At 60.1% G+C, this 227,993-nt stretch carries 213 protein-coding genes, 3 tRNA genes, 1 other RNA gene and 4 pseudogenes (1 of these 221 running past the window's edge); 116 read left to right on the top strand and 105 right to left on the bottom strand.

Features of this window, described 5'->3' with window-relative positions:
* Positions 1-387, bottom strand: partial view of a hypothetical protein gene (locus tag FHX06_RS16350; protein ID WP_183880292.1) — the 5' portion only. It extends 1,461 nt beyond the left edge of the window; only the first 387 of its 1,848 coding nucleotides appear in the window; it begins with the start codon at positions 385-387; its stop codon lies beyond the left edge, outside the window.
* Positions 388-543: 156 nt separating this feature from the next.
* Here FHX06_RS16350 and FHX06_RS16345 point away from each other — a divergent pair, with 156 nt between their 5' ends.
* Together FHX06_RS16345 and FHX06_RS16340 are read left to right on the top strand one after the other, a co-directional pair.
* Positions 544-1,539, top strand: a complete 996-nt coding sequence (locus FHX06_RS16345; protein WP_112541919.1) for a glycosyltransferase — start codon at positions 544-546, stop codon at positions 1,537-1,539.
* Positions 1,536-1,925: a GtrA family protein gene (locus FHX06_RS16340; RefSeq protein ID WP_112970091.1), complete on the top strand. Its 390-nt coding sequence runs from the start codon at positions 1,536-1,538 to the stop codon at positions 1,923-1,925. The genes FHX06_RS16345 and FHX06_RS16340 overlap by 4 nt, the downstream gene beginning before the upstream one ends.
* On the opposite strand, the gene FHX06_RS16335 is transcribed toward FHX06_RS16340, so the two are convergent.
* Positions 1,922-2,908 carry a Gfo/Idh/MocA family protein gene (locus FHX06_RS16335; RefSeq protein ID WP_183880038.1) on the bottom strand — a complete coding sequence of 329 codons (987 nt, stop codon included), beginning with the start codon at positions 2,906-2,908 and terminating at the stop codon, positions 1,922-1,924. The two genes, FHX06_RS16340 and FHX06_RS16335, sit on opposite strands and share 4 nt — an antisense overlap.
* A 180-nt stretch (positions 2,909-3,088) precedes the next feature.
* Here FHX06_RS16335 and FHX06_RS16330 point away from each other — a divergent pair, with 180 nt between their 5' ends.
* Together FHX06_RS16330 and FHX06_RS16325 are read left to right on the top strand one after the other, a co-directional pair.
* Complete coding sequence (locus tag FHX06_RS16330; RefSeq protein WP_183880036.1) at positions 3,089-4,036, top strand: aldo/keto reductase; 948 nt, start codon at positions 3,089-3,091, stop codon at positions 4,034-4,036.
* 14 nt (positions 4,037-4,050) lie between these two features.
* Positions 4,051-4,494: a GNAT family N-acetyltransferase gene (locus tag FHX06_RS16325; RefSeq protein ID WP_183880034.1), complete on the top strand. Its 444-nt coding sequence runs from the start codon at positions 4,051-4,053 to the stop codon at positions 4,492-4,494.
* On the opposite strand, the gene FHX06_RS16320 is transcribed toward FHX06_RS16325, so the two are convergent.
* On the bottom strand, positions 4,484-5,101 hold the full coding sequence (locus tag FHX06_RS16320; protein WP_183880032.1) for a hypothetical protein: 618 nt from the start codon (positions 5,099-5,101) through the stop codon (positions 4,484-4,486). The two genes, FHX06_RS16325 and FHX06_RS16320, sit on opposite strands and share 11 nt — an antisense overlap.
* Positions 5,102-5,245: 144 nt before the next feature.
* Here FHX06_RS16320 and FHX06_RS16315 point away from each other — a divergent pair, with 144 nt between their 5' ends.
* Positions 5,246-5,746: a ferritin-like domain-containing protein gene (locus FHX06_RS16315; protein ID WP_113013167.1), complete on the top strand. Its 501-nt coding sequence runs from the start codon at positions 5,246-5,248 to the stop codon at positions 5,744-5,746.
* A gap of 107 nt (positions 5,747-5,853) precedes the next feature.
* Positions 5,854-6,213 carry a nuclear transport factor 2 family protein gene (locus tag FHX06_RS16310; RefSeq protein ID WP_113114779.1) on the top strand — a complete coding sequence of 120 codons (360 nt, stop codon included), beginning with the start codon at positions 5,854-5,856 and terminating at the stop codon, positions 6,211-6,213.
* A gap of 48 nt (positions 6,214-6,261) precedes the next feature.
* Here the strand turns inward: FHX06_RS16310 and pheT are convergent, their stop codons facing one another.
* The 5 genes from pheT to infC all read right to left on the bottom strand — a co-directional run bounded on the left by pheT (position 6,262) and on the right by infC (position 11,416).
* On the bottom strand, positions 6,262-8,685 hold the full coding sequence (gene pheT, locus FHX06_RS16305) for a phenylalanine--tRNA ligase subunit beta (protein ID WP_183880030.1): 2,424 nt from the start codon (positions 8,683-8,685) through the stop codon (positions 6,262-6,264).
* Between the two features lie 15 nt (positions 8,686-8,700).
* Complete coding sequence (gene pheS, locus FHX06_RS16300; protein WP_112541928.1) at positions 8,701-9,783, bottom strand: phenylalanine--tRNA ligase subunit alpha; 1,083 nt, start codon at positions 9,781-9,783, stop codon at positions 8,701-8,703.
* Positions 9,784-9,931: 148 nt separating this feature from the next.
* Complete coding sequence (rplT, locus tag FHX06_RS16295; protein ID WP_112541929.1) at positions 9,932-10,336, bottom strand: 50S ribosomal protein L20; 405 nt, start codon at positions 10,334-10,336, stop codon at positions 9,932-9,934.
* Positions 10,337-10,376: 40 nt separating this feature from the next.
* Positions 10,377-10,580, bottom strand: a complete 204-nt coding sequence (rpmI, locus tag FHX06_RS16290) for a 50S ribosomal protein L35 (RefSeq protein WP_004108077.1) — start codon at positions 10,578-10,580, stop codon at positions 10,377-10,379.
* Between the two features lie 299 nt (positions 10,581-10,879).
* Positions 10,880-11,416, bottom strand: a complete 537-nt coding sequence (infC, locus tag FHX06_RS16285) for a translation initiation factor IF-3 (RefSeq protein WP_112541930.1) — start codon at positions 11,414-11,416, stop codon at positions 10,880-10,882.
* 181 nt (positions 11,417-11,597) lie between these two features.
* On the opposite strand from infC, the gene FHX06_RS16280 reads away from it, so the two are divergent.
* Together FHX06_RS16280 and FHX06_RS16275 are read left to right on the top strand one after the other, a co-directional pair.
* A complete protein-coding gene (locus tag FHX06_RS16280; protein WP_183880028.1) occupies positions 11,598-12,383 on the top strand; it encodes an alpha/beta hydrolase in 786 nt (261 codons plus the stop codon).
* A 210-nt stretch (positions 12,384-12,593) separates the two neighbouring features.
* Positions 12,594-13,193, top strand: a complete 600-nt coding sequence (locus FHX06_RS16275) for a transglutaminase-like cysteine peptidase (RefSeq protein WP_112541932.1) — start codon at positions 12,594-12,596, stop codon at positions 13,191-13,193.
* Between the two features lie 271 nt (positions 13,194-13,464).
* Here the strand turns inward: FHX06_RS16275 and mbfA are convergent, their stop codons facing one another.
* On the bottom strand, positions 13,465-14,448 hold the full coding sequence (gene mbfA / locus FHX06_RS16270) for an iron exporter MbfA (protein ID WP_112541933.1): 984 nt from the start codon (positions 14,446-14,448) through the stop codon (positions 13,465-13,467).
* Positions 14,449-14,621: 173 nt separating this feature from the next.
* Between mbfA and FHX06_RS16265 the strand changes: the two genes are divergently transcribed.
* Complete coding sequence (locus tag FHX06_RS16265; RefSeq protein WP_112541934.1) at positions 14,622-15,089, top strand: group III truncated hemoglobin; 468 nt, start codon at positions 14,622-14,624, stop codon at positions 15,087-15,089.
* A gap of 4 nt (positions 15,090-15,093) precedes the next feature.
* Here FHX06_RS16265 and FHX06_RS16260 read toward each other — a convergent pair whose 3' ends face one another.
* The 3 genes from FHX06_RS16260 to FHX06_RS16250 form a co-directional block, all read right to left on the bottom strand.
* Positions 15,094-15,987 (bottom strand): EamA family transporter, encoded by an 894-nt coding sequence (locus FHX06_RS16260; RefSeq protein WP_113013172.1) that lies wholly within the window; start codon positions 15,985-15,987, stop codon positions 15,094-15,096.
* 91 nt (positions 15,988-16,078) lie between these two features.
* Complete coding sequence (gene recX / locus FHX06_RS16255) at positions 16,079-16,630, bottom strand: recombination regulator RecX (protein ID WP_113211466.1); 552 nt, start codon at positions 16,628-16,630, stop codon at positions 16,079-16,081.
* 10 nt (positions 16,631-16,640) lie between these two features.
* Positions 16,641-17,666 (bottom strand): histone deacetylase family protein, encoded by a 1,026-nt coding sequence (locus tag FHX06_RS16250; RefSeq protein ID WP_113203465.1) that lies wholly within the window; start codon positions 17,664-17,666, stop codon positions 16,641-16,643.
* Positions 17,667-17,818: 152 nt separating this feature from the next.
* On the opposite strand from FHX06_RS16250, the gene FHX06_RS16245 reads away from it, so the two are divergent.
* The gene (locus tag FHX06_RS16245; RefSeq protein WP_113203575.1) at positions 17,819-18,445 is read left to right on the top strand and encodes an HAD-IA family hydrolase; all 627 of its coding nucleotides are present in this window, start codon (positions 17,819-17,821) and stop codon (positions 18,443-18,445) included.
* Here the strand turns inward: FHX06_RS16245 and FHX06_RS16240 are convergent.
* Positions 18,427-18,945, bottom strand: a complete 519-nt coding sequence (locus FHX06_RS16240) for a GNAT family N-acetyltransferase (protein WP_183880026.1) — start codon at positions 18,943-18,945, stop codon at positions 18,427-18,429. The two genes, FHX06_RS16245 and FHX06_RS16240, sit on opposite strands and share 19 nt — an antisense overlap.
* Before the next feature lie 29 nt (positions 18,946-18,974).
* Complete coding sequence (locus FHX06_RS16235; protein WP_113211234.1) at positions 18,975-19,544, bottom strand: helix-turn-helix domain-containing protein; 570 nt, start codon at positions 19,542-19,544, stop codon at positions 18,975-18,977.
* A gap of 129 nt (positions 19,545-19,673) precedes the next feature.
* Here FHX06_RS16235 and tenA point away from each other — a divergent pair, with 129 nt between their 5' ends.
* A complete protein-coding gene (gene tenA, locus FHX06_RS16230; RefSeq protein ID WP_113013177.1) occupies positions 19,674-20,372 on the top strand; it encodes a thiaminase II in 699 nt (232 codons plus the stop codon).
* Positions 20,373-20,448: 76 nt separating this feature from the next.
* Positions 20,449-22,281, top strand: a complete 1,833-nt coding sequence (gene lepA, locus FHX06_RS16225) for a translation elongation factor 4 (protein ID WP_113013178.1) — start codon at positions 20,449-20,451, stop codon at positions 22,279-22,281.
* 5 nt (positions 22,282-22,286) lie between these two features.
* Here lepA and FHX06_RS16220 read toward each other — a convergent pair whose 3' ends face one another.
* Entirely contained in the window at positions 22,287-23,333 is a 1,047-nt protein-coding gene (locus FHX06_RS16220) for a GlxA family transcriptional regulator (protein ID WP_112541941.1), read from the bottom strand.
* A gap of 160 nt (positions 23,334-23,493) precedes the next feature.
* On the opposite strand from FHX06_RS16220, the gene FHX06_RS16215 reads away from it, so the two are divergent.
* Positions 23,494-24,570, top strand: coding sequence for a class I SAM-dependent methyltransferase (locus tag FHX06_RS16215; protein WP_113211233.1), 1,077 nt, complete (start codon positions 23,494-23,496; stop codon positions 24,568-24,570).
* A 75-nt stretch (positions 24,571-24,645) separates the two neighbouring features.
* On the opposite strand, the gene FHX06_RS16210 is transcribed toward FHX06_RS16215, so the two are convergent.
* Complete coding sequence (locus FHX06_RS16210) at positions 24,646-25,698, bottom strand: GH25 family lysozyme (protein ID WP_113211232.1); 1,053 nt, start codon at positions 25,696-25,698, stop codon at positions 24,646-24,648.
* Positions 25,699-25,883: 185 nt separating this feature from the next.
* Between FHX06_RS16210 and FHX06_RS16205 the strand changes: the two genes are divergently transcribed.
* Entirely contained in the window at positions 25,884-26,177 is a 294-nt protein-coding gene (locus tag FHX06_RS16205; protein ID WP_007813273.1) for a SelT/SelW/SelH family protein, read from the top strand.
* Between the two features lie 3 nt (positions 26,178-26,180).
* Here FHX06_RS16205 and FHX06_RS16200 read toward each other — a convergent pair whose 3' ends face one another.
* Positions 26,181-26,588, bottom strand: a complete 408-nt coding sequence (locus FHX06_RS16200; RefSeq protein ID WP_112541945.1) for a BA14K family protein — start codon at positions 26,586-26,588, stop codon at positions 26,181-26,183.
* Positions 26,589-26,756: 168 nt separating this feature from the next.
* On the opposite strand from FHX06_RS16200, the gene FHX06_RS16195 reads away from it, so the two are divergent.
* Positions 26,757-26,843 (top strand) — tRNA-Leu (locus FHX06_RS16195).
* Between the two features lie 723 nt (positions 26,844-27,566).
* Complete coding sequence (locus FHX06_RS16190) at positions 27,567-28,433, top strand: hypothetical protein (RefSeq protein ID WP_246715575.1); 867 nt, start codon at positions 27,567-27,569, stop codon at positions 28,431-28,433.
* Here the strand turns inward: FHX06_RS16190 and FHX06_RS16185 are convergent.
* The 8 genes from FHX06_RS16185 to FHX06_RS16150 form a co-directional block, all read right to left on the bottom strand.
* Complete coding sequence (locus FHX06_RS16185; RefSeq protein WP_113211230.1) at positions 28,417-29,277, bottom strand: Gfo/Idh/MocA family protein; 861 nt, start codon at positions 29,275-29,277, stop codon at positions 28,417-28,419. The genes FHX06_RS16190 and FHX06_RS16185 overlap by 17 nt on opposite strands.
* 6 nt (positions 29,278-29,283) lie before the next feature.
* A complete protein-coding gene (locus FHX06_RS16180; protein ID WP_246715574.1) occupies positions 29,284-30,369 on the bottom strand; it encodes an NAD-dependent epimerase/dehydratase family protein in 1,086 nt (361 codons plus the stop codon).
* A gap of 20 nt (positions 30,370-30,389) precedes the next feature.
* On the bottom strand, positions 30,390-31,580 hold the full coding sequence (locus tag FHX06_RS16175; protein WP_113211229.1) for a class I SAM-dependent methyltransferase: 1,191 nt from the start codon (positions 31,578-31,580) through the stop codon (positions 30,390-30,392).
* Positions 31,581-31,705: 125 nt separating this feature from the next.
* The gene (locus FHX06_RS16170; RefSeq protein ID WP_113211228.1) at positions 31,706-32,602 is read right to left on the bottom strand and encodes a hypothetical protein; all 897 of its coding nucleotides are present in this window, start codon (positions 32,600-32,602) and stop codon (positions 31,706-31,708) included.
* 87 nt (positions 32,603-32,689) lie between these two features.
* A complete protein-coding gene (locus FHX06_RS16165; RefSeq protein WP_113211227.1) occupies positions 32,690-33,634 on the bottom strand; it encodes a GDP-L-fucose synthase family protein in 945 nt (314 codons plus the stop codon).
* A gap of 63 nt (positions 33,635-33,697) precedes the next feature.
* Entirely contained in the window at positions 33,698-34,891 is a 1,194-nt protein-coding gene (locus FHX06_RS16160) for a DegT/DnrJ/EryC1/StrS family aminotransferase (protein WP_183880022.1), read from the bottom strand.
* Positions 34,891-35,670, bottom strand: a complete 780-nt coding sequence (locus FHX06_RS16155; protein WP_113211225.1) for a glycosyltransferase family 2 protein — start codon at positions 35,668-35,670, stop codon at positions 34,891-34,893. The genes FHX06_RS16160 and FHX06_RS16155 overlap by 1 nt, the downstream gene beginning before the upstream one ends.
* Positions 35,663-36,454, bottom strand: coding sequence for an NAD-dependent epimerase/dehydratase family protein (locus tag FHX06_RS16150; protein WP_113146799.1), 792 nt, complete (start codon positions 36,452-36,454; stop codon positions 35,663-35,665). The genes FHX06_RS16155 and FHX06_RS16150 overlap by 8 nt, the downstream gene beginning before the upstream one ends.
* Between FHX06_RS16150 and FHX06_RS16145 the strand changes: the two genes are divergently transcribed.
* A complete protein-coding gene (locus FHX06_RS16145; RefSeq protein ID WP_246715572.1) occupies positions 36,453-37,562 on the top strand; it encodes a glycosyltransferase family 2 protein in 1,110 nt (369 codons plus the stop codon). The two genes, FHX06_RS16150 and FHX06_RS16145, sit on opposite strands and share 2 nt — an antisense overlap.
* A 107-nt stretch (positions 37,563-37,669) precedes the next feature.
* Here the strand turns inward: FHX06_RS16145 and FHX06_RS16140 are convergent, their stop codons facing one another.
* Together FHX06_RS16140 and FHX06_RS16135 are read right to left on the bottom strand one after the other, a co-directional pair.
* Positions 37,670-37,996: a hypothetical protein gene (locus FHX06_RS16140; RefSeq protein ID WP_113211465.1), complete on the bottom strand. Its 327-nt coding sequence runs from the start codon at positions 37,994-37,996 to the stop codon at positions 37,670-37,672.
* Between the two features lie 70 nt (positions 37,997-38,066).
* Positions 38,067-39,689 (bottom strand): GumC family protein, encoded by a 1,623-nt coding sequence (locus tag FHX06_RS16135; RefSeq protein WP_183880021.1) that lies wholly within the window; start codon positions 39,687-39,689, stop codon positions 38,067-38,069.
* Positions 39,690-39,819: 130 nt separating this feature from the next.
* Here FHX06_RS16135 and FHX06_RS16130 point away from each other — a divergent pair, with 130 nt between their 5' ends.
* The 12 genes from FHX06_RS16130 to FHX06_RS16075 all read left to right on the top strand — a co-directional run bounded on the left by FHX06_RS16130 (position 39,820) and on the right by FHX06_RS16075 (position 55,130).
* Positions 39,820-40,875, top strand: coding sequence for a glycoside hydrolase family 5 protein (locus tag FHX06_RS16130; protein ID WP_113211223.1), 1,056 nt, complete (start codon positions 39,820-39,822; stop codon positions 40,873-40,875).
* 1 nt (position 40,876) lies between these two features.
* Positions 40,877-42,148, top strand: coding sequence for a hypothetical protein (locus tag FHX06_RS16125; RefSeq protein ID WP_113211222.1), 1,272 nt, complete (start codon positions 40,877-40,879; stop codon positions 42,146-42,148).
* A 53-nt stretch (positions 42,149-42,201) separates the two neighbouring features.
* A complete protein-coding gene (locus tag FHX06_RS16120) occupies positions 42,202-43,218 on the top strand; it encodes an acyltransferase family protein (RefSeq protein ID WP_113211221.1) in 1,017 nt (338 codons plus the stop codon).
* 213 nt (positions 43,219-43,431) lie between these two features.
* Positions 43,432-44,316 carry a formyltetrahydrofolate deformylase gene (purU, locus tag FHX06_RS16115; RefSeq protein ID WP_112542755.1) on the top strand — a complete coding sequence of 295 codons (885 nt, stop codon included), beginning with the start codon at positions 43,432-43,434 and terminating at the stop codon, positions 44,314-44,316.
* A 112-nt stretch (positions 44,317-44,428) separates the two neighbouring features.
* Positions 44,429-47,356, top strand: coding sequence for an aminotransferase (locus FHX06_RS16110; protein ID WP_113211220.1), 2,928 nt, complete (start codon positions 44,429-44,431; stop codon positions 47,354-47,356).
* A gap of 522 nt (positions 47,357-47,878) precedes the next feature.
* Complete coding sequence (locus FHX06_RS16105; RefSeq protein ID WP_007813230.1) at positions 47,879-48,073, top strand: hypothetical protein; 195 nt, start codon at positions 47,879-47,881, stop codon at positions 48,071-48,073.
* Positions 48,074-48,210: 137 nt separating this feature from the next.
* Positions 48,211-49,206, top strand: a complete 996-nt coding sequence (locus FHX06_RS16100; RefSeq protein ID WP_113211219.1) for a P1 family peptidase — start codon at positions 48,211-48,213, stop codon at positions 49,204-49,206.
* Positions 49,207-49,251: 45 nt separating this feature from the next.
* Entirely contained in the window at positions 49,252-50,172 is a 921-nt protein-coding gene (locus FHX06_RS16095) for a LysR family transcriptional regulator (protein WP_183880019.1), read from the top strand.
* A 150-nt stretch (positions 50,173-50,322) separates the two neighbouring features.
* Positions 50,323-51,852, top strand: a complete 1,530-nt coding sequence (locus FHX06_RS16090) for an ABC transporter substrate-binding protein (protein WP_113211217.1) — start codon at positions 50,323-50,325, stop codon at positions 51,850-51,852.
* 39 nt (positions 51,853-51,891) lie between these two features.
* The gene (locus tag FHX06_RS16085) at positions 51,892-52,839 is read left to right on the top strand and encodes an ABC transporter permease (protein WP_113211216.1); all 948 of its coding nucleotides are present in this window, start codon (positions 51,892-51,894) and stop codon (positions 52,837-52,839) included.
* Positions 52,839-53,702: an ABC transporter permease gene (locus FHX06_RS16080; protein ID WP_113211464.1), complete on the top strand. Its 864-nt coding sequence runs from the start codon at positions 52,839-52,841 to the stop codon at positions 53,700-53,702. The genes FHX06_RS16085 and FHX06_RS16080 overlap by 1 nt, the downstream gene beginning before the upstream one ends.
* Positions 53,703-53,738: 36 nt before the next feature.
* Positions 53,739-55,130 carry an amidase gene (locus tag FHX06_RS16075; protein ID WP_183880017.1) on the top strand — a complete coding sequence of 464 codons (1,392 nt, stop codon included), beginning with the start codon at positions 53,739-53,741 and terminating at the stop codon, positions 55,128-55,130.
* Between the two features lie 8 nt (positions 55,131-55,138).
* Here FHX06_RS16075 and FHX06_RS16070 read toward each other — a convergent pair whose 3' ends face one another.
* The 3 genes from FHX06_RS16070 to FHX06_RS16060 all read right to left on the bottom strand — a co-directional run bounded on the left by FHX06_RS16070 (position 55,139) and on the right by FHX06_RS16060 (position 57,905).
* A complete protein-coding gene (locus tag FHX06_RS16070; protein ID WP_113211214.1) occupies positions 55,139-55,993 on the bottom strand; it encodes an NlpC/P60 family protein in 855 nt (284 codons plus the stop codon).
* Between the two features lie 36 nt (positions 55,994-56,029).
* The gene (locus FHX06_RS16065; RefSeq protein WP_112542763.1) at positions 56,030-56,380 is read right to left on the bottom strand and encodes a MarR family transcriptional regulator; all 351 of its coding nucleotides are present in this window, start codon (positions 56,378-56,380) and stop codon (positions 56,030-56,032) included.
* A gap of 133 nt (positions 56,381-56,513) precedes the next feature.
* A complete protein-coding gene (locus FHX06_RS16060) occupies positions 56,514-57,905 on the bottom strand; it encodes a leucyl aminopeptidase family protein (protein WP_112542764.1) in 1,392 nt (463 codons plus the stop codon).
* 140 nt (positions 57,906-58,045) lie between these two features.
* Here FHX06_RS16060 and FHX06_RS16055 point away from each other — a divergent pair, with 140 nt between their 5' ends.
* Positions 58,046-58,876: a tetratricopeptide repeat protein gene (locus FHX06_RS16055; RefSeq protein WP_113211463.1), complete on the top strand. Its 831-nt coding sequence runs from the start codon at positions 58,046-58,048 to the stop codon at positions 58,874-58,876.
* Position 58,877: 1 nt separating this feature from the next.
* Here the strand turns inward: FHX06_RS16055 and FHX06_RS16050 are convergent, their stop codons facing one another.
* The 10 genes from FHX06_RS16050 to FHX06_RS16005 form a co-directional block, all read right to left on the bottom strand.
* Positions 58,878-59,510, bottom strand: a complete 633-nt coding sequence (locus tag FHX06_RS16050) for a LysE family translocator (protein WP_112542766.1) — start codon at positions 59,508-59,510, stop codon at positions 58,878-58,880.
* A 144-nt stretch (positions 59,511-59,654) separates the two neighbouring features.
* On the bottom strand, positions 59,655-60,638 hold the full coding sequence (locus tag FHX06_RS16045; RefSeq protein WP_112542767.1) for a type II secretion system F family protein: 984 nt from the start codon (positions 60,636-60,638) through the stop codon (positions 59,655-59,657).
* Between the two features lie 14 nt (positions 60,639-60,652).
* The gene (locus tag FHX06_RS16040) at positions 60,653-61,660 is read right to left on the bottom strand and encodes a type II secretion system F family protein (RefSeq protein WP_112542768.1); all 1,008 of its coding nucleotides are present in this window, start codon (positions 61,658-61,660) and stop codon (positions 60,653-60,655) included.
* A 1-nt stretch (position 61,661) separates the two neighbouring features.
* Positions 61,662-63,146 (bottom strand): CpaF family protein, encoded by a 1,485-nt coding sequence (locus FHX06_RS16035; protein ID WP_183880015.1) that lies wholly within the window; start codon positions 63,144-63,146, stop codon positions 61,662-61,664.
* Between the two features lie 23 nt (positions 63,147-63,169).
* Complete coding sequence (locus tag FHX06_RS16030) at positions 63,170-64,447, bottom strand: CpaE family protein (RefSeq protein WP_018114937.1); 1,278 nt, start codon at positions 64,445-64,447, stop codon at positions 63,170-63,172.
* 17 nt (positions 64,448-64,464) lie between these two features.
* Positions 64,465-65,217 (bottom strand): CpaD family pilus assembly protein, encoded by a 753-nt coding sequence (locus FHX06_RS16025; RefSeq protein WP_112970138.1) that lies wholly within the window; start codon positions 65,215-65,217, stop codon positions 64,465-64,467.
* On the bottom strand, positions 65,214-66,725 hold the full coding sequence (locus FHX06_RS16020; RefSeq protein ID WP_409564410.1) for a type II and III secretion system protein family protein: 1,512 nt from the start codon (positions 66,723-66,725) through the stop codon (positions 65,214-65,216). Before FHX06_RS16020 ends, FHX06_RS16025 begins: the two co-directional genes overlap by 4 nt.
* A gap of 5 nt (positions 66,726-66,730) precedes the next feature.
* Entirely contained in the window at positions 66,731-67,546 is an 816-nt protein-coding gene (gene cpaB, locus FHX06_RS16015) for a Flp pilus assembly protein CpaB (protein ID WP_183880013.1), read from the bottom strand.
* A gap of 110 nt (positions 67,547-67,656) precedes the next feature.
* On the bottom strand, positions 67,657-68,169 hold the full coding sequence (locus tag FHX06_RS16010; RefSeq protein ID WP_113016239.1) for a prepilin peptidase: 513 nt from the start codon (positions 68,167-68,169) through the stop codon (positions 67,657-67,659).
* Between the two features lie 104 nt (positions 68,170-68,273).
* The gene (locus tag FHX06_RS16005; RefSeq protein WP_113016238.1) at positions 68,274-68,450 is read right to left on the bottom strand and encodes a Flp family type IVb pilin; all 177 of its coding nucleotides are present in this window, start codon (positions 68,448-68,450) and stop codon (positions 68,274-68,276) included.
* A gap of 391 nt (positions 68,451-68,841) precedes the next feature.
* Between FHX06_RS16005 and FHX06_RS16000 the strand changes: the two genes are divergently transcribed.
* From FHX06_RS16000 to FHX06_RS15970, 7 genes are all read left to right on the top strand, one after another.
* On the top strand, positions 68,842-69,246 hold the full coding sequence (locus FHX06_RS16000; RefSeq protein ID WP_183880011.1) for a pilus assembly protein N-terminal domain-containing protein: 405 nt from the start codon (positions 68,842-68,844) through the stop codon (positions 69,244-69,246).
* Between the two features lie 109 nt (positions 69,247-69,355).
* The gene (locus FHX06_RS15995) at positions 69,356-69,985 is read left to right on the top strand and encodes a TadE/TadG family type IV pilus assembly protein (RefSeq protein ID WP_183880009.1); all 630 of its coding nucleotides are present in this window, start codon (positions 69,356-69,358) and stop codon (positions 69,983-69,985) included.
* On the top strand, positions 69,985-70,566 hold the full coding sequence (locus tag FHX06_RS15990; RefSeq protein WP_183880007.1) for a TadE/TadG family type IV pilus assembly protein: 582 nt from the start codon (positions 69,985-69,987) through the stop codon (positions 70,564-70,566). Before FHX06_RS15995 ends, FHX06_RS15990 begins: the two co-directional genes overlap by 1 nt.
* A 202-nt stretch (positions 70,567-70,768) precedes the next feature.
* Complete coding sequence (locus FHX06_RS15985; protein WP_113114804.1) at positions 70,769-71,989, top strand: phosphopentomutase; 1,221 nt, start codon at positions 70,769-70,771, stop codon at positions 71,987-71,989.
* Entirely contained in the window at positions 71,986-72,954 is a 969-nt protein-coding gene (locus tag FHX06_RS15980) for an adenosine deaminase (protein WP_183880005.1), read from the top strand. The genes FHX06_RS15985 and FHX06_RS15980 overlap by 4 nt, the downstream gene beginning before the upstream one ends.
* Before the next feature lie 110 nt (positions 72,955-73,064).
* A complete protein-coding gene (gene upp, locus FHX06_RS15975; RefSeq protein ID WP_037100564.1) occupies positions 73,065-73,694 on the top strand; it encodes a uracil phosphoribosyltransferase in 630 nt (209 codons plus the stop codon).
* A 123-nt stretch (positions 73,695-73,817) separates the two neighbouring features.
* The gene (locus FHX06_RS15970; RefSeq protein WP_113211208.1) at positions 73,818-74,384 is read left to right on the top strand and encodes a TIGR02281 family clan AA aspartic protease; all 567 of its coding nucleotides are present in this window, start codon (positions 73,818-73,820) and stop codon (positions 74,382-74,384) included.
* Positions 74,385-74,390: 6 nt separating this feature from the next.
* Here the strand turns inward: FHX06_RS15970 and deoA are convergent, their stop codons facing one another.
* The 9 genes from deoA to FHX06_RS15925 form a co-directional block, all read right to left on the bottom strand.
* Complete coding sequence (gene deoA / locus FHX06_RS15965) at positions 74,391-75,698, bottom strand: thymidine phosphorylase (RefSeq protein WP_183880003.1); 1,308 nt, start codon at positions 75,696-75,698, stop codon at positions 74,391-74,393.
* Between the two features lies 1 nt (position 75,699).
* Positions 75,700-76,476: a deoxyribose-phosphate aldolase gene (gene deoC, locus FHX06_RS15960; RefSeq protein WP_112970145.1), complete on the bottom strand. Its 777-nt coding sequence runs from the start codon at positions 76,474-76,476 to the stop codon at positions 75,700-75,702.
* A gap of 21 nt (positions 76,477-76,497) precedes the next feature.
* Positions 76,498-77,292: a purine-nucleoside phosphorylase gene (locus FHX06_RS15955; protein WP_183880001.1), complete on the bottom strand. Its 795-nt coding sequence runs from the start codon at positions 77,290-77,292 to the stop codon at positions 76,498-76,500.
* Positions 77,289-77,678 carry a cytidine deaminase gene (locus FHX06_RS15950; RefSeq protein ID WP_183880000.1) on the bottom strand — a complete coding sequence of 130 codons (390 nt, stop codon included), beginning with the start codon at positions 77,676-77,678 and terminating at the stop codon, positions 77,289-77,291. The genes FHX06_RS15955 and FHX06_RS15950 overlap by 4 nt, the downstream gene beginning before the upstream one ends.
* A gap of 1 nt (position 77,679) precedes the next feature.
* On the bottom strand, positions 77,680-78,651 hold the full coding sequence (locus tag FHX06_RS15945) for an ABC transporter permease (RefSeq protein ID WP_183879999.1): 972 nt from the start codon (positions 78,649-78,651) through the stop codon (positions 77,680-77,682).
* Between the two features lie 10 nt (positions 78,652-78,661).
* Positions 78,662-79,765 (bottom strand): ABC transporter permease, encoded by a 1,104-nt coding sequence (locus FHX06_RS15940; protein WP_112970149.1) that lies wholly within the window; start codon positions 79,763-79,765, stop codon positions 78,662-78,664.
* Positions 79,766-79,772: 7 nt separating this feature from the next.
* The gene (locus tag FHX06_RS15935; protein WP_183879997.1) at positions 79,773-81,284 is read right to left on the bottom strand and encodes an ABC transporter ATP-binding protein; all 1,512 of its coding nucleotides are present in this window, start codon (positions 81,282-81,284) and stop codon (positions 79,773-79,775) included.
* Positions 81,285-81,356: 72 nt separating this feature from the next.
* Entirely contained in the window at positions 81,357-82,349 is a 993-nt protein-coding gene (locus FHX06_RS15930) for a BMP family protein (protein ID WP_112970150.1), read from the bottom strand.
* A 319-nt stretch (positions 82,350-82,668) separates the two neighbouring features.
* Complete coding sequence (locus tag FHX06_RS15925) at positions 82,669-82,986, bottom strand: hypothetical protein (RefSeq protein ID WP_113016228.1); 318 nt, start codon at positions 82,984-82,986, stop codon at positions 82,669-82,671.
* A gap of 227 nt (positions 82,987-83,213) precedes the next feature.
* Here FHX06_RS15925 and FHX06_RS15920 point away from each other — a divergent pair.
* The 5 genes from FHX06_RS15920 to FHX06_RS15900 all read left to right on the top strand — a co-directional run bounded on the left by FHX06_RS15920 (position 83,214) and on the right by FHX06_RS15900 (position 86,692).
* Positions 83,214-83,303 (top strand) — tRNA-Ser (locus tag FHX06_RS15920).
* 268 nt (positions 83,304-83,571) lie between these two features.
* Positions 83,572-84,288: an SOS response-associated peptidase gene (locus tag FHX06_RS15915; protein WP_183848380.1), complete on the top strand. Its 717-nt coding sequence runs from the start codon at positions 83,572-83,574 to the stop codon at positions 84,286-84,288.
* Between the two features lie 222 nt (positions 84,289-84,510).
* Positions 84,511-84,717 (top strand): hypothetical protein, encoded by a 207-nt coding sequence (locus tag FHX06_RS15910; protein WP_018114961.1) that lies wholly within the window; start codon positions 84,511-84,513, stop codon positions 84,715-84,717.
* Positions 84,718-85,128: 411 nt separating this feature from the next.
* Positions 85,129-85,620 (top strand): histidine kinase, encoded by a 492-nt coding sequence (locus tag FHX06_RS15905; protein ID WP_113211200.1) that lies wholly within the window; start codon positions 85,129-85,131, stop codon positions 85,618-85,620.
* A 79-nt stretch (positions 85,621-85,699) separates the two neighbouring features.
* Positions 85,700-86,692 carry a DUF72 domain-containing protein gene (locus tag FHX06_RS15900; RefSeq protein WP_113211199.1) on the top strand — a complete coding sequence of 331 codons (993 nt, stop codon included), beginning with the start codon at positions 85,700-85,702 and terminating at the stop codon, positions 86,690-86,692.
* On the opposite strand, the gene pncB is transcribed toward FHX06_RS15900, so the two are convergent.
* The 8 genes from pncB to FHX06_RS15860 all read right to left on the bottom strand — a co-directional run bounded on the left by pncB (position 86,689) and on the right by FHX06_RS15860 (position 96,179).
* Positions 86,689-87,993: a nicotinate phosphoribosyltransferase gene (pncB, locus tag FHX06_RS15895; RefSeq protein WP_113211198.1), complete on the bottom strand. Its 1,305-nt coding sequence runs from the start codon at positions 87,991-87,993 to the stop codon at positions 86,689-86,691. The two genes, FHX06_RS15900 and pncB, sit on opposite strands and share 4 nt — an antisense overlap.
* 178 nt (positions 87,994-88,171) lie before the next feature.
* Positions 88,172-88,465 (bottom strand): hypothetical protein, encoded by a 294-nt coding sequence (locus FHX06_RS15890; protein ID WP_112542799.1) that lies wholly within the window; start codon positions 88,463-88,465, stop codon positions 88,172-88,174.
* Between the two features lie 142 nt (positions 88,466-88,607).
* The gene (locus tag FHX06_RS15885; RefSeq protein WP_113211197.1) at positions 88,608-89,567 is read right to left on the bottom strand and encodes a 2-hydroxyacid dehydrogenase; all 960 of its coding nucleotides are present in this window, start codon (positions 89,565-89,567) and stop codon (positions 88,608-88,610) included.
* Between the two features lie 25 nt (positions 89,568-89,592).
* The gene (locus tag FHX06_RS15880) at positions 89,593-91,221 is read right to left on the bottom strand and encodes an ABC transporter ATP-binding protein (RefSeq protein ID WP_113146772.1); all 1,629 of its coding nucleotides are present in this window, start codon (positions 91,219-91,221) and stop codon (positions 89,593-89,595) included.
* Positions 91,218-92,366: an ABC transporter permease gene (locus FHX06_RS15875; protein ID WP_113016220.1), complete on the bottom strand. Its 1,149-nt coding sequence runs from the start codon at positions 92,364-92,366 to the stop codon at positions 91,218-91,220. Before FHX06_RS15875 ends, FHX06_RS15880 begins: the two co-directional genes overlap by 4 nt.
* On the bottom strand, positions 92,366-93,454 hold the full coding sequence (locus FHX06_RS15870) for a microcin C ABC transporter permease YejB (protein ID WP_113146770.1): 1,089 nt from the start codon (positions 93,452-93,454) through the stop codon (positions 92,366-92,368). The genes FHX06_RS15875 and FHX06_RS15870 overlap by 1 nt, the downstream gene beginning before the upstream one ends.
* A gap of 150 nt (positions 93,455-93,604) precedes the next feature.
* Positions 93,605-95,437, bottom strand: a complete 1,833-nt coding sequence (locus FHX06_RS15865; RefSeq protein ID WP_183879995.1) for an extracellular solute-binding protein — start codon at positions 95,435-95,437, stop codon at positions 93,605-93,607.
* A 112-nt stretch (positions 95,438-95,549) separates the two neighbouring features.
* Positions 95,550-96,179: a TetR/AcrR family transcriptional regulator gene (locus tag FHX06_RS15860; protein WP_113211461.1), complete on the bottom strand. Its 630-nt coding sequence runs from the start codon at positions 96,177-96,179 to the stop codon at positions 95,550-95,552.
* A 41-nt stretch (positions 96,180-96,220) separates the two neighbouring features.
* Between FHX06_RS15860 and FHX06_RS15855 the strand changes: the two genes are divergently transcribed.
* The 7 genes from FHX06_RS15855 (at position 96,221) to FHX06_RS15825 (ending at position 102,901) form a co-directional block, all read left to right on the top strand.
* Complete coding sequence (locus tag FHX06_RS15855; protein ID WP_113211194.1) at positions 96,221-96,793, top strand: hydrolase; 573 nt, start codon at positions 96,221-96,223, stop codon at positions 96,791-96,793.
* A gap of 111 nt (positions 96,794-96,904) precedes the next feature.
* Positions 96,905-97,999: a penicillin-insensitive murein endopeptidase gene (mepA, locus tag FHX06_RS15850; RefSeq protein WP_113211193.1), complete on the top strand. Its 1,095-nt coding sequence runs from the start codon at positions 96,905-96,907 to the stop codon at positions 97,997-97,999.
* Between the two features lie 94 nt (positions 98,000-98,093).
* Positions 98,094-98,474, top strand: coding sequence for a methylglyoxal synthase (locus FHX06_RS15845; RefSeq protein ID WP_018114974.1), 381 nt, complete (start codon positions 98,094-98,096; stop codon positions 98,472-98,474).
* Positions 98,475-98,502: 28 nt separating this feature from the next.
* Entirely contained in the window at positions 98,503-99,519 is a 1,017-nt protein-coding gene (locus FHX06_RS15840) for a glucokinase (RefSeq protein WP_112542807.1), read from the top strand.
* A gap of 93 nt (positions 99,520-99,612) precedes the next feature.
* Positions 99,613-101,400: an ABC transporter ATP-binding protein gene (locus FHX06_RS15835; protein ID WP_018114976.1), complete on the top strand. Its 1,788-nt coding sequence runs from the start codon at positions 99,613-99,615 to the stop codon at positions 101,398-101,400.
* An 18-nt stretch (positions 101,401-101,418) separates the two neighbouring features.
* Entirely contained in the window at positions 101,419-102,243 is an 825-nt protein-coding gene (dapB, locus tag FHX06_RS15830) for a 4-hydroxy-tetrahydrodipicolinate reductase (RefSeq protein WP_112542809.1), read from the top strand.
* A 22-nt stretch (positions 102,244-102,265) separates the two neighbouring features.
* Positions 102,266-102,901: a 2,3-bisphosphoglycerate-dependent phosphoglycerate mutase gene (locus FHX06_RS15825; RefSeq protein ID WP_112542810.1), complete on the top strand. Its 636-nt coding sequence runs from the start codon at positions 102,266-102,268 to the stop codon at positions 102,899-102,901.
* A 72-nt stretch (positions 102,902-102,973) separates the two neighbouring features.
* Here the strand turns inward: FHX06_RS15825 and phnF are convergent, their stop codons facing one another.
* On the bottom strand, positions 102,974-103,711 hold the full coding sequence (phnF, locus tag FHX06_RS15820; protein ID WP_113203509.1) for a phosphonate metabolism transcriptional regulator PhnF: 738 nt from the start codon (positions 103,709-103,711) through the stop codon (positions 102,974-102,976).
* A 131-nt stretch (positions 103,712-103,842) separates the two neighbouring features.
* Here phnF and phnG point away from each other — a divergent pair, with 131 nt between their 5' ends.
* The 15 genes from phnG to FHX06_RS15745 all read left to right on the top strand — a co-directional run bounded on the left by phnG (position 103,843) and on the right by FHX06_RS15745 (position 116,565).
* The gene (gene phnG, locus FHX06_RS15815; RefSeq protein WP_029616446.1) at positions 103,843-104,319 is read left to right on the top strand and encodes a phosphonate C-P lyase system protein PhnG; all 477 of its coding nucleotides are present in this window, start codon (positions 103,843-103,845) and stop codon (positions 104,317-104,319) included.
* Positions 104,319-104,927 carry a phosphonate C-P lyase system protein PhnH gene (gene phnH, locus FHX06_RS15810; protein WP_113211192.1) on the top strand — a complete coding sequence of 203 codons (609 nt, stop codon included), beginning with the start codon at positions 104,319-104,321 and terminating at the stop codon, positions 104,925-104,927. The genes phnG and phnH overlap by 1 nt, the downstream gene beginning before the upstream one ends.
* Before the next feature lie 4 nt (positions 104,928-104,931).
* A complete protein-coding gene (locus FHX06_RS15805) occupies positions 104,932-106,038 on the top strand; it encodes a carbon-phosphorus lyase complex subunit PhnI (RefSeq protein WP_113211191.1) in 1,107 nt (368 codons plus the stop codon).
* Entirely contained in the window at positions 106,035-106,910 is an 876-nt protein-coding gene (locus FHX06_RS15800) for an alpha-D-ribose 1-methylphosphonate 5-phosphate C-P-lyase PhnJ (RefSeq protein WP_113203512.1), read from the top strand. The genes FHX06_RS15805 and FHX06_RS15800 overlap by 4 nt, the downstream gene beginning before the upstream one ends.
* The gene (phnK, locus tag FHX06_RS15795; RefSeq protein ID WP_018114984.1) at positions 106,907-107,683 is read left to right on the top strand and encodes a phosphonate C-P lyase system protein PhnK; all 777 of its coding nucleotides are present in this window, start codon (positions 106,907-106,909) and stop codon (positions 107,681-107,683) included. The genes FHX06_RS15800 and phnK overlap by 4 nt, the downstream gene beginning before the upstream one ends.
* A gap of 4 nt (positions 107,684-107,687) precedes the next feature.
* Entirely contained in the window at positions 107,688-108,398 is a 711-nt protein-coding gene (gene phnL / locus FHX06_RS15790; RefSeq protein ID WP_183879993.1) for a phosphonate C-P lyase system protein PhnL, read from the top strand.
* Positions 108,395-109,012, top strand: a complete 618-nt coding sequence (locus FHX06_RS15785) for a DapH/DapD/GlmU-related protein (protein ID WP_113211190.1) — start codon at positions 108,395-108,397, stop codon at positions 109,010-109,012. Before phnL ends, FHX06_RS15785 begins: the two co-directional genes overlap by 4 nt.
* Positions 109,013-109,130: 118 nt before the next feature.
* Positions 109,131-109,976 carry a phosphonate ABC transporter ATP-binding protein gene (gene phnC / locus FHX06_RS15780; RefSeq protein ID WP_183880289.1) on the top strand — a complete coding sequence of 282 codons (846 nt, stop codon included), beginning with the start codon at positions 109,131-109,133 and terminating at the stop codon, positions 109,974-109,976.
* Positions 109,977-110,064: 88 nt separating this feature from the next.
* A complete protein-coding gene (gene phnD / locus FHX06_RS15775) occupies positions 110,065-110,973 on the top strand; it encodes a phosphonate ABC transporter substrate-binding protein (RefSeq protein ID WP_007813929.1) in 909 nt (302 codons plus the stop codon).
* 164 nt (positions 110,974-111,137) lie between these two features.
* Positions 111,138-112,103, top strand: coding sequence for a phosphonate ABC transporter, permease protein PhnE (gene phnE / locus FHX06_RS15770; RefSeq protein WP_029868827.1), 966 nt, complete (start codon positions 111,138-111,140; stop codon positions 112,101-112,103).
* Between the two features lie 7 nt (positions 112,104-112,110).
* Positions 112,111-113,457, top strand: a complete 1,347-nt coding sequence (phnE, locus tag FHX06_RS15765; RefSeq protein WP_113211188.1) for a phosphonate ABC transporter, permease protein PhnE — start codon at positions 112,111-112,113, stop codon at positions 113,455-113,457.
* Between the two features lie 138 nt (positions 113,458-113,595).
* Complete coding sequence (locus tag FHX06_RS15760) at positions 113,596-114,291, top strand: DUF1045 domain-containing protein (RefSeq protein ID WP_113211187.1); 696 nt, start codon at positions 113,596-113,598, stop codon at positions 114,289-114,291.
* A gap of 13 nt (positions 114,292-114,304) precedes the next feature.
* On the top strand, positions 114,305-115,444 hold the full coding sequence (locus tag FHX06_RS15755) for an alpha-D-ribose 1-methylphosphonate 5-triphosphate diphosphatase (RefSeq protein WP_112542817.1): 1,140 nt from the start codon (positions 114,305-114,307) through the stop codon (positions 115,442-115,444).
* Entirely contained in the window at positions 115,444-116,040 is a 597-nt protein-coding gene (gene phnN, locus FHX06_RS15750) for a phosphonate metabolism protein/1,5-bisphosphokinase (PRPP-forming) PhnN (RefSeq protein WP_112970258.1), read from the top strand. The genes FHX06_RS15755 and phnN overlap by 1 nt, the downstream gene beginning before the upstream one ends.
* An 18-nt stretch (positions 116,041-116,058) precedes the next feature.
* Positions 116,059-116,565 carry a GrpB family protein gene (locus tag FHX06_RS15745; RefSeq protein ID WP_113211186.1) on the top strand — a complete coding sequence of 169 codons (507 nt, stop codon included), beginning with the start codon at positions 116,059-116,061 and terminating at the stop codon, positions 116,563-116,565.
* Between the two features lie 15 nt (positions 116,566-116,580).
* Here the strand turns inward: FHX06_RS15745 and FHX06_RS15740 are convergent, their stop codons facing one another.
* Positions 116,581-118,956: a DNA translocase FtsK gene (locus tag FHX06_RS15740; protein ID WP_113211185.1), complete on the bottom strand. Its 2,376-nt coding sequence runs from the start codon at positions 118,954-118,956 to the stop codon at positions 116,581-116,583.
* Positions 118,957-119,231: 275 nt separating this feature from the next.
* Entirely contained in the window at positions 119,232-122,231 is a 3,000-nt protein-coding gene (polA, locus tag FHX06_RS15735; protein ID WP_112542893.1) for a DNA polymerase I, read from the bottom strand.
* A 425-nt stretch (positions 122,232-122,656) separates the two neighbouring features.
* On the opposite strand from polA, the gene FHX06_RS15730 reads away from it, so the two are divergent.
* Complete coding sequence (locus FHX06_RS15730; protein WP_112542820.1) at positions 122,657-123,073, top strand: MarR family winged helix-turn-helix transcriptional regulator; 417 nt, start codon at positions 122,657-122,659, stop codon at positions 123,071-123,073.
* A 2-nt stretch (positions 123,074-123,075) separates the two neighbouring features.
* On the opposite strand, the gene FHX06_RS15725 is transcribed toward FHX06_RS15730, so the two are convergent.
* The gene (locus FHX06_RS15725) at positions 123,076-125,457 is read right to left on the bottom strand and encodes an EAL domain-containing protein (RefSeq protein ID WP_183879991.1); all 2,382 of its coding nucleotides are present in this window, start codon (positions 125,455-125,457) and stop codon (positions 123,076-123,078) included.
* 186 nt (positions 125,458-125,643) lie between these two features.
* Between FHX06_RS15725 and FHX06_RS15720 the strand changes: the two genes are divergently transcribed.
* Together FHX06_RS15720 and FHX06_RS15715 are read left to right on the top strand one after the other, a co-directional pair.
* Positions 125,644-127,032, top strand: coding sequence for a dipeptidase (locus FHX06_RS15720; RefSeq protein WP_113211460.1), 1,389 nt, complete (start codon positions 125,644-125,646; stop codon positions 127,030-127,032).
* 480 nt (positions 127,033-127,512) lie between these two features.
* A pseudogene (locus FHX06_RS15715) lies at positions 127,513-127,743 on the top strand (SH3 domain-containing protein); the annotation flags it as partial.
* 127 nt (positions 127,744-127,870) lie between these two features.
* Here the strand turns inward: FHX06_RS15715 and FHX06_RS15710 are convergent.
* Positions 127,871-128,074 carry a hypothetical protein gene (locus FHX06_RS15710; RefSeq protein WP_113211183.1) on the bottom strand — a complete coding sequence of 68 codons (204 nt, stop codon included), beginning with the start codon at positions 128,072-128,074 and terminating at the stop codon, positions 127,871-127,873.
* A gap of 259 nt (positions 128,075-128,333) precedes the next feature.
* Here FHX06_RS15710 and FHX06_RS15705 point away from each other — a divergent pair, with 259 nt between their 5' ends.
* From FHX06_RS15705 to FHX06_RS15690, 4 genes are all read left to right on the top strand, one after another.
* Positions 128,334-130,643, top strand: coding sequence for a transglycosylase domain-containing protein (locus tag FHX06_RS15705; RefSeq protein ID WP_183879989.1), 2,310 nt, complete (start codon positions 128,334-128,336; stop codon positions 130,641-130,643).
* A gap of 313 nt (positions 130,644-130,956) precedes the next feature.
* On the top strand, positions 130,957-132,867 hold the full coding sequence (gene dnaK, locus FHX06_RS15700; RefSeq protein ID WP_112542823.1) for a molecular chaperone DnaK: 1,911 nt from the start codon (positions 130,957-130,959) through the stop codon (positions 132,865-132,867).
* A 79-nt stretch (positions 132,868-132,946) separates the two neighbouring features.
* The gene (gene dnaJ, locus FHX06_RS15695; protein ID WP_113114835.1) at positions 132,947-134,089 is read left to right on the top strand and encodes a molecular chaperone DnaJ; all 1,143 of its coding nucleotides are present in this window, start codon (positions 132,947-132,949) and stop codon (positions 134,087-134,089) included.
* Between the two features lie 211 nt (positions 134,090-134,300).
* Positions 134,301-134,507, top strand: a complete 207-nt coding sequence (locus FHX06_RS15690) for a hypothetical protein (protein ID WP_183847663.1) — start codon at positions 134,301-134,303, stop codon at positions 134,505-134,507.
* A gap of 35 nt (positions 134,508-134,542) precedes the next feature.
* Here the strand turns inward: FHX06_RS15690 and FHX06_RS15685 are convergent, their stop codons facing one another.
* Entirely contained in the window at positions 134,543-134,908 is a 366-nt protein-coding gene (locus FHX06_RS15685) for a helix-turn-helix domain-containing protein (protein ID WP_112542825.1), read from the bottom strand.
* Between the two features lie 276 nt (positions 134,909-135,184).
* On the opposite strand from FHX06_RS15685, the gene FHX06_RS15680 reads away from it, so the two are divergent.
* The 4 genes from FHX06_RS15680 to FHX06_RS15665 all read left to right on the top strand — a co-directional run bounded on the left by FHX06_RS15680 (position 135,185) and on the right by FHX06_RS15665 (position 137,924).
* Positions 135,185-135,385, top strand: coding sequence for a hypothetical protein (locus FHX06_RS15680; protein WP_112542826.1), 201 nt, complete (start codon positions 135,185-135,187; stop codon positions 135,383-135,385).
* Between the two features lie 123 nt (positions 135,386-135,508).
* The gene (gene recF / locus FHX06_RS15675; RefSeq protein WP_113211181.1) at positions 135,509-136,633 is read left to right on the top strand and encodes a DNA replication/repair protein RecF; all 1,125 of its coding nucleotides are present in this window, start codon (positions 135,509-135,511) and stop codon (positions 136,631-136,633) included.
* On the top strand, positions 136,630-137,454 hold the full coding sequence (locus FHX06_RS15670) for a molybdopterin-synthase adenylyltransferase MoeB (RefSeq protein ID WP_113211180.1): 825 nt from the start codon (positions 136,630-136,632) through the stop codon (positions 137,452-137,454). Before recF ends, FHX06_RS15670 begins: the two co-directional genes overlap by 4 nt.
* Positions 137,451-137,924 (top strand): GNAT family N-acetyltransferase, encoded by a 474-nt coding sequence (locus FHX06_RS15665; RefSeq protein ID WP_183879987.1) that lies wholly within the window; start codon positions 137,451-137,453, stop codon positions 137,922-137,924. The genes FHX06_RS15670 and FHX06_RS15665 overlap by 4 nt, the downstream gene beginning before the upstream one ends.
* A 32-nt stretch (positions 137,925-137,956) precedes the next feature.
* Here the strand turns inward: FHX06_RS15665 and FHX06_RS15660 are convergent, their stop codons facing one another.
* A complete protein-coding gene (locus tag FHX06_RS15660; protein WP_112970181.1) occupies positions 137,957-138,958 on the bottom strand; it encodes a 2-hydroxyacid dehydrogenase in 1,002 nt (333 codons plus the stop codon).
* A 177-nt stretch (positions 138,959-139,135) separates the two neighbouring features.
* Here FHX06_RS15660 and FHX06_RS15655 point away from each other — a divergent pair, with 177 nt between their 5' ends.
* Entirely contained in the window at positions 139,136-139,675 is a 540-nt protein-coding gene (locus FHX06_RS15655) for an SH3 domain-containing protein (RefSeq protein ID WP_112970182.1), read from the top strand.
* On the opposite strand, the gene FHX06_RS15650 is transcribed toward FHX06_RS15655, so the two are convergent.
* The gene (locus FHX06_RS15650) at positions 139,668-140,660 is read right to left on the bottom strand and encodes an adenosine kinase (RefSeq protein WP_112542832.1); all 993 of its coding nucleotides are present in this window, start codon (positions 140,658-140,660) and stop codon (positions 139,668-139,670) included. The two genes, FHX06_RS15655 and FHX06_RS15650, sit on opposite strands and share 8 nt — an antisense overlap.
* A gap of 463 nt (positions 140,661-141,123) precedes the next feature.
* Here FHX06_RS15650 and FHX06_RS15645 point away from each other — a divergent pair, with 463 nt between their 5' ends.
* Entirely contained in the window at positions 141,124-142,071 is a 948-nt protein-coding gene (locus tag FHX06_RS15645) for an AEC family transporter (protein ID WP_113016192.1), read from the top strand.
* Between the two features lie 158 nt (positions 142,072-142,229).
* Here FHX06_RS15645 and FHX06_RS15640 read toward each other — a convergent pair whose 3' ends face one another.
* A complete protein-coding gene (locus FHX06_RS15640; protein ID WP_113016191.1) occupies positions 142,230-142,802 on the bottom strand; it encodes a c-type cytochrome in 573 nt (190 codons plus the stop codon).
* Between the two features lie 154 nt (positions 142,803-142,956).
* Between FHX06_RS15640 and FHX06_RS15635 the strand changes: the two genes are divergently transcribed.
* Positions 142,957-143,712, top strand: a complete 756-nt coding sequence (locus tag FHX06_RS15635) for a 3-deoxy-manno-octulosonate cytidylyltransferase (protein ID WP_113211178.1) — start codon at positions 142,957-142,959, stop codon at positions 143,710-143,712.
* Between the two features lie 12 nt (positions 143,713-143,724).
* The gene (locus tag FHX06_RS15630; RefSeq protein WP_112542836.1) at positions 143,725-144,579 is read left to right on the top strand and encodes a prephenate dehydratase; all 855 of its coding nucleotides are present in this window, start codon (positions 143,725-143,727) and stop codon (positions 144,577-144,579) included.
* A gap of 49 nt (positions 144,580-144,628) precedes the next feature.
* Here the strand turns inward: FHX06_RS15630 and FHX06_RS15625 are convergent, their stop codons facing one another.
* The 5 genes from FHX06_RS15625 to FHX06_RS15605 all read right to left on the bottom strand — a co-directional run bounded on the left by FHX06_RS15625 (position 144,629) and on the right by FHX06_RS15605 (position 147,534).
* Positions 144,629-144,997 carry a VOC family protein gene (locus tag FHX06_RS15625; RefSeq protein ID WP_112542837.1) on the bottom strand — a complete coding sequence of 123 codons (369 nt, stop codon included), beginning with the start codon at positions 144,995-144,997 and terminating at the stop codon, positions 144,629-144,631.
* Between the two features lie 135 nt (positions 144,998-145,132).
* The gene (locus FHX06_RS15620) at positions 145,133-145,354 is read right to left on the bottom strand and encodes a hypothetical protein (protein WP_112542838.1); all 222 of its coding nucleotides are present in this window, start codon (positions 145,352-145,354) and stop codon (positions 145,133-145,135) included.
* Between the two features lie 70 nt (positions 145,355-145,424).
* Complete coding sequence (locus FHX06_RS15615) at positions 145,425-146,120, bottom strand: helix-turn-helix transcriptional regulator (RefSeq protein WP_112970185.1); 696 nt, start codon at positions 146,118-146,120, stop codon at positions 145,425-145,427.
* Between the two features lie 47 nt (positions 146,121-146,167).
* A complete protein-coding gene (gene nudC / locus FHX06_RS15610; RefSeq protein WP_113016189.1) occupies positions 146,168-147,127 on the bottom strand; it encodes an NAD(+) diphosphatase in 960 nt (319 codons plus the stop codon).
* Positions 147,124-147,534, bottom strand: a complete 411-nt coding sequence (locus FHX06_RS15605) for an HIT domain-containing protein (protein WP_113016188.1) — start codon at positions 147,532-147,534, stop codon at positions 147,124-147,126. Before FHX06_RS15605 ends, nudC begins: the two co-directional genes overlap by 4 nt.
* Before the next feature lie 89 nt (positions 147,535-147,623).
* Here FHX06_RS15605 and ffs point away from each other — a divergent pair.
* From ffs to FHX06_RS15585, 4 genes are all read left to right on the top strand, one after another.
* An RNA gene (gene ffs, locus FHX06_RS15600) (signal recognition particle sRNA small type) lies at positions 147,624-147,721 on the top strand.
* A 43-nt stretch (positions 147,722-147,764) separates the two neighbouring features.
* On the top strand, positions 147,765-149,633 hold the full coding sequence (locus FHX06_RS15595) for a DNA polymerase III subunit gamma/tau (RefSeq protein ID WP_113211176.1): 1,869 nt from the start codon (positions 147,765-147,767) through the stop codon (positions 149,631-149,633).
* Positions 149,634-149,652: 19 nt separating this feature from the next.
* On the top strand, positions 149,653-149,976 hold the full coding sequence (locus tag FHX06_RS15590; protein ID WP_007813855.1) for a YbaB/EbfC family nucleoid-associated protein: 324 nt from the start codon (positions 149,653-149,655) through the stop codon (positions 149,974-149,976).
* A 52-nt stretch (positions 149,977-150,028) separates the two neighbouring features.
* On the top strand, positions 150,029-150,640 hold the full coding sequence (locus FHX06_RS15585) for a LysE family translocator (RefSeq protein WP_113147059.1): 612 nt from the start codon (positions 150,029-150,031) through the stop codon (positions 150,638-150,640).
* A 1-nt stretch (position 150,641) separates the two neighbouring features.
* Here FHX06_RS15585 and FHX06_RS15580 read toward each other — a convergent pair whose 3' ends face one another.
* Positions 150,642-151,259, bottom strand: a complete 618-nt coding sequence (locus FHX06_RS15580; protein WP_113211175.1) for an MOSC domain-containing protein — start codon at positions 151,257-151,259, stop codon at positions 150,642-150,644.
* A gap of 57 nt (positions 151,260-151,316) precedes the next feature.
* Between FHX06_RS15580 and recR the strand changes: the two genes are divergently transcribed.
* Complete coding sequence (gene recR, locus FHX06_RS15575) at positions 151,317-151,922, top strand: recombination mediator RecR (RefSeq protein WP_112542843.1); 606 nt, start codon at positions 151,317-151,319, stop codon at positions 151,920-151,922.
* Positions 151,923-151,936: 14 nt separating this feature from the next.
* Positions 151,937-153,184, top strand: coding sequence for a lytic murein transglycosylase (locus FHX06_RS15570; RefSeq protein WP_113211174.1), 1,248 nt, complete (start codon positions 151,937-151,939; stop codon positions 153,182-153,184).
* 21 nt (positions 153,185-153,205) lie between these two features.
* Here the strand turns inward: FHX06_RS15570 and FHX06_RS15565 are convergent, their stop codons facing one another.
* Positions 153,206-153,661 (bottom strand): GNAT family N-acetyltransferase, encoded by a 456-nt coding sequence (locus FHX06_RS15565; RefSeq protein WP_113211173.1) that lies wholly within the window; start codon positions 153,659-153,661, stop codon positions 153,206-153,208.
* Positions 153,662-153,668: 7 nt separating this feature from the next.
* A complete protein-coding gene (locus FHX06_RS15560; protein WP_183879984.1) occupies positions 153,669-155,300 on the bottom strand; it encodes an MFS transporter in 1,632 nt (543 codons plus the stop codon).
* Positions 155,301-155,544: 244 nt separating this feature from the next.
* Between FHX06_RS15560 and rimP the strand changes: the two genes are divergently transcribed.
* The 10 genes and pseudogenes from rimP (at position 155,545) to FHX06_RS15510 (ending at position 167,788) form a co-directional block, all read left to right on the top strand.
* A complete protein-coding gene (gene rimP, locus FHX06_RS15555) occupies positions 155,545-156,150 on the top strand; it encodes a ribosome maturation factor RimP (RefSeq protein ID WP_183879981.1) in 606 nt (201 codons plus the stop codon).
* A gap of 60 nt (positions 156,151-156,210) precedes the next feature.
* Positions 156,211-157,815, top strand: coding sequence for a transcription termination factor NusA (nusA, locus tag FHX06_RS15550; protein WP_112970192.1), 1,605 nt, complete (start codon positions 156,211-156,213; stop codon positions 157,813-157,815).
* Positions 157,815-158,501, top strand: coding sequence for an RNA-binding protein (locus FHX06_RS15545; protein WP_112970193.1), 687 nt, complete (start codon positions 157,815-157,817; stop codon positions 158,499-158,501). Before nusA ends, FHX06_RS15545 begins: the two co-directional genes overlap by 1 nt.
* 102 nt (positions 158,502-158,603) lie before the next feature.
* The gene (gene infB, locus FHX06_RS15540) at positions 158,604-161,381 is read left to right on the top strand and encodes a translation initiation factor IF-2 (RefSeq protein ID WP_113016181.1); all 2,778 of its coding nucleotides are present in this window, start codon (positions 158,604-158,606) and stop codon (positions 161,379-161,381) included.
* Positions 161,382-161,456: 75 nt separating this feature from the next.
* The gene (gene rbfA, locus FHX06_RS15535) at positions 161,457-161,858 is read left to right on the top strand and encodes a 30S ribosome-binding factor RbfA (protein WP_183879979.1); all 402 of its coding nucleotides are present in this window, start codon (positions 161,457-161,459) and stop codon (positions 161,856-161,858) included.
* 12 nt (positions 161,859-161,870) lie between these two features.
* A complete protein-coding gene (gene truB, locus FHX06_RS15530; RefSeq protein ID WP_112970195.1) occupies positions 161,871-162,803 on the top strand; it encodes a tRNA pseudouridine(55) synthase TruB in 933 nt (310 codons plus the stop codon).
* Between the two features lie 85 nt (positions 162,804-162,888).
* Positions 162,889-163,740: pseudogene (locus FHX06_RS15525) on the top strand (alpha/beta fold hydrolase).
* Positions 163,741-163,892: 152 nt separating this feature from the next.
* The gene (gene rpsO, locus FHX06_RS15520) at positions 163,893-164,162 is read left to right on the top strand and encodes a 30S ribosomal protein S15 (protein WP_112542854.1); all 270 of its coding nucleotides are present in this window, start codon (positions 163,893-163,895) and stop codon (positions 164,160-164,162) included.
* Positions 164,163-164,494: 332 nt separating this feature from the next.
* On the top strand, positions 164,495-166,645 hold the full coding sequence (pnp, locus tag FHX06_RS15515) for a polyribonucleotide nucleotidyltransferase (RefSeq protein ID WP_112970197.1): 2,151 nt from the start codon (positions 164,495-164,497) through the stop codon (positions 166,643-166,645).
* 126 nt (positions 166,646-166,771) lie between these two features.
* Positions 166,772-167,788, top strand: a complete 1,017-nt coding sequence (locus tag FHX06_RS15510; protein ID WP_183879977.1) for a class I SAM-dependent methyltransferase — start codon at positions 166,772-166,774, stop codon at positions 167,786-167,788.
* A gap of 71 nt (positions 167,789-167,859) precedes the next feature.
* Here FHX06_RS15510 and fabI read toward each other — a convergent pair whose 3' ends face one another.
* The 3 genes from fabI to fabA are packed head-to-tail and all read right to left on the bottom strand — an operon-like array spanning position 167,860 to position 170,465.
* Positions 167,860-168,666: an enoyl-ACP reductase FabI gene (gene fabI / locus FHX06_RS15505; protein ID WP_183879975.1), complete on the bottom strand. Its 807-nt coding sequence runs from the start codon at positions 168,664-168,666 to the stop codon at positions 167,860-167,862.
* A gap of 1 nt (position 168,667) precedes the next feature.
* Entirely contained in the window at positions 168,668-169,903 is a 1,236-nt protein-coding gene (gene fabB, locus FHX06_RS15500; protein WP_113207247.1) for a beta-ketoacyl-ACP synthase I, read from the bottom strand.
* 46 nt (positions 169,904-169,949) lie between these two features.
* Positions 169,950-170,465: a 3-hydroxyacyl-[acyl-carrier-protein] dehydratase FabA gene (gene fabA, locus FHX06_RS15495; protein WP_007814145.1), complete on the bottom strand. Its 516-nt coding sequence runs from the start codon at positions 170,463-170,465 to the stop codon at positions 169,950-169,952.
* Between the two features lie 302 nt (positions 170,466-170,767).
* Here fabA and irrA point away from each other — a divergent pair, with 302 nt between their 5' ends.
* The gene (irrA, locus tag FHX06_RS15490; protein ID WP_018114608.1) at positions 170,768-171,187 is read left to right on the top strand and encodes an iron response transcriptional regulator IrrA; all 420 of its coding nucleotides are present in this window, start codon (positions 170,768-170,770) and stop codon (positions 171,185-171,187) included.
* A gap of 2 nt (positions 171,188-171,189) precedes the next feature.
* Here irrA and FHX06_RS15485 read toward each other — a convergent pair whose 3' ends face one another.
* The gene (locus FHX06_RS15485; protein WP_112542860.1) at positions 171,190-171,825 is read right to left on the bottom strand and encodes a trimeric intracellular cation channel family protein; all 636 of its coding nucleotides are present in this window, start codon (positions 171,823-171,825) and stop codon (positions 171,190-171,192) included.
* A 114-nt stretch (positions 171,826-171,939) separates the two neighbouring features.
* Between FHX06_RS15485 and FHX06_RS15480 the strand changes: the two genes are divergently transcribed.
* On the top strand, positions 171,940-172,413 hold the full coding sequence (locus FHX06_RS15480; protein WP_183879973.1) for a hypothetical protein: 474 nt from the start codon (positions 171,940-171,942) through the stop codon (positions 172,411-172,413).
* Between the two features lie 99 nt (positions 172,414-172,512).
* Here the strand turns inward: FHX06_RS15480 and FHX06_RS15475 are convergent, their stop codons facing one another.
* The 3 genes from FHX06_RS15475 to FHX06_RS15465 all read right to left on the bottom strand — a co-directional run bounded on the left by FHX06_RS15475 (position 172,513) and on the right by FHX06_RS15465 (position 173,993).
* The gene (locus FHX06_RS15475) at positions 172,513-173,238 is read right to left on the bottom strand and encodes a YoaK family protein (protein ID WP_049800884.1); all 726 of its coding nucleotides are present in this window, start codon (positions 173,236-173,238) and stop codon (positions 172,513-172,515) included.
* Between the two features lie 150 nt (positions 173,239-173,388).
* Positions 173,389-173,464: transfer RNA gene (locus tag FHX06_RS15470), tRNA-Ala, on the bottom strand.
* Positions 173,465-173,612: 148 nt separating this feature from the next.
* Positions 173,613-173,993, bottom strand: coding sequence for a TIGR02300 family protein (locus FHX06_RS15465; protein ID WP_112542861.1), 381 nt, complete (start codon positions 173,991-173,993; stop codon positions 173,613-173,615).
* A gap of 275 nt (positions 173,994-174,268) precedes the next feature.
* On the opposite strand from FHX06_RS15465, the gene aroA reads away from it, so the two are divergent.
* From aroA to rpsA, 4 genes are all read left to right on the top strand, one after another.
* Positions 174,269-175,621 (top strand): 3-phosphoshikimate 1-carboxyvinyltransferase, encoded by a 1,353-nt coding sequence (gene aroA / locus FHX06_RS15460; RefSeq protein WP_183879971.1) that lies wholly within the window; start codon positions 174,269-174,271, stop codon positions 175,619-175,621.
* A 1-nt stretch (position 175,622) separates the two neighbouring features.
* On the top strand, positions 175,623-176,264 hold the full coding sequence (locus FHX06_RS15455) for an FMN-binding negative transcriptional regulator (RefSeq protein ID WP_183879969.1): 642 nt from the start codon (positions 175,623-175,625) through the stop codon (positions 176,262-176,264).
* A gap of 4 nt (positions 176,265-176,268) precedes the next feature.
* Entirely contained in the window at positions 176,269-176,913 is a 645-nt protein-coding gene (cmk, locus tag FHX06_RS15450; protein ID WP_246715571.1) for a (d)CMP kinase, read from the top strand.
* Positions 176,914-177,089: 176 nt separating this feature from the next.
* Positions 177,090-178,793: a 30S ribosomal protein S1 gene (rpsA, locus tag FHX06_RS15445; RefSeq protein ID WP_112542865.1), complete on the top strand. Its 1,704-nt coding sequence runs from the start codon at positions 177,090-177,092 to the stop codon at positions 178,791-178,793.
* Between the two features lie 128 nt (positions 178,794-178,921).
* Here the strand turns inward: rpsA and FHX06_RS15440 are convergent, their stop codons facing one another.
* The 3 genes from FHX06_RS15440 to FHX06_RS15430 form a co-directional block, all read right to left on the bottom strand.
* A complete protein-coding gene (locus tag FHX06_RS15440) occupies positions 178,922-180,445 on the bottom strand; it encodes a hypothetical protein (protein WP_183879967.1) in 1,524 nt (507 codons plus the stop codon).
* 225 nt (positions 180,446-180,670) lie between these two features.
* Positions 180,671-181,297 carry a ribonuclease D gene (locus FHX06_RS15435; protein ID WP_113207241.1) on the bottom strand — a complete coding sequence of 209 codons (627 nt, stop codon included), beginning with the start codon at positions 181,295-181,297 and terminating at the stop codon, positions 180,671-180,673.
* A 108-nt stretch (positions 181,298-181,405) separates the two neighbouring features.
* On the bottom strand, positions 181,406-181,615 hold the full coding sequence (locus FHX06_RS15430) for a SlyX family protein (protein WP_112542868.1): 210 nt from the start codon (positions 181,613-181,615) through the stop codon (positions 181,406-181,408).
* A 170-nt stretch (positions 181,616-181,785) separates the two neighbouring features.
* On the opposite strand from FHX06_RS15430, the gene uxaC reads away from it, so the two are divergent.
* Both uxaC and FHX06_RS15420 read left to right on the top strand, forming a co-directional pair.
* Positions 181,786-183,201, top strand: coding sequence for a glucuronate isomerase (uxaC, locus tag FHX06_RS15425; protein ID WP_183879964.1), 1,416 nt, complete (start codon positions 181,786-181,788; stop codon positions 183,199-183,201).
* Positions 183,198-184,655 carry a mannitol dehydrogenase family protein gene (locus FHX06_RS15420; protein WP_113210443.1) on the top strand — a complete coding sequence of 486 codons (1,458 nt, stop codon included), beginning with the start codon at positions 183,198-183,200 and terminating at the stop codon, positions 184,653-184,655. The genes uxaC and FHX06_RS15420 overlap by 4 nt, the downstream gene beginning before the upstream one ends.
* A gap of 183 nt (positions 184,656-184,838) precedes the next feature.
* Here the strand turns inward: FHX06_RS15420 and FHX06_RS15415 are convergent, their stop codons facing one another.
* From FHX06_RS15415 to FHX06_RS15385, 7 genes are all read right to left on the bottom strand, one after another.
* Positions 184,839-187,289, bottom strand: coding sequence for an FAD-dependent oxidoreductase (locus FHX06_RS15415; protein ID WP_183879962.1), 2,451 nt, complete (start codon positions 187,287-187,289; stop codon positions 184,839-184,841).
* Positions 187,290-188,165 (bottom strand): choline kinase family protein, encoded by an 876-nt coding sequence (locus FHX06_RS15410; RefSeq protein WP_113203540.1) that lies wholly within the window; start codon positions 188,163-188,165, stop codon positions 187,290-187,292.
* Between the two features lie 70 nt (positions 188,166-188,235).
* Entirely contained in the window at positions 188,236-189,312 is a 1,077-nt protein-coding gene (locus FHX06_RS15405) for an ABC transporter ATP-binding protein (RefSeq protein ID WP_113210447.1), read from the bottom strand.
* A 16-nt stretch (positions 189,313-189,328) separates the two neighbouring features.
* Positions 189,329-190,402, bottom strand: coding sequence for a Gfo/Idh/MocA family protein (locus FHX06_RS15400; RefSeq protein WP_113146718.1), 1,074 nt, complete (start codon positions 190,400-190,402; stop codon positions 189,329-189,331).
* A gap of 36 nt (positions 190,403-190,438) precedes the next feature.
* Positions 190,439-191,317, bottom strand: coding sequence for a carbohydrate ABC transporter permease (locus FHX06_RS15395; protein ID WP_018114858.1), 879 nt, complete (start codon positions 191,315-191,317; stop codon positions 190,439-190,441).
* Position 191,318: 1 nt separating this feature from the next.
* A complete protein-coding gene (locus FHX06_RS15390; RefSeq protein WP_162710028.1) occupies positions 191,319-192,278 on the bottom strand; it encodes a carbohydrate ABC transporter permease in 960 nt (319 codons plus the stop codon).
* A gap of 6 nt (positions 192,279-192,284) precedes the next feature.
* The gene (locus FHX06_RS15385; RefSeq protein WP_029616426.1) at positions 192,285-193,571 is read right to left on the bottom strand and encodes an ABC transporter substrate-binding protein; all 1,287 of its coding nucleotides are present in this window, start codon (positions 193,569-193,571) and stop codon (positions 192,285-192,287) included.
* Between the two features lie 207 nt (positions 193,572-193,778).
* Here FHX06_RS15385 and FHX06_RS15380 point away from each other — a divergent pair, with 207 nt between their 5' ends.
* The 5 genes from FHX06_RS15380 to FHX06_RS15360 all read left to right on the top strand — a co-directional run bounded on the left by FHX06_RS15380 (position 193,779) and on the right by FHX06_RS15360 (position 199,085).
* Entirely contained in the window at positions 193,779-194,453 is a 675-nt protein-coding gene (locus tag FHX06_RS15380; RefSeq protein ID WP_018114862.1) for a TetR/AcrR family transcriptional regulator, read from the top strand.
* A gap of 133 nt (positions 194,454-194,586) precedes the next feature.
* Positions 194,587-195,735: a Gfo/Idh/MocA family protein gene (locus FHX06_RS15375; RefSeq protein WP_029616427.1), complete on the top strand. Its 1,149-nt coding sequence runs from the start codon at positions 194,587-194,589 to the stop codon at positions 195,733-195,735.
* 3 nt (positions 195,736-195,738) lie between these two features.
* On the top strand, positions 195,739-196,902 hold the full coding sequence (locus FHX06_RS15370; RefSeq protein WP_183879960.1) for a dihydrodipicolinate synthase family protein: 1,164 nt from the start codon (positions 195,739-195,741) through the stop codon (positions 196,900-196,902).
* A gap of 30 nt (positions 196,903-196,932) precedes the next feature.
* The gene (locus FHX06_RS15365) at positions 196,933-197,763 is read left to right on the top strand and encodes a sugar phosphate isomerase/epimerase family protein (protein WP_113114861.1); all 831 of its coding nucleotides are present in this window, start codon (positions 196,933-196,935) and stop codon (positions 197,761-197,763) included.
* A 47-nt stretch (positions 197,764-197,810) separates the two neighbouring features.
* Complete coding sequence (locus tag FHX06_RS15360; protein ID WP_113210449.1) at positions 197,811-199,085, top strand: Gfo/Idh/MocA family protein; 1,275 nt, start codon at positions 197,811-197,813, stop codon at positions 199,083-199,085.
* Positions 199,086-199,089: 4 nt separating this feature from the next.
* Here FHX06_RS15360 and FHX06_RS15355 read toward each other — a convergent pair whose 3' ends face one another.
* Genes FHX06_RS15355 through FHX06_RS15345 form a run of 3 tightly spaced genes read right to left on the bottom strand, consistent with a single transcriptional unit; the run spans position 199,090 to position 202,991 of the window.
* Complete coding sequence (locus tag FHX06_RS15355; RefSeq protein WP_113210450.1) at positions 199,090-200,100, bottom strand: hydroxyacid dehydrogenase; 1,011 nt, start codon at positions 200,098-200,100, stop codon at positions 199,090-199,092.
* Complete coding sequence (locus FHX06_RS15350; protein ID WP_113210459.1) at positions 200,097-201,953, bottom strand: DUF2264 domain-containing protein; 1,857 nt, start codon at positions 201,951-201,953, stop codon at positions 200,097-200,099. The genes FHX06_RS15355 and FHX06_RS15350 overlap by 4 nt, the downstream gene beginning before the upstream one ends.
* 9 nt (positions 201,954-201,962) lie before the next feature.
* Complete coding sequence (locus FHX06_RS15345; RefSeq protein ID WP_113016255.1) at positions 201,963-202,991, bottom strand: LacI family DNA-binding transcriptional regulator; 1,029 nt, start codon at positions 202,989-202,991, stop codon at positions 201,963-201,965.
* A gap of 157 nt (positions 202,992-203,148) precedes the next feature.
* On the opposite strand from FHX06_RS15345, the gene FHX06_RS15340 reads away from it, so the two are divergent.
* Positions 203,149-204,432, top strand: coding sequence for an ABC transporter substrate-binding protein (locus FHX06_RS15340; RefSeq protein ID WP_183879958.1), 1,284 nt, complete (start codon positions 203,149-203,151; stop codon positions 204,430-204,432).
* Positions 204,433-204,497: 65 nt separating this feature from the next.
* Here FHX06_RS15340 and FHX06_RS15335 read toward each other — a convergent pair.
* From FHX06_RS15335 to FHX06_RS15315, 5 genes and pseudogenes are all read right to left on the bottom strand, one after another.
* A pseudogene (locus FHX06_RS15335) lies at positions 204,498-205,471 on the bottom strand (glycoside hydrolase family 26 protein).
* 7 nt (positions 205,472-205,478) lie between these two features.
* Positions 205,479-206,001 (bottom strand): annotated as a pseudogene (locus tag FHX06_RS15330) (DUF995 domain-containing protein); the annotation flags it as partial.
* A gap of 10 nt (positions 206,002-206,011) precedes the next feature.
* Positions 206,012-207,895 carry a glycosyltransferase family 2 protein gene (locus FHX06_RS15325; protein ID WP_113210452.1) on the bottom strand — a complete coding sequence of 628 codons (1,884 nt, stop codon included), beginning with the start codon at positions 207,893-207,895 and terminating at the stop codon, positions 206,012-206,014.
* Complete coding sequence (gene galE, locus FHX06_RS15320; protein ID WP_018114874.1) at positions 207,892-208,875, bottom strand: UDP-glucose 4-epimerase GalE; 984 nt, start codon at positions 208,873-208,875, stop codon at positions 207,892-207,894. Before galE ends, FHX06_RS15325 begins: the two co-directional genes overlap by 4 nt.
* Position 208,876: 1 nt before the next feature.
* Positions 208,877-209,890, bottom strand: coding sequence for a UDP-glucuronic acid decarboxylase family protein (locus FHX06_RS15315; RefSeq protein WP_018114875.1), 1,014 nt, complete (start codon positions 209,888-209,890; stop codon positions 208,877-208,879).
* 375 nt (positions 209,891-210,265) lie between these two features.
* On the opposite strand from FHX06_RS15315, the gene FHX06_RS15310 reads away from it, so the two are divergent.
* Positions 210,266-210,586, top strand: coding sequence for a hypothetical protein (locus tag FHX06_RS15310; protein ID WP_183879956.1), 321 nt, complete (start codon positions 210,266-210,268; stop codon positions 210,584-210,586).
* Positions 210,587-210,590: 4 nt separating this feature from the next.
* Here the strand turns inward: FHX06_RS15310 and FHX06_RS15305 are convergent, their stop codons facing one another.
* Positions 210,591-211,373: a helix-turn-helix transcriptional regulator gene (locus tag FHX06_RS15305; RefSeq protein WP_018114877.1), complete on the bottom strand. Its 783-nt coding sequence runs from the start codon at positions 211,371-211,373 to the stop codon at positions 210,591-210,593.
* Between the two features lie 875 nt (positions 211,374-212,248).
* Here FHX06_RS15305 and FHX06_RS15300 point away from each other — a divergent pair.
* From FHX06_RS15300 to FHX06_RS15275, 6 genes are all read left to right on the top strand, one after another.
* Positions 212,249-213,250, top strand: a complete 1,002-nt coding sequence (locus FHX06_RS15300; protein ID WP_018114878.1) for a hypothetical protein — start codon at positions 212,249-212,251, stop codon at positions 213,248-213,250.
* Positions 213,251-213,387: 137 nt separating this feature from the next.
* Entirely contained in the window at positions 213,388-215,448 is a 2,061-nt protein-coding gene (locus tag FHX06_RS15295; RefSeq protein ID WP_113016154.1) for a hypothetical protein, read from the top strand.
* A 22-nt stretch (positions 215,449-215,470) separates the two neighbouring features.
* Complete coding sequence (locus FHX06_RS15290; RefSeq protein ID WP_113210453.1) at positions 215,471-217,738, top strand: type I secretion system permease/ATPase; 2,268 nt, start codon at positions 215,471-215,473, stop codon at positions 217,736-217,738.
* A 5-nt stretch (positions 217,739-217,743) separates the two neighbouring features.
* Positions 217,744-219,093 (top strand): HlyD family type I secretion periplasmic adaptor subunit, encoded by a 1,350-nt coding sequence (locus FHX06_RS15285; protein ID WP_018114881.1) that lies wholly within the window; start codon positions 217,744-217,746, stop codon positions 219,091-219,093.
* An 80-nt stretch (positions 219,094-219,173) separates the two neighbouring features.
* Complete coding sequence (locus tag FHX06_RS15280; protein ID WP_018114882.1) at positions 219,174-219,662, top strand: hypothetical protein; 489 nt, start codon at positions 219,174-219,176, stop codon at positions 219,660-219,662.
* Between the two features lie 136 nt (positions 219,663-219,798).
* Positions 219,799-221,445: a GNAT family N-acetyltransferase gene (locus tag FHX06_RS15275; RefSeq protein ID WP_183879954.1), complete on the top strand. Its 1,647-nt coding sequence runs from the start codon at positions 219,799-219,801 to the stop codon at positions 221,443-221,445.
* A 57-nt stretch (positions 221,446-221,502) separates the two neighbouring features.
* Here the strand turns inward: FHX06_RS15275 and FHX06_RS15270 are convergent, their stop codons facing one another.
* The 5 genes from FHX06_RS15270 to FHX06_RS15250 form a co-directional block, all read right to left on the bottom strand.
* Positions 221,503-222,279 (bottom strand): anti-sigma factor family protein, encoded by a 777-nt coding sequence (locus FHX06_RS15270; protein WP_183879952.1) that lies wholly within the window; start codon positions 222,277-222,279, stop codon positions 221,503-221,505.
* Positions 222,276-222,803, bottom strand: coding sequence for an RNA polymerase sigma factor (locus FHX06_RS15265; RefSeq protein WP_018114885.1), 528 nt, complete (start codon positions 222,801-222,803; stop codon positions 222,276-222,278). The genes FHX06_RS15270 and FHX06_RS15265 overlap by 4 nt, the downstream gene beginning before the upstream one ends.
* A gap of 62 nt (positions 222,804-222,865) precedes the next feature.
* Complete coding sequence (locus tag FHX06_RS15260; protein ID WP_112542885.1) at positions 222,866-224,323, bottom strand: YncE family protein; 1,458 nt, start codon at positions 224,321-224,323, stop codon at positions 222,866-222,868.
* A 12-nt stretch (positions 224,324-224,335) separates the two neighbouring features.
* The gene (locus FHX06_RS15255) at positions 224,336-224,821 is read right to left on the bottom strand and encodes a DUF305 domain-containing protein (RefSeq protein WP_183879950.1); all 486 of its coding nucleotides are present in this window, start codon (positions 224,819-224,821) and stop codon (positions 224,336-224,338) included.
* Positions 224,822-225,513: 692 nt separating this feature from the next.
* Positions 225,514-227,993, bottom strand: a 2,480-nt coding sequence (locus FHX06_RS15250) for a beta strand repeat-containing protein (protein WP_183879948.1), incomplete at its 5' end; no start/stop codon positions are given.

Below are 227,993 nucleotides of genomic sequence, written 5' to 3'. Positions count from 1 at the left end.
GACCACGAGTGCGGCAGCTTCTGCTGCATCGTGGCCGAGGAAGAGGCCGAAGAAGCGGATCAGTGCAGCGATCGGCAAGTCGATCAGCCGCGACCAGTGCATGAGCGTGCCTTCGCCGAGGCCGAGCCGATACTGCATCAGATCGAACCAGCCCTGCCCGTTCAGAAAGTCCCTGACCTCCACGAGGCGCATGCCGTCATCATTGTCGGGGCCGACATAATCGACCCGACCCCCGGCGTATTTCATGACGACGACAATGCCGATCAGAACAAGGCTGTAGATGAGGGCGGATGGCAGGAGACGCGTCAGCAGCTGCCGAATATTGCCGATGAGACCAGTCCTGACTGATGTGGCTTGCGCCTTGGCGATCGGCTGCACTGCGTTCATCATGATAGCCAGGTCGTTGCGTGATGGGCAAACCTTAGCCTTGGCTTATCAAGAAAGTGTAAACCACAGGACGCGACAGCTTTCGCTTCTTATAGGGGCTTGTTAACGCAGCATGGCGTAAATTCGCCTCGGTTTCTTTGTAACGAGTATAACCCCATGGCGCGATCGCTCAGCGAAAGTCCTGACATTGCCGTTCTGCTTCCCTGCTACAACGAAGCGGCGACGATCGGGGCTGTCGTCAGGGGGTTCCGGGCGGCATTGCCCGATGCGCATATCCATGTCTACGATAACAATTCCACTGACGGCACGGCATTGCATGCCATGCTCGCCGGCGCGCATGTCGTGCGCGAGCGGCGTCAGGGCAAGGGCCATGTGGTGCGGCGCATGTTCGCCGACATTGATGCCGACATCTATATCATCGCCGACGGTGATGGGACCTATGCGCCTGAGGATGCCGAAGAGCTGGTGCGGACACTGCTGACGGAAAGGGCCGATATGGTGGTCGGCACGCGGCGCGGCGTGCATGACGACGCCGGCCGGCAGGGACATGCCCTCGGCAACCGGCTGTTCAACATCCTCTATCGCGCAATCTTCGGACCTGACTTTACCGACATCTTCTCTGGCTACCGGGCCTTCTCGCGCCGTTTCGTCAAGAGTTTCCCCGCAGTTTCTGGCGGTTTCGAGATCGAAACGGAGATGTCGGTGCATGCGTCGCGGCTGAAACTGCCTGTCAGTGAACTGGAACTGCATTACGGTCGGCGCCCGGAGGGCTCGCATTCGAAGCTCTCGACCTTCCGCGATGGTGGCAAGATCCTCTGGATGTTTGCGATGCTGATGAAGGAGACGCGGCCCTTCGCCTTCTTCGGCACGATCAGCGCGTTCTTCATGCTGGCAAGTCTCGGCTTCATGGGTCCGGTGCTGGCGGAATATTTTGCGACCGGCCTCGTCAGCCGCATGCCGACCTGGGTGCTTTCGACGGCACTGGCGATGATCTCCATCATGCTGTTTACTGCCGGCGTGATCCTCGATTCCGTTGCGCGGGCGCGGGCTGAGCAGCTGCGTATCCATTATATGAGCCTTGCAGCACCGGTTTCGGTAAAGGATAAAACCTCAGCCATAACACTCGATGGCAAGAAGGCGGATGCCGCATGAAGAAGCTCATTCGTTTCGCGATCGCCGGTGGCCTTGGCTTCATCGTCGATGCGTGCGTGCTTGCTGCCCTCCTGCACCTGACGCCACTCGGCCCCTTCATTGGCCGGCTGATTGCCATTGCACTCGCGATGGCGACGACATGGGCCTTCAACCGGACTTTCACTTTCGACCGGTCAGGCCGATCGCTGGCAGCAGAAGGCTTCCGCTACGGCTCGGTCGGCGTGACAGCAGCCCTCGTCAATTATGGGCTTTATTCGGCGCTGCTTCTGTCACTACCGGCGCTGCAGCCGCTCGTCGCGATGGTGCTCGCGACCGCAGCGTCGATGTTCTTCAGCTTCTTCGGCTATTCCCGCTTCGTCTTCCGCGGCAAAGCCGAGAAAAACTAGACGGCTTCCCAACCATCCATCTCGCTGGCGCGATAGATGGCGTCGATCGCCTTCTGATTGAGCCTGGAATCTTCCAGCGTGACGATTTCTTCCTTTTCGCCTGCAGCAGCGCGGGCAAAAGCTTCCGCCTGGCACCTGTACTGGCGGCTATCCTGAAAGCGAATGATCCGGGATTCGCTGTGACCGCGATCGGTCACTTCGATCTCCTCCAGGCCCCAGCGATTGGCGTTGAACGGCGACTTGACCTCGATATAGCCGTCGGTGCCGTGGAAGACCATGATCTGGCGGCCGGCCATCTGGGTGGAGATATAGAAGCTCAGTTCGAAATCGCCGAAATCGGCCTTGACGCTGGAATAGATATCGGTGCCGAACTCGGCATCGCGCTCGGTGATCGCCTGGACCCAGGACGGCTCCTTGCCGGTGGAAAAGCGGGTACTGATAACAGGATAGACCCCAATATCAGGCAGGCCGCCGCCGCCAAGCTCGGGGATGTTGCGCATATTGCCCGGGTCGCGGTTGTAATAGGTAAAGGCGCCCTGGACATGGCGGAGCTCGCCGATCGCACCCTCCTGCAGCAGCGAGCGAACCTTCCGCCAGACCGGCGAATAGGTGACCATGAAGGCCTCACTGATAATGACCTTGTTGCGGTCGCGTGCGGCGATGAGATCGTCGATCTCGGAGGCCTTCAATGCAATCGGCTTTTCGCATAGCACATGCTTGCCGGCATTGGCGGCCTTGATCGACCATTCGACATGCTGTGAGGTCGGCAAAGGAATATAGACGGCATCGATCGTGTCCGACGCCAGCATTTCCTCATAGGAGCCGAAGGCATGCGGCACGGAGAAGCGGTCCGCCATCTCCCGGGCACGCGCAAAATCACGGCTGGCAATAGCGGTGATGACGCAGTTTTCCGCGTCCTGAATGGCTGGAACGACATTATCCCGGCCGATCTTGGCCGTTGAAAGTATACCGAAACGCAACATGAAAGGTCCTCCTGCAATCGATCGGGCGCACCTTATTCAGCCCTCTCATGCGGCGCAATGGCGCGACGGGCGATCACGGAAGTTTGGTTTCCCTCAAAGGCAGTCCGCGCTAGGTTAGTGACGAACGGCGTTCTGCCGTTTCCTCCGATTTCAATCACTTCAGCATTTTGGGAGAGCGCCATGGAAATGCGCCGGCTTGGAAAAACAGGTCTTTCGGTCTCGCCGATCGTCTTCGGCGGCAATGTGTTCGGCTGGACGGCCGACGAAAGGACATCCTTCGACATTCTGGACGGCTTTTTCGACGCCGGTCTCAACACGATCGATACGGCCGACGTCTATTCCGCCTGGGTGCCGGGCAACAAGGGCGGCGACTCCGAGGAGATCATCGGCAAGTGGTTGAAGAAGGGAAAGGTTTCCCGCGACAAGGCGGTCATCATCACCAAGGTGGGCTCGGACATGGGCCAGGGCAAGACGCTGAAGGCCGGCTATATCCTGAAGGCAGTCGAGGATTCGCTGCGCCGGCTGCAGACCGACTATATCGATCTCTATCTGTCGCACTGGCCGGATACGGACACGCCGCATGAGGAATCGCTCGGCGCCTATGCGAAGCTTCTAGAACAAGGCAAGATCCGCTCCGTCGGCTGCTCGAATTATGATGCGAGCCTGCTGCAGGCTTCCTTCGATGCCGCCGATAAGGCCGGCCTGCCGCGCTATCAGGCGGTGCAGCCGGAATATAACCTCTATGAGCGTTCGAGCTTCGAAGGCCCGCTTGCCGACCTCTGTGTGAAGGAAGATATCGGCGTCATCACCTATTTCAGCCTCGCAGCCGGCTTTCTCTCCGGCAAATACCGCAGCAAGGCGGATACGGAGGGCCGCGCTCGCGAAGGCCGCGTTTCGCAATATCTCAACGACAAGGGCCTGCGCATCCTTGCCGCACTCGACAAGGTCTCGGCCGAGACGGGCGCCAAGCCGGCGGAAATCTCGCTCGCCTGGCTTCTGCGCAAGAAGGGCGTGACGGCGCCAATCGCCAGTGCTACGAGCCTGTCTCAGCTTGAAAGCCTGGTGAAATCGGCAACGCTCACGCTCTCCGACGAGGCGATGGCGCTGCTCGACGAGGCCGGCGCCTGAAACGAGGTGATGGCATGACCGTGACGATCCGCGATGCGAGACCCGAAGATGAGGCGCGCTGGCGTGCGCTCTGGGCAGACTATCTCGCATTCTACGAGGTCACCGTCGATGCCGATATCACCGATTCCACCTGGCGCCGGGTCTTCGATCCGGCGTCGGCAATCTTCATGCGGGTAGCGGAACTCGACGGCGAGGTTGTGGGCTTCACACTCTGCCTGACGCATGAAGGCACCTGGATCCGCGGTAAGGACTGCTATCTCGAAGACCTGTTCGTATCAGAGGATGTGCGCGGAAAGGGTGTCGGCCGGGCGTTGATGGACGACCTCGTGGCCCTCTGCAAGAAGAATGGTTGGTCGCGGCTCTACTGGCATACGAGCGAGCAGAATAGGACGGCCCGTGCACTCTACGATACATACGTCGAGAGTGATGGCCACATCCGCTACCGCATCAATTTCTGAGTTGCGGAAAGCCTTCATACCATTCGGAATGATCGCCCTCCCAATTGGCCATGCCCGGCTTGGTCAGGATGCCGCGCGGACGCACGTAACTCTGGATCACCCGCTTCGGCCGCTCGTGCCACTGGATATTGAAAGCCCATAGTTTCGGGAAGAAGCAGAGCGAGGCATAGGGCAAGCGGTCGTGGATCCACCAGGCGAGCCTCTGCCAATCGCTTTCATCATGGTAATGATCGACCATCCAGGGCACGGCAATGCAGACGGCAGCGCCCATGCAGCCGTCGAAATCGCGCATGTCCCATATGTGATGGGCGGCAGTCGTGGCATTGGTCGAGCAGTTGAGATTGTTTTCATTGCCGAAGCGGTTGACCTCGGGCGCCCGGTAGCCGGAGCGGATATGGAGGCGCCCGAAGGTTGCTTCCAGCGGCTCCAGAAGTTCTTCGCAAAGCCGCCTGCCTGTCTCGATGGCGAGATCAGGATTTTCGGGAATATTCGGAATACGGTAGAAATCGGCGATTTCGGAATGAAGGAAATCGCGGAAGAAGAAGTTCTTCGACAGGCGCACCCGCCCGAGATCCTCCAGCCCTTTCATCGATCCTGGTTTCTTCATGTTCCGCCCTCCCCGATCCCTCCTGATATCATTGCCAGGAGGACCAAACCGCGCCACCCGATTTCCACGGGAACAATTAGCATAGTGAATGCTTCTATGCAGTGTCGCCGCAAGGGCGGAAATCTCCCAACAAGGAACGGAACAATGGCCAAGGAAAAGACGCTGGAAGATCTGTTTTACGACACCCTCAAGGACATCTACTTCGCCGAACGCCAGATACTACGCGCCCTGCCGAAAATGGCGCGCGCCGCCCAGTCGCAGGAATTGAAGGCGGGTTTTGAAAAGCATCGCGAAGAGACCGAAGGTCACGTCGAGCGACTGCAGCAGGTCTTCGAAATCATCGGCAAGCGCGCCCAGGGCAAGACCTGCGAAGCAATTCAAGGCATCATTGCCGAGGGCGAGGAAATCATGGAGGAGTTCAAGGGGACGGCAGCTGTCGATGCTGGCCTGATTTCCGCGGCCCAGGCCGTCGAACATTATGAGATCGCCCGCTACGGGACACTGAAAACCTGGGCGCAAACGCTGGGCTTCAAGGACGCTGTTACTCTTCTCGACCAGACACTGCAGGAAGAAGGCAAGACTGACCAGATCCTGACGAAGCTTGCGACATCTGCCGCAAACCAGAAGGCTTCACGCGCAGCTTAGCGCATGCAAGAAGAGCAGCCGTCACGCGCTGCTCTTCTCCCTCTGATCTTGCCTTCGCCCGCCACGCCTCTATCCTTTCCGCTGGGAATATGGGACGAGGTATCGATATGGCCGACAGGCAGGCAATCGAAGCAACGGTTCATCTCTATGTCGAGGGTATGGCCTTCGCCAATGAGGCGGCCTTGAAGAAGGCCTTTCACCCGAAAAGCTCTGTTATCGGGCACTATCAGAACGCAGTGGAATGGCTCTCACGCGACGAATTCATCGCCGCTATTCTCGAAGAAGGGGCCGCGCCGCCCGGCACCCAACCTTACATGGATATAGACAGCATCGATATATCAGGTGACGCGGCAACCGTGAAAGTGACCGACGATTTCGCCGGCATGCGCTTCACCGACTATCTGTCGCTGCTGAAGATCGATGGTCGCTGGACGATCGTGAGCAAGCTCTACCATCTCCATCTATGAAGACCGGCAGCTTACGCCGCCGGTCCTATCACGGCTTTCTTAGCCGGATCAGCTTCTCAGGACACCACCGGTGAACTTGGCTACGCTGGCCATGATCTTCTGCGTCAGCGCTTCGAAATCCTCGTCGGTAAGGGTGCGCTCGGCCGGCTGGATCTGCACTTCGATTGCTACGGACTTCTTGCCTTCGCCGACCGAAGCGCCTTCGAAAATGTCGAAGACATTGACGCCGGTTATCAGCTTGCGATCAACGCCGGTCGCCGCTTTGATAATGGCGCCGGCCTCCACCGTCTTGTCGACGACAAAAGCGAAGTCGCGCTTGACGGCCTGGAAAGGCGAGAGGTCGAGCGCCGGCTTGGTGCGGGTCGCTTTCTTCTTCGGCTCGGCCATCGCGTCGACATAGACTTCAAAGCCGCAAAGGGCGCCGGAGACGTCAAGCTTTTCGAGCGTGGTCGGATGGAACTCGCCGAAGTAACCGAGAATGATCTTCGGACCCATCTTGATCGTGCCGGAACGGCCGGGATGATACCATTCGGGACCGCCCTGCTCGATCTGGATATTGCCCATCGGCAGGCCGCAGGCTTCGATCACGGCGAGCGCATCGGCCTTGGCGTCGAAGACATCGACCGGCTTGCCGCCGCCCTTTGCTGCGTTCGACCACATCCGGCCGGCACCAGCCAGCGATGCGGTGCCACGGCGGATGCCACCGGCCACGCGACGCTGGCCTTCCGGCCTGTCGTTTTCGTACGTGCCTGACACTTCGAAGATCGCTACGTCGCCATAGCCCTTGTCGGCATTGCGCTGGGCTGCCGTCAGCAGACCCGGCAGCAGCGAAGGGCGCATGTCCGACATTTCAGCGGCGATCGGATTGGCAAGCTTGAGGGCTGCCGAACCACCGCCGAAGAGCCTTGCCTGATCTTCCGGAATGAACGACCAGGTGACGGCTTCCAGCATGCCGCGCGAGGCAAGTGCGCGCTTGGCGGCGCGGGTGCGGATTTGCAGCACCGTCAGGATGCGGCCATTGACGGCTGCATGGCTTTCGAGCGGCGCCGGCTTGATATTGTCGACACCATGAATGCGCATGATCTCTTCAACGAGATCGGCCTTGCCATCGACATCGGGGCGCCAGGAGGGAACGGCGACCGAGACGCGCTCGCCCGAACCCGAAACCTTGAAGCCAAGGCGGGTCAGGATCGTATTGCTTTCTTCCGTAGAGATCTCGAGGCCGGTCAGGCGCTTGACCTCCGAATAAGGAAAATCGACGATCTTCGGTTCGTAGCCCTTGTAGCCGACGATCTCGGACTTGGCCGGCTTGCCGCCGCAGAGTTCGAGAACGAGTTCCGTCGTGCGTTCGAGGCCGGGAACCATATATTCCGGATCGACACCGCGTTCGAAACGGTAGCGGGCATCGGTGATGATGCCGAGCGCGCGGCCGGACTTGGCGATGTTCATCGGATCCCAGAGAGCGGATTCGATCAACACGTCGACGGTGTTCTCGTCACAGCCGGAATGTTCGCCGCCCATGATGCCGCCGATCGATTCGACGCCGTTCTCGTCGGCGATGACGACATTGTTCGGGCCGAGCTTGTATTCGCGCTGATCGAGCGCCAATACCGTTTCGCCTTCCTTGGCGCGGCGGACCGTCAGGTTGCCCTTGACCTTGGCCGCGTCGAAGACGTGCATCGGCCGGCCCTGGTCGAAGGTCATGTAATTGGTGATATCGACCAAAGCATTGATGGGGCGCAGGCCGATAGCGAGAAGCCGTTGCTGCAGCCAACGGGGGCTCGGGCCATTCTTGACGCCGCGCACGAGCCGCAGGCCGAAGCCCGGGCAGAGCTTTGCATCATCAAGATCGAGCGTTAGCTTGACCGAAGTTTCGCCCTCCACCGTGAACGACGGTGCCGGACGCGCCTTCAGCGTGCCGAGACCTGAGGCTGCGAGATCGCGGGCAATGCCGTAGATCGAGGTGCAGTCCGGACGGTTCGGCGTCAGGTTGATCTCGATGACCGGATCGTCGAGATGGGAATAGGCGGCGTAGCTCGTGCCGACGGGCGCATCGTCCGGAAGGTCGATGATGCCGTCGTGATTGTCGGAGATCTGCAGTTCCTTTTCCGAACACATCATGCCCCGGCTTTCCACACCGCGGATGTTGCCGATCGACAGCGTCACGTCGATGCCCGGGACGTAGGTGCCGGGGGCGGCAAAGGCGCCGACGAGGCCCGCACGCGCATTCGGCGCGCCGCAGACGACCTGGACCGGAGCGCCCTGGCCGATATCGACCATCAGCACCTTCAGGCGATCGGCCTGCGGATGTTTTTCCGCGGAGACAACCTTGGCAATGACGAAGGGCTTGAAGGCGGCCTTGTCGTCGACATCTTCCACTTCCAGCCCGATCTCGGTCAGGCGGGTGCAGATTTCATCAAGCGTGGCATCCGTTTCCAGATGATCCTTGAGCCAGGAAAGCGTGAATTTCATTGGTCCAATCCTCCCTTAGACGCTGAGACCGCCGAACAGTGTCGGCATGTCAAGCGGGCGGAAGCCGTAATGGTTCATCCAGCGGACATCGGCATTGAAGAAGTCGCGCAGGTCGGGCATGCCGTATTTCAGCATGGCGATGCGATCGAGGCCCATGCCCCAGGCAAAGCCCTGATATTCATCGGGATCGAGACCGCCGTAACGCAGCACGTTCGGGTGGACCATGCCGCAGCCGAGGATTTCCATCCAGTCCGTGCCTTCGCCGAACTTGACGATGGGACCGGAGCGATCGCACTGGATATCGACCTCGAAGGAGGGCTCGGTGAAGGGGAAGAAGGACGGGCGGAAACGCATCGTCACGCTGTCGACCTCGAAGAAGGTCTTGCAGAACTCTTCGAGCACCCAGCGGATATTGGCGACATTGGCCTTCTTGTCGATCACGAGGCCTTCGACCTGATGGAACATCGGCGAATGCGTGGCATCCGAATCCTGGCGGTAGGTCTTGCCGGGAATGATGATGCGGATCGGCGGCTTCTGCGATTCCATCGTGCGGATCTGCACCGGCGAGGTATGCGTGCGCAGTACCTTGCGCTCGCCCTTCTCGTCCGGATTGAAGAAGAAGGTGTCGTGCATCTCGCGGGCCGGATGTCCCTCAGGGAAATTCAGGGCCGTGAAATTGTAGTAGTCGGTCTCGATATCCGGCCCCTCGGCGATCGAGAAGCCCATGTCGCCGAAGATCGCGGTGATTTCATCGACAATCTGGCTGATTGGATGGATGCGGCCGCGTTCGGCAGGCGAGGAGCGGACCGGCAGGCTGACATCGACGGTTTCGGCCTTGAGGCGAGCGTTGATCGCCGCTTCCTTCAACACCGATTTGCGGTCGGCAAGGGCGTCGGTCACTTCGTTCTTCAGGGCGTTGATCGCGGCGCCACGGGTCTGTCGCTCTTCCGGAGTCATGGCACCGAGCGTCTTCAGGAGCTCGGAAATCGAGCCCTTCTTGCCAAGCGCGGAAACACGGACGGCTTCGAGCGCAGGCTCATCATTGGCTGCGGCAATTTCGGCAAGCAGAGAGGATTTGAGCTGGTCGATATCTGACATTGTCTTCTTTCCGTCCGGATCAGGCGGCGTTCGAAAGGCGGGCTCGGCAAGGCCGCGCCAGCAGTATAGAGAAAGAAAAACCCGCGCTAGCCCAAACCAGCGCGGGTTTCCCAAAATTCAAAAAAGCGTCAAGCTTGGGAAGCGCTGGTTAACGAACCGCGCCTTCAAACTCGTTAGCCGTGCCGGTGTCCTTGAGGTACTCAAGGGCCTTCTTGGCGGCAGCAACCAGGGCGCCGAATGCTTCCGGCTCGTGGATTGCCATGTCGGAGAGAACCTTGCGGTCGACTTCGATGCCAGCCTTGTTCAGACCGTCGATGAAGCGGCCGTAGGTCAGGCCGAATTCGCGGACGGCAGCGTTGATACGCTGGATCCAGAGGGCGCGGAAGTTGCGCTTGTTAACCTTGCGGTCGCGGTATGCGTACTGCTTGGCGCGGTCAACAGCAGCCTTGGCGGTACGGATGGTGTTCTTGCGGCGGCCGTAGAAACCCTTGGCCTGCTTCAGAACCTTCTTGTGCTTGGCGTGGGCGGTGACGCCTCTTTTTACACGTGCCATTTCATGATCTCCTTAAATCTAACGCGTTACCGGAATAGTCTCAGAGACCGTTCGGCAGATAGTTCTTCACGACCTTGCGGCCATCGGGTTCTGCCAGAACCATCGTGCCACGTGCATCGCGAATGAACTTGTTCGTGCGCTTGATCATGCCATGGCGCTTGCCAGCGGCAGCCGCCTTGACCTTGCCGGTAGCGGTGATCTTGAACCGCTTCTTGGCAGAGGACTTCGTCTTCATCTTGGGCATTTTGCTACTCCGTTCTGAGAGCTCCTCACCCGCTTCGTTAAAGAAGCCCTTCTGCGAAAGCCCGGTTTTCCGGTCTTCGCCAAAGGCGCGGGAGCGTTTGTTGTTGATCTGCGGGTCCAGTGACGAAACCTGCCCGCAAGCATTCGAAACTGCCACGGCATGCCCTGCCGGTCAGTTCGGACGCGCGCTTATAACCGCAGCGTCATGAAAGTGCAACGGGGCGGATGACGAATCTTCCGCCCCCGGAAAACACAAAAGCCGCCCTGTCGGACGGCTTTGAGCGAAAGAGTGCGGCACCGTCACTTCGGCGCCAGCACCATCATCATCTGGCGGCCTTCGAGCTTAGGCTCGGCTTCAACCTTGGCAATCTCGAGCGTGTCGGCCTTGACCTGTTGAAGAAGCTTCATGCCGAGTTCCTGGTGGGCCATTTCACGGCCACGGAACTTCAGCGTCACCTTTACCTTGTCGCCTTCGTCGAAGAAGCGACCCATTGCCTTCATCTTCACCTCATAATCATGGGTGTCGATGTTCGGACGCATCTTGATTTCTTTGACTTCGACAATCTTCTGCTTCTTGCGCGCCTCGGCGGCCTTCTTCTGGTTGGCATATTTCAGCTTGCCCAGATCGAGGATCTTGCACACAGGCGGTTCAGCATTGGGGGAAATTTCGACGAGGTCGAGGCCGGCTTCTTCCGCCATTTTCAAGGCCTGGTCTGTGGGCACGATGCCCATATTCTGTCCGTCAGCAGCAATCAGCTGAACTTTCGGAATGCGGATCTCCCGGTTCGAGCGCGGTCCATCCTTTACGGGCGCGTCGGTTTTAAAGGGTCTGCGAATGGTCGTATTCTCCTCGCGTTGTTCGGAACGTTGCAGCTTCGTGTCCCAGTTCGAAAAGGGGGCACAAACGGGTCACGCCATCACTGCAACGGATTCAATAACACCCTATAGCGGAAAAATCACCTGCTGTCAGCCTGTCAAGAATCTGTTTTATAGACCGAAACAACAGGAGTTCCGCCCGATGTCCGTTCTTCAGCCTCAGTTCCTCACCGTCGGCGCAGGCGAGGCCGCGCGGCAGATCGCCATGCTGGTGCGACCGGCACGAGCGGACCGCGATCTTCCGGCTCTCGTTTGGCTATCCGGCTACCGATCTGACATGAGCGGCAGCAAGGCCGTCGAAATCGACAGGCTGGCGGAAGAACTGGGGACCGCCTGCATCCGTCTCGACTATTCCGGCCACGGACTTTCCGGCGGCGCCTTCACCGACGGCACGATTTCGCGCTGGCTGGAGGAGGCGCTCGCGGTGATCCGCGACGCCGCCCCCAAACGGATGATCCTCATCGGTTCTTCGATGGGCGGCTGGATCGCGCTCAGGGTGGCGCAGGAGCTTGCAAAGGCTGGTGGACCCAAGCTTGAAGGCATGGCGCTGATTGCGCCAGCACCGGACTTCACCTCCGATCTCATCGAACCAAACCTCAAGAAGAAGGAGCGCGTCTCGCTGGAAGAGCGCGGCTATTTCGAGGAACGCTCGCAATATAGCCCCGAGCCCAACATCTATACCCGCGCGCTGATCGAAGATGGCCGCCAGAACCGGGTGCTGACCGGTATTATCGAAACGGGCTGCCCGATCCATATCCTGCAGGGCATGAAAGATGCCGACGTGCCCTATCTGCATGCGATGAAGCTCGTGGAACATCTTCCTGCCGACGACGTGGTACTGACCTTCATTCGCGATGGCGACCATCGGCTGTCGCGCCCACAGGATATCGAGCGGCTGCGCGGCGCAGTCAAAGGCCTCATCCGATAGACTGAGACCAGTTGTTCGCCAAAGAATATGCAATCACCCTAATAGAGGGCCTTGGTTGAGTAACTCACGCCCGACTATCCCTAAGGTTATGTCGCATTTTAACCATGTCTACGAGTTGCAACGCCCTCCCAAGAAGTAACGATTGACTCCTTTCGGCCCTCTCCGTTAACTGTTTGTTAATAAATGAAGGGCGATGCAGGGAAGTAGGGCGTGCGGATCAAGGGTTTCCTCGTGGCCATGATGGCCGTGTTTGCAATGGCGCCGGCCGCTATTCCGGCTCCGAGCAAAAATGCCTCGATGGTAACCGGCAATGCGACATCGCAGCCGGTTGGTCATTACGATTTCTGTCAGACGCACCGCAGCGAATGCGGTGCCAACCGCAATAGCGGCCCGGTTGCCATGACCGGCGCCAAGTGGGCCACGGTCCGTTCGGTCAACGCGACCGTCAACCGCACGATCACGCCGATGACGGACAAGGAAATCTACGGCAAGGACGAGGTTTGGGCCTATCCGACCACGGCTGGCGACTGCGAGGATTTCGCGCTTCTGAAGCGTCGTATCCTCATCCAGCGCGGCTTCTCGCCCGCGGACCTGCTGATGACAGTCGTTCGCAAGCCTGATGGCGAAGGCCACGCCGTGCTGACGCTGCGCACAGCCGAAGGCGATTTCGTGCTCGACAACCTGGCTTCCGACGTCAAGCCCTGGTTTGCGACGCCCTATAGCTTCATCAAGCGCCAGTCGAGCTTCAACGCCGGTCGCTGGGTTACCATCGAGAATGGCCGCGACGTTCTGGTCGGCGCTCTCAAGTAAAAGGTTTCGTGGGGGGACTGTGAAAAAGCCGGCGACAGCCGGCTTTTTCATTTTCGGTGCTTGGAATTTGTAGCAGCGACGACCGGGACTTTCGCTTCGGGTTGAGGCGACAGTGCCGCAATCGATTCATTGGGCCGGTTGCTCGGGCTTTGCCCGACCGATTAATTACGCCGAGTTTGAGCTACCGGCGCCCGGCCCTTCGCTTTGGCTCAGGGCGTTCGTCGCTGCAATCGATTCACTGGATCGATTGCTCGGCTGCGCCGACCGCTCCTCACCCATTCCCAATCAGAATACCGGCTGCGAGGACGAGGCTGCCGCCGACGACGACCTGGAAGGCCGCGCGCAGGAACGGCGTCTCCATGTATTTATTCTGGATGAAGGCAATCGCCCAGAGTTCGAAGAAAACAATGACGGCGGCGGTGATCGTCGCGGTCCAGAATTGCGGGATAAGATAGGGCAGCGCGTGGCCGAGGCCGCCAAGCGCCGTCATGATGCCGCAGGCAAGACCACGCTTGATCGGCGAGCCGCGGCCGGAGATCTTGCCGTCGTCGTGAGCGGCCTCCGTGAAGCCCATCGAAATGCCGGCGCCGACCGAGGCCGAGAGACCGACGAGGAAGGTCTGCCAGGTATCCTGCGTGGCAAAAGCGGCGGCGAAGATCGGCGCCAGCGTGGAAACCGAGCCGTCCATCAGACCGGCGAGGCCCGGCTGCACATAGGTCAGTACGAACTGTCGGCGTGCCGTCTCGTCCTCTTCCTTCTTCACATCCTCGGGCGTGTGCTTGTCGCCGAGCATGCGGGCAATATCCTCGTGGCCTTGCTCGGCAAGTGCGAGATCACCGAGAAGTTGGCGAGTGGAGGCGTCAGAGGTCTGCTTGATCGCCTCGACGTAGAAGCGATAGGCCTGCTCCTCCATCGCTTCGGCTTCCTGCCTGATCGCATCGAGGGAAAGATTGGCGCGCAGCCAGTCGGGCTTGCGCTCGTAGAAGCCTTCGACATGCTCGCGGCGGATGAGGGGAATACGCTCGCCAAAGCGCTGGCGGTGCATTTCGATCAGGGACCGGCGATGCGTGTCCTCGACCTCGGCCATATCCTCGAACACCTTGGCGGATGCCGGAAACTCCTTTCGCAGGTGCTCAGCATAGGCGAGATAGATCCGCGCATCATCTTCTTCCGAGGCGATGGCAAGCGCCAGAATTTCCTGCTCGGAAAGGGATCGGAAGGAACGTTTCGGTGATCTGAAAAAACGCGCCAGCATGTGTATTCTCCAATAATTTAGAATTATTCTAAATTTAAAGAGGCGTGTGGCATGGGTCAAGATCGAAACCCCGCCAGATTGACAGATTGCCACGGTCCCCTCACCGCAGTTTTGCGAGAACGTGCGCGAACCTATATGAGAGCTGCCAGCTGGAAGTAGCGCCGGGGCTTGAGATGGATAACGAGATACAAGGGCGGGCTGCGCATATTGCCGCGATCCGCGAAAAGGCCGAGGCCGAAATGGCGGCAATCGGCATCGATGACGCCTTCATTTCGAGGCTTGTGGAAACCTTCTACGGGCGAGTGCTGCAGCATGCCGAGCTCGGCCCGGTCTTCGACGCCAGGCTTTCCGGCCGCTGGCCGGAACATATGGCCAAAATGAAAAGCTTCTGGTCATCCGTCGCCTTCCGCAGCGGCGCCTATGGAGGCAAGCCGGTTCAGGCGCATCTCGGCGTTGCGAACATGACGCCGGAGCTCTTCCCGAAATGGCTTTCTCTGTTTTCGCAAACGCTTGACGATGTGGCGCCCACGCCGGAAGCCAAGGCGTGGTTCATGGCCACAGCGGAACGGATCGCAAAGAGCCTGACGCTGTCTCTCTTCTACAATCCGGCACTCGACGATCCCACGAAGAAGACGGTCTGACGTCTCACTGCCTCGCCGAAAAGGTGGCGCCGGCGCTTGCGGCGACGACCAGGGCCGTTCCCGCCATCTGCAGAAAGGTCATGGGCTGCGCCAGTATGATAAAGCCGGCGAATGCTGCAATGGCAGGCTCCAGGCTCATAAGGATGCCGAAGGAAGCTGTCGGCATCCGGCGCAGCGCAATCAGTTCCAGCGTGTAGGGCAGCAACGGCACCAGAATGGCGAGGCCCGCCATTTCAATCAGGCCGTAGGCATCAAGCTTCGGCGCGGCGCCGGCAAAGCCGAAGGGCGTTGCGACCACGGCGGCAACCATGAGCGACATGGAAAGTCCTTCAAGACCCTTGAAGCTTGCACCGATCTTCTTCGTGAGCACGATATAGATCGCCCAGCCCGTTCCCGCGCCAAATGCAAAGAGAACACCGAGGGGATCTCCGACCCAGCCTTCTCCGTCATGGGCGAGGGCGAGAACGCCGAAAGCGGCAATGAGCGGCCAGATGAGGCGCCGGCTCAATCCGTAGCCGATGGTCGCGACGGAAAGTGGTCCGAGAAAATCGATCGCGACGGCGAGGCCGAGCGGAATGCGCTCGATCGACGAGAAAAAACTCATCGTCATCAGCGCCGTCGTCGTGCCGAGAACCAGGGCACTTGTCCATTGCGCGCGGCTGTAGCTGAAAATGCGCGGGCGCACGGCGATTGCCAGGATGATGGCGGCAAAAGCCAGGCGCAACCATGTGGCGCCGACTGGCCCATAGGTGGCAATGGCGGAGGAGGACAATGCCGCACCGAACTGGATGGAAGACATCGACATGAGGCACATCAGGCCGCCGGCAGCCACGCCGCCGAATGCAGTCGATGCTTCAGCAGTCAGCGCATTCGCTCCTGCATTCGTTCTGTCTTCCATAGATGCCTCCGATTGTGCGCTCTTCATACGAAGCCGATCCGCAGGCGACAAATTCAAACTTCTGATCGTGCCAGCAAAAGCCTTGATGGCATCAGAGGCGGCCAGCGAAGATGATCTCCTCAGCATCTTCGAAGGTCATCTCGAAGACCTTTCTGCCGATTTCGAAGCTGAAACCGTTGCGGGCGAAGGCGGAAAGCTCCTTCGCCTTGCGTTTCTCATCCAGCTCGACACGGCGAAAGGGGCCGAAGGCGCGTTTGCGGGCGAATATCGCTGCGGCGTAGAGATCGTCGGTTTCCTCGAGCGCTACCTCCACCTTATCGGTGGAGACGCCTTTGACCGCAAGCTTCTGAGCGATCGCTCGCTTCGACTTGCCGCTGCGCACGGCCGATCGCGTGGCAATCTCGGCATAGGCGCCATCGTCGATCGCCTTGTTGTCATAGGCGAATTTGACGGCAAAATCAGCAACGGCCTTGAGTTGGGCTGCGCTGATGTCCTCGAACTTTTCTTTCGCCTTGCGGGTGATGGCGTCAAAGAGCTGCTTTTCGGTCATCATGCGCCGCTCGAGGCGATAGATGGTCGAGTTGCGCGCCCAGCTCAGCATGCGGGGCGTCGGAATATCGGATGGAGTGCTTTCGTCAGTCATCGGCAGCAGATCAGGCTTCCAGACCCTTGAGCACATTGGCGACATTGAGGCCGATCTCCGGCACACCGTAGCCGCCCTCCATGCAGGCGACGACCGGCAAGCCGGCGGCGGAGATCAACTCGCCCATGCGAATGAAGTCCTCCGACTTCAGCTTGAAGAAGGAGATCGGATCGCGCTCGAACGTATCGACCCCAAGAGCGACAACGACGGCTTCGGCACCGAAAGCCTTGATGCGGGAGAGCGCATCGGCAAGAGCTGATGACCAGACATCGAATGTGGTGCCATAAGCCAGCGGGTAGTTGCGATTGGCGCCTTCGCCCTGCCCTTCGCCGTCCTCGTCGGCATGGCCAAGAAAATAGGGAAAGGCATGGATTGGATCGCCGTGCAGCGAGGCGGTGAAGACATCGCCGCGGCGATAGAAGAGATCCTGCGTGCCGTTGCCATGATGGAAATCGACGTCGAGCACGGCGACCCTCTTCGCGCCATGATCGAGCAGTCGCTGGGCGGCCACGCCGGAATTGTTGATGAAACAATAGCCACCGAAGAGATCGATGCCGGCATGGTGGCCAGGCGGGCGGCAGAGCGCGAAGGCGAAGCGGTTGCCGGCGTTCAGCCAATCCGCGCCCGTCATCGCACAGCGCATCGAGGCAACGGCTGCCTCGTAGGATCCTTTGGTGATGGACGTATCGGCGGCATTGGCATAATGGCCGATCGCGCCGACGATGTTTTCCGGTATGCGCTGGCTGCTGCGGCGGATTGGGAAGGAATTGGCGATCGCCTCGCCCTTATATCCAGCCGCCACCCAGCGATCCCACACCGTCGCCAGGAACTCCAGATAGGCGGGATCGTGTACCTTGCGCGCAGTTTCCAGGCCATGCGCCTGAGGCGCAACAACATCCGTGAAACCTGCATCCTTCACCGCGGCAAGAATCCATTCTGCCCGGAACGGCGCTTCGAAGGGCGTCACAAGCTGGCCATCATGCAGTTCTGTCTTCGCATCACGCAGCTTGTGGTCTTCGGAATAGATGACGCGCACGAGTGTCCTCCGCAAATCAGCTTGTCAGAATCAAGCCTTACACAGGCCCGTCCAAAGAAAAAAGCACCGAACACGGCTTGATCACCGCAACAGGCGACGCCACGTTCAAGCCGATTTCAGAACACCTTCCTTTTCCTCAAGAGTTTAAGCCCATGAAAATCCTGATGGTCGATGTCGATGGGGTGCTGGTCCACGGACGGCCGACAGACGGCCTGCCGCTCTTTACCTATCTCGAGCGCGACCTCGGCCTGCCTGCGCCGTTGCTTCAACAGGAATTCTTCAAGCCTTACTGGGTCGGAATCGTCACAGGCCAGGAGCCGATCGAACCCCGTCTGACGGAAGTACTTGGCCGGATTGCACCGCATCTCAACGCCCAGACACTGCTCGACTATTGGTTCGAAAACGACTCCCGCCTCGACCGGCAATTGCTCGACGATCTCGCCCGCCTGAAGGACAAAGGCACGCTTCTTTATCTTGCCACCAACCAGGAGCACCAGCGCGCCGCCTACCTGCGCGACGTGCTGGGGCTCGGCGCGCTTTTCGACGGCATGTTCTACTCGGCCGCACTCGGCGCGCGAAAGCCTTTCAGCGATTTCTTCCGGCTTGCGACGCAAGAAGTCGGCGCCGCCCCTGATGACATCGGCTTCATTGACGATGTCGAGGAGAATATTGCGGCGGCCAAAGAGTTTGGCTGGAAGGCCCTGCATTGGACGCCGGCCTCAAGACTGGCTGACGCGATAGACGCCTTTACGCACGGCCATCAGGCCACGCGCTTGTAAAAGAAGGTTGTGGCGCACAGGCCACCTTCAGGCCAGAGCGCATAATCGGGAATGACACCGACACGCTCCCAGCCGAGACGCGGGTAGATGGCTTCAGCATCGCTGCCGGTTGCCGTGTCGAGGACGAGAATCGTCTTGCCGCGACGGGCCGCTTCGTGTTCGGCCATGTCCATCAGCAGACGCGCCAGGCCATGGCCGCGAGCGGAGCGGTGAACAAGCAGCTTTTTCAGATCGCCGCGATGCGGCTGGTTCGGCATCTGGGCAGCGCCGACCTGCACCGTGCCGACGATTTTGCCATCAACTTCAGCGCCGAAGAGCAGGGTGGCGCCATCGGCCACGGCTTCGGCGACACTACGCCAGTAGGGTTCGGCATCCCTAGGTGTATAGGGCTGCATGAAGCCGACCGAGGCGCCGCCATTGACGCAATCGGCAAGCACCTCGCAGAGGTCGGGAATAGCCGCGTGTGCCTCGGCGGCAGAGAGAAGACGGATAGTCGGCATGATGATCCCCTGATAAGTGAGCGCGTGATTTAGTGATCGCCGCGGGCCAGCACGACGCAGTAGCGTGCCGGCGCATGACCCGGATTGTGAAAGACATGGCCGTCACCGACCGGCATGAAGAGACAGTCGCCGGGCTTGAGACGATGAACGATCTCGCCGACGGTCATTTCCAGCTCGCCATCGAAGAGCCAGACATGCTGGGTCATGCCGCGGCTGGCGGCATGCGGCGGGAAGCTGACGCGCGCACCGGCCGGAAATTCGACATCAACGATATCGACATCCGAGGATGTACCCGGCGGCGAGACGGCGCGGCGCATATAGCCGGTTTCGGGATCGCGCCAGACCTGCTGATCCTGGCGACGCGATAGCGGCGATGCTTCCTGCCCTTCATCGGCAAAAAACTCTGAAAGCGACAGGCCAAGCGCCGCACAGACCCTCGCCAACAGCGAAGCCGTGGGGCTCGCCTCCGCCCGCTCGATGCGGGAGATCATCGCGCGGCTCACGCCGGAAGCAGTAGCGAGATCATCCAGTGTCTGCCCCTTTTCCGTCCGCAGCATGCGAATGCGGAGGCCGATTGCCTGCTCGAGTTCCTGTTCCATTTTTCAATCCATGATTCTACTATAAGAGAAATACAGGATCCAATGATGGAATCAAGTCCTTGCAAGCAGCCTTGCTTTCACCGCGGCGGCGTCGATATATGGCAGCGGCATTCAAGAGCGGAGAGCAAGATGGACGGTATTGCGCAAGGCACTGAGACGGCGGAAAGCTTCACGACGGCCGCCTGGGACCGGATCAAGCCGATCATGGCCGAGATCGAGCGATTGCCGCTGCTGGAGCGGCTTTCGGATGGTACGCTGCCGCCGGAGGTTTTCCGCCACTATATCCTGCAGGACGCGATCTACCTGAAGCATTATGCCCGCTGCCTTGCGATCGTCGCCGCCAAAGCGCCCGATAATGCGCAGGTGCTGCGCTTTCTTGGGTCGGCGCAGAAGGCGATAACCGTGGAGCAGGGGCTGCATGCCGGTTTCCTGACGCAGTTCGGCATTTCCAGCGCCGATGTGACGGCGGCCGAGCCCTCGCCCTCGTGCTTTGCCTATACGAATTTCCTGCTGGCGACGGCCTACCACTGCTCCTACGCGGTGGCGCTTTCGGCCATCCTGCCCTGCTTCTGGATCTACTGGCATGTGGGCGAAGGCATCAAGAGCCGACCGGCGATCGAGGGTAATGTCTTCCAGGCCTGGATCAACACCTATGGCGATCCGCAATTTGCAGCCGGTGCGCGTGAAGTGATTGCCTTGACGGATATCGCCGCGCGGGCTGCCTCGCCTACAGAGCGCCAGCAGATGATGGACGCCTTCGTGCGCGCCTCCCAATATGAATGGATGTTCTGGGATTCCGCCTGGCGGCTGGAGACCTGGCCGGTCTGAGCCGTACGTCACGGTCTGCAAAATAGGGTAAACCCCGGTATAATTACCGCTTTGCGGGCGGTGAGCGCGCTGCTATATGGCGCGCATGAGCACCAATTCGACGACTCCGCTATCCCATATCCGCAACTTTTCGATCGTGGCCCATATCGACCACGGCAAATCGACGCTTGCTGACCGCCTGATCCAGACGACCGGCGGCCTTGCCGAGCGAGAAATGTCCGAGCAGGTGCTCGACAATATGGATATCGAGCGCGAGCGCGGCATCACCATCAAGGCCCAGACCGTGCGCCTGCACTACAAGGCGAATAACGGCGAAACCTATGTGCTGAATCTCATCGATACGCCCGGCCACGTCGACTTCGCCTATGAAGTCTCGCGTTCGCTCTCGGCCTGCGAAGGTTCGCTGCTCGTCGTTGACGCGTCGCAGGGCGTGGAAGCCCAGACGCTCGCCAACGTCTATCAGGCGATCGACAACAATCACGAGATCGTCACCGTTCTCAACAAGATCGATCTGCCGGCGGCCGAACCCGACCGCATCAAGGAGCAGATCGAGGAAGTGATCGGCATCGACGCCTCCGAGGCCGTGCTGATCTCGGCCAAGACCGGTCTCGGCATTCCCGACGTGCTGGAAGCGATCGTCCACCAGCTGCCGGCGCCGAAGAGCCCGGGCGGCGAGAAAGCACCGTTGAAGGCGCTGCTCGTCGATAGCTGGTACGACACCTATCTCGGCGTCATGGTTCTGGTCCGCGTCATCGACGGCGTGCTCTCCAAGGGTCAGACTGTCCGCATGATGGGCACGGATGCCAAGTATCAGGTCGAGCGCGTCGGCGTGCTGACGCCGAAAATGGTCAATGTGGACAGCCTCGGCCCCGGCGAGATCGGCTTCATCACCGCCTCGATCAAGGAAGTGGCCGATACCCGCGTCGGCGATACGATCACCGAAGACAAGCGTCCGACCGCCGAGGCCCTGCCGGGTTTCAAGCCGGCACAGCCGGTCGTCTTCTGCGGCCTGTTCCCGGTCGATGCCGCCGATTTCGAAGATCTGCGCGCCGCGATGGGCAAGCTTCGCCTCAACGACGCGTCCTTCTCCTTTGAAATGGAAAGCTCGGCCGCTCTCGGCTTCGGCTTCCGCTGCGGCTTCCTCGGCCTGCTGCATCTCGAAATCATCCAGGAACGTCTCGAACGCGAGTTCGATCTCGACCTGATCGCGACCGCACCATCAGTCGTCTATCAGCTGACGATGACCGACGGCAGCGAGCGTGAACTGCACAATCCGGCCGACATGCCCGATGTCGTCAAGATCGCCGAAATCCGCGAGCCGTGGATCAAGGCAACGATCATGACACCGGACGATTATCTCGGCGGGATCCTGAAGCTTTGCCAGGATCGTCGTGGCATCCAGACCGAGCTGACCTATGTCGGCACGCGCGCGATGGTGACTTATGATCTGCCGCTCAACGAAGTCGTCTTCGATTTCTACGATCGCCTCAAGTCGATCTCGAAGGGCTATGCGTCCTTCGATTATCACCTCGAAGGCTATCGCGAGGGCAATCTCGTGAAGATGTCGATCCTCGTCAACGGCGAGCCGGTCGACGCGCTCTCGATGCTGGTGCATCGCGCCGCCGCCGAAAAGCGCGGTCGCGACATGTGCGAGCGGCTGAAGGAGCTGATCCCGAAGCACATGTTCAAGATCCCGATCCAGGCGGCGATCGGCAGCAACGTCATTGCCCGCGAAACCATCTCGGCGCTTCGCAAGGACGTGACGGCCAAATGCTACGGCGGCGACGCCACCCGCAAGCGCAAACTTCTGGAAAAGCAGAAGGAAGGCAAGAAGCGCATGCGCCAGTTCGGCAAGGTGGAAATCCCGCAGGAAGCGTTTATCGCGGCGCTCAAGATGGGTGACGAGTAAACACCTCAGCTTTTTGACGGACGCGCATAATCGGGCACACGAAACCGGCGGCGATAGCTGCCGGGCGTCAGGCCTGTCATGCGCTTGAAGAGCCTGCGGAAAAAAGCCGGCTCTTCATAGCCGACCTCCCAGCTGATCTCATCGACCGGCGCATCCGTGCGCTCCAGCCGGCGCTTTGCATCCTCCACTCTCAAACGCTGAACATAGGCAATCGGGCTGACACCGGTTGCCTGGGTGAAGCGGCGCTTGAAGGTGCGCTCCGTCAGGCCAGCATGACGGAACATTTCCTCGATGGGATTGGCGACCGAAAAATGGCTGGAAAGCCATTCCTGCGCCGTCTGGATCGCTGTATCGCCATGATCCCTGCGGCCCTCGAAAACGATATAGGGCGCCAACCCATCCTGATGCCATTGCAACGCGAAGAAACGGGCAATAGCCTGCGCGGCTGAAGCACCCGCATGGCGGGCGATCAGGTACAGGACGAGATCATGCCAGGTCATGGAGGCACCGGAGCTGATCAGCTCTTCTCGCCTGCCACAAACGACGAGCACACGCTCGGGATGGACGGGCACCTGCGGAAAGCTTGTCCGGAAAGCCTCGGCATAGCCGAAATGCACTGTCGCATCCATGCCGTCGAATAGCCCGGTCTCTGCCAGCAGAAAGAGCCCCGAACAGGCCGAGCAGATCAGCGCGCCACGCGAATGCATGGCGCCAACCCATTCGACAAGTTCCGGATAACGTCCCTTCTGCCATCCACGCGATGGCAGCAGAACGGAGGGCACGATGACGATATCCGTGTGGTCGAGAGACGAGATGCTGCGCTGGACGGTAATCGGCAGACGGCTTGCAAGTTCCAGCGGCTCGGCGGATGTACCGACAATTTCCACCTTGAAGGGCGCTCGGCCGCCGAGGACATCGCTGGCTGCCGGCAGAACCGCAAAGGCATTCATGACATCGAAAATGCCGCTCAGGGTCGATACCACAGCCTCGGGAATGGCCACGAGGCTGACATGAAGCGGCCTGGAAACGACTTGATCGGCGCCGGATTGCATCTCATCCCCCCGGAAGAAACAGGTCCGCTATTTGCTTCTTTTGCCTACACCGGCATGATGATTGGCGCAAATGGCCCGCTTATGGCCCATGCCGCTCTGCCGTAATAGCGCGTCTGCTGTCATTCCATTTCCATTCCTAACATTTCGACAGGAGAAGGAAATGGACCAGATAAGAAGCAACACGATCGATGCGGCCAAGCTCGACCTCATCGTCTCACGAGCAATCGGCGATCTCTCGGCCGGCTATGGCGGCGTGATGGTGAGCATCGGCCACCGGCTCGGCCTTTACAAGGCAATGGCGAAGGTGGGGCGGATCAGTTCGCACCAGCTTGCGGCAATCACGGGCTGCGCCGAGCGGTATATCCGCGAATGGCTGGGCTCACAGGTGGCAGGGGGCTATGTGATCTATGATGCGGCAAGCCACAGCTACGAACTGCCGCCTGAACATGCGCTGGTGCTGGCGCAGGACGACAGCCCGGTTTTCATGGCTGCGGCCTGGGCAATCCCCGCCTCGATGTGGGCTGACGAGGACAAGGCCCTGGATGCATTTCGCACCGGCGCCGGCATTCCCTGGGGCGATCACGATGGCAGGCTCTATTGCGGCGTGGCATCGCTCTACCGCAACGCCTACAAGGCAAGCCTTGTTGCCGAATGGCTGCCGGCGCTCGATGGCGTCATCGAGAAACTGAAGGCTGGCGCACTGGTGGCCGATGTCGGCTGCGGTCATGGTCATTCGACAGCGCTGATGGCCGAAGCCTTCCCGTCGTCGCGATTCCATGGCTTTGATTCGCATCCGGAATCGCTCGATGAGGCCCGGCAGGTTGTTGCTGCGGCGGGAGGAACAGAGAGGGTCACATTCGAAACCGCGAGAGCGGACGCCTATTCTGGTTCAGGCTACGACCTTATTTGCTTCTTCGACTGCCTGCATGACATGGGCGACCCGCTCGCTGTCGCAAGACACGCAGCCAGAACCATCGCCCATGAGGGAACGGTAATGCTGGTCGAGCCCTATGCGAAGGATGGTGTGGAAGACAGTATCTCGCCGGTCGCGCGCATGTATTATGCCGCCTCGACGACGATCTGCTGCGCTCATGCGATCTCTGATGGCGGCCATATCGTGCTTGGCGCGCAAGCCGGTGAGAAACGGCTGGCCGAGATCTTCCGGAAGGCCGGTTTCACGCGGTTCCGTCGGGCGATGGCAACCCCGTTCAACCTCGTACTCGAGGCGCGACTCTGATCCTTGCGGTCGAAGCCGAATGCCGCAGGGCTGATATCGTCAGTTCTGCGGCATCTTCTGTCCGGAGTGAAATTCCTACAGCCCCGCTACCCAGCGGTGCCATTCTTCTTCGCTGCCGCGGAAGGCATTGAGGTCAATGCGGCCTTCGACGCCATGAGAGAGGCCAGAGCCGGAATATTGCCAGAAGAGCCATTTGCGGTTCGGATAGACCTTCGAAGGATGTTCGGCGACAGCGCGCAGCCAGAAGTGATAGTTCTGGAAGGCGCCTTCGAGATTATCCGCGTAGAAATCCGGGGCCGTATAGATGATCGGTCGCTTGCCGTAGTGCTGCTCGATCTTCTCCATGAAGACCTGCATTTTTTCCAACACGCGGGCGCGGGAGAGCTTCACCTTGCAGCTCGATTCGCCGTTCCATTCGACATCGATGACCGGCGGCAGGGCGTCCGGATCGCGCGGCACGTTGCGGATGAACCAGTCGGCCTGCTCACCGGCCGTGCGGCACCAGTAGAAGAAATGATAGGCGCCGCGCTTGATGCCGGCCTCTTTGGCGCGCCGCCAGTTTGTCTTGAACATCGGATCCAGATGATCGCCGCCATCCGTTGCCTTGATGAAGGCGAAGTTGGCGCCGCGGGTCCGGAGCGTTTCCCAGTCGATGTCGCCCTGCCAGCGCGAGACGTCGACGCCGTGGACGGCGAGTTTGCGCGGAGAGACCTTGCCGAAGTTGATCGGCTTGGCATCGCGGAAACCATAACCATAGACGCGCGAGCGGCCACGGGTCGGCGGTTCTATGGCAGGTGCCGCCGCCATGGCGAATTCGACGGGGCGTTCGCTCGGAATCGGCATACCCGGCTGCGATGTGGCTGAAGGCGTCACTGCCGAGAAGGCGCGGGATTCCGGCAGGGGCGCTTCCCAGGCGAGGCTGACCTGCGGAGTGGTGGCATCGGCTGCATCGATCGCAGCGACCGTAGCCTGGGGCACAGGTGCCGGCGGCGGCGTGACAGAAGCCGTGATTTCCTTCGAAGGCTTCGGAGCAACACCAGCCGAAAGATTTTCCGGACCGGAAGCCGAAGAGCAGCCTGCCAGAGCAAGGCAGGCGACGAGGATCGCTGGGATAGCCGTGGAACGCATGGGCACCGTGACGCAAAACAAGAACCAGGGTGCTTCACCAGATCCGTGAAAACACCAATCCGGAATAGCTAATGGAAAATTATCAAAAAAGACTGAATCCGAACTTTCCGTCCGCAGATTCGGTGCCAGGCGCATTGCAACGTCTTTTGCGAGCTTCTAGATCCCTCGGACTAAAGGAGATTCCCATGACCGAGAAAGCCCGTGTGACGATCCTCTACTGCACGCAGTGCAACTGGCTGCTGCGCGCCGCCTGGATGGCGCAGGAACTGCTGCAGACCTTTACCGACAGCCTCGGCGAAGTGGCGCTCATTCCCGGCACCGGCGGCAATTTCGAGATCCGTGTCAATGGCGACCTGATCTGGGAGCGCAAGCGCGACGGCGGCTTTCCCGGACCGAAGGAACTCAAGCAGCGGGTGCGCGACATCATCGAGCCTGACCGCGATCTCGGCCATACCGACCGCGCATCGCTAGAGAGCTGACGTTCAATTATAAGGCGAATTGCAGGTCTTGTAGATGCCTTCATAGGTCAGGAAGCGATCGGTGCGCGGATTGTAGGATCGATATTCGTTCCGGCACCATTGCTGATGGCGGACCTGATTATCCGCCGAAGGCTGCACGCGCGGTGCCGGCGGCGGACCGTAGGTCAGCCGTGGCGGCAATTGCCCGGGCGGCTGATAATAATTCGGCCCGGCTGCATTCGGTGGGAGATAGTTCGGCTGGACGTAGGCGGGGCGATGCCACTGCTGCGGACCGAAGCCGAAGCAGCCGCGATAGTCGCAGATCGTCGACTGCGTATTGAGAGGCCCAAGCGACGGCGAGGCGGCATTGGCTCCCATCAATGGCAATACGGCAAACAGACCAGCAAGAAGGATAGAGCGAAGGTCGAACATGGCGCGTTCCTTTCCAATACCCATTATATAGGGTTGAGAAATGAGCCATGCCATCCACTGATCCGTTGGGTTCGACCACAGCTTCGTGAAGCTTTTTCACAGACTGTCAGGAAAACTTCAAAAACCCTGTTGACAGTAACGAGCCGCCCCCGTACATGGCTCTCCGTCGCCCAGATGGCGGAATTGGTAGACGCGCCAGCTTCAGGTGCTGGTACCCGAAAGGGTGTGGAGGTTCGAGTCCTCTTCTGGGCACCATTCCCATTGATCCTCAATGAGATCAAACAGATACGGGATCTCCCTGTTATCTGTGCCCACCGTTGTGGTGTTCGTTCTCTGCGTCTTTATTCACCGATAATAATTGATCTCGAGCAATGCTTCGCACTGCCATATAAATGCCGATATGCCGCACTTTGATAGAACTATGCGCATCCAAGTTTACATCATCGCGTTTCTCCTCAGCGCCATCATGTGGGGCGTGACATTCGATGCTGCGAGGAACGCGTATCGCGCCGCACATACGGCTGGGTTGATGCCGAATCTGCATATTCAGCATAAGATCGACCGGATTCTCTAGGCTATTCGATCCCGTGGAGGCCTCTCCGCCCGGATCGCCGCCATGTCCCTCCAACTCACTGGCAAAAGAGCCGAAGCAGCACGCAAACGCCTTTTTCCTGCGTCACCTTCGGCGACCATTCGAAGCGTTCGAGGAACAGACTAGCGCGTCATACCGCGGACTTTTCAGGGGAGCGGGCCAAACCACCCTCGAAGGGAAAAGCGTTCCCACTGGCGGGACCAACTCACCGAGATTTTAGGAATATTTAACCTTAAAACGTTAGAAATATTTCCAGATAAGCAAGAGCGAAACCACCTGACATGTCATCCGTAAACGAGCAGATTGAACAGTTGAATGTGCAGAAAGAACTCCGCCGAAAGGCCTTTTCTGAGAGCATGAAACTGCGCCGACAAACGCAGGTCAGGTTGAGCGAGGGGATCTTCAGCAAGGCCGAGAAGACAGACCAGATCTCGTTGGTGAACCTCAAGGCCATCGAGCAGTTCGAGCCCGACACCATCTACATACTGAACAACAATGACATCGCTCAGATTGGGCAGAAGTATGTGGGCATGTTCGCCAACGAACCGCGTGCCCATGTCTGCATCTGGGATTTCGACAATCATCATGATGTCGCGATGTCCCTGAATTTTGCGATGCTGTCCGACTTTTACGTGCCGTGCCATCCGCACAATAATGAGACTTACGCGCAGGTGACCAAGGCGATGGGACGCCCCGTAAGTGCAGCGGTCATCCAGTGGTCACGCGACTATCTGAGCGAACATCGCGATCGCCTCCTGGCCGCCACGCGTGATCCGGAACCCCTTGGACGACATATCCTCTATCCGCAATTCCCCGAGCGCAATGCGCTGCTCCAGACGCTGAACACGCATTTCAAACATGTCGGTCCGGCGGCGCGGACATATCATGACCGCACGGAGTTGGACCGGTTGGACGAATGGGCGGCGCATATGAGCCATTGGATCGTCCCGGTCCGTGGCGATCTGCCTATCCGTGTCTTTGATGCGCTGATCACCGGGGGCGTGCCGATCCTTCCAGCCAGCCTGAGGGATCTTCCCGCGCTGGCCGCTCTGCAGGAGCATCTGTTCTATTTCGAGCCGAGCGATGTGGCGGCCCCGCAGGCCATTGTCGAGGCGGCGAACGCACATTTCCGCAAACAGGGCGAGGCCGGCGTACTCGCGCGTCACGAACTGGCCATGGCGACCAGCCACCTGGACGCGCGCGTTCAGGAAATCCTCGCGCAGATTTACGAATACCTCAATCCGGCCAATTGATCGCGACCGGGGCGCCGTCTGCTGCTGCGGAGCGTTCGATGGCATCGAGGCTGCGCAGCACTTCCTCTGCCTCCTCAACCGGAGACGGGTTGTCGCGCACGCCACGGATCAACTCGACAAAGGCGCGCAGTTCGCGGGTTAGAGGCAGCTCTGGGTCATAGCTGAGGGCGACACTCTTTCCGTCGCGGATGAGCGTGACCTTCTGCGTGGCCTTGTCATCAAAGATGAGACGTCCCCTGGTGCCCGCTGCCGTGATCCGAAAGGCTGGATCTGGCGAAAGCCAGCTGGCCTCAAGGTCGAAAGGTCGCCCTTCGTAGGACAATTGTGCAGCCACGCGAAGCGGGCGCGCTCCGCCTTCAAGCGACCGGGCCGTCGCGCGCTCGGCCGGAGCGGCGAAGATCCGTGCTGCCAGTGAGAGCGGATGCGGCAACCAATCCCATATCACGGACGTATCGTCGCGCGGTTTGCCATTGGCGCAGAGCGCAGTTGCCGATTGGATCGGGCCGATCTCAGGCAGGGCCGCACAAAAGGCCTCTGCGGCCGGGTTGAACCGGTGCAGGTGCCCCGCAAAAACGTGGCCGGCCGCTGCACCAGCCGCCGCCTTGAGGCGCAGGAAATCCTCGAGGCATGTGGCCAGAGGTTTTTCAATAAAGCACGGCATCCCCGCCTCAACGAAAGGGAGCGCCGAGGACACGTGATCTTTGCTCCTGTTGGCGATGATGACGCCGTCAACAGAAGCGCCGGGGCCGTTCAGCGGCACCCAGCGCACTTCGGGCAGGCTGTCCAGAGTGGCGCCGATGATGCGCGCCCAGGCACCCCGCCCGATGAGGCCTAGTGTTACCACCTATTGTTATCCGGCCTTTTTGAGCGCCGCTTCCGGCTCGAAATCGATATAGTTCCGCTCATTGCGAGCCCAGTCGATGAAGCGCGCGAGACCATCTTCGACATCCACCTCGGAGGTATAACCAAAGGTTTCCCGCGCCTTGGTGATATCCGGGCAGCGACGGTTAGGTTCTCCCGCCGGATAGGTGTCCGGATAGTCGATGCGGGTGAAGGAGGCGCCCGGCAGCAGCTTGGGATACATCTCCGCCAGCTTGATCATCGAGATTTCGTTGTCCGGGTTGCCGATGTTGTAGGCCTCGCCGCACTTGCCCTCAAGCAGCGTCATCAGGAAGCCGTAGATGGCGTCGGTGATGTAGCAGAAGGTGCGCGTCTGCAGGCCGGTGCCGTGGACCGGGATCGTACGGCCATTGAGCGCCTGATAGGTGAACATCGGGATCACGCGGCGGTCGTTGTGACCCATGCCAGGACCAAAGACGTTGAACGGGCGCACGATCTTTGCCGGCACGCCGTGGTGCTCTTTGTAGATCGTGCAGAGCGTCTCGCCCAGGCGTTTGGATTCGTCGTAGCAGGCGCGCGGCCCAACGGTCGAAACGTTGCCGTGGTAATCTTCCTTGATCGGCACCGCGCGGGGGTCGGGATCGCCGTAGATCTCGGAGGAGCTGAAGAACAGGAAGCCCTCGAGGTTTTTGTTGCGTGAAGCCAGGTCCAAGAGGTTGCGGGTGCCATGCACCGCGCTCTCGATGGTCTCGAGCGGATAACGCATGTAGAAAACGGGTGATGCGATGCCCGCAGCCTGGATGATGAAGTCGATATCTTCGCGCACGGGCAGCGGATGGGTCACATCGGCCCAGACCTGCATGATGTTGGGATCGCGCACGATGCTTTCATCGAGGTTCTTGGTGCCGGTGATGTAGTTATCCACCGAGATGACCGAGCAGGGCTTGTCCAGCACGTCGCTATTCAGCTTCTGAAACACCTTGACGAAGTGCTTCCCAAGGAAACCCGCCCCCCCTGCCAGCAGGACAGTCTTCCCGGAAAACCGATGGGCATTAGCACCAAGCCGCTCGACAATACGTTGAATTTCTTTCGACATTTCTTTCCCCATTCCAGTGATCAGGAAGCTATGAGTTCAACAAGCGGAATTGGCATGTAGTAGTCATATGCATTGCTAGTCTTTTTCCGAATGTCGTCGATGTATTCGTAGGCGAAGACCACCAGCACTTCGGGCTGATAGGTCTCAAGTTCAGAGGCAGACACAACCGGGATATGCGCGCCGGGCGAGGTGCGTCCCTGTTTCAGCGGACTGTCATCGATCGTGAAAGGCAGCAGCTCTCTGTCGATGCCACCAAAGTTTGTGATGGTCGAAAGCCGGGCAGGCGCACCGTAGCCTGCCACCTTGACGCCCTCTTCCCGCCAGCGCTTCAAGCCAGCGACCAGCCTGTCGGTCAGATCGCGGCAGCGCTGGCCAAAATCTGTCAGTGCCGCAGTGTTCAGCACCTTCAACTCGGTCGCGATCAGCTCCGCCAACTCCGGGGCCTCGGTGCCGGCCGCCTCGCGCATCAATGTGAACCGAAGGGAGCCGCCATGCTGGGCCACAGGCTCAAGCCCGGTGATCACCATGCCGTGCTTGCCGAACAGCTGCTTCATCGACGAGATCGAGTAGTAGAAGATCCGGTCGAGGTAGAATCGCTCGAACTGCACCTGGCTGATCATGTTGAGGATATACTCGACCTCGATCACCAGCTTGCCGTCTTTCGCCATCAGGATGTCCGCTGCGCGGATGAACTGATCCGGTGCGTCGAGATGCGTGAAGACGCTGCTGGCGACGATCACATCCGCCGGGCCGTGGCTGTCCAGCACCTGCCGTGCCGAGGTTTCCTCGAAGAAGGCGCAGAGCGTTTCCAGCCCCTCGTCATTGGCGAGCTTGGAGACATTGATCGAAGGTTCGACCCCCAGCGCCCGAACTCCGAGACCTTTGAGCGGACGCAGCAACACGCCATCGTTGGAGCCCACGTCGACGACGAATTTCGCTTCCTTCAGTTCCTCGGCGAGCGCCTCGAAATGGCGGACGAGGCCCCCATTGACCGAACTCAGGTAATAATAATCCTCGAACATGAGGGATCGCGGCACCATCTCGCCAAGCTGAACATTCTTGCAGGTCTCGCAAAAGAACACTTCGAGCGGGAAGAATTTCTCTTCCTGCAAATCACTCGGTTTTGGGTATTTGTTCGCGAGGGGCTGGCGCCCCAAATCCAGAAATTTGTTCAAGATCTGTCCGTCGCACAGAGAACAACATTTCAACATTGGGAATCCTTACCGTTCGCTGCGCCATCGTGGGGAGCGTGCGCATCCCGCTGCGTTCCGGCTGCCGCGTTCGAGCTTATCGACGCCAGGCCATCACGCCTTCCGATAGCTATGTTTCTAGAGATTTAAGCTTGTGGGAAGCTTTCGAGCGCCCCATCCAACTCTCGCAATATTTGCGCCTCGCTCGGAACAAAGCGGGACAGAGATCCGCGCAGCCAGGAACGGTCATTGAGATAGTTGGCCATGAAGCCCTGCTTCGTGATTGCAAAACTTGCCGGCGACAGAATGGCTTTTGCGGCAAGAAGGAAGCGATACAGGCCCATGAATACGTCCGTCCAATCCTTGGAGGTGCCGTCGGAGGTCGCATCCGCAGCGAAGTAATTCAAGGGATAGTCGAAGAACATCGCCCTGTTCTTCTCGAGTGCCAGCAGGAAAGGCACGGCATAGAGATGCAGCGTGTCTCGGAAGGCAGCAAGCTTCCCGAGGCTTTCGATGATCAAGCTGCTCCGGTACAGAAGGCCGACATGTCGGGGAACGTGGCCGAGGAAGTGCCGGCGAAACGTTTCCGGCTCGTCCATCAGCTTGGGATTGGTATAGAATGGCGGCGACAGCGTATACGTCAGCTCGGTCGCGAGCATATCTGCCGATCTATATTCGCAATGATTGAACAGAATGGCATCATGCTCCTGCCTGGCAGCGAGTTCGAGCAGATCAAGCGGATTCACCTGACCGCAGCTGAAAACGTCGGCATCGCCTATGCTGAAGATGAAATCGTAATTGCGAGCATGGTCGGCGTAAAAGTGAAACAGGTTGTCGTCGAAGCCTGACCCCTTGTTGGTTACATAGAGATCACAAAGCGGCTCGAGAATGTGTCTGGCGGCGTTGTCGGGATCGGCGTCGGCCACGACTGTCTCGAAGACGACGGGGCCGGTATATTTGCTTCGCAGATCGATGATCTGGGAAAGCAGACGCACCAGCTGGATATCGCGCCTGTACGTTGTTATCAGGAGGCATATTTTCATGATGTTAAAGCTTTCCCGAGTGTTGTCGTAGGCAACTCGACCGGTTCTTCTGGTCCAGGCGTGCATCAGTTCGCTGGTTCCGCGCTCTCAATTTTCGCGCCTATACAGGAAACTTTGATAGGTTTGCTCGAGACCGGTCGTCAGCGGACGGGCATTGTTCCAGCCGAGCTCGCGCAGACGGCGAAGATCGGCAAGTTTGCGCGGCGTCCCATCCGGCCTCGTGGTGTCGAAGGTGAGCGAACCATCGAAGCCAATCGTCTTGCTCACGAGACGGGCAAGCTCGGCAATCGACAATTCCTCACCGGAACCGATATTGATTGGCACCGGGCCGGAGTAATTGCGCAGCAGGAAGATGACAGCGTCGGCAAGGTCATCCACATGCAGGAATTCCCGCAACGGCGTACCGCTGCCCCAGATCGTCAGGGATTCCGCACCATTCACCTTGGCTTCGTGAGCCTTGCGGATCAGGGCCGGTAGAACGTGGCTTGTCTCGAGGTCGTAATTGTCGCCGGGTCCGTAGAGATTGGTGGGCTGAGCCGATATGAAATCGCGACCCTGCTCCTGACGATAGGCCTGGCAAAGCTTGATGCCGGCAATCTTGGCGATGGCGTACCACTCGTTGGTCTTTTCAAGCGGACCAGTGAGCAAGGATTCCTCGCGGATCGGCTGTTCGGCGTCGCGCGGGTAAATGCAGGTGGAACCGAGGAGAAGGAGCTTGCTCACGTCAGCACGAGCAGCCGCTTCGATGATATTCGCCTCGATCATGAGGTTGTCATAGAGAAAGGCAACCGGTGAGGCGCTGTTGGCGGAGATGCCGCCAACCCGCGCTGCGGCGACGATGACGGCATCCGGCTTGTTGTCCTGCAGCCAGCGTCGCGTCGCGGCCTGATCGGTGAGATCGACGTCACTGCGAGGTGTTGTCAGTACCTCGCAGTTCAGCTGCGAGAGCACCCGGACCAGGGCCGAACCGACCATACCGCGATGGCCGGCGACCCAGATCCGTTTTCCCTCTATCTGAAAAGCCGGGTTCATCCGTCAGTCCTTGTCTCGCTGATGAACCGCGCTTTGAGCCGTATTCGTCATGTGTCTTCGCTCTTAGCAGGGACGGGCAACAGAGGCGAAGGCGTCGGCCACGCGCGCAATGTCGGCTTCATTTAGATTATGGTGGTTCGGCAGATAGATGCCGTAGTCGTGCACCTTGTCAGCATTCGGGAGCGACAACCGTGGATGGTCACGGAGCCAGAAGGGATGGCGCGCGATGTTGCCGCAGATCAGCGGCCGGCATTCGATGTCGAGCGCGTTGATATGTTTGTAGGTTTCGAGCCGGTTCTCAATGAAGGTGCCGTAGGCGAAGGACGACAGAACCTCGGTATCCCCCGACTGGGAGAAGAAGTCCGGCAGCGCCTTGCGGTAAAGGTCGAAATTGATACGGCGACGCTCGACGATCTGATCGAGCTTCCTGAGCTGCGACCGGCCGAGGAATGCCTGGAGGTCCGTGGAGCGCAGGTTATAGCCGGCATGGTAGAAGGTGTAGAGGTTCTTGAACTCATCGACCCCGTTCTGTTCCGCCAGAGATTGGCGCAGCTCCGGCTTGAGATCGCGGCTCCAGCCGTGCGAGCGCAGGGAAAGCATAAGCTGGTGCAGATCGGGATCGTCGGTGACGACCATGCCGCCCTCGATCGTCGAGATGTGATGGCCATAATAGAAGGAGAAGCTGCCTGCCGTGCCGATCGTGCCGAGCTTGCGGCCCTTGTAGGTCGAGCCGAGCGCCTCGCAGGAATCTTCCAGCAGGATGACGTCGTAACGCTGGCAGATGTCCCTGACAGCATCCATGTCACCGGCGTGGCCGAGAACGTGGACCAGGATCAGCAGCGCCGGCGGATCCGTGCGGCAAAGGTCTTCCAGATGGTTGAGATCGATACCCAGAGACTTCGAATCGCAATCGCAGAGACGCACATCGAAACCGAGCTGGAGCAGCGGCGAAACGGTGGTGACCCAGCTGACGCCGGCGGCAATCGCCTTGTTATTGCGCAGGCGGCCCGCTTCCTTGAGCGCGGCGATCATCAGGAGGTTCGCCGACGAGCCGGAGTTGACATAAACTGCGTGACGGCAGTTCATCCAGACAGCGAATTCCTGCTCGAAGGCGAGTGTCTGCTCAGCCTTGGTCAGGCGGTTGCCGGCGAGCATCCATTCGGAGAGCGCCTCGAGCTCACCCTGGTCGATGGTTTCCTCTGCGAGGCGGATTGGACGATCTTGAGTAACTAAGCGGATTGGACGCCCTACGGTCATTACGATGCCTCCCTGATACGCACAGCGCGCATCACTTTCATTTCGAGATAGTGGCGGGTAACTTCTGCGTAAGCGGCGCGCAGTCGCGCGGTCTTCTCGCCGGACGCGAAGGCGTCGATGGTGATCGAACCCTCGTGGAAGCGGAAGAAGGCAAGCGGTTCACGCACGTAGCCGATCGCTGGATAGCGCAGCATTGAAAGCAGCGAGACGAAAGCATCCGGGCCGACGCCGCGATATTCGTTGATCTGAAGCGGCAATCGCCCGGGATAGAGCGCGTCGATCAGAATTTGCCGGCGATAGAGCGCTGCGCCGGGCGAAATCAGCGAGCCGAGAATCTGTCTCTCCAACGCATCGACCGGATAGGTGCCAGTCGCGGGCAACCAGTCCATAAATTGGCGAAGTTTGGTGGGCAGGCCTGGGCCATCCATAACGTCGGCGCCGGTAAAGGCGAAGCCGGTTTCCGGAGTGATGACGGCAAGGCACGCCTCGATGAAGGTCGGTGCGATCCAATCGTCGTCATATTGCAGGTGGACGAATTCTCCGGTGGTGTGGAGTGCGCCTTCAAGCCAGCAGAAATGCGGCCCGAAATCACGCTCACGGCGGATGTAGAGGATGCGGTCGCCATAAGCCTCGGCCACCTTCGGCGTATCGTCGGTCGACCCGTGATCGACGACGATAACCTCGCACGCCTTCGTTTGGTTCAGGGCGCTGTCGATGGCGACAGGCAACATCCCTGCCCTGTTAAAGGTCGGAATGACGATGGAAACAGTCTCAGACATCAAAGTCTCCTAATAATTGTCTAAGCCGTGAGATATCGGCGACGAGCGTGTCCGAGCCGCCGGTCGCCCTGATATCGAGGGGCTGTGAGCTGAAACCCTGAACGAAATCGCGGATGGTTGTGCCACGGCCGGAGCCGACATTGACCGGCCCCGTTGCGGAGGAAAGGGCGAGGCGCACGACAAGCTCTGCCGCATCCTCAGCCGGCAGAAAATCCCTGACGCTGTCACCGCCCGGAAGCATGAAGGGTCGGCTCAGGTCCTCTTCTGCCAGCCGACGCTCGATGGACGGCCGAAGGAACGAACCGGTTTGCGCTGGATCGTGAATCGAGAAAACACGTGCCGCACAGAAAGCGCGGCCGGATGCCTCGCAAATGTCGGCCGCAACGCTCTCGCCGACCCATTTTGTCCTTCCGTAGAAGGAAGGTGGCGCCTTTTCGGCATCCTCAGCTATCGGCAGGTCCGACGGCGCATAGATATGGCTCGATGAGCAGTAGAGGAACGTTGCCGGGTGCGCCTCGAGCGCCGAGAGAAGATTGATCGTACCGCCGACATTCACGGCATAGGCACGGGCAGGATCTGCCTTGACCGATGCCACCGGCACCAAAGCTGCCAGATGAACAACCTTATCGATCGGCTGAAGGGCAGAGATCGCGGCTCGCAACGCATCGATATCCGTGAGGTCCGCCTTATTGGCGATCACATCGGCGCCTGGCGCAAATTGGGCGAAATGCCTGATAACGTGCCTGCCCAGAATGCCGCCCGCCCCGGTTACCAGGACCCGCATGGACGCACCTCTCGATGAACTGCGCACCCTGCCGGGAGCCTTCGGCTGGCAGAGGTCAGGTCGCGCTTTTGCTGCATCCAATTTCCTTATTTCCCGCTGGGGCGCGTCCCTTCGCGACACAACGAACACGTTAAAAAGCCGACTTCAGATGACCGGGTGGCCGCCCCCAGGATTTCCAACCACGGCAATTGACGCGAATGCCCGGCTCATGCCATCTCCTTCATGGTTAACACCAATGCCGCCTCTGCCATGCGCGAACCTTGCGCGAAAGGAATTGCCTGAGATGCATTTTATTAAAGCAAGGACGCAGAGTGATCATGGGACCGCGCTGGTGACGGTGTTCTGCGCGGTGTGGCACCGCCAGAACAACAAGCTGGACCTACTGAAGTCGCACTACATCAACCTGCGCCAGCAAAGTGTCGACGTGCGCATCATCTATATTTTCGACAATGGTGATATGCCGCCCGAATGGCTGGATGCGGACTGTTACGTCTTCTCTCAACCACTCTCGATCTATGAGGCCTGGTCTGCAGCGGTGGCATTGAGCAATTCATTGTTCGTGATGAACCTGAATATGGACGACCGCCTGGCCACAAATGCGGTCGAACTCCTGGTCGGAGCGGCGTGCGCTTCTTCTGCTGGAATGGTTGGAGGCGAGTGGCTGGTCTGCTTTGACAATTCCCATCTGGATGAGCCTTTCAAAGCGCCGATACTGACGGCATCCGAATTTGCGCCGGACTGGCCTCCGAGGCCACGTGAACGCCTGAGGCTTGGATCGGGCACGGGCGAGCGCGGCACTTTTGGTCCGGCCACGCTGTGGAGCCCGAAGATGGTCGGGAAATATTATCCGAGCTATTTTGGCGACGGATCCCCGATCAGATCGGTCGGCGATGCGCTGTTCTGGCATGTATTCCAGCAAAAGAATCTCAAAACCATTCGCCTGCCACTGCTGATCGGGAAATATTTCTCTTCACCGTCCGATCAGGCGGAATTCCGGGCAAATCAGGATAATGAGCTGTATCAACGATACGGCCTCTCCAGTCTGTCCTTCGCCGACCGCATCGTTGGTGGCGAGGTACCGCAATTGGCATTTCGGCCCGCTGGCTAAGGTGTAGTGCCGCAGGAAGATTGCTCGCAATCGCCGTCAAGTCGCTGAACGATTATGACGCGGTCAGGATCTTCGGACACAATCGCAACGCAGAAACCGCCCGGCTTTCAGCGCACCGGCTGGTAGTGGCCGCGCAGCGGCACGCGGCTATCCATCGAAATCACGCCGTCGCGTTCGCAGACATACATCAGCGTGGGCATGCCGCCGGAGCGGAAGATCTCGTCGTAGCGGCGGCGAATCTGCACCGTTTCGGTGTGACAGTCATAGGATTCTTCCACCTTCTTGTCTGGCCGCGCCTTCACGCCCGGAAGATCCTTGTAGGGATAGAGCGGCTGCACGGCCTGCTTACCGGAATTCTGCCAGTCTATGGCAGACGCGGGCGCAGCGGACGCGCCGGCAACAAGCGACAGCAGGACAATCGCAGCGAACCGCATCATAACCTCTTTCATGGGCACACTTCTTACGGTGCCCATGTTCTGGATGTAGGAAGATTGGAGGCTGCCATCAAGCGGACGCGCGGATGGGCTTGCGGAAATAGCTTCTGATGGCCGGATGAGAAAAGAGGCCGGCGAGGATCGCAAAACCGGCGCCGACAGCAAAGCCTGCAAGCAAGCCACCGATCATGCCAGCGACCATGATGACTTTCTTGCTCGGCCCATCTGCCTTCACGGGAACTTCTGCGGGGGAGACGACGCGGATATTGCTCTGGCTGAGGTTCTGCTCTTCGCTGGTCTCGCCGGAACGCTTCAGAACTGATTCGTAGAGTTCGCGGGCGGCCGTCGCCTTGCGCTGCAGCTCGTTCAACTGCACCTGCTTGTCCGAGGTCGTGGCCTGCAGGGCTTTCTGCACCGCCAGCTCCTTGGCGATATCGTCCTCGGCCTTCTTCGCCTGTTCGTATTCTGCCCTTGCCGAAGTCGCGACGCGCTGGAGTTCGTCTTTGATTTCCGCTCCGATGCTACCCAGCGAAGAGCGCGCAGCCTGAAGGCGCGGATGGCGCGAACCCATCTGGCTCTGCAGGCTGCCGACGACTGCGGCCTGGGCGGCGTATTGCTGCCGCAGGCTGACGAGCGGTGATGTACCCGTGGCGCCATCCGTCTGGCTGCCTGCGACGACATCTTCGACCCGCAGATTTGCAGCGGCCTCGGCGCGGGCCTTGGCCTGAATGGTCTTTTCCTGGGCGGTAACGAGCAGCGTATTCAGGGACGAAAGACGCTGGTCGGAGATCAGATTGCCCTCGGTCGCCGCCATGTCGTTGTCGGCGCGGAAGGTTTCGACCGCCTGCTCTGCTTCCTGCACTTTCCGGCGCAGATCGTCGAGGCGGCCGTCGAGTGCTGACGAGGTGGTTTCGTAAAGACCGGTCGATGCGCTGCTTTCCTCCTGCATGAAGGAGGTGACGACCTGATTGGCGAGCTTTGCGGACTTTTCCGGGTCGCGCGTCGTTGCGGCGAGCGAGACGACGTAAGTATTGTTCTCGCGCGTGATCAGCAGAGCCTTCTGAAGAGTGCCGATGATGGCAGCACCGTCTGTCCTGCCACCGGTGAATTCCGGATCCTGATCGAGCTTCATAGCATCGGCTACGCGGCGCAATACGTTGCCCGAGGTCAGCAGTTGAACCTGGCTGTCGATCAGCGTCGAAATCATTTCCGGCGACGGGGCCGCATTCTGTGAGCCGCTGTCGGCAAGACCGACCTGACGTGGATCGAAATAGAGCGCGGCAACGGCGGTGAATTTCTGCGGGATACGAGGCGCGATCACCGCGCCGGCAGCGGCACCGACGAGGCAAAGACCGGCAATAATCAGGCGCCGGCTCCAGACGGCGGCAACCGCAGATCTGATATCCAGCAAGGGTCCGGCGACAACAGATGCCTGCTCGACCAAGGGTTCCGGCCTTGAAACGGTTTCGGGTACGGCAGGAATATCGCCGCGGAGCGGCCCGCCAGGGCGGCTTTCCGAAGCTGCCGGGCGAACCGGAGGCGGAGCGGGCTCGGGAGGCGGTGGGGGCGGAACGAAATCTGTCGGCCGGATGATCGGGCTGCGCGCACGAGTGCCTTCAGGCGCAGGCTGAGACGACTCATAACTGCGCCAGGCAGGCAAGCGGCTCACCCTGTTCTCGTCATATTGTTTCATAACACCGCATCCGCCCGGCGAGAAAGCATGGCCAAGCAGGAGCGACTTTAGAAATTCTTAGCTAACGGACCGTTAAGATGCAGGCATCGAAGCCGACGTGGCGACCTGCCGCGACCCCGCGAGGATAGCCATGAGACGGAAAAGACTGCTGCACGGGCTGCTGGTTGCCGCCGTTACGGCCGTTTCGTCCATCGCTCATGCCACCGAGGCACCGCTTTGCTATTACGGGGTCAATCTCTCCGGCGGCGAATATGGCGAACGCGGTGGCGTCTACGGCACGAACTACACCTACCCGACCGAAGAAACGATCAGCTATTTCGCGAAGAAAGGCATGACGATCATCCGCCTGCCCTTCCGCTGGGAGCGGCTTCAGCCGAAACTTGGTGCACGGCTCGACGATGATGAACTGCAGCGCTTGAAGGATACGGTCGCGCTGGTTCGCAAGCACAAGATGAGTGTGCTGCTCGATCCGCATAATTTCGGCTATTACGACAAGGATCAGATCGGCAAGCCGCCGGCGACGAATGCAGCCTTCGCCGATTTTTGGGCTCGGCTTTCCGTCGAATTTGCCAATCACGATGGCGTGCTCTTCGGGCTGATGAACGAGCCGCATGACATTCCCGCGGCCGATTGGCTGAAAGCCGCCAATGCTGCGATCCGCGGCATTCGGGCGGTCGGCGCACGCAATCTCATCCTCGTTCCCGGTACGGCCTGGAGCGGAGCTGCAAGCTGGGAAACCGATGTGATCGGCGGCGCGAACGGAACCATCATGCTCGGCGTGCGTGATCCGCTCGATTTCTACGCCTATGAATTTCATCAGTATCTCGATGCGGATTCTTCGGGCACGCACGAGACCTGCGAGGGCGCAAAGGCCGCGACCGATGCCATCACCAACGTGACGAGTTGGCTAAAGAAGAACGGCAAACGCGGCTTCCTCGGTGAATTCGGCGCGTCTGCCAATGCAGATTGCCTCGATGGCCTGAAGACGATGCTCACCACGATGTCCGACAATAGCGATGCGTGGATCGGTTTCTCCTACTGGGCGGCTGGAGAATGGTGGCCGGCCACCGAACCGTTCAACGTACAGCCGCGTGACACGCCCGAGCGCCCGCAAATGCGTCTGCTTGAGCAGATGGTACCCAAACATGCGCCCGACTGCGCGGCGGTAAAGCCGACGGGGAAGTGACATGGTAGCAGTCGGAGAGACAGGCACGAGATTCGAAACGGTTGCTGATACGGCCAGCCCGGCTTCGCGTCTCGATTATCCTGTTCTAATCCTCGGGCTGCTCTCAGTTCTCTATAACGGCATCCTGGCCTTCATAAATCACAACGTCATGCCGCTTTCGATGACGCATGTGGCGGCCAGCGAAGGCCTGATCATGGCAAGCGCAATCATCTACATCCTGCACAAGGGGATTTATGAGGAAGACCTTCCAGCCTTCCTGTTCATGCTCTTCACGCTGATCGTGACGATCTATGTCAGCGCGATCAACCGCATGGCCTTTATCGATCATCTCCGCAACGTCCTGATCATCTTCTGCTTCACGGGGCTTGGCGGCTGGTGCAACGAGCGGACGCTCAAACTGATCTTCCGGGTGGCCTGTTTCATGGTGCTGCTGTTCCTGATCTTCGAGATCATCAGCGTGCCCTTCTATGTCAGTATCGTGCATCCCTCGGACTATTTCGCAAACACGCGCGGGCTAAAGCCGCTCAGCTTCAACACGACCGGCCTGTTTCAGAATGCGCTCGGTTTTCCCGGCCGATTCTCCTTCGGCATCATCGACCACCGTTCCTCGTCGATCTTCCTGGAGCAGGTGTCGCTTGCCAATTTCTGCGGCGTGATCGCCATCTACCTTATTTCGATGTGGGACCGGCTGACGCGGCTCGACCGGGCGCTCGCCATTGCGACAGCGCTGCTGATCCTGACGACCAACGATACCCGCACGATGCTCATCTTCTGCATCTGCTGTATCGGCGGTTACTTCGTCTTTCCGAAAATCCCCAAGGCCTTCAATCTGGCGCTGATGCCGCTCATCGTTTGCGCCGGCTTCCTCGTCTACATAAAGGACCCCAATGCGATCGGCGACAATTTCACCGGGCGCATCAATCTGACGATGAAGAAGCTGATGGATCTCGATCCGCTGGCGATCCTCGGGCTTTCGGTCGATAAAGTCGCCGAATTCGCCGACAGCGGCTACGTCTATCTCGTCTACGGCGCCACGGTCTTCGGAGTCATCGCCTTCTGGCTGTTCGTCTGTCTGTTTCCCGCGGGCACCAGCCCGGCGCAGAAGCGCTGCGCCCATTCACTTTCTCTTTTCATTTTTCTGAATATGATGATCGGGGGAACGGCAATCTTCTCGATGAAGATCGCCGGCCTTCTCTGGCTTGTCATCGGGTTCATGCGTTTCCGCGACACGCCACGCATCCGGCAGGATCGTCCGGCAAATGTACTGAGTTGACGAAGCGGCCTGCCGAGGGCCGATCCGCAAAGCCTGTGGGAGCAAGACATCAGATGCTTGTCCAGCTGCAATATCTGCGTGCCATCGCGGCGCTGATGGTCGTTTTTTTCCATGCCATTCTGCAGCTTGCCAAGGTCAATCCCGCCATCGACGCGACCTCGTTCATTTATGGCGAAACGGGTGTCGATATCTTCTTCGTGCTCAGCGGCTTCGTGATGTGGCTGACGACAAGCGGACGAAACATGACGCCGGCCGATTTCGCCCGCAAGCGCGCCAAGAGGATCGTGCCGCTCTACTGGCTGGCGACGCTATTTTCGGCGGCTGTCGCGCTTATCGCACCGTCGCTTCTCAAGTCTACCGCTTTCGATCTGCCGCATCTCATGGCCTCGATGCTGTTCCTGCCGTGGATCAATCCGGTCGACCCGACGATGATCGCTCCCGTCATCGTGCCCGGCTGGACGCTGAACTATGAGATGTTCTTCTATTTCGTCTTCGCGCTGCTATTGCCGATCCGCGAGGACTATCGGCTGCCTGCTCTGTTCGGCGCCTTCGCAACCATCCTGATCGTCTGCCATTTGCTGCCGGAAACGACCGCCACCAAATTCTACGGCCAACCCATCATCCTGGAATTCCTGGCCGGTGCGACGCTCGGCTGGCTCTATGGCCAGAAGCTGCTGCTGCCGCAGCACTGGGCCTGGGTTTTGCTTGCCGTCGGTTTCGCCTTCCTCTTCATCAACGAGGATCTGGTGCGGCCCGAGGATCGTTATTATGCATGGGGCATACCGGCAGTCTTCATCGTCTATAGCGCTGTTTCGATCGATTTTTCGAAACTTCCCTTTGTCCGCTGGCTCAACTATCTCGGCGACGCCTCCTACGAGATCTACATCACGCATGCCTTCACACTGGCGTTTCTCCGGATCATCGCCAATCATTTCCCGATCGGCGTGCTTCAGCAGCCTGTCATCTTCGTGATCCTATGCCTCGTGCTCTCTTCCATCGTGGGAGCGATCATTCACGAAATCATCACCCCACGCAGAAAAGTCCGGATCGCCAGCCGGCCAGCCACCTGACCTCAAACTATCAGAAGGCGAGGACGGGATTTCGAACGGCGCAGGCAGAACGGAGTTCTGCGTGGCGTGTCATAAGCTTGCGGTCATGAAAGCAAATGCCACAGGCATGAAGGTTCGGCTTGCAATTTATTGCAGAAATGAAAGCTTGCCGGCCTGTTCGAGGCTGCGGCTTTGATCTAAGCACGGCCGGCGGCTGGAGAGAGGGAAGAGGACATGACGGACTATGTATTGACGGTAACCTGCAAGTCGACGCGCGGCGTCGTGGCGGCGATTTCGACCTACCTCGCCGAAAAGGGTTGCAACATCATCGATAGTTCGCAGTTCGACGACCTCGATACCGGCAAGTTCTTCATGCGCGTCAGCTTCATTTCGGAAGAGGGTGTGTCGCTTGCCGAGATCCGCGAAGGCTTCAAACCGATCTACGAGAAGTTCGGCATGGACGCGGAAGTACATGACGGGAGCGAGCGCCTGAAGGTGCTTCTGATGGTCTCCCGCTTCGGCCACTGTCTCAACGACCTGCTCTACCGCTGGAAGATCGGCGCGCTGCCGATCGATATCGTCGGCGTCGTCTCCAACCATTTCGAATACCAGAAGGTTGTGGTCAACCACGACATTCCCTTCCACCACATCAAGGTGACGAAGGAAAATAAGCCGCAGGCCGAAGCCCAGATCCTCGACATCGTCGAGCAGACGGGCACCGAACTCATCGTGCTTGCTCGCTACATGCAGGTTCTCTCCGATGCCATGTGCAAGAAGATGTCAGGCCGCATCATCAACATCCACCACTCCTTCTTGCCGAGCTTCAAGGGCGCCAACCCCTACAAGCAGGCCTATGAGCGCGGCGTAAAGCTGATCGGTGCCACGGCGCATTACGTGACGGCCGATCTCGACGAAGGCCCGATCATCGAGCAGGACACGGCTCGCATTACCCATGCACAAAGCGCCGAAGACTATGTCTCGATCGGCCGCGATGTCGAAAGCCAGGTACTCGCGCGCGCCATCCATGCGCATATCCACCGCCGCGTCTTCCTCAACGGCAACCGCACGATCGTCTTCCCCGCCAGCCCTGGAAGCTATGCCTCCGAACGCATGGGTTGAACCAAGGACCCACTCCTTCCAATCCTCGGCTGGCACAATCTTCCGTTGCTTGTCGGCAAGTGCTTGATTATCTGTTTCATTAGGTAATCGAATCATGCCGCGGAGGGGTGCCATGACCGACGAAGCGCTTCTTGACCGCATGGCGCTACCGCGCCCCGATGTTACCGCTTCCGAGGCCGCGGATATCCTCCTTACTCATTACGGGCTTTCCGGCACGCTTTCGGAGCTCGGCAGCCAGCAGGATCGCAATTACCGGCTCGACACGGAAGACGGCCGCTATGTGCTGAAGATCTGCCATGCCGCCTACGAGACCCAGGAGCTCGAAGCGCAGAATGCGGCGCTCCATCATCTGCGCGCCAAGGCGGATGCGCCACGTGTTCCAAACGTGATGGCTTCCACCGAGGGCCACGAGATCGTCCCTGTCAGTGTGCGAGGGCAGGATTACCAGGTCCGGCTGCTCGAATTTCTCGAAGGAGATGGTCTGACGCACCGCGCCTATCTGGCGCCGGCCTCGGTCGCGGCCCTCGGCGCGCTCTGCGCGAGGTTGGCGGCAGCACTTGCCGATTTCACCCATCCGGGACTGGACCGCAGCCTGCAATGGGATTTGCGCCGCGCCGGACCCGTGGCCGTGCAGTTGTTGTCCTCCATTAGCGACAGCGCCGCTCGTGACAGGATCGCGAAGACGATGGTCATGGCCGTGCGCCGCATCCAGCCACTTGCACCGTCGCTGCGGCTTCAGGCGGTTCATCATGACGTGACGGATGACAATGTCGTCAGCCGTCCCGATGCGCATGGGCGGCCTGTTCCCGATGGTGTGATCGACTTCGGCGACATCATTCGCGGCTGGCTGGTCGGCGACCTTGCCGTGACCTGTGCCTCTCTGCTGCATCAGGCAGATGGCGATCCCTTTCACATCCTGCCGGCGGTGAAGGCCTATCACGAGATTTACCCGTTGATCGAGGAAGAGCTGAAGGCACTCTGGCCGCTCATCGTGGCCCGCGCCGTCATCCTCGTCGCCAGCAGCGAACAGCAGATCTCGATCGATCCCGACAATGATTATGTCAGAGGAAATCTGGAGGGCGAACGGCGCATCTTCGATACGGCAATGTCCGTGCCGTTCGAACTGATGGAAGCGGCCATCCTGAAAGCAGCCGGTCTTCATATTGCCGATGTCGATACGGCAGACTGGCAGTCGCTTCTGCCGGAGATCGATCCCGCGTCCATTGCCTATGTCGATCTCGGCGTGCAGAGCCCGCATTTTTCCGACGGCAACTGGCTGGCGGCCGACATGGACTGGCGTCTGCTTGCGCGCGCAGCGGCGGAATCGGGAACCGCGGCAACCCGCTACGGTGAATATCGCCTGTCCCGCGCCGGCCTGCACCATGCCAAAGCCCAGGCAACCTATGCGCTGCATATGGATGTCTGCCTCGCAGCCGGCAGCGTCGTTGCTGCACCCTTTGCCGGTCGGATCACCTGGTACGACCAGCATCTCGTCCTCACCGGCGGGGACATGAAACTACATATCGACGGCATCGACCTTTCCGTCGACGATGGAAGCGAGATCGCCGCTGGTCAGACACTCGGTACGGTTTCCGGCGAGACGTCTTCGCTAGGCGGATTGCGCCTGCAGCTTTGCAGCATCGCCGGCTTCGAACCGCCACTCTTTGCCACGCCGGAACAAGCCGAAGCGTGGTCCGCCCTCTGCCCCTCGCCTTCAGTGCTGATTGGTCCGGGCGCCGATGCGCCAAAACCTGAAACATCGGCTCTTCTCGAACTGCGGCGGGCGCATTTCGCCAGTCCGCAGAAGAATTATTATGCGCATCCGCCACGGATCGAGCGCGGCTGGAAGGAGCATCTCTTCGATATCGAGGGACGCGCCTATCTCGACATGGTCAACAATGTCACGATCCTCGGCCATGGTCATCCACGCATGGCGGAAGCGATCAGCCAGCAATGGCTGATGCTGAACACCAACTCACGCTTCCACTATGCCGCTGTCGCGGAATTCTCCGAGAGCCTCGCATCGCTGGCGCCCGACGGGATGGATGCCGTGTTCCTCGTCAATAGCGGTTCGGAAGCCAATGATCTGGCGCTGCGGCTTGCCTGGGTGCATAGCGGCCAACGCAACATGCTATGCCTGCTGGAAGGTTACCACGGCTGGTCGATGGCAAGCGACGCGGTCTCCACCTCCATCGCAGACAATCCGCAAGCGCTGACGACAAGGCCGGACTGGGTTCATGCCGTCGTTTCGCCCAATACCTATCGCGGCCAGTTCCGCGGGCCGGAGTCGACTGCGGACTATCTCGGCACCTTGACGCCGGTGCTGGAGGCCATCGATGCCAAGGGCGAGGGACTGGCTGGCTTCATTGCCGAATCCGTATACGGCAATGCCGGCGGCATACCCCTGCCCGATGGCTATCTGACGGAAATCTATCGGCAGGTGCGCGAGCGCGGCGGGCTCTGCATCGCCGACGAGGTGCAGGTGGGCTATGGACGGCTCGGCCATTATTTCTGGGGCTTCGAGCAGCAAGGCGTCGTGCCCGATATCATCACCATCGCCAAGGGCATGGGCGACGGCCATCCGCTCGGTGCCGTCATCACGACGAAGGAGATTGCCGCTTCGCTGGAAAAGGAAGGCTATTTCTTCTCTTCTTCTGGCGGAAGCCCGGTCAGTTGCGTTGCCGGCATGACTGTTCTCGACGTCATGGCCGAGGAGCGGTTGCAGGACAATGCCCGGGAGGTAGGCGACCATCTGAAGGCACGGCTGGCGGCACTGATCGACAGTTACCCGATCGTGGGCGCAGTGCATGGCATGGGCCTCTATCTCGGCCTCGAATTCGTGCGCGACAGAACGACGCTGGAGCCGGCGACCGAGGAGACGGCCGCGATCTGCGACCGGCTTCTGGAACTCGGCGTCATCATGCAGCCGACGGGCGATCACCTGAATGTGTTGAAGATCAAGCCGCCGCTCTGCCTGACCGAAGGAAGCGCCGATTTCTTCGCAAACATGCTGGAAAAGGTGCTTGCAGAAGGCTGGTAGGCGGGACGTTCCGCCGTTAACCAATTCGGTCTTTTCGAGGCTTTCCGATTTTTAACCAGATGTCCCATTGCCGGAATCAGACAGACTTCCTATCTCTGCCTCGGCGATGACGAGAGACCCTCGAACCGTCACACTGGTTGCACGAAAGCGTGATAGAATTCTTTCTAGAAACCGGGATGTGATGGAATGAAATTTTTCGGATCGTCGATATTTTGACACGTTTCGGAATATGTTTCTTATAGGCTATCGGCTATTTTCTACTAAGTTTGTAGACTATAAAGATGGCTTCAACGGGTCCCGGGCTCTTCCGGGATCATGCAAGTACAACGCCAACATAAGGATCGAGACATGATTGATATCGAAATTCTCGCACGAGTCCTTGGGCGATCTGTGCTTGGCAATGACCGTCCGGACGCGCTCTCCCGCCCGAACTGTCGAATGTGACGATCGTCCCCCTTTCAACGGTACCAGACAAGTCAATTCGCCATAGCCTGCGCATCCGCGCGGCAGGAGTTCTATGTAATGAAAAAAGAAGTTATCGAATATGCAGGCATCCCTGTTGGGATCGTCATTCCGGATGAAGACCGGCTGAAATTCATCGCCGTCAAATTCCATGTCCATGACCTCGACGAGCAGCATTTCAGCTCGCCCGCCGAGGTGAAGCTGGCCATTCACGATCTGATGACCCGCCGCCACCCGAAGCCCCTTCATGCCTGACGCAGAACGCGGCTTTAATACTATCAGAGGATTTCCGACCGGCCCGGCAAAACGGGCCGGTCTTGTTTTTGCCCATCTTGTTTTTTGAGGGCATTTGACTTCCTATCGGCGCGCTTCCCTCAAGACAGGAGACGCGCTTGTCCGATCTTCTCAATCTCCTCACCGATATCGAAGGCGTCTCCGTCGGTCACGCAACCGACCTGCCGCTTGGCTCCGGTGTCACGACTATCATCTTCGATGAGCCGGCAGTTGCCTCCGGCAGCGTGCTTGGCGGCGCACCAGGCGGGCGCGATACGGCGCTGCTCGATCCCTCCATGGTCGTCGATGCCGTCGACGCCTTTGTGCTGTCGGGCGGATCGGCCTTCGGTCTCGATGCGGCGGGCGGCGTTCAGGCGGCATTGCGCGAGATGGGGCGCGGATTCCAGGTCGGCCAGGTTCGTATCCCGATCGTACCGCAGGCGATCCTGATGGATCTGCTGAATGGCGGCGACAAGGGCTGGGGCATACATTCGCCTTACCGCGAAATGGGCTATGAGGCCGCGAGGGCCGCACGCAAGGGTGCGTTTGATCTCGGCACGGTTGGAGCCGGCACGGGTGCAACGACTGCTACCTTCAAGGGCGGCCTTGGCTCGGCAAGTGCAGTCAGCAGCACCGGGCATCGCATCGCGGCGATCGTTGCCGTCAACGCTGTGGGCACGGCGACTATCGGCGAAGGCCCGCATTTCTGGGCGGCCCCATTCGAGCAGAATAATGAATTCGGCGGGCTCGGCATGCCCACGGAAATCGATCATCGATTGCGGCTCAAGAGCGTGAAAACGACAGCCACGACGATCGGCGCGGTTGTCACCGACGCGTCGCTCATCAAGGCGGAAGCGCACCGGCTTTCCATTGCCGCGCATGACGGACTGGCCCGCGCGGTCCTGCCAGCCCACCTGCCACTCGACGGCGACACGATTTTTGCAGCCTCCACCGGCAAACAGAAGCGCAACGACATGGCAAGCCTGATGGAATTGTGCCATCTGGCGGGGATCGTGATGGCGCGGGCGATTGCGCGCGGGGTCTACGAAGCAATGGCGCTTCCGGTGCCGAGCGCGCTGCCTGCATGGCGCGACCGCTATGCGGCGGGGCGCTGATTGCCTAGACTACAGGAAGAGAGCCTGACGGCGGAGAACAGGTAAATGCAGATTCGGGCGCTGATGTATTTCGACGAGCTGGTGCGAACCAACTCCATGCGTCAGGCGGCCGAAAACCTGAATGTCGCCCCGACGGCCATCAGCCGGCAGATCGAGAACCTCGAATATCATTTCGGTGCGCCGCTGGTGGAACGCAGCGCGCGTGGCGTGAAGCTGACGGCGGCGGGCGAGCTGCTGGCGGCCCGTGCGGGTCGGACGCTGCGCGAGCTCGACCATGTGCAGCAGCTGATCGAAGACCTGAAGGGGCTACAGCGCGGGCGCGTCAACATTTACGCGAACGGCGCGACCGTTGCCAATCTGCTTGCGCCGGCGCTGGCAGAATTCAGCCTGAAATATCCCAAGCTGCGTTTTGCCGTGACGATCACCAGCGCACGGGCCGCAGTCGAAGCGGTCAACAGCGCCGAGGCCGATATTGCGGTGACCCTGTTTGCGCCGCCAATGTCGGGTACCAAGGTGCGGCTGCGTTCGGAGATCACCTACGATCTTATCACAGCGCCAAACCACCCGGCAGCATCACGCCAGGATATTCCGCTCAAGGAGCTCGCCGACTACGCTCTGGCACTGCCCGATCAATCCTTTGGTTTCCGCCAGGCTTTCGACGCGCTCTTCGAGAAGGAAGGGCTGAGCCTCGATCCGGTGTTCGTGACGAGTTCGCTGGAGATGCTGAAGGAGCTGGTTCTGAGCGGCGCAGCCGTGACGCTGCTGCCGGCACTGACCGTTCGCCGCGAGATCGACGCCGGCCAGCTTTCAGTCATTCCGCTTGCCGGCAAGACCGGCATTCGCACTCATGTGGATCTCTGTGTGGCGCCTGACCGGCAGCTTTCCTTTGCTGCAACGAAACTTCTCGATTTCATCGAACGCTTCATGCGTGAGCGGTCGAACAGCAAGGCCGGTCATAAAGAGTAAGGCCCGCGGGCTTGCATCAGATCAGAAATTACTGTGTAGCTTTTTTGGCTACACCGAGCACACAAAATCGTCATTGTGTGTGCACCCTCGTAGTGCCACTCTACTCGCAAAAGGGATCTGCCAAGCAGCGGAGCCAGACAGGGGAACAGGATGATCAAGGTTTCGCTCGCGCCGTCAGCGCGTCTCATGCGGCGTCTTTCCATGGGTGCCGCGCTTTCAGCCGGCATCATGATGCTGGCGCTGACACCCGCCGAAGCCGCCAAAACAACGCTCAATCTCGGCATGAGCGTCGAGCCTGCTGGACTCGACCCGACGATTGCCGCGCCTGTCGCCATCGGCCAGGTGACCTGGCAAAACATCTTCGAAGGCCTGGTCAGCATCGACGAGACCGGCAAGGTGCAGCCGCAGCTCGCCAAGAGCTGGGACATTTCCCCCGATGGCCTGACCTATACGTTCAAGCTGCAGACCGGTGTCAAATTCCACGACGGCGAGGCCTTCGATTCCACCGGCGCCAAATTCGCCCTCGACCGCGCCCGCGGCAAGGATTCGGTCAATCCGCAGAAGCGCTTCTTCGCCTCCATCGCCTCCATCGAAACGCCCGATGCCGAGACGCTGGTGCTGCATCTTTCCAGCCCGACCGGCAGCCTGATCTACTGGCTCGGCTGGCCGGCCTCGGTCATGGTCGGTCCGAAGTCTGCGGCCGACGACAAGACCACGCCTGTCGGCACCGGGCCGTTCAAATTCTCCACCTGGGCCAAGGGCGACCACGTGGAACTCATCAAGAATGCCGACTACTGGAACAAGGATGGCGCGGCCAAGCTCGAGAAGGTGACCTTCCGCTTCATCAACGATCCTCAGGCACAGGCAGCAGCACTGAAATCCGGCGATCTCGACGCCTTTCCGGAATTTGCCGCACCGGAGCTGATGAGCTCCTTCGATGGCGACGCGCGTCTTGCGACCAAGGTCGGCAATACCGAGCTCAAGGTCGTTGCCGGCATGAACAATGCGCGCAAGCCGTTCGACGACAAGCGCGTACGCCAGGCGCTGATGATGGCGATCGACCGCCAGACTGTCATCGATGGTGCCTGGTCCGGTCTCGGTACGGCGATCGGCAGTCACTATACGCCGAACGATCCGGGCTATCAGGATATGACCGGCGTACTGCCCTATAATGTCGAGAAGGCGAAGGCGCTGCTAACCGAGGCCGGCTATCCCAACGGCTTCACTTTCACGATCAAATCGCCGCAGATGGCCTACGCCCCGCGCAGCGCACAGGTCATGCAGGCGATGTTGGCCGAGATCGGTGTGACTGTTAATATCGAGCCCACCGAATTTCCGGCGAAATGGGTGAAGGATGTCATGACCAGCCGTGACTACGACATGACCATCGTCGCCCATGCCGAACCGATGGACATCGATATCTATTCGCGCGATCCCTATTACTTCAATTACAAGAATCCGGCCTTCAATGACCTGATGAAGAAGGTGCAGGAGACGGCCGATCCATCGGAACAGGCCAAGATCTATGGCGAAGCCCAGAAGATCCTCGCCGAGGACGTGCCGGCGCTCTATCTCTTCGTCATGCCCAAGCTCGGTGTCTGGGACAAGAAGCTGAAGGGCCTGTGGGAGAACGAGCCGATCCCCTCCAACGTTCTCAGCAATGTTTCCTGGGACGAATAAACTGCTGATGCGGGCGGCGGACAGGGTGTTGAAGACGATATGATCGCACTGCTTTCCCGCCGCCTCGCCGGTCTCGCCATCACCCTTCTCGTCGTGTCCCTGGTGATCTTCGCCGTCATGGACCTTCTGCCCGGCGATCCCGCGTCGATCATGCTCGGCACGTCGGCCAGTCCCGAGACACTGGCGGCACTGCGCCACGATCTCGGTCTCGACCAGCCGCTGCTCATTCGCTACGGCCAATGGCTCGCCGGCGTCTTCTCCGGCGATCTCGGGCAATCCTATACCTATGGCGTACCTGTCGCCGGACTGATCGTCGAGCGGCTGGCGGTGACGCTGCCGCTTGCGATGATCGCTATCGTTCTCTCAGTGGTGATCGCATTGCCGCTCGGCGTGCTGGCGGCGGCACGACGCGGCGGGATCGTCGATGCGATCGCCACTGTCTTCTCGCAGATCAGCATCGCCGTGCCGGCCTTCTGGGTGGCGCTGCTGCTTATCATCCTGTTTTCCTCCACGCTCGGTCTGATGCCGGCAGGTGGTTTTCCCGGGTGGGATGCCGGACTTCTGCCGGCATTGCAGGCCTTGTTGATGCCCGCTGTCGCACTCGCCCTGCCGCAAGCCGGCGTGCTGACCCGCGTGGCGCGCTCCGCCGTGCTCGACACCATGCATGAGGATTTCGCGCGCACTGCGGTCGCCAAGGGGCTGTCGCGCAGGACGGTGCTGTGGCGGCATATCGTGCCGAATGCGCTGGTGCCGATCCTGACCATTCTCGGACTGCAATTCACCTTTCTCGTTGCCGGCGCGGTTCTGGTCGAAAACGTCTTCAATCTGCCGGGTCTCGGACGGCTTGCCTTTCAAGCCTTGTCGCAGCGCGACGTCATCGTGATGCAGGATGTCGTGCTGTTCTTCGCGGGCCTCGTCATCGTCATGAACTTCATCGTCGATCTCTCCTACCTGGCGATCGACCCGCGCATGCGAAAGGCGGCATGATGGCTCCCATCGTCTCCTCCGCCATCTTTCCACGGCGCCGAAGCTTCAGGCTTAGCCGGCGAAAGAATCTCATCGCCGGAATCATCGTCATCGGGCTCCTGGCTGCCATTGCCCTGCTATCGCTCTTCTGGACGCCGCAGCCACCTGCCAAGATGCAGATCATTCACAAGCTGCAGCCGCCGCTTGCCTTCGGCCTGCTCGGCACGGACCAGTTCGGCCGTGACGTACTTTCCATGCTGATGGTCGGGTGCTGGAATTCGCTGTCGATCGCCGTCAGCGCGGTCGCCATCGGCGGCACATTCGGTTCCATTGCGGGGATTTCCGCGGCTGCCATCCGCGGCCCCTACGAGGCGCTTTTGATGCGTGCCTGCGACGTTATCTTCGCACTGCCCCCGATCCTGTCCGCGATGCTCCTCGGTGCCTTCCTCGGGCCAGGGCGCTTTACGGCGATCACGGCCATTGCCGTCTTCATGGTGCCGGTCTTTGCGCGCGTAACGCTCGCGACCTCGCTGCAGGCCTGGAGCCGCGATTATGTGCTGGCGGCACAGGCGATCGGCAACAGCCGTTTCACGATCTCGGTGCGGCACGTGCTGCCGAACATCATGAGCCAGATCATCGTGCATGCAGCGATCCAGCTCGGTCTCGCGATCCTGACTGAAGCCGGCCTCTCGTTCCTCGGTCTCGGCATGGCGCCGCCGGCTCCGACCTGGGGACGCATGCTGGCAGACGCCCAGACATTCCTTTCGCTTGCTCCGTGGCTGGCGATCCTGCCCGGTCTTGCCATCGCGCTCACCGTCTTCGGCTTCAACATGCTGGGTGATGGGTTGCGCGATCTGCTCGACCCGCGCGAAGCGAGCCGCTGATGTCCTCCCGAGACAAACCGCCCGAAAGACCAGACCATGCCAGATATCAATTTCACCATCCGCGAGCTCAGGCGACGCTTCAGCGATAGAACCCTCTCGCCGCTCGAATACTGGCTTGCGCTCGAAAGGCATATCGATGCCTGGGAGCCTTCGATCGCAGCGCTTTATCTCTACGATCCGGAAGCGGCGCGCGAGCAGGCAAAGGCATCGGGCGAGCGCTGGATGAAAGGTGAAACGCTCGGCCCGCTCGACGGCATTCCGGTTACGCTCAAGGAATTGATCGCCACCAGGGGACAACCGGTGCCGCTCGGCACGAAGGCGGTCGAGCTGAAGCCAGCGGAAGCGGATGCGCCGGCGGCGGCGCGGCTGCGGGAGGACGGCGCTGTTATCTTTGCCAAGACCACCTGCCCCGACTACGGCATGCTTTCGTCGGGTCTTTCGAGCTTCCATCATCTGAGCCGAAACCCTTGGAATATCTCACAGAACCCCGGCGGCTCCAGCGCCGGCGCTTCCGCAGCGGCTGCTGCCGGCTACGGGCCATTGCATATCGGCACCGATATTGGCGGTTCGGTGCGGCTTCCGGCCGGCTGGACGGGTGTGTTCGGCTTCAAACCGAGCCATGGGCGCATTCCGGTCGATCCCTATTATGTCGGCCGCTGCGCGGGACCGATGACCCGGACGGTGGAGGATGCCGCCTATTCGATGGCGACGCTTTCGCGCCCAGACTGGCGCGACGGCACCAGCCTGCCGCCGAATGATTTCAACTGGATGGATCTTGCCATCGATCTCACCGGCATGCGGATCGGTCTGATGCTCGATGCCGGCTGCGGTCTTGCCGTCGATGACGATGTGAGGATATCGATCGAAGAAGCGGCCAGGCTTTTCGAGAAAGCCGGGGCGACGATTGTTCCTGTCGGACCGGTGCTGACGCGCGCCATGCTGGATGGGCTGGACACTTTCTGGCGCTCTCGTTTCTGGGGCGACATTGCCGGGCTCAGCGAAGAGCGCCGTGAGAATATTCTCCCCTATATCTATGAATGGGCCAAGGGCGGTGCCGACGTCAGCGGTGTCGATGCCGTGAAGGGCTTCAACCAGACGATCGAGATGCGCAAGACCTGCGGGCGCCTGTTCACCGAGGTCGATGCGGTGCTCTCTCCGACCAATCCGATCGTCTCCTATCCGGCTGAATGGGCTTCGCCCACCAATGATCCGAAACAGCCCTTCGAGCATATCGCCTTCACCGTGCCGTGGAACATGTCAGAACAGCCGGCATCCTCGATCAATTGCGGCTTTTCGGCATCGGGCATGCCGATCGGGCTGCAGATCGTCGGGCCGCGCTTCGATGACATGCGGGTGCTGAAACTCTCGAAAGCATTCGAGGATTGGACGGGTGGCATCAAGGACTGGCCGAAGCCGCCCGTGGCCTGAAGGCAATCTCAGAACGGGCGGCGATAGCCTGTCGGCTGCTCGTAGAGCCAGCCGATGCGCTTGACGGCCGCCTCGAAATTCTCGCGCGCAACAGTCATCGTATGGCCGTTGGCGTGGATGATGGTTTCGGGATCTTCGAAAACGGCAACATGCCCTTTCCAGAAGACCAGATCGCCGCGGCGCACTTCCGAGCGCTCGATCGGCTCGCCAAGGCCTGCCGCCTGCATGTCGGTATCGCGCGGCGCGCTTCTGCCGGTCATCTGTAGGGCAAGCTGGAGGAGGCCGGAGCAATCGATGCCAAGGCCGGAGCGGCCGCCCCAAAGATAGGGCACCTCCAGGAAGCGGGCGGCGATATCGACATAGTCCTGGCCATCCAGCGCTCCAAGCGGCTGGAGATGCTTGGAGAAGATCGCAGTGCCATCGTCGAGCACCAGATAATGATTGCCGCGCGCTTCCGCTTGACCGGCAATGTGGACTCGGCTGCCCATCGACAGCACTGTCTTATACGGTTTGCGCAATTCCGGTTCCTGATAAAGGAAAGTGCGCTGCGGAACGACGATGTGAGTCGGGGCGTTGGCTGCCTCTGCAACTGCGCTTGCTGGCAGGTAACCGACATAGCCATCGGATGTAGCCTTGACCCAGCACCAGCCGTCAGCGCGATCGAATATAGTGACATCCTCGCCATAGAGCAGTTCCGTATCGATCCCGCGGGCAAGGTCCGGTTCGGGGCGCAGGGCGATGACCGGGACACAGACGTGGGCCGGCGTGCCGCTCACAAAGCGCGCCGCTTCGACCTTGCCCTCAAGGCCGGCTTCCGCAAGATCCGGGCGATAGGCATGGAGGCGGCGGTCGAGCATCGTCATGACATTCCTTTCAGCGTGGCCTTTTGAGCTGGCCTTTCAGACCGGAAGCTTGCGGCCCTGCTCGCGCACGAGGTCGCCGAGCTTTTCGAGATAGAGCGCCCCGCCAACGGTGCGCTTGATGATGACGTTGCGCCGGTCGGCATCGTCACGGACGCGATCGACGAGGCCCATGTCCCCCATCGTATCCAGCGCCCGGGTAATAACCGGTTTCGTCACATCCAGCGTTGCGGCCAGTCCGCGCACGGTATGCGGTGGCGGCACGAGATAGATATGCAGCAGGATCGCCATCTGACGCAACGTCAAATCTCTGTCGTCGTGACGGACCTGGTTGAGCGCCACGCCATGCCAGAGGCCAAGCGCCTGCGAGGCGGTCAGTTCAATCGGCACGGCCCCTCCGGAAATCGTTACGCTAACGTTTCATTTTCCGGCACTTACAGCGTGCAAGCAAGAGGCGGCACAGAATGCCGCCTCGCAAGGTGAATAAAATTTTAACGATCGGATCGGCGATGGCCTTGGCGGCTCAGCGCATGCTGTGACGGATATGATGATAGAGCGCGCGGATAGCCTGCGCCTCGCCGCCTCCAGGCGAGTGCGGGCGCTCGTTCGGCGCCCAGCCGTAGATATCGAAATGCGCCCAGCTCTTCGCCTTGCTGACAAAGCGCTTGAGGAAAAGTGCGGCGGTGATGGCGCCCGCCATGCCCCCCGCCGGAGCATTGGTGATATCGGCGAATTTGGTGCGGATATCTTTCTCGTAGCCGGCATAAAGCGGCAGCCGCCAGAGCGGATCATCCGTCTCGAGGCTTGCTTCCATCAGGTCGTGGGCAAGATTCGCATCATCCGTGAAGAAGGGCGGCAGATCGGGGCCGAGAGCAACGCGGGCAGCGCCTGTCAGGGTTGCCATATCGATCAAGAGATCAGGTTCTTCCTCATCGGCATAGGCGAGCGCATCGGCCAGGATCAGGCGACCTTCGGCATCGGTGTTGTCGATCTGGACCGTCAGCCCCTTGCGGCTCTTGTAAATGTCGCCGGGACGGAAGGCATTGGACGAGATGGAATTCTCGACGACCGGGATGATGACACGCAGGTCCACCTTCAGCTTGGCATCCATGATCATGAGCGCCAGGCCCATGACATTTGCCGCGCCGCCCATGTCCTTCTTCATCAGCAGCATGGAGGAAGCCGGCTTGATGTCGAGGCCACCCGTATCGAAGCAGACGCCCTTGCCGACCAGCGTGACCTTGCGGTGTCCCTTCTTGCCCCAGCGCAGCTCCAAGAGGCGCGGCGCATCGGCACTGGCGCGACCGACCGTGTGCACGAGCGGGAAGTTTTCCTTGAGCAGGTCGTCGCCGATGATAACCGACATCTCTGCCTTGTAGTGGGCAGCGAGATCGCGGAAAGCCGCTTCGAGCTGTTCCGGTCCCATGTCGTTGGTCGGCGTATTGATGAGGTCGCGAGCGAGGAAAACGCCGGCTAGCTGGCGCTTGATCTCATTGCCGTCGGCATCGCGCGGGATCATCAGCGTCGCCGCCGGGATTTTTTCAGACTTGTAACGGTCGAAACGGTAGCTGCCGAGGCCGAAGCCGAGCGCCAGGCGATTGGCTGTCAGCGGAGCCGTTTCGATGTGCCAGTCGCCGGCCGGAAGTGCGCGGGCAAGCCTGCCCGTGATGTAAGGCTGCTCAGACGGATTGGTGCCAAGGCCGAAGAGCGCACCGCCGAGGTGACCGTCGGCTGTCGGGATCAGAAGCAGCGAACCGCTTTCCGCCTTGTAGCCGGCTTTGCGTGCCCAATCGAGGGCGATGGGATCGATTGTCGCGGTCTCGATATGGGCGGGCGTGACCGCAAAGATCGGCAGCGTCGACCCGCCCTTGGTGTTGAAAGGCGTCGGTCTCTCGGTGAACTGGAAGGGGGCCATGTTTGTCCTTAGAGGCGGGGGCAGAATCACTTCTTAACGGTCTGTTAGGGTTAACAGACTATTGCTGGAGCGAAGATTGCGTCAAAACCTTTCCCTGTTCCGTTTTGAGGTCCGGCGCCGATTTCATTCAGGAACGCGCAATGTCCGTCTCGGCCTCTACTCCTCTTAAAAAGCGTGTTTTTCAAGGAACCGCCGCTGCTCTCGTCATGCTCGCGCTGGCCGGCTGCTCGACAACGGCAAAGGACCGGATGACGACCGGTTCCATCCCCAAGCTCGACAAGCCGGTCGAGCAGATGGACACCAACGAGTTGCGGGCCGCCACCAACCGCGTCGGCCAGGCCTATGAGAAGAACCCGCGCGATCCGGTCAATGGCGTAAACTATGCCAACCTGCTGCGGATGAGCGGACGCGACGCGCAAGCGCTCGCCGTCATGCAGCAGGTCGCGATCGCCAATCCCGGTGATCGCAACGTGCTGGCAGCCTATGGCAAGGCGCAGGCGGCCACAGGGCAGCTTCAGCAGGCGCTCGATACCATCGGCAGGGCACAGACGCCCGACCGTCCTGACTGGCGGCTGATCTCGGCGGAAGGCGCGATCCTCGATCAGATGGGCAAGCCGAACGACGCACGCCAGCGCTATCGTGATGCGCTCGACATCCAGCCGAACGAACCTTCGATCCTTTCCAATCTCGGCATGTCTTATCTTCTGACAGGCGATCTGCGCACGGCGGAAACCTATCTGCGCTCGGCCGCCGGCCAGCCTTCCGCCGATAGCCGTGTGCGCCAGAACCTCGCTCTCGTCGTCGGCCTGCAGGGCCGCTTTCCCGAGGCCGAGCAGATCGCGCGGCGCGAACTCTCGCCGCAGCAGGCCGATGCGAATGTCGCCTATCTGCGCGGCATGCTTTCCCAGCAGAATTCCTGGCAGAAGCTCGCGGCGAAGGACTCCACACCTGCCGCCAGCAATACCAACTAAGTCATCTGCTGCTCAGTCCCGAGAGGATGAGACGCAGGCCGAGACCGGCCATGACCGCGCCCGCGGCCCTGTCGATCCAAGCCTTGGCAGCAAGATAGACTTTGCGCGGCTGCTGGGCCGAAAAGGCGAGCGCAACGATCGCATACCATCCCGCTTCGACCAGGAAGACGCCAATCGGCAGTGCCAGCAAAAGCTCCACCGGCACCGTCTTGGGCAGCAGCGCCGCGAAGATACTGGCGTAGACCACGATCGTTTTGGGATTGCTCAACTGCGTCAGCATCGCTGCCGTGAAACTGCGCGCCGGTGTGCTTTTACCGGCTATGTCGCCTGAAAGCGCCAGCGGTTCGCTGGCGCCCTTCCAGATCGCGACAGCAATATAGATCAGATAGGCGCCGCCCGCGATCTTGAGAACGAGGTAAAGCCACTCGAATTGCGAGAGCAGCGCCGTCAAGCCGGCAAGGGCAAGGATGGCGAAGGTCACGCCGCCGATGCCCATGCCGAGTGCAGCGGCAAGCCCGTCAAAGCGGGAACGCGAAATGGCGATGCGCGAGACGACGACGAAACTCGGGCCGGGGCTCATGGCGCCGATCATCAAAGCGCTGATGATGCTGATAAAGATGCCCAGAGACGACATGGCAAAACTCCATTCTCACACAATTCCGGATGTAAAACCGCAATGCAATTTTGCTGGAAATGCCCACCCGATCAAGGGCCGCTCGCCGATGATCGCCGTTTGTTTTGCCGTTCTTGGGAAAAGCGGGGTTTCCGGATCTCTTAATCAGAACCGATCGGCGACCTGGATGCCGGCAGGGCCAAGGATGACGGCGATCAGCACCGGCAGGAAGAAGAGGATCATCGGAACGGTCAGCTTCGGCGGCAGGGCAGCGGCCTTCTTTTCCGCCTCGTTCATGCGTTCGTCGCGGCCCTCCTGGGCAAGGACGCGCAGCGCTGTCGCAACAGGCGTGCCGTAACGGTCGGCCTGAATGAGCGCCTGGGTGACGGAGCGGACCAGATCGATCTGGGTGCGGGTCGCAAGATTCTCGAGGGCGACGCGGCGATCCGGCAGGAAGGAGAGCTCAGCAGTTGTCAGCACCATTTCTTCGGCGAGCGGCGGTGACTGTTCGCCGAGCTCTTCGGAAACCCGGCGCATGGCTGCCTCGATGGAAATACCCGATTCCACACAGATCAGCATCATGTCCAGCGCATCCGGCCAGGCGCGCTTGATGGATTGCTGACGCTTACCCATACGGTTAGAGATATAGATGTTCGGCGCATAGAAGCCGATATAGGCGATGCCGATGACGATGAAGATCCGGATCGGCAGGCCCTTGTCGGCAAGATTGCCGAGACCGAACATCCAGAATGCGGCAACCGCCAGGAAAAGAAACGGCAGAAGAAAGCGCGCGACAAGGAAAGTGTTCAGCGCATTTTCCGAACGCAGACCAGCCGCGCGCAGCTTGTTCATCGTGTTGTCGTCGACAAGCGCTTTGCGCAGATTGAACCGCTCGACAATTTGACGGACGGATCGATTGTTCTGGTTTCTGAGCGTCGCCTTGCTGCCAGTGTCGGCATTCATACGGGCGCGCTCGCGGGCGCGGATCTGCTCACGCTCGGTCGAGACGGCCTTCATGCGCTTGTTGAGATCGCCACGCTCGAAAAAGGGAACGGCAAGCGTGTAGAAGGTGGCAAAGACAGCGATGGCGACGAGCACCGCCACGATCATGGCGGGATCGGTCAATGTTGCGGCTAGTTCCTGCGACATGTGCCCTGCTCCCGCTAGATATCGAAATTGATCATGTTGCGCATCACGAAGATACCGATCGACATCCAAACCGCCGAAAAGCCCATGATGAAGTGGCCGCGCGGATCGGTGAACAAGAGCATCATGTATTGCGGCGACGTGAGGTAGACGAGCAGGGCAACGATGAAAGGCAGGGCGCCGATGATGCAGGCCGATGCCTTGGCTTCCATCGACAGCGCCTTGACCTTGGCCTTCATCTTCTTACGGTCACGCAGCACCTTTGAAAGGTTACCGATCGCTTCCGACAGGTTGCCGCCAGCCTGCGACTGGATGGCGATGACGATCGCGAAGAAATTGACTTCCTGCAACGGCATCTGATTGGTCATGCGGGCGCAGGCTTCGGGCACGCTGAGGCCGACCTGCTGCGATTCGACGATACGGCGGAATTCGCCCTTGACCGGCTCGACCCCATCGGTCGCAACGAGGCGGATCGCGTCGTTCAGCGGCAGGCCGGAGCGGATGGAGCGGACGATAACGTCGAGCGCATTCGGAAATTCATCAAGGAACTTGTTCTGGCGGCGCGAAATGAGGAAGCCCAGCACCCAGCGCGGCAGACCAAGCCCTGCGGCCACGGGGATACCGAGCATGACCGGTGTCGATGCGCCGGCAATAAAAAGCAAGACCAGCAGCACAAGTGCGAAGAACGCGCTGAAGAGATAGAAACGGGTTGGCGTGATCGGCAGTCCCGCCTGCACCAGGCGGGATTTCAGCGACAGCGTTTTCTTGGTCTTCTCATGCTGCCGTTTTTCGAGATCCTTCAGGCTGTCCTGTACCGATTTTCGGCGCTTCGACAGTTCCTGCACGCGGTCGCGGGCAGCCTTGACCTTGGTGCGATCGACTTCGGCCGATTTGACGCGGTTGATGCGACTTGCCGATTTCTTGTCGCTCTCGATACGCGAGAACAATAGGGCATAGCTCACCGCTGCCGCCGCAACGGCTGCAAGAACGACAATTGCCAGCACTGTCGGATCGATGCCGAACATCTCAATCCTTCGATTTCAGTTCCATCTCGTCGAGCGCGGCGGCGAGGCGTTTTTCTTCGTTGTAGTAGCGGGCGCGATCCCAGAAATGCGGTTTGCCGATACCGGTCGACATATGGCGCCCAATCAGACGGCCGCTCGCGTCCTCGCCTTCGATCTCGTAACGCATCAGATCCTGAGTGATGATGACGTCACCTTCCATGCCGATCACCTCGGTGATCTGGGTGATGCGACGCGAGCCGTCACGAAGGCGCTGCGCCTGGATGATGACATCGATCGAGGAAGAAATGATTTCGCGCACGGTCTTTGCCGGCAGGGTGAAGCCACCCATGGCGATCATCGATTCCATACGGCTCAGGCATTCGCGCGGGTTGTTGGCGTGGATCGTGCCCATCGAGCCGTCATGGCCGGTGTTCATGGCCTGCAGCAGGTCGAAAACCTCTGGTCCGCGCACTTCGCCGACGATGATGCGTTCGGGACGCATACGCAGGCAGTTCTTGACGAGGTCGCGCATGGTGATCTCGCCCTCGCCTTCGATGTTCGGCGGGCGGGTTTCCAGGCGCACCACATGCGGCTGCTGGAGCTGCAGTTCGGCCGTATCTTCGCAGGTAATGACGCGCTCGTCGCGGTCGATATAGTTCGTCAGGCAGTTCAGAAGCGTGGTTTTGCCCGAGCCCGTTCCGCCCGAGATGATGACGTTGCAGCGGACGCGGCCGATGATCTGAAGCACTGTCGCGCCCTCAGGCGTGATGGCGCCAAAGCGCACCAGCTGATCGAGCGTCAGCTTGTCCTTCTTGAACTTACGGATAGTGAGTGCCGGGCCATCGATCGACAGCGGCGGCGCGATGACGTTGACGCGCGAGCCGTCGGGCAGGCGCGCGTCGCAGATCGGGCTCGATTCATCGACACGGCGGCCGACCTGGCTGACGATGCGCTGGCAGATCGAAAGAAGCTGCGAATTGTCGCGGAAGCGGATTTCGGATTCGATGGTCTTGCCGCCGACTTCGATGAAGGTCTGGCCGGCACCATTGACCATGATATCGGCAATGTCGTCGCGCGCCAGCAGCGGCTCGAGCGGACCGTAACCAAGCACGTCGTTGCAGATATCCTCGAGCAGTTCTTCCTGCTCCGAGATCGACATCGCGAAATTCTTGATAGTGATGATATCGTTGACGATATCGCGGATTTCCTCGCGTGCGCTTTCGCCATCCAGCTTGGAGAGCTGCGAGAGGTCGATCGTATCGATCAGTGCAGAAAAGACCTGCGCCTTGGTATCGTAATATTCATCCGTTCGGGCGGGCCGCTTGCGCTGCGGCGTCTGTATAGGCGGCGGCGCCACCTGCTGGCGGACAGGTTCGCGCGACGGCTCGACGAGCACTGCGGGACCGGATGGCGCTGCCGGGGCGGCAGCCGGCATCGGCGGCGGAGGAGCGGCGATACCGCCGGCACCGGCCCTTCCGAAACCTTCATTTCCGCGTTTTCCGAACATTGATCCGATCCAATTCTACTCGTTCACTTGCGCTTCAGAAGGCCGAGCAGGCCGCCCTTCCTGGATTTCTTGATCGCCACGCGACCCGTGACGATGTGCGAGATCTGCGAAAAGGTCTCTGATGTCGGCGACTTCGGGTCGACCTCGGAGATCATCCGGCCGCTGTTGGCGGCGTTACCGAAAAGACCGATATCGAAGGGAATGATGGCGATCGGTTCGACTTCCAGCGGCTCGCAGAAATCTGAAATCGAAATTTCCGGCCGCTTTGGCATGCCGACCTGATTGAGAATGAGATGCGGCACCTTGTCGTTCGGGCGCATCTTGCGGAGCGCATCAAGCATGTTCTTGGTATTGCGAAGGTTAGCGAGGTCGGGAACGGCGCAAATGACGACCTCATCGGCGCTCGACAGGACCGAACGGGTCCAGTCCGACCAGGCATGAGGAACATCGAGCACCGTCACCGGCGCGCTGCGCTGCAGCACATCCATGACCGGCTGGAAGGCCTGGCCATCGAAATCATAGGCGCGATCGAGAAGCGAAGGGGCAGCCAGAAGCGAGAGATGCTCCGAGCACTTGGTCAGCAGGCGGTCAAGGAAAACCTCGTCAAGCCGTTCCGGCGCAAAGACAGCCTCGGCAATGCCCTGGGCCGGATCCTGATCGAAATCGATGTTCGCCGTGCCATAAGGCAGGTCGAGATCGGCCAGGATCGTTTCGGTCGAGAACAGGTTCGAGATACCGAAGGCGCAATTATGCGCAATGGTCGATGCGCCGACCCCGCCCTTCGCGCCAATAAAGGCGATGGAGCGGCCAAGCGGCTCGGCTTCCGGATCGACGAAGATCGTCGCCATTGCGGCCATGATATCCGGCATGGCGACAGGCTGGACCATATATTCGGAAATGCCGTTGCGGATCAGATCGCGGTAAAGACCGATATCGTTGTAGTAGCCGACGATGATGACCTTGGTGGAGGGATCGCAGACGGCGGCAAGTGGCGCGAGCTCGGCAAGCAGGCCCGCAGGATTCGCCCTGGTTTCAAGGATGATCAGGTTCGGGGTCGGTGCGCTGGAAAACATGTTCGCAGCCGCCGCCGTTCCGCCGCTGGTAATGCGCAGACTGACTTTCGACATGCGACGGTCATTGGCGCAACGCTCCATCACCCGCTGCAATCCCTCGCTTTCGCAGAAGGCGTGAACGGAGATGCGCGGCAGCGGCCGCATATTTTCCAGTTCGCCCATGCGCATAGCCTCTTCGGCATGGCGGAGCTCGCTGGTATTCTTGATTTCGTAGTCGACGGTGCTCATCGTTTCATCCCGCCTGATCAGAAACCGGTCTGGCCGGAATCGACATCATCGATCGTGGTCGTGGTCGTCCGGTATTCCTGGATCGCCTGATTGCGCCGCTCGGCGTCGATCGGAGTCATGCCGCGCGGAGCGACGAAATCTTCCGGATTGGCGACCTGAGCGGCGAGGTTGTTCTGCGAGGCACAGCCGAAATTGTAGTAATTCTGGTTCGTGAAGTCTGCCGAGATATCCCTCGGCCACTGACCGCACTGGGTCGTTACCGCCGTCATACCGGTGAAGCTCAAGCGTATCGGCGCAGCGTCGCGGAGACCGGTTGCTGCATAGGACGTATTGATGATCTTGTTGCTGGCAATGCCACGCGAAGCAAGTTCGGCACGAACCTGGCTGCGCAGGGCGCGAGCCGCGCCTGCATTGGCGGATCCCTCCGGAGACAGGATGTAGACCGGACCGGAAGCGCGCGACGCGTAGTTTTGCGCAAAGCCGCGAATCAACTCGCGCTGTGCAATCGTCAGGCGGCGATCGCTGGAGGCAACGGGAATATCGACCGTTTGTTCGGCTTCCGTCACGACGATCGGGTGGCGCTCCCGGTAATCATCAGGAATGCCTCCGGTCGTGAGCTGGTCACGCGGACCGGCGCAGCCGGAAAGAATTGCAACGGCGAGTGATGCAGCCACGAGTAGAGGCCTTGTCGTGCGGAAATGTATCGCGCTGCAATGGGCCATCGCCTGATCTCTGTTCGTTTTCATCGGTTCAGACCCTGCCCCGCTCATTTGTAGATAAATCCGATGGAACCGTGGAACTGCGCATCGGCAACCGGCGCCTGGGAGCTGCCGTAAACTTTGTTGACGCGGTTCATGAAGAAGGCGGATGCGTCATCCGGCGGGCTGAAATTGTCATCCGGCCGATTGAGCTGATTGCGTGCCACCGGGCGCACCAGGTAGGGCGTCGCGATGATGACGAGTTCCGTTTCCTGACGTTCAACCCCCTTCTGGCGGAAGAGCGTGCCGAGAAGCGGGATCTTCGATGCGCCGGGAGTGCCGTTCATCGTCTGAGAGATGTTGTCGCGGATGAGGCCAGCTAGAGCAATCGAACCGCCCGAGGGGAGTTCGACCGAGGTCTCTGCCGAGCGGCGCTGATAGGTGGGCGCGGTCCCTGATACCGACGGTGCCGGCTCCGAGACATTGGTCTTGATCTGCAGGCTGATGCGGCCCGAAGAGAGGACCACCGGTTTGAAAGCCAGATTGATACCGTAGTTATAGGGAACGACCGTGACGTTGCCCTGGTTGTCCGTCGTCGAATAAAGAACCTGACCGCCTGAATTGAAAGTCGCGGCCTGACCAGAGATCGCGGTCAACGTGGGTTCGGCCAGCGTGCGGACGACCTTGCCCTGTTCCAGTGCGTTCAGATAGGTCGAAATATCGTACTTGCCGATCGAGTTCTTGAAGAGTGCCGCAAGGCCACCACCGACGACGGATGTGGCCGTATCCGCCGAGGGACTACCAAGCTGGGCGACCGTCATGCCCGAGGAGTTGGTAACGAGATTGTCGAAACCGAGTTGCTTCAGGATTTCGCGACGAACCTCGGCTATCGTGACCTTGAGCGTGACCTGGTCTTCACCTTGGATCTGCAAGAGGTTGACCACCTGTGAGACCTGGCGGTTTTCGGCAAAGAGTGCAACTGCACTGTCGCCGCCGGTGCCTGACGCGGTTTCCGTACGCGTGGTGGCCTCACCGCCCTTCAGGAACGCTTCAGCGAGCGATGCTGCCTGAGTTGCATCTTGTGGCGTGCGAACGGTACCCGTCAGCACGATATTGTCAGAAACGATCTCGACCTTGATGGCGGAGTCGGGAATGAAGCGGCGCAGATTGACCTCAAGCCCGGATACGTCGCGCTCGATCTCGATATCGAGACTGACGACCTCCTCGCCGCTGGCGCCGAAAACGAAGATGTTGGTCTGCCCGACCTTCTTGCCGAATAGGTAGATGCGCCGCGACGTACGGGTTACGGCATCGGCCATGCTGGGATCGGAAACGAGAATGTCATGGGCGTCTTCCGGCAGGTCGACCACCAGCGCCTTGTTGAGGCCGAGCTTCAGACGGCGATGCGCGCCGGGACCGCCTTGCGAAATACGGATGAGGCTTTCCGAGCCGGCATTGGCCTGCTTCACTTCGAAAGGCGCATGAAAGGAAAACGGCATAACGCCCGTCGCCGCCATTGCCAGAGAAAGGCAGCCGGTCAGGAAAAGCCTGGTGCGCTGTTTTGAGTTGCCCATCTGCATTTCCCTTACTCCGGCTTCACTGAGCCGGTGGCATCCGTAACGATGGAGCCGGACTTGATGACCTGGACGATTGCGCTGCCGTTGTCGCCGCTCAGCAGGTAGTCTGCCGCGCTGGTGTCCTGCTCTTGCGCGTCGGCAACGGAGCGCAGGGCGAGTGAAAGGCGATCGGCCATCTGCTGGGCGACGGCCAGAACCTTGGTCTGGTCGGGGGTGAGTTCCAGCGTTGCTGTCGTGCCAACCGCAGCCTTGGTGCCGTCTTCCTTTTCCTCGATCTGCTGGTCGATGGCGAGAACGCGGACGTTACTCAAAACGGTTTCGGTTATATATTTGTCCGTGCCCTGCCCCTTACGCACCATGATCACGTCAACGCGGTCATTGGGGAGGATGAAGCCACCGGCACCGGTCGCCACGGAGATTTCGGTCGCTACGGCGCGCTTACCGGCAGGCAGCAGCGAGGACAGGATTCGGCTGTTGGAATCGGCTACCTTCTCGGGACGGATCGGTTCGCCCTCGAAGACGGGCAAGCGCACGACAGCGCCCTGCAGATCCTTGATAGCGTCCGGCCGATCGGTCTCGGTAATAAAGCCCTGGACAACCCCGTTCTGGGGCCAGGCTATCCAGTGGACGGCCTTCTCATCCAGCCGCGCGCCGACGGGGAGATTGGCGCTGGAAACCAAGACGTTGACGGTCGGCTCTTTCTCGATGACGGATTGAACCTTCGTGACGACGTTGCCACTACCGGCCATGTTCATCGCAAGAATACCGGCAAGGCCGGCTGCCACCACGGCGACAGCTAGGATAATAAGGCGGGCCGGTTTCATTGATCATTCCTTAGGGCACGACGCGTTCGCCCCGCAGAATGCTCAGGAATTGGTATAATTATAGTTAATGGAGCACTTACATTTTAAGTTAACGGCCGATTAATACGCCGTCATTTCAGGCTTTCCAGCGCTGCCAGAAACAGCGGCGAGGACGGAAAGGCGAGGAAGCCGCCAATCGCGATGGCAACACCATAGGGGATCTTCTTGGCGAGCAGGAGCGAATTGGGAATGGGCAGGCCGATCGCCAATATCATATTTGCCTGCGAGCGGATCAACAGGATTGCCAACGTCACCAAACCGCCGATGAAACTGACATAAACGAGAAAGGATAGCAGCGCGGGATCGTAACCGAACCAGATCGCAGCCGCGCTCAGAAGTTTCGCGTCTCCGCCGCCCATCACATTGAGCGCAAAGAGTGCAAAGCAAATGCAGAACACGATGGCGGCGCCAAGTGCGTGCATTCCGATTGCAGGAAGAGCCATGCCACTCAAAGGCGCCAGCACGGCGAACGAAATCATCAGGATCAACGACACCCTGTTCGGGATCGTCATCGTCAACAGATCGGATATGGCCGCAAAAACAAGGCAGAGTGGAAAAACCAGAAGGATTGCGGCCACGATCATCTTCTCACCTGCCCCAAGTTTTCATCTGCCCCAAGCCAAACAGGCTCACGGCTGTTCGCTCGTGAGCCTGACCTTACTAAACCAGAGCTACGCCCCAGCAATTATTACTTCACAGCGTCGTCCAGCTTGTTGCCGAGTTCGACGAAGGTAGAATTGAGCTTGCCGCCAAGCGTGGTGGCGCCAGCAACGAGGGCTACGGAAATCAGAGCGGCGATCAGGCCGTATTCAATTGCGGTCGCGCCGGATTCATCTTTCAGAAAACGGCTAAAAAGCTTGGTCATGGTTACTCCTAACTCCAGTTGATGTTCAGCACGTCCGCCAACTGTTGCCGTTGATCGGATGGCTGCAACCTACTGAATGGCCGTTTCCATCGACTTAAAGAAATGCGTTAACAAGGTGTAAACGAGACAACCGGCCCAGTCAGGGTAAGTAATCTCTTACCGCATAGCTTGCAATTCTAAGGAGTTTCCGGAAGTAATGTGTAGCATTAGCTTCCAAGCATCCAGAAACGGCACACGTTTCTGCTATCTGTCGATTCCACGCCTCATCAGAGCGTGCCGATACGGTCCAATACGTTTCGCAAACGAACATGGCAGGAAAAGCTTAAAGCTTCGTTCACCATTTTTTTGCATTCTATCTGCAATCTGCATTGCGATCGTGAAAGAGGGCCAAATGCCATCGAACGGCAAGACCGTTTTCTTTGCCTGGGTGATTGCGGCTCTCACGGCATCCGCGGCCTCCGCCCAGGAGGGCATGCTGCGCGTCTATATGGACCACGCGCGCGTCCTCAAGCTCGACCGTCCGGTCAGCAAGGTCATCGTCGGCAATTCCAAGGTTGCCGACGCAACGGTTGCCGACTCCAAGACAATCGTGTTGACGGGCCGCAGCTTCGGCACGACCAATATCGTGCTGCTCGATGGCGCCGGCAACGCCATTCTGGACGACCGCATCCTCGTCTCCATAGACGAGGGCAATACGGTGCGCGTCTATCGCCAGACCGAACGCTCGGTTCTTTCCTGCACGCCCAATTGCGAACAGCATTCGCAACAAGGTGAAGCAGCCGCCGCAACCAATTGATGTGCGCTCAGCTCACGCCTATTCGTTAAAATAGCTGCTCCGAGCTGAAACGGAAAATCAACGAACGCGGCTTAGTGTGGCGCCCGAAGAACATTTTCGGGGCCAGACTATGGCGATCAGTGAGCAGGAGACGGGCAACGTGTGTGCGTCCCTCCGTCTATCCAGACTTTGCGCCTTGGCACGATCGCGTGATGGTTCCGCCGCGATCGAATTCGCATTGCTAGCCATTCCCTATTTCATCATCATATTCGCCATCCTGGAAACCTTCATCGCCTTCGCTGCGGAAGAACTGGTTTCGAATGCCGTCGATACGATGAGCCGCGAGATGCGCACAGGGCAGATCACATTCGATTCTACCCGCCCTACCTACAAGACGCAGACACAGTTCCGGCAGGCCTTCTGCAACGAGATTTCGATCATCATCCGCTGCTCGCAGACCGAGGCGGCTACACCCAGCAAGCTCTATCTGGATGTACGGAGCTTCACAACTTTTGCCTCGATCCCAACGACGATCCCCCGAGCATCCTCGGATAAGTATTCCGACCTCAAGACTTCGGATTTCAAGTTCACGCCCGGCGGCCCCGGCTCGATCAACATGGTGCGTGCCTATTACCGCTGGTCCATCATTGTCGATCTCGTTCGTCCCTATGTCACAGGCCTTCGCCCTGTCGGCAGTTCCATGCCGAGCGAATATCTGATCGTCGCCACGGCTGCCTTTCAGAACGAGCAGTATCCATAATGGCGCGAAGCAGCCTTTTAATACGATTGAGTTCAACGGCACGACGCTTTGCACGCGACCGCAAGGGTGTCGGCGCCATCGAGTTTGCAATCATCTTCCCGGTTCTCGTCATGCTCTATCTCGGCGCGTTCGAGATCACGATCGGGCTCAGCGTCAGCAAGCGCACGACACGTGCTGCCGGCTCGATCGCCGATATCATTACCCAGCAGCAGAGCGTGACAAAAAGCTCGCTGACGGATATCGCCAAAGCCGCCCCGGCAATCTTCGCACCCTATGACAGTTCCGGTCTTTCGTTGAAGGTCACGGCAATCCAGATCGACGGCAGCGCCAATCCTACCGTTCTTTGGTCCTGGGCCCAGAGCGGTGCGGCACCCTATGCCAAGAACAGCGCGGTTTCCGATGTGCCCACGGAAATGAAGAAGGCAAACAGCTTCCTCATCCGCACCGAACTCAGCATACCGTACACGCTGCTCGTCTTTGCTCCCAGCTTCTTGCCAGCAGAGACACGCACCATCACGATCAGCCGCAGCTACTTCTATCGCCAGCGTCAAAACGACAACATTCCCTGCGGCGACTGCTAAAGCGTATCGTGATCGCTAGGATCCGCTGACACCCTTTAAGTCCCTGTTTGATAGATGTCGTTCTCGCAAAACCGCTTTAGGGCAACATGCGCGGGCGCTTTCACAGCTCAAATTTGCCAAGCGGTTCCCGTCAATATATGGCTTGGCGCCAGACAGATCGTTCCAGCCATACGCTGACGACAGCAGATAATACGGGTGAAAAATGGCGCGGGCCTTTCTCTTCGTTCTGGATTCCTTCGGTGTTGGCGGAGCGCCGGATGCCGCAGCCTATGGCGATGAAGGCGCCGATACGCTCGGCCATATCGCCGAATTCTGTGCGGCAGGTGCAGCCGACCGAGCCGGACTCCGTTCCGGCCCCCTTGCGCTGCCGAACATGTCTGCGCTCGGGCTGCTGCATATTGCCCGGGCGGCCAGCGGCCAGTTTCCGGCCGGCATGCCGCTGCCGGACAAGATCTACGGTATCTACGGCGCTGCCAACGAAACGTCGCGCGGAAAGGACACGCCGTCAGGCCATTGGGAAATCGCCGGAACGCCCGTTACCTTCGACTGGGGTTATTTTCCGAGCGAGGGCGATGCCTTTCCGCAGGAACTGATCGATGCGCTCTGCCGGGCGGCTGACGTTCCCGGCATTCTCGGCAATTGCCATGCTTCGGGAACCGAGATCATCGACCGCTACGGTGAAGAGCATATGCGCAGCGGCAAGCCGATCTGCTATACCTCCTCGGATTCCGTGTTCCAGGTCGCAGCTCATGAGGTCTATTTCGGCCTCGACCGCCTCCTCACCTTTTGCCAGATCGCCCGCAGCCTGCTAGACCCCTACAATATCGGCCGCGTCATCGCGCGTCCCTTCATTGGCCAAAGTGCTGCGACCTTCCAGAGAACCGGCAACCGCCGTGACTTCTCGGTGCCGCCTCCGGAGCCGACGCTGCTCGACCGGCTCGTCCAACATGGCCGCAATGTGCATGCGGTCGGCAAGATCGGCGATATCTTCGCCCATCATGGCGTTTCGCGGGTCATCAAGGCAAATGGCAACGATGCCCTGATGGATGCTTCCCTTGCCGCAATCGACGAGGCGGAAGATGGCGATATCGTCTTCACCAATTTCGTCGATTTCGACATGGTATATGGACATCGCCGCGACGTGCCGGGCTATGCGGCTGCCCTCGAAGCCTTCGACACGCGCCTTACTGAAGTTCATCAGAAGCTGCGGGCCGGCGACCTCGTGGTCCTGACCGCCGATCACGGCTGCGATCCGACCTGGCGCGGCACGGACCATACGCGCGAGCGCGTGCCTATCATCGCTTACGGTCCCGGCATCAGATCGCGCTCGGTCGGCATACGGCGGACCTATGCCGATATCGGCGAAAGCATTGCGCGGCATCTCGGCATTCCCGCGGGGCCGCATGGGAGGAGTTTTCTGTGACATCGCATTTGAAGAAGGTCGAGCTGCACTGCCATCTGGAGGGTGCGGCTCCGCCTGATCTGACCGAGGCACAGGCGCGCAAATATGGCATCGACAGCAGCGCCTGCCTGCAGGACGGCGCCTATGTCTGGCATGATTTCGCGAGCTTTCTGGAATGCTACGACAAGGTTTCCGAGGTTTACAAGACCGAGGAAGACTATGCGCTGCTGACGGAAACCTATCTGCAAGAACTTGCCGGCATCGGTACGATCTACAGCGAGCTCATCGTTTCGCCAGACCACGGCAAGCGCATCGGGCTCGGCGCGGACGCCTATATATCAGGTGTGTGTGAAGGCGTCCGCCGGGCAAAGGCGAAAAGCGGCATCGAGGCACGGCTTATCGTGACCGGGGAACGGCATTTCGGCCCTGAGAGCGTCATCGGTGCTGCGGAATATGCGGCGAAGGCCAATAATCCCCTGATAACAGGCTTCAATCTCGCCGGCGAGGAGCGGATGGGTCGCGTCGCCGATTATGCGCGCGCCTTCGACATCGCCCGCGATGCAGGGCTCGGCCTCACCATCCATGCCGGTGAAGTTTGCGGCGCCTTCAGCGTTTCGGACGCATTGGACGAGGTGCGTCCCTCGCGTATCGGCCATGGCGTACGGGCGATCGAGGACGCTGACCTCATCAGGCGGCTTGCGGACCTCGGCACAGTGCTGGAGGTCTGCCCTGGTTCAAACATCGCGCTCAAGGTCTTTCCAGACTTCGCATCGCATCCGTTGCGCAGACTGAGAGAAGCGGGCGTCAAGGTGACGATCAGTTCCGACGATCCACCCTTCTTCCACACATCGCTCAAGCGGGAATACGAGCTTGCCTCGGAGGCCTTTGCCTTCAGCGATGCTGAAATCAATGCTATGACGCGAACGGCCATCGAGGCCGCCTTCGTCGACGAAGAGACACGCAAGGCGTTGCTTGCCCGCCTTTAAAGGCGCGCGGGATTGTTAATGGTCCAGGCAAATCGGTCTCCGCACTTGCAGTGGAGGCGATTTCCATGGAAGAAACAGCCGATAAGAACAAAGAATTGGAAGGTTTCCCTATGGACGGCGTCACAGTCATCGATCACCCGCTCGTGCAGCACAAACTCACCATCATGCGGCGTAAGGAAACCTCGACAGGCAGCTTCCGCCGGCTGTTGCGCGAAATCTCGACACTGCTCTGCTATGAGGTGACGCGCGATCTGGAACTGACGATGGAGACGATCGAAACGCCGATCCAGGAGATGCAGTCGCCGATCCTCGAAGGCAAGAAGCTGGTCTTTGCCTCCATCCTGCGCGCCGGCAACGGGCTCCTGGAAGGCATGCTCGATCTGGTCCCTTCCGCCCGCGTTTCCCATATCGGCGTCTATCGCGACCATGAGACGCTGCAGCCGGTCGAATATTACTTCAAGGCGCCTGAAGATGTCGCCGAGCGTCTGATCATCGTCGTCGATCCGATGCTTGCGACCGGCAACTCCTCAATTGCCGCCATCGACAAGCTGAAGGAGCGCGGAGCGCACAATATCCGTTTCCTCTGCCTGCTGGCGGCTCCTGAAGGCATCAAGAACTTCCGCGCCGCGCATCCCGATGTTCCGGTCTTCACAGCAGCGATCGACAGCCATCTGAACGAGAAGGGCTATATCGTGCCCGGTCTCGGTGATGCCGGCGACCGGATGTACGGAACCAAATAGTTTCAATTTCCTTTACCAATTCCAAATCCTTCAGGCCCGGGCGGTTCGTCCCGGGCCTTTTTATGTCGCCGTTAGCAACTTTTCAGCACTTATGGCTTAGCTGATTGAAGTGTGAGGTCCCGCATGAGGCGGGGTTTATACAGGAAGGATTTCTGTTTCATGCTCATGCGTACCGTCATATTTGCCAGCATCGCGGCTGCGCTGGCGACACAAGTGCCTTCCCTGCTCACCCGCACGACGCAGCCCGGCAATACGATTTCCGCAAATTTCGTCTCGACCGAGGATAGCGCGCCCGATGCGCCGGCCACGATCGCCGATGGCGGCATGATCCGCCTGCAGGCCGATGCTCAGGGTCATTATACCGGCAATTTCAGGATGAACGGCAAGCCCGTACAGGGGTTGATCGATACCGGCGCCACCTTTGTCGCGCTGAACGAAAGCCTCGCCCGCAGGCTCGGCTTTACCGGCAACCAGCTCGATTTCCGCTATGCAGTCAATACCGCGAACGGCCAGACCAAGGCGGCGCATGTGACGCTCGATCGCATAGAGATCGGCGGCATTCGCGTTCGCAGCGTCGAAGCCTTCGTGCTGAAAGACGAGGCGTTGAGCGGCACGCTTGTTGGCATGAGCTTCCTGCAGAAGCTTGCCTCCTATTCCGTGGCCGACGGCTCCCTCAGCCTCAAGCAGTAAATTCCATCAGATACGGCCGGCGATGACAGGTGGAAGCTCCGGCTTCTCGTCTGCAATACGATAGTTTGCAGCAAGAGAGGCGACGGCCTTTTCGGCCGAAGCCTCGTCTGCCGCGTGAACGAGCGCGATCGGATCGCCCTCATGCACATGCGTTCCAAGCGGCAGCAGGCCGGTGAAGCCGACGCTGTGGTCGATCCGGTCGGCCGGATGGCGTCGTCCGCCGCCGAGATCGATGACGCTGACGCCCACGTCGCGGGCGTCGCAGGCGGCGAGCCAGCCGGCGCGCGATGCCGGAACGGGACGCTCGACCGGCGCCTTGCGCAGATAGGCATTCGGCCGTTCCAGAAGATCGGCCGGGCCGCCGAGCATATGGACCATGCGCGCGAAGATCTCCGCAGCCTTGCCGGAAGAGAGGGCCTCCTGTGCCTTTCTCTCCGCCTCGAGGAGCGAACCCGCGATACCCGACTGCACCAGCATTTCGGCGGCAAAGGCAAGCACGATCGTTTCGAGGCGCGTGCCAGCCTTTCGGCCTGCCAGAAAATCGAGGCAGTTGCGGACTTCCACGGCATTGCCGGCGCTATCGGCAAGCGGCTGGTTCATGTCGGTGATCAGCGCAGATGTCTTCACACCCGCGCCATTTGCGACCTCCACCAGGGAATGCGCCAGCGCGATTGCCTGCTCCGGATCGGCCATGAAGGCGCCGTTACCGGTTTTGACATCGAGCACCAGGGTCTGAAGGCCGGCGGCAAGTTTCTTCGAGAGGATAGAGGCTGTGATCAGCGGGATGGAATCGACGGTCGCCGTTACATCGCGCACGGCATAGAGCCTGCCGTCGGCCGGCGCCAAAGCACCGGTCGGGCCGATGATGGCGCAGCCGACCTCTTTCACCACCTTGCGGAAGAGACCGGCATCCGGATTGATCGTATAGCCTGGAATGGATTCGAGCTTGTCCAGCGTTCCACCGGTATGGCCAAGGCCGCGACCTGATATCATCGGTACGGCCAGACCGCAGGCGGCGGCAATCGGGGCAAGCATCAGCGAGACGTTGTCGCCCACCCCGCCGGTCGAGTGCTTGTCTGCGACTGGCCGGCCGATGCCTTCCCAGGAGAGCATGTCGCCGGAGCGCGCCATGGCGAGCGTCAGTGCAACGGTCTCGGTGCGCGACATGCCCTTGAACCAGACGGCCATGGCGAATGCGCCGATCTGGCCTTCCGACAGATTGCCGGCAGCCAGCGCCGCGATAAAGGCGTCGATATCACCAGTCGGCAGTTCCGCGCCGTTGCGCTTCTGGCGGATGATCTCCTGCGGGATCATCTCAATAGCTCGAGGCTGCCGCCGGCTTCGGCTCCGTGCCGCTGAGAACGGAGAGGATATTGTCGAGCAGGCCGGACGCGCCGAAACGGAAGGTGGAGGGCATCGCCCAGTCCGGCGTCATGATGGTTTCGGCAAGGCTCAGATAAAGGGCAGCATCGGCGACGGTCGATATGCCGCCGGCCGGCTTGAAGCCCACCTTGCGGCCGCTCTCCCTGATCGCGCGGATCATGATGTCGGCCGCTTCCAGTGTCGCGTTGACGGCGACCTTGCCGGTGGAGGTCTTGATGAAATCGGCACCGGCTTCGATCGCCAGTTCCGAGGCGCGGCGGATGAGAGCGGCATCCTTCAGCTCGCCGGTCTCGATGATGACCTTCAACAGGACAGGCGCAACGCATTCGGCGCGCACGGCCGCGACCATATCGGTTACGGCCTTCTCGTTGCCTGCCATCAGCTTGCGATAGGGGATGACGAGATCGATCTCATCGGCGCCGTCGGCGATCGCCTCACGCGTTTCGGCGGCGACATCGGCGATTTCCATATCACCGGAGGGAAAATTGACGACGGTCGCGATACGGACCGGGTGGCCCTTGCCGAGCACGATACGGGCATGGGCGACGAAACGCGGCCAGATGCAGATTGCCGCGCTGCTGCCATAGGGTGTCTGCGCGCGGGCGCAAAGCGTGTCGATCTGCTCCTGGGTGCAATCGTCCTTCAGGTTGGTGAGATCGAGAAGGGAAAGGGCGACGGCGGCCGTTTCCCGGCTGGAATGGCTATTCATTTTCGCTTCCTCCACCGGCAATCAGTGTCCGGCAATCATTTCTTTGAGTATGGCGGCGAGACGGGCACCGCCAACCGGCGCCATATCCTTGGTTTCCTCGTGGCTGAGCTCGTTTCCGGTCATGCCAGCCCCATAGTTGGTGATTACCGAGGCTGCCGCAACCCTCAGGCCCAGCATTCTTGCGATGATGACTTCAGGCACGGTCGACATGCCGACCGCATCGGCACCGAGAATGCGCGCCATGCGGATTTCGGCCGGCGTTTCGAAGCTCGGGCCTGAGAACCACATGTAGACGCCGCTTGCGAGCGGGATGCCAAGTGTCTTCGCGGCCTTCCGCATGGCCGCCGAAAGCTCGGCATCATAAGCGTTGGTCATGCCGACGAAACGATGATCGCTCTCCTGCCCGATCAGCGGGTTCATGCCGGAATAATTGATGTGGTCGGCAATCTGCATGACCGAGCCGGGCGGAATGTCGTCTTTCAGTGAGCCCGCCGAATTGGTGAGGATCAGGGCTTCGACGCCGAGGGCGTGCAGCACCTCGATCGGCAGGCGCATGGCGTTGGCATCGCCCTTTTCATAATAGTGGACGCGGCCGGAGAGCATGATGACCGGCACCGAGCCGAGATGGCCGGCGACGACCTCTCCGGCATGGCCGGAGACGGCGCTGACCGGGAAACCCGGCAGGTCCTTGTAAGGAATGCACACGACATCGGTAAGCTCGCTGACGAGAGAGCCGAGGCCGGAGCCAAGCACGATGCCGTAGCGCGGTTTGAGCCCGCCGAGCAGAGCCGCGAGCAGATCGATGGTCGCGATCATCCGAGTTCCGTCTCGAAGCTGAAGGGAAGAAGCTCTTCCATGGTCATCGTCTTCTTCACGCCGGCTTCGTCGCAAAGGTAGATCTTCGTCTCCTTGCCGGCGAATTCCGAGATCTTCTGCCGGCAGCCGCCGCAGGGTGGGCAGAGCGGCAGTTTTTCGGCGATGACGGCCATTTCGACGATCTTCTTGGCGCCGCCCATGATCATGGCGCCGATCGCCGTCGGCTCGGCGCACCAGCCTTGAGGGAAGGAGAGGTTTTCGATATTGGCGCCGGTATAGACCTTGCCATCCTCGGCGCGGATCGCCGCGCCCACCGGGAACTTGGAATAAGGAGCGTGCGCGAAGGCCATGGCGCCGCGCGCGGCTTCGAACAGGTCGTGAGACATATCAACGCTCCTTCACATAAGGCACGCCGCCGGCCTTCGGCGGAATTGCAACGCCGATGAAGCCGGCAAGCAGAACACAGGTCAGGATATAGGGCAGAGCCTGGAAAACCTGTACCGGTACCTCGCCGATCAGCGGCACCGATTTGCCTTGCATGAAGTTCGCGAGAGCATCGAGGAAGCCGAAGAGCAGGCAGGCGAACATGACCGGCACCGGCCTCCACTTGGCGAAGACGAGGGCGGCGAGCGCGATATAGCCCTTGCCCGCCGACATGTCCTTGATGAAGGCGGCGGACTGGGCGATCGCCAGATAGGTGCCGGCAAAGCCGCAGAGGATGCCGGCGCACATGACAGCGCGGTAACGCAGCCAGGTCACCGAAATGCCTGCCGTATCCACCGCACCCGGATTCTCGCCGACAGCACGAAGACGCAAGCCGAAACGCGTGCGGTAGAGGACCCACCAGGAGAAGGGCACGGCAAAAAACGCGAGATAGGTCAGGATATTGTTGCCGGAGATCACGCCGGCATAGAGCGGACCAATGAGCGGCACGTCCCTGACGGCCTCGGCACCCGGCAGAATGATCGGTGCGAAGCGGGCGTCGGGCGCGAGCTGCGGCGTGCGGCCGCCCTGCCCGAACCAGGCCTGGCCGAGCACGATGGTGATACCGGCGATGAAGAAGTTGATGGCGACGCCCGAGATGATCTGGTTGCCGCGATTGGTGATCGAGGCAAAGCCATGCACAAGGCTGAGCGCCACCGAACAGACCACGCCGGCGCCAAGGCCTGCCCAGGCCGAGCCTGTGAGATAGGCCACACAGGCGGCGGCGAAGGCCGAGCCCAGCATCTTGCCTTCGAGACCGATATCGAAGATGCCGGCGCGTTCGGAAAACAGGCCGGCAAGTGCGGTAAAGATCAGCGGAATGGAGAGCCGGATTGTCGAGCTCAGAACGTTGATGAAAATTTCATAATATTCCATCGTCCGTTCCTCAGGCTCGCTTGAACTGCTGGTAGATATGCACCATTGCCGGGCGGAACATATATTCCAGAGCACCGGCAAACAGGATCACCAGACCCTGGATGACGAGGATCATCTCGCGGGTGATGTTGGGCATTTCGAAGGAGATCCAGTCGCCGCCCTGATAGAGCACTCCGAAAAGGATGGCTGCGAAGATGATGCCGAGCGGATGGTTTCGTCCCATCAGCGATACGGCGATGCCGACGAAGCCCGCGCCGCCGACGAAGTCCAGCTGCAGGCGAGCCGACGAGCCCATGACCGGGTTCAGCGCCATCATGCCGGCCAGAGCCCCCGACAACATCATGGCGATGATGACGATACGGGCATAGGGAATGCCGGCATAGGATGCGGCAGTCGGGCTGACGCCGAGCGTACGCATCTCGAAGCCGAGCTTGGTGCGCCAGACCAGAAGCCAGACGAACCAGGCGGCGAACAGCGCGATGATGAAGGAGACGTTGAGCGGCGCCGCACCGAGCTTCGAACCGAACATTTCCATCAGCCATGTCAACTTCGGCAACTGGCCGCCTTCGAGGAAGGTGCGGGTTTCCGGCGCCATCTTGCCCGGCACTTTCAGCACATGCACCAGCACGTAGTTCATCAGCGTGGCAATGATGTAGTTGAACATGATCGTCGTAATGACGATATGGCTGCCGCGCCTTGCCTGGAGCCATGCCGGAATGAAGGCCGCGACTGCGCCGAAAAGGGCCGCGCCGACGATGGCGACCGGCATGGTCACGTACCAGGGCACGTAATTGTCGAGCGACAGCGCCACCAGCGCACAGCCGAGGCCGCCAAAATATGCCTGGCCTTCCGAGCCGATGTTGAAGAGGCCGGCATGGATGGCGACGGCGACCGAGAGGCCGGTGAAAATGAAGCTCGTCGCATAATAGAGCGTGAAGCCGATGCCTTCGCCGCTGCCGAAGACGCCTTCGATGAGCAGCGAGAGCGCGGCCAGCGGGCTTTCGCCGATCAGCCAGACGACGAAGCCTGAGATCAGGAAGGCAACGACCAGGTTCAAAAGAGGGATCAGACCGTAATTGATCCATCTCGGTAGGGTTACGGAAGCAGTGCTCATCGAGGCCTCACGCGGCAATGCCGGCCATCATCAGGCCGAGGGTCTGTTCACCGGCATCGGGCGTCTTCTCGCCGACGACATGGCCGGCAAACATGACAAGGATACGGTCTGAAAGGGCGCGGATCTCATCGAGCTCGACGGAGACGAGCAGGATGGCCTTGCCCGCATCGCGTATCTCGATGATCCGGCGATGGATGAATTCGATAGCGCCGATATCGACGCCGCGGGTCGGCTGGCCGATGATCAGCATCTTCGGGTCGCGCTCGATCTCGCGGGCGACGACGATCTTCTGCTGGTTGCCGCCGGAAAAATTCGCCGTCTTCAGGCGCGGGTTCGGCGGGCGGATGTCGTATTTCTCGATCTTTTCCATCGCATCCTTGCGGATGGCGTCGAGATCGAGCAGCGGGCCGCGGCTGTATTCAGGACGGTGGTGATAGCCGAGTACGGCATTTTCATATTCCTCGAATTTCAGGACCAGGCCCATGTGGTGGCGGTCTTCGGGAATATGCGCGAGGCCGAGCTCGCGCAGGCGGGCCGGATCGGCCTTGTCGATCGGCTGGCCGTCGAGCAGGATTTCGCCTGACGCCGGCTTGCGGATACCCGCGATCGCCTCCAGCAGTTCCGACTGGCCGTTGCCGGCGACACCGGCAATGCCGACGATCTCGCCGGCGCGGACATCGAAGGAGACGTTGTCGACCATCGTCACGCCTCTGTTGTCCTTGACCGTCAGGTTGCGGACGGACAGCAGGACATCGGCGGGCTTTGCCTCGCCCTTCTGGACGCGCAGCAGCACGCGGCGGCCAACCATGAGTTCGGCCAGCTCCTCGACCGAGGTTTCGCTGGTCTTGCGGGTGGCGACCATCTCGCCGCGGCGCATGACGGAGACGGTATCGGTGATCGCCATGATTTCGCGCAGCTTGTGGGTGATCAGGACAACGGTCTTGCCCTCGTCGCGCAGCACGCCGAGAATGCGGAACAGGTGATCGGCCTCGGCCGGGGTCAGCACGCCTGTCGGCTCGTCGAGGATCAGGATCTCGGCGCCGCGATACATGGCCTTGAGGATTTCCACACGCTGCTGCAGGCCGACCGGAAGCTGCTCGATCAGCGCATCCGGATTGACCTCCAACCCGTATTCGGTTTCCAGCCGCTTGAGCTCGGCGCGCGCGGAAGCGACGCCCCTTGCCAGCAGCGCGCCGCCTTCGGCACCGAGCATGATGTTTTCGAGAACGGTGAAATTATCGACCAGCATGAAATGCTGGTGCACCATGCCGATGCCGGCTGCGATGGCTGCCTGGCTGTCCCTGATGGTGATGGGCTGGCCGTTGACGCGGATCTCGCCGCTATCGGCCTGGTAAAAACCGTAGATGATGGACATCAGGGTCGATTTGCCAGCGCCGTTTTCCCCGATAATGCCATGGATCGAGCCCTTGGCGACGGTCAGGTTGATGTCCTTGTTGGCGTGAACGGCGCCGAATTTCTTGTCGATGCCGACAAGTTCGATAGCAGGCTGGTCTGTCACAGCAGGCTCCAAATAAGAAAAGGGCGTATGGCGAAAATCCTTGTCCGCCATACGCCCGATCTCAGTTACGACTCACTTCGGGCAGGCATTGTCCGTGGTGTAATCGTGAACCTTGATGGTGCCAGCAATGATGTCGGCCTTGGCCTTGTCGACGGCGGCCTGCATCTCCGGCGTGATCAGCGGCTTGTTGTTCTCGTCCATGGCGGCGGCAACGCCGTCTTCCTTGATGCCGAGAGACTGGACACCAGCCGTGAACTTGTCGTTCTTGGTGTCATTATAGGCGTTGTAGACGGCGAGGTCGACGCGCTTGACCATCGAGGTCAGAACGGAACCCGGATGCAGGTGGTTCTGGTTGGAATCGACGCCGATCGACAGTTTCTTGTTATCGGCTGCCGTCTGCAGAACGCCGAGACCGGTCGCACCTGCTGCCGCGTAAACGACATCGGCACCCTGGTCGATCTGGTTCTTGGTGAGCTCACCGCCGCGAACCGGGTCGTTCCAGGCTGCACCGGTCGTGCCGGTCATGTTCTGGAAGACTTCGATGTCGGCCTTGGCGGCGCGTGCACCTTGCTCGTAGCCACATTCGAACTTGCGGATCAGCGGAATGTCCATGCCGCCGACGAAGCCGACCTTGCCGGTCTTGGAGGCCATGCCAGCGAGAACGCCGACGAGATAGGAGCCTTCCTCTTCCTTGTAGAGGACGGAGCGGACGTTCGGCTTGTCGACGACGGAGTCGACGATGATGAACTTGGTGTCCGGGAATTCAGCGGCAACCTTCTCAACAGCCGATGTCCAGGCGAAGGAAACGGCAACAACCGGGTTGAAGCCGCGGCTTGCGAAGTTGCGGATGGCCTGCTCGCCCTGAGTGTCGCCGGTCGGCTCGAAATCGCGGTAGGCGATGCCGGTTTCCTTCTTGAACTTTTCAGCGCCGTTAAAGGCAGCTTCGTTGAAGGACTTATCGAACTTCCCGCCGGTGCCGTAAACGAGAGCCGGCTTGATGTCGGCGGCAAGCGCCGTCGTCGACATCGCTGCCACGGCAAGGAGGGTGAGAAGGGATTTTTTCATGAGTTTGCAGCCCTGTTGTTGCTATTTGTTTGGGGTCCTCCCGCAAGCCTTTTTCAGGCATGTCTGCGGAACCACCGACCTCCCCCCGGAGGCCTGGCTGCGTGCATCCTTGCATGGCTCCACAAAAAATTCACGAGAAATTTTTCGGTTGGTAAAGATTTGCCATTATTGCCGAAAATCAATCCACAGGTCCTGAATTCTGGGCAAATCGACCGCTAAAATGCGGATTTTCTAACCAGTGGACTGGCGGCATCGGGCTCATCATCCCGCCATTTCGGGAACTGCCGATTGCACTTTTTCACACCCTCCAGATCTTCAGCTATGCGGTAAAGCGGCCGGCTACCGGCGGCTTCTTGTAGCCAATCATCCACAGGATGAGCGACAGCACCAGAAACACGGCAAAGGCCGGCTGCAGCATGAGCCACTGGAAGATGAAAGCGTAGAAACGCGGATGGACATAATAGGAAACGGAAGACTGGAGCGCGGTAAGCGTCGAGGGGCTGACATCCTGCCACGCATCCGACATCGGGGTCATGAGCACTTGCGAGGATGCAACGGACTGAATGGAATCGATGGTTCCGGCAATGACCGCAATTGCCAGCGCAAACAGGCTGGCAAGACGCAACAAGAAACGCATCAAATCCTCCGATGACGGGTGTGCCTTGATGTCCGGCGAGCCGCGCCAATCTCCACTCAAACCTAGAGATAGGCTCGGAGCAGACACAGCGCAATGGACGGCATGCGCGCAGTTTTATCGGAAGAAGTCAAAAAACTGTTAGATTTGGGTTGATCGGCAAAAATTCTTGGGTATATATCGCGCCGTTCCGACGATTTGCTCCTCTCCAAGGCGCGAACGCCCAAAAAGGACAGGTGGCCGAGTGGTTTAAGGCGCACGCCTGGAACGCGTGTGTACGTGAAAGCGTACCGTGGGTTCGAATCCCACCTTGTCCGCCATTTTTCATCTAAATACCTGTATTCCCTTATCCTTTTCTCATTCCCGGTTGGGGTGACCCCGGAATTGATCCCATCAACGCAATGGCTTCGCCTCGTCGCTTCAAACGCACAACCTCTGCAGCCGCGTTAACGCCAACATTTTTCCTGCAAACAAATCCTTGACGGTTCTTTAGCTTCGCCTAATGTGTTCTCTTTATGTTCCGTTGATTGGCCGCAACCTTGTCCGATCAGCGCAAAGCGGGGCCGAGCTCAGAGCGGAGGGAAAAGCATGTGCGGGAGAGTTTTCGTCAAATCCGATCTGGTCACGCTGATGCAGGCTTTTGCCTTTGCCGGCAGAGAAGGTGCGCTCGGCATGGCAAACCAGTTTCCGCGCTACAACGGCGCTCCGAGCCTGGATTACCCTATCATTATCATGGATGTTGACCGGAACAACAACATGGGCGCCAACTTCGCACCGGCGCAATGGGGGCTGAAGCCGGCCTGGTGGAAAGCCGGGATGCCTACGCCGGTCAACGCAAAATGCGAAGAAGTTGCCGACAAGCCAATGTTCCGGAATGCGTACCAGAGCAGCCGCTGCCTCGTGCCGATCGACGGGTATTTTGAATGGAAAAAACTCGAACCTTCGGGAAAGAAGAAGCAGGCCTATGCAATCGCGATGAAGAGCGGACAGCCTTTTGCTCTCGCCGGCCTCTGGGAGAGGTGGCGCGATCCAAAAACCGATTTGCAGGTTCGGACTTTTACCATCCTCACCTGCGCCGCCAACGAAATGATGTCGACTATCCACGACCGTATGCCTGTTATCCTGCATGAAAAGGACTATCAGCGCTGGCTATCCGACGTGCCGCCGCCGCATGATTTGATGACGCAGTTTCCAAGCGATCTGATGACCATGTGGCCGATCGGACCCAACGTCGGCAATCCAAGGAATGACCAGCCCGATATCATCGAGGAGATCGACCCTGATCCAGAGCCGTCTTTCCTATAGTCGGCGGCGAAACAAATCTCAGCATTGTTGAGGCGCGGCTTAATTGCGCGAGGTGTCGATGTCCGAACTTCTCCCTGCCCCATCAACGATGATATCCGCCTGCACATCCCGCCGGCCAAGTTCGGCGGCGCGACGAAATTCGTGGGCTTCTCCACAACTCGACTCTAACGCGATAGGTTGGTCCACATTTTCATTGCCAACGACACAGAGGGGAGACCAGCAATGGCGAATTTCAAGGCTGAAGACGAAGCGATCGGAACGATCATCCTGGTGGAGGAACTGTTTCAAACCATGGTCAAGTCCGGCATCCTGCCTGCATCCGTTATGGCGGATGTCGTGCGCGGCGCAGTTGCGAGGCTGGATACGACCGATCATTTCGGCGCGGGTGCGGCTGTCCGCCACTATTTCGAAAGCTGGCTGTCGAAGTAGATAATCTTATCTGGTGCATAGGGTGCGGCAGCTTTCAACTGCTCTATAGCGAATGTCAGATCAATGCCTGTCATGTCACAATCTGACATTTCCCACACCGCGCATGGGCAATCTTGTGCCAGTTATGCGTCCTATGCGCGGCGGTAGTTGAAAGCCCCACCACCAGGATGGGATTGGCTGCCGCGGCGCCCGAAGAAGGCCTCCGTGCGGCCTAGCGCGGTCGCCTTCACAATGTCTTTGCTTGAAGACACCAAAAATGGACTGCGCGTTTAAATATTGGGCGCTTTGAGGCCCGCGATCGGTAAGGCTTGGCAAAGCAAAAGCCGGTAACGATCCTATGTGGCGCGATCCGGAGCGAGAGGGGCGGCAAGGGCTGCTGCCCGCCGGGACGCGACCATGCGGGGACCGACCATGAAGAAGCTCATCATTGCCGCAGCCTTTGCGGCATTCCTGCCTGTGATTGCCCAGGCGGAAACGCTGGAATTTCCGACCGACGATCCGGTCGCGACCGTGACCATTCCCGACAACTGGGGGCCGAAGGAGACGGAGACCGGCATCGATGCCCAGTCCGAGGATTCGGCGATCTATCTTTCAATCGATGTTGCCGATGAAAAGACCAGCGACAAGATCATCGACGAGGCCTTCGCCTTCCTGCAGAAGAACGGCGTCGCCATCGAGGAGAAGACCCAGAAGGAATCCGAAGCCGAAATCAACGGCATGAAGATGAAAACCTTCGACTGGGACGGCAGTGACAAGGAAGGCCCGGTCAATATCGGCGTCGCCGTGCTTTCGCCTTCTGAGGGCAAGCTGCTCCTGATCACCTATTGGGGCACCAAGGGCAAGCAGGACGCTCATGACGACGAGCTGATCGCCATCATCAGCTCGCTGAAGCCGGCCGGCTGATTTTGAGACGAGGCGCTGCCGGCAAGGCGGCGCCTTTCTTCATTCGGGAACAAGAGCGCACGGGCACAGTTCCCTTTGCATGACAAAAACAAGGGCAAAAACAGGCACGATCCGCATCGGCATATCGGGATGGACCTATGCGCCCTGGCGCGGTGTCTTCTATCCCAAGGGATTGGCCAGGAGGAGCGAGCTTGCCTATGCCTCGCGGCAATTTCCTTCCATCGAGATCAACGGCACATTTTATGGGCTGCAGAAGCCGGATGTTTTTGCCCGATGGCGCGATGAAACACCCGATGGTTTCGTCTTTTCGGTCAAGGGCTCGCGCTACATCACCCATCTCAAACGCCTGCGCGACATCGAAACGCCGCTTGCCAATTTCCTCGCCTCCGGCCTCATGCGACTGGGCCCCAAACTCGGGCCGATCCTCTGGCAATTTCCGCCAAACCTGACATTCGATGCCGATTTCTTCGCAAGTTTTCTGGCGTTACTGCCTGAGGATACGGATGCTGCGGCCGACATCGCGAAACGGCATGACGAACGGCTTGACGGCCGCGCCTGGACGAAGAGCGAGACGAGGCAGCCGATGCGCCATGCGCTGGAAATCCGCCACGACAGTTTCCGCGCACCCGAATTCATCGAACTGCTGCGCAAGTACAAGGTCGGGCTGGTGGTGGCCGATACGGTGGAATGGCCGCTGCTGATGGATGTGACGGCGGATTTCATCTATTGCCGCCTGCACGGATCGGAGCAGCTTTACGTCAGCGGTTATAGCGGTGAGGCGCTTGATCGCTGGGCCCGGCGCATCGATGCGTGGACGCATGGAATGGAGCCAGATGATGCCGACCGCATCAAGCCGCCGCTGAAACGCTCGGCGAGCAGGCGCGACGTCTATGTCTACTTCGACAACGACGTGAAGGTACGCGCGCCGGCCGATGCCCGTTCACTCGCCGACAAGCTCGGCGTCGCCCGGCCGCCGGATGATGGTCTTGTCGTCAAGCCGAAAAGCCGGGGCGGCAGGACGGCGGTCGAGGAGCCGCGCCGGCACTGGCCGGCGCTGCGGTCGACGATTTAGACCAGCACGGCCTGATCGGTGCGGTCCTCGGTGCCGAAGAACTTCAGGTAGCGCTCTACTTCCGCCGGTTCGCCGGTCGCCTTCTGCGGGTTGTCCGAAAGCTTGACGGCGGGGCGGCCATTGGCGTCGCTCACCTTGCAGACGATCGAAATCGGCAGGAAGTCGGAACTGTCGTTCGGTGCACAGCCGGCGAAGTCATTCGTCAGGTTCGTGCCCCAGCCGAAGCTCATGCGCACGCGGCCTTCGAAATGCTTGTAGGTATCGATGATCGCATCGACATCGAGGCCATCGGAGAAGATCAGGAGCTTCTGGCGCGGGTCGCGGCCCATCTTCTTCCACCAGGCGATGATCTTTTCGCCGCCTTCGACCGGCGGAGCGCTATCCGGGCGGAAGCCGGTCCAGTCGGCCACCCATTCCGGCGCGTCGCGCAGGAAGGCGGCGGTTCCGAAGGCATCCGGCAGCACGATCAGCAGGTTGCCACCATAGAGCTTGTTCCAGTCGCGCAGCACCTTGTAGGGCGCGTTCTTGAGCTGCTCGTCGGTCTCGGCAAGGGCTGCGGCCACCATCGGCAGCTCGTGGGCATTGGTGCCGACGGCTTCGAGATCGGAATCCATAGCCAGCAATACATTACTGGTCCCGGTGAAGGCCGGGCCGATGCCTTCCTTCAGCGCTTCGACGCACCAACGCTGCCAGAGGAAGCTGTGGCGGCGGCGGGTACCAAAATCGGAAATGCGCAGGCCCGGGAGTTCACGGAGCTTCTCCACCTTGGCCCACATCTTGGCTTTGGCGCGGGCATAGAGAACATCGAGCGTGAAGGGGCCCATCGCCTTCATGGCAGCGCGCGAGCGCATCTCGTTGATGATGGCAAGGGCCGGGATTTCCCACATGGTCGTTTCCTTCCACGACCCATGGAAATCGAGCACATATTGCCCGTCCTTCTTGGAGAGTTCGTATTCCGGCAGCTGGAAATTGGAGAGCCAGGCAAGGAATTCCGGCTCGAAGATCTGGGCGCGGCCATAGAAGCTGTTACCGGCGAGCCAGATCATCTCCTTCTTGGCGAGCTTCAGCGTGCGCGCATGATCAAGCTGCTCGCGCAACTCACCCTCGTCGATCTGTTCGGCGAGACGCACGCGCTTGGTGCGGTTGATGAGGGTGAAGGAGGCGTTCACATCTGGATAGAGCTTCCAGATCATCTGCAGCATCAGAAGCTTGTAGAAGTCCGTATCGATCAGACTGCGGACGATCGGATCGAGTTTCCAGGTGTGATTGTAGACGCGTCTTGCGATATCGGTCCTGGCCATGAAGCTCCTGCCTGTCCGTCAATCCGGTCAGGCGCGACCGTCTCGCGGCCAACGCACGAAAACCGGCTCGTGCGCCTTCTTATCGAAAAATCGATAAACAAAGTCCAGAAAAAACAACAGCGACACCCCGCAGCCATTCTTGCTGCGGGGCGTGGTTTAAACGTTTGATATCAGCTCGTTATTGTGCGGGTGCAGCGGGCTGGGCCGGCGCTGTGCCGCCATTCTGAGGCGGAGCCGCCGGAACCTGAGACTGCATCTGCTGACCTGGCTGCTGCGGGGCGACATCATCGGCCTCCTTCTGACCCCAGATCTCCACAGGAATCCAGACAAGGAAAGCCAGCACCAGTGCAGCGACCAGTACGGTCAGGATGCGATAGCCGGTGCGGCCCTGCTTGGCCTTGACAGGCGAAATCTGCTCTTCGGCATGAAGCTTTTGATCGGACTTTTCCCAACGCGTTTCCGTATGCGTCATGATCGTCTCCTTGCGGTAATCCGTAGACAAAGGCCTGCGGAGCTTCCGGAATGAAACGAGGAGCAGCGTAGTATGGTTCCGAGAAGGACTCTTTAGAGCGTGTCGTTATCGCAAAACCGCGGCACATTTTTGCGCGACATGCTTAGTACCCCGCCTTGCGATCGATGACGAATTGCAGCGGCTCGCCGCGTTCGAAACGGGCGATCTGGGTCTCGACATGACGGAAAAGCGCGTTCTCTTCCGAGATCGCGGCATCATGCGGGGTGATGAAGACATTCTCCAGATGCCAGAGCGGATCGTCCGCCGGCAGCGGCTCGACCTCGAAGACATCGAGCGAGGCGCCGCCGAGCACGCCGCCTTCTATTGCGGCGACAATATCGGCCTGGACCTGGCTCTTGCCGCGACCAGCATTGATGAAGACCGGCTTGCCGAGCGCACCGCCCTGGCGGAGCCTGGCGAAGAAGGCCTTGTCGTAGAGGCCCGTGGTGTCAGGCGTCAGCGGCAGCAGGCCGACGACGATATCGGTCTTCGACAGGAAGGTGTCGAGCTGCGGGCCGTCGAAGGTTTCGATGCCTTCAACCTGCTTCTTCGAGCGCGACCAGCCGATGACGTTGAAGCCCATGACGCGCAGCTTGGCGACGGCATCCTGGCCGAGAATGCCGAGACCCATGACGCCGACGGTGATTTCGGCGGCTTCCGGCGGGACAAGCTTGCCCCAGATACGGTCGCGCTGGTCCCGGTCATGCGCGCGCTGCAGGCGCAGATGCATGAGGCACTGCATGACCACCCATTCGCTCATGCGGGTCGTCAGGCTGCGGTCGGCGAAGCGGACGATCGGGATGTCGGGCAGATCGGGGATGGAGAGGATGCTATCGACCCCGGCGCCGCCTGAGAACAGCACCTTCAGGTTCGGCGCGCGCCGGAAGATATCGGCATCCGGCTTCCAGAGCAGCGCATAATCGACGCCGGTCAGGTCGAGTTCCTTGCTGGCGGGATCGGCTGAATTGATGCTGCCGCGATCGGCAAAGGCGGTCTTGAGGATGCGGGCGACGGTCTCGGGGTCGAACTTGAGATCGACGAGGATGGGAGGTCTTGCTGACATGATCTTCTTTACTGCTGCCCGTCTTTTATTGCTGAACTGCCGATGTCGGCACCGCCTCGATATTAAAGGCGGCGGCCATCAATGCCTTGGTATAGTCATCCTTCGGCGCCTGGAAGATATCCGCTGACGGCCCCTGCTCCACCACCTTGCCGAACCGCATGACGATGACATCATTGGCAAGCGCTTTCACCACCTTCAGGTCGTGGCTGATGAAGAGATAGGCGAGATCATGCTTCTTCTGCAGGTCGCGCAAGAGGTCCACGACCTGTGCCTGCACGCTCATGTCGAGCGCCGAGGTCGGCTCGTCGAGCATGACGAAGCGTGGCTTCAGCACCATGGCGCGGGCAATGGCGATGCGCTGACGCTGGCCGCCGGAGAATTCATGCGGGAAGCGCCAGCGGGTGAGCGGATCAAGGCCGACTTCCTCGAGCGCCCAGCAGACGCGCTGGTCGCGCTCTTCTGATGACAGCGAACGTTCATGTACTTTCAGGCCTTCGGCAACGATATCGCCGACGGACATGCGCGGGCTCAGCGAACCATAGGGATCCTGGAAGACGACCTGAAGCTGGTTGCGCAGCGGCCGCATGTCCGTGAATGAATAGCTCGCTATATCTTTTCCGACAAAGGAAATGCGCCCCTTCGAGGAGATGAGACGCGTGAGCGCCAGGCCGAGCGTGGTCTTGCCGGAGCCGGATTCACCGACGACGCCGAGCGTCTGCCCGGCCCGGAGCGTCAGGTCTATGCCATCGACGGCCTTCACGTGATCGACCACCTTGCGCATGAAACCGGCCTTGATCGGGAACCAGACCTTGATGTCATTGCCTTCCATGACAACAGGCTTGGAGGCATCGGTCGCCGGCGGATCGCCGCGCGGTTCAGAGGCAAGCAGATGGCGGGTGTAGTCGTGCTGCGGATTGGTGAAAACCTCTTCCACCGGTCCGGTCTCGACGATCTTGCCCTTGGTCATGACGCAGACGCGGTCGGCGAATTTGCGCACGATGCCGAGGTCATGGGTGATGAAGAGCATGGACATGCCGTGCTCGCCCTTCAGCTTGCGCAGGAGCTCGAGGATCTGCGCCTGGACCGTGACGTCGAGTGCGGTGGTCGGTTCGTCGGCGATCAGCAATTCCGGCCGATTGGCGAGCGCCATGGCGATCATCACGCGCTGGCGCTGGCCGCCCGAGAGTTCATGCGGATAGGCTTTCAGGCGCTTTTCCGGCTCGCGGATGCCGACCTGATTCAGGAGTTCCAGCACGCGGGTGCGCGCCGCCTGGCCGGTGATGCCCTGATGCAGCGCCAGGATTTCGGCAATCTGCCCTTCGATCGTATGGAGCGGATTGAGCGAGGTCATCGGCTCCTGGAAAATCATGGTGATGTCGTTGCCGCGCACGGCGCGCATCTCGCGATCGGAGGCTTTCAGCAGATCCTTGCCCTTGAACAGGATTTCGCCGCTCGGGTGACTGGCAGCGGGATAGGGCAGAAGCCGCAGCACCGAATTGGCCGAGACAGACTTGCCGGACCCGGATTCGCCGACAAGCGCCAGAACCTCGCCCTTCTGGATATCAAAGGAGATGCGATCGACGGCAAGCGAGGTTTCGCCCCCCTGATGGAAGGCGACGGAGAGATCGCGGACGGAGAGCAGAGCTGCACTCATTGGAACGTCTTTCTCGGATCGAAGGCATCGCGCACCGCTTCGCCGACGAAGATCAAGAGCGAGAGCATGATCGACATGGTGAAGAAGGCGGTGAGCCCAAGCCACGGCGCCTGGAGGTTGGCCTTGCCCTGGGCGATCAGTTCACCGAGCGAGGGAGAGCCCGGCGGCATGCCGAAGCCCAGGAAATCGAGCGAGGTCAGCGTGGTGATCGAGCCCGAGAGGATGAAGGGCAGAAAGGTCAGCGTCGCGACCATCGCATTCGGCAGCATATGCCGCCACATGATGGTGCGGTTGTTGACGCCGAGCGCCCTTGCGGCCCGGACATATTCGAAATTGCGGGCACGCAGGAACTCGGCGCGCACGACGCCGACGAAGCCCACCCAGGAGAAGAGCAGCATGATGCCGAGCAGCACGAAGAAGCCAGGCGGCAGGATGGCGGCAATGATAAGCAAAATGTAGAGCACCGGCATCGAGGACCATATCTCGATGAAGCGCTGGAGGAGAAGGTCGGTCCAGCCGCCGAAATAGCCCTGAATGGCACCCGCCGTCACACCGATGACGGCCGAGCAGATGGTGAGCACGAGGCCGAAGAGAACGGAAATGCGGAAGCCATAGATGACGCGGGCCAGAACGTCGCGGGCCTGATCGTCCGTGCCGAGCCAGTTGAGATTGCCGAGCCTGCAGCCGGGATCGTTGATGCCCTGCGGATAGGCCGAGCAGCGCTCCTCCTTCGACATCAGCCAGAAGGGCGGGGTCGGGGCCGAATGCGGGATGTTGGAATTGACCGACTGGTAGGAATAGCGGATCGGAGGCCAGATCATCCAGCCATTGGCATCGATCTCATCCGCGATGACGGAAGAGCGATAGTCGGTCTCGGCCAGGAAGCCGCCGAATTTATCTTCCGGGTAATCGACGACGACGGGGAAAAGGATCTCGCCCTTATAGGAGGCGATGATCGGCCGGTCGTTGGCGATGAATTCGGCAAGCAAGCTGAGTACGAAGAGGACGAGGAACAGCCAGAGCGACCAGTAGCCGCGCTTGTTGGCCTTGAAGTTGTTCCAGCGCCTGATGTTGGTGGGCGAGAGCAGGCCTTTGCGGGGCGGGCGGACGGGTGCAGCCGTCGTCGGGTTTGCGGCGACATCCATCAGACGTCCCTCCGCTCGAAATCGATGCGCGGATCGATCCAGGTATAGATCAGGTCGGAAATCAGGCCGACGAAGAGGCCGAGCAGCGAGAAGATGTAGAGCGTCGCAAAGACGATCGGGTAATCGCGGTTGACGACCGAGAGATAACCGAGGCGGCCGAGGCCATCGAGGGAGAAGATGTTCTCGATCAGGAGCGAGCCGGTGAAGAAGGCGGAGATGAAGGCGCTGGGGAAGCTTGCGATGACGATCAGCATGGCGTTGCGGAAGACATGGCCGTAGAGCACCTGCCGTTCGTTCAGGCCCTTGGCGCGCGCGGTGATGACATATTGCTTCTTGATCTCGTCGATGAAGGAATTCTTGGTCAGAAGCGTGGTGGTGGCGAAGGATGCGAGCGCCAGCGAGATCAGCGGCAGCGTGAGGTGCCAGAAATAGTCGAGCGGCTTCTGCCACCAGGCGAGCTGATCGAAATTATCGGATGTCAGGCCGCGCAGCGGGAACCAGTCATAGAAGGAGCCGCCGGCGAACAGCACGATCAGCAGGATGCCGAACAGGAAGCTCGGCACGGCATAACCGACGATGATGACGCCCGACGTCCAGACATCGAATGAGGAGCCGTCCTTGACCGCCTTGCGGATGCCGAGCGGAATGGAAATGGCGTAGGAAAAGATCAGGATCCAGATGCCGAGCGAGATCGAGACGGGCAGCTTCTCCTTGATGAGATTGAGCACGGTCGTATTGCGGAAGAAGCTTTCGCCGAAATCGAAGCGGATGTAATTCCACATCATCTCGCCGAAGCGGGTCAGCGGTGGTTTGTCGAAGCCGAACTGCTTTTCCAGCTTGGCGATGAGCTCTGGATCGAGCCCTTGAGCGCCGCGATATTTCGAGCCTTCGTCGCCGCCACCGCCACCAAGGAGATCACCACCGCCGGACAGGCGCTGGTCGGCGCTGTCGGCCTGGCCAGTCAACTGGGAGATCACTTGCTCGACCGGACCGCCGGGGGCGAACTGCACGACGATGAAGGAAATTGCCATGATGCCGACGATCGTCGGGATCATCAGGAGCAGGCGGCGAAGGATATAGCCCCCCATCAGTCTCGAGCCTCGGGGGATATCTTCGCCTGCACGCCGTCCAGTCTATTGCCGTTCAATCTGCCAGCCTTCCCTTGCCGGCATGTGCCGGCCGTTTCATGATTCGCCGATGCCATTTGGAGCGCAGGCCTCTTCGCATTGCAAGTCTGCTCATTTCGCCGAAGTGGACCACCAGGCATCGGGGAAGCCGAGGCTGTATGCCGGAAACTCTGCCGGACGCGTCACCGTGTTCCAATAAGCAATCGAATAGGTGTCGCGGTAGAACAGCGGAATGACGTAGTGATTGGCGAGCAGCACGCGGTCCATGGCCTTGATGGCGGCAACCTGCTCATCTCGATTGGGAGCAAAAATAATCATGCGAACGAGCGCATCGATGGCCGGATTGGCGATGCCGGCATAGTTGCGCGAGCCCTGCTGATTGGCGGAACCCGATCCCCAGTAGTCGGCCTGCTCGTTACCCGGGTTCACGGTCTGAGCCCAGACATTCCAGATCATATCGTAATCGAAGCTGCGCGCGCGGTTGGTATATTGCGCGGCATCGACCGTGCGGACGCGCGCATCGATGCCGATCTTCTTCAGATTGGTGGCATAGGGCACCGCCCAGCGCTCAAGCACGGGGCTCGACAACAATATCTCGAAACTCATCGGCTGGCCGCTCTTGGCATTGACCATGCGATTGCCCTTCAGCTCCCAGCCGGCTTCCTTCAGAAGAGAGATCGCTTTGCGAAGGTTGTCACGGCTCTTCTGCGGATCCCCGCCGACGGGATTGCTGTAGGGGGTCGTGAAGATGTCCGCGGGGACCTGATCCTTCAAGCCCTGAAGAATTTCAAGTTCCCTGCCCTGCGGAAGGCCGGATGAGGCAAGATCGGTGTTCCAGAAGTAGCTGTCGATGCGCTTGTAGCTGTTGAAGGCGACGGTGCGGTTCAATTCCTCGAAATCGAAACCGTAGTTCAACGCCTCGCGCACCCGCTCGTCCTTGAAGATGTCTCGTCGCATATTCGGCACGAGCGCCTGCATGATGCCGGTGGAACGCAGGGGATTGGTGACTTCTTCCTTCTTGATGCGCCCTTCCTTTACGGCGGGGAAATCATACCCTGTTGCCCAGCGCGCAGCAAAAGTCTCCTGCCAGTAATCGCTGTTGCCCGCCCGAAACGCTTCGAACTCGACGTCCCGATCGCCATAATAGGTGTAGAGAATGTTGCGGAAATTGTTCTGACCGACATTCACATTGAGGTCTTTGCCCCAATAGTCATCCCGCAATTCGTAGCGGATCGTCGCACCAGCCGAGAAGGCGGCAATCTTGTACGGCCCCGAACCCATGACGGGCTCCAGCGTCGTTTTCGAGATATCTCGCGGCTTACCGTCCGGCCCCGGTGCCTCCCACCAGTGTTTCGGCACGATCATCAGCTGACCAAGAATGTTCGGCAGCTCGCGATTGTTCTTTTCATCGAAGGTGAATGTAACGTCCCGCTCGCCCGTCTTCTCGGCCTTGACCACGTGATGGTAGTAGTTTCCGGCAAGCGGGTTCAGCTCCTTGGTCTTGTCGAAGCTGAAAACGACGTCTTCGGGCGTGACCGGCTGGCCATCGGCCCATTTCGCCTCCTCGCGAAGGCGGAAGGTCGCGCTCGAGACATCGGCCGGATAGGAGAGACCTTCAGCAAGCAGGCCATAGGAGACGAGAAGTTCATCATCGGCGGGCTTCAACAGGGTATCGTAAACCAGCGACAAGCCTACCGCCGTCTGGCCTTTGGCCAGCAAAGGATTGAAGGTATCGAAAGTGCCGCTCGAAGACAGGCGCAGGTCGCCGCCTTTCGGGGCATCGGGATTGACATAGTCGAAACGGGTAAAGCCCGGCTTGTACTTCATTTCGCTGATGACCGAGCTGCCGATTTGGAACTGCTGGTCCTGAGCCGCTACAGTCACAGGCGCAAGCGCACCCACCAATGCTACCAGAACACCGATTTTCGACCACGAAGCCGCCATTCATTCTTCCCCTGTTATTAGCTTTCGCCGACAATACGAGAAATGCAGGCGAAAAACAGGAAAGAGTTTGTTTTTTACCAGGCTCGCGAAATTTTGACCTTATCATTGGAGGTCAGGGCGTCACTTCCTCGAGACGCTTGCGAAGCATGCGCCGCAGTTCCCCGACCAGGCGCGGATCGCCCGAGCCGTCGGGGTCGTTGGCGGCGGCGACGACGATGCGCAAAAGCTCCAGGACGAGAGCGCCCAGGAGATCCACATCGCGCTCGACCGACGGTTCGGCATTCTTCAAGAGTGCGGTGATGCTGGTGCGAAGCTCCGCGCGCGATTTCGCCTTGCGCTCCTTGGGAACGTCGCGCCGCGCGGCAAGAACCGGAAATTCCTGATAATCCTCGATGAAGCGGCCAAACCGCGTGAAGATGGCGTCACCGATTTCGGCAGCGCCCTTCCCCCGGGTCTTCTCAGCGAGATCTGCGAGCCCGCTGTTCAAACGCTGCAGGCGATCGATATGCAGCGCCTCGGCAAGCAGAAGCTTGGTCGGAAAGAACTGATAAAGCGAGCCGATCGACGAATTCGCTGCCGCTGCAATCTCCGTCATGGTCGCGGCGTCATAACCCTTTTCGAGAAAGACCCTGGCTGCTGCCTCGAGCAGCACGGCGACGCGCTCATGCCCGCGCTGACGCTTCGGCACACGGGTTTGCGGTTCCGGGCTTGATTTTTGTGAGGCTATCCTCGTATTTTTCATTGTGAGGATATCCTCATATTTCTTCACCACGGAGACTTCCCATGTCCCTCTACGATCCCAAGACCACCGCACTCATTTCCATCGACCTGCAAGGCTTTATCGTCAGCCGGCAACTCGCCCCTCATTCGGCCCGGCAGGTGATCGAGAATACCGCCGCCATCGCTACCAAGCTGAAGTCCGAAGGCGGGACGGTGATACTCGTCACTGTCGGATTCTCCCCGGACTATGCCGATGCTGTCAACCAGCCGGTGGACGAGCCGGCGGTTTTCCCCGAAGGTGGCCTTCCGGCGGCCGCGCTTGAAGCACCGGCGGAAATCGCTGCGCTCGCAGCCGACATCCATATCGTCAAGCATCAGTGGAGCGCCTTCTACGGCACGGAGCTGGATCTCCAGCTTCGCCGCCGCGGCATCGGGACTGTAATCCTGACGGGCATCGCCACGAATTTCGGCGTCGAGGCGACGATCCGCGATGCCTATGCCCATAATTACGCTGTCATCGCCGTCGAGGATGCGATGAGCACCTTCACCGCCGAGATGCATTCACTGTCCTGCGAGCGCATCTTGCCGCGCCTTTCGCGCGTGCGCAAAACGGCCGAGGTCTTGACCAACAACTGACGATGCGGCGATCCGTCCTCGTCCCGCCGGCCAAAACATCGATTCACCAAAATTGCTTTTCACGATAGATTCGATCGCAAATCACTTTGGTAAATGCGGCAAGGGAACGGCATGGCTTTCAAGGCCCAGACTTTCAGGACACTCGGCAAATTGGCCTTTGACTTCAGGACGTTTGGCAAACTGACGCTTGCCGGGGCAATCGGCGCAAGCCTTGTCGCCGGCGATGTAGGCGCACAACAGAAGACGCCAAGCCCCGGCAGCGCCAAGGCCATCTTCGGCGCGGTGAAATTGCCGACGCAGGGGCCTGCGCAGCCGATCGGTTTCTACGCCAAAGGCTGTATGACCGGTGCGGAGGCGCTGCCGGCCGACGGGCCGACCTGGCAGGCGATGCGCCTTTCGCGCAACCGGCGCTGGGGCAATCCCGCGATGATCTCACTTCTGGAAAAGTTCTCGCAGGATGCGCGGGCCAAGATCGGCTGGCCCGGTATCCTCGTCGGCGATATAGCTCAGCCGCGCGGCGGGCCGATGTTCAACGGTCACGCCTCGCACCAGATCGGGCTGGATGCCGATGTCTGGTTTACACCCATGCCCGCCCAACGCCTGACCTACGAACAGCGGGAAGACCTGCCCTTCACCACCATGCTGCAGAAAGACAAGTTCCTGACCGTCGACCCGAAAGTGTGGAGCGAGCAGCGGGCAGAACTTCTGATGCTGGCGGCAAGCTATCCGCAAGTCCAGCGCATCTTCGTCAACCCGGCGATCAAGAAGAAGATGTGCGACACCTGGACCGGCGACCGCACCAATCTCGGCAAGCTCAGGCCCGAATACGGGCACGATTCGCATTTCCACATCCGCATGAAATGCCCGCCGGGCGACAAGGGCTGTACGGGGCAGGCGCCGGTGGCGGCCGGGGACGGCTGCGACAAGTCGCTGGCCTGGTGGTTTACGAAAGAGCCGTGGGCGGCGCCGAAGCCGAGTGCAAAGCCGCCGAAGCCGCCGCGTGAGGTCATGGTCTCCGACCTGCCGAAGGCTTGCTCGGCCGTTGTCAACGCCCCGCCCATCGCCTCCGCGGAAGCCGGGACCTATGGTGGTCCCTCCGCGGCGAGTGCACTGACGGCGGCCCCGGCGGCGGCACCACCTGTCGATACCGGCAGCGCGCTTCCTTCCGTCGGCCCGGTTCCGAACGACAAGCCGATGGTGCAATAGGCTGAACGGGCTGGCGGGCGGCTGTCTTTCAAATCACAAACGCCTGGTGTAGAAGCGGCCAAATCGATTGAATTCTCGCGCGGAGGGTCCGACCATGGCCGGCAGCAAGTGCCTAGCATTGATTGCGCATGACCAGAAGAAGGACGACATGGCGGAATTTGCCCGCCGAAACAGAGATCTCCTCGCCCAATGGAAAATCGTCGCTACCGGCACGACCGGCGGGCGTGTGCTCGATGCCGCACCCGACCTTCACGTGACCCGGCTGCAAAGCGGCCCGCTCGGCGGCGACCAGCAGATCGGTGCACTGATTTCCACCGGCGAGGTCAGCGCCCTGATCTTCTTCGTGGACCCGCTGACGCCGATGCCGCATGATGTCGATGTAAAGGCGCTGATGCGGCTTGCGATCGTGTACGACATTCCGATGGCGCTCAACGGGTCGACAGCCGAAAAGCTTCTCCCTACCCTCAACGCCTGATCCCTCGGGCTACAGCACGGAACCGGCCATGACTGCATCCTCTACTCCCTTGCCCTTTCCGATCCTGATCGGTGACATCGGTGGCACGAATGCCCGCTTCTCCATTCTGACGGATGCCTATGCGGAGCCGAAGCAGTTTCCCAATGTGCGCACCGCCGACTATCCGACGATCGACGAGGCGATCCAGAAGGGCGTGCTCGACAAGACCTCCGTGCAGCCGCGTGCAGCGATCCTCGCCGTTGCCGGCCCGATCAAGGCCGACGAAATCCCGCTGACCAACTGCCCCTGGGTGGTCCGCCCAAAGAGGATGATAGAGGGCCTCGGGCTCGTCGACGTGCTCGTCGTCAACGACTTTGAAGCGCAGGCCCTGGCGATCGCGGCACTCTCGGACGATAATCGCGAACGTATCGGCAATGCCTCTGGTGACATGGTCGCCTCCCGCGTCGTTCTCGGACCGGGCACGGGCCTCGGTGTCGGTGGCCTCGTCCATACCCAGTCGACGTGGATTCCGGTTCCGGGCGAAGGCGGGCATGTCGATCTCGGGCCGCGCAGCAAGCGCGACTATGAAATCTTCCCGCATGTCGAGACCATCGAAGGCCGCATTTCGGCCGAGCAGATCCTCTGCGGACGCGGCATCGTCAATCTTTACCGCGCCATCTGCGCGGCCGACGGTGTGGGGCCGACCATGAGCGACCCGGCGGACATCACGTCGCATGCGCTTGCCGGCAGCGACAAGGTCGCGGTCGAAACCGTCTCGCTGTTTGCCACCTATCTCGGCCGCGTGGCGGGCGACATGGCGCTGCTTTTCATGGCCCGCGGCGGTGTCTATCTCTCGGGCGGCATCTCGCAAAAGATCCTTCCGGCACTGAAAATGCCGGAATTCCGGGCCGCTTTCGAAGACAAGGCACCGCATTCAGCGCTGCTGCGGACGATCCCGACCTATGTCGTCACGCATCCGCTGGCTGCTCTTGCCGGGCTTTCCTCCTATGCGCGCATGCCAGGAAACTTCGGCCTTTCGACGGATGGGAGGCGCTGGCGGGCCTGAGCCTGTCTAGCCAAAGCTTCTTCGACTCTTTATAGAGCCCGCGAATATGCGTGCCGCGCTCAAGGCATGCGATCCTGAGACAGGAAATCTTTTTTGGAAGCCGCCGACAGCAGACAACCACACGCCAACAGCGATACCGTAACCGGCATCCTGAAACGCATCATTGCGGAAAACGGCCGGGACCATCTCTGGGGCTATGTCTTCGCGATTGCCTGCCTGATCGTTGTGGCGCTTTCGACGGCTTTCACCGCCTGGATCATGCGGGCGATCATCGACGAGGCCTTCGCCAACAGGCGTGCGGACGTTGTCTGGATCATCTGTCTTTCCATTTTTATCGCCTTCATGCTGCGCGGTTTTGCGAGCTACGGGCAGGGTGTCGCGCTATCGCGGATCGGTAACGATATCGTCGCGCGCTACCAGCGGCGGATCTATTCGCATCTGATGACGCTCTCCGTCGGCTACTACAACGAGGCTCGTTCGGCGCATATCGCCGCCCAGGTGAGCCAGAACGTCACCGGCATCCGCGACGTTTTGAACCTGACCATAACCTCGACGGTCCGTGACCTCCTGACTTTCGTCGCCCTGATCGGCGTCATGGTCGTTCAGGACCCGTTGCTGAGCCTTGCCGTTTTCATTCTGGCACCGCCACTGCTTTATGCGCTGCGTTATGTTTCCAAGCGTCTTCGCTCGGCAACCCGCGAGGCAGTCAACCTCAACAGCCATGTTCTCGGCGCCATGCAGGAGACGATTCAAGGTATTTCCATCGTCAAGGCCTTCACGATGGAAGACGCACTTGAAAACAAGGTCAACAAGTTGATTTCGGCGGCCGAAGGCCGGGCAAACCGCATAGCGCGGCTTTCCGAACGCACCTCGCCGCTGACGGAGAGCTTTGCCGGATTCGCCGTCGCGAGCGTGCTTGCCTATGCGGCCTACCGCTCGATCTACCAGGGCGTACCGCCGGGTGCCTTCTTCTCCTTCGTCACGGCGCTGCTGCTCGCCTATGATCCGGCCCGTCGCCTTGCCCGCCTGCAGGTTCAGATGGAGCGCGCCGTCGTCAACGCCCGAATGATCTACGAACTGCTCGACATGGAACCGCGTCAGCGCGAATTACCGGATGCAAAGCCACTTGTCGTGACCGAAGCGAAGATCGAGCTGCGAAACGTCTCGTTTGCCTATGGCAATGAAAGCGTGCTGAACACGGTGACGCTGACGGCCGAGGGTGGAAAAACGACAGCACTTGTCGGCCCGTCGGGCGCCGGCAAGTCTACCGTCATCAGCCTCATTCCGCGCTTCTACGATCCGCAGGAAGGCCAGATCCTGATCGACGGGCAAGATATTGCGCACGTCACCAAGCAGTCGCTGCGCCAGCAGCTCGCCTATGTTTCGCAGCAGCCCTATCTCTTCGAAGGCACGATCCGCGATAACATTCGCTACGGTCGTCCGGAAGCGACGGATGAAGAGATCGAAAAGGCGGCGCGGCTTGCCTATGCGCATGACTTCATCGTTTCCCAGCCCCAGGGTTATGACACACCCGTGGGCGAAAACGGCGTGACACTGTCAGGCGGGCAGCGCCAGCGGCTTTCGATCGCCCGTGCCTTGGTGCGCAACGCGCCGATCCTGCTTCTCGACGAAGCGACCTCGGCGCTCGATACGGAATCGGAAGCAGCCGTGCAGAAGGCGCTCGACGAGGCCATGACCGGCCGCACGGTCGTCGTCATCGCGCACCGGCTTTCGACCGTGGTGCGCGCCGACAAGATCATCGTGATGCAGCAGGGCCGCGTCGTGGAAGAAGGCAATCACGAGACGCTTGCGAAGGTCAGCGACGGTCTTTACGCTCGCCTCAATAATCTGCAGAGGCCTTCGGCTTCTGATTCATACTGATCAGGATGATGGACTGACATGAGCGACGCTGCGATGAAACTGGTTGTGGTCGGAGCGGCGGGGCGCATGGGGCAGACGCTCATCCGTCTCATCCATTCCATCGATGGTGTTACGCTGCATGCAGCGGTCGAGCGGCCGGGCTCTCCTTTCATCGGCAAGGATGCCGGCGAAATATCAGGGCTCGGTCCCAACGGCATCATCATCGGCGACGATCCGCTGGCAGCGTTCCTGCATGCCGAGGGCGTGCTGGACTTTACGTCACCTGCTGGCTCCATCGAATTTTCCGGTCTCGCCGCGCAGGCCCGTATCGTTCATGTCGTCGGCACGACCGGCTGCTCGCAAGAGGACGATGCGAAGATTGCGGCGGCTTCGCGCCATGCCCGCATTGTCAAATCCGGCAATATGAGCCTCGGCGTCAACTTGCTTAGCGTTCTCGTGCAGCAGGCAGCCCAGGCGCTCGATCCTGTCGACTGGGACATCGAAGTCCTCGAAATGCATCATAAGCGCAAGGTCGACGCACCCTCGGGCACGGCGTTGCTGCTCGGCGCGGCGGCGGCGAAGGGCCGCAATATCGATCTTGGCGCGAAGTCCGTACGCGTGCGTGACGGCCATACCGGCGCGCGGGAAGCCGGTACGATCGGCTTTGCGACATTGCGCGGCGGCTCCGTCATCGGCGAGCATTCGGTGCTCTTTGCCGGCGAAGGCGAGACCGTCACCCTTTCGCACAGCGCAACCGACCGTTCGATTTTCGCGCGCGGCGCCATCAAGGCAGCGCTTTGGGCGCGCGACAAGAAACCGGGGCTCTATTCCATGCTCGACGTTCTCGGGCTTTCTTCCCATTGACCATTTCTCGGAGGCATTTTTCATGAGCGGTACCCTCGTCCTCGTTCGCCACGGCCAGAGCGACTGGAATCTCAAGAATCTTTTCACCGGCTGGAAGGACCCTGATCTGACCGAGCTCGGCATCCAGGAAGCCACGACCGGCGGCCAGGCGCTTGCCGACTATGGCATCAAGTTCGATATCGCCTTCACCTCCGCGCTGGTGCGCGCGCAGCACACCCTGAAGCTCGTCCTCGACAAGGTCGGCCAGCCTGATCTCGAGACGATCCGCGACCAAGCGCTGAACGAGCGCGACTACGGCGACCTCTCCGGCCTCAACAAGGACGATGCCCGTGCCAAGTGGGGCGAAGAGCAGGTGCATGTCTGGCGCCGCTCCTATGACGTTCCGCCTCCGGGCGGCGAAAGCCTGCGCGACACCGGCGCCCGCGTCTGGCCTTACTATCTGACGGAAATCCTTCCGCGCGTCCTGCGCGGCGAAAAGGTGCTGGTTGCCGCGCACGGCAATTCGCTGCGTTCGCTGGTCATGGTTCTCGACAAGCTCACCCGCGAACAGGTTCTGTCGCTCAATCTCGCGACCGGCGTGCCGATGGTCTACAAGCTGAAGGCCGATTCCACCGTCGCTTCCAAGGAAGTGCTCGGCGACATGTCCGGCGCGCACTGAGCACGATCAGGCATCGATAAGGTTCAAGGCCGGGCTCGCGCCCGGCCTTTTCGTTTTCAGTCTTCGCCATATTCAGTTCTCGATGGTGAACTGGACGCGGTCGGCGGCAAAGCGGCTGATGGAATATTGCACCGGCACGCCTTCCAGATCGGTGTTCATCGCCTTGGTGATCAACAGGACGGCGCCCGGTGTCAGCTCGAGATCGGCGATATCGCCGGCGTCGGCGTGGGTGGCAGTGATCTCCGTGGTGGCGCGCACATAATCCGACAGGCCAAGTACCGCGAAAGCCTTGGTGATGGACTCGGTCTTCCTGTAGATCTCGCCGATGCCGGCAAAACGTGAGGCAGGGAACCAGCTCGTCCCGCGCGCGACGGGCCGTTTATCCGCATCACGCACCGTTTCCAGCCGGATGACCGGTGTACCCTCGGCCACGCGCAACCAGCGGGCCACTTCGGCATCGGCCACTTCTTCTGCATGGCCGAGCAGGAGCGCGTGTGTCTCGCGTGCCTGATCTCTGAGACCGTCGGTGAAACGGGTACGGCGGCTGATCGGAAAATTCAGGCGCTCCTTGCGCTCGATCAGCGTGCCGCGGCCCTGCACCGCGCGCACGATGCCTTCCTGGGCAAGGGCTGCGAGTGCGCTGCGGACGGTATGCCTGTTGACGCCGAACTGCAGCGCCAGAACGGTTTCCGGCGGCACCATGCCCGTCTCGTCGTAGGCGCCGCGGCTGATCGCCTCGCGGATCCTGTCGGCGATCTGCCGCCACAGCGCCACCCCTGTCTGCCGCTGCACCTGCTTTATTCCTGCCATTGCACCCCTGCTCATCTTCGGGCTCGGCCAATTTCGGTCGCGCCGTGTCACACGCTTGTCACCTCGCCGATTTAGGGATAGGTATAGCTTGTATGGTTGTCTATATCAATAGACATTTCAAGGAAAAGATGATGACGGCAGCGGAGAAGACGGTAGCTGCGGCGCGAACGGATGACGGGCGTAAACGCACCGTCGATCTGCTCGCCCGCGCCGAGACACAGGAATTGCTGGCAGCGTGGGATGCGCTGGCGGAAAAGCCGGTGGTGCAGCCGGTGCGTGGCCCGGAAACCGGCCTCGTCATGGTCCGCGGCCGCATCGGCGGCGGCGGAGCGCCCTTCAATCTCGGCGAAGTGACGGTGACACGCGCAACGGTGCGCCTCGCCTCCGGCTCCGTCGGACATGCGCAGGCGCTCGGTACCGACCGTGAGAAGGCGCGGCTTTCAGCCATCTTCGATGCGCTCTGGCAGGAAGAGGCGACCAAGAGCTTCGTCGAAGAAAACCTGCTTTCGCCGATCGCTCGGCGGATCGGCGACGACGTCAACCGCAAGGCTGAGGAAACGGCTGCGACCCGCGTCGATTTCTTCACCATGGTCCGGGGAGAAGATTGATGAGTGCCAAGACCGATGTTCTGACCGGCGGCTTTGTCGAGCCGGTCTTCCAGGCCCAGAGCGTGTTCAAGATGCTGATGGACGGCATGGCCCGGCCCGGCACGATCCAGACCGTAACACCCGACATCGTGCCACCGGCACCACTCGGCATTGCCGCCGGCGCGATCGGCCTGACGCTCTGCGACCATGACACCCCGGTCTGGCTTTCCGCGGGGCTTGCCAAGTCTGCAATTCCCGAGTGGCTCGGCTTCCACACCGGCGCGCCGCTGACTGCCGAAAAGGCCGAAGCGCGTTTCGCCTTCATCGAGGCGGGCACGATGCTTTCCACCTTCGGCCTTTTTGCTGCGGGCACTCAGGAATATCCCGACCGTTCCACGACTGTCGTGATCGAACTTGCCGACCTCGAAGGCGGACGCCGTCTCGCCCTCATGGGGCCGGGAATCCAGAGCGTGACCGAGATCGCGCCTGTCGGCCTGCCGGAAACCTTCCTGCGCCTCTGGACGGAAAACCGCGCGCTCTTTCCACGCGGCGTCGACATCGTGCTGACGGCGGGCAAGCGCTTCCTTTGCCTGCCGCGCACCACCAAGATCACAGCAACGGAGATCTGAGCTCATGTATGTTGCCGTCAAGGGTGGCGAGGCCGCCATCGCCAATGCTCACCGCCTGCTCGCCGACCGCCGGCGCGGCGACCGCTCAGTGCCGGCCATCGGCATCGAGCAGATCGTCGAACAGCTGGCGCTCGCCGTCGACCGCGTGATGGCCGAAGCCTCGCTCTATGACCGGACGCTCGCAGCCCTTGCCGTGCGCCAGTCGCGCGGGGACATGATCGAGGCGATCTTCCTGCTGCGCGCCTATCGTACGACGCTACCGCGCTTCGGCTATTCGAAGCCGCTCGACACCGCCAAGATGCAGATCGAGCGCCGTATTTCAGCGACCTATAAGGATCTTCCGGGCGGGCAGCTGCTTGGGCCCACCTTCGACTACACGCACCGCCTGCTCGATCCCTCGCTGCTTTCGGATGAGGCCGTGGAAGAGCCGGCGCTGCGGGAGGCGGAGAGCGGCCGCGTCATGCGCGTTTCCGAGATCCTCGGCCAGGAAGGGCTGATCGAGAACGACGGCGAACTGCCCGAGGACCACGAGACGGGCGACCTGACGCGCGAGCCGATGGAATTCCCGATGACCAGGGATCTTCGCCTGCAGGCGCTGGCCCGCGGCGACGAAGGCTTCCTTCTGGCGCTCGGCTATTCCACCCAGCGTGGCTACGGCCGCAACCACCCCTTCACCGGTGAAATCCGCATCGGCGAGGTCGAGGTGGAGTTCGACGTACCGGAACTTGGCTTCGCCGTCTCTCTGGGACCTATCCAGCTCACCGAATGCCAGATGGTCAACCAATTCAAAGGTTCGGCCAAGGCGCCGCCACAGTTCACCCGCGGCTACGGCCTGGTTTTCGGCCAGAGCGAGCGCAAGGCGATGGCCATGTCTCTCGTCGATCGTGCGCTGCGCGCCGAAGAGCTTGGCGAGGATATCACCGCGCCGGCGCAGGACGAGGAATTCGTCATTTCCCATTCCGACAATGTGCAGGCGACCGGTTTCGTCGAACACCTTAAGCTTCCGCATTATGTGGACTTCCAGGCCGAACTCGACCTCGTCCGCCGCATGCGCCGCGATTTCGAAGCCGCCCGCGACAGCGGCGAGACCCAAAAGGAGGCCGCCGAATGAGTGATCTAGCCACCTACAATTTCGCCTATCTCGACGAACAGACCAAGCGCATGATCCGCCGCGCCATCCTGAAGGCGATCGCCATTCCCGGCTACCAGGTTCCCTTCGCCAGCAGAGAAATGCCGATGCCTTACGGCTGGGGAACCGGCGGCGTGCAGGTGACGGCGGCCATCATCGGGCCTGATGACGTTCTCAAGGTCATCGACCAGGGCGCCGACGACACGACGAACGCCGTCTCCATTCGCGCCTTCTTCCAGAAAGTCGCCAATGTCGCCGTCACGACCCATACCAAGGACGCGACGATCATCCAGACGCGCCATCGCATCCCCGAGGAAAAGCTCGGGACCGGGCAGGTTCTCGTCTACCAGGTGCCGATCCCGGAACCGCTGCGCTTCCTCGAACCGCGCGAAACCGAGACACGCAAGATGCATGCGCTGGAAGAATACGGCCTCATGCATGTGAAGCTCTACGAGGATATCGCCCGCAACGGTCGCATCGCCACGACCTATGCCTATCCGGTGAAGGTCAACGGCCGCTATGTCATGGACCCCTCGCCGACGCCGAAATTCGACAATCCGAAAATGCACAAGTCCGAGGCACTGCAGCTCTTCGGTGCCGGTCGCGAAAAGCGCATCTATGCGGTGCCGCCCTATACGGATGTCGTCAGCCTCGATTTCGAAGACCATCCCTTCGAGATCCAGCGCTTCGGCAAGCCATGCGCGCTCTGCGGCGCGGAGGAAGTCTATCTCGACGAAGTGATCCTCGACGACAAGGGCGGGCGCATGTTCGTCTGCTCCGACACCGACTATTGCGACGACCGCCGAGCACATGGACATGCCGGCGAATTGCTGGCCCGGGAGGCTGCAGAATGACCGAAACACCGCTTCTCAAAGTCAGCGACCTCTCGAAATTCTACGGCAACCGCATCGGCTGCAAGAATGTCTCCTTCGAGCTCTGGCCGGGCGAAGTGCTCGCCATCGTCGGCGAATCCGGCTCGGGCAAGACGACGCTGCTCAACTGCATTTCTACCCGGCTGATGCCGACGACCGGCAGTGTCGAATATCACATGCGCGACGGCAGCTACCGCGACCTTTACCACATGAACGAGGCCGAGCGTCGCTTTCTGATGCGCACCGACTGGGGCTTCGTGCACCAGAACCCGGCCGACGGACTGCGCATGACGGTCTCGGCCGGCGCCAATGTCGGCGAACGCCTGATGGCGATCGGCGATCGGCACTATGGCAAGATCCGCTCCACCGCAATCGACTGGCTGGAGCGCGTCGAAATCGACGCCGGCCGCATCGATGACCAGCCGCGCGCCTTTTCCGGCGGTATGCGCCAGCGCCTGCAGATCGCCCGCAACCTCGTCACCGGCCCGCGCCTCGTGTTCATGGATGAGCCAACCGGCGGTCTCGACGTTTCGGTGCAGGCACGCCTCCTCGATCTGGTGCGCGGCCTCGTCAACGATCTCGGTCTCTCGGCCATCATCGTCACGCACGATCTCGCCGTCGCCCGCCTCCTGTCGCACCGAATGATGGTGATGAAGGACGGCCACGTCATCGAGCAGGGTCTGACCGACCGTGTGCTGGACGACCCGCGCGAGCCGTATACCCAGCTCCTCGTTTCCTCGATCCTGCAGGTTTAAGAAAATGGCAACGCCTCTCGTCGTTTCAGAAGTCGCCAAAAGCTTCACCATGCACCTGCGCGGCGGCCTCAAGCTGCCGGTCGTCTCGGATGTCTCCTTCTCGGTGGCATCGGCCGAATGCGTCGTGCTCGGTGGCCCATCGGGCATCGGCAAAAGCTCGCTGCTCAAGATGATCTACGGCAATTATGCCGTCGACAGCGGGCAGATCCTCGTCAACCACAAGGGCAAGATCGTCGATCTGGCCGCCGGCGACCCGCGCACCGTCCTGGACGTGCGGCGCCACACGCTCGGTTACGTCAGCCAGTTCCTGCGCACTGTGCCGCGTGTTGCGGCCCTCGACGTCGTCGCCGAGCCGCTGCTTGCACGCGGCGAAGCGGCCGACAGCGCCCGCGAAAAAGCAGCAAGCCTGCTCGAAAAGCTCAACCTGCCGGAAGCCCTCTGGCAGCTGCCGCCCTCCACCTTCTCGGGCGGCGAACAGCAGCGCGTCAACATCGCCCGCGGCTTCATCACCGATCACACGATCCTGCTGCTCGACGAGCCGACCGCCTCGCTCGACGCTAAGAACCGTGCCGTCGTCGTCGGCATGATCGAGGAAAAGAAGAAGGCGGGCGTCGCTTTGCTCGGCATCTTCCACGATGAGGAAGTGCGTGAAGCCGTTGCCGACCGCATTCTCGACGTCCAGCAATTCTCTCCGCGAAAGGCGATCGCAGCATGAGCCGCAAGCTGGGCATCGAGCCCTATTTCCATGAAACCGCCGCCGTCTCCAACTCGACCTTCGGCCGCTACACGGAAGTTTCCGAGCGCTGCCGCATCAGCGAAGCGGAGTTCGGCGACTATTCCTACATCATGCAGGACGGCTCGATCTGGTGCGCGACGATCGGCAAGTTCGTCAACATCGCCGCCGCAGTGCGTATCAACGCAACCAACCATCCGACCTGGCGAGCGACGCTGCACCACTTCACCTACCGCGCCGTCGATTACTGGCCGGATGCCGACATGGAAAGCGAATTCTTCGAATGGCGCCGCTCCAACCGGGTCGTCATCGGCAATGATGTCTGGATCGGTCATGGCGCCACGATCCTGCCCGGCGTGACCGTCGGCAACGGGGCCGTCATCGGCGCGGGGGCCGTCGTCTCGAAGGATGTCGCTCCCTACACGATCGTCGGCGGCGTGCCGGCCAAGCTCATCCGAGAGCGCTTTCCGAGGGAGATCGGCGAGCGCATGGACAGGCTTGCCTGGTGGAACTGGGAACACGACCGGTTGCGCGGCGCACTGCCTGATTTCCGGGCACTTGGCGCCGAAGACTTCCTTTCGCGCTACGGCGGCTGAGCCGAATGTTGCGGGGCAGAGTTTTGTGACAGGACTTACACAAAACTGACACGCGAGGTTCATGAAGCGGGACTAATGCGATCCCAGAAGCAAGCCTGAAATGCGAGGGAAGAGCATGATGTTCGAACTGAAGAATGTCACACGCCGGTTCGGAAAGAAGCTCGCTGTCGACTCCGTAACGCTGGACATTCCTCAGGGCCAGATGGTCGGCATCATCGGCCGGTCGGGCGCCGGCAAGTCCACGCTGCTGCGCATGATCAACCGCCTGCAGGAACCTTCCTCCGGCACCATCCATTTCGGCGGTGTCGAGGTTTCCGGCCTTCGCGGTCAGGCGTTGCGCAACTGGCAGCGCGACTGCGCAATGATCTTCCAGCAGTTCAACCTCGTCCCGCGCCTCGATGTGCTGACCAACGTCATGCTCGGCCGCCTGAACCACCGCTCGACGATCCTTAGCCTGCTCAACGTCTTCAGCCGTGAAGAGCGCATCCAGGCAATCGCAGCGCTCGAGCGCCTCGGCATCGAGCAGACGGCGCTGCAGGCAGCGGGCACGCTTTCGGGCGGCCAGCAGCAGCGTGTGGCGATCGCCCGCGCGCTGATGCAGAACCCGAAGATGGTTCTGGCCGACGAGCCGATCGCCTCGCTCGACCCCCTGAACGCCAAGATCGTCATGGATGCCCTACGCGACATCAACGAGCGTGAGGGCATCACCGTCATCACCAACCTGCACACGCTCGATACGGCCCGTAGCTACTGCGAACGCATCGTCGGCATGGCAGGCGGCCGCGTCGTTTTCGACGGCAAGCCTTCCGAACTCACCACCGGGGCCGTGAAGGAAATCTATGGCACGGACAAGGACGGTGCGGGCATCGACGAAACGATGACCTCGACCGCAATCAATATCGCTCCGGAAGGAGCCGAAAACCAATCCGCCGGCACCCAACCGCTGGCGCTGGCCGGTCTGTGAGAGGGGCGGCCGCGATCGAATGCCCGCGTCAAGGGCAGATTTCTTCGTACCAAAACGACCGGGCGCCCGGTCATTCAGGAGAGAACCCATGTTGAAGAAAGCACTTTTTGCGGCTACGGCGATCCTGTCGCTCGCAGCCGGCGCTGCCAATGCCGCTGACCTCAAGGAATTCCGCGTCGGCATCCTCGGCGGCGAAAACGAAACCGACCGCCTGCGCAACTATGCCTGCCTTGCAGACCACCTGAAGCAGGAATTCGGCTTCGAGAAGGTTTCGCTCTTCCCGGCCGCCGACTATGACGGCGTTATCCAGGGCCTCCTCGGCGGCACGCTCGACTTCGCTGAACTCGGCGCTTCCGGCTACGCATCCGTTTACATCAAGGACCCGAAGGCTGTTACGCCGATCCTGACGACGCAGCAGAAGGACGGCTCCACGGGTTACTACTCGATCGGTCTCGCCCTGAAGTCTTCCGGCATCAAGACGATCAAGGACGCCAAGGGCAAGAAGCTCGGCTACGCCGATCCGGATTCCACCTCGGGCTATCTCGTTCCGCTGACGCAGATCCCGAAGGACACGGGCATGCCGAACGACAAGTTCTTCGCTTCCACTCAGTTCAACGGCGGCCACGAGAACAACCTGCTCGCTGCTTACGACGGCAAGGTCGACGTTGCTGTTGACGATAGCTCGGGCATCGGCGACTTCAAGGACGGCTACACCTCCGGTACCTTCCGCAAGGAAGTCGACAAGGGCGCCGTCGATCCGAACAAGCTCGTTGAAGTATGGCGTTCGCCGCTGATCCCGAACGGCCCGCTCGTCGTTCGCAACGCTCTCGGCGAAGAGTGGCAGAAGAAGCTCACCGCCTTCTTCACGGCCCTGCCGGAGAAGGACCACAAGTGCTTCGCAGCTATCGAAGGCGGCGACTACAAGGGCTACGCCCCGGTCAAGCACGACTTCTACAACGCTGTCGTAGAAGTTCGTAAGGCTGCTATCGGCGGCTGATTGCGCCATCCGTATACGGGGCGGCCGGCAACGGCCGCCCTTTTTCTTGTGACTACAGCGCCGCGCGTCAGACGCGCAAAGGACGCTGTAGAACTCTAAATTGCTGCATAATTTCATCCTTAAATCGAGCCCGATTAAGGAATTATGCAGTAGGCGGGGCGTTCATGACTATTGCCGATACACAGCAGCATGTGCCGATGCAGAGCACGCAGGAAATCGCCACCGCTTGGGACAGGATGATCGCCAGGCGGCGTTTCTATACTGCCCTTGGTCTGGTGATCCTCATCGCCGCCTTCGTCAGCTCCGTACGCTTTGCCGATGAAAGCAATGCCGGTCACTTCTTCGAACGCCTGCCGCATCTGTTCGATTTCCTGAGCTGGCTTATCCCGAAAGACTGGACCGATGTCTGGCGCGCGCTTTTCGATATTGCGAGCCCGAACGACAAGGGTGGCGAAGAATTCAATTTCGCCAATGGCCGCGTCTATGTCTGGGGCAGCTTCTACATTCCTGAGTATTTCGAGCTGATGATCATCACGATCAATATCGCGCTCGTTTCGACCATCATCGCCTTCATCTTCGCCGTTCCGCTTAGCTTCTTTGCTGCACGCAATCTGACGAAGAACTGGCCGCTGCGCATCTTTACAAAGCGCATCATGGAATTCCTGCGCGCCTTCCCAGAAATCGTCATCGCCGGCCTGTTTTCGGCGATCCTCTCGATCGGACCGGTGGCCGCCATCATCGCGATCACGCTCCACACGATCGGCGCACTCGGCAAGCTCTTCTATGAAGTCGCCGAAAACATCGACATGAAACCGGACGAAGGCATGCGCGCCGTCGGCGCGAACTGGCTGGAGCGGGTGCGTTTTGCGGCGCTGCCGCAGGTCATGCCGAACTATGCGTCCTATGCGCTGCTGCGCCTCGAGATCAACGTGCGCGCTTCGACCATCATCGGCGCCGTCGGCGGCGGCGGTATCGGTGAAGAGCTCAAGCTTTCCATTTCCCGCGGTTTCGGCGCGAAAACCGTGGCGCTCGTGCTGCTGCTCTTCGTGACGATTGTCGCTGTCGACCAGTTCTCCGCCTGGCTGCGCCGCCGGCTCGTCGGCGAACACGCCTTCCTCCTGCAACATTGAGGCTGCCATGACGGTCATCGACGCAAACCGCATGCATGAGATCGAAACGCGCTATCCGGAATATTTTCACAAGTCGTTCCGCCAGCGTTTCGGTGGTCTCCTCATTGTTCTCGCAACAATCCTCTACGGCTTTTATGCCGTCTGGTTTTTCGACCTGCCGAAGCTCATCGCCGAAGCCCACTGGGAACGCTTCGGCATCTATATGAGCCAGTGGATCAGCTATGACGTGCAGCCGGAATTCCGTATCCAGGACGATGGCACGATCCAGACGCGCTACCCGCGCTTCTCACCGCTTGGCGACGATCCGCATCCGGATTGGCTGAAAACCAACACGGACGGCAGCATCACTGTTCTCGTCGGCGGCAGCGGCCGCACAGTGACGGTCAGCAAGAGCCAGACGACGATCGTTGCCCATGGCATGACGGTGCCGGTCGATGTCAGCAGCGGCGCACCGAAAGTCGTCGGTCCGGTTCCTGGCTGGATGACGGTCTATGACGACAACGTGCTTGCCAATCTCGGTTTTGCGGGGGATGTCAGCATTTCCGTCGACCGCGTGAAAGTGCGCAAGCGATTTATCGGCTGGGCGAACTTCGTCTTCGATACGCAGTCGCCCTTCTTCGACAAGCCGGCAAGCGAGGTCATCAGTCTCATCGTCTCCGGCCCGCGTATCCATCCCGATCAGTCGAACCTGTCGCTTGCTTTCGACAATATCTGGAACAACAGCGAATGGCAGCATGGCGATGTCTGGACCAAGCTGTTCCAGACGATCGTGATGGCCTTCCTCGGCACGTTGCTCGGTTCGCTCGCGGCCTTCCCGCTCGCCTTCATGGCAGCGCGCAACATCACGCCAAACAGGTTCCTGAACCAGGCCCTGAAGCGCTTCTTCGACTTCCTGCGTTCGGTCGACATGCTGATCTGGGCACTGTTCCTGACGCGCGCCTTCGGCCCCGGTCCTCTTGCTGGTTCCGGCGCCATCTTCCTCACGGAGACAGGCACGCTCGGCAAGCTCTACTCGGAAGGTCTCGAGAATATCGACAACAAGCCGCGCGAAGGCGTGAAGTCGACGGGCGCCTCGACCGTGCTGGTGCATCGCTACGGCATCATGCCGCAGATCGTTCCTGTTATCGTCAGCCAGACGCTCTATCAGTGGGAATCGAACGTACGCGGCGCGACGATCATCGGCGCCGTTGGCGCCGGCGGTATCGGTCTCAAGCTCTGGGAAGCCATGCGCACCAATTCCAATTGGGAAAACGTCGCATACATGGTCATCCTGATCCTGATCGTCGTCTTCCTGTTCGATACCGCATCGAATGCACTGCGCCATCGCCTGATGGGCACTAAGGCCGGCCACTAAGCCCGATCAAATGATGATGACGGCCCGCCGTCATCATCATTCTGTCATGGAAATCTTTTAGCCGGAGCGTGCTTGCGGTTCACCGCCAAATCAATGCACATTGCGCTCCCCATTCGGACGATCTCCAGGATAAAAGCCTTGCGCTACGCTCTCTATTTTTCGCCGTCTAAGGATCATTCCCTGACGGATGCGGCCTCTGTCTGGCTCGGCCGCAATGCCTTTACCGGCGAGACCTATCCTGCACCCGAATACAAGACATTGCCGTCAAACGAACAATTCGAACTGACCGCCGATCCGCGCCGCTACGGCTTCCACGCGACGATCAAGGCGCCCTTCGAGCTTGCCTCCTCCGTGACCGAAAAGGACCTGATGGCGGTCGTCGAAGATTTTGCCGCCAAGACGCCGGCCTTTGAAATCCCCGAGCTGGTGCTCGGACAGCTCGGTCGCTTCTTCGCACTTGTTCCGGGTTCGCTGCACCAGCCGCTTCAGGATTTCGCCGCAAAGGTGGTAAAGTCTTTCGAGCCATTCCGGGCGGCACTCTCCGAGGCCGATATTATCAGGCGCAAACCGGAAAGGCTCTCCGAGAGCCAGCGCAATAATCTCATGCGCTGGGGCTATCCATATGTCATGGATGACTTCGGCTTCCATATGACGCTGACCGGTCAGGTGCCGGAAGAGCGCGCGGAAGTGATGAAGGCGATCCTGACGGAGCGTTTTGCAGCTTTCACCGGCAGGCCGCTTCACATTTCCGGCCTTGCCATCTTTAGCGAGGAGGCGCGCGGCGCGCCTTTCAAAGTCCACACATGGCTGCCTCTTGCTGGCGCCAAAAGCTGAAAGATTTCCTGACATGAGCAAAGAAACCGTTCTTTCAAATGCCCGTATCGTTCTCGAGGACGATATCCTTTCGGGTTCTATCCTGATACGCGACGGCAAGATCGCCGATATTTCAAAAGGCATTTCGGTAGCCGGCGAAGACTTTGAGGGCGACTACATCATTCCTGGACTCGTCGAGCTGCACACGGACCATCTGGAAGGCCATTATTCGCCGCGTCCGGGCATCCGCTGGAACAAGACGGCGGCCATCCAGGCTCATGACGCGCAGATCGTCACCTCGGGCATCACCACGGTCTTTGACTGCCTGCGCATGGGTGCTGACGAAGACGGCGGCTTCGAGCACGGCGAGATGCGCGAGATGGCCGATGCCATCCAGTCCGCCGAAAAGGAAGGGCGCCTGCGCGCCGAACATCTCCTCCATCTGCGTTGCGAGGTTTCGGCCGACAACGTGCTGCAGCACTTCGCGGATTTCGAAAACGATCCTTATGTCGGTCTCGTCTCGCTGATGGACCATGCGCCGGGCCAGCGCCAGTTCCAGACAATGGACCAGTACATCTTCTACTATCAGAAGAAGCGCGGTCTTTCCGACGAGGAGTTTGCCCGCTTCTGCGCCAGACGCATCGCCGAGTCCGATCGCAATTCGACGCCAAATCGCGACGCGATCTCCAAGGTCTGCGCCGAACGCGGCATTACCGTCGCAAGCCATGACGATGCCACATCTGCCCATGTCGATGAGGCGATCGAAAACGGCGTTCGCCTGGCCGAATTCCCGACCAGCATCGACGCAGCCCGGCTGTCGCACGAGAACGGCATGAGCGTTCTGATGGGCGCGCCGAACATCGTGCGCGGTAAGTCGCATTCCGGCAATATTGCCGCGCGTGATCTAGCGCAGCTCGGCGTTCTCGACGTGCTTTCGTCCGACTATGTGCCGCTCAGCCTGCTTCATGCGCCCTTCATTCTTGCCGACGAGGTCGAGGGCATTACCTTGCCGAAGGCAATTGCAATGGTGACGGCAACGCCAGCACGCACCGTCAGCCTCAACGATCGCGGCCGCATCGAAACCGGCCTGCGTGCCGATCTCGTCCGCGTCCACCGTTCACATGGCGTGCCGGTGACGCGTTCCGTCTGGCGTGAAGGACGCCGCGTCGCATGATGATGTCACACGAACCCCATCCGGGCGCTGGTGCCGAACGCGGCATCATGGTCGTCGTCGTCGGCCCGAGCGGGGCTGGCAAGGACACGCTGATGAACCTTGCGGCCCGGCATTTCGATCGCCGCGAAGACGTGCATTTTGCCCGCCGTGTTATCACTCGCGATGGCGATGCCGGTGGGGAGGATCACCTCGCCGTTTCGGATGCCGGTTTCGCATCGATGGAGCAGTCCGGCGCCTTTGCCGTCTGGTGGGAGGCGCACGGCTTGAAATATGCAATTCCGGCGGAGGTTTCCGTTGCACTTTCCAGGGGTCACCTCGTCGTGGCCAATGGCTCGCGCTCGGCCCTGCACCGTTTCCAGGCTGCTTTCCCGCGGCTAAAGGTCATTAATGTGACGGCCCGCCCGGAAGTGCTGGCCGGCCGCCTGGAGGCGCGCGGCCGCGAGACGCACGAGGACATCATGGCCCGCCTCGCACGCGGCCCGCTGACGGTGCGCGGCGATTACGATGTCGTGGAGCTCGACAATAGCGGCTCGCTGGAAGAGGCCGAGCGCAAGATGGTCGACATCCTAGATGGCTTCCTGAAGGAAATCGTCTAAACGAGGCAGGAAACGAGAATGGCCATTCGTGTCGTCCGCTATGACCCGGAATGGCCGTCTCTCTTCCGCCGGATCGTCGGCGAACTGGAGCCGTTTCTTGCCGATCTCGCCCCCGTCTTTCATCACGTCGGCAGCACATCGGTGCCCGGATTGGCGGCAAAGCCGAAGATCGACCTGCACGCTGCCTTCGCTAATGCGGATGTGCTTCCCGAAGCAATCGAGCGCGTAGATTCGCTTGGCGCCTTCACCTTCCATGGCGACAAATACCAACAGCAGACCTGGACCTTCACCAGCGGCAAGGGCTCCTACGGCGCACGACTATATCTCTGCTCGGCGAACAATGTCGTTTTGCGAGACCGGCTCGCGTTTCGGGACTATCTACGCTCGCACGCGGAGCGCGCGAACGCCTATGCCGCCCTTAAGATGAAACTCATGGGCGAGGCCAATGACGACTGGGATTATTATACCGGCGGCAAGCGTAACTTCGTGCTCGAGACGCTGCGGCTGGCCTCCGAAGAAGGATAGCCAGCCGCGCTCCGATTATTCGTTGTCGCCGCGGCCCGAGACGATCTCGCGTTTACCGACATGGTTTGCCGGGCCGACCAGCCCTTCCTTCTCCATGCGCTCGACGAGCGAAGCTGCTCTGTTGTAGCCGATGCCGAGGCGGCGCTGGATATAGGAGGTCGAGCACTTCTTGTCGCGCAGGACGACCTTGACGGCCTGCTGGTAAAGCTCGTCGCCATCCTCGGCACCCATGGCGCTCTTGTCGAAGACGGCGCCGTCCTCTTCGTCCTCGGCTTCTTCATCCTCGCCGGCCGTGACCGTATCGAGATATTCCGGCCGACCCTGCGTCTTAAGGTGTGCCACGACCTTCTCGACTTCGGCATCGGAAACGAAGGGACCATGGACACGGGAGATGCGGCCGCCACCCTGCATATGCAGCATGTCACCCTGGCCGAGCAGCTGTTCGGCACCCTGTTCGCCGAGGATCGTGCGGCTATCGATCTTCGAGGTCACCTGGAAGGAGATGCGGGTCGGGAAGTTCGCCTTGATCGTGCCGGTGATGACATCAACCGAAGGACGCTGTGTCGCCATGATGAGATGGATGCCGGCAGCACGCGCCATCTGCGCAAGCCGCTGGATCGCGCCTTCGATCTCCTTGCCGGCAACCATCATCAGGTCGGCCATTTCGTCGACGATGACGACGATGTAGGGCATCGGTGCAAGGTCCAGCTCCTGCTGTTCCTCGATCGGCGCACCGGTCTGCCGGTCGAAGCCGACCTGGACCATGATATGGATGGTCTCGCCCTTCTCACGGGCCAGGAAGACGCGGCCATTATAACCGTCGATATTGCGCACGCCGAGACGCGACATCTTGCGATAGCGCTCCTCCATCTCGCGCACCGCCCATTTCAACGCCATGACGGCCTTCTTCGGATCGGTGACGACGGGTGTCAGCAGATGCGGAATGCCGTCATAGACGGAGAGTTCCAGCATCTTGGGATCGACCATGATGAGGCGGCACTGTTCCGGCGTCATGCGGTAGAGCAGCGACAGGATCATCGTGTTGATGGCGACTGACTTGCCCGAGCCGGTGGTGCCGGCAACGAGCAGATGCGGCATCTTCGCGAGTTCGGCGATGACAGGCTCGCCGCCGATCGTCTTGCCGAGGCCGAGCGCCAGCTTGTAGCCGCTCTTGTCGAAATCGTCGCTCTCGATCATCTCGCGGAAATAGACGGTTTCGCGCGTCGCATTCGGCAGTTCGATGCCAATGACGTTGCGGCCGGGAACGACAGCCACGCGGGCAGACAGTGCCGACATGGAGCGGGCGATATCATCGGCAAGGCCGATGACGCGGGATGATTTTACGCCGGGCGCCGGCTCGAATTCATAGAGGGTGACGACCGGACCGGGGCGGACATGGATGATCTCACCCTTGATGCCGAAATCCTCCAGCACGCTCTCCAGGAGGCCGGCATTCTGTTCCAGCGTTTCCTGCGACATGATCTCGCCGAGCCGCTCCGGCGGCTCCTGCAACAGGGCACGCGGCGGGAATTCGTAGCCCGATGCATCAACCTTCTCGACGATCATGCGGGCAGAGCGAACCGGGGACAGTGCAGGTGCGGTGATCTCGACGCGCGATGCGGGCGGTGCTTCTGCCGGTGCCTGGTTCGACTGGACCACAGGCGCCTGTATTTCCGGGGTCTGAACCATCGGACCTTGGGCGACGGGAGCTGAAGCGACCGGAGCCGGAGCAACGCGTACTGCCGGAGGGCGCGCGGGGCGGGCCGGCGCTGACGTTACGGGCAGCGATGCGCGCGGCGCCACCGGCGCCGGGTTATGTCGGCCCGGGCGCCATTCCATGATGCGGAAGCGCGAGGTGATCGATTCTGATTCGACCTGCTGCAACGCGATGACCGGAGTACGCGACGGACCGGCATCGGTCTCCTCGAAGGCCATGACCTCCCAGAAGGCGAAATCCGAAATGGAGGAAAGTTCTGTCGCCGCGCGTAGCGTCGTTTCGACGGCAATTGCTGCAACGGGCTGCAGCTGAGGTTCCGGCTGCGGCGCGACTGGTTCAGCCATTTCGGGCAGGTAAATATCGAAGGGTACGTTCACCGCGATCGGCGCGCGCATCTGCGGTGCCGCCAGGGGCTGCGGCACTGCTACCGCCTGCGGGGCAGGCACAACAATTTCCTCGCGGACAGGCTTCTCCGGCGCGTGGCGCTTGCTGATCAGCGTTTCCGGGGTGCGGGTGAAGCGGACATTCGGGGCGAGCGAGAAATTGCTCTGCCAGAGCGGCGGAATCGGCTTTTCGCCTTCATATGCCACAGTGGCTTCTTCCACGTGATGGTCAGCTTCAAGTCCCGAAGAAAACTCTTCGGCGTCCGTCAAATTGGTTCTGGGAAAACGCATGCGACAGCTACTCACTCACGTCTGGTAATTTCTGACATCCTTCCGGATAGAAAATGAAGGTTAATAAGTTCCTTCCAGCAGTCCCGTTGCGGGACGGCTAAAAAGATGAAACATCATCAATTTCATAGGCTTGATGAGAAAGGAAAAATCTTTGGCCGAATGAGACAAGCGTCCTAAAGCACGCCGCGATCTTCCAGATTCGCTTGTCGCGCTTCAAGCCATTGTTTTCGCACGTCGTTATCGCAAAACCGCTGCGCACTTTTGCGCGACATGCCTTAGTGCGCTTCGTCCCAATTGGTCGCGGAGCGAGCGTCGACCCGAAGCGGCACGCGCATTTCCAGCGCCGGCGAGGTGGCGTTTTCCATGACCGAAACGATGATCGGCGTCGCCTTTTCGACCTCTTCGTCTTCGACCTCGAAGATCAATTCATCGTGCACCTGCAAGAGCATGCGCACCCTATCGGCAAGGCCGGCCTCGGCGAGCGCCGGCTCGATCTTGATCATGGCGCGGCGAATGACATCGGCGGCCGAGCCCTGGATCGGCGCGTTGATGGCGGCCCGTTCGTTGAAGGCGCGGACCGAAGGATTGGACGAGCGAATCTCCGGATAGTTGATTCGGCGGCCGAAGATCGTCTCGACGTATCCCTTGTCGCGGGCCATCTGCTTGCGGCTTTCCATGTAGTCGCGGATGCCGGGAAAGCGCTCGAAATATTTCTTGATGTAGTCGCCGGCTTCCGATCGCTCGATAGAAAGCTGGTTGGCGAGGCCGAAGGCGGAGATGCCGTAGATGATGCCGAAGTTGATGGCCTTGGCGCGGCGACGCACCTCGCTCGGCATGCCCTCGACGGGCACGCCGAACATTTCGGAGGCGGTCATGGCGTGGATGTCGATGCCGTCCTCGAAAGCGCGCACGAGCTGGGGAATTTCGGCGACATGGGCCAGCACGCGCAGCTCGATCTGGCTGTAATCGGCCGAGATCAGCTTGTGGCCGGGCGACGAAATGAAGGCGGTGCGAATCTTGCGGCCTTCGGCAGTGCGCACCGGAATGTTCTGAAGGTTCGGCTCCGAAGAGGAAAGGCGGCCTGTCGTCGTCGACGCCAGCGAATAGGAGGTGTGCACCCGCTTCGTTTCCGGATGGATGTAACCCGGAAGCGCGTCCGTGTAGGTCGATTTCAGCTTGGTGAGCTGGCGCCAGTCGACGATCTTGCGGGGCAGATCGAAGCCGGCCGCCGCAAGGTCTTCCAGCACGCTTGCCGAGGTCGACCACTGGCCGGTCTTTGTCTTGGTGCCACCGGCAAGACCCATCTTCCCGAACAGGATGTCGCCGAGCTGCTTGGGAGAGCCGATATTGAACCTCTCGCCGGCGAGCTGATAGATTTCATCCTCGTACCTGGCTGCACCCTGAGCCAGTTCGCCCGAGAGGCGCGACAGGATCTGGCGGTCGACAGTGATCCCTCGTTCTTCCATGCGCGCAAGAACGGGCACGAGCGGACGTTCCAGGCGCTCATAGACGCGTGTCAGCTGGGTGGCGGCAAGGCGCGGCTTCAGCACCATCCACAGGCGCAATGTCACTTCGGCATCTTCGGCTGCATAGTGTGTCGCGCGTTCGATATCGACGAGGTCGAAGGTGACGTTCGACTTGCCGGAGCCAGCGACGTCCTTGTAGGCGATCGGTGTGTGACCGAGGAATTTTTCAGACAGCGGGTCCATGCCGTGCGCGCCGGTGCCGGCGTCGAGCACGTAGGATATCAGCATCGTGTCGTCGAAACTCTTGGTCTCAACGCCATAACGTTTCATCAGCAGATAGTCGTATTTCAGATTCTGAGCGACCTTGAGGATCGATTCATCCTCCAGCAGCGCCTTCAGCCGCGACAGCGCATCGCGCATCGGGATCTGGTTGTCGGCGAGACCGCCACCGAGAAGGTCGCCAACGCCAGTCTTGTGACCGATCGGCACATAGGCGGCGCGAATGCGTATGCCGGTCGGATCGGCGGTGTTATCGGCGATCGCCAGGGAGAAGCCAACGAGTTCGGCCTGCATGGCGTCGAGCGAAGTCGTTTCCGTATCGAAGGCAACGAGTCCGGTATCGCGCGCAGCGGCGATCCATTGATCGAGAGTCGCAAGGTCGCGAATCGTCACATAGGAAGAATGATCGAACGGAAGGGTCGCGAACGCCTCGGCGCGCGCCTTGGCAAGATCGGCAGGCGCAAACGTGCCTTCGACCGCAGTTTTCGCCTTTGCGCGTGGTGGAACGGCCACGGCTTCGCCATTCACTTTGGGTACCACGCCAGCGACAGGTTCCGGCTCGGCTGAATCGAGGTCCGGCCCATGCGCATCCGCGCCCCATTCGACCTTTACGAAGGCCGGGTCGATCTCGCTGGCGTCACAATTGCAGAACTCCGCAACACGGCGCGTCAGCGTGGTGAATTCCATGGTTTTCAGGAAACCGATCAGCTTGGGGCCGTTCTGCGGTTCGAGGACGAGCGCGTCGAGATCGAGCTCCAACGGTACGTCGGTGCGCAGGCGCACGAGTTCGCGGGACAGCTTCGCCTTGTCGATGTTTTCGAGAATGGTCAGGCGGCGCTTTTCCTGCTTGATCTCATGGGCACGCTCAAGAAGCGTATCGAGATCGCCATATTCGGCGAGAAGCTGGGCTGCCGTCTTCGGGCCGATGCCGGGGATGCCGGGAACATTGTCGACGGAATCGCCGGTCATCGCCTGCAGGTCGATCATCTTTTCCGGCGGCACACCCCATTTCTCGATCACATCGGGGATGCTGATCTGCTTGTCCTTCATGCTGTCGTACATGTGGACATTCGGGGTGACGAGCTGCATCAGGTCCTTGTCGGAGGAGACGATCGTCACGTCGGCGCCGACCGCTTCAGCCTGGCGGGCATAGGTCGCGATAATATCGTCGGCCTCGAAACCTTCCGTCTCGATGCAGGGCAGATTGAAGGCGCGTGTCGCCTCGCGGATCAGGCCGAACTGAGGCACCAGCTCTTCGGGCGGCGCCGAACGGTTCGCCTTATAGGCGTCATAGAGATCCTTGCGGAAGGTCTTCGACGAGTAGTCGAAAATGACGGCGAGGTGGGTGGGCGTGGCAGCCACATCGGTACCACGTGCATCCCTCAGCAGCTTCCAGAGCATGTTGCAAAAACCGGAGACAGCGCCGACCGGCAGGCCGTCGGATTTGCGCGTCAGAGGAGGCAGTGCATGAAAGGCCCGGAAGATGAAACCCGAACCGTCGATAAGGAAGAGATGATCGCCTTTTTTCATGGCAGCATGGATAGCGCGGCGGCCCTTCAAGGTCCATATAAACTTGGTTGCGCAAAAAGATTCCGCCTCACCAAACTGTTACTAATTTGTAATAGGTGGTTTTTTCTCTTTCCCTTGAAAAACCACATTCTCCATCACAAATCAAAGTCACCGGCGTTTGATCGCGCCGCGGGTCTGATAGCCGGCTTGTCCCCCGCCCGCGTCAGGCTTGGACAAAGGCCTCATCCCCCTCTCCGGGCCTTTGTCCTCACTTTCAAGCCGCCATGGCCTTCCTCCAGGCCTTGGCGGCTTTGTTTTTTGCGCAATTCGCTGCGGCACTCAAAATTTGAGAACTTCGTTCCTATTTTTTGATGGATCGTATGCGATTTGTTGCATTGTCTACCGAGCGATTTTGAGCCTAACTTACAATCATGGGATTTAATCGAATGGATTCCGGCGCCTACCTTGCCAGCCAGCTGGCGAAGGGTTTTGCCCGCTCGCTGCATCAGCGCGCGGCAGGGCTCGGTTTTTCTCCCGGACAGTTCCCTATCCTTCTGGAGCTTTGGGCCGAGGACGGGCTGACGCAGAAACAGCTTCTGGAGCGCGTCGATATCGAACAGGCGACGATGGCCAACACGCTCTCACGCATGGTGCGAGACGGGTTGATCGAGCGGCGTCCGCATCCTACCGACAAACGCGCGCAGCTAATCTTTCTGACAGAAAAAGCCAGGGCAATGGAGGCGCAAGCCATCGACACGGCGCGCGAGGCCGACCTTGCGCTGTTCAAGGGTTTTCGGGTCTTCGAACGAGAGCTGATGCTCGAATATATCCGGCGGCTGATCCAGAACGCCAAGGCGCTCTGACTTCACTCTGCCGCCGCGCGGTCGCGCTTTGCTTGCGTCACCTCTGCTTCGGTATTTGCCGAAAGGAAGTTTTCGCGAGCGGCGAGCTTGATACTCGGCTCGATATCCGGCTTTCCAAGCAAGAGCCCCTGCAACTGGGTACAGCCTTCTTCCACGACGATCTGACGTTGCATCTCTGTTTCGACGCCTTCGGTGACAACAGGCATGCCGAGACTATGCCCCAGCCCGATGATGGCGCGGACGATCGAGCGAGCGCCGGCATCATGCTCCAGTATGCCGGTGAAGCTGCGGTCGACCTTGATCTTGTCGAAAGGGAAGGAACGCAGGTTGGAAAGCGAGGAGAAGCCAGTGCCGAAATCGTCCATGACGATGCGCACTCCGAGGTCGCGCAGGCGCTGAAGCGTGTTCATGACCCGGTTGCGATCGCGTATGAGCGCCACTTCGGTGATCTCCAGTTCCAGGCGTTCCGGCGCGAGGTCCGCCTCCTTGAGAATCTCAGCCACCCGCTGACAAAGATTGGGCAACAGAAACTGAACCGGGGAGACATTGACGGCGATCGATAGCGGCTGCGGCCAGCGGGCTGCCTCCATGCAGGCTTCGCGCAGGATCCATTCGCCGAGCTGGACGATCGAGCCGCTTTCCTCGGCGATCGGAATGAAGATATCCGGCTCGCTCATGCCGTGGCCCGGCCGGTTCCAGCGCATCAAGGCTTCATAACCGTTGATCTCACCGCTGCGCGCATCGAGGATTGGCTGATAGCTTACATGGAGCTGATTGCGGGTGATGGCGTGGCGAAGCTCGTGTTCGATCTGGCGACGGGCACGCACCGACTCGTCCATTTCGGCGTCGAAGAAGCAGGCTGCGCCGCGCCCGGCATGTTTGATGCGATAAAGAGCTGTATCGGCATTGTTGCAGAGCTCTTCGGCCGAGTCTCCATCCGCTGGATAGATCGCGATGCCGATGCTCGCGCCGACGGCCGTCGGATCGCGGGCAGTATCCATCTCGGCCGCGAATTCGTCGATGATACGTCGCGCAAGGCGATGGGCCGCGTCGGGTTGCTGCTTGCTCGGCTGGACGATGGCGAATTCGTCGCCGCCAAGTCGCGCGATCGTATCATCCTTGTCGACGCAGCGTTTGAGGATCGTGGCGACCTTGCGCAGGATGCGATCACCTTCGGCGTGACCGAAAATATCGTTGACGGCCTTGAAGCGGTCGAGATCGATACAGAAGACGGCGACCTGCGTTCGCTTGCATTCGGCGACCTGCAGAGCCTGGCGAATGCGCGTATCGAAAAGCGAACGGTTCGGCAGGTCCGTCAGAACATCATGATGGGCGAGATGCTCGATCATCTCTTCGGCGCGCTTGCGTTCGGTCAGATCGCGGACGACGAGAACGTCGCAATGGCGTCCGCGATAGACGATCCGCCGCATGACAACCTCGACGGGGATTTCCCTCTCATCCTTGGCGATCAGCAGCATTTCTTCATGCTCGCTCTCCCGCTCAGCATGAATGAGAGCCGGCACGGACGAGGGAATGTTGCCCGTGAGTTCCGAGAGCTTCCAGCCTGAGAGGGCCAGGAAGCGTTCATTGGTGTCGATGATCTTGCCTTCTCGCAGGATGACGAGTCCCTCCTGCGAGACATTGGCGAGGCCGCGAAGATCAGTGAGATGGCTTTCCAGGAAGACCGCGCCGAAGGCCATGAGGATGAGACCGGTGGCGACAGCCATCACGATTACGGCAAGCACCTGGGGCTGAAGCGTCATCGCCGGCACCTCGCGCGTCGGGTCCGACACCAGTGCAATGCTGCTCATCGAGATGAAATGCAGCGTGCAGATCGCCAGCACGAAGGCGCCGGAGGATGCGGCAAAGCGCTTCATGCCTTTCAGCTTGAAGAAGGCGAGGAAGGCAATTGTTGCCAGAGCCGCGCAGGAGCAGAAAGCGACGACCGACATAAAGGCATCATAGACGACGATGGCCTGGGCCTCGATCGCCTGCATGCCAGTCATATGCATGGCCATGATGCCAAGCGCCATCAGCACACCGCCGAAGGCGAAAGAATAACTCCGGCCCTCCGACGCGATCAGGATGGCTACCCAGGCGCCGAAAATCGACAGGAATACAGAGAGAAACGTGAGACCCAGATCGTAGCTGATCGGCATGCCGCCGTCATAGGCGAGCATGGCGATGAAATGCGTAGCCCATACGCCGACACCGCAGGCAAAGGCTGACGTGGCGATCCACAGCTTGCGCTGTCCGGCGTCGCATTCCTGGGCACGGAAGAGAAGGAGCATTGTCGTCAGGCTGCCGACGAGACAGACAATTGCGGCGGCAATGACCAGTCGCCAGTCGTGGTTGTCTCTGATGCAGGCAATAACTGAGAACATTCGCCACCTCGAAAATCCACCTCGGCGCGAGATTATTTAGAACATGCTAAATAACTGTAAATTGCATTAGCGATGCCTACTTCAGCCTTTCGGCATTTGGCGCCAACAAAAAAACTTGAAAATTTGACGCTCGAAACGGCAGCCGATTGGGTCTATCGTCCGGCCGAATTTCAGAAGGAGTCGGAAATGACCGAACTAAATCCTATCCTTGCGCGTGCGGACCAGAATCTCGATTCAAGCCTCGAAAAGCTGTTCGAGCTCTTGCGCATCAAGTCGATCTCGACCGATCCGGCCTACAAGGCTGAATGCCGCAAGGCAGCCGAATGGCTGATCGCCTATCTCAAGACGCTTGGCTTTGACGCCTCGGTTCGCGACACGCCCGGCCACCCGATGGTGGTCGCCCATCACGAGGGTGCCTCTGCCGATGCGCCCCACGTCCTGTTCTACGGTCACTATGACGTGCAACCGGTCGATCCGATCGAGCTCTGGGAAAACGACCCTTTCGATCCCGCCGTCAAAGATGCCGGCAACGGCCGCAAGATCCTGACCGGCCGCGGCACCTCCGATGACAAGGGCCAGCTGATGACCTTCGTGGAGGCCTGCCGCGCCTACAAGGAGATCAACGGCGCCCTTCCCTGCCGCGTCACCATTCTTTTCGAGGGCGAAGAAGAGTCCGGATCGCCGTCGCTGAAGCCGTTCCTCGAAGCCAATGCCGCCGAACTCAAGGCCGATTACGCCCTCGTCTGCGACACCAGCATGTGGGATCGCGATACCCCGGCAATCGCAGCTGCGCTTCGCGGCCTCGTCGGTGAAGAAATCGTGGTGACAGCCGCCGACCGCGACCTGCATTCCGGCCTGTTCGGCGGTGCCGCGGCCAATCCGATCCATATTCTCGTGGAGGCGCTGGCCGGCCTGCATGACGAAACCGGGCGTATTACACTTCAAGGTTTCTACGACGGTGTGGAGGAAACGCCTGCCAACATCAAGGCATCCTGGGAGGCGCTCGGCAAGTCGGCGGAAAACTTCCTCGGCGAAGTCGGCCTCTCCATTCCCTCAGGCGAAAAGGGCCGCTCGGTCCTGGAACTCACCTGGGCGCGACCGACGGCCGAAGTCAACGGCATTTGGGGTGGCTATACCGGTGAAGGCTTCAAGACCGTCATTGCTGCGAAGGCATCGGCAAAAGTCTCTTTCCGGCTGGTCGGCACGCAGGATCCGGCAGCGATCCGTGAGAGCTTCCGCAACTACGTTCGCTCGAAGATCCCCGCCGACTGCTCTGTCGAGTTCCACCCGCATGGCGCCTCCCCGGCCATTCATCTTTCCTATGACTCGCCTGTTCTGACCAAGGCGCGCAATGCGCTCTCCGACGAATGGCCGAAGCCTGCCATTGTCATCGGCATGGGCGGCTCTATCCCGATCGTCGGCGATTTTCAGAAAATGCTCGGCATGGAATCCCTTCTCGTGGGCTTCGGGCTTTCCGACGACCGTATCCATTCGCCGAACGAAAAGTACGACCTGGCCTCCTACCACAAGGGTATCCGCTCCTGGGTGCGCATCCTTGCTGCACTGAAGGCTTGAAACAAAAAAGGCGTGCCTGCGATCTTCGCGGCACGCCATCCGAAATCTGCAAACAAAAAGGCCGGGCAAACCGGCCTTCCGTTATCCGCCTCATCTCAGTGCCAGTACATCCGTGGTCAAAGGAGAAGCGGACAAAGCACAGCCAGACTGATCTCGAAAAGTTTACAGCCGGTAAACGGCCGATCCAACCAGATCGCGGAAATGATGCAACAGATGATGCGCACGACATTTCCGGGCTGCGATTTCTGAAACAGAATATCGGAAGCCGCCTTTCACATTTCAAGGCCCATGGAAAACCTTGATTCCCGTTCAAGCTGCCTTCATCCTGCCCCCTCTTATAAGCCTTTGAAAGAAAACCGAAATCCGTGCGGCGTGACCTATGCCGCAGACGGTCTATCTTTGATTTTCCGGGTAAACCTGCCTCCCGATGCGGGTCGCCCATCGTTTATTGCGAGGAGTAAGAGGTGAAAGTGAAAACCCTGGTGCGACGTGGAATTCTATGGCGGTCGCGGGTGGGTCTCAGGCCAATATGTCCAGACGATCTATGAACGGCGCCGTATCTGTGTCGGTCCGCAATATTATCGTCCGCTCAGCATTCCGACGGTCACCTTCAGCGTCGGCCCCTATTGGGATCACTACTACCGCAACCTCGACTTCTATCGTGAACGTGACCGCTGGCGCCGCGGACCGGACTATTATTACCGCGATCGCGGTCCCCATCGCCCCTGAAACAAAAAGGACCCGACGCATCTGGTGATACGCCGGGCCTGATATCGATCGGCACGTGTTGAGGGGAGACGGCCGATCTTGGCGGGACGTGAGGGGTTTGTCCCGCTCATCATAGAACTGCGGGCAAGCCTATTGGTTCCCTCACCAGCCGGAAGATATGTGGCGCTGTGTCGCGCATCCGCGCATAGGGGCCGAGCAGCATCTTCAGCCGGCTCTCGTCCATCCAGTCGAGACGGTGATGCTGCGCAAAAGCATGCACGCTCCAGACTTCGCGCGGGCGTGCCTCATCCATTCTGACGGGATCAATCGTCATGTTCTGCCTGGATATTGCGCATTGCGCTTCTTCGATGCGCAGAAGTCGCGGCGATATATGTCGGTTTTGGGGCGGTCACATGAACGCCAGCCATGGGAGGAAGTCATGGCTGGCTGACGGAGAAAATGCAGGCAGAGGGTGCACTTGGCCACATTGATGTTGTTCTTAACAGCCCGTTAATTCGCCGCATTTACAGTTCACTCGGATAAAACCGTTGCCTGGGGGCGCGGTCTTGCAGCAAGGGTTCAGCCGCTCCACGATGGTAGCCAGACGTAGATCAGATGACAGGATCGAACCGTCCTTCAACGGCCGTGGCGGTCGTGAGGAAGACGACGAATTCGCGCTCGATGCCGATGATCGCATCGACGGACGGCATGGCTCCAAACGTACATCGAAATCGCCCGCTCCACGGCGCGCACCGGCAAAGCGTCGTTCCGAGCCACGCGAACGGGAAGGCGGCGGGCTGTTCGCGTTCCTGCGCAGGGTCGTCTACTGGTGTATCGTGCTTGGAATCTGGGCCGGCATCGGTGTTGCCGGGCTCGTTTTCTATTACGGTTCGCGCATGCCAAGCGCCAGCACCTGGGCCATCCCGGAGCGGCCACCGAACGTCAAGATCACCGCCGTGGACGGCAGTGCGATCGCCAACCGCGGTGCGACCGGCGGCGAGGAGCTCTCCCTGGAGAACATGTCTCCCTACATTCCGGAGGCGATCATCGCGATCGAAGACCGGCGCTTCTATTCGCATTTCGGCGTCGATCCGTTCGGGCTGGCGCGCGCCTTCGTCAACAATGCGACCGGCCAGCCGATCCAGGGCGGCTCGACGCTGACGCAGCAGCTTGCCAAGAACCTGTTCCTCTCGCCCGAGCGCACTCTGGAGCGCAAGGTGCAGGAGGTGCTGCTCTCCTTCTGGCTGGAGCAGAAATATACCAAGGACCAGATCCTTGCGATGTATCTGAACCGCGTCTATTTCGGCTCGAATGCCTACGGCGTGGAAGCGGCGGCGCGGCGCTATTTCAACAAGTCGGCGCGCGATGTGAACCTCGGCGAGGCCGCCCTGCTTGCGGGCCTTGTGAAGGCGCCGTCGCGCCTTTCGCCGGCCCGTGATCCGGAGGCCGCCAATGCCCGTGCGCAGGTCGTGCTGCAGGCGATGCGCGACCAGGGCTATATCAGTGCCGACGAAATCAAGACGGCGATGTCGCAGACGCCGGCTTCTGCCCGCAGCTACTGGTCGGGCGCCGGACAATATGTCGCCGATATGGTGATGGACGAACTGCAGGGGCTGGTCGGCGACGTGAAGGAAGACGTCATCGTCGATACGACGATCGACAAGAATCTCGAAAAGAAGGCCGAACAGTCGCTGGTCGACGTGCTCGACAAGGAAGGCGGCAAGTTCGACGCATCGCAGGCCGCCCTCGTCTCGATCGACGGTACGGGCGCGATCCGGGCACTCGTCGGCGGCAGGGATTATGCGACGAGCCAGTTCAACCGCGCTGTCAAGGCGAAGCGCCAGCCGGGCTCGTCCTTCAAGCCGTTTGTTTATGCGGCCGCGCTTGAAAAAGGCCTGACGCCGGACTCCGTCTTCAACGATGCGCCGATCCGCATCGGCAACTGGACGCCGGAGAATTACGAGAAGAAATACAATGGCGAAGTAACGCTCCGGACAGCACTTGCCAAGTCGCTGAATACGGTGGCGGCGCAGCTCGTGATGTATGACGGGCCGGATCAGGTGATCAAGCTTGCCCACCGTCTCGGCATCCAATCGGATCTGCAGCCCAACGCATCGATCGCGCTCGGTACTTCGGAAGTCTCTCTGATGGAGCTGACGGCCTCCTATGCCGCCTTCATGAATGGTGGCTACAAGGCAACGCCGCACGTGATCCGCCGGGTGACCACGACCGACGGCAAGGTGCTCTACGAGAACACCTATGACAATCCGCCGCGCGTGCTTTCCGAGCAGATCGTCGCGGAAATGAACATGATGATGATGGGCGTCATCAACGGCGGCACAGGCTCGAGCGCCAAGCTTCCCGGCTGGCAGGCTGCCGGCAAGACCGGCACGACGCAGAATTCGCGCGATGCGCTGTTCGTCGGTTTCACCAGCAACCTGACGACAGGCGTCTGGTTCGGCAATGACGACGGCACGCCGATGAAGAAGGTGACCGGCGGTGGGCTTCCCGCCAAGGCCTGGAAGGAATTCATGGTCGCCGCGCATAAGGGGCTTTCGCCAGCACCGCTCTTCGGCATGGGCCAGACATTCTCTGATCCAGCCGCCGATCCCGGCAACGGCCAGCCGATGGCGCAGGCGCAGCCGGCACCCGAGCAGCCGTCGACAGTCGGCAGCATCATTTCCGGTGTTTTCGGCGGCAATGCCGATGTGAACCGCTATCCGCCGGCGCCCGGACAGCCGCAGGCAGCGATGCCCGTCAACGGCGGGCCGGTGCCGCCTGCCGATGTTGCCGGCGGGGGTTACGACGACATGGTGCAACCCGGTGATGTGGGCGGACCGCAAGCAACGTCAGGGGCGCAGCCGCGACGCACGACCCTGCTCGATCTCATCATGGGACAGTAGGAGCCGGAGACAGTATTGCGACGGAAATGGATGCCTTGCGGGAGCACGTCCCGCGCAAGGCTCGGCGTGCAAGATTTGCACGGTTTGAAGGTGCAAAGCAGACCCTTTTCCGGCTACTGTAAAAATTGAATGCAACACATTCGTTTTGCTGGATTCCGGGCCATTTCTCGCCTTGCAGTCCAGAAAACCGCTCCTTATATACGCCGCATCACCGCAATCACGATTGCGTAATCTTAGTAGACCCATCCCGTAAGGGGCTGTCAGGGAAATGCCTTACCGGGGTTCCGACAGCTTGCTTCAAGGAGAGAATGACATGGCAAAAGTAATTGGTATCGACCTTGGAACGACAAATTCCTGCGTCGCGGTCATGGACGGCAAGGACGCAAAGGTCATCGAGAACGCGGAAGGTGCGCGTACGACCCCTTCCATGGTGGCATTTTCCGATGACGGCGAGCGCCTCGTCGGCCAGCCGGCCAAGCGCCAGGCGGTCACCAACCCCACGAATACACTCTTCGCCGTAAAGCGCCTCATCGGCCGCCGTTACGAAGATCCGACCGTCGAGAAGGACAAGCACCTCGTTCCCTTCACGATCGTCAAGGGCGACAATGGCGACGCCTGGGTCGAAGCCAACGGCAAGGGCTACTCGCCCGCACAGATTTCCGCGATGATCCTTCAGAAGATGAAGGAAACCGCCGAATCCTACCTCGGTGAAAAGGTCGAAAAGGCCGTCATCACCGTTCCCGCATACTTCAACGACGCGCAGCGCCAGGCAACCAAGGATGCCGGCAAGATCGCTGGTCTTGAAGTGCTCCGCATCATCAACGAGCCGACAGCTGCCGCTCTCGCCTATGGCCTCGACAAGAAGGACGGCAAGACGATCGCCGTTTACGACCTTGGCGGCGGTACCTTCGATATCTCCATCCTCGAGATCGGCGATGGCGTCTTCGAAGTGAAGTCCACCAACGGCGACACGTTCCTCGGCGGTGAAGACTTCGACATGCGTCTCGTCGAATATCTCGTTGCTGAGTTCAAGAAGGACAATGGCATCGACCTGAAGAACGACAAGCTTGCCCTGCAGCGCCTCAAGGAAGCTGCCGAAAAGGCAAAGATCGAGCTGTCCTCTTCGCAGCAGACCGAAATCAACCTGCCGTTCATCACGGCTGATGCTTCCGGCCCGAAGCACCTGACGCTGAAGCTGACCCGCGCCAAGCTCGAAAGCCTGGTCGACGATCTCGTTCAGCGCACGATCGCTCCGTGCAAGGCAGCCCTCAAGGATGCCGGCGTCACCGCTGCCGAAATCGACGAAGTCGTTCTCGTCGGCGGCATGAGCCGCATGCCGAAGGTACAGGAAGTCGTCAAGCAGCTGTTCGGCAAGGAACCGCACAAGGGCGTCAACCCGGATGAAGTCGTTGCTCTCGGCGCCGCCATCCAGGCCGGCGTTCTGCAGGGCGACGTCAAGGACGTTCTGCTTCTCGACGTTACCCCGCTGTCTCTCGGCATCGAAACCCTCGGTGGCGTCTTCACCCGTCTGATCGAACGCAACACGACGATCCCGACGAAGAAGAGCCAGACCTTCTCGACCGCCGACGACAATCAGCAGGCCGTCACCATCCGCGTCTCGCAGGGCGAGCGTGAAATGGCTGCCGACAACAAGCTGCTCGGCCAGTTCGACCTCGTTGGCCTGCCGCCGGCACCGCGTGGCGTTCCGCAGATCGAAGTCACTTTCGACATTGACGCGAACGGCATCGTGCAGGTTTCGGCCAAGGACAAGGGCACCGGTAAGGAACAGCAGATCCGCATCCAGGCTTCCGGCGGTCTTTCCGACGCCGACATCGAAAAGATGGTCAAGGATGCCGAATCGCATGCCGCCGAAGACAAGAAGCGCCGCGAAGGTGTGGAAGCAAAGAACCAGGCCGAAAGCCTTGTTCATTCCACGGAGAAGTCGCTTAAGGATTACGGCGACAAGGTTTCCGAAGCCGATCGTACCGCAATCTCCGATGCGATTGCCGCGCTGAAGTCCGCGACCGAAGCAACCGATGCCGACGCCGAAGACATCAAGGCCAAGACCCAGACCCTCATGGAAGTTTCCATGAAGCTCGGCCAGGCTATCTATGAAGCCCAGCAGGCTGAAGGCGGCACGGCCGACGCTTCGGCAGGTGATGACAATGTCGTCGACGCCGACTACGAAGAAGTCAAGGACGACGACCGCAAGAAGTCCGCTTAATCCGGGCTGCGGCCTACGCTAGACGATAGACATCCGGCTGCTCACCATGGCAGCCGGAAATCCATTTCCGGGGCTTAAATTGGCAAAAGCGGACTTTTACGAAACTCTGGGTGTAGCCAAGACGGCGGATGAGAAAGAGCTGAAAAGCGCCTTCCGCAAGCTGGCAATGAAATACCATCCGGACAAGAACCCGGATGACAAAGACGCCGAACGCAAGTTCAAGGAAATCAACGAAGCCTATGAAACGCTGAAGGACCCGCAGAAGCGCGCGGCCTACGATCGTTACGGCCATGCGGCCTTCGAGCACGGCGGCATGGGCGGTCCCGGTGGCTTCGGTGGCGGCGCCGGATTTGCCGGTGGCGGCTTCTCCGATATCTTCGAGGACATTTTCGGCGAGATGATGGGCGGCGGCCGCGGACGGCAGCGCTCTTCGGGTGGTCGCGAACGCGGCGCCGACCTCCGCTACAACATGGAAATCTCGCTGGAAGAGGCATTCTCCGGCAAGACGGCGCAGATTCGCGTTCCGACCTCGATAACCTGTGACGTCTGCTCCGGTTCCGGCGCCAAGCCAGGTACACAGCCGAAGACCTGCGGCACCTGCCAGGGTTCGGGCCGCGTGCGCGCAGCGCAGGGCTTCTTCTCGGTGGAACGCACCTGTCCAACCTGTCACGGCCGCGGCCAGATCATTCCCGATCCGTGCCCGAAATGCCACGGCCAGGGCCGGGTGACCGAAGAACGCTCGCTCTCGGTCAACATTCCCTCGGGTATCGAGGATGGTACCCGCATTCGCCTGCAGGGCGAGGGCGAGGCCGGCATGCGCGGCGGTCCGGCAGGCGATCTCTATATCTTCCTGTCGGTGAAGCCGCATGAGTTCTACCAGCGCGACGGGGCCGATCTCTATTGCGCCGTGCCGATCTCCATGACGACGGCAGCGCTCGGCGGCACCTTCGATGTGGCGACGCTCGACGGCACCAAGTCACGTGTCACCGTTCCCGAGGGTACCCAGGCCGGCAAACAGTTCCGCCTGAAGGGCAAGGGCATGCCGGTGCTGCGTTCCAGCCAGACCGGTGATCTCTATATCCAGATCCAGATCGAGACGCCGCAGAAGCTTTCCAAGCGCCAGCGCGAGCTTCTGCAGGAATTCGAGCAGCTCTCCTCAAAGGAGAACAATCCGGAGTCGACCGGCTTCTTTGCCCGGATGAAGGAATTCTTCGAGGGCTAAGCTCGATATCCCCCAAAGGTTACAAAAAGCCGGAGGTTCCGCCTCCGGCTTTTTTTCATACGCGTTCCAATTCAAAACACCTGTTTCAAGTCGGGACGCGCGCCTGTGCGCAGATGTCTTGCGTTAACGCACAGATCCGATCACACTTGCAAGTTCCTGAAATCCATACTGTCTTTGGCCCCGCAATCCGGGACTAACAGAGGGTATTTCCATGTCGGCAATGAACTTTTCAACCTGCCTGTCCGAAGATGTCGATGCACTGGCAGGCGCGCTCTATTCGTGGTGCGCCGAACGCAACATCAAGCTTCGCAGCCAGCAAGGCCTTTCGATCGCCAGCATCGCGATCGACCTTTATCATGCCGGCCATCAGACGCAGGACGCCCTGCTCGTCGCGCTGCACGAGCGCGAGCTTCACTGAATTTCCCTCAAATTCAAGAATAGGCGCTGGAGCCGTCAAGCGGCGTTTTCGGCTGCCTGACCGCATATAAGGTTGAGGATCGTCTTGAGCGCCTGCTTGCCTGCAGTCGAGCTCAACCTGTCATAGCTGATCGCCAGTTCATAGGCCTCGGGGCTCAGTTCAACGCGGTTGGCAAACTGGGAAATTCCAGTACCCTCGAAAAGCTCGGAAATATCAACACCAAGAAAGACCGCTATCTGATGCAGCTTGCTGGCGGAGACGCGGTTGGTCCCCTTTTCGTATTTCTGAATCTGCTGGAATGTAAGGCCAAGCGCTTCGCCCAGTTCCAGTTGGGAAACACGTCGGCGGGCGCGAAGCTGTCTCACGTTGCGGCCGACAATGATATCAATCGGATCTGGCACTGCTGCACTCTTTCCCGGTAAACCCTTCATTTACCATATAGCGTCAGCTGAATATCTCAACCCGGAAGTTGCAAATTTCAACCGACTTTTTTTGGGCATTAGGCCACGAAACAACTACCTCTTCCGCCGATTCTACAACTTCTACTTCTCATTTGATGACTTAGCGGCGATGTCGCGAAAAGTTGAACACCCTGTAGTTGACTTCATTGCATGCGACGATAGTTAGTCGCGCCGGGACCCTTATGTACGAGTCAGACAAGAGGCTTCGAGTACTGCATGACATCCGCTCCCACCGGGAAATCTGATGCCGACAGTATCGTCATCGATATGCGCCGCCAGAAACTGACGATGATCCTCGATTCATTGAAATCGCTCCGCGGCTCGATCGAAGATCGGCCGGATCTCGTTTATTGGATCGAAAGGGCAATCGCAGAGGCCGAAGCACAGCTCGAAGAGCCGGCCCCGCGCAGCCATTGACGGCTGGGACAGCTCTCAGCCTTGATATCCCTGACGCTTCGGCTTAGAGCCTTCCCTTGTCAGATTGAATCATTCTGACGAGGAAAGGCTCCAACTGTCAGCCTTGATGATTCCGGATATTCGATGCCGCACAAGGTTGCCCTTTCCCGTTTGAAGCTGACCGACTTTCGCAATTATTCGTCGGCCTCGCTTGCGCTCGACGCCCGGCATGTGGTGTTGACCGGCGACAACGGCGCGGGCAAGACCAACCTGATGGAGGCGGTCTCGTTCCTGTCGCCGGGGCGCGGTCTGCGCCGAGCCGCCTATGGCGACATCACCCGCGTTGGCGCTACGGGCGGATTTTCGATCTTTGCCGAGCTCGATGGCATGGAAGGTAACGTCGAGATCGGTACCGGAATTGATGCCAGCGACGAGACGACGGCGCGACGGCTGCGCATCAACGGAACGACGGCAAAAACAGTCGACGAGCTGACCGATCATTTGCGCGTGCTCTGGCTGACACCGGCGATGGACGGGCTCTTTACCGGCGGCTCCTCGGACCGCAGGCGTTTCCTCGACAGGCTGGTGCTGTCGCTCGATCCCGAGCATGGCAGGCGGGCGAGCGACTTCGAGCGCGCCATGCGCAGCCGCAACAAGCTGCTCGACGAGAGCCGTTTCGATCCATCCTGGCTTTCGGGTATCGAGGAGCAGATGGCGAGCCTCGGCATTGCCATGGCGCTCGCCCGGCAGGAAATGCTCGGCCTGCTGACGCGACTCGTCGAGGAAAGCCGGGAGATCTCGCCCTTCCCATCGGCATCGCTGCAGCTTTCGGGCTTCATGGACGGTCAATTCTCCCGGCCCTCGGTCGATCTGGAAGATGAGTATGCGGCAACGCTCGCCGCCAACCGGTACCGCGATGCCGGCGCCGGTCGCACGCTGGAAGGGCCGCATCGCGCCGATCTCATCGTGCATCATCGGGAGAAGCAGATGGAAGCGGCACGCTGCTCCACCGGCGAGCAGAAAGCCCTGCTGGTGGGCCTTGTGCTTGCCCATGCACGGCTCGTCGGCAACCTTACCGGCCATGCGCCGGTTATGCTCCTGGATGAGATTGCCGCCCATCTCGACGAGGGACGCCGTGCCGCGCTGTTCGACCTCATAGACGGGCTTGGCGGCCAGGCCTTCATGACGGGAACGGACCGTCAGATGTTTGGAGCACTTGGCGAGCGGGCACAGTTTTTCACAGTTGCGGACGGAAGGGTTTTCGAATGAGCGATAGCGCTTCTCCCGGCGGTTTGCGGCGTGATAGCATCACGGCCATGGAACCTCTCAGCCCAGACGAAATTGCACGCTATCATCGCCATATCCTGCTGCCGGAAATCGGGGGCGCGGGCCAGCAGAAGCTGAAGGCCGCGCGGGTGCTTGTCATCGGTGCGGGAGGGCTCGGGGCACCGATCCTGCAATATCTGGCCGCTGCAGGCGTCGGCACGCTCGGCATTGCCGATGACGACCGTGTTTCGCTTTCCAACCTGCAGCGACAGGTGATCCACGATTCCGGCACGATCGGCGAAATGAAGACGGAGAGCGCTGCCAATGCGATCGCGCGGCTAAACCCGCATATTAAAGTCGTCCGTTTCACCGAGCGCCTTGCCGCCGACACGGCACGCCTGCACCTCTCCGGTTTCGATCTCCTGATCGACGGCTCTGATAATTTCGATACGCGCTATATGGCGGCCGATGCAGCGGAAAACGCGCTTATCCCGCTTGTGACAGGTGCAGTCGGCCGGTTCGACGGATCGCTGACGGTGCTGAAACCCTATGAGGCGGCCGAAGACGGCACCCAGAACCCTGGATATCGTGATCTCTTTCCCGAAGCACCGCCGGCCGGATTGATCCCCGCCTGTGCGGAGGCCGGCATCATTGGCGCACTGACGGGCGTGATCGGCACGCTGATGGCCATGGAAGCGATCAAGTTGATTACGGGCGCAGGCGAACCGTTAATCGGTCGCCTGCTGCTCTACGACGCGTTGTCTGCCCGTTTCGATACGATCCGCTACAAACGTCGGCGCGCGAGGCAGAACAGGACCGCATGACGCCGTTTCGTATCGATGAGAGCTTTGTGCGCTGGAACGAGTTGCTCGATCTCATTCTCGCGTCCTTCGCCTATATGGAGGGCCGCATCGATCCGCCCTCCTCCGCAAGCCGCCTGACGGTGGAATCCCTGGTGGAAAAGGCAAGGGCAGAAATCGCCTATGCCGTTGAGCAGGCCGGGCAACTCGTCGGCTGCATTTTCCTGCGGCCCGAGGCAGATTGCCTGTATGTTGGAAAACTCGCGGTCCTGCCATCCGCGCAAGGCAAGGGCATCGGACGGCGCCTGCTCGATACTGCCGAAGGGACGGCACTCGATCTGGGCCTTCCGGCATTGAGGCTCGAGACTCGGATAGAGCTCGTCGGCAATCACACGACCTTCGCTACCTGGGGCTTTGAAAAGACCGCAGAGAAATCTCATCCGGGCTTTACACGGGTGACGTTTGTCGAAATGAAAAAAGCGCTCGCCGGCTGACTAGCCGGCCAGGGATGCGAGCGCTCCGGCCGTCATCGGCCCGGCAGCACCCGATTCGGCGGACGATGGCCATCGATGAAGGCGCGAATGTTGATGATGACCTTGTCGCCCATCTCCGCACGTCCCTCGATCGTTGCCGAGCTCATATGCGGCAGCAATACGACCTTGCCCTCATTGGCAAGCTTCACCAGCTTCGGATTGACCATGGGTTCGTTCTCGAAGACATCGAGCCCGGCGCCGGCGATCTTCCCCTCCCTTAGGCATTTGATGAGCGCCGCCTCGTCGACCACGTCACCGCGGGCTGTATTGACAAGATAGGCGGTCGGCTGCAGCAGCGCTAGGCGGCGAGCCGACAGGAGATGGAAGGTCGCGGGGGTCGAGGGGCAGTTCACCGAGACGATGTCGACGCGGGCGAGCATCTGGTCGAGGCTCTCCCAATAGGTCGCTTCCAATTCGTCTTCAGTCGCGGGATTGACGCGCTTGCGGTTGTGATAGTGGATCGACAGGCCGAAAGCCTTGGCGCGGCGCGCAACGGCCGTGCCTATACGGCCCATGCCGACGATGCCGATACGTTTTCCGTGAATGCGCCGGCCGAGCATCCAGGTGGGGGACCAGCCAGCCCATTCACCGGGCCGGTCCGTCAGCACGCGCGCACCCTCGCCGATCCGCCGCGGCACGGCGAGGATCAGCGCCATTGTCATGTCGGCAGTGTCTTCGGTCAGCACATTCGGCGTGTTGGTGACGGTGATGCCACGGCGCGCGGCCGCTTCGATGTCGATGTGATCGGTGCCGTTCGAAAAGCTGGCGATCAGCTTCATCTGCGGCCCGGCCTGATCGATGAGGGCTGCGTCGATACGATCCGTCACGGTCGGCACGAGCACGTCGCAGGTTTTGACGGCTTCGACGAGTTCGGGAACGGATCGCGGCGTATCGTCGATATTCAACTCGGCATCGAAAAGCTCGCGCATGCGGGTTTCGACGACATCAGGCAGCTTGCGGGTTATGTAGACCTTCGGTTTTTTCTTCGTCGTCATAGCGGCCTGCTGTGCCTTGTTCAGAGGTCTTTAACCAAGTTGGGCGATCATTTCCCCGTTCCGGGCATTTTCTACCAGACCCGCACGCGAAGACAAACAAAACTCGCGAGGCGACCGGGGAATCCCGGAAGACGAGCAGGCAGGGCCTGATTCGAATTCGAGCCAACGGAAGCTTCCATGCGTCGCACAGTTATGAAGTCCTGCCTCGCCCTGGCGGTTGCCTTTGCCGTATCGGCAGGCACCATCGAATTTGCGCAAGCCCAGGCGGCCAAGGGGCCGAGCGGCCTGCCGCTGCCGCGCTTCGTGACGCTGAAGTCCAAGCGCGTCAACCTTAGGATCGGTCCGGGAACGGACTACGCCGTTTCGTGGCTCTATCTGAAATCGGGGCTGCCGGTCGAAATCGTCCAGGAGTATGACAACTGGCGCCGTATCCGCGATGCCGACGGCACAGAGGGCTGGGTCAATCAGTCGCTACTGTCAGGCCAGCGCGCCGCTATTGCCGCGCCGTGGATGAAGGGCAAGGGCAAAGGCGTCTATGTCAATCTCCGCCGTGAAGCACAGCCGTCTTCCAGCATCGTCGCCAAGCTGGAGCCCGGCGTGATGATCACGATCGGCGAGTGCAGCGGAGAGTGGTGTTTCGCAAAGACCGACGGCGCCGAAGGTTGGGTGGCGCAGTCGGAAATCTGGGGAGCCTATCCGGGCGAGGCCTTTAAATAAGGCCCGCCTCCTTTGCGGCTTCGGACAGGGACTTCATCGGCCGCGGGCCGATCTGCTGAATGACGATGCCGGCGGCAAGGCAGCCGAGCTTGCCGCAATCTTCGAGAGAACGGCCCTGCGTGTAACCGTAGAGGAAACCCGACGCGAAGAGATCGCCCGCCCCCGTCGTATCCACTACTTCATTGATCTTGATCGCGTCGACGTAGTGGCGCTCGTTGCCCTTCAGAATCACGGCGCCGTTCTCGCTCATGGTGACGGCGGCAATCTTGCAGTCCTTGGCGATCTTGTTCAGCGCTTCCTCGAAATCGTCCGTCTCGTAGAGCGACAGGGCCTCCTGGCGGTTCGAGAAGACGATATCGACCTTGCCCGAACGCATCAGATCCAGAAATTCGGCGCGGTAACGATCGACGCAGAAGCTGTCCGAGAGTGTCATCGACATTTCGCGGCCATTCTCGTGGGCGATGCGGGCGCAATCGAGGATCGCCTCCTTGGCGCGCGGCGGGTCCCAGAGATAACCTTCGAAATAGGTCACCTTGGCTTGAGCCACCACATCTGCTTCGACATCCTCGGGCCCAAGCTCGACGCAGGCGCCGAGATAGGTGTTCATCGAACGCTCGCCATCATCGGTAACGAAAATCATCGAACGTGCGGTCGGCGGAAACGTGCCCTTGGCCCGCGTCTGATAATGGACGCCCTGCGCTCGGATATCATGCGCAAAGATCTCGCCGAGCTGGTCTTCCGCAACCTTGCCAAAATAGGCGGCCTTGCCGCCGAGGCTCGCCACGCCTGCAGCCGTATTGCCGGCGCTGCCGCCGGAAGCTTCGAGCGCCGGGCCCATGCGGGAATAAAGCAGTTCGGCACGATCGGCATCGATGAGGTTCATCGCCGCCTTGGTGATCTTGTTGTCAATGAGGAACTGGTCGTCGCAACGGGCGATAATATCGACGATTGCGTTGCCGACTGTCAGAACATCGAATTTGGTCATGAAATGGGAAGTCCCGGATTTGTGATAGCCGGTAATCGGTCTTAGCGAAATTTGCCGGTATTGAAAGGCTAAACAGCACATCACCTTCCAAAGACTTCGCAAAACTGCCGTTTATTCGTCACGCCGCTGTCACCTTGCCTGCCTAAAACTGCATCAGGAAGACCGGCATGCAGGTATCTCGTGTGGCCGGCTACGGGAGGGATGATCCCTCCAGTCTTACCGGGACGACGCTGACCACGGATGAACTGGCAGCATCGGGACCGGCTATCCGGCAGGACCGGATGCGGAAAAGCGGGCCAAGCCCGCTTTTTTTGTTGCGCCGCGAAAGATATTGCATCCATGGCATTTGTCATGGCCGGCGATTTGCTGTCTTTTGTTTTCGTATGTCGCTATTGCAAAACCGCTGTACACCTTTGCGCGACATGCTTTAGACCTCGTCTATCCCCGCGCAGAGCAGCAGTTTATGTCAGCCATCATCTTCGACGTTCTTCCGATCTTCCTTCTCATTCTCATCGGCTGGCTGATCGTCCGCGTCGGAATACTCACCGCAAGTGTCGGGGATGCTCTCAGCGAATTCGTCTTCAAGATCGCTGTGCCCCTGCTGCTTTTCCGCACTATCGCCGAGGCCGACTTCCACGGCGCGTCGCCGTTCCGGCTCTGGCTCGTCTATTTCTCCGGCGTCGCGGTGACATGGGCGGCCGGACACATCGTCGCTACGCGTTTGTTCGGGCGTGATGAGCGGATCGGCGTGCTTGCCGGCGTGTCCTCCGCTTTTGCCAACAATATCTTCATCGGCCTGCCGCTGGTCGAGCGCACCGTGGGTAGCGAAGGGCTTGTCGCCCTTTCCATCCTGCTTGCCGTGCATCTGCCGATCATGATGGTTGCCGGCACAATCATGATGGAGCATGCCGAACGCAAGATTTCCGGCAAGAGCGACCGCAGCATGACCCTGGTCCTGAAGCAGATCGGCCTGAACCTGCTGCACAATCCGCTGGTCATCGGCATCGTGGCAGGCGCCATCTTTCACGTCTCGGGCCTGACCATGCCGGCAACGATCCGTTCCGTCGTCGCGCAGATCGCCGGCACGGCCGGTCCGGCGGCTCTGATTTCGCTCGGCATGGCGCTGCAGAAATACGGAGTCTCCGGCAATGTCGGGATCGCCAGCGCAACCTCAGCCTTCAAGCTGCTGCTGTTGCCCGGCTGCGTGTGGGCAGCAAGCCATGTTTTCGGTCTCAGCAACGAATGGGCAGCGGCCCTGGTGCTGACCTCATCGGTGCCGACAGGGGTGAATGCCTGGCTGATCGCCAACCGCTTCGGCGTCGGCCACAGCCTCGCCGCGTCGACGATCACGGTGACGACAGCGCTCGGCGCCATCACGGTTTCCTTCTGGGCCTATATTCTCGGCGCTTAAGCCTGTCGCGATCCTTCAGATTCGCTGACCGCGCTTGAAGTCTTTGTTTTCAGCATGTCGTTATCGCAAACTCGCTGCACACTTTTGCTCGACATGCTTTAAGGTAACAAAAAAGCCCGGCTTTTGACCGGGCTTCTTCTCAAAAAAATCGTCGCTGCTTACTGCGTTGCGGTCGGAGCATTCGGATCCGGCAGCGGAGCCGGTGAATCTGCCAGCGTGTGCAGATAGAGAATGACGTTGGCGCGGTCCTGATCCTTCGGCAGACCGGCAAAGCCCATGGCGGTGCCCGGAACATCCTTCTTCGGTGCCAGCAGGAACTTGTTGAGGTTTTCGAAGGTCCAATGTTCGCTGCTGCCCTTGGAGAAATCCTTCATGGCGGAGGAATATGCAAAGCCTTCATGCGAGGCGATCGGACGATCTACGACACCAAAGAGATTCGGGCCGACCTTGTTCGGTCCGCCTTTGGTGCCGTCATGACAGGCCTGACACTTCTTGAATACGGTCTCACCAGCCTTGGCGTCGGCACTGGCAAGAAGCTGGGCAATCGGAACAGCAACGGCAGCAGGTGCGCCTTCACCGCCGGCGGCGGGTGCCTCTTCGGCGACGATGGCAAAACCTTCCTTTTCCGGCGCCTCGGAATGGAAGATCCCCTCGGACGCGATGGAGACAGACATCAGAACGAAGATCGTTCCCAGCAGCGCCCCCACGGCCGTATTGACGTATGAATTCATCTGCAATGCTCCCCTTGCAGCCGGCAGACCAGAAACCGGACCATCTTGAAATTGCGCGGAACCTATGTCTTTTGGCTATTCGTTGCAACTGTCTAAATGGTCTTGTGCGTGAGACTTTTTGCCACTTTTCAGCCCGGATTAGAAGGCCCGAACAATGACGGATTCAAAATTACATGACGTGCTGGTGCTGATCCCCGCGCGGATGACTTCCACCCGCCTTCCCGGCAAGCCGCTGGCCGATATTTGCGGTTTGCCGATGATCGTGCAGGTCGCGAAACGGGCCGCTGAAGCTGCAATTGGCCGGGTCATCATTGCCGTCGACGACCAACAGGTTTTCGATACCGTCGCAGCTGCGGGCTTTGAGGTGGTCATGACCCGCCAGGACCATCAGTCCGGTTCCGACCGCATCTTTGAAGCGCTTACCAAGGTCGATCCGGATGGCAAGGCAAAAATCATCGTCAATGTCCAGGGCGACCTGCCGACGATCGATCCGGAGACGGTGCGCGCAGCACTGCGTCCCCTTGAAAACGAGGCGGTCGACATCGCCACGCTGACGACCGAGATCGACAATAACGAGGACAAGACCGCGCCGCATATCGTCAAGGTCGTTGGCTCGCCGGTATCTGCCAGTCGCCTGCACGCGCTCTATTTTACCCGAACGACCGCGCCCTATGGCAACGGGCCGCTCTATCATCATATCGGGCTCTATGCCTATCGACGCGCAGCGCTCGAACGTTTCGTCTCGCTCGGTCCTTCTACGCTCGAAAAGCGCGAATCACTGGAGCAGCTCAGAGCGCTCGAAGCGGGCATGCGCATCGATGTTGAGATCGTTGACACGGTTCCTCTCGGTGTCGATACTCCCGCCGACCTCGAAAAGGCGCGGCGCATTCTCTCCGCGAAGGCCAACTGACGGATTTTCCTCATGAACATCAAGACCAACAGGATCGCCTTCCAGGGCGAGTTCGGCGCCAATTCCGACATGGCGAGCCGCGACATGTTTCCGACGATGGAGCCTCTGCCCTGTCAGACCTTCGAGGATGCCTTCACGGCGGTCGACAATGGGGATGCCGACATCGGCATGATCCCGATCGAAAACACGATCGCCGGACGCGTCGCCGACATCCACCACTTGTTGCCGGAATCGCGCCTGCACATCATCGGCGAATATTTCATGCCGATCCGCTTTCAGCTCATGGTGCTGCCGGGTGTGACGAAGGATGAAATCCGCACTGTGCACAGCCATATCCATGCGCTCGGCCAGTGCCGCAAGATCGTGCGCGCCAACGGTTGGAAGCCTGTGATCGCCGGCGATACGGCAGGGGCGGCAAAGCTCGTCAAGGAAACCGGCGACCGCTCCATGGCGGCGCTCGCGCCGCGCCTTGCAGCCGATCTTTACGGTCTCGATATCATCGCGGAGAATGTCGAGGACACGGAAAACAACGTCACGCGCTTTGTTGTGCTGTCGCGCGATGAAGAATGGGCGGAACGCTCGGCCAACGACGAGAAGATCGTCACCACCTTCGTCTTCAACGTCCGTAATATTCCGGCCGCCCTCTACAAGGCGCTCGGTGGCTTTGCGACGAATAACATCAACATGACGAAGCTCGAAAGCTACCAGCTCGGCGGCAAGTTCGTGGCGACGCAGTTCTATGCCGATATCGAGGGCCACCCGAACGACGCGCATGTGCGCCGGGCACTGGAGGAACTGCGTTTCTTCTCCGAGAAGGTCCGCATCCTTGGCGTTTATAAGGGCCATCCGATGCGCGGGCTTCTCTAAGCATGCGAAAAGCCTCTCTGTCGGGTCGTCAGAGAGGCTTGAATCTCACTTATTTATCCGGCTCACAAACACGCAGGCGATGGCCATCCGGGTCCAGCACGACGAAAGTCGGGCCGAAGTCGAGTTCGGTCAATTCCTGGGCGACCGGCAGGCCACGGCTGCGCCAGTCTTCGTAATGCCTGGCGACAGCATTCTCACCGTCAACCATGAAGGCGACCTCGCCACGATTGCCGATGGCAGAGGGTTGCGGCTCGACCTTGCTGCGGCGCCAGAGGCCGAGAGTAAAGCCGCCGTCGAGCGGGAAGGCGACGAAATTCGGGGCCTCCACCGCCGGCTCCCGGCTCAGGATATTGCGATAGAAAGCTGCGCTTTCAGCGGGGTCCTTGACATAGAGGATAATAAGATTGGGGCTGGCCATTTCAGTTCTCCACAGGGTTGAACAGTGCCCGGCCGAAAGCTGCTGCCATAAAATGGCAGCAGCTTTCCGAATGCAGCGCTATAGACAGCGCCGCTTCGTCACCGGGAGGAAATTCGATGAAGCCGACGTGCGGCCTTAACGGAAGAGGTCGTCGCCGACGCGCCAGTCCTGTCCGTCCGCAAAGCCGAGATCGCGCTTGCGCCATTGCGGCAACATCTCGAGATCAAGGCGGGGACGGCGTGACGATGCTACGGTGAACCTGTCGGCGAACAGGCGCACGAGGCGTGAACGAAGGGTTTTTCCGGCTTCGACGGAAGTACGACGGCCGGCATATTGAACGACTTGAGGCATTCCCATGATCAGTACTCCTTCCTGCTGGACTGGTACTGATAATAGCGCTGCCTGCTGACAGTTTATGGCAGTAGCGTTAGTGCTCGATGGGAGTATCCTGCGTATCCCGCCACTCTTTCAGGAGAACGGTGCGGCGACGCGGATAACGTGTGTCGTGGATCGTCATATCGATGATACGATCGGTGCGGAAATGACGGAAATCCTGGCGCAGTTCGCACCAAGCCATGATGATGCGCACATGCTCGAAGTAGCCGAGCGCGAACGGCCACACACGGCGACGGGAGACACGACCCTGTTCGTCGCCATAATGCAGTTCAAGAATACGCTCCAGGCGGATCGCCTTGCGGATGGCCGAAACATCCGCCTTGTCCTCATCCTGCCGTTTGCGGCCGACAAAAAGTGTGGCCGAATCGACCATATCGCGCATGTCGGGCGGCAGCACGGCGGCGATCTTTGCCAGCGCATCAGCGCCGGCATTGGCCAGGCGCGGCTCGGCGGCGCGCGCGACCCAACGCGAGCCAAGCACCAATGCTTCCAGCTCCTCCTCGGAAAACATCATCGGCGGCAGCATGAAGCCGGGTTTCAGCACATAGCCTATGCCGGCCTCGCCCTCGATCATGGCGCCCTGCGCCTGAAGGCTCGCAATATCGCGGTAGAGCGTGCGCAGGCTGACGCCCGTTTCCTCTGCCAACACGATGCCGGTAACCGGCCGCCGATAGCGCCGGAGCGTCTGAAGCAGGGTCAGCAGCCGTTCGGAGCGGGCGACCATGATTATATCCTCATGCAGAGGTGACGATCATCCGTGCGCACCACCGCTACTCACCGTTTCCACTCGACCCAATCGCGCATAAGTCGATGGGCAATCGCCCCCTTCGGCGGCGACGCCTTGCCGTTGACGCCAGGACGCTCCAGCATTTCGATGGTTTCCTCGCGGGTGAACCAGCGGCAATCCTCGAGTTCGGTCTCATCGCGATGGATATCACGCGACTTTGCTTCGGCATAACAGCCGATCATCAGCGAATGCGGCATCGGCCAGGGCTGAGAGGCATGATACCGGATGCGGCCGGTCCTGATGCCGGATTCTTCCAGTGTCTCGCGGCGGACGGCATTTTCGATCGTCTCGCCGGGCTCCAGGAAGCCCGCCAGACAGGAATACATGCCCGGCGCAAAATGCGGGCTGCGACCGAGGAGGCAGAGATCGCGCTCTTCATCGATCGTGAGCATGATGACGACGGGATCGGTGCGCGGGAAGATCATGTGCTCGCAGGCGGTGCAGACCCGCTTGTAGCCGCCGATACGGATTTCCATGACCGAGCCGCAGCGACCGCAAAACTGGTTGTCGCCGTTCCAGCGAATGAGGCTTGCTGCCTGGGAGAACTCGCCGAGCAACATCTCGTCGACAAGCTCGTCACGGAAGAGCGAGCGTCCGTCGACCGGCTTGTACTGGCTCGCCATATCCTCGACATCAATGCCGACGGGTACGGCAAGGCGCGGCTCGCCGGTTTTGCGATAGCCGAGCAGTACAATTTCATCCCAATTCGGTTTCAGCTCCTGCAGCTCATAGCGGGCAAAGAGCGGATCGAGCACCTGGCCATCGTGCTTGAGAACCAGCTTGTCCTTGGCGAAGGCGAAAATATGCGTGCCATCGCGGGCAAGCGCCTTTTCGACCGAGCCTTCATCGCGATGTTCGCTGTCACGGTTCAGGTCGTTGGCGGCAAAGGCGGTGAGATTGCTGGGTTCCGGATGCGGCACATCCGAATCGAAAAGCGAATGACTCATGATGAAAGGGCTTCCCGCAGCTTTGCTATGAATTCGTCTCTTGTCGCATCCTCGTAGGGTTCGGCCTTGCCGAAACCCCAGACGGGACCCGGCCAATTCGCATCACCTTCGGAACGCGCAATAACATGAACATGAAGCTGGCGGACGATATTGCCAAGAGCCCCGACATTGATTTTCGTGGCACCCGTAACCTTTTTGAGTGCTGCGGAGACGAGTTCGATCTCGAAGGTCAGCAGCACCTGATCAAGCGGCGTCAGTTCGAAGATCTCTGTAATATCCGCCCGGCGCGGCACCAGGATCAGCCAGGGCCAGCGAGCGTCCTTCGATAACCTGATGTCGCATAGGCCAGCCACCATGATGCTGGTGCTGTCGTTTTCGAGCCTGGGGTCGAGCGCGAAATCGCTCAAAGGCATTCTCCTCATGTTTTCCAATGGACTAGCAGTTTTTTTGGAGCTTGGCTTGCTTTTGATGAGGATTTTGCCGATATGTGCATCCGGGAGGTTGGTGGTGGACGAGCCACTCGCCAACCGGGTCAGGTCCGGAAGGAAGCAGCCCTAACGAGCCCCGGCACGGGTCATCGTGCCAGCCTCCCACCTTCTCTTCCAAGAAGCCCGGCTTTCCGGGCACAAGCAGGGCGATGAGCGACACCGAGCGACAATCACAAGATGCCGCCTCGACGGGCACCGGATACCGGGTGCTGGCACGCAAATACCGCCCCAAGGATTTCACGGACCTGATGGTCGGCCAGGAGCCGATGGTCCGCACACTCACCAACGCCTTCGAAACAGGCCGCATCGCGCAGGCCTACATGCTGACCGGTGTTCGCGGGGTGGGCAAGACGACGACTGCGCGCATTCTGGCCCGCGCCCTGAACTACAAGACGGCCGACATCGACAAGCCGACGATCGACCTTCGCGTGCCCGGCGAACATTGCCAGGCGATCATGGAAGGCCGTCATGTCGATGTGATCGAGATGGACGCCGCCTCGCATACCGGTATCGACGATATCCGAGAGATCATCGAGCAGGTCCGCTACCGGCCGGTTTCGGCCCGCTTCAAGGTCTATATCATCGACGAAGTGCACATGCTCTCGACGGCAGCCTTCAACGGATTGTTGAAGACGCTCGAAGAGCCGCCGGAGCATGTGAAATTCATCTTCGCGACGACGGAAATCCGCAAGGTTCCGATCACCGTACTCTCGCGCTGCCAGCGCTTCGACCTGCGCCGCATCAGCGCTTCCGATCTCGTCGGCCTGTTTTCGACGATCGCCGCCAAGGAAGGCATCGAGGCGGAACCGGATGCGCTGGCGATGATCGCACGCGCCGCGGAAGGCTCTGCCCGCGACGGCCTGTCGCTGATGGACCAGGCAATTGCCCATGGCGGCGGCGTTGTGCAGGCGGAAGCCGTGCGCGGCATGCTCGGCCTTGCCGACCGCGCCCGCATCGTCGATCTCTTCCAGCATATCGTGCGCGGCGACGTCGCGAACGCGCTCAATGAATTCCAGAGCCAGTACGAGGCCGGCGCGAACCCGGTCGTGGTACTGACGGATCTCGCCGATTTCACGCATCTGGTCACGCGGCTGAAATATGTGCCTGATGCCGCAAACGACCCCTCGCTCAGCGAAGTCGAGCGCACCAAGGCGGCGGAATTCGCCCAGGGTGTGGCGGTTACCACGCTTTCGCGCATCTGGCAGATGCTGCTGAAGGGCATTCCGGAGGCGGAAAACTCGTCGCGCACGGCGGGTGCTGCCGAGATGGTGCTTATCCGGCTTGCGCATGCAGCGCATCTGCCCGCCCCCGAAGATGCAGCACGCCGGCTCGCCGAATTTTCCACTGAAAATGGTGCGCCACGTCCGTCCTCACCTGCGCCTTCGGGCAATGGCGGCGGCACGCGCGTTCCCTACCAGACGAACGTAACGGCACGGGCTCCGGAGCCTGTGCCGCGGCCTCAGCCCTCGGGGCCGACCGCCATGCTGCGGGCCGTGCCCAATCCCGAGCCGCAGAGCATCGGCCGCGTCGAAACCAAGCCGGCAGAAGCGCCGAAGCCGCTCGTGCGGGTCAATTCGATCAGCGACATCGTCGATCTCGCTGCCGAAAGGCGTGACGTCAAACTGAAGGCGCTGGTGCGCAACTTCGTACGGCCAGTGCGGATCGAGCCCGGCCGGCTGGATGTGAACCTCACCGAGGGAGCTCCAGGCACGTTGCTCAACGAGCTTGCCGTCAAGCTCAAGGAATGGACCGGCATCCATTGGATCGTCAGCACCAGCCGCGAAGAAGGCGGACCGACGATGGTGGAGGCGGAAACCAAGGCGCAGGAGCAGCGCGTCAGCGATGCCCGCCAGGATCCAGACGTAGCAGCGATCCTGGCCCAGTTTCCAGGCGCCAAGATCATCGACGTACGCGTGCGGGCCCCGACGCCGGAGGAAGAGGCAGAGGAGGTCAAGCCACCTGCCGCAGCCGAATCCGAAGAGGGCGATATCCTGCCCGGCGACGACATAGAATTCTAGTTTCAAGAAGGAGAAGACGATGCGCGACATCATGGGCATGATGGGCAAAGTCAAGGAAATGCAGGCCAAGATGGAGCAGATGCAGGCTGAGATCGCCGAGCTGACTGCCGAAGGCAAGGCCGGCGGCGGGCTCGTCACCGTCATCATCTCCGGCAAGGGCGAGCTCAAGAGCCTGAAGATCGACCCTTCGCTCTTCAAGGAAGACGATGTCGAAATCCTCGAAGACCTGATCGTTGCCGCCCACAAGGACGCCAAGGACAAGGCGGAAGCCATCGCCGCCGAAAAGACCAAGGCGCTGACGGCCGGCCTGCCGATCCCGCCCGGTTTCAAGCTGCCTTTCTGATTTCGTCGACTGGTCCGGTAATAACTGGCCCCGGAAGAGGAGACGGAAGATGATGACCTTGACGACGCTGCTGGTTTTCGCAGGCGCTCTTTTCATTGCCGCCGGCACACCCGGACCGAGCGTTGCAGCGCTCGTTGCCCGGGTCATTTCGAAAGGCGCGCGCGATGTGCTGCCTTTCCTGTTCGGCATGTGGGCTGGGGACGCGATCTGGCTCACCTGCGCCATCGCCGGCCTTTCGGCAATCGCCGAAAGCTTCTACCACGTCTTCGTCGTCATCAAATGGCTCGGCGTGCTCTATCTTCTTTATCTCGCCTGGCGGATGTGGTTTGCCAAAGCTGATGTCGAGGAAGAAGAATTGCCGCAGGAACGTTCGCGTGGCCGGATGTTTTTCACCGGCCTGGCGATTGCGCTCGGCAATCCCAAGATCATGATGTTCTACGTGGCCCTTCTGCCGTCGATCATCGACATTCCCTCGGTATCGCTTGCCGGCTGGGTCGAACTCGTCGTCACGCTGTTCGTCGTTCTGGCTATCGTCGATTTCAGCTGGATGTTCCTTGCCGCAAAGGCGCGCGGTTTCCTGAAGAGCCGACGTGCCGTGCGGATCGCCAATCGGGTGAGTGCGGGAACGATGGCAGGGGCTGCGGTCACCATCGCTATGCGCTGAACTATTGCTGTGCTTCCAGCACGGCTCGCAGCTTGTAATGAACGGGCGCTGCCAGATAGCGCTCGCGGTCTGCGGCTGAAAGCCGGCGTCCGAAGGTTTCCATCATTTCCGGCATCGTGACTGGGGCGCCCGGAAATGGCTTGTACTCGACCTGCATTCCGGCCTCCACGATCCCATTTGATATCACGCGGCAATAGATGCCGGGACGTGCCGCCTTGGTATAGCGCTTGACGAATTTCGGATCGTTCATCCTTGCTGCGAAGGTGGCGCAGGGAATGCGGCAGGACGTCACTTCAAGGATCAGTTCGCTGATAATAAAGCGGTCGCCGACCGTGACGTCACGGTTATCCAGTCCTTCGATGACGAGGTTTTCGCCGAAAGTGCCGGGCTCGACGGGATAGCCGAGTTCGTTCGCCCACCAGTCGAGGCTCAGAGAACCTTCCAGATAGACAGCCTGATCGACGCCGCCATGATGTTTTCTGTTGCAGATGGCATCGCCAACGAGACCTTCGGCATCGATCATGACGCCGCCGCTGACGGCATGTTTGAAAATACCGGTCTTGTAGCTCTTGCCGGGCAAGCGTTCAGCTGCGCCCTTGCAGACTGCGAGGATTTTCATCGGTCAGCTAATCCTTCGGCGATTCCGTTTTCGTTCCATATCAGCTAAGAACGGCGCATGGCAAAGCGAGTCACCGGTCCCGAAATTGAAAAACTGATCCAGCTTCTGGCGAAAGTGCCGGGCCTCGGGCCGCGCTCGGCGCGGCGAGCGGCACTCCATCTCATCAAGAAGAAGGACCAGCTTCTCGGTCCTCTCTCGCATGCGATGGGCGAAGCCTATGACAAGGTGAAGATCTGCTCGCGCTGCGGCAATGTCGATACCGTCGATCCTTGCACGGTCTGCACCGATGCACAGCGCGACCAGTCCGTCATCATCGTCGTCGAGGATGTTTCAGACCTCTGGGCGCTGGAGCGCGCCGGCGCGCTGAATGCCGCCTATCATGTGCTCGGCGGCACGCTCTCGCCACTCGACGGTGTCGGGCCTGACGATCTCAATATACGCGGACTGATCAATCGCGTCGGAGAAGGCGGCATCAAGGAAATCATCATCGCCGTCAATGCGACCGTCGAGGGGCAGACGACGGCGCATTACATCACCGATCAGCTTGCGGATCTCAACGTGAAGATCACGCGGCTGGCGCATGGCGTACCCGTGGGAGGTGAACTCGATTATCTCGACGAGGGCACGCTTTCGGCGGCGCTTCGAGCGCGCACGGCAATTTAGGGGGATATGCGAATATGCGTTTCTTTGGCCGGCTTGTTTTGACAGGCGCCGCATTGCTGGCGCTTTCAGTCTCCACCAATGCCGCTCCTTCGAAAGCCGATGTCGAAGCGCAATTTGATAAATGGGTGCAGGCCGATCTCTGGCCTGACGCAAAGAAGAACGGCATATCGGAAAAGACTTTCCGCGCCGCCTTTTCCGGTGTCGAGCTGGATTGGACCCTGACCGATCTTGCGCCTCCCGGCTTTCCGCCGCCGAAGGAACAGAAGCAAACACAGGCAGAGTTTTCCTCTCCCGGCCCCTATTTCAATGAGGACCGGCTGAAACGGCTTGCGGTGACCGGACGCAGCTTTGCCTCGCAATATGCCTCTACGCTCAGCCGCATTGAAAAGACCTATGGCGTGCCGGGTTCGATCGTGCTGGCAATCTGGGGACGCGAAACCGGCTTCGGTGCGGCGAAGATCCCGAATTCCGCCGTCGAGGTACTGGCGACCAAGGCCTTCATGTCGACCCGCAAGGACATGTTCCGCATGGAACTGATCGCGGCGCTGCATATTCTCGACGGCGGCGACGTTACTCCTGCAGATTTCAAGGGTTCGTCGGCGGGCGCACTCGGGCAACCGCAGTTCATGCCGACGAGCTACCTTAAATATGCCGTCGATTTCGACGGCGATGGGCATCGCAATATCTGGACCTCGGTTCCCGATACGCTCGCCTCGATTGCCAATTTCCTCGTGAAGAAGGGCTGGCAGCGCGATCGCGACTGGGGGTTCGAAGTGACAATCCCGGGAGCCATCTCCTGCGCGCAGGAAGGGCCTGATCTTGCCAAGCCGCTCTCCCATTGGGCGTCGCTCGGCATCGACCGCATTTCCGGCAAGGGCTTTCCATCCGGCGAGTTGAAAGCGCAGGGCATGATGCTGGTGCCGGCCGGGCGCGACGGGCCGGAATTCATCGTCACGCCGAATTTCTACATCATCAAGGAATACAATAACTCAGACCTCTATGCGCTCTATATCGGCAATCTGGCCGACCGCATCGCCTTTGGCTCCGGTGCCTTCCAGGGACAATGGGGCGACGTTGGCAAGATGCTGCGCTCGGACGTTGCCGCCATGCAGCGCGCGCTGGAGCGGCAAGGCTACGATGTCGGTGGCTCCGATGGCCTGCCCGGCTACAAGACACGCCGCTCGATCGGTCAGTGGCAGGAAAAGAACGGCATGAAGCCGACCTGCTTTCCGGAGGCATCGATGAAGGGCAAGCTGAAGTAACAGCTGAGGCGCATGCCCTGGTCAGAGGTTGCGCTTCAGTCCTTCATGGCTCGCAACAAAGCCGAGCTTTTCATAGAAACGGATCGACTCTAGCCGTGCCTTGTCGGATGTGAGCTGCACGAGACCGCACCCGCGCTCGTTGCAGCGCGCGATCGCCCATTCGATGAATTGCGAACCGAGCCCGGAGCCGCGATGACCCCTGGCGATGCGCACGCTTTCGATCTGGCCCCGCCACATGCCCGTTCGTGAAAGGCCGGGAAGAAAGCTCAGCTGCAGACAGCCGACAACCCGGCCGGTCTCGTCGGTCGCGACGGCAAGCAATTGGTTGGGATCAGCCTCTATCGCGGCGAAGGCCGCGAGATAGCGCATATCGACGGGATCCGAGACGACCTCACGCGTGCTGCCGAGATCGTCATCGGCAAGCAGCCTGACGATGACGGCAAGATCGGATTGTCGTGCGCTTCGGAAGACCGGCATGCTGACCTCAGTGATGCAGGTCGATCGGCGCCTTGTGAAAGACGTCATCGACAGGTGGGATGGCCTGGCGTTCGATCATGCGCTGAACTTGCGGCAGGCCCTCGCCCCGATGAAGCGCACGAAGCCGGTCGGTATTTTCGGCATCGGCCTGCGTGCGGCGCTGGTTATGCCTGATATATTCGACCCAGGTCGGCGTGTGATAGGTTTCCGTCCAGAGACCGGGGTTTTCAAGGTCGCGCATAAGCGCCCAGTTACGAGCGCCGTCGCGAATGCGGATGCGGCGGCGCTCTCCCATCAGTGTCATGAACTCGGCCAGGTCTTCGTCGGCGATCTGGTAGCCGACCTGGATGACGATCGGGCCGCTACGCGGCGTGATATCCAGCCCGAGAGCGGGCTCGGTGAAGCGGTTGAGCGGATCGAGATTGAGCGAAGCGAAAGCCGGCATGGAAAAGCGCAAGCCAATAACGACGCCAAGCAGCAGGACGGCAGCCGACATCAGCAGGGCATCCGAAAGACCATACTGGTCGGCAACAATGCCCCAGAGCCAGCTGCCGCCGGCAATACCGCCGAAGGTGACGGTCTGGTACAGCGACAAGGAACGGCCAACCACCCAGCGCGGCGTCGATAGCTGAACGATGGTGTTGAAGAGGGAAAGGGCCGAAACCCAGCAGGCGCCGGCGATCAGAAGTCCGGCAGAGGTGAGTGCGGCGCTTGAGCTGAGCGCCGCGATCACGGCACTTAGCGCAAAGCCTGAAAACGCCAGGCGGATAATCATCTCGCTGGAGAACATTACGCGCAGCCTGGGGCTGAGCACCGCGCCGCCAATCGCGCCGATGCCGAATGCGCCGAGCATGAAACCATAGGTCAGTGGTCCGCCAGAAACGAGATCGAGCGCAACGACCGGCAGCAGCGCCTGAATGGAGCTTGCGCCAATGCCGAATACCAGCCCTCTCAGGAGGATCTTTTCGAGATTGGGCGACATGGAGACGTAACGCATGCCGGCAAAGATGGCGCTACCGAGGGTCTCGCGCGGCAGTGTCGAGGCAGGCGTACTCGGCCGCCACCGAAGCAATGCATAGATGAGAGCAATATAGCTCAGCGCGTTCACCGCAAAAGCCGCAGCGGCACCGGCAGCCGCCACGATGGCACCACCGATCGCCGGACCGACGCTGCGGGTAATGTTGAAGCCCATGCTGTTCAGCGTGACCGCGTCTGGCAAATCGGCACGCGGCACCATGTCGCCGACCGAAGCCTGCCAGGATGGATTGTTGAGCGCCGTGCCGCAACCGATGAGAAAGGTGAAGAATAGAAGCAGTCCAGGCGTGATCCAGCCGAGAAGGGCGCATGCCGTCAGCATGGTCGAAACCACGAGCATCATGGATTGCGCCGTGAGCATGATCCGGCGCCGATCATAATTGTCGGCGAGAGCCCCAGAGAACAGTGAGAACAACATGATCGGCAGCGCCGTCGAGGTCTGCACCAGCGCAACCATATCCTCCGACGAGGTGATGACCGTCATCATCCAGGCGGCACCGACGGCCTGGACCAGGCCGCCGAAATTCGAGGCGAGGCTCGCAAACCAGATAGTGCGGTAGGTTTCATGCCGCAAAGGCGCAAATGTCGAAGACGTATAGGCCACGTTTCCCCCGCTTTTATCGTAATGCCGCAACAGCAATATATGCGGAAGATGAGCACTCGCCATAGGTTAGCGCATGCGCAAGGGGCCAAGGAGGCGGAATCCGCGCCGACCTTGCAATTTCTGAAAAACGGGACTATATGGCACTCAAATTCTTGATCGTACGATGAAGAGTGGGCCGCAAGGACCCGCTCTTTTTTATTAGCGCGATCACCCCGAATGCCAGAAATCGCAGGGAGCGCACCGCTTGTCGGATCTGACAAACGCAGACAATCAACATGAGCCGCGGCTGATCACCGAGACCGGGCTTAACCAGCGTCTTGCCGACATTATCGAACCCGTGATCGTCGACATCGGCTTCCGTCTCATTCGTGTACGGATGCTCAATCAGAACGGCATGACGATGCAGGTCATGGCCGAGAAGAACGATGGCACGATGACCGTCGAGGACTGCGAGCAGGTCTCAATGGCGATTTCTCCAGTGCTCGATGTGGAAGATCCGGTCGATAAAGAGTATCATCTCGAAGTGTCTTCGCCGGGCATCGACCGCCCTCTGGTGCGGACGTCGGATTTCGTTCGCTGGCAGGGCCACCTCGTAAAGTGCGAAACGTCGATCATGATCGGCAATCGCAAACGCTTCCGCGGCAAGATCGTCGAAGCGGACGCCGACGGGTTCACGATCGAACGTGATCAGATTGCCTATGGCGAGGAGCAGAAGGTCGTCATTCCCTTCACCGCGCTCAGCGATGCCAAACTCATTCTGACCGACGATCTGATCCGCGATGCACTGCGCGCCGACAAGCTGGCAAAGGCGCAGGCTGCGAACCAGAACGAAGCGGACGACGAAGAATAACCGATCAACGCAAGCTCCAGGGACGGGAACCCGGGTAGTCAAGGACGGAGAAACATAACAATGGCAGTCAGTGCAAACCGGCTCGAACTTCTGCAGATCGCAGATGCAGTGGCGCGCGAAAAGGTCATCGACCGCGAAATCGTGCTTGCCGCGATGGCCGATGCCATCCAGAAGGCAGCGCGTTCCCGTTACGGTACCGAATCCAACATCCGCGCCGACATCAACCCGAAGACCGGTGAAATCCGTCTGCAGCGCCTGCTCGAAGTCGTCGAGAAGGCCGAGGATTATTCCACGCAGATCCCGCTGGAACTGGCCCGCGACCGCAACCCCGACGCCGCCATCGGCGACTTCATTGCCGATCCGCTGCCGCCGATGGATTTCGGCCGTATCGCCGCACAATCGGCCAAGCAGGTCATCGTGCAGAAGGTGCGCGAAGCCGAGCGTGACCGCCAGTTCGACGAATTCAAGGATCGTACCGGCGAAATCGTCAACGGTACGGTCAAGCGCGTCGAATACGGCAACGTCATCGTCGACCTCGGCCGTGGCGAAGGCATCATCCGCCGCGACGAAATGATCCCGCGCGAGAACGTGCGCTATGGCGATCGCGTCCGCGCATACGTATATGATGTCCGTCGCGAACAGCGCGGCCCGCAGATCTTCCTGTCGCGCACGCATCCGCAGTTCATGGTGAAGCTCTTCACCATGGAAGTGCCTGAGATCTACGACGGCATCATTCAGGTGAAGTCGGTTGCCCGCGATCCGGGCTCACGCGCCAAGATCGCCGTGATCTCGAACGATAGTTCGATCGATCCGGTCGGTGCCTGCGTCGGTATGCGCGGTTCGCGCGTTCAGGCCGTCGTCGGCGAGCTTCAGGGCGAGAAGATCGACATCATTCCCTGGTCGCAGGACCCGGCGACCTTCGTCGTCAACGCCCTGCAGCCGGCTGAAGTCGCCAAGGTCGTTCTCGACGAAGATGCAGAGCGCATCGAAGTGGTCGTTCCCGACGAGCAGCTCTCGCTCGCCATCGGCCGCCGCGGCCAGAACGTCCGTCTCGCCTCGCAGCTGACGGGTTGGGACATCGACATCATGACGGAAGCGGAAGAATCCGAGCGCCGTCAGAAGGAATTCAACGAGCGTACCAACCTCTTCATGGATGCGCTCGACGTCGACGAGATGGTCGGTCAGGTCCTGGCTTCGGAAGGCTTCGCCGCCGTCGAGGAACTGGCTTATGTCGATCTCGACGAAATCTCTTCGATCGACGGCTTTGACGAAGACACCGCGCAGGAAATCCAGACCCGCGCTCGCGAGTTCCTCGAGAAGCTCGAGGCGGAGATGGACGAGAAGCGCAAGGCACTCGGTGTTTCCGACGAGTTGCGCCAGATCGCCGGCATGACCGCACAGATGATGGTCGCGCTCGGCGAGGACGGCATCAAGACGATCGAGGACTTCGCAGGCTGCGCGGCCGACGATCTCGTCGGCTGGACCGAGCGCAAGAACGGCGAGACGAAGAAGTTCGAGGGCCTGTTCTCGAAGTTCGACATTTCCCGCGTCGAGGCAGAACAGATGGTTGTGCAGGCTCGCCTGCTCGCCGGCTGGATCACCGAGGAAGACCTGGCGAAGGACGCTGAGGCTGTCGAAACCGACGCAGCCGAGCAGGAAGCGTAATGACGGCGAAGCCGGACACATCTCCTGAGGACGACGATCTTGCAGGTTACGACGTGAACGGCCGCATGTGCATCGTGACACGCGAAAGCGGATCGCCGGAAGAGCTGATCCGCTTCGTGGCCGCCCCTGACGGGACGGTGGTGCCGGATCTCAAGCGCGAGCTGCCCGGACGTGGCTGCTGGGTGAAGGTGGACCGGTCGTTGGTCGAAAAGGCGGTGGCGAAGAAGCTCTTCGCCCGCGCACTCAAGGCCGATGTGAAGGCAGCCGAGGATCTCGGCGAGCGCGTGGAGCGGCTGTTTCTGCAGCAGCTCCTGCAGATGATGAACATGGCGCGCAAGGCGGGCCAGCTCGTCACGGGCTCAGCCAAGGTGGATGCCGCAATTCGCAGCGGAGCTGCGCTTGCGGTGTTTCATTCGACGGATGCCGCCGCCGACGGCGTGAGAAAGATAGACCAGGCCCGCAAGGCCTGGCACCTCGGAATGGAAACCGAGGAGGAAATACCTTCCTTCCGTCTCTTCTCGGAGGGCGAAATGGAAGGGGTGATGGGCCAGAATGCTTTTATCCATGCTGCAGTGCTTGCAGGGCAGGCGGGTGAAGGTGTAGTGAAGCGCGCAAAGATGCTCGAACAGTACCGTAACGGCGGTCAGTCCCGGGCACCGGGCGGCGCTGGCCAGCAAAAACAATGATGCGGTCACCGGCGGAAGCCGGCCGCAATATCATTGATCGATTGTATGTGATTGACAGGGTCTGATGGCTTCATCGTTCCCTGTCCGAAGGAACGGGAACGAATGACCGACAGCAACGACGACAAGACACTCAGCGTAGCGGGGAAGAAGACCCTCACCTTGAAACCATCAGGGATGAGCCAGGGTACCGTTCGCCAGGATATGGGTCGCGGTCGCACCAAGGCGGTCGTCGTGGAGACCCGCAAGCGGCGCCCGATGCGCCCTGAAGATGAAAAGCCGATAACGCCTGCTCCGGCAGCTCCGGTGCGTGCGCCCGAACCGGCGCCGGCGCCCGTGCAGGCACGCCCGCAGCAGCCGGCTCCGGCTCAGGCTCCGGCTCCGCGCCTTCAACAGCCCGGCGGCCAGAACAATCAGCGCCCACAGCAGGCCAGCCAGCGTCCGCAGCAATCCTACCAGCCGCAGCGCCAGCAGGATCGTCCACGTCCCGTGGTTCTGAACCATCTTTCGCCCGAGGAAATGGATGCCCGCCGCCGCGCGCTTGCCGATGCGCAGGCCCGTGACGCACAGGACGCCGTCCGTCGTGCCGAGGAGGAAAAGCGCCGTGCCGTCGAAGAGGCGGCACGTCAGGCTGCCGAAGCGGAAGAAGCCAAGCTGCGCGCTGCCGAAGAGGCTGCACGCCAGGCCGAGGCTGCGGCAGCAGCCCTGGCCGAACCACCCGCCGCTCCTGTAGCGGAAGCACGTGTTGAAACTCCGCGTCCGCAGCAGCCGGCACCGGCATCCGCGCCGGCCGCTCGCCGTACGGAAACCGCGCCGTCGCCCTCAACCGCCCGGCCGGCACCTGGTGCACCGGCTGGCGTCCGTGGTCGCCGTAGCGAAGGCGAAGAGGAAGATCGCGGTGCTTCGCGCGGCGGTCCGGTTCGCGGCCGCCCGGTTCGTCCGGAGCCTGCAAAGCCCGTGACAACCCGTCCGAAGAGTGAGGAAGACCGCCGCCGCGGCAAGCTGACCGTGACGACTGCAAACGTCGATGAGGACGGCAACGCACGCGGGCGTTCGCTTTCGGCCATGCGCCGCCGGCAAGAAAAATTCCGCCGCAGCCAGATGCAGGAAACGCGCGAGAAGATCACCCGCGAAGTCGTTCTGCCCGAAACCATCACCATTCAGGAACTGTCGCAGCGCATGTCTGAACGTGCCGTTGACGTCATCAAGTACCTGATGAAGGAAGGCCAGATGATGAAGCCGGGCGACGTCATCGACGCCGACCTCGCAGAACTCATTGCCGGTGAATTCGGCCATACGGTCAGACGCGTCTCTGAATCCGACGTCGAACTCGGTATCTTCAACGTGTCAGACGACCAGGGCGAGCTGGTTTCGCGCCCGCCTGTCGTCACCATCATGGGCCACGTCGACCACGGCAAGACCTCGCTGCTCGACGCCATCCGCCATGCCAACGTGGTCTCCGGCGAAGCCGGTGGCATCACGCAGCATATCGGCGCCTATCAGGTAGAGCAGAACGGCCAGAAGATCACCTTCATCGATACTCCCGGCCACGCGGCCTTCACGGCAATGCGTGCCCGCGGCGCGCAGGCTACTGATATCGCGATCCTGGTGGTCGCGGCGGACGATAGCGTGATGCCGCAGACGATTGAATCGATCAACCATGCCAAGGCGGCCGGTGTTCCGATCATCGTGGCGATCAACAAGGTCGACAAGCACGAAGCCGATCCGCAGAAGGTCCGTAACCAGCTTCTGCAGCATGAAGTCTTCGTGGAATCCATGGGCGGTGAAGTGCTCGACGTCGAAGTTTCGGCCAAGACGGGCAAGAACCTCGACAAGCTGCTCGAGGCGATCCTGCTGCAGGCTGAAATTCTCGACCTCAAGGCCAATCCGAACCGAACGGCGGAAGGCACGGTTATCGAAGCCCAGCTCGACCGCGGTCGCGGTGCGGTTGCGACGGTACTTGTCCAGAAGGGCACTCTGCGTCCGGGTCAGATCATCGTTGCCGGCGACGTCTGGGGCCGCGTACGCGCCCTGGTGACGGACAAGGGCGACCATGTGAAGGAAGCCAGCCCGGCGACCCCGGTCGAGGTTCTCGGTCTTTCCGGCACACCGCAGGCAGGCGACAAGTTTGCCGTCGTCGAGAGTGAAAGCCGCGCCCGCGAAATCTCGGAATATCGTCAGCGTCTTGCCCGCGACAAGGCGGCTGCCCGCCTGTCGGGACAGCGCGGTTCGCTGGAACAGATGATGACGCAGCTCCAGGCCACGGGCGTCAAGGAATTCCCGCTGGTGATCAAGGGCGACGTGCAAGGCTCGATCGAAGCCATTGCCGGCGCGCTGGAAAAGCTCGGCACCGACGAGGTTCGTGCCCGCATCGTTCATTCGGGCGCAGGGGGCATCACCGAATCCGACATCTCGCTTGCGGAAGCATCGAACGCTGCCATCATCGGCTTCAACGTTCGTGCGAACGCGCAGGCACGCCAGTTCGCCGAGCGCGAGGGGATCGAGATCCGCTACTACAACATCATCTACGACCTCGTGGATGACGTGAAGGCAGCGATGTCGGGTCTGCTTTCGCCGGAGCGTCGCGAGACCTTCATCGGCAATGCCGAGATCCTGGAAGTGTTCAACATTACCAAGGTCGGCAAGGTCGCGGGTTGCCGCGTCGTCGAAGGCAAGGTCGAGCGTGGTGCGGGCGTGCGCCTCATCCGCGACAACGTCGTCGTGCACGAAGGCAAGCTCAAGACCCTCAAGCGCTTCAAGGACGAAGTCTCCGAAGTGCCGATGGGCCAGGAGTGCGGCATGGCCTTCGAGAACTACGAAGACATGCGTAAGGGCGACGTCATCGAGTGCTTCCGCGTCGAGCACATCACGCGCACGCTCTGATCGGGCGACGATTGAAATCTTGAACGGGCGCCGGATGATCCAGTCCGGCGCCCGATCCATTTGGGATAAAGAACAATGGCAACAAGACCCACCACCTCGGCACCCTCGCAGCGCATGCTGCGCGTCGGCGAGCAGGTTCGCGCAGCGATCACCCAGGTGCTGCAGCGCGGCGACGTGCGCGACGACATTATCGAAGCGACCGTAATCTCGATTTCCGAAGTGCGGATGTCGCCCGACCTGAAGATCGCGACGGCCTATGTCACGCCGCTCGGCGTTTCCAACCACAGTGTCGTCATCGAGGCGCTGAACCGCAATGCGAAATTCATCCGCGGCCGGCTTGGACCGCAGCTGAGACAGATGAAGTACATGCCGGAGGTGCGCTTCCGCGATGATACCAGCTTCGACAATTACAAGAAGATCGACGACCTGCTGCGCTCACCCGAGGTGAGCCGCGATCTCGACAATGACGAAGAATAACAGAAGAGACTGATGTCCAAACCACGCAAACCCAAGGGCCGCCCGATTTCCGGCTGGCTGATCCTCGACAAGCCGGTGGACTTCGGCTCGACGGAAGCCGTTTCCAAGATCAAGTGGCTCTTCAAGGCGCAGAAATGCGGCCATGCCGGCACGCTCGATCCGCTCGCGTCCGGTATGCTGCCGATCGCGCTCGGCGACGCCACCAAGACCGTTCCCTATGTGATGGATGGCCGCAAGATCTACGAATTCACCGTCAGTTGGGGCGAAGAGCGGGCGACCGACGACCTCGAGGGTGACGTGACGCAGAATTCCGACAAGCGTCCGAGCGAGCAGCAGATCCGCGATATCCTGCCGAAATATATCGGTACGATCAGCCAGGTGCCGCCGCAGTTTTCCGCGATCAAAATCGCCGGCGAACGCGCCTACGATCTGGCGCGTGACGGCGAGGCCGTCGAGATCCCCTCGCGCGAGGTCGAGGTTCACCGCCTTACACTTCTCGCCTGCCCGGATGCCAATACCGCGCATTTCGAGGTGGAATGCGGCAAGGGCACGTATGTGCGTGCACTTGCCCGCGATTTCGGCCGCGAGCTCGGCTGCTACGGCCACATTTCAGGCCTGCGCCGTACCTTCGTAGCACCCTTCGCCGAAGAGACGATGGTGCCGCTTGAAAAGCTCACAGCGCTCGAAGAGATCGAGGACATGGATGAGCGTCTTGCCGCGCTCGATGCACTCTTGATTGACACCTGCGAGGCACTGTCGGCCCTGCCACACCTTATAATCAGCGATGATCAGGCGCACCGCCTGAAGATGGGCAATCCGATCCTGGTACGCGGCCGCGATGCGCCTGTGGCCGAAAGTGAAGCTTATGCGACGGCCCGCGGCAGGCTGATCGCGATCGGCGAAATCGGACAGGGGGAGTTCCGGCCGAAGCGCGTTTTCGCCTGACGGTTACAACCAGCGGCAATTGTCAGAAGACAGTGATGCGATATGTTTCCCGACGGGCCATGACGGCCCGTCGAAGGGGAAGAATATGCGCAAAATCGCTTTGGGAATGCTGACGTTCTTTTCGCTGTTTCTTACGGTTACGATCGCTCAATCTGACGATCGCTGAGCCAAACTTCCAGCCTTTCCTCCCATGCCGGAGCCGAAGGCGAGCGGCATGGCTGAAGTCAACGATATCAAGATGTATTACGCCGAATACGGCGAGGGCGACCCGATCCTGTTCATCCATGGAGGGCTCGGAAATGCAGATGTCTGGGGCCATCAGGTAGCCGATTTCGCGAAGGATCATCGCGTCATCGTTGCCGACAGCCGCGGACATGGGCGCTCGACACGCAGCCAGCAGCCCTTCGGCTACGATCTGATGACATCGGACTATGTTGCGCTTCTCGACCATCTGAAGATCGGCAAAGTAACCCTGGTCGGATGGTCGGACGGCGGCATCATCGGCATCGACATGGCGATGAAACATCCGGAGAAGCTTACGCGCGTCGTCGCCCAGGCGGCCAATGTGACGACCGACGGCGTCAAGTCCGACGTCATGAGCAACAAGACCTTCGCCGACTACATCAATGTCGCCGGCCAATATTACCAGAAGCTGTCGCCGACGCCGAAGGAATACGATGCCTTCGTCAAACAGATCTCGGAAATGTGGGCGACACAGCCTACCTGGACGGCTGCGGATCTCGGAAAGATCACCGTGCCGGTCACGCTCGCCATCGGCGACCATGACGAGGCTGTGAAGCTCGACCATACAGAAATGATGGCCAAGGAAATTCCGGGCGCAAAACTCGTCATCCTGAAGGATGCCAGCCATTTCGCCATGCTGCAGGATCCCGAGGGATATGATGCGATGATCCGGGACGCCATGGCGGGGCGCTGAAAAACCGCTGCGGGGATCCCTCTTTCCATTGCCGCATATTTGGTTTATAGGCAGCGCCAGCATTGGGGTATCCCCGATTGCATTCGCGGCCAAGGCTGGACGACATCCCGGCTTTTGGCGACTTTAACTCCTCTCATAGAAAGGATTGTCCGATGTCGATCACTGCTGAGCGCAAGGCTGCGCTGATCAAGGAATACGCGACCGTCGAAGGCGATACCGGTTCCCCGGAAGTCCAGGTTGCGATCCTCACCGAGCGCATCAACAACCTGACCGAACACTTCAAGGACCACAAGAAGGATAACCATTCCCGCCGTGGTCTGCTGACGCTCGTTTCCAGCCGCCGCTCGCTTCTTGACTACCTCAAGAAGAAGGACGAAGGCCGTTACACCAAGCTGATCACCGGCCTGGGTATCCGCCGCTAATGATTTTTCGGCGGGCGAAGCACTTCGCCCGCCGAATGTTTTTTCGGGAGCACCTCTCCCGGTGACATTTTCCAGGTGCGCGCTATCTGCGTGAATGGAAGACGGCAGGCCCGGATGGGCCGGTTCTGCCAGACCAACCGTTGACCTGTCATGGGGCAGGATTGCCGGATGCTTTCGGCCAGAGTTTCGCAAGAGCTTTGGCCCGATTTCCCAAGGGAAATCGTCCGCTCGAAGCTTCCCGTTGTCTTGCCCGTGATGCGTCACACTGATTGCGGTCGACTCTGCGCTGCTCCTGACGGAGAAGGCGCGCTGGCTGCATTGAAGGACAAGACATGTTCGATACACATAAAGTAGAAATCGAGTGGGCAGGCCGCCCGCTCAAGCTCGAGACCGGCAAGATCGCCCGTCAGGCTGACGGCGCCGTTCTCGCTACCTATGGCGAAACCGTCGTTCTCGCGACCGTCGTTTCCGCCAAGGCTCCGAAGCCTGGCCAGGACTTCTTCCCGCTGACGGTCAACTATCAGGAAAAGACCTACGCAGCCGGCAAGATCCCCGGCGGTTACTTCAAGCGCGAAGGTCGCCCGAGCGAAAACGAAACCCTCGTTTCCCGCCTGATCGACCGCCCGATCCGCCCGCTCTTCCCGGAAGGCTACAAGAACGACACGCAGGTCGTCGTCACCGTCATCCAGCACGACCTCGAAAACAATCCCGATATCCTGTCCATGGTCGCGACCTCGGCTGCCCTGACACTGTCGGGTGTTCCCTTCATGGGTCCGGTCGGCGCCGCACGCGTCGGCTACATCAATGGCGAATACGTTCTCAACCCGCATCTCGACGAGATGGATGAATCGAGCCTCGACCTCGTCGTTGCCGGCACATACGATGCCGTCCTGATGGTCGAATCTGAAGCCAAGGAGCTTCCGGAAGACGTCATGCTCGGCGCCGTCATGTTCGGCCACAAGGGCTTCCAGCCGGTTCTCGACGCGATCATCAAGCTCGCCGAAGTTGCCGCCAAGGAACCGCGTGACTTCCAGCCGGAAGACTATTCCGCTCTCGAAACCGAAATGCTCGGCCTTGCAGAAGGTGAACTTCGCGAAGCCTACAAGATCACCCAGAAGGCCGACCGCTACGCCGCCGTCGACGCCGTCAAGGCGAAGGTGAAGGCGCACTTCCTCCCCGAAGAGGGCGAAGCCCGCTACACGGCCGAAGAAGTCGGCGCGATCTTCAAGCACCTGCAGGCCAAGATCGTCCGCTGGAACATTCTCGACACTAAGAGCCGCATCGACGGTCGCGACCTCGAAACCGTTCGTCCGATCGTTTCGGAAGTAGGCCTTCTGCCGCGCACGCATGGTTCGGCGCTCTTCACCCGCGGTGAAACGCAGGCGATCGTGGTTGCCACCCTCGGCACCGGCGAAGACGAACAGTATGTCGATTCCCTGACGGGCATGTACAAGGAGCGCTTCCTGCTCCATTACAACTTCCCTCCCTACTCGGTTGGCGAAACCGGCCGCATGGGCTCTCCGGGCCGTCGTGAAATCGGTCACGGCAAGCTCGCATGGCGCGCAATTCGCCCGATGCTGCCGTCCGCCGAACAGTTCCCCTACACGCTGCGCGTCGTCTCCGAGATCACCGAGTCCAACGGCTCGTCCTCGATGGCCACCGTCTGCGGCACCTCGCTCGCTCTGATGGATGCAGGTGTACCGCTTGCCAAGCCGGTCGCCGGTATCGCCATGGGTCTGATCCTTGAAGGCGATCGCTTCGCCGTCCTCTCCGACATTCTCGGTGACGAAGACCACCTCGGCGACATGGACTTCAAGGTCGCAGGTACTGCCGACGGCATTACCTCGCTGCAGATGGACATCAAGATCGCCGGTATCACCGAAGAGATCATGAAGGTCGCTCTTGGCCAGGCCCAGGGTGGTCGCGCCCACATTCTCGGCGAAATGGCGAAGGCCATCACCGAAAGCCGTGGCCAGCTCGGCGAATTCGCTCCGCGCATCGAAGTCATGAACATTCCGGTCGACAAGATCCGCGAAGTCATCGGCTCCGGCGGCAAGGTCATCCGCGAAATCGTCGAAAAGACCGGCGCCAAGATCAACATCGAGGACGACGGCACCGTCAAGATCGCCTCCTCCTCGGGCAAGGAAATCGAAGCCGCCCGCAAGTGGATCCACTCGATCGTCGCCGAGCCGGAAATTGGCCAGATCTACGAAGGCACGGTCGTCAAGACCGCTGACTTCGGCGCCTTCGTCAACTTCTTCGGCGCCCGTGACGGCCTCGTCCATATCTCGCAGCTTGCTTCCGAGCGTGTCGCGAAGACGCAGGACGTCGTCAAGGAAGGCGACAAGGTCTGGGTCAAGCTGCTCGGCTTCGACGAGCGCGGCAAGGTTCGCCTCTCCATGAAGGTTGTCGACCAGGCCACCGGCCAGGAAATCCCGGCGGCCGAAAAGGGCGACAAGAAGAAGGACGAAGCAGCCGAATAAGCTGCGTCTTCCACGCTGATATCCGGGCGCGGAATTGTTTCCGCGCCCTTTTTGTATTCGACCTTCGCACAGTTACGAACGGCTGTGCATTTTCCCTGGAGTTGCTCCAGATGACGGGACCAGACCATGAGCCGCGAGACGCTGAAGACCCTCTTCCATCCCTTTGCCAGCGAAACCGTCACGCCACCAGGCGAAGGCCAGCGTGTGCTCTTCCTCGGTGCCGAGGCGGGCTTTGCGCTTCCTGAGGGCTTTGCCGGCGCTCTGGATGCCGTACAGGGCTTCAAGCCGCTCTACAGGCAGCTCTTGGCCCAGCGCATCGAGGCGAAGCCAGAGATCGAAGGCGAAGACTATGATGCCGGCCTGGTGCTCTGCACCAAGCACAAGGGTGAGAACGAGGCCAATATCGCCGCTGCCCTTTCGCGTGTGAAGGCCGGCGGCCTGATCGTCATTGCCGGCGGCAAGGAAGACGGCATCCAGCCGCTGCGCAAGCGGATGGAAGGCTTCGGCCTCGATATCGAACACATGCCGAAATATCATGGCGTCGCCTTCTGGTTCGGCCGGCCGGCCGATGTCAGCGAGATCGTTTCGAAGTTCGGCAAGTCGCCGGTGCGGGTCGAAGGCCGCTTCATCGCCTCGCCCGGCATGTTCTCGCATGACAGGCTCGACGCCGGTTCACAGCTCCTCGCCTCGCGCCTTCCGACCGATTTCACCGGTGACGTGGCCGATTTCGGCGCCGGCTGGGGCTACCTCTCCGTCGAACTGGCAGAGAAATCCCCCAACCTGGCCCGCCTTGACCTCTACGAGGCCAACTACGAGGCTCTGGAGGCTGCGAAGGCCAATCTGGCGGAGAACTGCCCGGACGCGCCTGTGCGCTTCTTCTGGCACGATCTGGCGGGCGAGCAGGTGCGCGACAAGTACGATCTCGTCATCATGAACCCGCCCTTCCATGAGGGCCACGCTGCCGAACCTTCGCTCGGCCAGGCGATGATCAAGACCGCAGCCTCTTCGCTACGCGGCGGCGGTCGGCTGATGCTGGTCGCCAATCGCGGCCTGCCCTATGAGCCGGTTCTGGCGGAGCACTTCAAGGATAGCGGCGAAACCTGCCGCAACGCTCGCTTCAAGGTGCTGTGGGCCGGGAAATAGGCGAACAATAAAATCAACGGGCAATAAAAAAGGCGGCCATTGGCCGCCTTTTCTTTTGAAGTGTTCGTCGCTTATTCGACGTCTGCGTTGCGCAACGTTTCCAGCGCCGGCATCGACGTAATGTTAAAGCCGGCATCGACGAAGTGGATTTCGCCGGTCACGCCGGTTGAAAGATCCGACAGCAGGTAGAGCGCGGAGCTGCCGACCTGGTCGATCGTCACGGTCTTGCGCAGCGGCGCATTTCGCTGGTTCCACGAGAGGATCGCGCGGGCATCCGAAATACCCGCGCCGGCAAGCGTGCGGATCGGGCCGGCCGAGATCGCGTTGACGCGAATGCCGCGCGGGCCGTAGTCGGCCGCCAGATAGCGCACGGAAGCTTCCAGAGCGGCCTTCGCGACACCCATGACATTGTAGTTCGGGATGACGCGCGTGGAGCCGTTATAGGTCAGCGTCAGCATGGTGCCGCCGTCTTCCATCAGCGGCGCGCAGCGCTTGGCAATTTCCGTGAAGGAGAAACAGGAGATGACCATGGTGCGGCTGAAGTTTTCACGCGTCGTATCCGCGTAAAGGCCCTTCAACTCGTTCTTGTCCGAAAAGCCGATGGCATGGACGATGAAATCGAGCTTGCCCCAGCGCTCCTTGATCGCGTCGATGACCGTATCGACCGAAGCGATATCCTCGACATCGCAGGGGAGCAGGAAGTCGGAGCCGACTTCTGCCGCCAGCGGCTTGACGCGCTTGCCGAGTGCATCGCCCTGGAAGGTGAAAGCCAGCTCTGCGCCCTGTGCAGCGAGCGCCTTCGAAATCCCCCAGGCGATCGAGTGGTTGTTTGCGACGCCCATGATGAGGCCGCGCTTACCCTGCATGATTCCCGTCATGTTATTGTCCGTTATAGCGCTGGAATACGAGCGTGGCGTTGGTGCCGCCGAAGCCGAAGGAATTGGAGAGAGCAATGTCGATCTTGGCATTGTCGATACGCTTGCGGACGATCGGCACGCCTTCGAATTCCGGATCGAGTTCCTTGATATGCGCGCTTTCGCCAATGAAGCCTTCCTGCATCATCAGCAGGGAATAGATCGATTCCTGCACGCCGGCGGCACCGAGCGAATGGCCCGTCAAGGACTTGGTGGACTGGATATGCGGCATCTTTTCGCCGAAGACTTCGCGAATGGCGCCGATTTCCTTGCTGTCGCCAACCGGTGTCGACGTGCCATGCGTGTTGATGTAGTCGACATCGCCCTTCACGGTCGCCAGCGCCTGGCGCATGCAGCGAATAGCACCCTCGCCCGAGGGGGCGACCATGTCATAGCCATCGGAGGTTGCCCCGTAGCCGATGATTTCGGCATAGATCTTGGCGCCGCGCGCCTTAGCATGTTCCAGTTCCTCGAGGACCAACACACCAGCACCGCCGGCGATGACGAAGCCGTCACGGCTGACGTCGTAGGCGCGGGAAGCGGTATCGGGCGTATCGTTATACTTGGAGGACATGGCGCCCATGGCATCGAAGAGGTTCGACATGGTCCAGTCGAGGTCTTCGTGGCCGCCGGCAAACATCATGTCCTGCTTGCCCCACTGGATCATTTCCACTGCATTTCCGATGCAGTGCGCGGATGTGGAGCAGGCAGACGAAATCGAATAGTTGACACCGTGAATCTTGAACCAGGTGGCGAGCGTTGCCGATGCAGTGGACGACATGGCCTTGGGCACGGCGAAGGGGCCGATGCGCTTCGGGCTGTTGTTCTTGACGGTGATCTCGGCGGCTTCGATGAGCGTGCGCGTGGACGGGCCGCCCGAGCCCATGATGATGCCGACGCGTTCGTTTTCGCTGTAATCCTTGTCTTCGAGGCCGGAATCGGCGATCGCCTGCTTCATGGCGACGTGGTTCCAAGCGCCCCCCTGCGAAAGGAAGCGCATCGCGCGGCGATCCACCAGTTCGGCGAGCTTGTCTGCGCCGAGCTTGGGGCTGCCCCAGACCTGGCACTTGAAGCCGTGTTCGGCGAAATCGCTGGAGAAGGAAATACCGGACTTTGCCTGGCGCAGGGATTCGGTGACTTCGGCCGCGTCGTTTCCGATCGAAGACACGACACCTAGACCCGTGACAACTACCCGTCTCATCTGATCAAACCCTTGTTGTTTTCGTGAGCCGCTCGAAATGCGGTTTTCAGGCCGTCTTATCTTTCGAGAGACCGACGCGAAGATCGGTCGCCTGATAAATGGTTTCGCCGTCCGCCTTCAGCCAGCCGTCAGCGGTGCCGAGCACCAGACGGCCACGCATGACGCGCTTGAAGTCGATGCCGTATTCAATCAGCTTCGTGTGCGGGCGAACCATGCCCTTGAACTTCACTTCGCCGGTCGAGAGCGCCATGCCGCGGCCCTGTTCACCGAGCCAACCCAGATAGAAACCGGTCAACTGCCACATGCCGTCAAGGCCGAGGCAGCCCGGCATGATGGGGTTGCCTTCGAAATGGCAGGGGAAATACCAGTCGTCGGGACGAACATCGTATTCGGCCCGTAGATAGCCCTTGTCGAAGGCGCCGCCGGTCTCGGAAATGTCCGTGATGCGATGAACCATGAGCATGGGTGGCAACGGCAGCTGCGCATTGCCAGGCCCGAACAGTTCACCATGTGCGCAGGCGATAAGTTCTTCGTAGGAGTAGCTGGACTGTCTGGTCGTCATAAATCTCTGTTTCCCCCCGCGTTCTTGGCGATGGATGTGTGTCTTTAGTCCAAGTTCCTCAGAAAATGAAGCGCAAGCATGGCAGCTTCATTTTTTGGTCCTGGACCGGGCATAAGCCACTATTTGGTGGTCGCATACAGGAAGGCCAAGGCCGCGACCAGAGCTATTTGCGTCAAAAGCCCGTTTTTGCGGCCTTTCGAAGGCTCTTGTCCCCATTGAACTATTGAAAGGCTTTTGCGCAAAAGTTATATCGCTTGAACAAACATGATTGCTTTTCGCCAGAATAACCGGAGTTGGTGTTAATGACGGGTCAGACCCCGATCGCCATTGAGGTCAGGCTGCGCAGCGCAGGCCTGCGTCCCACCCGCCAGCGCGTTGCGCTTGGCGATCTCCTGTTTGCCAAGGGCGACCGGCATTTGACCGTCGAGGAACTGCACGAGGAGGCGGTTGCCGCCGGTGTGCCGGTATCGCTTGCGACCGTTTACAATACGCTGCACCAGTTCACCGAAGCCGGCATGATCCGCGTTCTCGCCGTCGAGAGCGCCAAGACCTATTTCGACACCAATGTCTCCGACCACCATCACTTTTTTGTCGAAGGCGAAAACGAGGTGCTCGATATTCCGATCAGCAATCTGACCATCGACAATCTGCCGCAGCCACCCGAAGGCATGGAAATTTCCCATGTCGACGTGGTGATCCGCCTGCGCCAGAAGCAGGGCTGATCTTACATCACATCGTCAGGATGCCGGCCCGGCATGTGTTTGTAGGTCGGGAATGTCCAGCCGAACCACAAAGCTCCAGCGCGCACTGCGAAGGCCGCCGCGACACCGCAGGCCGATGCGACATAGAGTTCGGCGCCAAGCGCATTGACGCCGGTAAAGACGCCCGATCCGACCAGCGCCGCCGTCACGTAGATTTCGGGCCGCAACAGCACCGAAGGCTCGTTTGCCAGAAGATCGCGCAGAATGCCGCCGAAGGTCGCCGTCAGGGCGCCAGTGACGATGGCAATCGTCGGCGAACCGGTAGCGGCTAGTCCCTTTGCGGCGCCAAGCACGCAATAGGCGGCAAGACCGACCGCATCAAGCCAGATCAGCAGGCGATAGCGCGATTCCAGCAGATGGGCGGTAAAGAAGACGACGACTCCCACAATACAGCAGATGACGATGTAGAACGGATTCAACACCCAGAAGACCGGTACGCGGCCGAGAATGATATCGCGCACAGTGCCACCGCCTGTTCCCGTCACGATCGCAAAGAACAGGAAGCCGATCAGGTCCAACTGCTTTCGCGAGGCAGCGAGCGCGCCCGTCGCGGCAAACAGGGCGATGCCGGCATAATCGAGATAGACGAGCAATGACATCGAGGCCTCCAGACCGGCAGAACGGGGCACACTGAATCATTGCGGCAAGGGCGGCGCAAGGCGGCGCATGGAGAATGGGAGGCCAGAGAAGCCTTTATCCATAAGAGGAAAGCCGTGAAGACGCTGCTGCCCGTACTCCTGAACGTCATTTTGCTGCTGGTGATGCCAGTCGCAGCCGTCGCACAGCAATCGCTGATCTCCGACCCGGAGATCTACGAAAAGAAGCATTTCCAGGAGCAATGCACGGAAGCATCCTTCGGTGACGGCTTCCTTATTCGTCAGGATATCAACAATGACGGGCTGATAGACGCCGTCGTCAACGAGGGTCAACTTACCTGCGACGGCCAGAAGGGTCCGCAATGCAACGAAGACGGCTGCACCTATAATTTTTATCTTCAGGTGGCTGAAGGCGGCTACTTCATGATCGCCACCGCGCAGATCTACGGCTACGACTTCGTCCAGCGTTTCGGCAACATGGTGCTCGCCATGAAGATGAACCCGCGCTTCTGCGACCGCACCGGCGACGATCCTTGCATCGTCACCACCCGCGTGCGGGGTACGAAATTCGTCACCATCTCCAAGAAATAGGTTTCCGCGCGGAAAAGGCGCCGGGGTTGGCCGACGAAGTGGCGACCTAGGAAGCCGTACCTTTAGCGAAGCGCGGCGGCCCGCTCAACTTCGCAACGTTCAGGCTCGCCTGCTGTGCACCTGATGCGTTTGGGAAGCGATCTTCTGATTGAACCGACGCTGTAGCGGGCGGGGAATAAACAGACCTACAATCGCCAGCGCCATCGCGAAAATGGAGACCAGCCACAGCGCCGGCGCGCCCACAAGACGCGTCATAAGGGCTCCGCTGATGGCTCCGAGCACCATGCCGCCCAACGGCACGATCTGGATAACCCAGTCGAGGCGCCGGTCGCCGATAATCCAGCGGCCAATGCCGCGACCGAAGCGCGACAGCGCACCGGTCACATAGGTCAGGCCGATCGGCAGCCCTTCTATATGCTCGACCGCCGCATTCACCATGCCCATTGCGAGAACGATCATATAGAACCGCGCCATCAGCAGATCCTGCAGCGTCATCATCGAGGCCAGCGCCAGCATGAGGCTGACACAGCAGAGCACGACGAAAATGCGCCGTTCGGCCCGGTGCGCGACGACGATGCCGGCGGCATTGCCGAGCACGAAGACGATGATGGCCGACATAAGCACGGCAGCATGCCTGACATCGCCGCTGCTCAGCGCCAGTGCTGCGCGCGTCGTATTGCCCGTCATGAAGGATACGAAGTCGCCGGTCAGAAGCAGGCCGGTCGCATCCGTCATGCCAGCCAGAAAGGAAATCGAGCCGACCAGCGCCAGTCCGGTCGCGGTCCTGCGGGTTCTGATGATGCGGCGACGTCTTGCTCGTGTCATGGTCCGGGTCCGGGAGGCGCCGAATCGGCCGGCCTCAACGACGGATATGAAAACCCGTTTCCAGCTGTTGGCAAACCGGCAACTGAACAATCCTGACAGATGTCAGTTATGCTGACCTAAAATGCCTGTTGACGTGCATCCGGGAAGATTTGGTGGAGCTAAGCGGGATCGAACCGCTGACCTCTTGCATGCCATGCAAGCGCTCTCCCAGCTGAGCTATAGCCCCATCAAGATGGTCCGGTCTGGCCGGTCCTGGGATACTCCGGAGGGCGTTTCCTCTGGAGTGGCGGCTTCTTACTTGCGGTTTTCGCAGATGGCAAGCCTAAAAAATCCGGCCCGGAATATTTTTGTCGTCCGGGCCGGTATTCGTTCGATCAGACTTCGTCTTCGTCGCCGGTGACGCCGATGATGTCGCTCATGTCGTCATCTTCGTCATCTTCGTCGGCTTCGAGGAAGGTATCGTCGTCATCGCCTTCGATTTCGACATCGTCATCGCCCATATCGGGGATGTCGTCGCCGCCGGAATTGTCATCGGCGTCCTCGAGCGAAACCAGTTCGACTTCGGTGTTTTCGGTATCGACCTCGGCAACCTCGTCCTCATCCTGAACTTCGGCGACTGCCGAGGTTTCTTCGAAGAAGGACAGGGGGTAAGATTTACCGGTATAAGGAGAAACGATCGGGTCCCGGTTCAGATCGTAGAACTTCTTGCCGGTTTCCGGATCGGTGCGCTTGGTTCCAAGTTCCGCTTTCGCCACTATAAGCCTCGTGAGAATGGCCGAATGCAAGATTCGGCAAATGCCGTCAAACCGGCGTTCTATTCGGAATTTATAAGCCGGTCCCCTTAATCGGTACGGCTTCCCGTGTCAAAGCTAAACTTCACGGGGGGCCTCAGGCTTTCGCCCAGCCTGCCGGATGACCGCTCGGCAAGTTTGTGCTAACCAACCGCGATTGCCGCAAGGCCGACCGGAAAGACATACCGGCACCAAGCCGTGAGTGGCGCGAATATATCGCCTTTGCAAGGGATTAACCCATGTCGCAGGGTTCCGCATCGAAGCCGGCCATCGCCCGCAAATCCTCCGGGCTTTCCGGAACCATCCGTATTCCCGGCGACAGATCGATCTCGCATCGCGCACTGATACTCGGCGGACTGGCATCGGGCGAAACGCGTATTGCCGGGCTCCTCGAAGGCGAAGATGTGCTCAATATTGCGAAGGTGATGCAGGCCATGGGTGCCGTGATCCGCAAGGAGGGCGACACGTGGATCATCAACGGGACAGGCAACGGCGCATTGCTTGCGCCGGAGATTCCGCTCGATTTTGGCAGTTCCGGCACTGCCGTACGCCTGATCATGGGCCTTGCCGGCGCGTATGATTTCGACACCGTCTTTACCGGCGACGCCTCGCTTTCCCGGCAGCCGATGGGCCGCGTGCTTGATCCGTTACGCCGCATGGGTGTTCAGGTGAAGTCAGTTGAGGGCGATCGCCTGCCGGTTATGCTGCGTGGGCCGGAAACGCCATCCCCGATCCACCACACCCTGCCCCTCGCCTCCGCGCAGGCGAAGTCGGCGATACTGCTGGCCGGCCTCAACGTTCCGGGTGTGACGACGGTTATCGAACCGGCGATCACGCGTGACCATACGGAAAAGATGTTGGCCGGCTTCGGCGCAGAACTGTCCGCTGAGACCGACAAGGAGGGCACGCGGACGGTTCGACTGCAGGGACGCGGCAGGCTGATCGGACAGAAGATCGATGTACCGGGCGACCCCTCCTCCGCCGCTCTCCCGCTGGTGGCGGCTTTGCTGGTGCCAGGCTCCGACATCGTCATTTCCAATGTACTGATGAACCCGACGCGGGCAGCACTGATCCTGACACTGCGGGAGATGCGTGCGGATATTGAGATCCTCAATCCGCGGGTTTCGGGCGGCGAGGATGTGGCGGATTTGCGGGTGCGTCATTCCGAACTGACCGGAACCACCGTTCCAGCAGAGCGGACGCCATCGATGATGGACGACTATCCTGTTCTTGCTATCGCCGCCGGCTTCGCCAAGGGCCGGACGGTCATGAATGGGCTGCAGGAACTGCGGATCAACGAGCCGGAGCGGCTCTCAATCATTGCGGAAGGGCTTAAGCTCAACGGCGTCGATTGCGAGGAAGGCCTGGACTGGCTTGCGGTCACCGGCCGGCCGGACGGAAAGGGGCTCGGGAATGCAGGCCTTGTGCCGGTCTCCACGCATCTCGACCATCGCGTCGCCATGAGTTTCCTTGTCATGGGATTGGCTTCGGAGCATCCTGTCAGTATCGATGACAGCAGCATGATTGCGGCCCGCTTTCCGCAGTTCATGGATCTGATGAAAAGCCTCGGGGCAGAGATCGAACGGGCCTGACATGTACCAGCCACCGCATTTTCGCGAGGATGATCTCAATGTGCAGCATGCGCTTATCCGCGCACATCCGCTTGGCCTGCTGATCACGGCGGGCGCCTCCGGTCTGATTGCCAATTCGGTGCCATTCCATCTTGATGCCGAGGCTTCCGGCAAAGGAACCTTGCGGCTGCATCTGGCGCGCGCGAACGGTCAGTGGCGCGATATCGCCGCCGGTACACCCATACTTGCCGTCTTCCAGGGTTCCGATTCCTATATCACGCCGTCCTGGTACCAGACCAAGGCCGAGACCGGCAAAGTGGTTCCGACCTGGAACTATGCGGTCGTGCAGGCGCGCGGGCCTGCACGGGTAATCGAAGATGCCGCCTGGCTCTTGGCGCAAATCAGCGCGCTCACCGGTCAGCAGGAGGGCCTGCGTGAAAAGCCGTGGGCCGTCAGCGATGCACCTGACGATTTCATCCGTGCGCAACTGAAAGGCATCGTCGGCATCGAAATCGAAATCGCCGAGATCGACGGTAAATGGAAAGTCAGCCAGAATCGGCCGGTTGCCGACCGCGAAGGTGTTGCCAAGGGCCTCACCGAAGTGGCAGAGCAGGCCGAAATGCAGGAACTGGTGCGCCGCTATGGCGGCCTTGGCACGGAATGACGTCATGACGGACAGTTTCATCATCGCCATCGACGGTCCGGCCGCGGCGGGCAAGGGCACGCTTTCGCGAGGGATCGCCGAGCAATACGGCTTCCATCACCTCGATACAGGTCTGACCTACAGGGCGACGGCCAAGGCGCTCATCGATGCCGGACTGCCACTTGATGACGAGACTGTCGCCGAAAAGATGGCACGTGAGGTTGAACTCGCCGGACTGGATCGCGATATATTGTCGAGACACGAGATCGGTGAGGCCGCATCGAAAATTGCTGTCATGCCGGCAGTGCGCCGGGCGCTGGTCGAGGCGCAAAGGCGGTTTTCTAAGAAGGTGCCAGGAACGGTTCTCGACGGGCGCGATATCGGCACCGTCGTCTGCCCTGCGGCACCTGTGAAACTCTATGTGACGGCATCGCCGGAAGTGCGCGCAAGACGCCGCTACGACGAGATCATCGGCAAGGGTGGCACAGCAGATTTCGACGCAATCTTCGAGGACGTCAAACGACGCGACGATCGCGACATGAACAGGGCGGACAGCCCGATGAAGCCGGCCGTCGATGCGCACTTGCTTGACACGTCGGAAATGAGTATAGAGGCCGCGTTTCAAGCTGCTCAGTCGATTATCGACGCCGCCTTGAGCCGAAATGCCTAAATCAAGCGGTTTCCGTGTTCGTGCGCGGGACGCTCATGCGAAAGCAAGCCTGAAATTCCGTCCAAGCGCCGGATTGCCTTCTTGAAAGAGGGCGGACTGGGTTCAGGCCCATTCAACTCGAACCAACCGGCGCATACGTGAGCCTTGACGCTATCGAAGGCCACGCAGGAGATTTTATGTCAGTAGCAACTCCCTCTCGCGAGGATTTCGCGGCCCTTCTCGAAGAGTCCTTTGCCAAGAACGATCTGGCCGAAGGCTATGTAACCAAGGGTATCGTCACGGGCATCGAAAAGGATGTCGCCGTTGTTGACGTCGGCCTGAAGGTCGAAGGCCGCATCGCGCTCAAGGAATTCGGCGCCCGCGCCAAGGACGGCCAGCTCAAGGTTGGCGATGAAGTCGAAGTCTACGTCGAGCGTATCGAAAACGCGCTCGGTGAAGCCGTTCTGTCGCGCGAGAAGGCTCGCCGCGAAGAAAGCTGGGTCAAGCTCGAAGCCAAGTTCGAAGCTGGCGAGCGTGTCGAAGGCGTTATCTTCAACCAGGTCAAGGGCGGCTTCACGGTCGATCTCGACGGTGCGATCGCCTTCCTGCCGCGTTCTCAGGTCGATATCCGCCCGATCCGCGACGTTACCCCGCTGATGCACAACCCGCAGCCCTTCGAAATCCTCAAGATGGACAAGCGCCGCGGCAACATCGTGGTTTCGCGCCGTACGGTTCTGGAAGAATCCCGTGCCGAACAGCGTTCTGAGATCGTTCAGAACCTCGAAGAAGGCCAGGTTGTTGACGGCGTCGTCAAGAACATCACCGATTACGGTGCGTTCGTTGACCTCGGCGGCATCGACGGCCTGCTGCACGTCACCGACATGGCATGGCGCCGTGTGAACCATCCGTCGGAAATCCTGAACATCGGCCAGCAGGTCAAGGTTCAGATCATCCGCATCAACCAGGAAACCCACCGCATCTCGCTCGGCATGAAGCAGCTCGAGTCCGATCCGTGGGATGGCATCCAGGCCAAGTATCCGGAAGGCAAGAAGATTTCCGGTACCGTCACGAACATCACCGACTACGGTGCGTTCGTCGAGCTGGAGCCGGGCATCGAAGGCCTGATCCACATCTCGGAAATGTCCTGGACCAAGAAGAACGTTCACCCCGGCAAGATCCTGTCCACGAGCCAGGAAGTCGAAGTCGTCGTTCTCGAAGTCGATCCGTCCAAGCGCCGTATTTCGCTCGGCCTCAAGCAGACGCTGGAAAACCCGTGGGCAGCATTCGCCCGCAGCCATCCGGCCGGCACTGAGGTTGAAGGCGAAGTCAAGAACAAGACCGAATTCGGCCTGTTCATCGGCCTCGACGGCGATGTTGACGGCATGGTTCACCTCTCTGACCTCGACTGGAACCGTCCGGGCGAACAGGTCATCGAGGAGTTCAACAAGGGCGACGTCGTCAAGGCTGTCGTTCTCGACGTCGACGTCGAAAAGGAACGCATCTCGCTCGGCATCAAGCAGCTCGGCAAGGATGCAGTTGGCGAAGCCGCTGCTTCCGGCGACCTGCGCAAGAACGCTGTCGTTTCGTGCGAAGTCATCGCTGTCAACGACGGTGGTATCGAAGTGAAGCTCGTCAACCACGAGGACATCACTTCCTTCATCCGTCGCGCCGACCTCGCTCGCGATCGCGACGAGCAGCGTCCGGAACGCTTCTCGGTCGGCCAGACCGTTGATGCCCGCGTTACCAACTTCTCCAAGAAGGACCGCAAGATCATGCTGTCCATCAAGGCTCTGGAAATCGCGGAAGAGAAGGAAGCCGTTGCTCAGTTCGGTTCGTCCGACTCCGGCGCTTCGCTCGGCGACATTCTCGGCGCGGCTCTGAAGAACCGCGGCGGCGAATAATCCTTCGCTGATCCATTGAAATGAAGAACCCGCCGGAGCAATCCGGCGGGTTCTTTCGTTTTGGGAGGTTTCTAAAATTCCTTGCTCCCACGCAAAATCGTCAGGCGCTTTGCTGGAATTGCTCCGGATTACTCCCAGCCGACCATGCGCTGGTAAAGGGCATAGACCGGGTCAGCGACGGTTGCCGGTGCAGTCGACGGATCGGGATCGAACATCTTAGGCTGGCGCCGCTCCTCACGCGGGGCTTCCCCCTCCCCGGCCTGCTGCTCTTCACCGCCCTGACCGGATTGCGCCTGCTGCTGTTGCTGCTGATCCTGAGAGCCGCCATTTTCATGTTGCCGATGAGGCGGCTCATCGGCCTTGGTTGCCTTATATTCGTCGCGAGCGAACTGGTAGGGCGTCTGGGCGTAGGGCAGACCGTCCGGCATACGTGCCGCGAGCGGTATGTATGAGGGTGTCTCGACTACCGGGAGAGGAATCGGCTGCGGCTGAGCGGCAACCTCCCTGGCAGGACGCGTCGTCTGCGCGGCTGCAGGGATCTCCGCCTGGGACGAGCGAGAAACTTGGTTGGGCTGGGCCGATACAGGCTCGACCACGTCTTCCGGGGTTGTGCGAACCAGGCTCTCTTTCGCCTCACTGATGACGGCCTCGTCCAGCATGGCATCGATTTCGACGGCGGCTTCGACCGGTGTATCCGCCAACAGGGCAGTTGCCTCCTGCTCGCGGATGATCGTTGCGATCATCTGTGAAACCCGCTCGGTCATGGAATTGGCGATGCCGGTCCAGTTGCGCGGGATAACCGGGTCAGCCCTGGCGGAGATTGTCTGCTGCTCGGCAGCGGGTCCAGCCTGTTCCGGTTCGACCACTTCCCCATCCACGAATGCGGCCAGGGCCTCTTCTGTCTCTGCCTGCGCGGCTGCCTGCGGTGAAGCTTCATGCGCTGCTGTCGCGGACTGACTGCCGGTCTGCCGGTCCTCGACAGTCAGATCCGTTGTCACGACAGCGGCTGCCTCGGCCGGAGCGATTTCTTCGGCAGGAGGCATTGTTGCAGTTTCAGCCGGCTTTGCTGCGGACGGACGTGCAGCGGGAAGGTTTTCTTCCTGAAGCCTGATTTCCGGCCGCTGCTCGATCCGCGGCGGTGCGGCATCGTTCTGGCGATAGGAGCGGACCACGGCACGGGCTGCGAGATCCCTGTCCTTGTAGTTGATCATCTCGACATAGGTGATGACACGCGTCGCCTCCGGCCCGGTGGGGTCCCTGAGGGCAGCGGCGATCATTTTCAGCGGCAGGCTATGTCCGTCATCGGAAAGCTGGCGCTCGACCGCGTCGATCTGGGCATCGGGCATGCGACGGATGGCATCGGCGACACGGGTGGCAAAAGCCTGATCGGATTCGCCTTCACCGCGTTGCAGCGCGATGGTGCGCCCTGTTGCATTGATGATGTCGAGAAGTGCTTCAATCATGCGCTGGCGCGCGGCGATGAGCAGAATATTAAGCTTGCCGGCAATCGCGGCATTCAGATCGGCCGCTTCAACTGCATTTACCGGGGTGGGGGCGACCACCGAACGGCCGAGGCCACCGGCAACGATTGCCGCCGTCTGACCCTGAGAAGAAAGGCTTGCATTGGACGCTGAACGAATGGGAGACAACACAGGCACGCTCCTTTCGCAAAGTGGCTATGAAAGCAGGTCGTACAACGAGACCGCGCTCATCCGGCCCCGTGCATCCCGGCAGATCCTCCTGTCCGCATCGGCGCGTTTTGCACCGTCGAATGCATAAAAATTGAAGAGAATGTTACTGAAAATATCTTAACGAACGGCTAACGGCCGCAGACGCCAGTCTACGGCCGTGCGCGCATGTCCGATAAGAGGCCGATGTCAGCTATGGGCGAAGATGTCTGCCTCTTCCCAGCCGAGAAGATCGAGCTTGGCGCGCGTCGGCAGGAATTCGAAGCAGGCCGTCGCGTGCTCGAGGCGGCCGTCGCGAATCAGGCGCTCGTTCAGCTTGTCGCGCAGCGCATGCAGATAGAGGACATCAGAGGCGGCATATTCGAGCTGCGCCTGCGAGAGCGTTTCGGCAGCCCAATCGGAGGATTGCTGTGTCTTGGAGATATCGACGTCGAGCATCTCCTTGAGATTGTCCTTCAGGCCGTGGCGATCCGTGTAGGTGCGGATGAGGCGCGAAGCGATCTTCGTACAGAAGACCGGCGTAGTGGTGACGCCGAACGTGTGGAAGAGCACGGCGATATCGAAACGGCCATAATGAAAGATCTTCTGGCGCGACGGATCGGCAAGCAGCGCGACGAGGTTCGGCGCTTCCTTCTGACCGGCCGCTATGCGGATCACATCGGCAGAACCGTCGCCCGGCGAAAGCTGTACGACGCAGAGGCGGTCCCGGCGCGGCACGAGGCCCAGCGTCTCCGTATCGATCGCGATCGCACCGGTGTAACGGGCGGCGTCCGCCGCGGAAATATCGCCCTGGTGATAACGGATGATGGCCGCCATGGGATGTCTCTCGTTCAGCTTCGTCTTTCCGGGCTATATCGCAAAGGCGGAAAGCGCGAAACCGCTTTCCTGCTGCAGGTCGGTCATCGGCTCCGCTGCGCTGTCCGCTCAGTAGTGCGGCGGTTTGGTGATTGCCGGCGCTTCCAGCGATTGTTCCTCCAGGCTCAGGAACCGCTCGGTCAATCGATCGAGCTTGGCGCGCGTCTGCTCCATGACTTTCCATTGTTCGGCAAGCTGATCGGAAAGCTCATCAATTGTCTTTGCCTGATGGGCCAGCATTTCTTCCAGCTTCGTGATGCGGGCTGCCTCGTCGGACATCGGTTTTCTCCGGGGAAATCAGGTGGCATTCCAAAGCCCAAATAGGCCGAAGCGTCAATGGTTTCGAGGCCTCACGAAAACGATTCCGAAATGAACCATTTGGTTACTAAAAGCCCTTGCCGCATTCCGTCTTGTGGGGTAGGCCCTTATCCCATCAGGGAGGATAACTGATGGATGTAGGCAATGGCTTTCTTCATCCGGACCGGCTCTTTCCCGCCGATCCGGCAACGCGAACAATAGCACGCGATCTCTACGAGACCGTACGCGCCCTTCCGATCGTCAGCCCGCACGGGCATACCGAACCGTCCTGGTTCGCAGACGACAAGGCCTTCGAAGACGCCGCTTCGCTGCTCGTCATTCCCGACCACTATCTCTTCCGCATGCTGCACAGCACCGGCACCAAACTCGATGAGCTCGGTGTGCCACGACTCGACGGCAAACCGGTGGCGAGCGGCCGGGATATCTGGCGTGCTTTCGCCGCCAAATATCATCTTTTCCGCGGAACGCCGTCGAGCCTTTGGGTCGACCATGCCATGTCGGCCGTGCTCGGCTGCACCGAGCCGCTGACGACTGAGAATGCCGATGCGCTCTACGATCATATCAATACGCAGCTGAAACTTCCGGAGTTCAGGCCGCGGGCGCTACACCAGCGCTTCGGCATCGAGACGATCGCCACAACCGAAGGCGCGCTCGACCCGCTTCCGCACCATCAGAAGATGGCGACCGACGGCTGGATCGGCAAAGTGCGCACCACTTACCGACCGGACAGCGTCACCGATCCCGATGCCATCGGCTTCCGCGACAATCTCATCAAGTTCGGTGAGATCACCGGCTGCGACATCACCAAGTGGGATGGGCTGATCGAGGCGCACCGCAAGCGGCGCGCCTATTTCCGCCAGTTCGGCGCAACGGCGACCGATCATGGCGTGCCGACGGCCTTTACTGCCGATCTGCCGCTTGCCGAAAAGCAGGCGCTGCTCGACAAAGCGCTGAGGGGTCCCGTTTCGGCCGCCGATGCAGAGCTTTTCCGCGGCCAGATGATGACGGAAATGGCTGGGCTCTCGGCCGAAGATGGCATGGTGATGCAGATCCATGCCGGTTCGCGCCGCAACACGGACCGTGAACTTTTCGAAACCCGTGGACCGAATATGGGCGCCGATATTCCGACGCGCACGGACTGGGTCGGCGGCCTCAATGCCCTGCTTTCGAAATACGGCCATGCGCCTGGCCTGCGCATCCTGCTCTTCACGCTCGACGAGACGACCTATGCCCGCGAGCTTGCGCCGATGGCCGGCCACTGGGCCTGCCTGATGATCGGGCCGCCCTGGTGGTTCCACGACAGCCCGCTCGGCATTCGTCGTTATCTCGACCAGGTCGTCGAGACGGCCGGTTTCGCCAATCTTGCCGGCTTCAACGACGATACGCGCGCGCTCCTGTCGATCCCCGCCCGTCACGATGTCTGGCGCCGCGAGATTTGCCGCTTCCTGGCGCAGCTTGCGGTCGAGCATCGGATTTCCAAAAAGGAAGCCGAGACCGTGGCGCGCGAACTCTCCTATGATAATGCGAGGAAGGCCTACAAACTGTGAGCGACAGATTACAGAACGTGACCGGCCTTGCGCCGACGGCGAAGCTTCCTGCCTATGACAGGAATGCGCTAAAGGCCGGCATCCTGCATCTCGGTCCCGGTGCCTTCTTCCGCGCGCATTTCGCGCCTTTCACGGATGGCGCGCTGGCAGCCGCCGGCGGCGAATGGGGCATCGAGGTGGCGAGCCTGCGCACCCCCGATGTCGCGGATAACCTCTCCGCCCAGAACGGGCTCTATACCGTGCTGATCCGTGATACATCGGGCACGACGGCTCATGTTATCGGCTCGATCCTGGGGGCACATGTGGCGCCCCGCGATCCGGCGGGCCTGCTGACACGGCTCGAAGATCCTGAAATCCGCATCGTCAGCATGACGGTGACGGAAAAGGCCTATGGTTTCGATCCGGCAACCGGAGGGCTTGACCTCAAGCATCCCGATATTGTCGCCGACCTCGCCAACCGGCATGCGCCGCGCGGCGTCATCGGCTATCTCGTCGAGGGTCTGAGGCGGCGCCGGGAGAAGGGTATCGCTCCCTTTACGCCGCTCAGCTGCGACAACCTGCCGAGCAATGGCGCGGTGCTGAAGCGTCTGGTGCTGGAATATACCGCCCGCATCGATGCGGATCTGCATCGATGGATCGAGGCGAATGTGCCTTTCCCTTCGACGATGGTCGACCGCATTACGCCGGCAAGCACCGATGAGACCTATGCCGATGCCAAGCGGCTGACGGGCCGCACGGACCTGGCGGCAATCGAGACGGAGCCCTTTACCCAGTGGGTGATCGAGGACCATTTCGTCAACGGCCGTCCGGCGTGGGAAAAGGTTCATGGCGCGCTGATGGTCGAGGAAGTCTCGGCCTATGAGAAGATGAAGCTGCGTATGCTGAACGGCGCGCATTCGCTCCTCGCTTATCTCGGCTATATAGCTGGCTATGAATTTGTCCGCGACGTCATGGATGATGCAGGATTGGCAGCACTGGCACGCCGGCACATGAGTGCGGCGGCGGCGACCCTGGATCCGGTTCCCGGCATCGATCTCGATGCCTATGCGAACGAATTGATAGCACGCTTTGCAAACAAGGCGATCGCCCACCGTACCTATCAGATCGCCATGGACGGCACACAGAAACTGCCGCAGCGCCTGCTGGAACCGGCAACGGAAGCGCTTGCCAAGGGTAGCAAAGCGGAGACCTACGCGATCGCCGTCGCGGCCTGGATGCGCTATGCGACGGGCATCGATCGGAATGGCGAGCGTTATGAGTTGCGTGACCCTCGCGCCGGGGAGATTGCGGCTTTGATCGCCGATGTGCCGCGCAACGGCGCGGCGGTCTCGGCTGCACTGTTCAAGCTGCCAGGCCTATTTCCGAAGGCTCTGACCGGGAACATCGCCTGGACGGAGGACGTGGCGAACAAGCTGGAGATTCTTATCCAGGACAATAGGCTGCCCCTTTATTGAAGCACTTCGCGCCGTTCTCATCCCGTGGCTGCCATGGGATGAGAAAGCGTCAAGGGAAGCCGGTTCTCGCCGCAGTCGTCCAAAGCGCGTCGTCATCCCGAGGCTTCGCTTGCCGAGCTTTAGGTCTTTGCTTTTACGCACGTCGTCATCGCAAAACCGCTGCGCACTTTGGCGCGACATGCTTTAGGCCTTGATCCGCTTCATTTCGGGGTCATAGAGCGGCTTTAGCGAAACCTTGCAGGGCACGCGTTCGCGCGCGACATCCAGCTCATAGACGCCGGAGAGGACAAAATCCTCCGTTACGCCATCGCTATGACGCACATAGCCGTAACCGATTGGCTTACCGATGGTATAACCGAAGCCGCCACTGGAAAGCCAGCCGACGCGCTGTCCGTCACGGTAGATGGTTTCACGGCCAAGCAGCACGATATCGGGATCATCGGGCACAAAGCAGGCGAGTATCTTCTTCACACCGCTTTCGAGCTGCCGCTCGATCGCCGCCCGCCCCTTGAAAGGCGTAGTCTTGCGTGTCTTTACCGCCCAGCCGAGCCCAGCTTCGATGGGCGTGTGATCAGGACCGATATCAGAACCCCAGGCGCGATAGCCCTTTTCCAGCCGGCAGCTCTCGATCGCGCGATAGCCGGCGTTGACGAGGCCGAACTGCCCGTCTGCGGCCATCAGCGCATCATAAACGGTCGTCGCGTATTCGATCGGCACATGCAGTTCGTAGCCGAGTTCGCCGACATAGGTAATGCGCAACGCCCGCACAGGGCAGCCGGCAATGCCGATGGTCTTGACCCGACCGAAGGGGAAGCCAGCGTTGGAGATGTCACTTGTCGTGACCCTTTCCAGGATGGTGCGGGAATTCGGGCCCATCAGCGAGAGCACAGTATAGGCGGAAGTGACATCGACGAGTTCGGCGTGGAGGCCATCGGGAATGCTGCGCGAGATCCAGTCGAAATCGTGCGTGGCAAAGCCGGTGCCGGTGACAATGTAATATTCGTTTTCGGCAATGCGCGCGCAGGTCACGTCGCATTCGATGCCGCCCTTGTCGTTCAGCATTTGCGTGTAGATCAGTGATCCCACAGGCTTTGAGACATCGTTGGCAGCAATCCATGACAGTGCCGTCTCGGCATCCCTGCCCTTCAGCACGAATTTGGCAAAGGAGGTCTGGTCGAAGATGACGGCTGCTTCGCGCACCGCCTTGTGCTCGCGGCCAACGGCCTCGAACCAGTTCTGGCGGCCATAGGTATAGATATCCTTCGGCTCCTCATTGGCGAAGAGATCGGCAAACCAGTTCGGCCGCTCCCAGCCGAGTTTTTCGCCGAAGCAGGCGCCCTGCGCCTTCAGCCGTTCATAAAGCGGCGACTTGCGGCAGGGACGGCCACTTGCATATTCCTCAAAGGGAAAGGCCAGCGTGTAGTGTTTGCCATAGGCCTCCAGCGTTCTCGTGCGAACCCAGTCCGTGTCGAAATGCGGGCGGCCGAAGCGGCGGATATCGACCGGCCAGAGGTCGTAGGGCGGCTCGCCTTTCGTCACCCATTCGGCAAGCGCCATGCCGGCGCCACCGGCAGACGCGATGCCGAAGGCATTGAAGCCGGCACCGACGAAAAAATTCTTCAGTTCCGGTGCTTCGCCGAGGATGAAGTTGCCGTCGGGCGTAAAACTCTCCGGGCCGTTCAGAAGCTGCTTGATGCCCGCGTTTTCAAGAGCGGGCACGCGACCGAGCGCCTGCTCCATGATCTGTTCGAAGTGATCGAAATTGCTGTCGAGCAGCGTGTAGTGGAAACCTTCGGGTATGCCGTCCATGGCCCAGCCGATAGGATTCGGCTCATAGCCGCCCATGACCATGCCGCCGACCTCTTCCTTGTAATAGGTGAGGCGATCGGGGTCGCGCAGTGTCGGGAGATTGGAAGGCACACCGAAGGATTCGGTAATGATGTACTGATGTTCGACGGAAACAAGCGGCACGTTGACGCCGAAGCGGGCGGCGAAGCTGCGGGTCCATTGGCCGGCGCAGACCACGACCCGCTCGCATTCGATACGGCCTTGAGCAGTGATGACGGCGCGGATCCTGCCCTTGTCGATTTCGAGATCGAGTACTTCTGTGTCCTCGAAGATAGAAACGCCGGCCATACGGGCACCTTTTGCCAGCGCCTGGGTAATGTCGGAGGGATTGGCCTGGCCATCCGTCGGCAGATAGGCGGCGCCGACGAGATCGTCTGTCGTCATCAGCGGCCAGAGATCAAAGGCCTCCTGCGGATTCAGAAGATGCATTTCGAGGCCGAAGGACTGGGCCGTCGTCGCCTGACGCTTGACCTCGATCCAGCGCTCCTCGTTACAGGCAAGCCGCAGGCCGCCATTCATCTTCCAGCCGGTGCCGAGGCCGGTCTCGGCTTCGAGCTTCTTGTAGAGATCGACGGAATATCCCAGAAGCTGGGTGATATTGGCGCTGGTGCGCAATTGCCCGACGAGGCCAGCGGCGTGGAATGTCGTGCCGGAGGTCAGCTTCTTGCGCTCCAGCAGCACCGTGTCGGTCCAGCCGAGTTTGGCCAGATGATAGGCGGTCGAGCAGCCGATGATGCCGCCGCCGATAACCACGGCTTTTGCCGTCTTCGGTAATTCCTTCGTCATTCAATGATCCTGTTCAAATGCCCGATAGGCGCGCTCGAAACGTGCAAGATTTTCGACGGTATAGGTGGCGTAGTCGAAATCAATGGTCGAATGGATCTCGGAGATCATGCTCCAGAGGGTCTCGCGCAGCAGCGAGGCGCACTTCATGGCCTGGTAGCGGCGGCTCAAATCATCCGTCAGCGGCCGATCGAAATAGGTTTCCAGCATCATGCGCTCCGCCTCTGCAGAAAACTCGCTGTTGGACGCAAGACCGCCGAGATCGAATAGCGGCGTATTGAAGCCGGCGTAATCCCAGTCGATCAGCCAGAGCCGTCTGCCATCGTCGAGAAAATTGGCGGCGAGCAGGTCGTTGTGACCGAAGGCAATCTCGAAGGGGCCCGCGGCTTCTTCGAGACGCTCGGCTTTGGCAAGCAGCTCGTCCAGCAGCGGCGAATAAGGACTGCCGGCAGCCTTCAAGTTTGCGATGTAATCGCGGATCACATGGAAAACCCAAAAGATCAGCGCCTGACCGCGAAAATGGCGGGCCATGTCGCGGTGGCAGGCGCGGATCAGTGGAATGAGACGGGCAAGCGTTTCGGGCTTCCTGACATCATCAGGCGACAGTGGTTTGGCATCGATGAAATCGAGAACCAGCACGCCTGGCGCATGATGGATAACGGCAGGCGAGATGCCGGCCGCATGGCCTGCACGGCTTGCCGCAAGCTCGTTCTGCCTGTTGATGTGGTGGACCGGGATATCGTCGCCCAGGCGGACAACGCGACGCTGCGCGCCATCTCTCACCAGATAGTTCCGGTTGGTGAGGCCGCCGGTGATCGGGACTATGTCGATCGGACCTTGCCAAATGCCAAGCGCATGGATCCTCTCTTCAGGCGTCACGCCTATCCCCCTCGTCACCCTCAAGGAAATGATGGGCTTGAGAGGGATCGGCTGTCAAGCGGCGGCTTTTTCAGATCGTCTTGCCGCTGGCGTCGAAAACGTGACAGCGGGCGGGATCGAAGGATGCCTTCACATTGGTGCCGCGCTCGACCTTCTGCTGACCATCAAGCGCTATGGTCAGCGCCTGGTTGTCCGGCGTCGTTGCGTAGAGCATGGTGGCGCCACCGAGATTTTCGACGAGATCGACGTTGACGGTCGAGAGCACGGTGCCGCCTTCCGTCACGGCAAGATGTTCTGGACGGATGCCGAAGGTAACATCCTGGCCCGGCTGACCGGCAAGCCGACGGCCGAGCTGGATTGAGCTGCCGCAGACGTTAAGCGTCGAGCCGGCGTCGGCGACACTTTCGATCCTGGCATTGAGGAAGTTCATCTTCGGGCTGCCGATAAAGCCGGCGACGAAACGGTTGGCGGGATTGTTGTAGAGGTCGAGAGGGGCGCCAACCTGCTCGATCCGACCGGAATTCAGGACGACGATCTTGTCGGCCATCGTCATGGCTTCCACCTGGTCGTGGGTGACATAGATCATCGTGTTGCCGAGGCTGCGGTGCAGGCGGGAAATCTCCACGCGCATCTGGACGCGCAGTTCAGCATCGAGGTTGGACAGCGGCTCGTCGAAGAGGAAGATGCGCGGCTCACGAACGATGGCACGGCCGATTGCAACACGCTGGCGCTGGCCACCCGAGAGTGCCTTCGGCTTGCGCTCCAGCAGCTTCTCGATTTGCAGGATCTGCGCGGCGCGGCGTACTTTCGGTTCGATTTCCGCCCGCTTGTAGCCTGCGGTTTCGAGACCGAAGGCTAGGTTCTTGTAGACCGACATATGCGGATAGAGCGCATAGGACTGGAAGACCATGGCGATGCCGCGCTTGGCGGGCGTCACCTCGTTCATGCGCTCATTGTCGAGCAGCAGCGCACCACCGGAAATTTCCTCGAGGCCGGCGATCATGCGCAGCAGCGTGGACTTGCCGCAACCAGACGGGCCGACGAAGACCGCGAACTCACCGGGATCGATCGTCAGGTCGATGCCGTGGATGACGTCGAGCTGCCCATAGCGCTTCTCGACCTTCTGAAGAACGACACTCGTTGCCATGTTCCGAAATCCCCTCTTATTTGGTTCTTGCACGCCAGTCGGCGTATTTCGGGCTGTCAGGACCGATCGGCAGGGCAACATCGGCGCCGCTATCGGAAGATTGGTAGATGGCCGTGACCAGCTCCAGCGCGCGCCTTGCATCCGCGCTCGTCACCGGAAGCGGTCCCTTGCCCATCAGATAATCGTGGAAGCGCAGCATCTGCGTGTTGAAGCGCAGCGGTACGGGCTGCCAGTCAGCGATGACGGCATCTATCTTCGCCTGAACTTCGTCATCGGCAGCAATAATCTGCCAAGGATCCTGGCCGGGCGCATAGGCCTCGTGATTGCTCTCGAATGTGATGTTTTCGAAGTGAAGCCTGAGCCGGCTGATCTCGTTCTGCGAGCCGAGCGTGCAGGACAACGAAACGAAGGCGCCGTTCTGCATCTGCAGGCTGACGGAGGCGCAGTCTTCGACCTCGATCTCGTTGACGCGGGTCGCCACGCGGCCGAATACGCGGGTGGCGGGGCCGGCAAGGTAGAACAGCATGTCGTGCAGATGGAGCGCGTGGGTGACCAGCACCCCGCCGAGTTCGGTCGCCCATTTGCCACGCCAGGGCACGGCATAATATTCCGGCTTGCGACGCCAGAAGGTTTCGACCGAACCCATATAGAACTTGCCGGCGAGACCGGCATCGATGATGCGCTTGGCCTTCTCGACACCATCGCCATAGCGATATTGGAAGATCGGCATCAGCGTGCCCCTGGCAGTCTTCTCGGCCGCAATGATCTCGTCCGCACCGGCGAGCGAGCCCGTCAGCGGCTTTTCGCAGACCACGTTCTTGCCAGCGGCCAAGGCAGCGATGACCTGTTCCTTGTGGATGCCTGGTGGCGTGCAGATATCGATGATGTCGATGCTGTCATCGGCAAGCAGCTCGTCGAAGGAGGTCGTGCGCCGTTCGATGCCGAATTCGTCGCCGATCGTCTTCAGGCGATCTTCGTTCAGGTCGCAGATCGCTACGACCTTGAACTTGTCCGGATGCGGCAGATACCCCTCGACGATATGGGAGCGGCCGATACCGCAGCCGATGATCGCGACTGTCTTGATGCTCATGTCACTTAATCCTGTCTGGCTTTTCCGCCCGATCCATCAACGCTTCATGCCGGTCGTGGCGATGCCCTCGATCAGCAGGCGCTGGAAGAACAGGAAGAAGAAGAACACGGGCACGAGCGTGAGCGTCGACATGGCGAACAATCCGCCCCAGTCCGATGCGCTGGTGGAGTCCACGAAAGTGCGCAGGCCGAGCTGGATCGTGTAGGTGTTCATGTCGTTGAGGTAGATCAGCGGGCCGAAGAAATCGTCCCAGGTCCAGATGAAGGAGAATATGGCGGCTGTGGCCAGAACCGGCAGTGACAGCGGCAGCATGATCTTCCAGTAGATGCGCCAGGCGCTGCAGCCATCCATCATCGCGGCTTCATCGAGTTCGCGCGGGATGCCGCGGAAGAACTGCACCATCAGGAAGATGAAGAAGGCGTCGCTTGCGAGGAACTTTGGCACGACCAGCGGCAGGATGGTGTTGACCCAGCCGAGATCGAGGAAGAGCACATATTGCGGGATCAGCGTCACGTGATAGGGGATCATCAGCGTGCCGAGCATGATCGCGAACCAGAAGTTCCGGCCGGCAAAACGCAGCCGCGCGAAGGCGAATGCCGTCAGCGAACAGGCAATGACGTTGCCAGCGACAACCAGCAGCGAGATGACGAGCGAATTCCAGAAGAAGCGGCCGAAGCTGATGTCGAGGCCGGTCCAGCCGCGCACGTAGGACGAAAAATCGACCGAGGACGGAATGAGCGAGGTCGACGAGAAGATCTCGTTTTCCGGTCTGACCGATGCCGACACCATCCACAGCAGCGGATAGAGCATCAAAAGCGAGGCGGCGATCAGCAGCGCGTGGATGACGAGCGTTGCCGGCAGGCTGCGTTTGGTAATGTCCGATGGCGGCCTGGCCGCGGTGACGGAAGCGGTCATCTCAGTCATCGTAGTGTACCCAATAGCGCGAGGTCAGGAAGGAGAAGGCCGTAAAGATCGCGATGATCACCACGAGGATCCAGGCGAGCGCCGAGGCATAGCCCATGCGGAAATTGCCGAAAGCTTCCTGATAGAGATAGAGCGTATAGAACAGCGTCGAATTGATCGGGCCACCCGTGCCGCCGGATATGATGAAGGCCGGCGTGAAGGCCTTGAAGGCGTCGATCGTCTGGACGACGGCATTGAAAAAGATCACGGGCGTCAGCAGCGGCAGGGTGATCTTGTAGAACTGGCGGAATTTCGATGCACCGTCGAGGCTTGCAGCCTCATACATATCCTGCGGGATCTGGCGCAGGCCGGCCAGGAAAATGATCATAGGCGAGCCGAACTGCCAGACGGAGAGTGCGACCAGCGTGTAGATCGAATAGCTCGGATGCGAAATCCAGCTCGGGCCGACGATACCGAAATGCGAAAGTGCGGCGTTGACGAGACCATCGCTGGCGAAAAGCTGGCGCCACAATACGGCGATCGCCACGCTGCCGCCAAGAAGGGACGGAAGGTAGAAGATCGCGCGGTAGATCGGCAGGCCGCGCAAGCCCCGGTTCAGGGCAAGCGCAACAAGAAGCGCAAAGGTCAGCTTGAAGGGCACCGACAAGACGACATAGGTCAATGTGACGGACATGGCCGATGCAAATTTCGGATCGGCCGTCGCGATGCGCACGTAATTTGCGGCTCCCACCCAACCCGGCGCCCTCAACATGTCGAAGTCGGTGAAGGAGAGGTAGAGCGAAATCAGGGCCGGGCCGAGTGTCAGGCCGAAAAAGCCTATCAGCCAAGGAAGCAGAAAGAGATAGCCGGGAGCATTGGCATTCCACAGCCGCCGGAGGCGTCCGTCAGCCCGTACTCCCTGATATCTTTCCACGGTTACCGTCCCTGCGGACGTGCGCATCGCATTGGTCATATAAGATCAACCCCGCGCGAGAATTCGCGTGATTTCATCCACGAGCTGCTTACCGGCATCAGCCGGGGTAAGTTGGCCGAAAGCGACCTGCTCCGAGATAGTGCGGAGCACGACCTGACCTTCGCCGGCGCCGGTCGGCGGCGGGGGCGGAAGCGGGCCTGCGAGATCGCCGAGACCGCTGACATATTCGAGCGGGACCTTGCCGGTTTCATCGAGCGTGCCGGCAACGACGTCACGCATCGCCTTCGATTCCGGAATACCGCGCTCGACATCGAGGATCTTGGCAGCATCGGGGTTCTTGACGAAGAAGTTGACGTAGTCGACAGCCTGATCGATCGCCTTGGACTGGGCGGAAACCGAGAAGAACATCGAAGGCTTACGGTAGTGTCCGCCCTTCGAATCCGGCTTGATCCTCATATAGTTGCTGAGCATCAGCTTGTCCTTGACCATCGCCTGATAGCCAACGAACTGGTTGGAGTGGGCGTAGTCGCAGGCAGCCTTGCCGACGGTCAGCGGACTGGTGTCGATCGTATCCTTGTAGAGCGCCTGAATGTCGGGCGTTACGCAGGCGCCGGCCTCACGGAACTTGGCCCACATGTCGAACCATTCGGACGCATCCTCGGCACCGAAGGCAATCTTCGAATCCGCCGTGTAGAGCGCCTTGCCGCGCTGGCGCAGGTAGTTTTCGAAGAGCGGCTCGCCGCCACTGCCATCGGCAAAACCGAAATAGCCCTTGCGCTTGCCGGCCTTGGTGATTTCAGCACCGATCTTGCCGAATTCTTCCCAAGTCGTCTTGTTGGTCGGCACGTCGATGCCGGCCTCCTTGAAGGCAACCGTGTTGATGACGGTCGCTGCCGAGTTCGCGCCGAGGCTGACACCATAGAAATGGCCGTCGACCTTGCCGCCTTCGATCTGCGCCGGATCGAAATCATCGAGCTGCAGTTTCGAGGGCATATAGGATTCCAGCGGAGCAAGAGCGCCGCGTCGGGCATATTCGACGATGTAGCGATAATCCATCTGGATGACGTCGGGGGCGTTGCGGCCGGCCACCTGCGTGGCGAGGCGCGGCCAGTAATCGGCCCATCCTAGGAATTCGCCGGTGATGGCAACACCGCTGTTTTTCGCCTTGAAAAGGTCTGAGACCTTGTTGGTGCGGTCAGCGCGCGGCTGAGAGCCCCACCAGATGAGACGCAAGCGGTTTTCCTGGGCAAAAGCGCTGTTTCCGAGCGCCGAAAGCGAAAGGAGCGTTGCTCCGCCCGCCATGAAATTACGTCTGCTTACACGAAAAGACATATTGGTTTCCTCCTCCCAACAGGAAGCGCCTCCACACGCTTCCGAATTAGCTATCTTGCAACAAATAACTAATTGGTTACAAGTTATGTTCAAAGTCTTCGGGCTGTCAAGCGGTGTTGGTGACCCGATTGCGCCGACCAATTCGGGTTTTTACATTCTCCCGCTTAAGCCTTATGAGCGCAACATGGGGAAGATAGGGGAAATCGTATGAACGACACAGGGGAGAGCGCAAAAAAGAAGATCAAGCGTCCGTCCACCGAACGAACCGCCCAACGCGATCCGGAGCGCACGCGTGCGGCCATTCTTGAAGCCGCCACACGGGAATTTGCCGAAAACGGCATGGGCGGCGCGCGGGTCGATTCCATTGCAGAGCGCGCCGGCACCAACAAGCGTATGCTCTACCATTATTTCGGCGACAAGGAGCAGCTCTATCTTCGCGTCCTCGAGGAAGCCTATGTCAGCATCCGCACCGCCGAGCGCGCCCTGAACATCGGCACGCGCAGCCCTGAGGAAGGCATTGGGGAACTCGCCCTCTTCACCTGGCGCTATTTCTTGCAACATCCGGAGTTCCTCAGCCTGCTCGGCACGGAAAACCTGCACCGCGCCCGCTGGCTGCGCCAGTCCGTACGGCTGAAGGAACTGCACTCGCACCTGATCGGCGAGCTTTCGCAGGTGCTGGAAGAGGGCAAAAAGGCTGGCGTCTTCATCGAGACCGCCGATCCGCTGCATGTCTATCTGACAATCGCGTCACTTGGCTATTTCTACCTATCCAACCAGTACACGCTCTCGACGATCTTCGGCCGCGATCTCATCACCCCAGCTAGTCTCGAGACCTGGGAACGCCACATCGTTCACGTCACGCTCGCTTCGATAAAGCGCTGATTTTCAAAAAACCGAATTGGCTATTGACAGCAATATTCCTCTTCTGCCATCAAGTAACTGTTTAGTTACCAGCTCGGGAGGGCCGGGCCTGACTGCCCGCTCCCGACGCATAAAAGCTTCCAGGGAGGAAAAAGTGGCACGTTTGGGGATCATTTTGCACGGCGTTACCGGCCGTATGGGTTACAACCAGCACCTCGTTCGCTCGATCCTCGCCTTTCGCGATCAGGGCGGCATCACGCTGAAATCAGGCGAGAAACTGGAAATCGATCCGATCATCGTCGGCCGCAACGGCGCGAAGATGGAGGAGCTTGCCCGCAAGCATAACATCAAGCGCTGGTCGACCGATCTCGATGCTGCGCTCGCCAATCCCGATGACGCCATCTTCTTCGATGCCGGAACCACGCTGATGCGCGCAGAGCTGCTGTCCAAGGCGCTCGATGCCGGCAAGCACGTCTATTGCGAAAAACCCATCTCCGACGACCTGCAGGTTGCGATCGACCTGGCCCGCAAGGCGCGCGCATCCGGCCTCAAGCACGGCGTGGTGCAGGACAAGCTCTTCCTCCCCGGCCTTCGCAAGCTGGCGCTGCTTCGTGATTCCGGCTTCTTCGGCAAGATCCTCTCTGTGCGCGGCGAATTCGGCTACTGGGTCTTCGAAGGCGACTGGGGCGTGCCGGCCCAGCGCCCGTCCTGGAACTACCGCAAGGCCGATGGCGGCGGCATCATCCTCGATATGCTGTGCCACTGGCGCTATGTGCTCGATAATCTCTTCGGCGAGGTGAAGGCCGTTTCCTGCCTGGGTGCAACCCATATTCCCACCCGCATCGATGAACAGGGCAAGCCCTACAACTGCGACACCGATGATGCCGCCTATGCGACCTTCGAGCTGGAAGGCGGCGCGATCGCGCAGGTCAATTCATCCTGGGCCGTGCGTGTTCGTCGCGACGACCTCGTGACCTTCCAGGTGGACGGCACGCATGGCTCGGCCGTTGCCGGGCTGACGAAATGCTGGAGCCAGCATCGCGTCAATACGCCAAAGCCTGTCTGGAACCCCGACCAGCCGCAGACGATCGACTTCTACAAGACCTGGGACGAAGTGCCGGATACGCAGGTCTTCGACAATGGCTTCAAGGCGCAGTGGGAAATGTTCATCCGTCACGTGGTCGAAGACGCTCCCTGGCCCTATGGCCTGGAAGCCGGCGCCAAGGGCGTGCAGCTTGCAGAACTCGGCCTGAAATCCTGGGCCGAGCGCCGCTGGCTCGATGTCCCCGCCCTGGAGTTCTGAGCCGTGACGACGATCAATCTTCCTCTCGACGGCAAGATCGCTCCTTATGCGCTGACTGGCACGCCGATCGAACTCAAGAAGCGGGACGCCAAGAGCTTCCCGCGCATCGCTTTTGCCGCGGCCCATGTCGTCGCCGATCCGCTGGCCGACAACGATCCCTGGTTGACGCCGGCGATCGACTGGGAGCGTACGCTCGCTTTCCGCCATCGCCTCTGGGATCTCGGTCTCGGCGTTGCCGAAGCTATGGATACGGCGCAGCGCGGCATGGGGCTTGGCTGGCCGGAGGCCCGCGAGCTTATCCGCCGCGCACTTGGCGAAGCCGCCTCCCGCAAGGACGCGCTGATTGCCTGTGGCGCCGGTACCGACCATCTGACGCCCGGCCCCGACGTGACGATCGACACGATCATCCGGGCTTACGAGGAACAGATCGAGACGGTGGAAGCCGCCGGTGGTCGCATCATCCTCATGGCAAGCCGTGCCCTAGCCGCGGCAGCCAAGGGGCCGGACGATTATATCAAGGTCTATGACCGCATTCTTCGCCAGGTGAAGGAACCCGTCGTCATCCACTGGCTCGGCGAAATGTTCGATCCGGCGCTACAGGGATATTGGGGCAATGGCGACCATCTGAAGGCAATGGAAACCTGCCTGCAGGTGATCGAAGCCAATGCCGCGAAGGTCGATGGTATCAAGATCTCGCTTCTTTCCAAGGAGAAGGAAGTGACGATGCGCCGGCAGCTGCCGAAGGGCGTGCGCATGTATACTGGCGATGACTTCAACTACGCCGAACTGATCGCCGGCGATGAGCATGGCCATTCGGACGCGCTGCTCGGCATTTTCGACGCCATCGCACCTGCGGCTTCGGCCGCACTCGACGCGCTTGGCCGCAAGAGCAACCACGAATTCTTCGACCTGCTCGAGCCGACCGTTCCGCTGTCGCGCCACATCTTCAAGGCACCGACCCGCTTCTACAAGACCGGCGTCGTCTTCCTCGCCTATCTCAACGGTCTGCAGGACCATTTCACGATGATCGGCGGCCAGCAGAGCACACGTTCGCTCACGCATCTGGCGGAGCTTTTCCGCCTTGCCGACAAGGCCCGGGTTCTCGCCGATCCGGACCTTGCAACTGATCGCATGAAACAGGTGCTTGCCGTTCACGGCGTTCATTGAGCGCCGGCGCGGCAATGGGAGGGGAATGACATGCAGATCGAAGGACTTTCGATCAACCTTGCGACGATCCGCGAGCAATGCGGCTTCGCCGAAGCCGTCGATATCTGCCTGAAACACGGCATCACCTCGATCGCGCCCTGGCGCGATCAGGTTGCCAAGGCCGGGCTCGACGAGGCTGTGCGGATTGTCAAATCGAACGGGATCAAATTGACGGGGCTCTGCCGCGGCGGCTTCTTTCCGGCGGCAAACGAGGCCGACTGGCAGAAGAACCTGGACGACAACAAACGCGCCATCGACGAGGCGGCAGCGTTTTCTGCCGATTGCCTTGTGCTCGTCGTCGGTGGCCTGCCAGGCAGTTCGAAGGATATCGTCGCGGCGCGCCAGATGGTGTTCGATGGCATTGCCGCCGTGTTGCCGCATGCTCAGGCTGCGGGCGTGAAACTCGCGATCGAGCCGCTGCACCCGATGTATGCTGCCGACCGCGCCTGCGTGAACACGCTTGGCCAGGCGCTCGATATGTGCGAGCAACTCGGCCAGGATGTCGGCGTCGCCGTCGATGTCTATCACGTCTGGTGGGATCCCGATCTTGCCAACCAGATTGCCCGTGCCGGACGGATGAAGCGCATCTTTGCGCACCATATCTGTGATTGGCTGGTGCCGACCAAGGACATGCTGCTCGACCGCGGCATGATGGGCGATGGCGTTATCGATCTCAAAGGCATAAGACGGATGGTGGAGGCCGCCGGCTTCTTCGGCGCGCAGGAGGTCGAAATCTTCTCCGCTGAAAACTGGTGGAAGCGCCCTGCCGACGAGGTGATCGCCACCTGCGTCGAGCGCTTCAGGAGCTGCTGCCAGATCTAGTTTTAAAATCCAATCCGTTTCATCACGTATGAAGGAGGAATCATTCGATGGAGAAACGCCGTTTTGCCCTGATCGGCACCGGTAACCGCGGCACCACGATGTGGGGCAAGGATCTGCTTTCCGGCTGGCGCGAGCATGTCGACCTGACTGCGATTGTGGAGAAGAATTCGCTGCGCGGCGAGCGCGCCCGCACCATGATCGGCAGCAACGCGCCGCTTTATGAAAACATCGATGCGATGCTGGCAGAGCAGAAGCCGGATCTGGCGATCGTTTGCACGCCGGATCATACACATGACGATATCATCGTGCGGGCGCTGGAATCCGGCATTGACGTGATCACCGAAAAGCCGATGACGACGTCGGTGGAAAAGATTCGCCGGATTCTGGATGCCGAAAAGCGCACCGGCCGCCGGGTCGACGTTTCCTTCAACTATCGCTATGCCCCGACGGCTGCAAAGATCAAGGAGCTCCTGAATTCCGGCGAGATCGGCCGTGTTACCTCGGTCGATTTTCACTGGTACCTCAACACCAAGCACGGCGCCGACTATTTCCGCCGCTGGCATGCCTATACGGAAAATTCCGGCAGCCTCTTCGTTCACAAGGCGACGCACCATTTCGACCTTCTGAACTGGTACCTGGACAGCGACCCCGATGCCGTAACCTCCTTTGCCGACCTGCAGAATTATGGCCGCAAGGGACCTTTCCGCGGCCCGCGCTGCAAGCTCTGTCCGCACAGCCATGAATGCGATTACTATCTCGATCTCGAAAAGGATCCCTTCCTCGACACGCTTTACGAGGATCCCGCGAAGATCGACGGCTATTTCCGCGACGGCTGTGTCTTTCGCGAGGATATCGACATTCCCGATACGATGGTCGTTTCCATCCGCTACCGGAACAACGTTCATGTCTCCTATTCGTTGAACACGTTCCAACCGATCGAAGGTCATCATCTGGCCTTTAACGGCACAAAGGGACGCATCGAGATCCGCCAGTATGAGGCGCAGCCCTGGGAAGAGCCGCGGGAAGACACGATCCTGCTGATCCGCAACTTCCCGCATGGAAAGGAAGCGGTCGAGCGCATCAAGGTACCGCATTCCTCCGGCGGTCATTACGGTGGTGACGACCGGATGCGCAACATGATCTTCAAGCCAGACATGCAGGACAGGCTGGCGCAGCGGGCCGGCACCCGTGCCGGAGCCATGTCCGTGCTTTGCGGCATCGCGGCACTGACGAGTTCGCGCACGGGCCGGGTCGTCAATATTTCCGATCTGATGCCGGAGCTTGCCAACGACGGTTCGCCGAATTCGATGAAGGCGTCCTAGGCCCTCAGGCCGTATTTTCCAGACCTTCGAGGGTGAGCCCGTAAAGCATGGGCTCGCCTTTGATGAAGCGTTCGGCCTCGTCTGCCGCCATTTCGCCGAGGCGGCTGCGCTCAAGGCCGACTGCGCCGGCTATATGCGGTGTCAGGAAGACATTAGACAGATCGTAAAACGCCGATTCCGGTCCCGGTATTTCGGGATCGGTCACATCGATGACTGCGTCGATGCGGCCAGTCTTCAGAACGGCCAGCAGAGCATCCTCATCGATCAGTGCACCACGGGCCGTGTTGATCAGGGTTGCACCGTCCTTCATCAATGCCAGCTTCGACGCATCAATCATGTGCCGGGTGGAGGGCAGAGACGGCGCGTGAACGGAGACGATGTCCGACCGGCGCATCAGGTCGTCCAGCTCGACTTTTTCTGTACCCAGAGCGCGCGCCTGCTCCGCATCGACGGTCGGATCGAATAGCAGCACCTGAAAATCGAAAGGTTTCAGGAGTTCGATGACGCGTCGGCCGATGCGCGAAGCGCCGATGATGCCAACCGCGCGGCGATAATTGCCGATGGCTTCATGCTGCATCGGGTGGGTTCGGTCCCGATGACGGTCGGCAACGTAAAGGTCGCGAAAGCGGAAGACATGCTTGCCGGCAAAGATGATTGCGGCGAGCGTAAACTCGGCGACCGGGACGGCGTTGGCCTCGGCCGCATGGCTGACGGCAATGCCGGCGTCAAAAATGCAGGCATCGACGATGCCCTTCACGGTTCCCGCTGCGTGGACCACGAGCTTCAACTTCGGCGCAAGCGTCAGAACCTCCCGACCGACATAGGGCGCGCCCCAGCCGGTGATCAGGATTTCCGCCTCGGACAGCAGACGTCTCGCCCGTTCGTCATCGAAGTGCTGAAGCGGTTCGGCATCGAGCAGACGCCCGATGCCATCCAGCCGGCGAAGGACCGCCTCGGGCAGCACATGCTCCGTGCGCGATGGCTGCATGGCGAGGACTATGGCAGCACGGTTCATGGCATATGCCCTGGCGCTTCTATGGCGCTGACGGTCACGCCCTTCTCACCGACCAGCTTCTGCAGTGCGTCGATATCGGGTGCTTTCGGAGGCGTGGTCCATGCCCCCGATACGGCAGCCGGATCGTTCAACGCCAGTACAGCCGTAACCAGAACCGTTTCGCCAGCCGGAATCTCGCCCCGGAGTTGGGGAACGAGTGTCTTGGACACGATCATGTTGGTATTCGGCAGCGCCTTCTGGGCAAGGCCGTTTCGCCTGATCGACGAACCGAGGTCGACGATACCGGTGAAATCTGCCTCGCCGATCGCATGAGCCGATCCCTGCTCTGCGAACAGCGTATCGGCATCGAGATCGCGTTTGGCAATCGCGAAACCACCTTCCGCGGTCTGTAACGGGCGTGGTGTCGTGATGCGGTGAACGCGAATATGCCACGGGGCCGTTGGCACGAGCCAGGTTTCGACCTTGACGTCGCCGAAGGCCGACCATCTGGAGTAAAGGATGTTGCCGGCGATCATTGCCTCTTCATTCGTTTCCCGAACGCGGTAATGCAGGCCGTCGTCGCTGAAGGCGAGCGCGGAATCGAAGGCGCCAAGCGCAAAAGCGCGCTCGTCGGCCTCGACGCTGAAGCCGTAGCGGGCGGAATAGGCGAATTTTGCGTATTTCTCCGTGCCGAAGCGCATCTGCAGATTTTCCTGACCAGACGAGAGCGCCACGACATCATTTCCGGCACGCATGATAACCATGCCCGGATGACGCTGCGGAACGACTTCCGGGGCTTGCTCGGGTGCCCTTTCCTCCGCGGTCCAGAAAGGATGATCCTCGGCAATGGCGAGCGGCAGGAAGGCCTTGAAGGCCCAATAGGGTGAGCCGGCTGAATTATAGCTTTCAGACATCAAGAGGTTCGGGTAGCCGAAGCCGATGGAAAGAACGCCGTCGTGACTGGCGATCGGCTTATCCCGCCACCAGCGCAGATGCTCGAGGCAGAGATGCTTGACCTCGCCCCAGGGCAATGCCTCGAGATCGGCGAAGGCGAGCGCGGACCAGAAACCGGCACAGGCGAATCGATAGGTGAGGCTGCGGCCGAAGGGGATTGTCGCGCCATCGGGCGCAAACCAGTGACGGAAATCCCTGGCGAAGAGCACGGCGCGCTCGCGATAACGCTTGGCATAGTCGTCATCGACCAGCTTCGAATAGATCAGGCCATAAAAATGCATGGCGAAGGGAATGTAGTGGTCGATGCGACGGATATTGCCGTCCCGGTACCAGCCATCGCCAATGTAGAAACCTTCGAGCTCTTCCAGATATTGCCTGGTCAGGCTGCGATCGAAATCGGCGCCGAGGCGGTCGAGGGCGATATCGACGAAGATGCGAAAGAACTTCCAGTTATTGTCAGCATAGTCGAACTGCCGGACATGCTTGAAATAGGCGATGATGTTATCGCGGGCGCGTTTGTCGAGCGGCTCCCAGATTTTTTCCGGCACCAGCGCCAAGGCAAAGCCAAGGGCTGCCAATTCCACCATGCGCTGGTCGCGGGCGTTGACCGTACCCCAATATTCGGGATGCGCCGGATCACAGCCATTCGCAAGACCTTCGGCAAATCGGTGCCAGTGATCGAAAGCGTTGTTGCCGGCGCCGAGCGGTGCAAGGCCCCAGAGTGGACGAGCGAAACCCTCAAGATCGGCAGCGGCCCGGTCGAAATGGGCGCCGGCGCCATCGAGGCGAACACGGGCATTGCCATCGGAGAAGAAAGGAAGCAGCGGATTGAAGAGGTCGTTGATGGCGCGGATCATGTCGTCGCGGGTCTTCAGCGGATTGCCTGCAAGCGGATTGGCGCTGGCGGGATCATAGGTCATCGGCATCACTCACAGCTTGTCGGTATCGGGAACAGTGCCTCCGGCAACGGGAACGACAGCCTGGCAGATGTGGCGGGCCGGGGCGGTCCTGTCGCGGTAGCGGGAGATCATCAGAGAAACGGCCTCGCGGCCAAGGGCCGCGCGGTCGACGCGCATGGTGGAAAGCCTGGGATTGGTCATGACGGCACAGGGCAGGTCGTCGAAGCCGACGATCGCGAAATCCTCGGGAACGCGAAGGCCTGCTTCGGTAACGGCTTCGAGCACGCCGACGGCAATGAAATCATTCATGCAGAAGGCGGCCGTATAGCCGGAATCTTCCGCGAGCATTTCGACCGTGCGCTCATGCGCCTCGCGGCTGGCACTACCCTCGAAAGTGAGCGGAACGAGCCGGCCCTCGGCATCAGGAACTGCGGCAATCGCCGCCTCGAAGCCGCGCACACGTTCACGGATGGTATGACGGTGCGAACCGGTGAGATGCAGGATACGGCGATGACCGGCTTTCGTGAGCCGGCTCGTCGCCTCATAGGCGCCGAAGAAATTTGAGGGAGAGACGCCGTCAAGGCGCAGGCGCGGATCAGTGCCATTGACGAGAACGGTCGGTGTTCCCGTCTCTTCCAGCCAGACCCGCAGCGTATCGCCTGGATCGATACCGACGAGGAAAAGTCCTTCGGCTTGCGCCGTCTGCAGATATTCGCCGACCACATCGGGCGTCGTTCGATCCTCGCGCACCAGCCGTACTTCAAACGGCATGCCGGCATCCGCGGCACCGGCACGAAGGCCCTCGACGATCGATTCGTAGAAGACGCTGAGGCCGCCGGTGGCTCCGTCACTGGCAATCAGGGCAAGCCCGCCCGGAACGCTTTCCGAAACAGTCTTCACCGGATAGCCGTGCTCGGCGGCAACTTTCAAAATGTGCCGTCGTACGGTTTCGCTGATACCAGGCTCGTTGGCGAGCACCCGCGAGACCGTGGAAACGGAAACGCCGGCCAGACTGGCAATATCGGCCTGGCGCGGCTTTCTGATCCTGGTCTCGTTCATTTTGACCTCATTCATACAGCAAAGATTATGCAAATTATGCAAATTTGCAAGAGAACTATAATTTCTTGCAAAGAGAAATTTTTTGCGTACTCTACCTGCCGAACGCTCGAAAAGACCATTGGAGGATGGCATCGGGCATCAGACAAAGGAGGAAATCATGCAGGTCAATCGACGTTCATTCTTGATGGGAACCGCAGGTGCCGCGGCCGGTCTCGCCTTCGGCGCCGGCAGCTCGATTCCCGCATTCGCTGAGGACGCCTCGCTTCGTGCAATGTGGTGGGGCTCCAACGACCGTGCAAAGCGCACACTCGATGTCGCCAAGCTCTACCAGTCGAAAACCCCGGGCGTTACCATCGTCGGTGAATCACTTGCCGGTGACGGCTATTGGACGAAGCTCGCAACGCAGATGGCCGGTCGCGCAATCGCTGACGTCTTCCAGCTCGAGCCGGGAACGATCTCGGATTATTCCAAGCGTGGCGCCTGCCTGCCGCTCGACGAATTCGTGCCTTCGACGCTGAAGGTCGATGATTTTGGCGCCGACATACTGAAACTGACGACGGTTGACGGCAAGCTTTACGGCGTCGGCCTCGGCCTCAACTCCTTCGCGATGTTCTATGACAGCGTGGAATTCGAAAAGGCCGGCATTCCGCTGCCGACACCTGATCTCACCTGGGATGAGTATGCCAAGCTCGCCGTAGAGCTCGGGAAATCCTCGGGCAAAAGCGGCCCCTACGGGGCACGTTATACCTATGTCTTCGACGCCTGGCTGCGGCAGCGCGGCAAGAGCCTCTATGCCAAGGAAAGCCCGACCCTCGGCTTCACAGTCGATGATGCCAAGGAATGGTTCGATTACTGGGAGAAGCTACGCAAGGCCGGCGGCACCGTTGCTGCGGATGTGCAGACGCTCGACCAGAACAATATCGACACGAACTGCCTCACCCTTGGCAAATCGGCCATCAGCATGGCCTATTCCAACCAGATGGTCGGATACCAGCTGGTCATCAAGAACAAGCTCGGCATTGCCATGCTGCCGCGCGAGAAGAAAGGCGGCCCGTCAGGCCATTATTACCGCCCGGGACTGATCTGGAGCGTGGGCGCTACCACCAAGCAGGGCGAGGCGGCCGCAAAATTCATCAGCTTCTTCGTCAATGATGTCGAAGCCGGCAAAATCCTCGGCGTGGAGCGCGGTGTGCCGATGTCGCCGGCAGTGCGGGAAGCCATCCTGCCGCAGCTCAACCCGACGGAACAGGAGACGGTCAAATACATCAACTTGCTCAAGGACCAGGTTGGCGAGTATCCGCGGCCGGCGCCGATGGGTTCCACCGAATTTGATCAGCGCGTTCTTCGCCCGACCTGCGATGAGCTCGCCTTCGAGCGCGTCTCGGTGGCAGATGCCGCCCAGCAGCTTGTCGAAACCGGTAAGGCGACAATCAAGGGATAATCATATCCCGGAGGAACGAATTCAGGCCCGCCATCGGCGGGCCTTTCTTTTCCAGCAACCCCAGCTTAGTTGCTTGCGTCTTCAATGACCCGCCAGTCGGGCCGGCCGAGATCGAACGGCCAGGCATGGACATCGCGGTCATTGAAGTAGACGACTTCCTGCAGCTCGGGAAAGTCGCTCTGCTTGAGCGTCGCCGTCTCCATCCACGGCTTTATGTATCCGTCACTGCCCTCATAACCCAATTCGGCCACCCAGACCGGCTTCTGATACTGGGCGACGAGGTCGTAACCCGGCCTCAGTGCCTCGGTGAAGGTCCGGGGGCCGTTGTGAGCGATACGGTCGTACGGTTCGAGACCAAAGATCGACAGGCCGACGAAGTCGACATAAGTGTCGCCGGGATAATAGGCATTGAGGCCAGGCAGGCCCTTCGGCGACCACATGAGCTTCGTACCGGGCGCCTCCCGCCGCACGATATCCATCATACGCCTGTAGGCGGATATATAATCGGAAGGATTCCAGCCAGACCACGAAAAGCGGCCGGAATTGTCCTCCATTTCCTGCCCCCAGCGGACGATGACCGGGCTTTTCAGCTGAGCGATCATCCTGGCGATCGCCCGCATGTTCACATCGTAGTCGCCGTGAAACAGCTTCCAGCGAAGTTCGTCTGACGTCAGCCGCCAGTCCACGTCCCATGACCAGGGCTCGATCGTGATCAGCAGGTTGCGGCCCCTCGCCAGCGCATAGGCATCCGCCACACGCAGAGTTTCAAGATCGACGTCTTCCCATGGAAGGAAAGGTGTTCCGTTGTCACGCTCTGTTGCGCGCCGAAATCGCCATGCGGATCATAGGCGCCGAACTTGATGCCATCGGCATGAATGGCGGGCCGCTTGTCTCTGATCGTCTTGTCTGTAATCGTCTGGGCACCAGCATTCATGACGGTGGCGGCGCCCTGCGCCACGCTTTGGTGCGACACGTCGGCAACGCCGAGCAGAAGCATGGCGATCGTTGCCGTCGAGATCTTCTTCGCCAGGGTTTTCATGGTCTTGTCCTCCCCTTCGGCTATTTGTCGGTTGCCAGAACCTGCTTCAGCCCCTGCGCTTTCAGGCTCACCGTGTCTGCCGGAACCAGCTTCCGGAACTCATCATCGGCTTTCGTGGCAGCGTGCCGGAACACGTACCAGTCCCCGCTCGGTTGACGCCGCTGGTAGATCGTGTTGCCGATCTTGCGGTGGCCGAAGCAGGTACTGGCACGTGCCGCCCCCTCATTATTGGTCCAGGTCGCGCGCATGCACATCTGACCGAGATCATCGACGACCCAGCGACCCTCGGCGAAAGACTGCTTGCCGCCATTGTCGACCCAGGCGACGAAACGCCTGTCCTCGCCGATGAAGCGGCCGCCGCCCGTATTCCAGGTCCAGGTCTTGTCGGCGTAGATCATGTAGAGTTCCGCGGCAGTGAGTGGCGTCGGTGCCGGTGCCCTATTCTTTTCTGCTGCGAATGCGCCGATCGGGAGGATAAGGCCGAGGCACAGAGCCAGCGCTCCTCCCGTCAATCGTTTTGCCATGCTCATTTTATCCTCCTCACGCATTTCTGCTCTCCCCAACGTCCTTTCGTGCACGGCCGGCTTCGGCAAAACCGTGCCATTTGAGACTGAATTTCACGATCCTGGTCTTGCCGCCGCCGAGCCCCGCACCCGCCACGGTAAATTGCGACCGGGTAAAGGTGACGAAGGGCTGGCCGTGCGAAAGCGCTTCCATGGCGGTCAGCCCGTGATTGCCGAGCTGCGCGCCGCCGACCAGGCAGGCGACGAGACAGCCGGCGGCGGAAAACCGCAGACCATACGCTTGCGGCAAAAGGGATTGACCGTTCTCGAGGGCGTGACGGGCGACAACCAGGATTACGAGCGATACATAGATCAACAGGTTGATCGCCGCGAAGATCTGGAAGCCACGCGCACCGTCGCCATCGTCGGCAAATGCCATGGCAGCAGCACAAATGCCTGCCAGCGCGATGTAAGGTGCGATAATCCGCGCCGGCAGTTTGCGCAGCCCCTGATCACCCTTCGGGGTGATGCGGAAATCCACGAAGGAGCCGGTCACATGATCGCGCACGGCCGCGAGGCTGCCGGCAAGCGACCAGGGCCAGCGCAACAGGATGAAGACCACCCCTTCCCACCCGAAAAGCCTCGCATCGTATGGCCGGAATGTGCCTGATGCACGCCAGAAGATGGCGAACACCGTCAACACGAGCGAAAGCGGCAGAGAATGCAACAGGAATGCCGGATAGCTGACATTGGCGAAGACATGGCCCGTGAGCAGGGCTGCGACGGGCAGCAGGAACATCGACGCCATGAACGCCGAAAACAGCGGATACCAGATCTGCGAAAACAGGAACTGGAACTTCAGCTTGAGCGGCAGGCGGGCGACATGTCGGCGAGAATGCCGAAGCAGGATGGTAACCAGGCTGCGCGACCACTGGAATTCCTGAACAACCAGATCGGAAAAGGTCGCCGGCCCGTCGCCGTGTGCTATGGCATTGACCGCATGGACCCCGCGCCAGCCGCCGGCATTCATCATCAGCGTGGTCGAATGGTCTTCCGCGAGCTCGGGACCGAGGCCGCCGATCTCCCTCAGGGCCGCCGTGCGGACGGCATAGTGCGAACCGATGCAGAGCGGCGCCCAGCCATTATTATAGCCCGCCTGCAACGAACCATGCAGGCTGGCTTCCGCATAGAGCCTGCCGCGGGCGGCCCAGCTTTCGGCCGCATTGGCATCGCAGATGCTAGGTGCCGAGACGTAGCCGACTTCGGGATCGGAGAAGGGTCTCAGGACTTCGCGAAGATAGGTCGGCGTCGGCACGTGATCGGCATCGAACTGGGCGACGAAATCATAGCGCTCATAGCCGAAGTGATCATAGAAATAGGCGAGATTGCCCTCCTTGCAACGCGTGCGGCGCGGCCAGACGGGACGGTGATATTCGCTGACGCCCTTGCGCGTGGAGATCATGATGCCGTGCTGCCCGCACCATCTCCTCGCCTCTTCGGACGGATCTTCGTCGGCGAGCCAGATATCGAACTCGACACCCTTCTGATCGAGCATTGCAAGAAGCGTCCTGCGCACGACGGCAAAAGGTTCTGATGGCGCCTTGGTGACCACCATGGCAACGCGACCCTCCGGCAGGGGCGCAACCGATCTGACCTGTCTTGCATCCAGGAAGATGAGGATGAAATAGGCCGGGATCAGGGTGACCCAGGCGAGAATGAGCGTGACGAGCAGGTATGCCGGCCATGAGACGACGTGAATTGGCGTGGCCCACCAGAGCCAGAAGTAGTCAAGGGCTGCCAGCCAGCAGACGATGCCAAGACCATAGGCGGCTCGATTCCATCCGGTAAAGACGGGCTCGAACATCCCGGATCTGCTCGCCGACGACAGACGTGCGCGGTCGATTTCGGCTGTGGTGCTCATGCGATCACCTCCAGTCCGAAAGTCGGGCCAGCCGTGCGGATGATCGTATCGATATCCGAAAGTGTCGGCATGAAGTCGAGCTCCAGGCGAGCCCTCTTCGTATCGGCGAAAAGCACCGGCGGATCGCCAGCGCGGCGCGGCTGACAACGGATCGGCACCCTGTGGCCGGTCTTTCGTTTGACGGCATTCAGGATCTCGCCGACGGACGTGCCGCGGCCGGAGCCCAGATTGAGGCTCAGGGAATTGCCGCCAACCAGAAGGTGACGAACGGCCGCAAGATGCGCCTGGGCAAGATCGCTGACATGGATGTAATCCCTGACGCAGGTGCCGTCATTCGTCGAATAGTCGATACCGAAAATATCGAGGCTCTCGATCCGGCCGCTTGCGGCGAGAAGGGCGCGCGGGATCAGATGGGTTTCGGGATAGTGCCGCTCGGCAAGCTGGCCTTCCGGGTCGGCGCCGGCTGCATTGAAGTAGCGGAGCGCGGCGAAGCGGGTGCCATAGGCGGCCGCATAATCCTCCAGTGCCATTTCGAAGATCAGCTTGGTCCTGCCATAAGGATTGACAGGCTGTTGCGGCGTTTTCTCGCAGATCGGCAGCATCTCCGGAATGCCGTAGGTCGCGCAGCTGCTGGAAAAGACGATCTTGTCGATCCCGCAATCGAGACAGGCATCCAGCAACGACAGGCTGCCGATGACGTTGTTGCGATAATAGATGCTCGGCCTTTCGACGGATTCACCGACATAGGCATTGGCGCCGCAATGGATGACACAATCCGGCGAGTACTCGGCCATGACGTGCCGCAACCTTGCGCCATCGGCGATATCCGCCTGGATCAGCGGCCCCCACCGGACGCTGTCGATATGTCCGGTGGAAAGATTGTCATAGGTGACCGGAACCATGCCGGCACGCGCAAGCGCCTTGCAGATGTGGCTGCCGATGAAGCCGGCGCCACCCGTAACCAGGATGTAGCGGGGCATTTCATACGGCCTCCACCACTTCCTTGCGGGCAAGCAGCGCGTCGAAATAGGATATCGTACGCTTCAGACCGGTCTTCAGCTCGGTCGTCGGCCACCAGTTCAACTCCTCCCTGGCTCTGGAAATATCCGGACGGCGCTGTTGCGGATCGTCTGCGACGGCCGGCAGGTAAATGATGCGCGAGCGCGAATTGGTCAGATCAAGGACGATTTCTGCCAGATCCCGCACCGTGATCTCCGTCGGATTACCGAGATTGATCGGACCGGTGCAATGTGCGCCAGTTTCGGCGAACCGCAGGAAGCCGCCGACGAGATCGTCGACATAGCAGAAGGAACGGGTCTGCCTACCGTCACCGTAGATCGTTATGTCGGTGTTGGAGAGTGCCTGGACGATGAAGTTGGATACGACGCGTCCATCATCAAGGCGCATGCGCGGACCGTAGGTATTGAAGATCCGGCCAACCTTGATATCGACGCCATACTTGCGGTGATAATCGAAGAACAGGGTTTCGGCTGAGCGCTTGCCCTCGTCGTAGCAGCCGCGTGGACCAATCGGATTGACATTGCCGAAATAGGTTTCGTGCTGCGGATTCTGATGCGGATCTCCGTAGACTTCCGAAGTCGAGGACTGCACGACCGTGGCGCCGCTACGACGCGCTGCATCGAGCGTATTGACGGCTCCAAGCACGTTGGTGAGCAGGGTGCCGACGGGATCGCGCTGATAGTCCGGAGGTGAAGCCGGCGAGGCAAAGTTGAAGATGAGGGATGCCTCGACACCAAAGGGCTGGCGCACATCATGTTCCAGAAGCCGAAAACGGTCGTTCTGCAGCAGATGTTCGATATTGACGCGGCGGCCGGTGTAGAAATTGTCGAGACAGATGACCTGATGGCCCCGCTCAAGAAGGCGCTCGCAAAGATGCGACCCCAGGAAACCGGCGCCTCCGTTGACCAGGACGGTTTTTGACCCCGGTGGTGGCGATGCGAATCCTGAATGTCCTTCGGTGGGAATGCTACGCATTACAAAACCCTTCCCATGTCACGTGGTCTTCTTAGACCCTTCTATACTTTGGCATCCTTCTTCTCCGTCACACTAAATTCAACGGGAAGTAGTATACTTGAAACAACCTCCTCTGCCATTCTTCGGATAATTGTATTCATGACTCAAATGATAGGAGGATATCAGGGAAGGTCAACTTCAAAACATGGGAGCAATTCTAAATAGCTACAGTATTAAACTCCGGAATTCGCTTGATTAATCCCCCTCAATGAGTATGGTGCCATGCTCTCCATCCGGCCACTCCAGCTTCACCCAATGAAGCCGATGTACCGAGATGGCTAGCTATTGGTGTGCGAGGGCGCGTCGCGACTGCCCTGATGATCGAGGGGTTATTCAATGACGGTTCATGATCGCATGCATGGCCGAGCGCCATGCAGTTTCAGCTCTCTGGCTTTGGCCGCGACAGTTGTTCTCTCGGCCATTGGACCGATCTCGTGCGCGGTCGTCGATACGGCAATCGTGGGAAGCACCAAGGCGAATGTTGTGGCGGCAACGGTGCCGCATGCCGCGAAGGACTTCGCCTATACTGCCGAAGCGAAGACCGCTTCGGCTGAGATAAACGCTACGGTCTATCCGGGTTCCGCACCTTACATCTGTTCGCCGAGCGGTTTCGGCCAGAAATCACGCTGTTTTGCCCGCTCGTCCCGGACGGATTGATGGCCTAGTGTGGCCATCTGCCGGAGAGATCGCCGTTGTCCGAGGTATCGTTGAAGAACCGCGAGGCCGCTTCAGTGCGATTTCTCACATTCATCTTCTTATAGATATTGCGGACGTGGACCTTCACCGTATTTTCGGACAGGTGAAGCTTGTCGGCGATGATCTTGTTCTGCGTCCCCTTGCAGATGAGGTCGAGAATCTGGACCTCGCGAGTGGTCAGAGCCGCCATGCTGCTGCGCCGAAGCTTCAGCGCATTGGCGCGTGCTGCGTCGACAGACTTCGTCTGATACAACGAGGGCTCGAGCTGCGCCGTAGCACGGTTTGAAAGTCGGCCCAGAAGCGCGGATGGAAAATGTTCGCCGCCCTTCATCAGCAGATCGATTGCCGCCATGAAGACGTCCAGGCGCAGATTGAGCGGTAGGACGCCGTCGACGACGCGGGCCTCGACCAGCCGACTGATATAGGGCTCCATCATATCGATGGCTTCGACGACAAGACCGATGGATGCGTCCGGACGGTTTTCACGAACGATCTGCAGCGCATCGTGCAACTCGGCGCCGGCGACATGATAGAACAGAACAAGCCGCATATCGTGAATATCCTTTTCGGATATGGACTGCGCGCTCGATACGCTTACGACATCGAAATTCGGGAATTTCTTTGCCAGTGCTTCAACCATGCACTCGGAGAACAAGTCTGCCTTGGCGATTACCAGGACTGTTTCTCCATTCGGGCTCAGTCTTCTTGCCTGATCCGAATCTCCTACTTCCGACCCAACCATGAACATATACGCCTCCCCTAGCGCTACACTATACTAAAACTCGGAGCATCTACTCCCATTGGCGCGGTGGCGGGTATTACATGCCGACGAACATTGCCCCTAGGCATGCGGCCGCCTTATCTTTTAGGCATTTCTTAATTATGGTAATATGGATTTCAAAGGAAAGAAATGGCCCAAATGGGTTAGTTGTCACGAAGTTATATTTATTTTTTGCCACTTTATGGTTGCATTTCAGACAAGAAACATACTAGCGGGCGGTATTTCGACTAGATCACGGTATAAAGCAGCATGTATTAGTTCGAGACATACAAAAGCAAAGCGGTAATGGGCAGACGATATTTCAAAATAAGACGGAGAACCTTCCGAGCTTAACTTCACGATATCATAATCCGTCGACTCCCCCGGATTCCGAGGTAGAGGACGCGGTCCCCAAATCTTACAGAGCTTTCTTCGATGCCTGCGATCCGGCCCTGACTTAAGCGGATTATCGAGCTGGGCCTCCGATGTCTTAGCCCGAATTGGTATCTATCGGGGGCCTGCTTTTTCCATCAATCTGTGACTGTCGCTGAAAGTGGCGACGTGAAAATCGAGTATCAGCATGTGTTTTTGATACTTGGTCTTCTTTCGAGGGAACTCAAAAAGAAGTTCGAATGCCTTGCTCGCGCTCATATCGAGTCCGGGACTGGATTAGTGCGTCTTTGTACTGAGTAAGCACGATCCCAATACAGAATTTGGTCAACAAATCACGATGAGGCTGCAGATGAAAAGGTACCGTGTCCATCTGCCGACATTAACGTATTGGAGCAAGCGCGAGCAAAGATCCCATTTGAGATGAGAGGGACTTCGAAAGCTGCTCCAGTTTTTTTCTGGAGGAAACCGAAATGCCTTATGACCCCAAGCCCGGGCCGGGCTCTGATGACGACACCGTCAAGGTGGGCGCCTTGGCCGATGGCCTTTCCAGCGCTATAAATTCAACAGAAATCGATGATAATTCAACGGGTTACGTCGGCGGCATCGCCAATGGCGACAATCGCAACAACACCGACAACAGCACGGACGTTGACGTCAAGGCAAACGTCGATCTCGATGTGAAGACCGACAACGGCGACAACCGCGACAACGACTACGACTGGAGCTACAAGTCGGACGACGACACGAACATCAAGACGACCAACATCAACGATAACGACACGACGACGACCACAAAATCGGACTACGACTGGAGCTATGACGCCAAGTCGTACAGTGACGACGACGTCGACATCAAGACGATCACCGACAACGACACGACCACCAAGACGGACACGGATATCGACACCGACATCAAGACGATTACCGATACCAAGACGACCACTGACAGCCACAATACCAGCGACAGCTTCAACAAAACGGACACGGACTTCGCCGTTATTGACGATGTCAAGGACTTCGGGAACCTCGGCGTAGCCGGCCACGACCTCACCTTCGACATCGGGGATGACTTCTCCTTCACCCTCAATATCGACAATATCCTCAACGGCTCGCTTTCCGGCGAAGGCGCCGATTCCGTCTTCAGCACTGTCCAAGCCAACCATCTTGCAGACCAGGATAAGGCCTGGAACATCACGATGGAGAATGGCGGCGCTCAGAACCACCTGAGTGCGAATGCCGGCACGGCGAACGGTGCTGACGGCATGGATATGGACAGCAAGGGCTGGGACCTCAAGGCGGGTGACGACGTCGCAGGTACTTCCACGGCAGATGCTTCGGCAATTCTTGCCAATTCGGGCTTCCATCTGGAGCTCGTTCAGGGCGCGAACATGCTCAGCAACGCTGTGGACTCCAGCGTCATCGGCGGTAACTCGCATGTTTCCGATGTCGGCGAAGATTCCAGCGGACACTGACCTCCAAGACCAAGAAAAGACTGCACCGGCTTCCGCCGGTGCAGTTTGAATGCTTGCGTGCGAATTGACGAACAGCGCGGCTCCAGCAGAAGGGGATCGCATGGCCGGTCGTTTCTTCGAAAGGGAGGGCCAAGGCAATGCAAATCGAGAAATTCTCAGAAATTATCGCCCATTTCATCGGCATATTCGAAACGACGACCGAAGAAATGAGACTGCGTGCAGAGCTGACCGCGGGCACGGGTCCTGTTGAAAATGAGCCCACGCTCGACGACCTCGTCGCCAACACCCCCGCCTTCGCTTCCGATCTTATGCTCAAAGACTACGATCCCGACGTCGACTACAGAAGCGTCAGTTATGAGATCGTCTATGGCGGGGCCCGCCGCTTCGGCCGCCCCTTCGAGGAAAGCATCGAAAAGCTCTCCGAGATTGCGCACCGCGATGTGTCGTCGTTGCCTCGGTTCGGCAGTCCGCAGGACATCAACGTCGAGGACGACGAACAGCTGCAGGTTTTCAATGGCCCCGGATCGGTGATCGGATACGTTACGCAGGTCAACGTTCTCTTTGACGACGACTATCTCGATATGACGGATGGCTACCACGCCCCCCGGGACACGAGCTTCGTCACCGAACGGCTGGCAGAGTTCAACGACCAAACCGAAATATTCACTCCCTTTGCCAGTCTGCAACGGACCGACACTTTCGAAGGTGTCAAACATATCGCCAACGATATGGAATCCTACATTCAGGTGGTGAAGGATTCCGGCCAGACATCGCTCGGAACGAACGAACCGCCGGCAGACAATCCAAACGACCAGGCGCATGATTTCGTCCTGGCGGGATCCGAGATCACCGGAACCCACATGAACGGCAAGCTTGTTTCAGAAATACCGGCGCTGGACGATCTGCTGCCGGACCGTGGCCTTGCCAAACTGCCGGAAGATCCCGACGAAACCCAGACCTCGGTCGAGCAGCATGACCCGGCTTCAAGCAGCCTGGAGGTCACTGCCGGCGCAAACCTCGTCGCCAATATAGCCTCCGTCATCAATACCGCGGTAATCTCTTCCGTGACGGCCATCATGGGCGACTATCACCAGATCGATGCCATCACGCAGGTTTACGCCTACAGCAACGATGACGATATCGCCTCGATGTTCCACTCCTCGGCCGATGCTGCCGATGACGCCGGTGTCACGGCCTACAATATAGCCAGCTTTGAACGCAGCACGTATCAATCGCCCCAACCGGAGACGACCGTCGATGCACATGGCGACCCCATCTTTCCGATGGCCTGGCGGGTCAGCATCGTCAACGGCGACGTATCCTTCGTAAACTGGATCGAGCAGTATCATTTCGTCAGCGATAACGACACGATGACCGTCACGACGAGCGGCTCGCAAACGACCGTTCTGACCGGCGGCAATACGACACTGAATTTCTCGTCGTCCTTCCAGATGGGCCTGCAATACGATCTGGTGATCGTCGGCGGCAGTGTCTACGACATCAATAGCATCACGCAGATTTCACTTCTCTACGACAACGATTGGGTTCGCGCCGAGGACGGCGCGGACGGCAATGCCGCCGTTCAGTCCGGCAACAATCTCATCTGGAACTTTGCAGCGATCCACAATGTCGGGGCCAACGACCGGTTCGAGACCATGCCCGACTATATGCATCAGGCAGAGAAGGGAATTCTGGAGCGCGATCCGTCAATGCCTGAGGGCTTGTCCACCGATCTCAATTTCCAGGGCTATGTCGGCCTGAATGTTCTCTACATTACCGGCAATCTCTTCGACATGACCATCATCAAACAGGTCGCCGTGCTCGGAGATTCCGACGACGTGACCCAGGCAGCAGCCGAGCTCCTTAAGAATAACCAGGACGCCGTGATCACGATCGATACGGGCAGCAATACCGTCGCCAATATCGCTCAAATCGTCGACTATGACAGCTTCGGCAATACTACTTACGTTGCCGGCCAGCTCTATTCCGATGCCATTCTCATCCAAGGCGGGATCATAGAACACGATGCCACTGCGCCCGAGGCGGCAGGGGCAAAGCTTGCCAATGAAGTCATTGCCTTTCTCGATGACGATGGCCCCCATGGCACGGACAGTGGCGATGGCATCATCAACGGCGGCCATGACCTTTCATGGTCGTCCGCCCACCCCTCAGATGTAATGCAAGTCGTGGTCGCGTGACCTGGTATTGGGAGAGACCACGATGAACCAGATCTCAAAACAGATTTTTGCCAATGGCAGCGCGCTCGATCTGCGTGGCGACAAGCCGTCCCCCACAGCGGCGGATCCTCAGGATTTCATGACGCAGGCCTGCGTTTCGGCAATCGATGATGCGGTGGATCATCTTCGCCAACTGACACACACGGCGCCCTCCCATCCAGATGAAGCCGGCACTGTCGCCGAAGAGAAAGTGAACGAAGTGCAAGCGATGCCTATCGTACGATCTGAAAGGCAGCTTTCCGGTCATGATGTTCCCGCCGTCGATACCGTAGAACCAGAAATAAAGCCGCAGTCCGGCGAAGAATTGCGAACGATGCCCGATATCGAGGCACGGCGGGCGCCTGGCGACGCCGACGAGATGAAGGCCAAGCCGGATATTCCCTTTGCCAAGACGATCGACGGCAACACCGGTCCGCTGAAGGAAAATGAGCGCCGCCCGCGGACTGGAGACGGTGGCGGTGGCGGCAAGGAACCGGATCTCGGTGGCGGTGGCGGCGGTGGCGGCGGCGGAAACAGTGGCTTCCACAAGCGCAGCGAGCCGGTGAATTTCGCCTTGAGCCTTGCGCGAGGTATCGCGGTCATCAGGCGCAACCTCGCCATCGTGATGGTCTTCACGGTCGCGATCAACGTGCTCCTGCTGGCGATCCCACTCTACCTCTTCCAGATTTCGGACCGCGTCCTGACCAGCCGTTCGATCGACACATTGGTGATGCTTTCGATCGTGGTGGTGGGCGCGGTCCTCATACAGGCTTTCCTGGATTCTGTCCGCCGCTTCATCCTGATGCGGACCGCGGTGGAACTGGAAGTCCAGCTGGGCGCCCCGATCCTCAGCGCGGCGGCTCGCGCCTCGCTGCATGGAAGCGGCAAGGATTACCAGATCCTGCAGGATCTTCAGCTGCTGCGAAGCTTCCTGACGTCCGGCACGCTGATCGCCTTCCTGGATGCTCCGTTGATGCCGCTCTTCGTGATCGTTGTCTACCTGGTGCATCCGCATCTCGGCATCATCATCATGGTCTGCTGCGCGGTCCTGTTCCTGATCGCCTTCCTGAACCAGAAGCTCACGGCCAAGCAGTTCGCCGAATCCAACAGCTATCTCAGCCGCGCGAACTTTCATCTCGATTCCATGTCGCGCAATTCGCAGATCATCAATGCGCTCGCCATGATTCCGGAGGCAGTGAAGATGTGGGGCCGGGAAACGGCCGGCTCGCTGAAATCCCATGTGCAGGCGCAGGACCGCAACATCGTCTTCACCGGCGTTTCCAAGGCTTGCCGCATGATCACGCAGGTCGGTCTTTTGGGCTGGGGTGCCCATCTGTCGCTATCGGGCGAACTGACTGGCGGCATGGTCATCGCAGCTTCGATCATTTCCGGCCGCGCGCTGGCGCCGATCGAAGGGGCAATCGAAGGCTGGCATCAGTTCAACCGCTCCGCCGCCGCCTATGGCCGCATCAAGAACCTGCTGCTCACCTCGCCGCTCAACTTCCCGCGCCTGCGACTTCCCAATCCGGAAGGGCGGCTGGACGTTGAGCGAGTCCTCTTCGTCCCTCCACCTCAGAAGAAGGTGATCCTGAACGGCATCTCCTTCTCGCTGAAGAAGGGTGAATCGCTGGCAATCATCGGCAATTCCGGTTCTGGCAAGACGACACTCGGAAAGATGCTGGTGGGCTCAATCCTGCCGACCTCGGGCAATGTCCGCCTCGACCTCATGGATCTGCGCAACTGGGACCAGCGGCAGTTCGGCGAAAGCATCGGCTACCTGCCGCAGGATGTGCAGCTGTTTCCAGGAACCATCAAGGCAAATATCTGCCGGATGCGTGACGACGTCGAAGACCGACAGATCTACGAGGCAGCTGTCCTGGCCGACGTGCACGAGCTGATCGCCGGTTTCCCGCAGGGTTACGAAACCGTCGTCGCCGCCGACGGCGCGCCGCTTTCGGGCGGCCAGAAGCAGCGCATCGCACTGGCCCGCGCCTTCTTCGGCGACCCCAAATTCGTCGTGCTCGACGAACCCAATTCCAACCTTGACACGCAGGGCGAAGCCGCTCTGGCAAAGGCGCTGATCCACGCCAAGAAACAGGGGATCACGACCGTCACGATCACGCAGCGCCCGGCGCTGCTGCAATGCGTGGACAAGATCATGGTCCTCAAGGACGGCACGGTCGCCATGTTCGGCGAACGTACCGAAGTGCTGCAGGCAATCTCAAAGGGCAATGGCCGCAACGGCCAGCAGCCCCCGCGTATCGAAGGGTGACGGCCATGGGAAAGAAGAAACAGGAAACGGCCGGCCCAGCGCAGCTCGAGTGGTACGGCGACGTGCCGCGGTCTATCCGTCTGCACAGCTTCGTTGGCCTAACGGTGCTTTTCGCTTCGTTTGGCGGTTTTGGATATTGGGCCGCAACCGCGCCGCTTGCCTCTGCAATCATTGCCCAGGGCAGTTTCGTTGCGACCGGCAACAACAAGGTTGTCCAGCACCTTGAAGGTGGCATCATCAAGGAAATGATGGTTGGCGAAGGCGCAACCGTCAAGGAAGGCGACGTACTGCTGACGCTCGACCAGACAGCCGCCCTGACCAACGAACGCATGTTGAACTTGAGGCGTCTGCGCCTGGAGGCGGTTGTGGCGCGGTTGAGGGCGGAAGCACAGGGAACAAATGAATTCAAGGCTCCCGAGATCGTCATGGCAGAGGCCAGCGATCCGGACGTCAATGCGATTATCCAGAGCCAGAACGTGGTCTTTCACAGCAAGCGGGTCAAACTCGAAGAACAGCTGAACCTCATCGAGAAGAACATCAAGTCGCTGGAATATCGCTTCGATGGCTACAAGGGACAACGCGAATCCTTCGAGCGGCAGCTGTCATTGCTGTCGGACGAACGGGACTCCAAGGCGCGACTCGTCAAGGTCGGCTATATGCGCAAGACCGATCTACTGGCCATCGAGCGCGCCATCGCCGATGCGATGGGCGATATTTCGCGCCTGAATGGTGAGCTGAACGAGAGCGAGGCAGAAATCGCCAAATTCCGCCAGGAGGCAGTCATTGCGGTCAATTCCAACAAGCAGGCGGCACTCGATGCGCTGGAGACGGCCGAATCCGATCTCGACAGCGTTCGCGAACAGGCCCGGGAAGCAACCGGCGTCCTGGAGCGTACGGTCATCCGCTCGCCTGTGACAGGTACGGTCGTACGCTCCTATTACCACACTGCCGGCGGTGTTATCACCACCGGCAAACCGATCATGGAAATTCTGCCGGCCCATGTGCCGCTGATCCTGGAGGCGCAGGTATTGCGTACCTCCATCGATCAGCTTCACGAGGGCCAGACGGCAGCGATCCGCCTCACTGCCCTCAACAGACGCACGACGCCGGTCCTGGAAGGAAAGGTCTTCTATGTTTCGGCAGATTCGGTCGAGGAAAATTCCGGCTTGTCCGTAAAGGACGTGTATATCGTGCGTGTGCAAATTCCGGACTCTGAAATCGCCCGCATTCACAATTTCCACCCGGTTCCCGGCATGCCGGCCGAAGTGCTGATCCAGACCTCGGAGCGTACCTTCTTCGAATATCTGAGCAAGCCAGTTGCCGACAGCATGTCGCGCGCGTTCAAGGAGCGTTAAACACAGAAATGGCCGAAGCACTCAACGAAATGATCTGATATAATCCATGTATCATCAACGTTGAGCCGAGGGAGTTCAGCATGACGGCCATGTCCGATGTGTTATTAAGGGTTGGCCGGCTAAACTATGTTTGGACGAATACAGAAAGCCTGCTGATCTATATTATCGCCCATCTTCTCAACGTGGAGAAGGAAGCTGCAGTGGTTGTTTTTCTGACACTCAACACGACGCGCGCGCGCATCGATCTCGTCGAGCGTCTCGCAAAGCTTCCTTCGACTCCGGCTGCGGACCGCAAGGCCGTTCTTTCGGCCATGTCGCGCCTGAAGAAGGAATCGAAGATGCGCAACAAATACAATCACTGCATCTATTCCTTCGATGAGAAGGGCGAAATTTCCAGCACGCAACTCATGCGCCTGGTGGAGGACGACAAGGAAATCCGCTACGGAAAGATCGAGCAGATGAATGACCGGGAAATCGAGCTTCTTGAGAAATCGATTGCTGAGATCGTCAATATCAGCAAGGCGCTTTGGGCCTTCATCCACGCAAGCCCGCGGATCGTGGCGCTCTGATATTGCTGTCTGAAAACAATCGCTTCGGGCTAATCCGATTTCGTCCCAAGGAATCACCCGGACGGTTTATTTGAAGATCGATGTTTCTCACTAGACTGGATTCTCCCGAATTACGTATGGAGTATTGGGAGGGGGCATGCGCATCGATATCATTGATACGGTAGCCGGCTTCGATGCCGTACGCGATAACTGGGATCAGGTTTATCGGGACGATCCGGACGCCCAACATTTCCTCTCCTGGACATGGCTCAAAGACTTTCTTGCGCACCGTGGCCGTTGGTTTGTCCTGGCGCTGCGCGAGCGGCAGCGGGATGCTCGCTACGTCGCCTTTTTGCCGCTCAGGTTGCTGACCAAACTCGATGAGCAGAGCGGGCTTTTCTATGACGAAATCGTCATGGGCGGAAATTATTCGGCCGACTATACCGGCCTCCTCGTCATGCCCGGCTACGAGCAAAAAGCCATCGACGGCTTCGCGGCGTACCTCAAACAGCAGAACTGGACGCATCTTCGGCTGGAACATTTCAGCGGGCCGGCGGAACGCCGGGAGAAGATGATCACGGCGCTGCAGGGGCCGCTCGTCATGTTTCGTGATAATGCCCCGACCAGCAAAGACAATATCGACAATACGATCTGCCCGGTCGTCTTTTTGCCGGAGAGCTGGGACGATTATCTGGAGCAGAAGATGAGCAGTCAGACGCGCCAGAAGCTGCGTCGCTTCCTGCGCAAGCTCGATGGCGACGAGGGCTACCGGATCACCATGGCGACGCCCGACACCATCGATCGGGACCTTGGCATTCTCTTCGATTTCTGGCGCACGCGGTGGACGGAGCGCAAAGGAGCGGAGCGGACGGAGCGGCTCATCAATTCCACCCGCGAAATGCTGATGGACTGCTTCAGGAGCGGCACGCTCGAAGTCCCGGTCTTCTGGTTCGGGGAACAGCCGCTCGGCGTCCTCGCCAACATCATCGACCGCCCGAAAAAAACGATCCTCTTCTATATCACTGGCCGTGACGAGAACTGGAGGACGCCATCTCCCGGTCTGGTGCTGCATGGCTATTGTATCCGCCGGGCCATCGAGGACGGCTTCCGTTTCTATGATTTCCTGCGCGGAAACGAAGCTTACAAATATGCCTTCGGCGCTGACGAGCGGCGGATCAGTTATACGCTCTTCAGGACCCGCAACGGACACAATCTCGGCGGCGTCCTGCATCCGCGCAGCGTCAACTATGCCTACCAGCAGGCGCTCGAAATGTATCAAAAGGGCGAAAAAGGAAGGGCCGAGATTATCTTCTCCCAGGTTCTGCAATCCTCGCCGGGCCATGTGGGCGCCGAATTCGGGATTGCCAACCTGCTCTTCGACCGGGGGAAGCTGACCGAAGCCCTTGCCGCCTACCAGTCGCTGCTGGAGCGCACCGCCGAGCCGCTGCCGATCGCGCTTCGCCTTGGAGATACGCAACTGGCGCTGAAGCTCTATGAGGATGCGGTCGTGACCTTCCGTCGCGTCGGCGAGCAGGCGCCCCATTTGGTACAGGCCCGCTATAAGGAGGGTATCGCGCTCATCGCAGCTCGCCATCTCACGCAAGCCGAGACAGTCCTCGCGGCGATCCAGGATATCCATACCGACGATCCGGCCGCCATCCCCTATACCCAGCTTGCTTCCGTTGCGCTCGAGCGCCTGCGCCAGCATAATGCGGCACTGGCAGCCGACGAGCAGGTCCCACAAGGTATGATGGGACTGCCGCGAAAACGCGGCGGCGAAAAACGCCGCCCCCGCATGCACTAAAATCCTTGTCAAGCATGTCGCCCAAAGCCGCTGCGCAATGCTTCGGGCATGCAGAGTCTAGGCACCTGTTTCGGTCTGGTGCCTGATATCATCAGCGAGCGGATGCAAGATATCAGCCGGCAGGGCGCCGACGAGGCTGTAGCCCATGCCGCCGGATGCCCAGCTCCAGCCTTCAACATTTCCCTCAGCATGCGGCGCCATGGGCTTGTTCTGATCGACGAGCATGGGCCGCGTCAGCACGACGAGACGCGTTCCCCGATCATCGTCATACATCAGCATCAATCCGGCACCATGCGACGTCGAGATCATCCTGCCACCCATCAGGCGATAGCCCGATCCGGAGAGATCCGGCACTACCGGCTTGCGGCCCATGCGCTCCGTCGCCCAGTCGACGAGTTCGGCCATATTGTCGGCACGAAGCTCGACCGGCCTTATTTTATCGGGAGCGTAAGTGGCGAAGCTGTCGGCTGCTTCATCAGCGAGCGCCACTATGCCTTCGCCTGGATGCCGATACATTCCATGCAGCATCCAGCCCCCTGAACCGCCTGCGACGAGAAGAACGACAGCGGCAGCCGCCATACGCCACAAGGGCAGCCGGCCCGGCTTGCGCGCTTCCAGCAGATGGCTGAGGTTCAGCCGGCTCGGGATCGGTTCTTCGGCGATGGCGCTGAGCGCAGTCCGCAAATCGAGCCGCTGCCTGCCGTAACTATCGATTCGCGCGGCGATATCAGGGTGGGTTTCAAGATAGGCGCAAACCTCGGCTTCACGTGCCTCATCCAGCGCACCGTCCACAAATCCGTGGAGATCATCCTCGGTGATCGGTTTTACGCTCATTTTATTCTCCGAAGATGGGCGGCTGCTCCCTGTGTTGCCTGCCCGGGGTTCTCCAACATCTGCCTTAGCCGCTCACGGGCGCGCGACAGGCGCGACATGACGGTGCCGATCGGGATGGCCAGGACCTCGGCTGTCTGCGAATAGGACAGATCCTCGACCGATACCAGCAGCAACACGCTGCGCTGCTCTTCGGGAAGCAGCTCCAGCGCCTGAAGGATATCGCGGCTCATCAGGCTGTCTTCCTGTGTCGGCTGTCGGGCAAACGCACTTTCATCCACCTTCTCAATGGGCAGATGTTCGCCACGGCGTGCGTTCTGCTTCAACCGGTTGACGGCCAGATTATGAAGGATGGCGAATACCCAGGTGCGCGGATCGTCGTTTCGGCGATGATGCCAATGAGCAATGACCCGCTCCAGGCAATCCTGAACGAGATCGTCGGCTGCCGTTGCATCTTTCAGCAATCCGCGGGCGTAGCGGCGGAGCGCCGGTATGATCGGTTCGACAAGCTGCAGAATATCACTCATGAGAGGCTTACCTTCAGGAGCTTTCGCCCGCCACCCTATCACAGGCGGCGGGCGAGAGGGATTTACTTCGCTTCGACCTGGACGACTTCGGCTGGCCCCTTATCCCCCGAGGCGGTGATGACGAGATAGCGGCGCTCAGCCTTCTCGCTGCTCTGGACGATCTGCCGGATGGGGCCAACGGCATTGACGATCGCCGAACCGGCCGGGTTTGTCATGAATGACGCCAAGGGTTGAAGATCGCCAGAACCGTCAGCCCGCGTGGAGAGTGCGAGGATATAAGGTTTCTTGGGCTCCAGGCCGGTCACGGATGCCTGCAGCACCTGTGACAGACCTTGGTCGAAAAGAGAGACACTCGTTGGTGCAACGTCGCCCTGGCTTGCCTTCGGTGCGTGCAGGGCAAGATGCGCCACCTGGCCGGCGATGCCAAGCGGCTGGAGATTCTGCATGCCATCGCCCTCAGGGACTGCATCGGGGACATAGTTGACAGCCTGCGGCGCCTGGCCGATCGGTATCGTCGCGATGACCTTGTTTGTCAGTGTGTCGATTGCTGCAAGCGCATCGGCATTTTCGAGACCCACATAGACGCGCGTACCATCGCCTGATGGCCAGACGCCGTGCGGAAGATTGCCGACAGGAATTGTCGCGACCTGTTGGAAGTTATCCGTGCGATAGACCTTCACCTGATTGAGTCCGCCGACGGAGACATAGGCAAAGTCGCCATTGGCATTGTGAACGATGTTGACGTGATTGGTGATCGGCCCGGTATCGATCGTCTTGATAAGATCAAAGGGTGCTTCGGCGTTGAAGACCTGCGTCTTGCCGGTATCCTTCAGGGTAAACCAGACCTGCTTGCCATCAGGCGTTGCCGCAATATTGGGGCAGAAAGGGCTTTCCTGCTTGATGTGGCCGACGATCTGGTGATCGGCGACGGAAACGACTACGGTCTCAGGGTTGAACGAGGAGCAGATATAACCGTACCTGCCGTCCGGCGAGAAGATCTGCATGCCCGGACCAGCCGGCACCTTGATCTGCATCTTCTCCTCATAAGTATGCGCATCGATGACGGAGATGTAATCCTCTCCGCGAACGGTGACCCAAACTTCGTTGCCGTCGGGTGTAAAGAATGCCTCATGCGGCGAGCGGCCCACATAGGTGGTGTGCTTTACCGTATTCGTGGCCGTGTCGATGAAAGTCACCGAATTCGAGCCGATCGAAACGACGGCCAGCGTTTTGTGGTCCGGCGAAAAACCCATGCCATGGACCAGGACCTGCCCCCGATAGAGCGGGCTCAGATTGCCGGGCTGCGGATCGCCGAGACGGATGACGCCGAGCAGTTTGTTTGTGGATGGATCAGTGACTGAAACCGTATTGGAGAACTGTTCTGCAGCATAGACGCGATCCCTGCTGCTGACCGGGATATCCGGATCGGAGACCGCGCCCGGTGCCTGGCCGGCAAAGCTTATTGAGGGCACCAGTATCGTGCCGGCGAGAAGGCTGAGGGCGAGAAGGCTAGACTTCATGACAGGGTCCTTTCAGTTGCCCATTTTCATATTCGGATCCATGGCCGGCATCATCGACATGCCTGCGCCGGAGGGGACGGGAGTTTGCGGAGAAACCTGAGTTGGTGCGGGATCGGACGGCGGAAGGGGATCACCGAGAGCCAGTCGCATCGCAGCAATTTCCTGCTGCTGATCGACGATGATTTCCTGGGCAATGCGCTTGAGCTGCTCATTGCTGCCGTAGCGCAGATAGGTCTGCGCCATATCGATCGCCCCTTGATGATGAGGGATCATCATCTCCACAAAATCCCTGTTGACGTCGCCCGTCGGTCTCACCGCCATGTCGTTCATCATCTTCGCCATGGCGGCGTCATTTTCCGACAGAAACGGGGCCTCTTCCGTAACCGCGGAGGTGGCATGTTGATGCGATGCAGGGCCGTCGGCAAAGGCAGAAGCGGACAGGATCACGAAGATCGGCGCTGCCAGCGGAAGGAATCCTTTTCGGGGAAAGACGTTCATGCGGGCTCCTTTTTCATGCAGAGCGGTTTCATGAACGTAGACAACAGCACTGTTGTTTTATTCCGATTGGTCTGGATATTTTTCCGCGAGCAGAAGGCCCTTGTTTGTGGCTGGCCGAGCGCCTCGCTTCGTCCTGACGGTGAGGGAAGAGAGCGCCGCGGGAATGCACGGCCATTCCGCGCCGTTACCTTTTCCGACTCGGAAGAGGCCGAAGACGCCGAGCATCAGGCTCGCGACGAACTTCAGGCTGTTTTCCGGACCGTCAACAGGGGCTTGTGGATGAATATGCCGATATTGAGAACCAGGACGCCAGGCTCCGAGGCTGGCGTAGCTCAGCATGCCAAGTGGCCCCAGTGGCGATGACGACGAAGACCATCGGTCCGATGACTACCGCTCGCAGCTTTGCCGGAATGCGTCTATCACAGGCTTGAGCGGCGTATGGCCACGGCTGGGCCGGACGCGCGCAACGGAAACGGGTGCGTCTCGCTCCACAGACGTTCGTGTTTTGCGCGCGGAGCAGGGCTGCCCAAGGAACTCCAATCGAGACGTTTTTGCCGACCGTCACGCGAACCGATTGTGACAACCTTTGTTCCAGGTTTCGTAAACTTCCTTGTCGTCATCCAATCCCTTCAGCTGCGGCAGAACTTCAGCCCCTCTCTTCTGGAGGGGCTGCCGGGGAGATCGAGCGAAGCTCACACAAATTGGAAATCCGCCGACTGCAGGCTCGACACGGCCACGTTCTTCAGCGTGATGGTGTTGTCAGCATCGGCTGTGATGATCGTGTCGTTGCCTGACAGGGTCGATACGGCGAGCAGCGATGCCCAGTCGGCAAAGATCGTGTGATCGATCCTGATCGTATCATGTGCCCCGCCAGCCACCTCGAAATACATGATCGTGTCGTGCCCCCAATTCGGCTCGTAGACGAAAAAGTCCGCGGCCATTCCACCGATAAGGACGTCGTCTCCGGCGCCACCTGTCAGCGTATTCGACCCGAAGGCATTGCCCACAATCCGATTATCGAGTGCATTGCCTGTTCCGACAAAGGCTTCCCAGCCGTCGGCACCCGAGCTCAAGTTTTCGATGTTTTCTCCCAACGTATAGTTGGCGAGGGACGTTTGCACCTGGTCGATCCCTTCACCGGCATTTTCGATGACGGCGTCTCCGGCGCTGTCGACGATGTAATAGTCGTTGCCCTTGCCGCCGATCAGCGTATCGCTACCGTCTCCGCCGTTCAGCGTGTCGTTGCCGGCACCCCCGGTGATCGTATTGGAGAGCGCATTGCCGATACCAGTAAAGTCGCCGGTGCCGGTGTAGGTGAGGTTTTCGACATTGGCAACAAGTGCCAGGCGGTCGAGCCCGGTCTTCACCGTGTCGGTGCCTGCACTTGCATCTTCAGTCACCACGTCACCGGCGACATCCACGATGTAGGTGTCGTTGCCGGCGCCGCCGATCAGCGTATCCTCACCGGCTCCCCCGTTGAGCGTGTCGTCACCGTCGCCACCCGACAGCCGGTCGGCCGCAGCTCCCCCGGTGATCGTGTTGGCAAGGCTGTTGCCCGTTCCGGTGAAGGCCACTGTGCCCGTATAGGTCAGGTTCTCGACATTGTCGGCAAGCGTATAGGCCGACGACCCAGCCTTGACCGTATCGATGCCCGCATCGACACTTTCGGTGACGACGTCACCGGCATTGTCAACGATGTAGGTGTCATTGCCGGCGCCGCCGATCAGCGTATCCGCACCGGCTCCGCCGTTCAGCGTATCGGCGCCTGCACCGCCGGTGATCACATTCGCCGCAGCATTGCCGGTGCCGGTGAAGGCTGCCGACCCGGTGTAGGTCAGGTTCTCGATATTGTCGGCAAGCGTATAGGCCGCAAGCGCGGTCTTGACCGTATCGGTGCCCGCACCTGCTGCCTCCGTGACAACGTCGCCCACGACATCCACGATATAGGTGTCATCGCCGATACCGCCGATCAGCGTGTCGGTACCCGCCCCGCCATCCAGCACGTCGTTGCCGGCGCCGCCGGTGATCGTGTTGGAAAGGGCGTTGCCGGTCCCGGCAAAATTGCCGCTGCCGGTGAAGGTCAGGTTCTCGACATTGGCAATGTTGGTCAGCGCATAGGCTGAAAGCGACGTCTTGACCAGATCCGTGCCTTCGTTGGCGGCTTCGGTCACGACGTCACCGGCGACGTCCACGATGTAGGTGTCATTGCCCGCACCACCAATCAGCGTATCGGAGCCCGCCTTGCCGTCCAGCGTGTCGGCACCTGCCGCACCCCTGATCGTGTTGGCAAGATCGTTGCCCGTTCCGGTGAAGGCCACTGTGCCCGTATAGGTCAGGTTCTCGACATTGTCGGCAAGCGTATAGGCCGCCGACCCAGCCTTGACCGTATCGATCCCCGCATCGACACTTTCGGTGACGACGTCACCGGCATTGTCAACGATGTAGGTGTCATTACCGGCGCCGCCGATCAGCGTATCCGCACCGGCTCCGCCGTTCAGCGTATCGGCGCCTGCACCCCCGGTGATCACGTTCGCCGCAGCATTGCCGGTGCCGGTGAAGGCTGCCGACCCGGTGTAGGTCAGGTTCTCGATATTGGCGAGGGCAGCAATCGAATAGGCAGCAAGCGACGTCCGGATCTCGTCCGTACCCGCACCTGCTGCTTCCGTGACCACGTCGCTCGCGGCATCCACGATATAGGTGTCATCGCCGACGCCACCAATCAGCGTGTCGGCTCCCGCTCCACCGTCCAGCACGTCGTTGCCGGCACCCCCGGTGATCGTGTTGGCCAAGGCATTGCCGGTCCCGGCAAAATTGCCGCTGCCGGTGAAGGTCAGGTTCTCGACATTGGCAATGTTGGTCAGCGCATAGGCTGAAAGCGACGTCTTGACCAGATCCGTGCCTTCGTTGGCGGCTTCGGTCACGACGTCACCGGCGACGTCCACGATGTAGGTGTCATTGCCCGCACCACCAATCAGCGTATCGGAGCCCGCCTTGCCGTCCAGCGTGTCGGCACCTGCCGCACCCCTGATCGTGTTGGCAAGGCTGTTGCCCGTACCGGTAAAGGCAACCGTACCCGTATAGGTCAGGTTCTCGACATTGTCGGCAAGCGTATAGGCAGAAAGCGCGGTCTTGACCGTGTCGGTGCCTGCATTTGCAGCCTCGGTGACGACGT

Origin of the sequence: Rhizobium sp. BK512, assembly GCF_014194915.1 — a bacterium.
GTDB lineage: Bacteria > Pseudomonadota > Alphaproteobacteria > Rhizobiales > Rhizobiaceae > Rhizobium.
The sequence above is the reverse complement of the archived record's forward strand: the minus strand, read 5'-3'. Positions and strand labels throughout refer to the sequence as shown.

Excerpts from the sequence above, each read along its gene's own strand:
- FHX06_RS16345 (WP_112541919.1), top strand. The coding sequence starts at position 544 with ATGGCGCGATCGCTCAGCGAAAGTCCTGACATTGCCGTTCTGCTTCCC.
- FHX06_RS16340 (WP_112970091.1), top strand. The coding sequence starts at position 1,536 with ATGAAGAAGCTCATTCGTTTCGCGATCGCCGGTGGCCTTGGCTTCATC.
- FHX06_RS16335 (WP_183880038.1), bottom strand. The coding sequence starts at position 2,908 with ATGTTGCGTTTCGGTATACTTTCAACGGCCAAGATCGGCCGGGATAAT.
- FHX06_RS16330 (WP_183880036.1), top strand. The coding sequence starts at position 3,089 with ATGGAAATGCGCCGGCTTGGAAAAACAGGTCTTTCGGTCTCGCCGATC.
- FHX06_RS16325 (WP_183880034.1), top strand. The coding sequence starts at position 4,051 with ATGACCGTGACGATCCGCGATGCGAGACCCGAAGATGAGGCGCGCTGG.
- FHX06_RS16320 (WP_183880032.1), bottom strand. The coding sequence starts at position 5,101 with ATGAAGAAACCAGGATCGATGAAAGGGCTGGAGGATCTCGGGCGGGTG.
- FHX06_RS16315 (WP_113013167.1), top strand. The coding sequence starts at position 5,246 with ATGGCCAAGGAAAAGACGCTGGAAGATCTGTTTTACGACACCCTCAAG.
- FHX06_RS16310 (WP_113114779.1), top strand. The coding sequence starts at position 5,854 with ATGGCCGACAGGCAGGCAATCGAAGCAACGGTTCATCTCTATGTCGAG.
- pheT (WP_183880030.1), bottom strand. The coding sequence starts at position 8,685 with ATGAAATTCACGCTTTCCTGGCTCAAGGATCATCTGGAAACGGATGCC.
- pheS (WP_112541928.1), bottom strand. The coding sequence starts at position 9,783 with ATGTCAGATATCGACCAGCTCAAATCCTCTCTGCTTGCCGAAATTGCC.
- rplT (WP_112541929.1), bottom strand. The coding sequence starts at position 10,336 with ATGGCACGTGTAAAAAGAGGCGTCACCGCCCACGCCAAGCACAAGAAG.
- rpmI (WP_004108077.1), bottom strand. The coding sequence starts at position 10,580 with ATGCCCAAGATGAAGACGAAGTCCTCTGCCAAGAAGCGGTTCAAGATC.
- FHX06_RS16280 (WP_183880028.1), top strand. The coding sequence starts at position 11,598 with ATGTCCGTTCTTCAGCCTCAGTTCCTCACCGTCGGCGCAGGCGAGGCC.
- mbfA (WP_112541933.1), bottom strand. The coding sequence starts at position 14,448 with ATGCTGGCGCGTTTTTTCAGATCACCGAAACGTTCCTTCCGATCCCTT.
- FHX06_RS16265 (WP_112541934.1), top strand. The coding sequence starts at position 14,622 with ATGGATAACGAGATACAAGGGCGGGCTGCGCATATTGCCGCGATCCGC.
- FHX06_RS16260 (WP_113013172.1), bottom strand. The coding sequence starts at position 15,987 with ATGGAAGACAGAACGAATGCAGGAGCGAATGCGCTGACTGCTGAAGCA.
- recX (WP_113211466.1), bottom strand. The coding sequence starts at position 16,630 with ATGACTGACGAAAGCACTCCATCCGATATTCCGACGCCCCGCATGCTG.
- FHX06_RS16245 (WP_113203575.1), top strand. The coding sequence starts at position 17,819 with ATGAAAATCCTGATGGTCGATGTCGATGGGGTGCTGGTCCACGGACGG.
- FHX06_RS16240 (WP_183880026.1), bottom strand. The coding sequence starts at position 18,945 with ATGCCGACTATCCGTCTTCTCTCTGCCGCCGAGGCACACGCGGCTATT.
- FHX06_RS16235 (WP_113211234.1), bottom strand. The coding sequence starts at position 19,544 with ATGGAACAGGAACTCGAGCAGGCAATCGGCCTCCGCATTCGCATGCTG.
- tenA (WP_113013177.1), top strand. The coding sequence starts at position 19,674 with ATGGACGGTATTGCGCAAGGCACTGAGACGGCGGAAAGCTTCACGACG.
- lepA (WP_113013178.1), top strand. The coding sequence starts at position 20,449 with ATGGCGCGCATGAGCACCAATTCGACGACTCCGCTATCCCATATCCGC.
- FHX06_RS16220 (WP_112541941.1), bottom strand. The coding sequence starts at position 23,333 with ATGCAATCCGGCGCCGATCAAGTCGTTTCCAGGCCGCTTCATGTCAGC.
- FHX06_RS16215 (WP_113211233.1), top strand. The coding sequence starts at position 23,494 with ATGGACCAGATAAGAAGCAACACGATCGATGCGGCCAAGCTCGACCTC.
- FHX06_RS16210 (WP_113211232.1), bottom strand. The coding sequence starts at position 25,698 with ATGCGTTCCACGGCTATCCCAGCGATCCTCGTCGCCTGCCTTGCTCTG.
- FHX06_RS16205 (WP_007813273.1), top strand. The coding sequence starts at position 25,884 with ATGACCGAGAAAGCCCGTGTGACGATCCTCTACTGCACGCAGTGCAAC.
- FHX06_RS16200 (WP_112541945.1), bottom strand. The coding sequence starts at position 26,588 with ATGTTCGACCTTCGCTCTATCCTTCTTGCTGGTCTGTTTGCCGTATTG.
- FHX06_RS16180 (WP_246715574.1), bottom strand. The coding sequence starts at position 30,369 with ATGTCGAAAGAAATTCAACGTATTGTCGAGCGGCTTGGTGCTAATGCC.
- FHX06_RS16175 (WP_113211229.1), bottom strand. The coding sequence starts at position 31,580 with ATGTTGAAATGTTGTTCTCTGTGCGACGGACAGATCTTGAACAAATTT.
- FHX06_RS16170 (WP_113211228.1), bottom strand. The coding sequence starts at position 32,602 with ATGAAAATATGCCTCCTGATAACAACGTACAGGCGCGATATCCAGCTG.
- FHX06_RS16165 (WP_113211227.1), bottom strand. The coding sequence starts at position 33,634 with ATGAACCCGGCTTTTCAGATAGAGGGAAAACGGATCTGGGTCGCCGGC.
- FHX06_RS16160 (WP_183880022.1), bottom strand. The coding sequence starts at position 34,891 with ATGACCGTAGGGCGTCCAATCCGCTTAGTTACTCAAGATCGTCCAATC.
- FHX06_RS16155 (WP_113211225.1), bottom strand. The coding sequence starts at position 35,670 with ATGTCTGAGACTGTTTCCATCGTCATTCCGACCTTTAACAGGGCAGGG.
- FHX06_RS16145 (WP_246715572.1), top strand. The coding sequence starts at position 36,453 with ATGGACGCACCTCTCGATGAACTGCGCACCCTGCCGGGAGCCTTCGGC.
- FHX06_RS16150 (WP_113146799.1), bottom strand. The coding sequence starts at position 36,454 with ATGCGGGTCCTGGTAACCGGGGCGGGCGGCATTCTGGGCAGGCACGTT.
- FHX06_RS16140 (WP_113211465.1), bottom strand. The coding sequence starts at position 37,996 with ATGCGGTTCGCTGCGATTGTCCTGCTGTCGCTTGTTGCCGGCGCGTCC.
- FHX06_RS16135 (WP_183880021.1), bottom strand. The coding sequence starts at position 39,689 with ATGAAACAATATGACGAGAACAGGGTGAGCCGCTTGCCTGCCTGGCGC.
- FHX06_RS16130 (WP_113211223.1), top strand. The coding sequence starts at position 39,820 with ATGAGACGGAAAAGACTGCTGCACGGGCTGCTGGTTGCCGCCGTTACG.
- FHX06_RS16125 (WP_113211222.1), top strand. The coding sequence starts at position 40,877 with ATGGTAGCAGTCGGAGAGACAGGCACGAGATTCGAAACGGTTGCTGAT.
- FHX06_RS16120 (WP_113211221.1), top strand. The coding sequence starts at position 42,202 with ATGCTTGTCCAGCTGCAATATCTGCGTGCCATCGCGGCGCTGATGGTC.
- purU (WP_112542755.1), top strand. The coding sequence starts at position 43,432 with ATGACGGACTATGTATTGACGGTAACCTGCAAGTCGACGCGCGGCGTC.
- FHX06_RS16110 (WP_113211220.1), top strand. The coding sequence starts at position 44,429 with ATGACCGACGAAGCGCTTCTTGACCGCATGGCGCTACCGCGCCCCGAT.
- FHX06_RS16105 (WP_007813230.1), top strand. The coding sequence starts at position 47,879 with ATGAAAAAAGAAGTTATCGAATATGCAGGCATCCCTGTTGGGATCGTC.
- FHX06_RS16095 (WP_183880019.1), top strand. The coding sequence starts at position 49,252 with ATGCAGATTCGGGCGCTGATGTATTTCGACGAGCTGGTGCGAACCAAC.
- FHX06_RS16090 (WP_113211217.1), top strand. The coding sequence starts at position 50,323 with ATGATCAAGGTTTCGCTCGCGCCGTCAGCGCGTCTCATGCGGCGTCTT.
- FHX06_RS16085 (WP_113211216.1), top strand. The coding sequence starts at position 51,892 with ATGATCGCACTGCTTTCCCGCCGCCTCGCCGGTCTCGCCATCACCCTT.
- FHX06_RS16080 (WP_113211464.1), top strand. The coding sequence starts at position 52,839 with ATGGCTCCCATCGTCTCCTCCGCCATCTTTCCACGGCGCCGAAGCTTC.
- FHX06_RS16075 (WP_183880017.1), top strand. The coding sequence starts at position 53,739 with ATGCCAGATATCAATTTCACCATCCGCGAGCTCAGGCGACGCTTCAGC.
- FHX06_RS16070 (WP_113211214.1), bottom strand. The coding sequence starts at position 55,993 with ATGACGATGCTCGACCGCCGCCTCCATGCCTATCGCCCGGATCTTGCG.
- FHX06_RS16060 (WP_112542764.1), bottom strand. The coding sequence starts at position 57,905 with ATGGCCCCCTTCCAGTTCACCGAGAGACCGACGCCTTTCAACACCAAG.
- FHX06_RS16055 (WP_113211463.1), top strand. The coding sequence starts at position 58,046 with ATGTCCGTCTCGGCCTCTACTCCTCTTAAAAAGCGTGTTTTTCAAGGA.
- FHX06_RS16050 (WP_112542766.1), bottom strand. The coding sequence starts at position 59,510 with ATGTCGTCTCTGGGCATCTTTATCAGCATCATCAGCGCTTTGATGATC.
- FHX06_RS16045 (WP_112542767.1), bottom strand. The coding sequence starts at position 60,638 with ATGTCGCAGGAACTAGCCGCAACATTGACCGATCCCGCCATGATCGTG.
- FHX06_RS16040 (WP_112542768.1), bottom strand. The coding sequence starts at position 61,660 with ATGTTCGGCATCGATCCGACAGTGCTGGCAATTGTCGTTCTTGCAGCC.
- FHX06_RS16035 (WP_183880015.1), bottom strand. The coding sequence starts at position 63,146 with ATGTTCGGAAAACGCGGAAATGAAGGTTTCGGAAGGGCCGGTGCCGGC.
- FHX06_RS16030 (WP_018114937.1), bottom strand. The coding sequence starts at position 64,447 with ATGAGCACCGTCGACTACGAAATCAAGAATACCAGCGAGCTCCGCCAT.
- FHX06_RS16025 (WP_112970138.1), bottom strand. The coding sequence starts at position 65,217 with ATGAGCGGGGCAGGGTCTGAACCGATGAAAACGAACAGAGATCAGGCG.
- FHX06_RS16020 (WP_409564410.1), bottom strand. The coding sequence starts at position 66,725 with ATGCAGATGGGCAACTCAAAACAGCGCACCAGGCTTTTCCTGACCGGC.
- cpaB (WP_183880013.1), bottom strand. The coding sequence starts at position 67,546 with ATGAAACCGGCCCGCCTTATTATCCTAGCTGTCGCCGTGGTGGCAGCC.
- FHX06_RS16010 (WP_113016239.1), bottom strand. The coding sequence starts at position 68,169 with ATGATCGTGGCCGCAATCCTTCTGGTTTTTCCACTCTGCCTTGTTTTT.
- FHX06_RS16005 (WP_113016238.1), bottom strand. The coding sequence starts at position 68,450 with ATGACCAAGCTTTTTAGCCGTTTTCTGAAAGATGAATCCGGCGCGACC.
- FHX06_RS16000 (WP_183880011.1), top strand. The coding sequence starts at position 68,842 with ATGCCATCGAACGGCAAGACCGTTTTCTTTGCCTGGGTGATTGCGGCT.
- FHX06_RS15995 (WP_183880009.1), top strand. The coding sequence starts at position 69,356 with ATGGCGATCAGTGAGCAGGAGACGGGCAACGTGTGTGCGTCCCTCCGT.
- FHX06_RS15990 (WP_183880007.1), top strand. The coding sequence starts at position 69,985 with ATGGCGCGAAGCAGCCTTTTAATACGATTGAGTTCAACGGCACGACGC.
- FHX06_RS15985 (WP_113114804.1), top strand. The coding sequence starts at position 70,769 with ATGGCGCGGGCCTTTCTCTTCGTTCTGGATTCCTTCGGTGTTGGCGGA.
- upp (WP_037100564.1), top strand. The coding sequence starts at position 73,065 with ATGGACGGCGTCACAGTCATCGATCACCCGCTCGTGCAGCACAAACTC.
- FHX06_RS15970 (WP_113211208.1), top strand. The coding sequence starts at position 73,818 with ATGAGGCGGGGTTTATACAGGAAGGATTTCTGTTTCATGCTCATGCGT.
- deoA (WP_183880003.1), bottom strand. The coding sequence starts at position 75,698 with ATGATCCCGCAGGAGATCATCCGCCAGAAGCGCAACGGCGCGGAACTG.
- deoC (WP_112970145.1), bottom strand. The coding sequence starts at position 76,476 with ATGAATAGCCATTCCAGCCGGGAAACGGCCGCCGTCGCCCTTTCCCTT.
- FHX06_RS15955 (WP_183880001.1), bottom strand. The coding sequence starts at position 77,292 with ATGATCGCGACCATCGATCTGCTCGCGGCTCTGCTCGGCGGGCTCAAA.
- FHX06_RS15950 (WP_183880000.1), bottom strand. The coding sequence starts at position 77,678 with ATGTCTCACGACCTGTTCGAAGCCGCGCGCGGCGCCATGGCCTTCGCG.
- FHX06_RS15945 (WP_183879999.1), bottom strand. The coding sequence starts at position 78,651 with ATGGAATATTATGAAATTTTCATCAACGTTCTGAGCTCGACAATCCGG.
- FHX06_RS15940 (WP_112970149.1), bottom strand. The coding sequence starts at position 79,765 with ATGAGCACTGCTTCCGTAACCCTACCGAGATGGATCAATTACGGTCTG.
- FHX06_RS15930 (WP_112970150.1), bottom strand. The coding sequence starts at position 82,349 with ATGAAAAAATCCCTTCTCACCCTCCTTGCCGTGGCAGCGATGTCGACG.
- FHX06_RS15925 (WP_113016228.1), bottom strand. The coding sequence starts at position 82,986 with ATGCGTTTCTTGTTGCGTCTTGCCAGCCTGTTTGCGCTGGCAATTGCG.
- FHX06_RS15915 (WP_183848380.1), top strand. The coding sequence starts at position 83,572 with ATGTGCGGGAGAGTTTTCGTCAAATCCGATCTGGTCACGCTGATGCAG.
- FHX06_RS15910 (WP_018114961.1), top strand. The coding sequence starts at position 84,511 with ATGGCGAATTTCAAGGCTGAAGACGAAGCGATCGGAACGATCATCCTG.
- FHX06_RS15905 (WP_113211200.1), top strand. The coding sequence starts at position 85,129 with ATGAAGAAGCTCATCATTGCCGCAGCCTTTGCGGCATTCCTGCCTGTG.
- FHX06_RS15900 (WP_113211199.1), top strand. The coding sequence starts at position 85,700 with ATGACAAAAACAAGGGCAAAAACAGGCACGATCCGCATCGGCATATCG.
- pncB (WP_113211198.1), bottom strand. The coding sequence starts at position 87,993 with ATGGCCAGGACCGATATCGCAAGACGCGTCTACAATCACACCTGGAAA.
- FHX06_RS15890 (WP_112542799.1), bottom strand. The coding sequence starts at position 88,465 with ATGACGCATACGGAAACGCGTTGGGAAAAGTCCGATCAAAAGCTTCAT.
- FHX06_RS15885 (WP_113211197.1), bottom strand. The coding sequence starts at position 89,567 with ATGTCAGCAAGACCTCCCATCCTCGTCGATCTCAAGTTCGACCCCGAG.
- FHX06_RS15880 (WP_113146772.1), bottom strand. The coding sequence starts at position 91,221 with ATGAGTGCAGCTCTGCTCTCCGTCCGCGATCTCTCCGTCGCCTTCCAT.
- FHX06_RS15875 (WP_113016220.1), bottom strand. The coding sequence starts at position 92,366 with ATGGATGTCGCCGCAAACCCGACGACGGCTGCACCCGTCCGCCCGCCC.
- FHX06_RS15870 (WP_113146770.1), bottom strand. The coding sequence starts at position 93,454 with ATGGGGGGCTATATCCTTCGCCGCCTGCTCCTGATGATCCCGACGATC.
- FHX06_RS15865 (WP_183879995.1), bottom strand. The coding sequence starts at position 95,437 with ATGGCGGCTTCGTGGTCGAAAATCGGTGTTCTGGTAGCATTGGTGGGT.
- FHX06_RS15860 (WP_113211461.1), bottom strand. The coding sequence starts at position 96,179 with ATGAAAAATACGAGGATAGCCTCACAAAAATCAAGCCCGGAACCGCAA.
- FHX06_RS15855 (WP_113211194.1), top strand. The coding sequence starts at position 96,221 with ATGTCCCTCTACGATCCCAAGACCACCGCACTCATTTCCATCGACCTG.
- mepA (WP_113211193.1), top strand. The coding sequence starts at position 96,905 with ATGGCTTTCAAGGCCCAGACTTTCAGGACACTCGGCAAATTGGCCTTT.
- FHX06_RS15845 (WP_018114974.1), top strand. The coding sequence starts at position 98,094 with ATGGCCGGCAGCAAGTGCCTAGCATTGATTGCGCATGACCAGAAGAAG.
- FHX06_RS15840 (WP_112542807.1), top strand. The coding sequence starts at position 98,503 with ATGACTGCATCCTCTACTCCCTTGCCCTTTCCGATCCTGATCGGTGAC.
- dapB (WP_112542809.1), top strand. The coding sequence starts at position 101,419 with ATGAGCGACGCTGCGATGAAACTGGTTGTGGTCGGAGCGGCGGGGCGC.
- FHX06_RS15825 (WP_112542810.1), top strand. The coding sequence starts at position 102,266 with ATGAGCGGTACCCTCGTCCTCGTTCGCCACGGCCAGAGCGACTGGAAT.
- phnF (WP_113203509.1), bottom strand. The coding sequence starts at position 103,711 with ATGGCAGGAATAAAGCAGGTGCAGCGGCAGACAGGGGTGGCGCTGTGG.
- phnG (WP_029616446.1), top strand. The coding sequence starts at position 103,843 with ATGACGGCAGCGGAGAAGACGGTAGCTGCGGCGCGAACGGATGACGGG.
- phnH (WP_113211192.1), top strand. The coding sequence starts at position 104,319 with ATGAGTGCCAAGACCGATGTTCTGACCGGCGGCTTTGTCGAGCCGGTC.
- FHX06_RS15805 (WP_113211191.1), top strand. The coding sequence starts at position 104,932 with ATGTATGTTGCCGTCAAGGGTGGCGAGGCCGCCATCGCCAATGCTCAC.
- FHX06_RS15800 (WP_113203512.1), top strand. The coding sequence starts at position 106,035 with ATGAGTGATCTAGCCACCTACAATTTCGCCTATCTCGACGAACAGACC.
- phnK (WP_018114984.1), top strand. The coding sequence starts at position 106,907 with ATGACCGAAACACCGCTTCTCAAAGTCAGCGACCTCTCGAAATTCTAC.
- phnL (WP_183879993.1), top strand. The coding sequence starts at position 107,688 with ATGGCAACGCCTCTCGTCGTTTCAGAAGTCGCCAAAAGCTTCACCATG.
- FHX06_RS15785 (WP_113211190.1), top strand. The coding sequence starts at position 108,395 with ATGAGCCGCAAGCTGGGCATCGAGCCCTATTTCCATGAAACCGCCGCC.
- phnC (WP_183880289.1), top strand. The coding sequence starts at position 109,131 with ATGTTCGAACTGAAGAATGTCACACGCCGGTTCGGAAAGAAGCTCGCT.
- phnD (WP_007813929.1), top strand. The coding sequence starts at position 110,065 with ATGTTGAAGAAAGCACTTTTTGCGGCTACGGCGATCCTGTCGCTCGCA.
- phnE (WP_029868827.1), top strand. The coding sequence starts at position 111,138 with ATGACTATTGCCGATACACAGCAGCATGTGCCGATGCAGAGCACGCAG.
- phnE (WP_113211188.1), top strand. The coding sequence starts at position 112,111 with ATGACGGTCATCGACGCAAACCGCATGCATGAGATCGAAACGCGCTAT.
- FHX06_RS15755 (WP_112542817.1), top strand. The coding sequence starts at position 114,305 with ATGAGCAAAGAAACCGTTCTTTCAAATGCCCGTATCGTTCTCGAGGAC.
- phnN (WP_112970258.1), top strand. The coding sequence starts at position 115,444 with ATGATGTCACACGAACCCCATCCGGGCGCTGGTGCCGAACGCGGCATC.
- FHX06_RS15745 (WP_113211186.1), top strand. The coding sequence starts at position 116,059 with ATGGCCATTCGTGTCGTCCGCTATGACCCGGAATGGCCGTCTCTCTTC.
- FHX06_RS15740 (WP_113211185.1), bottom strand. The coding sequence starts at position 118,956 with ATGCGTTTTCCCAGAACCAATTTGACGGACGCCGAAGAGTTTTCTTCG.
- polA (WP_112542893.1), bottom strand. The coding sequence starts at position 122,231 with ATGAAAAAAGGCGATCATCTCTTCCTTATCGACGGTTCGGGTTTCATC.
- FHX06_RS15730 (WP_112542820.1), top strand. The coding sequence starts at position 122,657 with ATGGATTCCGGCGCCTACCTTGCCAGCCAGCTGGCGAAGGGTTTTGCC.
- FHX06_RS15725 (WP_183879991.1), bottom strand. The coding sequence starts at position 125,457 with ATGTTCTCAGTTATTGCCTGCATCAGAGACAACCACGACTGGCGACTG.
- FHX06_RS15720 (WP_113211460.1), top strand. The coding sequence starts at position 125,644 with ATGACCGAACTAAATCCTATCCTTGCGCGTGCGGACCAGAATCTCGAT.
- FHX06_RS15710 (WP_113211183.1), bottom strand. The coding sequence starts at position 128,074 with ATGACGATTGATCCCGTCAGAATGGATGAGGCACGCCCGCGCGAAGTC.
- FHX06_RS15705 (WP_183879989.1), top strand. The coding sequence starts at position 128,334 with ATGGTAGCCAGACGTAGATCAGATGACAGGATCGAACCGTCCTTCAAC.
- dnaK (WP_112542823.1), top strand. The coding sequence starts at position 130,957 with ATGGCAAAAGTAATTGGTATCGACCTTGGAACGACAAATTCCTGCGTC.
- FHX06_RS15690 (WP_183847663.1), top strand. The coding sequence starts at position 134,301 with ATGTCGGCAATGAACTTTTCAACCTGCCTGTCCGAAGATGTCGATGCA.
- FHX06_RS15680 (WP_112542826.1), top strand. The coding sequence starts at position 135,185 with ATGACATCCGCTCCCACCGGGAAATCTGATGCCGACAGTATCGTCATC.
- recF (WP_113211181.1), top strand. The coding sequence starts at position 135,509 with ATGCCGCACAAGGTTGCCCTTTCCCGTTTGAAGCTGACCGACTTTCGC.
- FHX06_RS15670 (WP_113211180.1), top strand. The coding sequence starts at position 136,630 with ATGAGCGATAGCGCTTCTCCCGGCGGTTTGCGGCGTGATAGCATCACG.
- FHX06_RS15665 (WP_183879987.1), top strand. The coding sequence starts at position 137,451 with ATGACGCCGTTTCGTATCGATGAGAGCTTTGTGCGCTGGAACGAGTTG.
- FHX06_RS15660 (WP_112970181.1), bottom strand. The coding sequence starts at position 138,958 with ATGACGACGAAGAAAAAACCGAAGGTCTACATAACCCGCAAGCTGCCT.
- FHX06_RS15655 (WP_112970182.1), top strand. The coding sequence starts at position 139,136 with ATGCGTCGCACAGTTATGAAGTCCTGCCTCGCCCTGGCGGTTGCCTTT.
- FHX06_RS15650 (WP_112542832.1), bottom strand. The coding sequence starts at position 140,660 with ATGACCAAATTCGATGTTCTGACAGTCGGCAACGCAATCGTCGATATT.
- FHX06_RS15645 (WP_113016192.1), top strand. The coding sequence starts at position 141,124 with ATGTCAGCCATCATCTTCGACGTTCTTCCGATCTTCCTTCTCATTCTC.
- FHX06_RS15640 (WP_113016191.1), bottom strand. The coding sequence starts at position 142,802 with ATGAATTCATACGTCAATACGGCCGTGGGGGCGCTGCTGGGAACGATC.
- FHX06_RS15635 (WP_113211178.1), top strand. The coding sequence starts at position 142,957 with ATGACGGATTCAAAATTACATGACGTGCTGGTGCTGATCCCCGCGCGG.
- FHX06_RS15630 (WP_112542836.1), top strand. The coding sequence starts at position 143,725 with ATGAACATCAAGACCAACAGGATCGCCTTCCAGGGCGAGTTCGGCGCC.
- FHX06_RS15625 (WP_112542837.1), bottom strand. The coding sequence starts at position 144,997 with ATGGCCAGCCCCAATCTTATTATCCTCTATGTCAAGGACCCCGCTGAA.
- FHX06_RS15620 (WP_112542838.1), bottom strand. The coding sequence starts at position 145,354 with ATGGGAATGCCTCAAGTCGTTCAATATGCCGGCCGTCGTACTTCCGTC.
- nudC (WP_113016189.1), bottom strand. The coding sequence starts at position 147,127 with ATGAGTCATTCGCTTTTCGATTCGGATGTGCCGCATCCGGAACCCAGC.
- FHX06_RS15595 (WP_113211176.1), top strand. The coding sequence starts at position 147,765 with ATGAGCGACACCGAGCGACAATCACAAGATGCCGCCTCGACGGGCACC.
- FHX06_RS15590 (WP_007813855.1), top strand. The coding sequence starts at position 149,653 with ATGCGCGACATCATGGGCATGATGGGCAAAGTCAAGGAAATGCAGGCC.
- FHX06_RS15585 (WP_113147059.1), top strand. The coding sequence starts at position 150,029 with ATGACCTTGACGACGCTGCTGGTTTTCGCAGGCGCTCTTTTCATTGCC.
- FHX06_RS15580 (WP_113211175.1), bottom strand. The coding sequence starts at position 151,259 with ATGAAAATCCTCGCAGTCTGCAAGGGCGCAGCTGAACGCTTGCCCGGC.
- recR (WP_112542843.1), top strand. The coding sequence starts at position 151,317 with ATGGCAAAGCGAGTCACCGGTCCCGAAATTGAAAAACTGATCCAGCTT.
- FHX06_RS15570 (WP_113211174.1), top strand. The coding sequence starts at position 151,937 with ATGCGTTTCTTTGGCCGGCTTGTTTTGACAGGCGCCGCATTGCTGGCG.
- FHX06_RS15565 (WP_113211173.1), bottom strand. The coding sequence starts at position 153,661 with ATGCCGGTCTTCCGAAGCGCACGACAATCCGATCTTGCCGTCATCGTC.
- nusA (WP_112970192.1), top strand. The coding sequence starts at position 156,211 with ATGGCAGTCAGTGCAAACCGGCTCGAACTTCTGCAGATCGCAGATGCA.
- FHX06_RS15545 (WP_112970193.1), top strand. The coding sequence starts at position 157,815 with ATGACGGCGAAGCCGGACACATCTCCTGAGGACGACGATCTTGCAGGT.
- infB (WP_113016181.1), top strand. The coding sequence starts at position 158,604 with ATGACCGACAGCAACGACGACAAGACACTCAGCGTAGCGGGGAAGAAG.
- rbfA (WP_183879979.1), top strand. The coding sequence starts at position 161,457 with ATGGCAACAAGACCCACCACCTCGGCACCCTCGCAGCGCATGCTGCGC.
- truB (WP_112970195.1), top strand. The coding sequence starts at position 161,871 with ATGTCCAAACCACGCAAACCCAAGGGCCGCCCGATTTCCGGCTGGCTG.
- rpsO (WP_112542854.1), top strand. The coding sequence starts at position 163,893 with ATGTCGATCACTGCTGAGCGCAAGGCTGCGCTGATCAAGGAATACGCG.
- pnp (WP_112970197.1), top strand. The coding sequence starts at position 164,495 with ATGTTCGATACACATAAAGTAGAAATCGAGTGGGCAGGCCGCCCGCTC.
- FHX06_RS15510 (WP_183879977.1), top strand. The coding sequence starts at position 166,772 with ATGAGCCGCGAGACGCTGAAGACCCTCTTCCATCCCTTTGCCAGCGAA.
- fabI (WP_183879975.1), bottom strand. The coding sequence starts at position 168,666 with ATGACGGGAATCATGCAGGGTAAGCGCGGCCTCATCATGGGCGTCGCA.
- fabB (WP_113207247.1), bottom strand. The coding sequence starts at position 169,903 with ATGAGACGGGTAGTTGTCACGGGTCTAGGTGTCGTGTCTTCGATCGGA.
- fabA (WP_007814145.1), bottom strand. The coding sequence starts at position 170,465 with ATGACGACCAGACAGTCCAGCTACTCCTACGAAGAACTTATCGCCTGC.
- irrA (WP_018114608.1), top strand. The coding sequence starts at position 170,768 with ATGACGGGTCAGACCCCGATCGCCATTGAGGTCAGGCTGCGCAGCGCA.
- FHX06_RS15485 (WP_112542860.1), bottom strand. The coding sequence starts at position 171,825 with ATGTCATTGCTCGTCTATCTCGATTATGCCGGCATCGCCCTGTTTGCC.
- FHX06_RS15475 (WP_049800884.1), bottom strand. The coding sequence starts at position 173,238 with ATGACACGAGCAAGACGTCGCCGCATCATCAGAACCCGCAGGACCGCG.
- aroA (WP_183879971.1), top strand. The coding sequence starts at position 174,269 with ATGTCGCAGGGTTCCGCATCGAAGCCGGCCATCGCCCGCAAATCCTCC.
- FHX06_RS15455 (WP_183879969.1), top strand. The coding sequence starts at position 175,623 with ATGTACCAGCCACCGCATTTTCGCGAGGATGATCTCAATGTGCAGCAT.
- cmk (WP_246715571.1), top strand. The coding sequence starts at position 176,269 with ATGACGGACAGTTTCATCATCGCCATCGACGGTCCGGCCGCGGCGGGC.
- rpsA (WP_112542865.1), top strand. The coding sequence starts at position 177,090 with ATGTCAGTAGCAACTCCCTCTCGCGAGGATTTCGCGGCCCTTCTCGAA.
- FHX06_RS15435 (WP_113207241.1), bottom strand. The coding sequence starts at position 181,297 with ATGGCGGCCATCATCCGTTATCACCAGGGCGATATTTCCGCGGCGGAC.
- FHX06_RS15430 (WP_112542868.1), bottom strand. The coding sequence starts at position 181,615 with ATGTCCGACGAGGCAGCCCGCATCACGAAGCTGGAAGAAATGCTGGCC.
- uxaC (WP_183879964.1), top strand. The coding sequence starts at position 181,786 with ATGGATGTAGGCAATGGCTTTCTTCATCCGGACCGGCTCTTTCCCGCC.
- FHX06_RS15415 (WP_183879962.1), bottom strand. The coding sequence starts at position 187,289 with ATGACGAAGGAATTACCGAAGACGGCAAAAGCCGTGGTTATCGGCGGC.
- FHX06_RS15405 (WP_113210447.1), bottom strand. The coding sequence starts at position 189,312 with ATGGCAACGAGTGTCGTTCTTCAGAAGGTCGAGAAGCGCTATGGGCAG.
- FHX06_RS15400 (WP_113146718.1), bottom strand. The coding sequence starts at position 190,402 with ATGAGCATCAAGACAGTCGCGATCATCGGCTGCGGTATCGGCCGCTCC.
- FHX06_RS15395 (WP_018114858.1), bottom strand. The coding sequence starts at position 191,317 with ATGACCGCTTCCGTCACCGCGGCCAGGCCGCCATCGGACATTACCAAA.
- FHX06_RS15390 (WP_162710028.1), bottom strand. The coding sequence starts at position 192,278 with ATGACCAATGCGATGCGCACGTCCGCAGGGACGGTAACCGTGGAAAGA.
- FHX06_RS15385 (WP_029616426.1), bottom strand. The coding sequence starts at position 193,571 with ATGTCTTTTCGTGTAAGCAGACGTAATTTCATGGCGGGCGGAGCAACG.
- FHX06_RS15380 (WP_018114862.1), top strand. The coding sequence starts at position 193,779 with ATGAACGACACAGGGGAGAGCGCAAAAAAGAAGATCAAGCGTCCGTCC.
- FHX06_RS15365 (WP_113114861.1), top strand. The coding sequence starts at position 196,933 with ATGCAGATCGAAGGACTTTCGATCAACCTTGCGACGATCCGCGAGCAA.
- FHX06_RS15360 (WP_113210449.1), top strand. The coding sequence starts at position 197,811 with ATGGAGAAACGCCGTTTTGCCCTGATCGGCACCGGTAACCGCGGCACC.
- FHX06_RS15355 (WP_113210450.1), bottom strand. The coding sequence starts at position 200,100 with ATGAACCGTGCTGCCATAGTCCTCGCCATGCAGCCATCGCGCACGGAG.
- FHX06_RS15350 (WP_113210459.1), bottom strand. The coding sequence starts at position 201,953 with ATGACCTATGATCCCGCCAGCGCCAATCCGCTTGCAGGCAATCCGCTG.
- FHX06_RS15345 (WP_113016255.1), bottom strand. The coding sequence starts at position 202,991 with ATGAACGAGACCAGGATCAGAAAGCCGCGCCAGGCCGATATTGCCAGT.
- FHX06_RS15340 (WP_183879958.1), top strand. The coding sequence starts at position 203,149 with ATGCAGGTCAATCGACGTTCATTCTTGATGGGAACCGCAGGTGCCGCG.
- FHX06_RS15325 (WP_113210452.1), bottom strand. The coding sequence starts at position 207,895 with ATGAGCACCACAGCCGAAATCGACCGCGCACGTCTGTCGTCGGCGAGC.
- galE (WP_018114874.1), bottom strand. The coding sequence starts at position 208,875 with ATGCCCCGCTACATCCTGGTTACGGGTGGCGCCGGCTTCATCGGCAGC.
- FHX06_RS15315 (WP_018114875.1), bottom strand. The coding sequence starts at position 209,890 with ATGCGTAGCATTCCCACCGAAGGACATTCAGGATTCGCATCGCCACCA.
- FHX06_RS15310 (WP_183879956.1), top strand. The coding sequence starts at position 210,266 with ATGACGGTTCATGATCGCATGCATGGCCGAGCGCCATGCAGTTTCAGC.
- FHX06_RS15305 (WP_018114877.1), bottom strand. The coding sequence starts at position 211,373 with ATGTTCATGGTTGGGTCGGAAGTAGGAGATTCGGATCAGGCAAGAAGA.
- FHX06_RS15300 (WP_018114878.1), top strand. The coding sequence starts at position 212,249 with ATGCCTTATGACCCCAAGCCCGGGCCGGGCTCTGATGACGACACCGTC.
- FHX06_RS15295 (WP_113016154.1), top strand. The coding sequence starts at position 213,388 with ATGCAAATCGAGAAATTCTCAGAAATTATCGCCCATTTCATCGGCATA.
- FHX06_RS15290 (WP_113210453.1), top strand. The coding sequence starts at position 215,471 with ATGAACCAGATCTCAAAACAGATTTTTGCCAATGGCAGCGCGCTCGAT.
- FHX06_RS15285 (WP_018114881.1), top strand. The coding sequence starts at position 217,744 with ATGGGAAAGAAGAAACAGGAAACGGCCGGCCCAGCGCAGCTCGAGTGG.
- FHX06_RS15280 (WP_018114882.1), top strand. The coding sequence starts at position 219,174 with ATGACGGCCATGTCCGATGTGTTATTAAGGGTTGGCCGGCTAAACTAT.
- FHX06_RS15275 (WP_183879954.1), top strand. The coding sequence starts at position 219,799 with ATGCGCATCGATATCATTGATACGGTAGCCGGCTTCGATGCCGTACGC.
- FHX06_RS15270 (WP_183879952.1), bottom strand. The coding sequence starts at position 222,279 with ATGAGCGTAAAACCGATCACCGAGGATGATCTCCACGGATTTGTGGAC.
- FHX06_RS15265 (WP_018114885.1), bottom strand. The coding sequence starts at position 222,803 with ATGAGTGATATTCTGCAGCTTGTCGAACCGATCATACCGGCGCTCCGC.
- FHX06_RS15260 (WP_112542885.1), bottom strand. The coding sequence starts at position 224,323 with ATGAAGTCTAGCCTTCTCGCCCTCAGCCTTCTCGCCGGCACGATACTG.
- FHX06_RS15255 (WP_183879950.1), bottom strand. The coding sequence starts at position 224,821 with ATGAACGTCTTTCCCCGAAAAGGATTCCTTCCGCTGGCAGCGCCGATC.